At 75.1% G+C, this 229,275-nt stretch carries 187 protein-coding genes, 1 tRNA gene and 1 pseudogene (2 of these 189 cut by a window edge); 102 read left to right on the forward strand and 87 right to left on the reverse strand.

Going from position 1 to position 229,275, the window contains the following annotated elements:
- The 4 genes from ABT238_RS06905 to ABT238_RS06920 all read right to left on the reverse strand — a co-directional run.
- Positions 1-2,010: the 5' portion of a non-ribosomal peptide synthetase family protein gene (locus ABT238_RS06905; protein ID WP_350755872.1), read on the reverse strand. Its footprint begins 1,890 nt before the window's first position; the window shows 2,010 of its 3,900 coding nt (coding positions 1-2,010); it begins with the start codon at positions 2,008-2,010; the stop codon falls past the left edge of the window.
- Positions 2,011-2,183: 173 nt separating this feature from the next.
- Positions 2,184-2,588 carry a tetratricopeptide repeat protein gene (locus tag ABT238_RS06910; protein ID WP_350560050.1) on the reverse strand — a complete coding sequence of 135 codons (405 nt, stop codon included), beginning with the start codon at positions 2,586-2,588 and terminating at the stop codon, positions 2,184-2,186.
- A 147-nt stretch (positions 2,589-2,735) separates the two neighbouring features.
- Positions 2,736-3,968, reverse strand: coding sequence for an RCC1-like domain-containing protein (locus tag ABT238_RS06915; protein ID WP_350755874.1), 1,233 nt, complete (start codon positions 3,966-3,968; stop codon positions 2,736-2,738).
- A gap of 190 nt (positions 3,969-4,158) precedes the next feature.
- Positions 4,159-5,061 carry a LysR family transcriptional regulator gene (locus tag ABT238_RS06920; RefSeq protein WP_350559343.1) on the reverse strand — a complete coding sequence of 301 codons (903 nt, stop codon included), beginning with the start codon at positions 5,059-5,061 and terminating at the stop codon, positions 4,159-4,161.
- Positions 5,062-5,126: 65 nt separating this feature from the next.
- Between ABT238_RS06920 and ABT238_RS06925 the strand changes: the two genes are divergently transcribed.
- The 6 genes from ABT238_RS06925 (at position 5,127) to ABT238_RS06950 (ending at position 11,617) form a co-directional block, all read left to right on the forward strand.
- Positions 5,127-5,912: an NAD(P)-dependent oxidoreductase gene (locus ABT238_RS06925; protein WP_350755876.1), complete on the forward strand. Its 786-nt coding sequence runs from the start codon at positions 5,127-5,129 to the stop codon at positions 5,910-5,912.
- 491 nt (positions 5,913-6,403) lie between these two features.
- On the forward strand, positions 6,404-7,498 hold the full coding sequence (locus ABT238_RS06930; RefSeq protein ID WP_350755878.1) for a sugar ABC transporter substrate-binding protein: 1,095 nt from the start codon (positions 6,404-6,406) through the stop codon (positions 7,496-7,498).
- A gap of 200 nt (positions 7,499-7,698) precedes the next feature.
- The gene (locus ABT238_RS06935; RefSeq protein WP_350559352.1) at positions 7,699-8,487 is read left to right on the forward strand and encodes an ATP-binding cassette domain-containing protein; all 789 of its coding nucleotides are present in this window, start codon (positions 7,699-7,701) and stop codon (positions 8,485-8,487) included.
- On the forward strand, positions 8,484-9,749 hold the full coding sequence (locus ABT238_RS06940) for a sugar ABC transporter permease (protein WP_350559355.1): 1,266 nt from the start codon (positions 8,484-8,486) through the stop codon (positions 9,747-9,749). The genes ABT238_RS06935 and ABT238_RS06940 overlap by 4 nt, the downstream gene beginning before the upstream one ends.
- A 225-nt stretch (positions 9,750-9,974) precedes the next feature.
- On the forward strand, positions 9,975-11,099 hold the full coding sequence (locus ABT238_RS06945) for a hypothetical protein (RefSeq protein ID WP_350755880.1): 1,125 nt from the start codon (positions 9,975-9,977) through the stop codon (positions 11,097-11,099).
- A gap of 383 nt (positions 11,100-11,482) precedes the next feature.
- Positions 11,483-11,617 (forward strand): hypothetical protein, encoded by a 135-nt coding sequence (locus tag ABT238_RS06950; RefSeq protein WP_350559361.1) that lies wholly within the window; start codon positions 11,483-11,485, stop codon positions 11,615-11,617.
- Between the two features lie 28 nt (positions 11,618-11,645).
- On the opposite strand, the gene murQ is transcribed toward ABT238_RS06950, so the two are convergent.
- Positions 11,646-12,566, reverse strand: a complete 921-nt coding sequence (gene murQ / locus ABT238_RS06955; RefSeq protein ID WP_350755882.1) for an N-acetylmuramic acid 6-phosphate etherase — start codon at positions 12,564-12,566, stop codon at positions 11,646-11,648.
- A gap of 73 nt (positions 12,567-12,639) precedes the next feature.
- Here murQ and ABT238_RS06960 point away from each other — a divergent pair, with 73 nt between their 5' ends.
- Positions 12,640-13,278 (forward strand): endonuclease, encoded by a 639-nt coding sequence (locus ABT238_RS06960; RefSeq protein WP_350755884.1) that lies wholly within the window; start codon positions 12,640-12,642, stop codon positions 13,276-13,278.
- A 20-nt stretch (positions 13,279-13,298) separates the two neighbouring features.
- On the opposite strand, the gene ABT238_RS06965 is transcribed toward ABT238_RS06960, so the two are convergent.
- Positions 13,299-13,760: a pyridoxamine 5'-phosphate oxidase family protein gene (locus ABT238_RS06965; RefSeq protein WP_350559370.1), complete on the reverse strand. Its 462-nt coding sequence runs from the start codon at positions 13,758-13,760 to the stop codon at positions 13,299-13,301.
- A 117-nt stretch (positions 13,761-13,877) separates the two neighbouring features.
- Here ABT238_RS06965 and ABT238_RS06970 point away from each other — a divergent pair, with 117 nt between their 5' ends.
- Entirely contained in the window at positions 13,878-14,216 is a 339-nt protein-coding gene (locus ABT238_RS06970; protein WP_350755886.1) for a hypothetical protein, read from the forward strand.
- Positions 14,217-14,276: 60 nt separating this feature from the next.
- On the opposite strand, the gene ABT238_RS06975 is transcribed toward ABT238_RS06970, so the two are convergent.
- The 4 genes from ABT238_RS06975 to ABT238_RS06990 form a co-directional block, all read right to left on the reverse strand.
- Entirely contained in the window at positions 14,277-14,960 is a 684-nt protein-coding gene (locus tag ABT238_RS06975) for a DUF6445 family protein (RefSeq protein WP_350755888.1), read from the reverse strand.
- Positions 14,961-15,058: 98 nt separating this feature from the next.
- Entirely contained in the window at positions 15,059-16,615 is a 1,557-nt protein-coding gene (locus tag ABT238_RS06980; protein WP_350755890.1) for an extracellular catalytic domain type 1 short-chain-length polyhydroxyalkanoate depolymerase, read from the reverse strand.
- A 253-nt stretch (positions 16,616-16,868) separates the two neighbouring features.
- Positions 16,869-17,876 (reverse strand): YdcF family protein, encoded by a 1,008-nt coding sequence (locus tag ABT238_RS06985; protein ID WP_350755892.1) that lies wholly within the window; start codon positions 17,874-17,876, stop codon positions 16,869-16,871.
- Complete coding sequence (locus ABT238_RS06990) at positions 17,873-19,174, reverse strand: MFS transporter (protein WP_350755894.1); 1,302 nt, start codon at positions 19,172-19,174, stop codon at positions 17,873-17,875. Before ABT238_RS06990 ends, ABT238_RS06985 begins: the two co-directional genes overlap by 4 nt.
- 88 nt (positions 19,175-19,262) lie before the next feature.
- On the opposite strand from ABT238_RS06990, the gene ABT238_RS06995 reads away from it, so the two are divergent.
- Positions 19,263-19,835 (forward strand): MarR family winged helix-turn-helix transcriptional regulator, encoded by a 573-nt coding sequence (locus tag ABT238_RS06995; RefSeq protein WP_350559388.1) that lies wholly within the window; start codon positions 19,263-19,265, stop codon positions 19,833-19,835.
- Positions 19,836-19,838: 3 nt separating this feature from the next.
- On the opposite strand, the gene ABT238_RS07000 is transcribed toward ABT238_RS06995, so the two are convergent.
- The 3 genes from ABT238_RS07000 to ABT238_RS07010 all read right to left on the reverse strand — a co-directional run bounded on the left by ABT238_RS07000 (position 19,839) and on the right by ABT238_RS07010 (position 23,271).
- Positions 19,839-21,386 carry an esterase/lipase family protein gene (locus ABT238_RS07000; RefSeq protein WP_350559391.1) on the reverse strand — a complete coding sequence of 516 codons (1,548 nt, stop codon included), beginning with the start codon at positions 21,384-21,386 and terminating at the stop codon, positions 19,839-19,841.
- 146 nt (positions 21,387-21,532) lie between these two features.
- Complete coding sequence (pip, locus tag ABT238_RS07005; protein WP_350559394.1) at positions 21,533-22,492, reverse strand: prolyl aminopeptidase; 960 nt, start codon at positions 22,490-22,492, stop codon at positions 21,533-21,535.
- A gap of 95 nt (positions 22,493-22,587) precedes the next feature.
- Complete coding sequence (locus ABT238_RS07010) at positions 22,588-23,271, reverse strand: TetR/AcrR family transcriptional regulator (protein WP_350559397.1); 684 nt, start codon at positions 23,269-23,271, stop codon at positions 22,588-22,590.
- 144 nt (positions 23,272-23,415) lie between these two features.
- On the opposite strand from ABT238_RS07010, the gene ABT238_RS07015 reads away from it, so the two are divergent.
- The gene (locus ABT238_RS07015) at positions 23,416-24,993 is read left to right on the forward strand and encodes an MFS transporter (protein WP_350755896.1); all 1,578 of its coding nucleotides are present in this window, start codon (positions 23,416-23,418) and stop codon (positions 24,991-24,993) included.
- Between the two features lie 27 nt (positions 24,994-25,020).
- Here ABT238_RS07015 and ABT238_RS07020 read toward each other — a convergent pair whose 3' ends face one another.
- Together ABT238_RS07020 and ABT238_RS07025 are read right to left on the reverse strand one after the other, a co-directional pair.
- Positions 25,021-25,833 (reverse strand): lysophospholipid acyltransferase family protein, encoded by an 813-nt coding sequence (locus tag ABT238_RS07020; RefSeq protein ID WP_350755898.1) that lies wholly within the window; start codon positions 25,831-25,833, stop codon positions 25,021-25,023.
- A complete protein-coding gene (locus ABT238_RS07025; RefSeq protein ID WP_350755900.1) occupies positions 25,830-26,696 on the reverse strand; it encodes a GNAT family N-acetyltransferase in 867 nt (288 codons plus the stop codon). The genes ABT238_RS07020 and ABT238_RS07025 overlap by 4 nt, the downstream gene beginning before the upstream one ends.
- Before the next feature lie 233 nt (positions 26,697-26,929).
- On the opposite strand from ABT238_RS07025, the gene ABT238_RS07030 reads away from it, so the two are divergent.
- Complete coding sequence (locus ABT238_RS07030; RefSeq protein WP_350755902.1) at positions 26,930-27,385, forward strand: hypothetical protein; 456 nt, start codon at positions 26,930-26,932, stop codon at positions 27,383-27,385.
- Positions 27,386-27,421: 36 nt separating this feature from the next.
- On the opposite strand, the gene ABT238_RS07035 is transcribed toward ABT238_RS07030, so the two are convergent.
- Positions 27,422-28,801 carry a serine hydrolase domain-containing protein gene (locus ABT238_RS07035; RefSeq protein ID WP_350559412.1) on the reverse strand — a complete coding sequence of 460 codons (1,380 nt, stop codon included), beginning with the start codon at positions 28,799-28,801 and terminating at the stop codon, positions 27,422-27,424.
- Positions 28,802-29,047: 246 nt separating this feature from the next.
- On the opposite strand from ABT238_RS07035, the gene ABT238_RS07040 reads away from it, so the two are divergent.
- Both ABT238_RS07040 and ABT238_RS07045 read left to right on the forward strand, forming a co-directional pair.
- On the forward strand, positions 29,048-30,721 hold the full coding sequence (locus tag ABT238_RS07040; RefSeq protein ID WP_502884108.1) for a carbohydrate binding domain-containing protein: 1,674 nt from the start codon (positions 29,048-29,050) through the stop codon (positions 30,719-30,721).
- 154 nt (positions 30,722-30,875) lie between these two features.
- Positions 30,876-32,189, forward strand: a complete 1,314-nt coding sequence (locus ABT238_RS07045) for a YhgE/Pip domain-containing protein (protein ID WP_350559415.1) — start codon at positions 30,876-30,878, stop codon at positions 32,187-32,189.
- Between the two features lie 35 nt (positions 32,190-32,224).
- On the opposite strand, the gene ABT238_RS07050 is transcribed toward ABT238_RS07045, so the two are convergent.
- From ABT238_RS07050 to ABT238_RS07070, 5 genes are all read right to left on the reverse strand, one after another.
- Positions 32,225-33,568, reverse strand: coding sequence for a M1 family metallopeptidase (locus tag ABT238_RS07050; protein WP_350755904.1), 1,344 nt, complete (start codon positions 33,566-33,568; stop codon positions 32,225-32,227).
- A 106-nt stretch (positions 33,569-33,674) separates the two neighbouring features.
- Positions 33,675-37,628 carry a Pls/PosA family non-ribosomal peptide synthetase gene (locus tag ABT238_RS07055; protein WP_350755906.1) on the reverse strand — a complete coding sequence of 1,318 codons (3,954 nt, stop codon included), beginning with the start codon at positions 37,626-37,628 and terminating at the stop codon, positions 33,675-33,677.
- Positions 37,629-37,998: 370 nt separating this feature from the next.
- Entirely contained in the window at positions 37,999-38,877 is an 879-nt protein-coding gene (locus ABT238_RS07060) for an NmrA family NAD(P)-binding protein (protein ID WP_350755908.1), read from the reverse strand.
- Between the two features lie 94 nt (positions 38,878-38,971).
- Positions 38,972-39,457: a hypothetical protein gene (locus ABT238_RS07065; RefSeq protein ID WP_350559427.1), complete on the reverse strand. Its 486-nt coding sequence runs from the start codon at positions 39,455-39,457 to the stop codon at positions 38,972-38,974.
- 128 nt (positions 39,458-39,585) lie between these two features.
- The gene (locus ABT238_RS07070) at positions 39,586-40,107 is read right to left on the reverse strand and encodes a MarR family winged helix-turn-helix transcriptional regulator (RefSeq protein ID WP_350559430.1); all 522 of its coding nucleotides are present in this window, start codon (positions 40,105-40,107) and stop codon (positions 39,586-39,588) included.
- A 368-nt stretch (positions 40,108-40,475) separates the two neighbouring features.
- Between ABT238_RS07070 and ABT238_RS07075 the strand changes: the two genes are divergently transcribed.
- The 3 genes from ABT238_RS07075 to ABT238_RS07085 are packed head-to-tail and all read left to right on the forward strand — an operon-like array spanning position 40,476 to position 43,052.
- Positions 40,476-41,138 carry a DUF998 domain-containing protein gene (locus ABT238_RS07075; RefSeq protein WP_350559433.1) on the forward strand — a complete coding sequence of 221 codons (663 nt, stop codon included), beginning with the start codon at positions 40,476-40,478 and terminating at the stop codon, positions 41,136-41,138.
- Between the two features lie 7 nt (positions 41,139-41,145).
- Positions 41,146-42,333: a sensor histidine kinase gene (locus tag ABT238_RS07080; RefSeq protein WP_350755910.1), complete on the forward strand. Its 1,188-nt coding sequence runs from the start codon at positions 41,146-41,148 to the stop codon at positions 42,331-42,333.
- Positions 42,330-43,052, forward strand: coding sequence for a response regulator transcription factor (locus tag ABT238_RS07085; protein WP_350559439.1), 723 nt, complete (start codon positions 42,330-42,332; stop codon positions 43,050-43,052). The genes ABT238_RS07080 and ABT238_RS07085 overlap by 4 nt, the downstream gene beginning before the upstream one ends.
- Before the next feature lie 70 nt (positions 43,053-43,122).
- Here the strand turns inward: ABT238_RS07085 and ABT238_RS07090 are convergent, their stop codons facing one another.
- Both ABT238_RS07090 and vph read right to left on the reverse strand, forming a co-directional pair.
- Positions 43,123-43,914, reverse strand: a complete 792-nt coding sequence (locus tag ABT238_RS07090; RefSeq protein WP_350755912.1) for a hypothetical protein — start codon at positions 43,912-43,914, stop codon at positions 43,123-43,125.
- 366 nt (positions 43,915-44,280) lie between these two features.
- Positions 44,281-45,144: a viomycin phosphotransferase gene (gene vph / locus ABT238_RS07095; protein WP_350755914.1), complete on the reverse strand. Its 864-nt coding sequence runs from the start codon at positions 45,142-45,144 to the stop codon at positions 44,281-44,283.
- A 322-nt stretch (positions 45,145-45,466) separates the two neighbouring features.
- Between vph and ABT238_RS07100 the strand changes: the two genes are divergently transcribed.
- Both ABT238_RS07100 and ABT238_RS07105 read left to right on the forward strand, forming a co-directional pair.
- Positions 45,467-46,651 carry a cytochrome P450 gene (locus tag ABT238_RS07100; RefSeq protein WP_350755916.1) on the forward strand — a complete coding sequence of 395 codons (1,185 nt, stop codon included), beginning with the start codon at positions 45,467-45,469 and terminating at the stop codon, positions 46,649-46,651.
- 455 nt (positions 46,652-47,106) lie between these two features.
- Positions 47,107-49,131, forward strand: coding sequence for a transglycosylase domain-containing protein (locus tag ABT238_RS07105; protein ID WP_350755918.1), 2,025 nt, complete (start codon positions 47,107-47,109; stop codon positions 49,129-49,131).
- A 41-nt stretch (positions 49,132-49,172) separates the two neighbouring features.
- On the opposite strand, the gene ABT238_RS07110 is transcribed toward ABT238_RS07105, so the two are convergent.
- On the reverse strand, positions 49,173-50,417 hold the full coding sequence (locus ABT238_RS07110; RefSeq protein ID WP_502891406.1) for a polysaccharide deacetylase family protein: 1,245 nt from the start codon (positions 50,415-50,417) through the stop codon (positions 49,173-49,175).
- 268 nt (positions 50,418-50,685) lie between these two features.
- On the opposite strand from ABT238_RS07110, the gene ABT238_RS07115 reads away from it, so the two are divergent.
- Positions 50,686-51,930, forward strand: a complete 1,245-nt coding sequence (locus ABT238_RS07115; RefSeq protein ID WP_350755922.1) for a serine hydrolase domain-containing protein — start codon at positions 50,686-50,688, stop codon at positions 51,928-51,930.
- Between the two features lie 232 nt (positions 51,931-52,162).
- Positions 52,163-53,227, forward strand: coding sequence for a prenyltransferase/squalene oxidase repeat-containing protein (locus ABT238_RS07120; RefSeq protein ID WP_350755924.1), 1,065 nt, complete (start codon positions 52,163-52,165; stop codon positions 53,225-53,227).
- Between the two features lie 46 nt (positions 53,228-53,273).
- On the opposite strand, the gene ABT238_RS07125 is transcribed toward ABT238_RS07120, so the two are convergent.
- Positions 53,274-54,128, reverse strand: a complete 855-nt coding sequence (locus ABT238_RS07125; protein ID WP_350755926.1) for an alpha/beta fold hydrolase — start codon at positions 54,126-54,128, stop codon at positions 53,274-53,276.
- A 78-nt stretch (positions 54,129-54,206) separates the two neighbouring features.
- On the opposite strand from ABT238_RS07125, the gene ABT238_RS07130 reads away from it, so the two are divergent.
- Together ABT238_RS07130 and ABT238_RS07135 are read left to right on the forward strand one after the other, a co-directional pair.
- Entirely contained in the window at positions 54,207-55,172 is a 966-nt protein-coding gene (locus tag ABT238_RS07130; RefSeq protein WP_350755928.1) for an ArsR/SmtB family transcription factor, read from the forward strand.
- Between the two features lie 419 nt (positions 55,173-55,591).
- Positions 55,592-56,599: a hypothetical protein gene (locus ABT238_RS07135; RefSeq protein ID WP_350559469.1), complete on the forward strand. Its 1,008-nt coding sequence runs from the start codon at positions 55,592-55,594 to the stop codon at positions 56,597-56,599.
- A gap of 173 nt (positions 56,600-56,772) precedes the next feature.
- Here ABT238_RS07135 and ABT238_RS07140 read toward each other — a convergent pair whose 3' ends face one another.
- Positions 56,773-58,833, reverse strand: coding sequence for a phosphocholine-specific phospholipase C (locus ABT238_RS07140; RefSeq protein WP_350755930.1), 2,061 nt, complete (start codon positions 58,831-58,833; stop codon positions 56,773-56,775).
- A 191-nt stretch (positions 58,834-59,024) separates the two neighbouring features.
- Between ABT238_RS07140 and ABT238_RS07145 the strand changes: the two genes are divergently transcribed.
- Positions 59,025-60,008, forward strand: a complete 984-nt coding sequence (locus tag ABT238_RS07145) for an aldo/keto reductase (RefSeq protein ID WP_350559475.1) — start codon at positions 59,025-59,027, stop codon at positions 60,006-60,008.
- A 98-nt stretch (positions 60,009-60,106) separates the two neighbouring features.
- On the opposite strand, the gene ABT238_RS07150 is transcribed toward ABT238_RS07145, so the two are convergent.
- Positions 60,107-60,826 (reverse strand): GntR family transcriptional regulator, encoded by a 720-nt coding sequence (locus ABT238_RS07150; RefSeq protein ID WP_350755932.1) that lies wholly within the window; start codon positions 60,824-60,826, stop codon positions 60,107-60,109.
- Between the two features lie 227 nt (positions 60,827-61,053).
- Between ABT238_RS07150 and ABT238_RS07155 the strand changes: the two genes are divergently transcribed.
- From ABT238_RS07155 to ABT238_RS07170, 4 genes are all read left to right on the forward strand, one after another.
- On the forward strand, positions 61,054-61,458 hold the full coding sequence (locus ABT238_RS07155) for a hypothetical protein (protein WP_350755934.1): 405 nt from the start codon (positions 61,054-61,056) through the stop codon (positions 61,456-61,458).
- A gap of 254 nt (positions 61,459-61,712) precedes the next feature.
- On the forward strand, positions 61,713-62,522 hold the full coding sequence (locus tag ABT238_RS07160) for a putative hydro-lyase (RefSeq protein ID WP_350755936.1): 810 nt from the start codon (positions 61,713-61,715) through the stop codon (positions 62,520-62,522).
- A 9-nt stretch (positions 62,523-62,531) separates the two neighbouring features.
- The gene (locus ABT238_RS07165) at positions 62,532-63,170 is read left to right on the forward strand and encodes a 5-oxoprolinase subunit B family protein (RefSeq protein ID WP_350559487.1); all 639 of its coding nucleotides are present in this window, start codon (positions 62,532-62,534) and stop codon (positions 63,168-63,170) included.
- A 100-nt stretch (positions 63,171-63,270) separates the two neighbouring features.
- A complete protein-coding gene (locus tag ABT238_RS07170) occupies positions 63,271-64,149 on the forward strand; it encodes a 5-oxoprolinase subunit C family protein (protein WP_350559490.1) in 879 nt (292 codons plus the stop codon).
- 60 nt (positions 64,150-64,209) lie between these two features.
- On the opposite strand, the gene ABT238_RS07175 is transcribed toward ABT238_RS07170, so the two are convergent.
- From ABT238_RS07175 to ABT238_RS07220, 10 genes are all read right to left on the reverse strand, one after another.
- Positions 64,210-66,654 carry a TOMM precursor leader peptide-binding protein gene (locus ABT238_RS07175; protein WP_350755938.1) on the reverse strand — a complete coding sequence of 815 codons (2,445 nt, stop codon included), beginning with the start codon at positions 66,652-66,654 and terminating at the stop codon, positions 64,210-64,212.
- Positions 66,651-68,027 carry a radical SAM/SPASM domain-containing protein gene (locus tag ABT238_RS07180; RefSeq protein WP_350755940.1) on the reverse strand — a complete coding sequence of 459 codons (1,377 nt, stop codon included), beginning with the start codon at positions 68,025-68,027 and terminating at the stop codon, positions 66,651-66,653. The genes ABT238_RS07175 and ABT238_RS07180 overlap by 4 nt, the downstream gene beginning before the upstream one ends.
- Positions 68,028-68,122: 95 nt before the next feature.
- Complete coding sequence (locus ABT238_RS07185; protein WP_350559499.1) at positions 68,123-68,317, reverse strand: hypothetical protein; 195 nt, start codon at positions 68,315-68,317, stop codon at positions 68,123-68,125.
- 72 nt (positions 68,318-68,389) lie between these two features.
- Complete coding sequence (locus tag ABT238_RS07190) at positions 68,390-68,584, reverse strand: hypothetical protein (protein WP_350559502.1); 195 nt, start codon at positions 68,582-68,584, stop codon at positions 68,390-68,392.
- 226 nt (positions 68,585-68,810) lie between these two features.
- On the reverse strand, positions 68,811-70,661 hold the full coding sequence (locus tag ABT238_RS07195; protein WP_350559505.1) for a hypothetical protein: 1,851 nt from the start codon (positions 70,659-70,661) through the stop codon (positions 68,811-68,813).
- Complete coding sequence (locus tag ABT238_RS07200) at positions 70,654-75,909, reverse strand: hypothetical protein (protein ID WP_350755942.1); 5,256 nt, start codon at positions 75,907-75,909, stop codon at positions 70,654-70,656. The genes ABT238_RS07195 and ABT238_RS07200 overlap by 8 nt, the downstream gene beginning before the upstream one ends.
- Positions 75,890-79,204: a hypothetical protein gene (locus tag ABT238_RS07205; RefSeq protein ID WP_350559511.1), complete on the reverse strand. Its 3,315-nt coding sequence runs from the start codon at positions 79,202-79,204 to the stop codon at positions 75,890-75,892. The genes ABT238_RS07200 and ABT238_RS07205 overlap by 20 nt, the downstream gene beginning before the upstream one ends.
- Positions 79,201-80,421, reverse strand: coding sequence for a Kelch repeat-containing protein (locus ABT238_RS07210; RefSeq protein WP_350559514.1), 1,221 nt, complete (start codon positions 80,419-80,421; stop codon positions 79,201-79,203). The genes ABT238_RS07205 and ABT238_RS07210 overlap by 4 nt, the downstream gene beginning before the upstream one ends.
- Positions 80,422-80,451: 30 nt before the next feature.
- Positions 80,452-85,098: a DUF6603 domain-containing protein gene (locus tag ABT238_RS07215; protein ID WP_350755944.1), complete on the reverse strand. Its 4,647-nt coding sequence runs from the start codon at positions 85,096-85,098 to the stop codon at positions 80,452-80,454.
- 1 nt (position 85,099) lies between these two features.
- Positions 85,100-87,757 carry a S8 family serine peptidase gene (locus tag ABT238_RS07220; RefSeq protein WP_350755946.1) on the reverse strand — a complete coding sequence of 886 codons (2,658 nt, stop codon included), beginning with the start codon at positions 87,755-87,757 and terminating at the stop codon, positions 85,100-85,102.
- Between the two features lie 295 nt (positions 87,758-88,052).
- Here ABT238_RS07220 and ABT238_RS07225 point away from each other — a divergent pair, with 295 nt between their 5' ends.
- A complete protein-coding gene (locus tag ABT238_RS07225; RefSeq protein ID WP_350559523.1) occupies positions 88,053-89,003 on the forward strand; it encodes a DUF5996 family protein in 951 nt (316 codons plus the stop codon).
- Here the strand turns inward: ABT238_RS07225 and ABT238_RS07230 are convergent.
- Both ABT238_RS07230 and ABT238_RS07235 read right to left on the reverse strand, forming a co-directional pair.
- Complete coding sequence (locus ABT238_RS07230; RefSeq protein ID WP_350755948.1) at positions 88,990-89,277, reverse strand: hypothetical protein; 288 nt, start codon at positions 89,275-89,277, stop codon at positions 88,990-88,992. The genes ABT238_RS07225 and ABT238_RS07230 overlap by 14 nt on opposite strands.
- Before the next feature lie 238 nt (positions 89,278-89,515).
- A complete protein-coding gene (locus ABT238_RS07235) occupies positions 89,516-90,247 on the reverse strand; it encodes an ABC transporter ATP-binding protein (protein WP_350559529.1) in 732 nt (243 codons plus the stop codon).
- A 291-nt stretch (positions 90,248-90,538) separates the two neighbouring features.
- On the opposite strand from ABT238_RS07235, the gene ABT238_RS07240 reads away from it, so the two are divergent.
- The 4 genes from ABT238_RS07240 to ABT238_RS07255 all read left to right on the forward strand — a co-directional run bounded on the left by ABT238_RS07240 (position 90,539) and on the right by ABT238_RS07255 (position 98,452).
- Positions 90,539-93,931 (forward strand): FtsX-like permease family protein, encoded by a 3,393-nt coding sequence (locus ABT238_RS07240; RefSeq protein ID WP_350755950.1) that lies wholly within the window; start codon positions 90,539-90,541, stop codon positions 93,929-93,931.
- Positions 93,928-96,744: an FtsX-like permease family protein gene (locus tag ABT238_RS07245; protein ID WP_350559535.1), complete on the forward strand. Its 2,817-nt coding sequence runs from the start codon at positions 93,928-93,930 to the stop codon at positions 96,742-96,744. Before ABT238_RS07240 ends, ABT238_RS07245 begins: the two co-directional genes overlap by 4 nt.
- Before the next feature lie 64 nt (positions 96,745-96,808).
- The gene (locus ABT238_RS07250) at positions 96,809-97,804 is read left to right on the forward strand and encodes an ABC transporter ATP-binding protein (protein WP_350559538.1); all 996 of its coding nucleotides are present in this window, start codon (positions 96,809-96,811) and stop codon (positions 97,802-97,804) included.
- 72 nt (positions 97,805-97,876) lie between these two features.
- Positions 97,877-98,452 carry a helix-turn-helix domain-containing protein gene (locus tag ABT238_RS07255; protein ID WP_350559541.1) on the forward strand — a complete coding sequence of 192 codons (576 nt, stop codon included), beginning with the start codon at positions 97,877-97,879 and terminating at the stop codon, positions 98,450-98,452.
- Between the two features lie 30 nt (positions 98,453-98,482).
- Here ABT238_RS07255 and ABT238_RS07260 read toward each other — a convergent pair whose 3' ends face one another.
- The 4 genes from ABT238_RS07260 to ABT238_RS07275 all read right to left on the reverse strand — a co-directional run bounded on the left by ABT238_RS07260 (position 98,483) and on the right by ABT238_RS07275 (position 101,561).
- Positions 98,483-99,394, reverse strand: coding sequence for a phytoene/squalene synthase family protein (locus ABT238_RS07260; protein WP_350755952.1), 912 nt, complete (start codon positions 99,392-99,394; stop codon positions 98,483-98,485).
- A gap of 95 nt (positions 99,395-99,489) precedes the next feature.
- Complete coding sequence (locus tag ABT238_RS07265; RefSeq protein ID WP_350559547.1) at positions 99,490-100,380, reverse strand: dihydrodipicolinate synthase family protein; 891 nt, start codon at positions 100,378-100,380, stop codon at positions 99,490-99,492.
- A 1-nt stretch (position 100,381) separates the two neighbouring features.
- Positions 100,382-101,197: an aldolase gene (locus ABT238_RS07270; protein WP_350559550.1), complete on the reverse strand. Its 816-nt coding sequence runs from the start codon at positions 101,195-101,197 to the stop codon at positions 100,382-100,384.
- Between the two features lie 178 nt (positions 101,198-101,375).
- Positions 101,376-101,561 carry a hypothetical protein gene (locus ABT238_RS07275; protein WP_350559553.1) on the reverse strand — a complete coding sequence of 62 codons (186 nt, stop codon included), beginning with the start codon at positions 101,559-101,561 and terminating at the stop codon, positions 101,376-101,378.
- Positions 101,562-102,134: 573 nt separating this feature from the next.
- On the opposite strand from ABT238_RS07275, the gene ABT238_RS07280 reads away from it, so the two are divergent.
- Both ABT238_RS07280 and ABT238_RS07285 read left to right on the forward strand, forming a co-directional pair.
- Positions 102,135-102,758, forward strand: coding sequence for an AAA family ATPase (locus ABT238_RS07280; RefSeq protein WP_350559556.1), 624 nt, complete (start codon positions 102,135-102,137; stop codon positions 102,756-102,758).
- Positions 102,759-102,865: 107 nt separating this feature from the next.
- Positions 102,866-103,621, forward strand: a complete 756-nt coding sequence (locus ABT238_RS07285; protein ID WP_350755954.1) for a thioesterase II family protein — start codon at positions 102,866-102,868, stop codon at positions 103,619-103,621.
- Between the two features lie 70 nt (positions 103,622-103,691).
- Here ABT238_RS07285 and ABT238_RS07290 read toward each other — a convergent pair whose 3' ends face one another.
- On the reverse strand, positions 103,692-104,216 hold the full coding sequence (locus tag ABT238_RS07290; RefSeq protein WP_350559562.1) for a MarR family winged helix-turn-helix transcriptional regulator: 525 nt from the start codon (positions 104,214-104,216) through the stop codon (positions 103,692-103,694).
- 195 nt (positions 104,217-104,411) lie between these two features.
- Here ABT238_RS07290 and ABT238_RS07295 point away from each other — a divergent pair, with 195 nt between their 5' ends.
- From ABT238_RS07295 to ABT238_RS07305, 3 genes are all read left to right on the forward strand, one after another.
- Positions 104,412-106,235, forward strand: a complete 1,824-nt coding sequence (locus ABT238_RS07295) for a S8 family peptidase (RefSeq protein WP_502884112.1) — start codon at positions 104,412-104,414, stop codon at positions 106,233-106,235.
- Positions 106,236-106,428: 193 nt separating this feature from the next.
- The gene (locus ABT238_RS07300; protein WP_350755956.1) at positions 106,429-108,417 is read left to right on the forward strand and encodes a LodA/GoxA family CTQ-dependent oxidase; all 1,989 of its coding nucleotides are present in this window, start codon (positions 106,429-106,431) and stop codon (positions 108,415-108,417) included.
- Positions 108,414-109,571: a tryptophan 7-halogenase gene (locus ABT238_RS07305; protein ID WP_350755959.1), complete on the forward strand. Its 1,158-nt coding sequence runs from the start codon at positions 108,414-108,416 to the stop codon at positions 109,569-109,571. Before ABT238_RS07300 ends, ABT238_RS07305 begins: the two co-directional genes overlap by 4 nt.
- A gap of 109 nt (positions 109,572-109,680) precedes the next feature.
- On the opposite strand, the gene ABT238_RS07310 is transcribed toward ABT238_RS07305, so the two are convergent.
- The gene (locus ABT238_RS07310; RefSeq protein ID WP_350559571.1) at positions 109,681-110,481 is read right to left on the reverse strand and encodes a DUF4389 domain-containing protein; all 801 of its coding nucleotides are present in this window, start codon (positions 110,479-110,481) and stop codon (positions 109,681-109,683) included.
- Between the two features lie 431 nt (positions 110,482-110,912).
- Between ABT238_RS07310 and ABT238_RS07315 the strand changes: the two genes are divergently transcribed.
- From ABT238_RS07315 to ABT238_RS07355, 9 genes are all read left to right on the forward strand, one after another.
- Positions 110,913-111,311 (forward strand): hypothetical protein, encoded by a 399-nt coding sequence (locus ABT238_RS07315; RefSeq protein WP_350755961.1) that lies wholly within the window; start codon positions 110,913-110,915, stop codon positions 111,309-111,311.
- Complete coding sequence (locus ABT238_RS07320) at positions 111,308-113,209, forward strand: GMC family oxidoreductase (protein WP_350755963.1); 1,902 nt, start codon at positions 111,308-111,310, stop codon at positions 113,207-113,209. Before ABT238_RS07315 ends, ABT238_RS07320 begins: the two co-directional genes overlap by 4 nt.
- A complete protein-coding gene (locus tag ABT238_RS07325) occupies positions 113,206-114,081 on the forward strand; it encodes a hypothetical protein (protein WP_350559580.1) in 876 nt (291 codons plus the stop codon). Before ABT238_RS07320 ends, ABT238_RS07325 begins: the two co-directional genes overlap by 4 nt.
- Positions 114,082-114,258: 177 nt before the next feature.
- Positions 114,259-114,792 (forward strand): EF-hand domain-containing protein, encoded by a 534-nt coding sequence (locus ABT238_RS07330; protein WP_350755965.1) that lies wholly within the window; start codon positions 114,259-114,261, stop codon positions 114,790-114,792.
- Between the two features lie 60 nt (positions 114,793-114,852).
- Complete coding sequence (locus ABT238_RS07335; RefSeq protein WP_350559586.1) at positions 114,853-115,977, forward strand: isocitrate/isopropylmalate family dehydrogenase; 1,125 nt, start codon at positions 114,853-114,855, stop codon at positions 115,975-115,977.
- The gene (locus ABT238_RS07340; RefSeq protein WP_350559589.1) at positions 115,974-116,612 is read left to right on the forward strand and encodes a cysteine hydrolase family protein; all 639 of its coding nucleotides are present in this window, start codon (positions 115,974-115,976) and stop codon (positions 116,610-116,612) included. The genes ABT238_RS07335 and ABT238_RS07340 overlap by 4 nt, the downstream gene beginning before the upstream one ends.
- On the forward strand, positions 116,609-117,661 hold the full coding sequence (locus ABT238_RS07345) for an SAM-dependent methyltransferase (protein ID WP_350755967.1): 1,053 nt from the start codon (positions 116,609-116,611) through the stop codon (positions 117,659-117,661). The genes ABT238_RS07340 and ABT238_RS07345 overlap by 4 nt, the downstream gene beginning before the upstream one ends.
- 294 nt (positions 117,662-117,955) lie before the next feature.
- Positions 117,956-118,657 (forward strand): type 1 glutamine amidotransferase domain-containing protein, encoded by a 702-nt coding sequence (locus tag ABT238_RS07350; protein WP_350559595.1) that lies wholly within the window; start codon positions 117,956-117,958, stop codon positions 118,655-118,657.
- A 316-nt stretch (positions 118,658-118,973) separates the two neighbouring features.
- On the forward strand, positions 118,974-120,932 hold the full coding sequence (locus ABT238_RS07355; RefSeq protein WP_350755969.1) for a glycerophosphodiester phosphodiesterase family protein: 1,959 nt from the start codon (positions 118,974-118,976) through the stop codon (positions 120,930-120,932).
- 157 nt (positions 120,933-121,089) lie between these two features.
- On the opposite strand, the gene ABT238_RS07360 is transcribed toward ABT238_RS07355, so the two are convergent.
- The 3 genes from ABT238_RS07360 to ABT238_RS07370 all read right to left on the reverse strand — a co-directional run bounded on the left by ABT238_RS07360 (position 121,090) and on the right by ABT238_RS07370 (position 123,415).
- Entirely contained in the window at positions 121,090-122,124 is a 1,035-nt protein-coding gene (locus ABT238_RS07360; protein ID WP_350755971.1) for a bile acid:sodium symporter family protein, read from the reverse strand.
- A gap of 80 nt (positions 122,125-122,204) precedes the next feature.
- Positions 122,205-122,534 carry a hypothetical protein gene (locus ABT238_RS07365; RefSeq protein WP_350755973.1) on the reverse strand — a complete coding sequence of 110 codons (330 nt, stop codon included), beginning with the start codon at positions 122,532-122,534 and terminating at the stop codon, positions 122,205-122,207.
- Entirely contained in the window at positions 122,531-123,415 is an 885-nt protein-coding gene (locus ABT238_RS07370) for an isocitrate lyase/PEP mutase family protein (protein ID WP_350559607.1), read from the reverse strand. Before ABT238_RS07370 ends, ABT238_RS07365 begins: the two co-directional genes overlap by 4 nt.
- 426 nt (positions 123,416-123,841) lie before the next feature.
- Here ABT238_RS07370 and ABT238_RS07375 point away from each other — a divergent pair, with 426 nt between their 5' ends.
- Positions 123,842-124,222: a hypothetical protein gene (locus tag ABT238_RS07375; RefSeq protein WP_350755975.1), complete on the forward strand. Its 381-nt coding sequence runs from the start codon at positions 123,842-123,844 to the stop codon at positions 124,220-124,222.
- A 1,018-nt stretch (positions 124,223-125,240) separates the two neighbouring features.
- Here the strand turns inward: ABT238_RS07375 and ABT238_RS07380 are convergent.
- Positions 125,241-126,074 (reverse strand): class I SAM-dependent methyltransferase, encoded by an 834-nt coding sequence (locus ABT238_RS07380; protein ID WP_502884113.1) that lies wholly within the window; start codon positions 126,072-126,074, stop codon positions 125,241-125,243.
- Between the two features lie 242 nt (positions 126,075-126,316).
- Entirely contained in the window at positions 126,317-126,859 is a 543-nt protein-coding gene (locus tag ABT238_RS07385; RefSeq protein ID WP_350755977.1) for a PadR family transcriptional regulator, read from the reverse strand.
- 211 nt (positions 126,860-127,070) lie between these two features.
- On the opposite strand from ABT238_RS07385, the gene ABT238_RS07390 reads away from it, so the two are divergent.
- The 4 genes from ABT238_RS07390 (at position 127,071) to ABT238_RS07405 (ending at position 130,012) form a co-directional block, all read left to right on the forward strand.
- Complete coding sequence (locus ABT238_RS07390) at positions 127,071-128,462, forward strand: MATE family efflux transporter (RefSeq protein ID WP_350559619.1); 1,392 nt, start codon at positions 127,071-127,073, stop codon at positions 128,460-128,462.
- A gap of 38 nt (positions 128,463-128,500) precedes the next feature.
- On the forward strand, positions 128,501-128,701 hold the full coding sequence (locus ABT238_RS07395) for a hypothetical protein (protein ID WP_350755979.1): 201 nt from the start codon (positions 128,501-128,503) through the stop codon (positions 128,699-128,701).
- A 20-nt stretch (positions 128,702-128,721) separates the two neighbouring features.
- Positions 128,722-129,549 carry a class I SAM-dependent methyltransferase gene (locus ABT238_RS07400; protein WP_350755981.1) on the forward strand — a complete coding sequence of 276 codons (828 nt, stop codon included), beginning with the start codon at positions 128,722-128,724 and terminating at the stop codon, positions 129,547-129,549.
- 142 nt (positions 129,550-129,691) lie between these two features.
- Positions 129,692-130,012, forward strand: a complete 321-nt coding sequence (locus tag ABT238_RS07405) for a hypothetical protein (protein WP_350755983.1) — start codon at positions 129,692-129,694, stop codon at positions 130,010-130,012.
- A 191-nt stretch (positions 130,013-130,203) separates the two neighbouring features.
- On the opposite strand, the gene ABT238_RS07410 is transcribed toward ABT238_RS07405, so the two are convergent.
- The gene (locus ABT238_RS07410) at positions 130,204-130,872 is read right to left on the reverse strand and encodes a TetR/AcrR family transcriptional regulator (protein ID WP_350755985.1); all 669 of its coding nucleotides are present in this window, start codon (positions 130,870-130,872) and stop codon (positions 130,204-130,206) included.
- A gap of 88 nt (positions 130,873-130,960) precedes the next feature.
- Between ABT238_RS07410 and ABT238_RS07415 the strand changes: the two genes are divergently transcribed.
- A complete protein-coding gene (locus ABT238_RS07415; protein WP_350755987.1) occupies positions 130,961-131,149 on the forward strand; it encodes a hypothetical protein in 189 nt (62 codons plus the stop codon).
- A gap of 61 nt (positions 131,150-131,210) precedes the next feature.
- Here the strand turns inward: ABT238_RS07415 and ABT238_RS07420 are convergent, their stop codons facing one another.
- The 3 genes from ABT238_RS07420 to ABT238_RS07430 form a co-directional block, all read right to left on the reverse strand.
- Complete coding sequence (locus ABT238_RS07420; protein ID WP_350559637.1) at positions 131,211-132,548, reverse strand: cation:proton antiporter; 1,338 nt, start codon at positions 132,546-132,548, stop codon at positions 131,211-131,213.
- 7 nt (positions 132,549-132,555) lie between these two features.
- Positions 132,556-133,041, reverse strand: a complete 486-nt coding sequence (locus ABT238_RS07425; RefSeq protein WP_350559640.1) for a cation:proton antiporter regulatory subunit — start codon at positions 133,039-133,041, stop codon at positions 132,556-132,558.
- 236 nt (positions 133,042-133,277) lie between these two features.
- Positions 133,278-133,457: an antitoxin gene (locus ABT238_RS07430; RefSeq protein WP_350559643.1), complete on the reverse strand. Its 180-nt coding sequence runs from the start codon at positions 133,455-133,457 to the stop codon at positions 133,278-133,280.
- Positions 133,458-133,686: 229 nt separating this feature from the next.
- Between ABT238_RS07430 and ABT238_RS07435 the strand changes: the two genes are divergently transcribed.
- The 5 genes from ABT238_RS07435 (at position 133,687) to thrS (ending at position 139,563) form a co-directional block, all read left to right on the forward strand.
- Positions 133,687-135,177, forward strand: a complete 1,491-nt coding sequence (locus ABT238_RS07435; protein ID WP_502884114.1) for a M28 family metallopeptidase — start codon at positions 133,687-133,689, stop codon at positions 135,175-135,177.
- 164 nt (positions 135,178-135,341) lie between these two features.
- Positions 135,342-136,754, forward strand: a complete 1,413-nt coding sequence (gene lpdA, locus ABT238_RS07440) for a dihydrolipoyl dehydrogenase (protein WP_350559646.1) — start codon at positions 135,342-135,344, stop codon at positions 136,752-136,754.
- A gap of 240 nt (positions 136,755-136,994) precedes the next feature.
- Positions 136,995-137,201 (forward strand): hypothetical protein, encoded by a 207-nt coding sequence (locus ABT238_RS07445; protein ID WP_350559649.1) that lies wholly within the window; start codon positions 136,995-136,997, stop codon positions 137,199-137,201.
- A gap of 126 nt (positions 137,202-137,327) precedes the next feature.
- Positions 137,328-138,059 (forward strand): leucine-rich repeat domain-containing protein, encoded by a 732-nt coding sequence (locus ABT238_RS07450; protein WP_350559652.1) that lies wholly within the window; start codon positions 137,328-137,330, stop codon positions 138,057-138,059.
- 217 nt (positions 138,060-138,276) lie between these two features.
- Entirely contained in the window at positions 138,277-139,563 is a 1,287-nt protein-coding gene (gene thrS, locus ABT238_RS07455; RefSeq protein ID WP_350755989.1) for a threonine--tRNA ligase, read from the forward strand.
- 36 nt (positions 139,564-139,599) lie between these two features.
- On the opposite strand, the gene ABT238_RS07460 is transcribed toward thrS, so the two are convergent.
- A complete protein-coding gene (locus ABT238_RS07460) occupies positions 139,600-140,019 on the reverse strand; it encodes a VOC family protein (RefSeq protein ID WP_502884109.1) in 420 nt (139 codons plus the stop codon).
- Between the two features lie 62 nt (positions 140,020-140,081).
- Here ABT238_RS07460 and ABT238_RS07465 point away from each other — a divergent pair, with 62 nt between their 5' ends.
- Positions 140,082-140,588 carry a MarR family winged helix-turn-helix transcriptional regulator gene (locus ABT238_RS07465; protein WP_350559661.1) on the forward strand — a complete coding sequence of 169 codons (507 nt, stop codon included), beginning with the start codon at positions 140,082-140,084 and terminating at the stop codon, positions 140,586-140,588.
- Between the two features lie 22 nt (positions 140,589-140,610).
- On the opposite strand, the gene ABT238_RS07470 is transcribed toward ABT238_RS07465, so the two are convergent.
- Positions 140,611-141,216 (reverse strand): C40 family peptidase, encoded by a 606-nt coding sequence (locus tag ABT238_RS07470; protein ID WP_350755991.1) that lies wholly within the window; start codon positions 141,214-141,216, stop codon positions 140,611-140,613.
- 193 nt (positions 141,217-141,409) lie between these two features.
- Here ABT238_RS07470 and ABT238_RS07475 point away from each other — a divergent pair, with 193 nt between their 5' ends.
- Positions 141,410-141,814, forward strand: coding sequence for a RidA family protein (locus tag ABT238_RS07475; protein ID WP_350755993.1), 405 nt, complete (start codon positions 141,410-141,412; stop codon positions 141,812-141,814).
- A 166-nt stretch (positions 141,815-141,980) separates the two neighbouring features.
- On the forward strand, positions 141,981-142,700 hold the full coding sequence (locus ABT238_RS07480; RefSeq protein ID WP_350559670.1) for a ScbR family autoregulator-binding transcription factor: 720 nt from the start codon (positions 141,981-141,983) through the stop codon (positions 142,698-142,700).
- 111 nt (positions 142,701-142,811) lie between these two features.
- Here the strand turns inward: ABT238_RS07480 and ABT238_RS07485 are convergent, their stop codons facing one another.
- The 3 genes from ABT238_RS07485 to ABT238_RS07495 form a co-directional block, all read right to left on the reverse strand.
- Positions 142,812-143,444 (reverse strand): maleylpyruvate isomerase N-terminal domain-containing protein, encoded by a 633-nt coding sequence (locus ABT238_RS07485; protein WP_350559673.1) that lies wholly within the window; start codon positions 143,442-143,444, stop codon positions 142,812-142,814.
- Between the two features lie 76 nt (positions 143,445-143,520).
- Positions 143,521-144,588 carry a TIGR03617 family F420-dependent LLM class oxidoreductase gene (locus ABT238_RS07490; RefSeq protein ID WP_350559676.1) on the reverse strand — a complete coding sequence of 356 codons (1,068 nt, stop codon included), beginning with the start codon at positions 144,586-144,588 and terminating at the stop codon, positions 143,521-143,523.
- A 44-nt stretch (positions 144,589-144,632) separates the two neighbouring features.
- A complete protein-coding gene (locus tag ABT238_RS07495) occupies positions 144,633-145,088 on the reverse strand; it encodes a MarR family winged helix-turn-helix transcriptional regulator (RefSeq protein WP_350559679.1) in 456 nt (151 codons plus the stop codon).
- Positions 145,089-145,245: 157 nt separating this feature from the next.
- Between ABT238_RS07495 and ABT238_RS07500 the strand changes: the two genes are divergently transcribed.
- Positions 145,246-146,712 carry an MFS transporter gene (locus tag ABT238_RS07500; protein WP_350559682.1) on the forward strand — a complete coding sequence of 489 codons (1,467 nt, stop codon included), beginning with the start codon at positions 145,246-145,248 and terminating at the stop codon, positions 146,710-146,712.
- 166 nt (positions 146,713-146,878) lie between these two features.
- Positions 146,879-148,537, forward strand: a complete 1,659-nt coding sequence (locus ABT238_RS07505) for an AMP-binding protein (protein WP_350755995.1) — start codon at positions 146,879-146,881, stop codon at positions 148,535-148,537.
- A 31-nt stretch (positions 148,538-148,568) separates the two neighbouring features.
- On the opposite strand, the gene ABT238_RS07510 is transcribed toward ABT238_RS07505, so the two are convergent.
- The 3 genes from ABT238_RS07510 to ABT238_RS07520 all read right to left on the reverse strand — a co-directional run bounded on the left by ABT238_RS07510 (position 148,569) and on the right by ABT238_RS07520 (position 154,046).
- Positions 148,569-149,720 carry a peptidoglycan recognition protein family protein gene (locus tag ABT238_RS07510; protein ID WP_350755997.1) on the reverse strand — a complete coding sequence of 384 codons (1,152 nt, stop codon included), beginning with the start codon at positions 149,718-149,720 and terminating at the stop codon, positions 148,569-148,571.
- An 85-nt stretch (positions 149,721-149,805) separates the two neighbouring features.
- Positions 149,806-153,327, reverse strand: coding sequence for a tetratricopeptide repeat protein (locus tag ABT238_RS07515; RefSeq protein WP_350755999.1), 3,522 nt, complete (start codon positions 153,325-153,327; stop codon positions 149,806-149,808).
- Positions 153,328-153,572: 245 nt separating this feature from the next.
- On the reverse strand, positions 153,573-154,046 hold the full coding sequence (locus ABT238_RS07520; protein WP_350559694.1) for a hypothetical protein: 474 nt from the start codon (positions 154,044-154,046) through the stop codon (positions 153,573-153,575).
- Positions 154,047-154,392: 346 nt separating this feature from the next.
- On the opposite strand from ABT238_RS07520, the gene ABT238_RS07525 reads away from it, so the two are divergent.
- Positions 154,393-154,602, forward strand: coding sequence for a hypothetical protein (locus ABT238_RS07525; protein ID WP_350559697.1), 210 nt, complete (start codon positions 154,393-154,395; stop codon positions 154,600-154,602).
- A gap of 103 nt (positions 154,603-154,705) precedes the next feature.
- On the opposite strand, the gene ABT238_RS07530 is transcribed toward ABT238_RS07525, so the two are convergent.
- On the reverse strand, positions 154,706-156,928 hold the full coding sequence (locus tag ABT238_RS07530) for a type 1 glutamine amidotransferase family protein (RefSeq protein WP_350756001.1): 2,223 nt from the start codon (positions 156,926-156,928) through the stop codon (positions 154,706-154,708).
- Positions 156,929-157,367: 439 nt separating this feature from the next.
- Between ABT238_RS07530 and ABT238_RS07535 the strand changes: the two genes are divergently transcribed.
- On the forward strand, positions 157,368-158,591 hold the full coding sequence (locus ABT238_RS07535) for a serine hydrolase domain-containing protein (protein ID WP_350559703.1): 1,224 nt from the start codon (positions 157,368-157,370) through the stop codon (positions 158,589-158,591).
- A 266-nt stretch (positions 158,592-158,857) separates the two neighbouring features.
- Here the strand turns inward: ABT238_RS07535 and ABT238_RS07540 are convergent, their stop codons facing one another.
- Positions 158,858-159,571 carry a 2OG-Fe(II) oxygenase gene (locus ABT238_RS07540; RefSeq protein ID WP_350559706.1) on the reverse strand — a complete coding sequence of 238 codons (714 nt, stop codon included), beginning with the start codon at positions 159,569-159,571 and terminating at the stop codon, positions 158,858-158,860.
- Positions 159,572-159,713: 142 nt separating this feature from the next.
- Here ABT238_RS07540 and ABT238_RS07545 point away from each other — a divergent pair, with 142 nt between their 5' ends.
- Both ABT238_RS07545 and ABT238_RS07550 read left to right on the forward strand, forming a co-directional pair.
- The gene (locus tag ABT238_RS07545; RefSeq protein WP_350756003.1) at positions 159,714-160,097 is read left to right on the forward strand and encodes a hypothetical protein; all 384 of its coding nucleotides are present in this window, start codon (positions 159,714-159,716) and stop codon (positions 160,095-160,097) included.
- 72 nt (positions 160,098-160,169) lie between these two features.
- A complete protein-coding gene (locus ABT238_RS07550; RefSeq protein WP_350559712.1) occupies positions 160,170-160,523 on the forward strand; it encodes a VOC family protein in 354 nt (117 codons plus the stop codon).
- A 55-nt stretch (positions 160,524-160,578) separates the two neighbouring features.
- Here ABT238_RS07550 and ABT238_RS07555 read toward each other — a convergent pair whose 3' ends face one another.
- The 5 genes from ABT238_RS07555 to ABT238_RS07575 all read right to left on the reverse strand — a co-directional run bounded on the left by ABT238_RS07555 (position 160,579) and on the right by ABT238_RS07575 (position 165,504).
- On the reverse strand, positions 160,579-161,226 hold the full coding sequence (locus tag ABT238_RS07555; RefSeq protein WP_350559715.1) for a 2'-5' RNA ligase family protein: 648 nt from the start codon (positions 161,224-161,226) through the stop codon (positions 160,579-160,581).
- 133 nt (positions 161,227-161,359) lie between these two features.
- Positions 161,360-162,271: an ornithine cyclodeaminase family protein gene (locus tag ABT238_RS07560; protein ID WP_350756005.1), complete on the reverse strand. Its 912-nt coding sequence runs from the start codon at positions 162,269-162,271 to the stop codon at positions 161,360-161,362.
- Positions 162,272-162,366: 95 nt separating this feature from the next.
- Positions 162,367-162,435: transfer RNA gene (locus ABT238_RS07565), tRNA-Glu, on the reverse strand.
- A gap of 70 nt (positions 162,436-162,505) precedes the next feature.
- Positions 162,506-165,178 (reverse strand): class IV lanthionine synthetase LanL, encoded by a 2,673-nt coding sequence (gene lanL / locus ABT238_RS07570; RefSeq protein WP_350756007.1) that lies wholly within the window; start codon positions 165,176-165,178, stop codon positions 162,506-162,508.
- A 158-nt stretch (positions 165,179-165,336) separates the two neighbouring features.
- Positions 165,337-165,504 carry an SflA family class IV lanthipeptide gene (locus ABT238_RS07575; RefSeq protein WP_350559724.1) on the reverse strand — a complete coding sequence of 56 codons (168 nt, stop codon included), beginning with the start codon at positions 165,502-165,504 and terminating at the stop codon, positions 165,337-165,339.
- Positions 165,505-165,726: 222 nt separating this feature from the next.
- Here ABT238_RS07575 and ABT238_RS07580 point away from each other — a divergent pair, with 222 nt between their 5' ends.
- The 3 genes from ABT238_RS07580 to ABT238_RS07590 all read left to right on the forward strand — a co-directional run bounded on the left by ABT238_RS07580 (position 165,727) and on the right by ABT238_RS07590 (position 167,135).
- Complete coding sequence (locus ABT238_RS07580; RefSeq protein WP_350559727.1) at positions 165,727-166,125, forward strand: nuclear transport factor 2 family protein; 399 nt, start codon at positions 165,727-165,729, stop codon at positions 166,123-166,125.
- Between the two features lie 64 nt (positions 166,126-166,189).
- Positions 166,190-166,663: a DUF3093 family protein gene (locus ABT238_RS07585; protein WP_350559730.1), complete on the forward strand. Its 474-nt coding sequence runs from the start codon at positions 166,190-166,192 to the stop codon at positions 166,661-166,663.
- A 115-nt stretch (positions 166,664-166,778) separates the two neighbouring features.
- The gene (locus ABT238_RS07590; RefSeq protein WP_350756009.1) at positions 166,779-167,135 is read left to right on the forward strand and encodes a hypothetical protein; all 357 of its coding nucleotides are present in this window, start codon (positions 166,779-166,781) and stop codon (positions 167,133-167,135) included.
- A gap of 77 nt (positions 167,136-167,212) precedes the next feature.
- Here ABT238_RS07590 and ABT238_RS07595 read toward each other — a convergent pair whose 3' ends face one another.
- Positions 167,213-167,905 (reverse strand): transposase, encoded by a 693-nt coding sequence (locus tag ABT238_RS07595; RefSeq protein ID WP_350756076.1) that lies wholly within the window; start codon positions 167,903-167,905, stop codon positions 167,213-167,215.
- 731 nt (positions 167,906-168,636) lie between these two features.
- Between ABT238_RS07595 and ABT238_RS07600 the strand changes: the two genes are divergently transcribed.
- Both ABT238_RS07600 and ABT238_RS07605 read left to right on the forward strand, forming a co-directional pair.
- Positions 168,637-169,038, forward strand: coding sequence for a hypothetical protein (locus ABT238_RS07600; protein ID WP_350756011.1), 402 nt, complete (start codon positions 168,637-168,639; stop codon positions 169,036-169,038).
- A 7-nt stretch (positions 169,039-169,045) separates the two neighbouring features.
- Positions 169,046-169,909, forward strand: a complete 864-nt coding sequence (locus ABT238_RS07605) for an inositol monophosphatase family protein (RefSeq protein WP_350756013.1) — start codon at positions 169,046-169,048, stop codon at positions 169,907-169,909.
- Positions 169,910-169,978: 69 nt separating this feature from the next.
- On the opposite strand, the gene ABT238_RS07610 is transcribed toward ABT238_RS07605, so the two are convergent.
- Positions 169,979-173,944, reverse strand: a complete 3,966-nt coding sequence (locus tag ABT238_RS07610; RefSeq protein WP_350756015.1) for a tetratricopeptide repeat protein — start codon at positions 173,942-173,944, stop codon at positions 169,979-169,981.
- A 523-nt stretch (positions 173,945-174,467) separates the two neighbouring features.
- Between ABT238_RS07610 and ABT238_RS07615 the strand changes: the two genes are divergently transcribed.
- From ABT238_RS07615 to ABT238_RS07630, 4 genes are all read left to right on the forward strand, one after another.
- Complete coding sequence (locus tag ABT238_RS07615; protein ID WP_350540985.1) at positions 174,468-174,545, forward strand: tryptorubin family RiPP precursor; 78 nt, start codon at positions 174,468-174,470, stop codon at positions 174,543-174,545.
- A gap of 117 nt (positions 174,546-174,662) precedes the next feature.
- Entirely contained in the window at positions 174,663-175,709 is a 1,047-nt protein-coding gene (locus ABT238_RS07620) for a cytochrome P450 (RefSeq protein ID WP_350559745.1), read from the forward strand.
- Positions 175,710-175,848: 139 nt separating this feature from the next.
- Positions 175,849-176,745, forward strand: coding sequence for a glutaminase (locus tag ABT238_RS07625; RefSeq protein WP_350560058.1), 897 nt, complete (start codon positions 175,849-175,851; stop codon positions 176,743-176,745).
- Positions 176,746-176,928: 183 nt separating this feature from the next.
- Positions 176,929-177,999, forward strand: a complete 1,071-nt coding sequence (locus ABT238_RS07630; protein WP_350559748.1) for a phosphatidylinositol-specific phospholipase C domain-containing protein — start codon at positions 176,929-176,931, stop codon at positions 177,997-177,999.
- 81 nt (positions 178,000-178,080) lie between these two features.
- Here the strand turns inward: ABT238_RS07630 and ABT238_RS07635 are convergent, their stop codons facing one another.
- Positions 178,081-178,644: a GNAT family N-acetyltransferase gene (locus ABT238_RS07635; RefSeq protein ID WP_350559751.1), complete on the reverse strand. Its 564-nt coding sequence runs from the start codon at positions 178,642-178,644 to the stop codon at positions 178,081-178,083.
- 113 nt (positions 178,645-178,757) lie between these two features.
- Here ABT238_RS07635 and ABT238_RS07640 point away from each other — a divergent pair, with 113 nt between their 5' ends.
- The gene (locus tag ABT238_RS07640) at positions 178,758-179,795 is read left to right on the forward strand and encodes an LLM class flavin-dependent oxidoreductase (RefSeq protein WP_502891407.1); all 1,038 of its coding nucleotides are present in this window, start codon (positions 178,758-178,760) and stop codon (positions 179,793-179,795) included.
- A gap of 43 nt (positions 179,796-179,838) precedes the next feature.
- Here ABT238_RS07640 and ABT238_RS07645 read toward each other — a convergent pair.
- Positions 179,839-179,967: pseudogene (locus ABT238_RS07645) on the reverse strand (CGNR zinc finger domain-containing protein); the annotation flags it as partial.
- Positions 179,968-180,047: 80 nt separating this feature from the next.
- Here ABT238_RS07645 and ABT238_RS07650 point away from each other — a divergent pair.
- A complete protein-coding gene (locus tag ABT238_RS07650) occupies positions 180,048-180,377 on the forward strand; it encodes an aromatic-ring hydroxylase C-terminal domain-containing protein (protein ID WP_350756019.1) in 330 nt (109 codons plus the stop codon).
- Between the two features lie 54 nt (positions 180,378-180,431).
- Here ABT238_RS07650 and ABT238_RS07655 read toward each other — a convergent pair whose 3' ends face one another.
- From ABT238_RS07655 to ABT238_RS07670, 4 genes are read right to left on the reverse strand one after another with little or no spacing between them, the layout of a single operon-like run.
- Positions 180,432-181,403: a hypothetical protein gene (locus ABT238_RS07655; RefSeq protein WP_350559760.1), complete on the reverse strand. Its 972-nt coding sequence runs from the start codon at positions 181,401-181,403 to the stop codon at positions 180,432-180,434.
- Positions 181,400-182,248 carry a hypothetical protein gene (locus tag ABT238_RS07660; RefSeq protein WP_350559763.1) on the reverse strand — a complete coding sequence of 283 codons (849 nt, stop codon included), beginning with the start codon at positions 182,246-182,248 and terminating at the stop codon, positions 181,400-181,402. Before ABT238_RS07660 ends, ABT238_RS07655 begins: the two co-directional genes overlap by 4 nt.
- Positions 182,245-183,045, reverse strand: coding sequence for a hypothetical protein (locus ABT238_RS07665; RefSeq protein ID WP_350756022.1), 801 nt, complete (start codon positions 183,043-183,045; stop codon positions 182,245-182,247). Before ABT238_RS07665 ends, ABT238_RS07660 begins: the two co-directional genes overlap by 4 nt.
- A gap of 37 nt (positions 183,046-183,082) precedes the next feature.
- Positions 183,083-183,883 carry a hypothetical protein gene (locus ABT238_RS07670; protein WP_350559769.1) on the reverse strand — a complete coding sequence of 267 codons (801 nt, stop codon included), beginning with the start codon at positions 183,881-183,883 and terminating at the stop codon, positions 183,083-183,085.
- A 331-nt stretch (positions 183,884-184,214) separates the two neighbouring features.
- Between ABT238_RS07670 and ABT238_RS07675 the strand changes: the two genes are divergently transcribed.
- On the forward strand, positions 184,215-184,382 hold the full coding sequence (locus tag ABT238_RS07675) for a DUF8730 family Cys-rich protein (RefSeq protein ID WP_350559772.1): 168 nt from the start codon (positions 184,215-184,217) through the stop codon (positions 184,380-184,382).
- A gap of 164 nt (positions 184,383-184,546) precedes the next feature.
- Here the strand turns inward: ABT238_RS07675 and ABT238_RS07680 are convergent, their stop codons facing one another.
- The 3 genes from ABT238_RS07680 to ABT238_RS07690 form a co-directional block, all read right to left on the reverse strand.
- Positions 184,547-186,739, reverse strand: coding sequence for an MMPL family transporter (locus ABT238_RS07680; RefSeq protein WP_350756078.1), 2,193 nt, complete (start codon positions 186,737-186,739; stop codon positions 184,547-184,549).
- A 117-nt stretch (positions 186,740-186,856) separates the two neighbouring features.
- Complete coding sequence (locus ABT238_RS07685) at positions 186,857-187,255, reverse strand: DUF302 domain-containing protein (RefSeq protein ID WP_350559775.1); 399 nt, start codon at positions 187,253-187,255, stop codon at positions 186,857-186,859.
- Between the two features lie 100 nt (positions 187,256-187,355).
- Positions 187,356-188,741, reverse strand: a complete 1,386-nt coding sequence (locus ABT238_RS07690; RefSeq protein ID WP_350756024.1) for an MBL fold metallo-hydrolase — start codon at positions 188,739-188,741, stop codon at positions 187,356-187,358.
- Positions 188,742-189,030: 289 nt separating this feature from the next.
- On the opposite strand from ABT238_RS07690, the gene ABT238_RS07695 reads away from it, so the two are divergent.
- Genes ABT238_RS07695 through ABT238_RS07705 form a run of 3 tightly spaced genes read left to right on the forward strand, consistent with a single transcriptional unit; the run spans position 189,031 to position 192,613 of the window.
- Positions 189,031-190,344, forward strand: coding sequence for a discoidin domain-containing protein (locus ABT238_RS07695; RefSeq protein ID WP_350559781.1), 1,314 nt, complete (start codon positions 189,031-189,033; stop codon positions 190,342-190,344).
- 2 nt (positions 190,345-190,346) lie between these two features.
- Positions 190,347-191,585 (forward strand): MFS transporter, encoded by a 1,239-nt coding sequence (locus ABT238_RS07700; protein ID WP_350756080.1) that lies wholly within the window; start codon positions 190,347-190,349, stop codon positions 191,583-191,585.
- A 59-nt stretch (positions 191,586-191,644) separates the two neighbouring features.
- The gene (locus ABT238_RS07705; protein ID WP_350559784.1) at positions 191,645-192,613 is read left to right on the forward strand and encodes a TolB-like translocation protein; all 969 of its coding nucleotides are present in this window, start codon (positions 191,645-191,647) and stop codon (positions 192,611-192,613) included.
- Between the two features lie 44 nt (positions 192,614-192,657).
- Here the strand turns inward: ABT238_RS07705 and ABT238_RS07710 are convergent, their stop codons facing one another.
- The 4 genes from ABT238_RS07710 to ABT238_RS07725 form a co-directional block, all read right to left on the reverse strand.
- Entirely contained in the window at positions 192,658-193,404 is a 747-nt protein-coding gene (locus ABT238_RS07710; RefSeq protein WP_350756026.1) for an SDR family oxidoreductase, read from the reverse strand.
- A 144-nt stretch (positions 193,405-193,548) separates the two neighbouring features.
- Positions 193,549-194,445 (reverse strand): RNA polymerase sigma-70 factor, encoded by an 897-nt coding sequence (locus tag ABT238_RS07715; protein ID WP_350559790.1) that lies wholly within the window; start codon positions 194,443-194,445, stop codon positions 193,549-193,551.
- Between the two features lie 154 nt (positions 194,446-194,599).
- Entirely contained in the window at positions 194,600-195,073 is a 474-nt protein-coding gene (locus ABT238_RS07720) for a carboxymuconolactone decarboxylase family protein (RefSeq protein ID WP_350559793.1), read from the reverse strand.
- Positions 195,074-195,221: 148 nt separating this feature from the next.
- Positions 195,222-196,214: a LacI family DNA-binding transcriptional regulator gene (locus ABT238_RS07725; protein WP_350559796.1), complete on the reverse strand. Its 993-nt coding sequence runs from the start codon at positions 196,212-196,214 to the stop codon at positions 195,222-195,224.
- Between the two features lie 133 nt (positions 196,215-196,347).
- Between ABT238_RS07725 and ABT238_RS07730 the strand changes: the two genes are divergently transcribed.
- From ABT238_RS07730 to ABT238_RS07750, 5 genes are all read left to right on the forward strand, one after another.
- A complete protein-coding gene (locus ABT238_RS07730; RefSeq protein ID WP_350559799.1) occupies positions 196,348-197,277 on the forward strand; it encodes a ribokinase in 930 nt (309 codons plus the stop codon).
- Between the two features lie 64 nt (positions 197,278-197,341).
- Positions 197,342-198,688: an NtaA/DmoA family FMN-dependent monooxygenase gene (locus ABT238_RS07735; protein WP_350559802.1), complete on the forward strand. Its 1,347-nt coding sequence runs from the start codon at positions 197,342-197,344 to the stop codon at positions 198,686-198,688.
- A 34-nt stretch (positions 198,689-198,722) separates the two neighbouring features.
- Positions 198,723-199,247: a flavin reductase family protein gene (locus ABT238_RS07740; RefSeq protein WP_350559805.1), complete on the forward strand. Its 525-nt coding sequence runs from the start codon at positions 198,723-198,725 to the stop codon at positions 199,245-199,247.
- Positions 199,240-199,701: a riboflavin kinase gene (locus ABT238_RS07745; protein WP_350559808.1), complete on the forward strand. Its 462-nt coding sequence runs from the start codon at positions 199,240-199,242 to the stop codon at positions 199,699-199,701. Before ABT238_RS07740 ends, ABT238_RS07745 begins: the two co-directional genes overlap by 8 nt.
- 138 nt (positions 199,702-199,839) lie before the next feature.
- Positions 199,840-200,544 carry a nicotinamide mononucleotide transporter family protein gene (locus ABT238_RS07750; RefSeq protein ID WP_350559811.1) on the forward strand — a complete coding sequence of 235 codons (705 nt, stop codon included), beginning with the start codon at positions 199,840-199,842 and terminating at the stop codon, positions 200,542-200,544.
- Positions 200,545-200,818: 274 nt separating this feature from the next.
- On the opposite strand, the gene ABT238_RS07755 is transcribed toward ABT238_RS07750, so the two are convergent.
- Positions 200,819-201,916: a PucR family transcriptional regulator gene (locus ABT238_RS07755; protein ID WP_350756029.1), complete on the reverse strand. Its 1,098-nt coding sequence runs from the start codon at positions 201,914-201,916 to the stop codon at positions 200,819-200,821.
- Between the two features lie 85 nt (positions 201,917-202,001).
- Positions 202,002-202,970 carry an SMP-30/gluconolactonase/LRE family protein gene (locus ABT238_RS07760; protein WP_350756031.1) on the reverse strand — a complete coding sequence of 323 codons (969 nt, stop codon included), beginning with the start codon at positions 202,968-202,970 and terminating at the stop codon, positions 202,002-202,004.
- 226 nt (positions 202,971-203,196) lie between these two features.
- Between ABT238_RS07760 and ABT238_RS07765 the strand changes: the two genes are divergently transcribed.
- The 16 genes from ABT238_RS07765 to ABT238_RS07840 all read left to right on the forward strand — a co-directional run bounded on the left by ABT238_RS07765 (position 203,197) and on the right by ABT238_RS07840 (position 228,968).
- On the forward strand, positions 203,197-204,093 hold the full coding sequence (locus ABT238_RS07765; protein ID WP_350559820.1) for an alpha/beta hydrolase: 897 nt from the start codon (positions 203,197-203,199) through the stop codon (positions 204,091-204,093).
- A 304-nt stretch (positions 204,094-204,397) separates the two neighbouring features.
- Positions 204,398-205,177 carry an AfsA-related hotdog domain-containing protein gene (locus ABT238_RS07770; protein WP_350559823.1) on the forward strand — a complete coding sequence of 260 codons (780 nt, stop codon included), beginning with the start codon at positions 204,398-204,400 and terminating at the stop codon, positions 205,175-205,177.
- Entirely contained in the window at positions 205,174-205,842 is a 669-nt protein-coding gene (locus ABT238_RS07775; RefSeq protein ID WP_350559826.1) for a methyltransferase family protein, read from the forward strand. The genes ABT238_RS07770 and ABT238_RS07775 overlap by 4 nt, the downstream gene beginning before the upstream one ends.
- Entirely contained in the window at positions 205,839-206,531 is a 693-nt protein-coding gene (locus ABT238_RS07780; RefSeq protein ID WP_350559829.1) for a nitroreductase family protein, read from the forward strand. Before ABT238_RS07775 ends, ABT238_RS07780 begins: the two co-directional genes overlap by 4 nt.
- Positions 206,524-209,379, forward strand: coding sequence for a PEP/pyruvate-binding domain-containing protein (locus tag ABT238_RS07785; RefSeq protein WP_350756033.1), 2,856 nt, complete (start codon positions 206,524-206,526; stop codon positions 209,377-209,379). The genes ABT238_RS07780 and ABT238_RS07785 overlap by 8 nt, the downstream gene beginning before the upstream one ends.
- Positions 209,376-210,626, forward strand: a complete 1,251-nt coding sequence (locus ABT238_RS07790; protein WP_350756035.1) for a cytochrome P450 — start codon at positions 209,376-209,378, stop codon at positions 210,624-210,626. The genes ABT238_RS07785 and ABT238_RS07790 overlap by 4 nt, the downstream gene beginning before the upstream one ends.
- Positions 210,623-211,594, forward strand: coding sequence for a hypothetical protein (locus ABT238_RS07795; protein ID WP_350559838.1), 972 nt, complete (start codon positions 210,623-210,625; stop codon positions 211,592-211,594). Before ABT238_RS07790 ends, ABT238_RS07795 begins: the two co-directional genes overlap by 4 nt.
- Positions 211,591-212,646 (forward strand): ketoacyl-ACP synthase III family protein, encoded by a 1,056-nt coding sequence (locus ABT238_RS07800; protein ID WP_350559841.1) that lies wholly within the window; start codon positions 211,591-211,593, stop codon positions 212,644-212,646. The genes ABT238_RS07795 and ABT238_RS07800 overlap by 4 nt, the downstream gene beginning before the upstream one ends.
- 342 nt (positions 212,647-212,988) lie before the next feature.
- A complete protein-coding gene (locus ABT238_RS07805; protein ID WP_350756037.1) occupies positions 212,989-219,042 on the forward strand; it encodes a DNRLRE domain-containing protein in 6,054 nt (2,017 codons plus the stop codon).
- 191 nt (positions 219,043-219,233) lie between these two features.
- Positions 219,234-220,421 carry a 4-hydroxybenzoate 3-monooxygenase gene (locus ABT238_RS07810; RefSeq protein WP_350756039.1) on the forward strand — a complete coding sequence of 396 codons (1,188 nt, stop codon included), beginning with the start codon at positions 219,234-219,236 and terminating at the stop codon, positions 220,419-220,421.
- 42 nt (positions 220,422-220,463) lie between these two features.
- On the forward strand, positions 220,464-222,269 hold the full coding sequence (locus ABT238_RS07815; protein ID WP_350756041.1) for a methyltransferase: 1,806 nt from the start codon (positions 220,464-220,466) through the stop codon (positions 222,267-222,269).
- Between the two features lie 54 nt (positions 222,270-222,323).
- Complete coding sequence (locus ABT238_RS07820) at positions 222,324-223,742, forward strand: uracil-xanthine permease family protein (RefSeq protein ID WP_350559853.1); 1,419 nt, start codon at positions 222,324-222,326, stop codon at positions 223,740-223,742.
- 167 nt (positions 223,743-223,909) lie between these two features.
- On the forward strand, positions 223,910-224,638 hold the full coding sequence (locus ABT238_RS07825; RefSeq protein WP_350559856.1) for a polysaccharide lyase family protein: 729 nt from the start codon (positions 223,910-223,912) through the stop codon (positions 224,636-224,638).
- A 28-nt stretch (positions 224,639-224,666) separates the two neighbouring features.
- Positions 224,667-225,227, forward strand: a complete 561-nt coding sequence (locus ABT238_RS07830) for an OsmC family protein (RefSeq protein ID WP_350559859.1) — start codon at positions 224,667-224,669, stop codon at positions 225,225-225,227.
- A gap of 95 nt (positions 225,228-225,322) precedes the next feature.
- Positions 225,323-226,897: a phytoene desaturase family protein gene (locus ABT238_RS07835; protein WP_350756043.1), complete on the forward strand. Its 1,575-nt coding sequence runs from the start codon at positions 225,323-225,325 to the stop codon at positions 226,895-226,897.
- A gap of 109 nt (positions 226,898-227,006) precedes the next feature.
- Entirely contained in the window at positions 227,007-228,968 is a 1,962-nt protein-coding gene (locus ABT238_RS07840; RefSeq protein ID WP_350756046.1) for an ATP-binding cassette domain-containing protein, read from the forward strand.
- Positions 228,969-229,035: 67 nt separating this feature from the next.
- Here ABT238_RS07840 and ABT238_RS07845 read toward each other — a convergent pair whose 3' ends face one another.
- Positions 229,036-229,275, reverse strand: partial view of a hypothetical protein gene (locus tag ABT238_RS07845; RefSeq protein ID WP_350559868.1) — the 3' end only. Its footprint extends 465 nt past the window's final position; the window shows 240 of its 705 coding nt (coding positions 466-705); its start codon lies beyond the right edge, outside the window; the stop codon is at positions 229,036-229,038.

Raw genomic sequence — 229,275 nt, forward strand, 5'->3', positions numbered from 1 at the left:
GCCGCGCCGGCCCAGGAAGTGCACGGCCAGCGGAACGTCCCCGGCGGCCTCGCCGACCCGGACCAGGGTGTGGTCCACCGGGTGGTAGTAGTAGACGCCCGCGGCCGGGCCGTGCGAGCCGTCCGTCTCCAGGTACAGCTGGGTCGCGTACAGCGCGCCGGGGGAGGCGTACGCGTACTTGGGCAGCAGCCGCTCAGGGCTGTGGAACTGCCCGAACCAGCGCAGCACCGGGCCGAGTTCGGCGAGCGTGACGGCCTCCTCGCGCAGCCCCGCCGGCGCGGGCGCCGGGCGCGGGGCGGCGAGCAGCGCCAGCAGGTCGTCCCTGGTCACCGCACCGCCCTCGAAGAAGCGGTAGGTCTTGCGGGCGAACGTCTCCCGGCGCTGGCGCCCGGTCTCCCGGCGTCCCGGCAGCTCCACCACCGGCCGCCCGGCCAGCTCGGCCGCCGTGCGCACGCCCGGGTTGGACAGCTGCGCCTTCACCTGGAGCTTGCTCGCCTTGGACTGGTGGTGGCCGCCGTGGTTGCCCTGGTCCATCAGGGCGGCCTCCTTCGGGTTCAGCTCCACGCAGGCCACCAGGTTCCGGTGCCCCGTCCGCGCGTCGTCGGTGACCACGGCGGCCGCCCGGCGCACCCAGGTGTGCTCCTCGATCGCCAGCGCGATCTCGTCCAGCTCCACCCGGTAGCCGCGCAGCTTGACCTGGTTGTCCACCCGGCCCGAGCACTGCAGCGTGCCGTCCGGGTTCCACTGCGCGAGGTCGCCGGTGCGGTACAGCCGCTCGCCCGGCAGGTGCGGCGAGGCGACGAACCGCTCCGCCGTCAGGTCCGGCCGGTTGAGGTAGCCCCGGGCCAGCTGGACGCCGCCGATGTACAGCTCGCCGGTCGCCCCGACCTCCACCGGCGCCAGCTGCTCGTCCAGCACGAAGCAGCGGGTGCGGTCCACCGGTACGCCGATCGGCACCGAACCGGCCCCGTCGCCGAGCGCCCGCGGGTCCACCCGGTGGGCGGTCGCGTTGATCGTGCACTCGGTCGGGCCGTAGAGGTTGACCAGCGCGGCGTCCGGCAGCGCGGCCGTCAGCGCCCGGGCCAGGCGCACCGACAGCGCCTCGCCGCCGGAGTAGATGCCGCGCACGGTCGTGCAGTCCACCAGCCGCTCGGTGTCCAGCAGCGCCTGGAGCAGGGTGGGCACGCACTGCAGGGTGGTCACCCCGTGCGCGAGCACGGTGTCGACCAGCGCCTCAGGGTCGCGGTAGACGCCCGGCGCGCCCATCACCACCCGCGCGCCGGCGGCGGGCGCCAGGATCTCCCACTGGGCCGCGTCGAAGCTCATCGGCGTCTTCTGCAGGACGACGGCGTCCGGGCCGAGGTGCCCGGCGTCGGCCAGCCAGCGCAGCTGGGAGACGATGCTGTGGTGCTCGATCATCACGCCCTTGGGGCGGCCGGTGCTGCCGGAGGTGTAGATGACGTACGCCAGCGAATCCGGGGCCGGGGCGGTGGGGCCGTGCCCCTGGTGCGGGATCGGGTGCGCCCCGGGGTGGCCGGGGTGATCGGGGTGATCGGGGTCCTCCGCGGCGTCCGGCAGGTCGGCCGAGGTGACGATCCGGGTGCCCGGCGGGACCAGCTCGGCCAGCCGGGCCCGCAGGTGCTCCTGCGTGACGATCACCCGGGTGCCGCTGGACTCGATCATCCAGCGGATCCGCTCCTGCGGGTACTCCGGGGACAGCGGCAGGTAGGCGGCGCCCGCGTGCAGGATGCCCCAGGCCCCGGTCATCAGCTCCAGGGACGGCTCGGTGTACAGGCCGACGCAGTCGTCGGTGGCCACCCCCAGCCGGTACAGCTGCGCCGCGAGCGCGTCGGCGGCCGCGTCGAGCCCGCCGAAGGTGAGCCGGCCGCCCTCGCCGGTCACGGCGGTGGCGTCGGGCCGGGCGGCGGCCTGGGCGCGGAGGAGGTCGGGCAGGCAGAGGGAGCGGCGGGCGTCGAGGAGGACGGCGGACAGGACGGACTCTGCGGTCATGAGGGGGTTCCCTGAGGTCGGGCCGATACGGCCGCCCGGTGCGCCGACCGGGCGTGACTCCCAAGGTCGGCCGCCCGGTGTCCCGACCGCCTGGGGCGACGGCCGCTACCCGGCCCTCGTTTCCGCCCGGGCCGGGAGGCGTTCCGGTCCCGGGTGTCCCGGGCACGTCCCGGTCAGGAGGCCTGCGGCTCCGGGTCCCGCTCGACGCGCCGCCAGCCGCGGACGGCGACCGTGTCGGGGTGGTCCTCGCCGAGGAGCCCGGTGAAACCCCGCAGCGCGTCCTCGCGAAGTTCCGCGGACTCGCCGTACCGGCCCGGGTCGTGCAGGGTGACGGCCAGGTTGGACCGGCAGGCGAGCACGTCCGGGTGCGCGGTGCCGTAGAGCCCGATGAACCCGTGCAGGGCGGCCCGATCCAGCTCCTCCGCACGACCGGTCCGCCGCGCCCGCGCATGCGCTCCGGCGAGGGCGACCACGGCGGTGAGCGTGGACGGATGATCGGATCCAAGGACGCGGGCCAGGCCGTCGAGTGCCAACCGCCCCGGTTCGACGGACGCTGCGAGGTCCCCACAGCGGCTCAGGTACCGGGCGACGAGAGTCGGCTCCGCCGGCGCTGCCGTTCCTGCCCGACGGCCACCGGCGCACCGTCGGCCTGCTGCGCACCCACGCGGCCACGGCCGCCGTTCTGCTGGCCCACAGCCGCCGTCGTAGCCGCACTGGTCCGGGTGCTACGGCACGGTGATCGCCAGGGTCGCGTCGTTGCAGGCCGCCACCACGGTGGCCTTGCGGCCGATCGGGAGGGCGACCGGGACCGGCAGCAGGTGCGGGTCGCTGGTGGTGCCGGTGCCCGCCTCCCCGTAGATGTTGCGGCCCCAGGAGAAGGCCTTCCCGGTGACGGTCGCCGCCGCGCTGTGGTGCATGCCGCCGGCGACCGAGGCGACGGCCGTCAGGTCCTCGGCCCAGATCGGCCCCGGCCGGTGCCAGGTCATCTCCCGGCCGGGGCCCTGCTGCGTGCTGTAGCCGTTGCCGAGCTGGCCCGCGAAGTTGTTCCCCCAGGTGTAGAGGGCTCCGGCCGTCGTCACCGCCAGGCTGTGCCGGTAGCCGGCCGCCACCTGGCGGATGTCGTTGGCGAGATCCCACACCGGTACCGGCGAGGTGCGGGTCTCGGTGGTGTTGTCGCCCAGCTGACCGGCCACGTTCAGACCCCAGGCGTAGGCCCGGCCCCCGGAGATCGCCAGGGTGTGCTCCGAACCGGCGGCGAGCGAGGACGCCGTGAACGGGGTGACGCCGTCGGAGTGCACCACCGGCCCCGGGACCTTGTTGTCGCCGGTCCGGCCCAGGACGCCGGTCCTGAGGCTTCCCCAGGTGTACACGACGCCGTCCGCGCCGATCGCCGCGCTGTGCGAGTTGCCGGCGGTCACGTCCACGGCGGCCACGCCGCCCGGCAGGGCGATCCGCTTCGGTGAGCGGCCGGCGGCGAGGGTGCCGTCGCCCAGCTGGCCCGCGCCGTTGGCGCCGAACACGTAGACGCCGCCGTCGGAGCCGGCGACCAGGCTGTGCCGCTCGCCCGCCGAGACCGCCCGGGCGGTGACCCCGGCGGGCAGCGGGACCGTCCCGGGCGCGAGGCGGCCGGTGAGCGTCCCGGTGCCCAGCTGGCCGGCGTCGTTGTAGCCCCAGGAGTACGGGGTGCCGTGGGAGTCGATGGCGAGGGTGTGCAGGAAGCCCACGGAGAGGGCGGTGAGCGTCACTCCGGCGGGCAGGGCGGTGGCGGTGGGCGTGGCGCGGTTGACGGAGGTGCCGTCGCCGAGCTGGCCGTAGCCGTTGAACCCCCAGCCGAGGGCGGTGCCCGCGGTGCCCGGCCGGGTGGCGCCGGCCGTCCCGGGCAGGGCGGCGAGCAGGGCGAGGGCGGGCGGCAGGGCGAGCAGGGCGCGGCGGGAGACGAGGGCGCGGTCGTGGGACACGGGGACTCCTTGGCGGGCGGAGAGGGGCCAGCGCTCCGGGGCGGCCGGATCAGCGAACCGCGTCCGGCCAACTCCCGCAAGCCGCAGATGGTTTGAGTGCCCGTTCGGGGATCGCTTCCCGCCGGTTCCGCCGTTGTCCGCACTGCTGCGGCCCGGACCAGGACCGGATCGGGGCGGGATTAGGGCGGGGTCAGGGCCGGGGCGGGGCGGTGGCGGCCGCCGTCAGGTGGGTGAGGAAGGCGGTCACGGCGGGCGGGGCCGAGCGGCCGCGCAGGGTGGCGGTGCGCACGACGCGCACGGGCGTGTCCTCCGGGTGCAGGGGGACGAGGGCGACGTCCGGGCGGGTCGCGCGGGCGGCCATGGCGGGGATCAAAGTGGCTCCGAAACCGGCGGCGACCAGGCCGAGTTTGGCCGTCCAGGCGGCGACCTCGTAGGCGATCCGGGGCCGGAAGCCGCTGCGCACACAGGCCGCGAGCAGGGTGGACTCGGGGTGGCGGCTGGCCGCGATCCAGGGCTCGTCGGCGAGTTCGGCGAGCCGCAGCCGGTCGCGGGCGGCCAGCGGGTGGTCCGGCGGGAGGGCCACCAGCACCGGGTCCTCGACCAGCGGCCGCAGCTCGAACTGCTCGGTGTCGTAGGGGTGTCCGGGGTAGGCGGCGACCACCGCGAGGTCGATCGCGCCGTCGCGCAGCCGCTCCAGCAGGTCCGCCGAGAGTCCCTCGGTGAGCGCGATCCCGATGCCCGGGTGGGCGGTGCGGAACGCCGCCAGTGCGGCCGGCAGGAGCGCGGCGTTGGCGCTGTCGAAGGCGCCGACCCGCAGCCGGCCCAGGCCCAGCTCGGTGAGCGCCGCCAGCTCCTGGCGGCTGCCGTCCAGCCGGTCCAGCATCGCCTCGGCGTGCGGCAGCAGGGTGCGGCCGTGCTCGGTGAGCCGCACCCCGCGCGCCAGGCGGTCGAACAGCTGGGCGCCGAACTCGGCCTCCAGGGCGGCGATCTGGCGGGATATCGCGGACTGGGTGAAGCCGAGGTGCTCCCCGGCGGCGGTGAACGAGCCCAGGCGGGCGGTGGTGCGGAAGACGTCGAGCCAGGCCATGTCCATCCCGCATGGATAGCATGCGAGACATTCGCTTGTCGCCTGGCTCCGGGATTCCTAGCGTGGAGGCCATGGAGAAGATCGCATTTCTCGGCCTCGGCCGGATGGGGCTCCCGATGGCCCGCCGACTCGCGTCCGCCGGCCACGCGCTGACGGTGTGGAACCGGACGCCGGGCCGGGCGGAAGAACTGCCGGGGGCCGCCGATCCGGCGGCGGCGGTGCGCGGCGCGGGCGTGGTGATCACGATGCTGTCCGACCCGGCGGCGCTGGCGGCCGTCGCGCGCCGGTTCGCCGGCGAGCTGGTGCCCGGCACGGTGTGGGTCGAGATGTCCTCGGTGGGGCCCGGCGCCGTCGCCGAGGTCCGGCGGCGACTTCCGGACGGGGTCGGGCTGGTGGACGCCCCGGTGCTGGGCAGCGTCGGCCCGGCGGCGTCCGGCGGGCTGACGGTGCTGGCGGGTGGCGAGCCGGTGGACGTCGGGCGGGTGCGACCGGTGCTGGAGCGGCTCGGCACGGTGGTCGACTGCGGCGGGCCCGGCTCGGGCGCGGCGCTCAAGCTGGTGGTGATCGGCGCGGTGATCGGGGGCGTGGCGGTGGTGGCCGAGGCGCTGGCGCTGGCGCGATCGCTGGGCCTGCCGGAGGAGTTGGCGTTCGGCGCGCTGGCCGGCGGTCCGCTGGGCGGGGTGGTCGGGCGGGCGCGGGCGACCGACGCGGACTTCCCGGTGCGGCTGGCGGCCAAGGACCTCGCGCTGGCGGGCGGCGGGCCGGTGCTCACGGCGGTGCGCGAGCGGTTGCTGGCCCACCCGGAACTCGCCGAGCAGGACCTCGCCCGCTGGGTGGACGCCGTGCGGGCCGGCTGAGCGGGCCGGTCACCGCCGGCCCGGCCGCCGGGGAGGTCACGGGGGTGCCGCCCCGGCGGTCCGGTCGGGCTCGGGCGGCTCAGGCCGCCCGGCGGGTCACCGTGAAGCCGGTCCCGGCCCGCCGCACCTCGGCGGCGCCCGACCCGGCGAAGTGCGCCGGGATCACCGACTCCCGTTCCTTCCGTGCGTCCGCCCTGGTCGGCCGCGCGCCGATGGCGGCCGGCCGGGCCGACGGATGATCAAAGACTTGAACACGTGATCGTGTTCGCCCTGATCCCGTCAAGAGGGTTGCCGGCGCCCGCTCGTGGGGATGCGACTCGAAGGATTCGCCGGATTTCCGGGGTGGGCGGGCGCCCATGGGGAGTTCACGAAGGTAACGAACGAGCCGGGATTGTCCCGAGCTTGGATTTACTTCTTGACGGTGCATGACATGTCCGGGTTAACTCCTGCCACCTCGCCGCTTTGGTGCGGCCCTGTCAAGGAGGGTTCCCATGAACGCAACGACGCGTCGCGTCCTCGTCGGCACCGCCGCACTCTCCCTCGCCCTGTCCCTGGCCGCCTGCGGCAAGGCGGGCGGCGACAAGCAGGACACCGCGGGCTCCGGGGACACCAAGGCCATCGGCCTGCTGCTGCCGGAGAACGCCTCCTCCAGCCGCTACGAGTCCTTCGACCGCCCGTTCATCGAGGCCAGGGTCGCCTCGCTCTGCCCGGACTGCAAGGTCCGCTACAGCAACGCCGAGGGCAGCGCGGCCAAGCAGAAGCAGCAGTTCGACACCCTGATCGCGGAGGGCGTCAAGGTGATCGTGCTCGACGCCTTCGACGCCAAATCCACCCAGGCGTGGGTCAAGGAGGCGGCGGGCAAGGGCGTCAAGGTCATCGCCTACGACCGCCTGGCGACCGGCCCGGTCTCCGCCTACGTCTCGTTCGACAACGAGAAGGTCGGCGAACTCCAGGGCCAGGCCCTGCTGGACGCGCTCGGCGCCGAGGCCGCCGAGGCGAACATCGTGATGATCAACGGCGACGAGGCCGACCCGAACGCCGCGCTCTTCAAGTCCGGCGCCCACAAGGTCCTCGACGGCCGGATCAAGAAGGTGGTCTACGAGCAGTCCGGCGAGTGGAAGCCCACCGTCGCCGGCCAGAAGGCCGGTGCGGCCATCACCCAGCTCGGCAAGGACGGCTTCCAGGCCGTCTACTCCGCCAACGACGGCATGGCCGGTGCGATCATCACCCAGCTCAAGGCCGCGGGGATCAGCGTCCCGGTCGGCGGCCAGGACGCCGGCCTCGACGCGATCCAGCGCATCGTCGCCGGCGACCAGGCCTACACCATCTACAAGGCGTACAAGCCGCTCGCCGAGAGCGCCGCCGAACTGGCCGTCAACCTGCTGCGGGGCCAGGACGTCAAGGGCGTCGCCACCGGCAGCGTGGACAGCGCCACCGACCAGGGCATCCCGGCCAAGCTGCTGGAGCCGAAGGTCGTCACCAAGGCCGACATCAACGGCACCGTCGTCGCCGACGGCCTCTACAAGGTCGCCGAGATCTGCACCGCCGACTACGCCGCGGCCTGCGCCGCCGCCGGCCTCAAGTGACGGTCGGCCGCACAGTGACCGGCGCGCTCAAGTGACCGGCGCGCTCAAGTGACCGCCGCGCTCAAGTGACCGACGGCCGGGGCCGGTCGGCCCGACGGCCGTTCACCCGCCCCGCGCCGCCCCGTCCCTCCCGGCCCCGCCCCGGCCGGGTTCGCCCGCGAGCGCCCCCTCCCTCCCCGCCCCGCACACCCCCGCAGGAGATGGTTCACGTGACAGGCGCACCCGTACTCGCGCTGCGCGCGGTCTCCAAGCGCTTCGGCGCCGTCCAGGCCCTCACCGCCGTCGACCTCGACGTCCACGCCGGCGAGGTCCTCGCCCTGGTCGGCGACAACGGCGCCGGCAAGTCCACCCTGGTCAAGACGATCGCCGGCGTCCACCCCGTCGACGAGGGCGCGATCACCTGGGAGGGCCGCCCGGTGCGGATCGGCCGCCCCCAGGACGCCCAGGCGCTCGGCATCGCCACCGTCTACCAGGACCTCGCGCTCTGCGACAACCTCGACGTCGTCGCCAACCTCTTCCTCGGCCGGGAGCTGCGCCGCCGCGCAACCCTGGACGAGGTCGCCATGGAGCGGCGCGCCAAGGAACTCCTGGACACCCTGTCGATCCGCATCCCCAGTGTGCGGATCCCGGTCGCCGCGCTGTCCGGGGGACAGCGCCAGGTCGTCGCCATCGCCCGCGCTCTGGTCGGCGACCCGCGGATCGTCGTCCTCGACGAGCCGACCGCCGCACTCGGCGTCGAGCAGACCGCACAGGTCCTGGACCTCGTCGAGCGGCTGCGCGAGCGAGGCCTCGGTGTCATCCTCATCAGCCACAACCTGGCGGACGTCCGCGCCGTCGCCGACACCGTCGCCGTCCTGCGGCTCGGCCGCAACAACGGGGTGTTCCCGGTCGCCGGCACCTCGTCCGAGGAGATCATCTCCGCCATCACCGGCGCCACCGACAACGCCGTCACCCGGCGTCAGGCACGCATCGCGGAGGAAGCCCAGTGAGCACCGGTCAGACCACTCCCGCCGCGGACGCCGCGGCCCCGGCCGCCGACCCGCGGCTGCTGGTCCGCCGCGGCGGCGCGGCCGGTTACGCCGAGGACCTCCGGCGCCGGATCCGCAGCGGCGACCTCGGCTCGCTGCCCGTCGTCCTCGGCCTGATCCTGATCGCCGTCATCTTCCAGAGCGTCACCGGCCACTTCCTCCAGGCCGACAATCTGACCAACATCACCAAGTGGATCGCCGGCTACGGCCTCATCTCGGTCGGCGTCGTCTTCGTCCTGCTGCTCGGCGAGATCGACCTCTCGCTCGGCTCGGTGGCCGGCGCCTGCGCCGCCATCACCTCCGTGCTCGCCGTGCGGCAGGGCGTCGACGAGTGGCTCGCCCTCCTGCTGGGCCTGCTCGCCGCCGCCGCGATGGGCGCCCTGCACGGCTTCTTCTTCGCCCGGATCGGCGTGCCCGCGTTCGTCGTGACCCTGGCCGGCATGCTCGCCTGGAGCGGGCTGCAGGACTACGTGCTCGGCAGGCTCGGCACCGTCAACAACCTGAACGAGGGCGTCGTCGCCCACCTGGACAACCACTTCCTGGGCGACGGCGACATCGCCTTCGCCTGGCTGCTCGCCGTCCTCTCCGTCGGCGGCTTCCTCGCCGCCCAGCTGATCACCGCCCGCCGGCGCACCGCCGCCGGGCTGCCGGCCCGCCCGCCCGGCGAGATCGCGCTGCGCACCGGGGCGCTGGCCGTGGTCGCTCTTGCCGGCGCCTGGACGCTCAACCAGGACAGCGGGCTGCCGCTGCCGCTGGTGGTGCTGCTCGGCGTCGTCGTGGTCACCGACTTCGTGCTCCGCCGCACCTCCTGGGGCCGACAGGTCTTCGCGGTCGGCGGCGGCGTCGAGGCCGCCCGCCGGGCCGGCATCAACGTGGCCCGGGTACGGATCTCGGTGTTCGTCGTCTCCGCCGCGCTGGCGGGCCTCGGCGGCCTGTTCATCGCCTCGCAGCAGGGGTCGGCGGACAAGCTGCTCGGTGGCGGCAACGTGCTGATGAGCGCGATCGCCGCCGCCGTCATCGGCGGGACCAGCCTGTTCGGCGGCCGGGGCAGCACCTGGTCGGCGCTGCTCGGCATGCTGGTGATCCAGTCGATCACCACCGGGCTGGACATGGTGCACGCCGCCCAGGCCATCCAATACATGATCACCGGTGCGGTGCTGCTGGCCGCCGTGGTGCTGGACTCGGTCTCCCGGCGCACCCAGAAGTCGGCCGGCCGGGGTTGACCCTGGCCTCGCGCCGCCCCCGAACCGCCCGGTCCCCACCCCCACGGGGACCGGGCTCCCGCCCGTCCGGGGCCGCCGTGCCCGGTCGGCCGCCGCGTGGGCCGACCGCCCGCCGGAAGCATGACCTCCGAGGTAGTCGACGCCCCCGAACCGGTCCGGCAGGGTGATCACCACGGGCCGGGGACACCCTCCGACCTGGTGCTGAAGCCTTGGAAGGGGATCGACATGACGAAGCTCCGGCAGTTCGCCCGCCGACCGGAACGCGGTGTCCGCACCACGCTGTTCGCCGCGGCGACGGCCGCCGCGGTGGCCTTCGGCGCGGTCACCACCGCGACCGGTGCCACGACGGAGGCCGGTGCCGGTGCCGACGGCGGGCGCGGCGACGGCGCGGGCGTGATCGCCGAGTGCGCCGACGTCCAGGACCGGCTGGAGCGGCTGGAGGGCCGGCTCACCCCCAACGCCTGCGCCTTCCTCGGGCGCCAGCTCGCCTTCGGCGAGACCCCGACCGGCACCCCGCCGGTGCCCGGCGACCTCACCCACCCCCGGGTCCGCGCCTACCAGGCCATCTTCGACGACGAGGCCACCCTCTGGGAGGCCGGCGGCGCCCCGCAGCGCGGGCTGACCACCATCGGCACCTCGATCACCCGCACCCTCGGCCTCGTCCCGGACTTCCGCTACCGCGGCACCGAAGTGGTCGCCGACGGCGCGGTGGTGATGTTCGGCCAGTGGAACGAGGCCACCGTCAAGGGCCACCCGATCGCCTTCCCGCAGATCGCCCGGAACGTGCTCTCCGACGACGGCAGGACCATGCAGGCCCGCCGCTACTACGACCGCCACGAGCTGTTCGAGCCGGTGGCCCCCGAGCTGCGGCCGCTCTTCGCCGGCATCGCCGACCCGGCCACGGCCGCCGTGCCCGCGGGCCGGCCCGCCCCGGAGCCGTTCCGGGCCGGGGAGATCACCGCCCGGCTGGCCGCCTGGAACGGCGAGGACGCCGCCGCGCTGGTCGGCCGGACGGGCGGCGCCCGTCTGAGCGGACCCGGCCTGGCCGAGCCGCTGGCCACCGCGGAGGGCAAGGCAGGCTACCTGCGGCGCCTGTTCGCACAGGCCGACGTCCGCTTCGAGGTCGGCCAGGTGGCGTTCGGCCGGACCATGACCTACGTGGAGTGGCACGGCACGGCCGTCCCCGAGTGGAGCAAGGACCCGGTGACCGGGAAGGGCACGGAGGTGTCCTTCGGCATCGTCGAGCGTTTCGGTCCCCGGGGCGAGTGGGAGCTGTTCTTCGACACCCTGCCGCTGATCGCCGACGCGGACCGGATCGGCGGTCTCTACCAGCGCCTCGCCCAGCCCTGACCGGCCCGCCGACCCGTCATTCCGCCCGCCCGTCATTCAGATGGTCCGTCATCCCGTCGCGCCCCGCCGTCGTCACCGGACCGGGCCCGCCGCGGCCCGCGCCGACCGCACCTGCGCGACGTGCGGGTCGGTGCGGTCGTCGTAGCGCCAGAGCGCCGGCAGCGCGGCGGCCAGCACCCCGCCGCTCACCAGGCAGGCCAGCCCGCCGGTGCGCAGCGCGGCCCGCAGCCCGTAGCGGGCGGCCAGGCCACCGGCCCGCCGGTCGCCGAGCGCGGGCCCGGCGGCGCCGATCAGCAGCTCCAGGCCGGCCGCGCGGGCAGGGCGGCGCGCCCTTCCCGGACGAGGCGCTGCGCGACCTCCCGCTGCTGCGCGAGGCGGCCGACGTGCTGCGGATGACCGACCACGACGCGGACTTCGAGTACGGCCTGCGGGTGCTGATCGAGGGCTTCCGGGCCGAGATCGCCCGCGAGGCCGGGAACACGGGGCAGGCCGCATCCCGGGCCGATCCACTACCGTGACGGGACGGCCGGCCGCCCGAAACGGTCCCTAGCGCCGCCCCGCGAGCTCCAGCGCCTCGCGCAGCCGGCCGCCCGATGCGGTGAGCAGCCGGGCGGCGGCCGGGGCGTCCACCCCGGCGAGGACGACCAGCACGGCGTCCTTCACCGCGCCGCCGGTGGCCGCCAGCGCCCGGAGCGCCGTCTCCTCCTCCGCGCCGGTGATCTCGGTGACGATCCGCAGTGCCCGGTCGCGCAGCTTGGCGTTGCCCGCGCGCACGTCGACCATCAGGTTCCCGTACGTCTTGCCGAGCCGGACCATGACCGCCGTGGAGAGCAGGTTCAGCACCAGCTTCTGCGCCGTCCCCGCCTTGAGCCGGGTCGAGCCGGCCACCACCTCCGGCCCGGTCACCACCTCGATGCCCAGCTCGGCGGCCGCGACCAGCGGTGACCCCGTGGTCCCCGCCAGCCCCACGCCCAGCGCCCCGGCGGCGCGGGCGCGGCGCACGGCCGCCACCGTGTACGGGGTGCGGCCGGACGCGGAGACGCCCACCACGGTGTCCTCACCGCCCAGCCCCAGCGCCGCCAGATCGGCTTCCGCCAGCTCCGGGCGGTCCTCCGCGCCCTCCACGGCGCGCACCAGCGCCTGCGGGCCGCCCGCGATCACCCCCATCACCTGGCCCGGGGCGGTGCCGAAGGTCGGCGGGCACTCGCTCGCGTCCAGCACCCCGAGCCGCCCCGCCGTCCCGGCGCCCGCGTAGACCAGCCGTCCGCCCCGGGCCATCCGCTCCGCCACCGCGTCCACCACGACGGCGATCCGCGGCAACTGCTCCGCCACCGCCCCGGCGACCGTGCGGTCCTCGGTGTTCAGCAGCCGCAGCAGCTCCAGTGTCCCCAGCCGGTCGAGCCCGGCCCACTCCGGCCGTACCGCCTCGGTGGCCGGCCGGTCGGCGTTCTCCGTCCCGCCCGTCATACCGCACCTCTCCCCGCGCATGACCGCCGCCAACCCGGGCAGGTGCCGGACGGGCGAGGAAAGGAGGCCCGCCATGGGCCACGAGGAGACGGTCGGCGCCCTGCTGAAGCGCTTCGGCCGCACCTACGCCGACGAGGCGGGCATCCGGCTCCGTGACACGCCGGCCCCGCTCTACCGGCTGCTCGTCCTCACCACGCTCAGCTCGGTGCGGATCAGCGCCGACCTCGCCGTCGCGGCCGCGCGGGAGCTCTCCGCGGCCGGGCTGCGCACCCCGAAGGCCATGGTCGCCGCCCGCTGGCAGGACAGGGTCGACGCCCTCGGCCGCGCCCACTACGTCCGCTACGACGAGAGCACCGCGACCGCCCTCGGGCGAGGCGCCGACCTGCTCCTCGACCGCTGGCACGGCGACCTCCGCCGGCTCCGCGACGAGGCCGGCGGCGACCCGGCCCGCATCGCCGAGCTGCTGCGCGAGTTCCCCCGGATCGGCCCGGTGGGCGCGGGCATCTTCTGCCGCGAGGCGCAGGGCGTCTGGCCCGTGCTGCGCCCCTCCTTCGACGACCGCGCCCTGCGCGCCGCCGCCGACCTCGGCCTGCCCCGCACCCCCGCCGCCCTCGCCGCCCTGACCCCGCCCGACGATCTCGCCCGCCTCGCCGCAGCCCTCACCCGCCTGAGCCTGAGCCACGCCCGCCCCCGCGACCTCCTGCCGGCCTGAGGCGGAGACGCCGCGGCCCGCTACTCCAGCCACGCCCCGTCGCGCATGACGACCCTCCCGCGCAGCTCCGGCACGCCGCGCCAGGCGCGCACGGTCCTCGGGACGACGCGCATGTACAGGAAGGACCCTTCCTCCCCGCGCGGGTCCCACCCGAACTTGCCGGTGAACGCCTCCGCCGCCGCGTCGGGCACCTCCTGGTCGAGGAAGCACTCCGCCTCGCCCTGCACGAGCACCACGTCGACGGTGTCCGGCAGAGCCAGGCGCACCCGCGGCTCCCGGCGCACGTTCCGCGCCGTCACGGACGTGGCGTCGGTGCACATCCACACCGCCTGCCCGTCCCACAGGAACCAGAGCGGCACCTGGTGCGGCCCGCGATCGGGGTGTGCCGTCGACAGCCAGATGTCCCGCTCGGCGACGAGCCGCTCCAGAACGCCGCGCACGCGCTCCGCCGTCGGCCGAGGACCGATTCCTGTGGTCTCCATGAGGAGCGACCCTAGCCAGGCAGGCCGGAAGCGCGCCTGCGGCGCAGGACCTACTCCCGGCGACCGATCCCCCCTAGGCTCCCGGCCGGGGGCTGGGCTACCGCCGAGGAGGCGCTCATGGGGATCGAGCTGGAACTGCATTCCGTCCGACCGGCGCCTAGCGACTGGGCCGGGTCCAGGGCCTCGCTCCTGCGGGGCTCGTACGAGCACGGCGAGGCGCTGGCGCAGGTGCCGGCCGGACTCGACGTGAACGGTTCCGGCAGTCTCCAGAGGGTGGATCCCTACGGTGACACGCAGTTCGGCGAGCAGGAGGCGCGGGCCGCGCTCGGCGAGATCGAGGGGCTGCTGCGGCTGTGCGCCGACGCCGCGGAGACCGCCGCCGTGACCGACCTCGCGGCGCTGCCGACGGCCTGTGCGGCGACACCCGGGAGCTGTCTGTGGTTCATCGGGGACTGAGGAACCCGGTCGTCGCGGGGCCCGCGTCGGCGGCGGGTAGGGGGATGCCCCGGTGTGGGGTCAGGCCATCCAGAAGAAGACCGCCGTCATCCGCCGCTCCTCCAGGGCGAGGCCGTGGTAGGAGGTGGCGCTGTGGATGAGGTTGGCGTGGTAGACGAGCAGGCGGTTGTAGCGGTTGGGGACGCGGACGTCCTCGGTGAAGGCGTCGGCGGGGACGCGGCGGGTGCCGAGGGCCTCGACCAGGTTGCCGTGCGGGGCGGTGACCAGGTTGCCGCCGAGGCGGCCGCCGGGGAACCGCTGGCGGTAGAAGCCGGTGCCGGCGTCCTTGGGGGCGCCGGGGCTCAGGTAGAGGACGGCCGCGTAGCGGCACAGGGCGCGGGAGTCGGTGTGCGGGCGCGGCTGCGACTCGCCGGCGCCGACGAGCTGGACGCAGTTGTGGTTCAGGGTGCCGCCGCCCGGGGCGTACTGCGTCCAGAGCCGCGGTGCCCCCGTGGCCTTGCGGACCAGGGCCTCGATGCGGGCCAGTTCCGCGGGTTCGAGGCCGGGCATGGTCCGCAGGCCGGGCCAGGTCTCCGGGCGGTAGGGGTAGCCCTCGGTCCAGTCGTTCCGGTCGAGGCAGCGGCGCCGGACGGCGTCCGGGTCGGGCAGGACGTCGTCGAACACCCAGTAGTCACGGCCGGGGGTGGGCTTGCGGTAGGGCAGGACGGGCAGGGGAGCGGTCCGTCCGGCGGGCAGTGGAGGCATGCGCCGACCATAGGTTTTTCCGCCCCCAAACTTCTGCCGTGAGCAGGTCAACCTTTCGTCAAGGCAGGCAGGGGTGGGGACGTCGGCAGGGAGGGAGGTCAGCACTGCCCGTCGGCGAGGACGTAGTACCCGGGGCCGGTCTGCCGCAGGGTGTGCACGGTGAAGGTGTTCCACAGGCCCATCGCCTGACCGGACCCGAGGGCCGAGACCAGACCGCCGCTCTGCGTCGCCCGGCCCGCCGCCACCTGGTGGTAGTTGTCGGTCGTGAAGCACGGCGAGGTGTCGCCGGGCGTGGTGGCGGTGACGGTGGCCGAGCGGGCGCCGGCGGTGCCGTCGGCGGCGACCGCCGCCACCGCGTAGCCGTGGGAGGTTCCGGCGCCGAGCCCGCCGTCGGTGTACGCGGTGCCCGTCGGGCTCGCGACGAGGGCGCCGTCCCGGAACACCCGGTACGAGGCTGCGCCGCTGACGGGCTGCCAGCCGAGCGTGACGGCGTCGGCGCCGTTGGGGGTGGCGGTCAGGCCGGTCGGGGCGGGCAGTCCGGGGACGGTCGGCCCGCCGGCGTCCAGGCCCCAGAACAGCGCGGTGTGGTAGCCGGAGCAGATCGTGTCGAGGAAGTAGGGGCCGGTCGCGCCGCACCGGTCGGTGCCCGACCCGGGGGCGACCGCCAGGCCGTGCCCCATGCCCGCGATCGAGTACACGGCGACGGCGGTCCGCCCGGCGGCGTCGGCGTAGCGGGTCTCGGTGGTGCCGCCGGGCAGGCTCCGGGTGGCGGCCGGGGTGCGGCCGATGCCCCACACCTCCGTCCACTGGTCGCGCAGTTCGGTGGCGTTCACCGGCCGGACGGTGGTGTCCGCCGTGCCGTGCCAGACCGCCACCCGGGGCCAGGGGCCGGTGTACCCGGGGTGGGCACGGCGGACCTTCTCCGCCCACTGGGCGGGGGTGAGGCCCTGGTCGCTGTTCTGGCAGGACGAGGCCGCGGCCTGGGTGGTCGCGCAGTGCGCGGGCAGGCCGGAGTCGACGGACCCGCCCGCGAAGACGTCCGGGTAGTCGGCCAGCAGGTCCGCCGCCAGGCCGCCCCCGGCGGAGAGGCCGGTGACGAACACCCGCTGCCGGTCCGAGCCGAACAGCGAGCCGGCCCTGGTGACCATCTGCACCACGGAGGCCGCCTCGCCGACGCCCCGGGAGGCCTGGGCGGCGTCGAACCAGCGGAAGCAGGAGAGCGGGTTGTTGGCCGGACCGGTCTGCGGGAACACCACGGCGAAGCCGTAACGGTCGGCGAGTTCGGGCCAGCCGGAGTGCCGGTGGTAGTCGTCGGCGCTCTGGAGGCAGCCGTGCAGGGCGACCACCAGCGGGGCGCCGGAGGCGAGACCGGCCGGGGCGTAGGTGTACATCGCCAGGTTGCCCGGGTTGCTGCCGAAGCCGGTGACCTGCTGGAAGGTGCCGGACGCGGAGGACGGCGCGGGGGCGGACGCCGCACGGGCGGGGGCCGCCGGAAGCAGCAGCGCGGCGGCGGCGAGCAGGGCGCTCGCGAGCCGGCGCACCGACCGGGCGGCACAGCGGGTCACAGGGGCGGCAGGGGCGGCAGGGGCGGCGGGGACGCCGGGGACGCCGGGGACGCCGGGGGCGGCAGGGCGCGCGGTGGGGGACACGGCCATCGGGGACTCCAGGTGGGGGAGGAGCGCGGGACGTCGTCGGGGCAGCGTCGCGCAGCCGACGGTCCGTCGCCATGTGGCGGGCGTCCGTTCCCGGCTGCCCGGCCATGGCCGACGCCGCCATGGCGCGCCGCGGTCGCCGGACGCCGGGTGCGCCCGCGCCGCGACGGCTGGCGCATACGCGCAGGCCCCGGTGGTCACGGCCGCGCGTCCGCGCGGGTGACCACCGGGGCCGTGGGCCGTACCGGCCTCCCGGTCAGCCGCCGGCCACCGCGGCGAACAGTCCGCAGGCGGCGAGGAAGCCGCAGATCCCGAGGTTGACCAGCTTGTGGGCGAGGAAGACGGCCGCGAATTCGCGGATCGTCGCGCTCGGCCAGTAGTAGCGGGCGGTGGGCGAGCCGAAGACCTGGCCGGTGACGCCGGTCTTCCGGGCCATCAGGGCGGCCCGGAAGGCGTGGAAGTTGTTGGTGACGATGACGCAGTGGTAGTCGGGCTTGGCCTGCTCCATGATCACCTTGCTGAACTGCAGGTTCTCCTCGGTGGTCCGCGAGCGGTCCTCGCGCACCAGGTGCTCGGCCGGGAAGCCGCGTTCGACCAGGTAGTCCGCCATCGCGTGGGACTCCGGGAGCTTCTCGTCCGGGCCCTGGCCGCCCGAGGTGATCAGCACCGGCGGGTTGCCGCGCGCGGCCTGCTTCTCGTAGACCTCGCGGCCGCGTTCCAGGCGGCTGGCGAGCAGCGGCGGCACCCGCTCGCCGCCGATCAGCCCGGAGCCCAGCACCACCACGAAGTCGACGTCGCCGCGCGGCCGGTGGCGCTGGTAGAGGAAGGCGTAGCCGACGAAGCAGACGAAGAGGAAGGAGACGTAGCCGACCACCAGCATCGCCGTCGCGGCGAGGATGCCGATGCGCTCGGAGCCGGTCACCACCGCCGCGGCGAACAGGGCGATCACCGCGAGGATGCCGAGACCGGCGAGCAGGGACAGCAGGTTCGCCAGCCGCATCCCCTCCTTGCGGATCATCGTCAGCCCGTTGGAGAGCAGGAACCAGACCAGGGCGACGGTGCCGACGGTCGGGAGCAGCGCGATCAGCGCCACCGCCAGCTCGGCCACCAGGGTCGGCGCCCGGCGCAGCTCGGCGAGCAGGGCGAGGGAGAGGAGCGAGACCGCGATGCCGAGCAGGACGGCATTGCTGAACCGGCGTCGGTCGCGAAGGACTCCGATCCCGCAGAGGAGGAGGAAGAAAGCCGCTGGGGCATAGGCGATCATGACCGTATCGTAGGGTTTCGCCCGACGGCCCCGGCGGGAGCCTCCCGGTCGGCGGGACGCCCCCCGGTGACCTCCGCGCTTGCCGTCGAGCCGGCCTCCGCCACCCGCCCGATCCGGCGGACGCCCGGCGCGGCCGCCGTGCCGGCGCAGGCGAGTGCGACCAGCACGGCGGTGACCAGCAGCGGCCCGGTGCTGCCCCAGGCGTCGGCGGCCAGCGGTGCCAGCGTGTACCCGAGCGGGGCGGCGGCCAGCGACAGCAGCCAGTCGTAGGACGTCACCCGGGCCAGCACCTGCGCCGGGAACTCCTGCTGCACCACCGTCTGCCACACCGGGTTGAGGAAGCCGAGCCCCGTCATCGCCAGCGCGTACGCGGCCACCGTGACCGGTGCCGGCGCCGCCACGGCGAGGGCGGCCAGCGGCAGGGCGTACAGCGCCAGGCCCAGGTTGGCCACCAGCACCGGCCGCCGCGGCCGGTAGCGTCCGGCGAGCAGCGAGCCGGCCAGCACGCCGCACGCGGCGGCCTGGGTCATGGCGATCCACACGCCGTCCCCGCCGAGCTGCCGGGTGGCGACCAGCGGGCCGAGGGTGAGCAGCACGGCGGCGGCGCCGTTCCAGACGCCGTGGCCGATCAGGCTCGTCCAGTACCAGTCGCGCGAGCGCACCTCGCTCCACCCGTGCAGCAGGTCGGTGCGCAGCGAGCGGCGCTCGCCGGGCGTGTGCTGGACCCGCAGCCGCGTCAGCAGTGCCGCGCTGACCAGGAAGGAGGCGCCGTCCAGCAGGAACGCCCAGCCGGGGCCGACCGTCCAGACCAGCAGCCCGGCGAGGGCCGGGCCGCCCAGCCGGGCGACGTTCGCGGCCGAGGCGAGCAGCGCGTTGGCCCGCATCCGCTGCGGCCCCGCCACGGTGGCGGCGACCAGCGGTGTCGCCGTCGGCATGGCGAACGCGGAGGCGATGCCGCCGACCGCCGAGGCGGCCGCTATCGGTGCCAGCCTGGGCTCGTCGGTGAGGAGTTCGAGGCCGACGGCCAGCTGGGCGGCGGCCCGGACGAGGTCGGTGACGAGCGCGACCAGCCGGGGGTCGACCCGGTCGCCGACGACGCCGCCCAGCGGGAGCAGCAGCAGCCGGGGGACCATCGCGCAGCCCAGGACGAGGGCGAGCGCGCCGGAGGAGCCGGTCGCCCGGGTGACGGCGATGGCGAGGGCGGCGGGGACGACGGCGTCGCCCAGGGTGGAGATCGAACGGCCGAGGAAGAGCAGGCGGAAGCCGCGCAGGCGCAGCGGGTGCTGGGTCGGTGTCACGGGCAGGACTGTATTTCGGTACCGAAATTTCGGCAACGAAATATCGGCGCCCGAATCCGCGGCTCACCGGGGCCCTAGACTCGGGGGCATGACACGCGCGACCCACCGGCCGGCCGCCGGCCGGCCCCGGGACTGGACCGACGGCCACGTCGAACGCTGGCAGCCGGTGCTGCCGCACCTCGACCCGGACGTCGAGGGCGCGGTCACCCGGATGAGCAAGCTCACCCGCCACCTCGGCCGGGTCCGCGAGCAGGGCGTGGCCGACTACGGCCTGCAGAAGCACGAGTTCGACACCCTGCACGGGCTGGCCGGCCGCGGCGGCCGGGCCACCCCCTCCGACCTGCGCGCCGACCTCAACCTGGCGCCGGCCTCGGTGACCGGCCGTCTGGAGGCGCTGGAACGGCGCGGGTTCGTCGTCCGCACCCCCTCCAGCGACGACCGCCGCCGGGTCGACGTCGAACTCACCGAGGCGGGCCGGCGGGCCTGGCGCCAGGCGCTGGACGTCGTCGGCCGCGAGGAGCAGCGCCTGCTCGGCGTCCTCACCCCGGTCGAGCGGCGCCAGCTCTCCGACCTGCTGCGCCGCGTCCTGCTGGCCGCCGAGCAGCCGGTGCCCGGGAGCGGGGCCGGTGGCGGCCACCCGGAGACCGGGTGGCACGCCTGAGGCTCAGCACCAGGGGTCGACCCTGAGCCGGATCCGGGCGTCGGGCCCGAGGATCGGGCGCGTGGTGGCCGGCAGCGGGATGGAGGACGCCCAGGAGCGCTCCGTCGGATCCTCGTCCCGCAGGGGCTCGCCCTCCGGGCTGAGGCCCCGGATCGCACCGGGCACCTCGGAGTTCCAGTTCGCCCAGGCGACCGGGGCCGACCCCGGCCCCGTCGGCCGCACGTCGATGATCAGGGTGTCCGTGAAGTCGGCGGTCTGCACGTGGTCGCGGAAGCGGAACAGCCCGTGCTGCTCGCGCAGCGAGAGCAGGTTGACGTCGAGGACGAACCGCAGCGGGTCGTCCTGCGCCGGGCGGGGGAGCCGCGTCGAGAGGAAGGTGGTCGCGAGCGGGACGGCGTCGTCCCCGGCCAGCGCGGCCCGGGTGCGCCGGCTCTCCGGGGTCGGGTCGGAGAGCTGGATCGGGCACCAGTGCTCGGCGACCCGTTCGTTCATCAGCACGGGCAGCCCGCGGACCGAGAGCCGGGCCTCCGCCTGCCAGACCACGCCGTCCTCCTCGGGCAGTGACACGCCGACGAGGTCGAGGCGGGCCCGCAGGTCGCCGAACAGGAAGCGGCGCAGGTTCTGGTACCCCTCCTCGGAGTTGACCAGCCCGTAGCGGCCGCTGTGGCTCCGGTAGGCGAAGGCCCGGTTCGCGCCGGTGACCTGGGCGTTCTCGATCTGCACCAGCCCGTCGCTGCGCGGGCCGACCGCTCCGGCCGAGATGCCGTGGGCGACGTCGTAGTCCTCGGCGTCGGTGCCGACCATGCAGAACACCCGGTCGAGGGGGAAGCCGCCGTCCGCCACCGGGGTGGCGCCGGCGCCGTCGTCGTCCGGCATGTCCACGGCCCGCCAGCCCTCCGGCGGCTCCGCGCCGGGGTTCGACGTCAGGTACTGGTACATCCGCCGGGGCCCGAAGATGTCGGCGCCGTTGAAGTTGAACAGGTCGCGCAGCGTCTCCGGGATCCCGAAGCCCACGGAGAAGGTGATGCCGCCGTGCGGCGTTCCGTACGTGAACAGCTTCGCCACGTAGTCGGAGGCGCGGACGCCGCGCTCCTCCGGGATGATCTTCTGGATCAGGCAGCGGCAGATCAGCCCGCCCATCGAGTGGGCGACCAGGTTGACCCTGGGCGCGCCGGTCCTCTCCCGGACCTGGTCGATCAGGGTCAGGAGGTCCCTGGCGGCCGTCTCCAGCTGGAACGGTTCGGCCGTGCCGCCGAAGGTGCCGGAGCAGACGTCGTAGAAGCGGTGGATCCAGATGCTCTCGGGGCGGGGCGCGTCCGGGAGCGGCTGACGCCCCTCCACGACGATGTCGTAGTCCTCGTCGAGGTGCAGGCGCAGTAAGGGGCTTTCGAACTGGTAGAAGACGGGGTTGTCCTCGCGGCCGACGCGGATGTGCGTCGAACCCTGGTTGAATCCGTAGAACGGATCCATCACGGCCTTCTCGATCCCGGGGCTGCCTCCGGCGTATCCCCGGACATAGACGATCGGGAGCCTGGCGGACGGCGTGCTCATGGCCGGCCTGCCCTCTCCGCGGCCGGTACCGGCCGGCACCGGCCGACCCGTTGACGTGGGAGCTTCTCCCCCCAGTGTCGGCGGCCGGCGCCGGCCTGTCACCCTCTGCTGCGGACCGTTGATGGCCCGTCACTGCGCGTGTGGGCCTATCGCTGCGCGAAGCGCTCCATCGCCGCCAGGACGGTCTCCCCGGTGGCGGGGGAGCCGGTGTGCCCGGCGCTCTGGATCACCGTCAGCTCGGCGTCCGGCCAGGCCTTGGCGAGCAGCCAGGCGGTGTCCAGCGGGCTGCCGAGGTCGAGCGCGCCGTGGATCAGCACACCGGGGATGCCGGCCAGCCGGTGCGCGTCGCGCAGCAGCCGGCCGGGCTCCAGGAAGGCCCGGCGGGAGAAGTAGTGCGCGGTGATCCGCACGAAGGCGGTCATCGCCTCGGCGGGCCGGGCGGTGTAGGCGTTCGGCGAGCCCTGCACCTCGTGGGCGATCACCGCGTCCTCCCAGGTCGCCCAGGCGAGGGTGGCGGCGTGGCGCACCTTCTCCTCCGGGTGGTTCAGCAGCCGGTCGTACGCGGCGAGCAGGTCGCCGTCGCGGTCCTCGGGCGGCAGCGCGTCGCGGAAGGCCTCCCAGGGGCCGGGCAGCAGCCGGCCGACCCCCCGGTAGAGCCAGTCGATCTCCTCCGGCCTGGTCGTCGTGACGGCGTTGAGCACGATCTCCGACACCCGCTCGGGGTGCTCCTGGGCGTAGGCGAGGATCAGCGTGGAGCCCCAGGAGCCGCCGAACATCAGCCACCGGTCTATGCCCAGGTGCTCGCGCAGCCGCTCCAGGTCGGCGACGAGGTGCGGGGTGGTGTTGTGCTCCAGGCTGGTCGCCGGGTCGGCGGCGTGCGGCTCGCTGCGGCCGCAGTTGCGCTGGGAGAAGAGCACGAGCCGGTAGCGCTCGGGGTCGAAGTACCTCCGGTTGCGGGGGCTGAGCCCGGAGCCCGGTCCGCCGTGCACCACGACGGCGGGCTTGCCGTCCGGGTTGCCGGACACCTCCCAGTGGATCCGCTGGCCGTCGCCGACGTCCAGCAGGCCTTCCGCGTAGGGCTCTCCGACGGGGTGGAACGCGGTCATGCGGGTGCCTCCTCGGTGCGCGGTTCATGCGGGCGCCCGTGAGACTAGCGGCCTGACGGACGGTGGTCGAACGATTTCGGCCGGTGCCCGGGCGGTCAGCGGCGTTCGGGCGGGAGCAGGGCCGCCAGCCCGTCGAGGATGCGTTCGAGGCCGAAGGCGAACCGGGTGTCGAGGTCCGGGCCGGTCAGGTCGTCGGCCATCGCGACCAGGTTGGGGAACTCGGCGGCGGGCAGCGCCCGGAACCGCTCGGCGGCGGCGTCGGCGAGCTCGCGCCGGCCGGTGCCGGTGGTCTCGGCCGCCGCCATCGGGGACTGCTCCTGGAGCACGAAGCCCTGGACGTAGGCGCCGAGCAGGTAGGAGACCATCGCCGCGTCGGCGGCGGAGAAGCCGGCCTCGCGCAGCCGGTCCAGCTGGTCCTCCATCAGGTGCAGCAGGTTCGGGCCGGGCGCGAGGCGGCCCGCCACCACCTTGGCCGCGTCCCGGCGGCCGAGCAGGTGGGCGCGGTAGCGCTCGCAGTAGCCGCGCAGCTGGACGCGCCAGTCGCCGGTCCGCGGCGGGGCCTCGACATCGGCCATCAGGGCGTCGTTGAGGAGGTCCAGCAGCTCCTCCTTGTCGCGCACGTGCCAGTACAGCGAGGCGGCCCTGACCCCGACCTCGGCGGCCACCTTGCGCATCGACAGGCCGGCCAGGCCGTCGCGCTCCAGCACCCGCAGCGCGGCCCGCGCGAGCGCCTCGCGGGTGAGCGCGGGCTGGACGGCGTCGTCCTCGTCGGCCGGCATGGGGGTCCTCGCTGTTCCTCGCGGTGCGTCGGGCGGGCTGCGGATCTCGCTTGCAATCTAACACCGTTAGGTGCACGCTGTCCTCCGTCGGAACGGCACCTAACACTGTTAGGGGCTCGGAGGATCGAACCGGGAGGACCACCGATGGGGGAGACCGAGGGGACCGCGGCGCCGGGCGCCCGGCGCCGGCGGCTCGCGCTCGCGACGCTCTGTGTCACCATGTTCATGTCCATGCTGGACAACGTCATCGTCGGCAACGCCCTGCCCCGTATCGGCCGGGACCTCGACGCGGGCATCACCGGCCTCCAGTGGGTGGCCGAGGGCTACAGCCTGGTCTTCGCCGCCCTGCTGCTCACCGGCGGCGCGCTCGGCGACCGATACGGCCGCACCGCCGTCTTCCGGCTCGGGCTCGCGCTGTTCACGGCCGGCTCGGCCGCCGCCGCGCTCGCCGGGACCGTCGGCACGCTGGTCGCCGCGCGGATGCTCCAGGGCGTCGGCGCCGCGCTGCTGACCCCCGGCAGCCTCGCCATCCTGCGGCACGTGTTCACCGACGAGCGCGAGCGGACCAGGGCGATCGGGACGTGGTCCGGCGTCTCCGCGCTGGGCCTGTCGGTCGGCCCGGTGGTCGGCGGGCCCATGGTCGAGGCCTTCGGCTGGGCGAGCGTGTTCTGGATCAACGTGCCGATCGGCCTCGCCGCGCTCGTCCTCTCCGGCCGGGTGCTGCCCGCGATCCCGGCCCGCCCCCGCCGCGTCGACCTCGGCGGCCTCGTGCTCTCCGCGGCCGGCCTCGGCGCGGCCGTGCACACCCTGGTCGAGGGCCCCGGGCGCGGCTGGACGGACACCCGGGTGCTCGTCACGGCGGTGCTCGCGGTCCTGCTGCTGGCCGCCTTCCTCCTGCTCGAACTGCGGATCGCCGAGCCGATGCTGGACCTCGGGCTGTTCCGCGACGGTGTGCTCGGCGGCGCGCTGCTCGGCGGCTTCATGGTGAGCTTCGGGATGTTCGGCGCGCTGTTCTTCCTGCCGCTGCTGATGCAGGGCGTGCTGGACTGGTCGCCGACCGCCGCCGGTCTCGCCGGCCTGCCGATGACGGCGATGATCGTCGTGGTCGGCCCCCTCTCGGCCCGGCTGGCCGGCCGTCACGGGCCCCGGCCGCCCCTGGTGCTGGGCATCACCCTGTGCGCGCTCGGCCTCGCGGGCCTGTCCCTGTACGGCGAGCACGCCCGCTACCCGGAGTACCTGTGGACGCTGTTCGTGCTCGGCCTGGGCATGGGGATGACCTTCACCCCGGTCTCGGTCGCCGTCCTCCAGCGGGTCGCCCCCGAGCGGATGGGCACCGCCTCGGCCACCGTCAACACCCTGCGCGAACTCGGCGGCGTCCTCGGCATCGCCGTCCTCGGCGCCGTCCTGACCCACCGCCTGACGAGCACCCTGAGCGCCTCCCTGACCCGCCTCGGCCTGCCGTCCGACGCCCTCGGCCGCGCCGCCGACCCGCTGGCCGGCGCCACCGGCACCGCGGCGGACCCGCTCCCCGACCCGCTGCGGCAGGCCGTCGAGCACGCCTTCACCGACGGCATCCACCTCGCCCTGCGCTGCGGCTCGGCGGCCCTGGCGGTGGCCGCCGTCCTGGTCGCCCTCCTCCTGCGCCGCCCGGGCCGGGGCACTCCGACGGCCCCGGCCCCGGACCCCGCGGGGCAGTCACTCCCCGCCGGGGCCGGGGCGTAGGCCGGTGGCTGTTGGTCCGGCGGCCCCTCAGCGGATGCCCTCCACCACCGCCTGCGCCGTGCGGGCCAGGGCCCTGCGGGCCTCCCAGGGATGGGCCGGGTCGGCCGGCGGGGGCGGGATCGCCGGGCGGAAGGCCAGCTCGGCGACCAGGCCCCGGACGGCGACGACCCGGGCCAGCGAGGTGAGCAGGCCGTCCTCGCCGACGAAGGCGGGGGCGCTGGTGGGCCGGCCGTCGTCCAGCCGGTAGCGGATCGCGACCGGCTGGACGGGGGCTCCGGAGCGGACGGCGGCCTCGAAGAAGGCCGGCCGGAACCGGCCGCTCTCCCGTCCGCACCAGGTGGAGCCCTCGGGGAAGACGATCATCGGTCGGCCGGCCCGCAGCCCCGAGGCCACCTCGGCGACGGTCCTCGGCAGGGTGCGCAGCCGGTCGCGGTCGACGAAGACGGTGCCGCCCCAGGCGACCAGCCGGCCGAGCACCGGCCAGCGGCGGACCTCGGTCTTGGCCAGCGAGCGGCCCGGGCGGGCGGCGGCGATCAGCGGGATGTCCAGCCAGGAGACGTGGTTGGCCACCAGCAGCACCCCGCCCCCGGAGTCCGGACCCGGCCCGATCCGGACCGTGACGCCCAGCGAGCCGAGCAGGCCGCGCGCCCAGAACCGGGCGAGCCGGTCGCGCGCCCCTCGCGGCAGTGCCCGCGCCGGCAGGGTGAGCGCGATCCCCGCCGCGAGCACGGCCAGGCAGGCGGCCAGCCGCAGCACCCGGCGGGGGAGGGCGACGGTGGGCGCCGGATCGGTCAGGCAGGCCTCCGGTGTGCAGGAGGCCGTCGGCAGCCAGACGCTCATGAGGCCTGTTCCTCGGCCGGTGCCGCCGCCGTGCCGACGCCGCCCACGCCGGAGAGGAAGTGCCGCAGGTAGCGCGGGTCGGTGCGCTCCAGCGACAGCAGCACGTACAGGTCGGCGCACTCGAAGTCCGGGTCGTACGCGGGCGCGCCGCAGACCCAGGCGCCGAGGCGCAGGTAGCCGCGGAGCAGGGCCGGCAGCGGCGCCTTCCCGGCGCGGGCCACGCCGGTGGCGTCCCACGGGCGGTGCGGGGTGACCCGGTACTGCTCGGGAGCGAGGTGCTTGGCGGCGACGGTGTCCCAGACCCGGGCGGCGACGGCGCCGCCGTCCTCCAGCGAGATCGAGCAGCAGCCGCCCACCCAGGTGTTGCCGGTGTCGGCGAGGTAGCGGGCGATGCCGCCCCACATCAGGTTGATGACGGCGCCGTTGCCGCGGTGCTCGGCGGCGATGCAGGAGCGGCCGAGCTCGACCAGCCCGTCGCGCAGCGGGGCGAGGCGGGCCAGGTCGAACTCGCCGTCGGAGTAGAGCCGGCCGGCCCGGCGGGCGGCCTCCGGGCGCAGCAGGCGGTAGGTGCCGACCACCGCGCCGTCCTCGCCCTCGCGGACGAGCAGGTGGTCGCAGAACTCGTCGAACGGGTCGGCGTCCAGCCCGGGGACGGTGCTGTGCAGGGTGGCGCCGAGCTCGTCGGCGAAGACCTGGTGGCGCAGCCGCTGGGCGGCGCGGACGTCGTCCTCGTCGCGGGCGAGCGCGACGGTGTAGACGGCCGAGGCGGAGCCGGACGCGCCGTCCTGGCGTGCCGCGGGCACCGCGGTGGCGGCCCGGCCGGGGGTGACCGCGGACGGAGTGTACGAGGGGACGGTGGTCATGGCGGACCCTCCAGGGCAGCACGGACGACGGCGGCCACGGGGTTTCCGTGGCACCGGCCCCGCCAGGCCCGTACGATCGACGGGGCTGTGAACCGGCACCCGTATGTCTCTCCAAGCCGGCTGGCGTCCACGTTGCCGTTCGGCGGAGCGCAGATGTGCACCTGCTGAATGCGGCCACCCGACGTGTGCGGGACACCTGTTGGGCACCGGGGCGCCGCCCTATCCTCCGCTGCATGGGGTGGATTCCGGGGGCGGGACTCTGGCGGACCTTCGCCAGGGACATGGCAGGGGTCATGGCGTGTCAGGCGACGGCGACGGCGGGGCTGGCCGTCGTGTACCTGCTGGCCAGAGCGGTCGGGCTGGCGCCCTCGCCGTGGTGGTGCCTGGTGGTGGCGATGGCGCTCGCCCTGCAGCTGGTCGGCGAGCGCTGCTGGGAGGACGACCGGCGCCCGAGGGCGGCGCTGGTGGCGCTGGCCGTGGCGCTGCCGGTCGCGATGGCGCCGTACCTGCTGCTCGGCGCGGCGGCCGGCTGGGCCGAGGCGCAGGCGGCGGACACCTACGCCTCGGGCGCGATGGCGGGCGGGCTGCTGCTCGCCGGGTACGTGGTGCGCGCCGTGCACGCGCTGCGCAGCGGCGCCTACCCGGCGCGGCCCGCCGCCGTCCCGGCACCGGAGCGGCGGCGGGCCTGAGTGACGGGCCCGGGCGGCGGCGGGCCCGAGGGGCGCTCAGTACGCCCGCCACCCCTGCGGGTCGACGCCGCCCGGGACGACCTCGGCCGGGCCGTAGGGCTCGCGGGTGAACACGAACGAGCCGATGTCCAGGTGGCTGACCGTGCCGTCGGCGGCCCGCACCACGCGCAGCGTCTCGCCCGCGTAGTAGTCGTCCAGGCCGGTCCAGGTGCCGTCGGCCTCGGCCCGGAACCGGGAGGCGCGGCCGCCGTGGCCGAGCATCGAGAGCTCCAGCGACCGCCCGGCCGCCAGCCGCAGGGTGTGCGGGGCGGCGCCCCAGTACCAGGGGCCGGTGAGGGCGAGGAGCTGCTGGTCGACCTCGGGCAGCGGGCGCCACGGCTCGGGGATCCGGGGCTCGTGCCGCGCGGTGATCGCGATCAGCTCGGCGGTGAGCTGTCCGGTGCGCGGGCCGTGGGTGGCGTTGGAGAAGGCGACCGCGGCCAGGCCGTCGGCCTCGCCGACCCACAGCCCGGCGGTGAAGCCGGGCATCGAGCCCGTGTGCCCGAACAGGGTGCGGCCGTCGTGCCGGATCAGCTGGAGGCCGAGGCCGTACGTCTCGGTCCACTCGTCGTCGTCCGGGGCGACGGCCGGGCGGCGCATCTCGGCCAGGGTGTCGGCGGACAGCACCTTCCCGTCGCCGCCGGCCAGGAAGGCGGCCCACCGGGCGAGGTCGGCGACGGTGGACCAGAGCTGGCCGGCCGGGGCCATCAGGCCGGTGTCGGTGAGCGGCTCGGGCAGCATCACGTCGGCCCAGGGGTGGACGGCGAAGCCGCCGGCGTGCGGCTGCTCGGGGAGCAGGGTGGTGCGGGTCATCCCGAGCGGTTCGAGGACCTCGCGGCGCAGCACCTCGCCCCAGGGCTCGCCGCGCAGCCGCTCGACCAGCGCGCCGAGCAGCGCGTAGGTGGGGTTGGAGTAGTGGTGCAGCCGCCCGGCGGGGTGGCGGCGGGGGCGCTCGTCCTCCAGGAGGTCGGCGAGGGCGGGGCGCAGCGCGCCGTCGGAGCGCTCCCACCACGGGCCCGGGGGCTCCGAGGTGAGGCCCGCGGAGTGCGAGAGCAACTGGGCGACGGTGGCACCGTCGGCGGCGGTGCCGGGCAGGTGGCGCTCGACGGGATCGCCGAGGTCGAGCAGGCCCTCGTCGCGCAGCCGCAGCACGAGCACGGCGACGAAGGTCTTGGTGATCGAGCCGATCCGGTACTGCACGTCCGTGGTGGGGGCGTGGTCGGCGACCATGCTGCGGGCGCCGCTCCACACCAGCCGCCCGTCGCGGACCACGGCGGCGACCATCGAGGGGGTGCGGCCCTCGGCCTGGGCGACGGCCAGGCGGTGCAGCAGCGCGCGGCGGGTGGCGGGGAGCAGTTCGTCGGACAGGTCGGTCATCTGGTCCTCTGGGGTGGTGCGGAGACGGTCGGTGCGCGGTGCCGGGGCACGGCGGCCACCAACCTAGTTCGTCCCCGTCAGGCCTTTCCACCCAATTTCGGCCCGTTCGTCGCCTCCGGCCCCGCGCGCCCGACACACCCTCAGCGTCCGTCCGGCGGACATCACTTGACATGACCAATTGGTCCAGTCCATTTTGGGGCCCTCCCCGCACCTCCACCCCCCCACATCCCCCACCGGAGGTCAACGGTGCACAAGCGCACCCGACTGCCCGCCGCCGGCGCCGCCGCGCTGCTCGCGGCCGCCGCGGCGTTCACCGCGCCCACCGCCGCCCACGCGGCCGACCAGCTCACCAACGGAGGCTTCGAGACCGGCACCCTGTCCGGCTGGAGCTGCTCCGGCGGCCTCGGCTCGGTCGTCAGCACCCCCGCGCACGGCGGCGGCAAGGCGCTCGCCGGCGCCGTCAGTGCGAGCGACACCGCCAAGTGCGTGCAGAGCGTCGCGGTCAAGCCCAACACCACCTACACGCTCTCCGGCTGGGTCCGCGGCAGCTACGTGTACCTCGGCGTCACCGGCGGCGGCTCCGCCTGGACCTCCGCCGCCGACTACAGCAGGCTGAGCGTCTCGTTCACCACCGGCGCCACCCAGACCACCGCCGAGGTCTACGTCAACGGCTGGTACGGCCAGGGCACCTACTACGCCGACGACATCGTGTTCGACGGCCCCGGCGGGGGCGGCACCCCGGCCGACACCCAGGCCCCCACCGTGCCCGGCAACCCGCGCGCCACCGGCAAGTCCGCGAACAGCGTCACCCTCGCCTGGGACGCCGCCACCGACAACGTCGGCGTCACCGGCTACGACGTCTACCAGGGCAGCGCCAAGGTCGCGACCGCCACCGGCACCACCGCCACCGTCCCCGGCCTGAGCGCGTCCACCGCCTACAGCTTCACCGTCAAGGCCCGCGACGCGGCCGGGAACACCTCGGCCGCCTCCGCCGCGGTGACCGTGACCACCGACGCCGGCGGCCCCGCCCCGAGCGGCTTCAAGCAGGGCGCCCCCTACCTCTACAACGGCTGGGGCAACCCGCCGGCCGCCACCACCGTCATGAACGCCACCGGCATCAAGTGGTTCACCCTGGCGTTCGTCCTGGCCCAGAACGGCTGCAACCCCACCTGGGACAGCCAGCGCCCGCTGCTGAACGGCGTCGACCAGGCCACCATCAACGCGGTGCGCGCGGCCGGCGGCGACGTCGTCCCGTCGATCGGCGGCTGGAGCGGCAACAAGCTCGGCCCCAACTGCGCCACCACCGCCGACCTCGCCGCCGCCTACCAGAAGGTGATCGACGCGTACGGCCTCAAGGCGATCGACGTCGACATCGAGAACACCGACGAGTTCGAGAACACCGCCGTCCAGGACCGCATCCTCGGCGCGCTCAAGATCGTCAAGCAGAACAACCCGGGCCTGCGCACCATCGTGACCTTCGGCACCGCCACCACCGGCCCGACCTACTACGGCAACCGGCTGATCGAGCAGGCCAAGGCGCTCGGCGCGGACATCGACGTCTTCACCATCATGCCGTTCGACTTCGGCAACGCGTCCACCGACATGTACGCCGCCACCGTCAGCGCCTCCGAGGGCCTGAAGAACAAGCTGAAGTCCGTGTTCGGCTGGGACGACGCCACCGCCTACGCGCACATGGGCATCTCCGGCATGAACGGCCTCAGCGACACCGGCGAGGTCACCTCCGTCCAGAACTGGACGGCGATCCGCGACTGGGCCAACAGCCACCACCTGGCCCGGATGGCCTTCTGGTCGGTCAACCGCGACCGGGGCTGCCCGGGCGGCGGCCAGCAGGAGACCTGCTCCGGCATCGCCCAGAACGACTGGCAGTTCACCTCCATCACGGCCGGCTTCACCGGCTGACGCACCCCGCACCACCGCGGCCCGGCCCCTCGGCGGAGGGGCCGGGCCGCACCACGGGTGCCGTACGGGCGGGTGACCCCGGCGGCGTGGCGCCGCCCCGGCCATCCGCCGCGCTCCTAGGGTCGTGCGATCACCGACCACCCTACGGAGCGTCATGCCCTCCCACCGCGAGCCGACCCTTCCCGAGCCGCGCCGGCCGGAGCCGCCCGCCGCCGTCCGGGCCGGCCGGGTGCTGCGCAACCCCCGGGTCTGGGCGGTCCCGGCGCTGCTGGTCGGCCTGCTCAGCCTGCTGATGTCGCTGCTCTACCTCGGCGGCATCCTCGACCCCCGCGGCGACCTGCACCACCTGCCGATCGCGCTGGTGAACACCGACCGCGGCGCCGACGTCGGCGGGCAGCGGCAGAACCTCGGCGAGCAGCTCGTCACCGGCATCGCCACCGCGCCCGGCCAGGGGGACGCCGTCTCCTGGCGGCTGCTCGACGAGGCGCAGGCGCAGGCACAGCTCTCCTCCGGCAAGCTCGCCGGCGCGCTCCAGGTACCGCCGGACTTCACCGCCACCGTCGCCGCCCTCGGCGGCGCGAGCGTCAAGCCCGCACGCCCCACCGTGCTCCAGTACACCAACCCGGGCGTCGGCAGCCTCGGCTCCTCGCTCGCCGCCCAGATCGGCCAGCAGGCCGTCCACCAGGCCTCGCTGACCCTCGGCGCCCGGCTCTCCGCCCTCCCGCAGTCCCAGGGCCTCGACGACGCGGCCCGGCTGCTGATCGCCGACCCGGTCGCCGTCAGCACCACCGTCGGCCATCCGATCGGCGACCGCAGCGGCCTCGGGCTCTCCGCCTTCTACTACACCCTGCTGCTCGTCCTGGCCGGCTTCTTCGGCGCCAACATCATCGGCAACGGCGTCGACGTCGCGCTCGGCTACGCCGACAACGAGATCGGCCCCTGGCGGGCCCGCCACCCGGCGGTGCCGATCGACCGCACCAGCACCCTCGCCGTCAAGTGCGTGATGTCGGTGGGCCTGTCGCTGCTCACCTCCTCGCTGATCATGCTCGCCGGAGCGGTGATCCTCGACATGGACGCCGCCCACCTGCCGCTGCTGTGGGTCTTCTCGGTCTGCGCCAGCAGCGCGGTCGGCCTCGGCGTCCAGGCGATCAACGCGGCCTTCGGCGGTCTCGGCCTGCTGGTCAGCATGTTCGTGTTCATCGTGCTCGGCCTGCCGTCCTCCGGCGCGACCGTGCCGCTGGACGCCCTGCCGTCGTTCTACCGGTTCCTCGCGCTGTTCGAGCCGATGCGCCAGCTCACCGACGGCGTGCGCGCCATCCTCTTCTTCGACGCGCGGGCCGACGCCGGCCTCGCCCGGGCCTGGCTCTGGATCGGCATCGGCACCGTCGCGGCCCTGATCTTCGGCTTCGCGATGACCCGCTACTACGACCGCAAGGGCCTGCACCGCGCCGTCCCCGAGCTCGCCTGAGCCGGGGGACGGCGCTCCGTCCGGGGGACGGCGGGTCAGCCGGCCGGCAGCGGCGGCAGCTCCGGCCGCCACAGCCAGGCCTCGAACAGCTCGTCCAGCGGCGCCCGCGCGTACCCGGCGGCGTGGGCGCGGAAGTCCGCGGTGGTCACCACCCCGTGCCGGTGGAACGCCGCCCAGTCCCGCAGCATCCGGAAGAAGGCGGTGTCCCCGAGCGCCAGCCGCAGGGCGTGCACCACCAGGCCCCCGCGCTGGTACAGCCGGTCGTCGAACATCAGCTTGCGACCCGGGTCGGCCAGCCGCAGGTCCTGCGGCAGCCCGGCCAGCAGCCGGTGCGCGTACGCGGCCCGGGCGCCCGCCGCCGGCCCGCCGGAGCGCTCCGACCAGAGCCACTCCGCGTACTTCGCCAGCCCCTCGTTCAGCCAGATCTGGCTCCAGTCGCCGACCGACACGCTGTTGCCGAACCACTGGTGCGCCAGCTCGTGGGCGATCAGCCGCTCCCGCTCCCAGCCGCCGCCCAGGTGGTTGGTGCCGAAGGTCGCCACCCCCTGCGCCTCCACCGGGACGTCCAGCTCCTCGTCGGCGACCACCACCGTGTACTCGCCGAACGGGTACGGGCCGAACACCTCCCCGAAGTAGGCCGTCATCTTCGGCTGCCGCCCGAAGTCCGCGGCGAACGCGCCCGTCAGCCGCTCCGGCACGAACCCGGTCTGCGGCACCTGCGGGTGCTCGGCCAGCACCACCGGCCGGTACTGGCCGATCGAGACCGTCACCAGGTACGTGGAGGTCGGCGCGGACTGCTCGTACACCCAGGTGGTGCTGGACGAACCGGTGGTGCGGGTCAGCAGCCGCCCGCCCACCACCACCGTGTACGGGGAGGGCGTGGTGACCGCTATCTGGTACGTCGCCTTGTCCGCCGGCCGGTCGTTGCACGGGAACCAGGACGGCGCCCCGATGGGCTGGCTGGCCACCAGCGCGCCGTCGGTCAGCTCCTCCCAGCCCAGGCCGCCCCACGGGCTGCGCACCGGCCGGGGGTTGCCGGTGTAGTGCACGTCGACGGTGAACGCCGCGCCCGCCGCGAGCGCCTTCGGCGGGCGGATCCGCAGCTTGCCCGCCCGGTGGGTGTAGCGGGCCGGCTTGCCGTCCACCAGGACCCGGCCGATCCGGAACTCGGCGAGGTCCAGCGCGAACTCCGTCAGCGCGGTCACGGCGACGGCGCTCAGCCGCGCGGTGCCGCCCAGCCGGTTCGGGCCGGGCCGGTAGTCCAGCGCCAGCTCGTACCGGTGGACCCGGTAGCGCGGATCACCGCTGTTCGGGAAGTAGGGGTCCGGCGGGGCGACGGGCTGCGGGGGCTGCGGGGACTGCGCCGGGCGGGGGTTCACCGGGTCGTACGCTCCTGGAAACACGGGACTGGGCAGGGGGACGGGGACGGGGGACGCCCGGAGGGCCGGACGGGGCGGACCCCGGCCGGCCCCCCGGGGACGGCGGTCAGGAGGTGGGCTGCCACACCTCGATCGGGTTGCCGAGCCACCGGCTGTCGGCGGGCACGGACTCGGCGCGCATCACCAGCGAGGCCGGGCCCAGCGTGCTGCGCGCACCCACCGTGCTGCCGGGCAGCACGATGCCGCCGGGCCCCAGGGTGGCGCCCTCGCGGAGGACGACAGTATCCATCCGCATGATCCGGTCGTGGAAGAGGTGGGTCTGCACCACGCAGCCGCGGTTGACCGTCACCCCGTCCCCGAGCGTCACCAGGTCCGCCTCCGGCAGCCAGTAGCTCTCGCACCACACGCCGCGGCCGACCCGCGCGCCGAGCGCCCGCAGCCACAGGTTCAGCACCGGCGTACCCGGCACCGCGCCCACCAGCCACGGCACCGCCAGCACCTCCACGAAGGTGTCGGCGAGCTCGTTGCGCCACACGAAGCCGCTCCACAGCGGGTGCTCCACCGCCCGGAACCGGCCGACCAGCAACCACTTCGCGGCCACCGCCACCGCGCACGCCACCGTGCCGGCCGCCAGCAGCACCGCGCCGGACAGCGCCGCCGCCGCGAGCGGCGACCACGCGGACGACAGCCAGGACAGCGCCGCCAGCGTCAGCGCGCCCAGCGCCCCCGAGGCCAGCACCGGCAGCAGCCGGGCCACCTCGACCAGGCCGCGCGCCCACAGCAGCCGGGCCGGCGGCTCGTAGGTCAGGCTCTGGTCCGCCCGGTCGGCCGAGCGCGGCAGCCGCACCGGCGGCATGCCCAGGTACGAGCCGCCCTTCTTCGCCTTCTCCGGCGTCGCCGACAGCACGCCCACCAGGCCGCGCTTGGGCACCGCACGGCCCGGCGCGGTCATCCCCGAGTTGCCGAGGAACGCCCGCTCGCCGACCTTCGCCTCACCCAGGCGCACCCAGCCGCCGCCCAGCTCGTACGGCGCCATCAGGGTGTCGTCGGCCAGGAACGCGCCGTCGCCGACCGTGGTCAGGCTCGGCAGTGCCAGCACCGTCGACACCTCCGCGTGCCGTCCGACCCGCATGCCCAGCGCCCGCAGCCACAGCGGGGTCACCAGACCCGCGTACAGCGGGAAGAGGATCTCCCGGGCCTGGTCCATCAGCTGCATCACCGTCCAGGCCTGCCAGCCGACCCGGCCGTGCAGGGGATGCACCCCGGGCTCCAGACCGATCGACAGCAGCCGCACCGCCGCGACCAGCTGCCCCGCGTAGACCACGCCGAACGCCAGGGTGGCCGGCAGCAGGCCGAGCAGGGCGCCGCCGAGCGCGCCGCCCAGACCGTCCGCCGGGTCGACGAACGGGGCGAGCACCGCCAGGCCGGCCACCGCCGGCAGCACCGGCAGCAGGGTCAGCGCCGTGCCGCTCAGCCCGTACAGCGCGGACCAGCGGGCCCGGCGGGCCGGGCGCTCCTTGGGCCAGGTCCGCTCGGCGCGGCCCAGCTTGACGGCGGGCGCGCCGCCCCAGCGCTGGCCGGTCGGCACGTGGCCGGTGACGCTGGAGCCGGCCACCACCTGGGCCCGCTTGCCGACCCGGGCGCCCGGCAGCAGGATCGAGCGGGTGCCGACCACGGCGCCCGAACCGACCTTGAGCTGCCCCACCTCCAGCCGGTCGCCGTCCAGCCAGTAGCCGCTGAGGTCCACCTCGGCCTCCACCGCGCAGCCCCGGCCCAGCTTGAGCAGGCCGGTCACCGGCGGCAGCGAGTGCAGGTCCACCTCCTCGCCGACCTTGGCGCCCAGCGCCCGCGCGTAGCGGACCAGCCAGGCCCCGGAGAGCGAGGTCGCGCCGCTCACCTCGGCCAGCCGCTCGGCGGCCCACAGCCGCAGGTGCACGCCGCCGCCGCGCGGGTAGCTGCCCGGCCGCAGGCCGCGCAGCAGCAGCCGGGCGCCGCCGGCCGCCAGCGCCAGTCGGCCCGCCGGGGTGAACAGCACCGCCGCGCCGGCGCCGAGCGCCCACCAGGAGGCGGTCGGTGCCCAGGCGTAGCCGTCCAGGTGGGAGAGCAGGTTGCCGAGCGCCAGCAGGGCCACCGTCCAGCGCAGGCCGACCACGGTGAACAGCGGGATCAGCAGGAGCAGCTGCAGCAGCTTGGCGCGGGTCGGCACCGGCTCGATCGTCCGGGCCTCGCCGGTGTCCACCGCCGTGCGCTCCAGGTGGCGGGCGAGCTTGCGCAGCGTCGGCTGCTGGTAGACGTCCACCACCGCCGCGTTCGGGTAGCGGGTGCGCAGCAGGGTGGTCAGCCGGGCGGCGGCCAGGCTGCCGCCGCCGATCGCGAAGAAGTCCTCCCGGGGGCCGCTCACCGGCACACCGAGGATCTCGGTCCACTGCTCGGCCAGCCAGGCCTCGGTGCCGTAGAGCTGCTCGGTCGGCCCGGCCGACTCCAGGCCCTCCAGCGGCCAGGGCAGCGCGTTGCGGTCCACCTTGCCGGAGGTGCGGGTGGGCAGTGTGTCGACCGGCGCGAGCAGCGGCACGAGGGCGGCCGGCAGCTCGGCGCGCAGCCGGGCCACCGCCTGCTCGCGGTCCCAGCCCTCGCTGGTCACCAGGTAGCCGACCAGCAGCTGGTTGCCGCCGCGTGCGGTGCGCACGGCCGCGGCCGCGCCGGCGACGCCGGGCAGCGCCTGCAGCGCCGCGTCGACCTCGCCGAGCTCGATCCGCCGGCCGCCGAGCTTGATCTGCTCGTCGGCGCGGCCCAGGAAGAGCAGGCCCGCCGGGTCGGCCTGGACGAGGTCGCCGCTGCGGTAGGCGCGCTCCCAGCCCATCGAGGGCAGCGGCGCGTACTTCTCGGCGTCCTTCTCCGGGTCCAGGTAGCGGGCCAGGCCGACGCCGCCGATCACCAGCTGGCCGGTGCCGCCGGGGGCGACCGGCTCGCCGGCCTCGTCGACGACCACGAGGTCCCAGCCGTCCAGCGGCAGGCCGATCCGCACCGGGCCGTCGCCGGTCAGCAGCGCCGCGCAGGCGACCACGGTGGCCTCGGTGGGTCCGTAGGTGTTCCACACCTCGCGGCCCTCGGTGACCACGCGCTGCACCAGCTCGGGCGGGCAGGCCTCGCCGCCGAAGATCAGCAGCCGGACCTCGTTCAGCGCCTCGGCCGGCCAGAGCGCGGCCAGCGTCGGCACGGTGGAGACCACGGTGATCTCCTGCTCGGCCAGCCAGGGGCCGAGGTCGGCGCCGGAGCGCACCTGGGAGCGGGGGACCGGCACCAGGCAGGCGCCGTGCCGCCAGGCCAGCCACATCTCCTCGCAGGAGGCGTCGAAGGCCACCGACAGGCCGGCCATCACCCGGTCGCCGGGGCCGATCGGCTCGTCCTGGAGGAAGAGCGCGGCCTCGGCGTCGACGAAGGCGGCGGCGTTGCGGTGGGTGACGGCGACGCCCTTGGGGCGGCCGGTCGAGCCGGAGGTGAAGATGATCCAGGCGTCGTCCGCCGGGGTGGGGCGCTGGGCGGCGGGGGTCTGGTCGGCCAGCGGCTCGCGGGGCGCGCCGACCGGGGTGAGCGCGCGCTCGGCGCCGAGGACGGCGGCGACGGCGGCCTCCTCGAAGACCAGCTGGGCGCGCTCGTCCGGGTCCTCGGCGTCCACCGGGACGTAGGCGGCGCCGGCGGCGAGCACGGCGAGGACGCTGACGTAGAGGTCGTTGGTGCCGGAGGGGACGCGCACGCCGACCCGGTCGCCGCGGCCGATGCCGGCGGCGGCGAGGCGGCGGCGCAGCTGCTCGACCTCGGCGGCCAGCGCCCGGTAGGTGAGCACGGTGCGGCCGTCGTCGAGGGCGGGCTCGGCGGGGTACCGGCGGGCGGTCTCGTCGAGGAGGTCGACCAGGGTGCGCGGGGCGGCGGCGGGGCGGCCCGGGTAGCGGGCCTGCTTCTCGGCCTGCTCGGCCTTCTCGGCGTGGGCGGCCTGCTCGGCCTCCGCGGCCTGCCCGGTGGCGGGGGTCGGGCCCGGGTCCCGGCTGGGTTCGGCTGTCATGGCTGCCGTGCGCTCCTTGTCCTCGCCCCGTCCCGATCGATGTCCGACCCTTGGGGGCGGTGGGAGCACTCGCCTGTCCGGGTGACCCCACTCCGGGGTCGGAGCGGACAACCCGACCGATGGTAGCCCCGGGCGGTGAACGGCGATCGGCCGACACTCCGCCCAACTGGCCCGACAGTGGCCGAATCTGACGGAGCATCAGCTCGCAACTGAGGCTCCGTGGGTCGCATGTGACGACCTGTCAGTCGCTTTGACGGATCGTCAGGTCGATTTTCCGACCGTGACCCATGCCACACCGATTGCTGCTCCCTCGGGGTGACGGGCCCGCCGCACGGGGGTGCGGCGGGCCCTCGGGGGCTGTGCGGGGGGATCAGCGGGAGGGGTGGCGGAAGGCGTCGAGGTGCTCCTGGAGGAATGCCTCCAGCGTACGCGGGGGCCGTCCGGTCAGCCGGGTGGCGGCGACGTCCGGGGCCTCCGGGCGCTCGACGGCGAGCCGCTGGATCTCCACCACGTGGGCGGCCAGCCAGTCCGGCATCCCGGCCCGGGCGACCAGGTGGGCGTGCATCTGCGCGGGCGGCAGGTCGACGTACTGCACCGGCCGGCCCAGCAGTGTGCTCAGCAGTCCGGCGAGCTCCGGGTGGCTGTAGGCGCGCCCGCCGGTCAGGGCGATGCTGCCGCCCGCGGCGCCCGGGCGGACGAGCGCGGCGGCCGCGACGTCGCCGATGTCGCGGCAGTCGACGTAGTTGCAGCGGGCCGAGCCCATCGCGCCGTGGATCAGCCCGGCCGCCGCGATGCCCGGTGCGAGCAGCAGCAGCTTCTGCATGAACGCGTACGGACGCAGCACGGTGGTGGGGATGCCCGAGGCGCGCAGGCGCTCCTCGATGACGTGGTGGCCCCGGGAGACCGCCACCGGGGAGTCCGGCTCGGCGGCCGGCGCGGAGACCTTGACGATGTGCTCCACGCTCTCCAGGGCGGCGAGGTCGACGGTGCGCAGCTCGTACTCGACCTGGCGGGGGCCGTTCTCCATGGTGAGGAAGAGCTGTCGGGTGCCGCGGAGGGCGGCGCGCATCGAGTCGGGGTCGGCGGCGTCGGCGGCGACGGCCTGGACCATCCGGCGGACGGGCGCGTCGAGGCCGTCCAGCAGGCGTTCGGGGTCGCGGCTCAGTGCGCGGACCGGGATGCCGAGCGCGGTCAGGCTGCGCAGCGTGGCGCCGCCGGTGGCGCCGGACGCGCCCATGACGGTGATCATGCGGGGTTCTCTCCTGGGTTCGGTCGTGTTCGGTCGGTGGTCGGTGGGTGGTCGGTCGGTGTTCGCGGGTGCCCGGTGGGCGGGCGCCGGCGGGTCAGTGCGCCCGGTGCCGGCGGGGGAGGGAGGCGCGCCAGCGCCAGGTGGTCATGGTCGCCGCGATCGCGGCGGACACGGGCAGGTCGAAGCGCAGCCGGCCCGGCCACGGACTGTCGGCGAGCGCCGGCAGGTGCGGCAGCCACGCGGCCCCGGCCGAGCCGACGGCGAAGGCGAGGGCGGCGGAGCCGAGGCCGAACCCGAGCGCGAGGAGCGGGACGGGCCCGCGGGCGGCCCAGGAGTCGGCCGGGCGCCGCCGGTGCCGGGCGCCGACCAGGGCGGCGACCAGGGCCGAGGTGCCGGCGATGGTGGTGAGAGCGGCGATCCTGAGCTCGGACTGGCCGGTCGCGAAGCCGCCGATTCCGGCCATGAGGGCGGGTGCCGCGTAGGCGACCAGCACCTCGCGCCACAGCACGAAGCGCGGCGGGGCGGCGGTGTCGGGGGTGGTGTCGGGAGCGGTCGGCCGCTGCTGGGTTCGGCTGGGCATGGGCGGTCCTAGTGATTAGGGGGCTAACTATAAATGATCAGGTGGCTAACTACATGGGCGTGAAGGAGTCGGCGGGCCGGCCCGGTGGCCCGGGGTGGCGGTGGCCGCGGTGGTGGTGGCGCGTCGGGTCAGTCGTCGGTCAGGGCGGACATGCCCTCGACCAGTCGGGCCAGCAGGTCGAGGAAGAGCGTGCGCTCCTCGACCGAGAGCCCGCCGACCATCGCCTGCATCCGCGCGAAGTGCTCGGGCGCCATCTCGCGCAGGCGCTGGGCGCCGCGCGCGGTCAGCACCACGACGTTGCCGCGCCCGTCCTCGGTGGACGGGCGGCGGGCGACCAGGCCGTCCCGCTCCAGTCCGTCGACCAGTCCGGTCACGGTGGCGCGGGAGACTCCGAGCGCGCTCGCCAGCTGCGAGGGCGACTTCTCGCCGCCGTGGTCCTCCAGTTCGGCCAGCAGCCGGTAGCGGCCGGTGGACAGCCCGAAGCGCGCGAAGTGCGCCTCGCCGGCCTGGCCGAGCCTGGATCCGGCGGCCATCAGCCGCGCCGCGACCAGGACCGCCTGCGGGTCGGCCGACAGGCCGTACCGGGAAAGCTGCCGCCGGGCCTGGTCGAGCGTGGGTGCGCCGGTGCCGGCGTCGTGCTGCTGAGCCATGGAAGTAATATGGCGGCTAACCAGATCCCGGGTCAAGTGGGCCCGGGGCGCGTGTCCGCCGGCCCCGTCGCCTCGTGCCCGGGCGTGGGGGCGTACGGCCTGTGCTGCGCGGACGGCGTTCACAGCCTCACCAGGGCGTACCCGGCGGCGGAGGTCACGGAGCCACGGCCGATCTCCATGGTGGTCCTGGTCTCGTGTCGGTGGTGCTGGCGGAGGCCCGGCCGCACCGGCACGTACACCGAACGGTGCAGCCGGGCCGGGCGACGACACCGGCCGGTGTACAACGGGCTGTCCGCATCGGGACGACGCGACCGCCCCCGCCCCCTCCGTAGGTTCTGGATCACAAGAACGACACCGAGGAGGACGGCATGACGGCGACGAACACGGCTCCGGCCGCGGGGGTGCGGGCTCCGCTCACCCTGATCGGCAGCGGGGCCCTGGCGATGGCCGCGGTGGAGACGCTCAACCCGGAGTACGACCTGGTGAGCGAGACCCTCAGCCGGTACGTACACGGCACGGCCGGCTGGCTGGTCCCGGCGGCGCTGCTGGCCGTCGCCGCCGCCTCCGCCGTCCTCGTGGTACGGCTGGGGGCCGGGACCCGGCGGGCGGGTCGGGCCGCGCTCGCGGTGTGGACGGCGGGCATCCTGGTCGCGGCTCTCTTCCCGGCGGACCCGCCCGGCGACTGGAGCCGCCCCTCCCCCTCCGAACTTGTCCACGGCAACGCCGCCTTCCTGGCCTTCGCGGCCCTGCCGACCGCCGCCGTGCTGCTCCGCGGGACGCTCGTGGCCCGGCGGCCCGGCCTGCGAACGGCCCTGAACACCCTGACCGTGGCCTCGGCCACGGCCACGGCGGCGCTCGCGGTCTTCCTGGTCGACGTGATGGACGGTGGCCCGTCGCTCGGGCTGGGGGGTGCCCCCACGCTCGTCGGCCTCGCCGAACGCCTGGTGATCGCCGTGGACTTCGGGTGGGTCGCGCTCGCGCTGGCGGTGACGGGCACCCGCCGTGAGCGGGGGCGGGACCGTCGTGCATGATCGGCGCATGGAACGACCCGCCGTCCGTGCTCCTGCCGCCCCCCGCACGGCCCGGTTCGTCGACGGGCTCCTCGCGGCCGGCACCGTCGTCGCCGTCCTGGCCGTCACCGTCCGGCTCGGCGGCCGGCTGGACGCCGCGGGAACCCTGCCGCTCGCCCTGTGGCTGGGCGCGCTGCTCCTGACGCGCCGCCGGTGGCCGCTCGCCGTGCTGCTGCTCGGCGTGCAGGCCGTCGTCGTGTTCCGCACCGCCGGACTCACCGACGTGGGCTGGGTGTGGCCGGTGTCCGCCGCATACGCCACTCTGGCCTCGGACGACCGGCCCGGCCGGCCCGGCCTGCCGTGGGCGGCCGGCGTGGGCCTGGCCGAACTGGCCTTCGCCGGAGCCTGGGAGACGATCGCCGGTGGCGCCACGGCGCGCGAGGCCCTCGGCTCCCTGGGGGCCGAGGCCCTCTGGCTCGCGGTGCTCCTCGCCTCCGCCGCCGCCTACCGCAACCGGCTCCGCTGGCGCGCCGAACTCGACGAGCGCCTTCTGCGGGCCGCACGGGAACAGGACCTGGAGGCCGGCCGGCGGATCGCGGAGGCCCGCCTGGACATCGCCCGAGAACTGCACGATGTCGTCGGGCACACCCTCACCGTCGTCGGGCTCCAGCTCCGGGTCGCGGCCGAGGCCCTGGACGACTCCCCGGAAGAGGCGCGCAACGCCCTCGCCACCGCGCAGCGGGTCCGCACGGTGGCCCTGCGGGACCTCCGCGCGCTCGTCCACGTGCTGCGCGCGCCGGGGGAGGCCCCGGAGGACCCCGCGGCCGGGGTCCTTGAGATCGCGGCGCTCGTCGACCGGATGCGGTCGACGGAGTTGGACATCCGGCTGGAGGCGGCAGGCGACCTCGCCGCCCTCCCCGCACCGGTCTCCCTCGCCGTCCACCGGATCGTCCAGGAGGCCCTCACCAATACGGTCCGTCATGCAGAGGCGTCACGGGCCGAGGTCGGCATCCGGTGCGGCGACGGACGGGTGGAGGTGAGCGTCACCGACGACGGCCGGACCTCGGCACAGCCACCGTGGACGGCCGGGCACGGGATGCGCGGGATGGATGAACGGGTCCGGGCGCTCGGCGGAGACTTCTCCGCCGGACCGCACGGAAAGGGCGGCGGATGGCTCGTGCGAGCCGCCATACCTGTGCCAGGCTTCCGCCCATGACGATCAAGGTGCTCCTCGCCGACGACCAGGCCCTGGTACGGGCGGGATTCAGCAGCCTCCTCGCCCGCGCCGAGGACATCCGGGTCGTCGGCGAGGCGGGCACGGGCGACGAGGCAGTCCGTACGGCCCGCGCCGTCCGGCCCGACGTCGTCCTCATGGACATCCGCATGCCCGGCACGGACGGCCTCACCGCCACCCGGACGATCGTCGAGAATCCCGAACTGGCGGACTGCCGCGTCATCGTCCTCACCACCTTCGAGACCGACGAGTACGTCTTCGCGGCCCTGCGCGCGGGCGCGAGCGGATTCCTCACCAAGGAGACCGAACCGGACGACCTGCGCCAGGCCGTCCGGGCCGTGGCGGCAGGCGACGCGCTGCTCTCACCGGGCGCGACCCGACGGGTGATCGAGCAGTTCGCGCACCGCCCGGCAGTCCCCACCGACACCGCCGATCAGCTCGCCGTGCTCACCGCGCGGGAACGCGAGGTGACCCGTTTGATCGCGACCGGCCTGTCCAACGACCAGATCGCCTCACAGCTCTTCATCAGCCCGCTCACCGCCAAGACCCACGTCACCCGCGCGATCGCCAAGCTCGGTGTCCGCGACCGAGCCCAACTGGTCATCCTCGCCTACGAGACGGGCCTGGTCCTCGCCGGCGGCCTGCGCCGCCCGGAGCAGGGACCATCGAACGGGACCGGACCGAGGCGGGTCCCGAAGTGAGGTTCTGGCTCGACTTCTGTGATTCAGCTACGCTCAGTAATCAGCCGGGGGCGGGGCCTGCCGCCTTGAGTCAGAACGGCGGTTCTTCGGCGTATCCACCCGCCCAGGAAGCGCGTTCGGCTATGCGACGGGCGCGCAGTTCGCGGGCGCTCAGGTCGTCCGCGTTCTCCAGGCCGCTCGTGTCATGTCCCCACGCCTTCAGGGCGTCGAAGACACGGTCGCGCTTGTAGCGGTCCGCGCTGGTGGACAGCAGATCGCGCGCTCGGCCGGCCAACTCTCCTCGGTGCGGGACGAGAGCGGGGTGCTCCACCAAGGGGATGGCGGCAACGACGGCTGCGGCACGTACCTCCGCGTCGTCGTTGCCGAGGAGAGGCTGGACGGCGGAGTAGAACACTGGACGCAGGTCGCGAAACGCGCGCATCTCCTGATAGTCGTCGAGGAACTCTTTCCCGCAGTGGCGTTCGCCGGCGGCCACGTTCTCGTCGTCGGCGTCGTAGGCGGTGCTGCTGAGCCAGTCCAGGAGTGCCGCGCGGGTGGGACGATGCGGCGCCCGATCCGCATCCCGGCCGCGGTTGCCCATGGCGGTGGCCGGATGATTGAGAATGGCTGCCACATACAGGGCTACCGGAACGGTGGCTTCGTAGATGCTGTTCTGGTGGGTCACCGCCCCGAGGGCGTCGAAGACGGCCGCAGCTCTGGTGCCCGGATCGGGATCGAGGAGGCGTGCCAGCGCCGCCGGAAGGATTTCGCCTGTCCCGCACGGGGTGGCCAGTGACGCCCAGTCCGTCTCGTCCAGGAGCGTCCGGTAATGCGGGAGCACGTTCGGCAGGGCAGCGTCGGTTTGGCTGGGCGCGTCGGTCACAGGCTGAAGCTATAGCGTTTCCGAGCGAGCGGTGTACTTCTGCTGTCGCAGCCCGCGCCGGATGCCGGACCCCACTCGGGTCCGCGTGCGACTGTGGTCACGCCAACAGCACACGCTTGCGTAGAAGTTGGAACCCTGCGCGGCCGAGCATCTGGCGTTTGAGCATCTTGATCCGGTTCACATGACGAATTCCGGGGCAGGGTGAGGCCGGCGATGACCGCGTCCCGGTCGCGGTCGATGCCGGCGGCGAGGGTGTGGAGGCTGGGCAGGTCGTCCTGGCGGACGGCGTTGAGCCATTGCGGTGAACGGAGCCGGCAGCCCGCCGACACGGTCTCACGCGGACGAGACCGAGGTCACGTGCTTCAGTCAGCGGTAGTCCGCCAGGCCGTCCGCGAGTTCGTCTTCGTCTCCGTCGCGGATGGCGTAGAGGGCTTGTTGCAGAGCGAACGTGCCGCGGATCGCTGCCACGCGGGTGGTGAGTCCGTGGTCTGACAAGCCGCCCAGGGCACGCACCCGTTCCAGGAGTTCGACACCGTAGCCGGCGACGACGGCCGCGAGGTCCTCGGCCTGGTCGCCGAGTTCGACATCGTCCCAGTCGAGTACTCCGGCAAGGTGGGGCAGGCCGTGCGTCCACTCCCACAGGACGTTCTCGGCACCGAGGTCGCCATGGACCACTGCGCGGGTGAGGTGGGGGAGGCTGTCGAGTGCCGCGAGCTCCTGCTCGGCCCGTAGGCGCCCGCTGTCGGACATGAGGCGGAACAGCTCCGCGCGCACGCTCTCCGCGAAGCGGCTCCACCGGTCGGCCGGCGCCTGGGGCAGCACTGCTCGTACCGCCCCGTCGATGCCGGCACGGGCCAGACCGCCCAGCAGCGTTGCGTACTGCGCCGCCACGGTGTCGGCCACCCGGGGATCGTTGAGCGCGTCGGCTCGGAGGGGTTCACCGGGGATGCGGGTGAGGACCAGGAACGGGACCTCACCGGCGCCGTGGGCCCCGCCCTGGAACAGCGGTCCGGGTGTGCGGAAGCCGAGGTCGAGTCCGGCGAGTACGCGGAGTGCGGCAGCGCGCTCGGGCAGCCGGGCGGCCGCCGCCCGGGTGCGGGGCAGGCACACAACGCGGTCCGAACCGATGACCACGTTGTGGAACTGTCCCTGTCGCACCGTGAGCTTGCCTGGTTCGTCGTCAGGCAGCAGTCGGCTCAGCAGAGCGCCATGCGTCGTGAGGATGTTCACCCGGGTGACCTCTGGATCCTTCGATGGGGCGGAGCCGAGGTGAATCTACCGTCGGGCCGCGTCGGGGAGCGGACGTCCGCCCCGGCGGACGCACGACGTGGTTCCGGTGGCTCGCGTTCGCGATCGTGCACGGCCGCAGCGGGCCGAGATGCGCTTCCACCGGGTTGGCCCAGGAGGCGCTGGGGGCGGCTCCGGCGCGGGGGAGGGGGTGCGGGCGGGGGTTCCGCACCCCCGTGCGCTGCGGAGGATCGGGACCGGAGTGCGCAGCGGCGTGAGCGCCTGGGTATCGGGAGATCGGTACCGGGTGGTCAGGGGAGGGCCCATGAGCGAGCAGGAAGCACCGCCGATCTCGATCTTCTACCGCCGCGACGGGCTCGGCCCGGGGGCGGCGCTGGGGGAGGCCCAGCGGGGGGATCCGGTGCGGCGGGTGCGGGACTTCTGGCTGCACCGGGTCGGTGAGTACTGGCTCGTCACCCGGCACACCGATGTGCGGCGGGTGCTGGCCGACCAGGAGACCTTCGCGATGTACGACGCGGAGCGCGCCCCGGTCCTGCCGAACGAGCTCCTCAACATGGACCCGCCGGAGCACACCCGGCTGCGCCGCGTCCTGACGCCGGAGTTCACCGGGAAGCGGATCCGCGCGCTGGAGCCGATGATCCGCGCCCGGGTCGGCGAGCTGATCGACGCCATGGAGTCGCGCGGTCCCGCGGCGGACCTGATGGCGGATTTCGCCCTGCCGCTGCCGCTCGGGGTGATCTGCGCGCTGCTCGGCGTTCCCGATCCCGATCAGGGGGAGTTCCACCGCTGGTCGCGGACCACGCTGGATCTCGGGCTGCCGATGGAGGAGCGGCTCGCGGCCGGCCGGGAGTCGCGCGCGTACACGGCCTCGCTGGTGGCGGCGAAGCGGCGCAGCCCGGACGACGGGATGATCGGCATGCTCGTCCGGGAGCACGGCGACGCGGTGTCGGACGCCGAACTGGTCGGCGTCTGCGAGCTGTTGCTGCTCGCCGGCCACGTCACGGTGTCCAACACGATCGGCCTGGGGGTGCTCGCCCTGCTGGCGCACCCGGAACAGGCCGGCCGGTTGCGCGCCGCCGCGGAGAGCGACCCCGTGATCGACACCGCCGTGGAGGAGTTGCTGCGGTTCCTGTCGGTGTCCAGCACCGCGCTGGCCCGGACCGCGCGGTACGACACGGAGCTCGGCGGCGTGCCGATCACGGCCGGTGACCAGGTCGTCTGCCAGCTGCCGGTGGCCAACCGCGACCCGGCGCTCGGCGCCGGGATGGACCGCCTCGACATCGGGCGCAGGCCCGTGTCGCACCTGGCCTTCGGGCACGGTCCGCACCACTGCCTCGGCGCGCCGCTGGCCCGCGCCGAGCTGCGGATCGCGCTGCCCGCGCTGCTGCGGCGGCTGCCCGGTCTCGCACTCGCGTGTCCTGCCGAGGAGGTGTCCTACCGGGTGAACAACGAGGTCTACGGTGTGCACGCACTGCCGGTCACCTGGTGACCGGCGACGTCGACCCCCACTCCTTCTGCCGGACCAGCTCGGGGCCGTCGCGACTGCCCCCACGGCGGTGGCCACCCCGGTAACCGGGCCGGTGGCCGTCAGGACGGTGCCCAGGCCCGGATGACTGGTGCTGGGCGAGGTGGACGCCTACCGCTTCCTCGGCTTCCGCCTGGGCGAGACCGGCGCCGACTTCGACCACTTCGGCATCGACGACTGACACCCCGCCCGGCCCTCCGGCATCCCGGGGGCCGGGCCGTCGTCAAGCGCCATCGCCGCCGGCGATCACCCCCGCGACCCGACGGGACGTCAGATCCACTGTGCTCCAGGCCCGGTGATCGTCAGGGGCATGCGATATGACCATGATCACACCGACCGTCCGCTGTCGTGCTCCGACCCTCACGGCGTCTATTCGTTCGACGGGGTGCTGCACCCACGAGCGAAGCGGAGATCGGACTGTGCGTGCACAACGAGGTGGCGGGGTCGAGGAGGAGAAGCCCGGACGCCGACGGTGGCGGTGGCCGCGGTGGTGGCCCCTGCGGTGGATCGACTACCCGCGCAGGGGGCGGCGCGGAGTCCGGCGCTGGCTCCCCTCCTGGCGGCAGCTGCTCCTGGTGGCGTTACTGGGCGTCCTCGGACCGACCGGGTGGCTGGCCTGGTTCTACACCGTCACGCAGGTGCCCGAGGACCTCAACGCCTTCGCCACCCAGCAGAACAACGTCTACTACTGGGCGGACGGCACCGAGATGGCCCGCATCGGCGAGACCAACCGGCAGGAGGTGCCGCTCGACGGCGTCCCCGAACCGGTGCGGTGGGCCGTGCTCGTCGCCGAGAACGAGACCTTCTACTCGGACCCCGGGATCTCGGCCAAGGGCATCGGCCGTGCGCTCTGGAAGCTGGTCTCCGGCGGCGAGACCCAGGGCGGCTCCACCATCACCCAGCAGTACGTCAAGAACATCTACCTCAACCAGCGGCAGGACTTCTCGCGCAAGCTCAGCGAGGCCGTCATCGCCCTCAAGCTCGACGACCGGATGAGCAAGGACGACATCCTCGCGGGCTACCTCAACAGCAGCTGGTTCGGCCGCGGCAGCTACGGCATCCAGCGCGCCGCCGCGGCCTACTACGGCAAGGACGTCTCCCAGCTCGACGTCAGCGAGGGCGCCTTCCTCGCCGCCCTGCTCAAGGGAGCCGGGCGGTACGATCCGGCGCTGGGCGCGGCCAACCACGATCGGGCCGAGGAGCGGTGGTCCTGGATCCTGGACCGGATGGTCGACACCGGAAGGCTCTCCCGCGCGGACCGCGCCCGGTACACCGTGTTCCCCGAACCCGAGCCGCGGCCGAAGTCCGCCGGCCTCGGCGGCCAGGTCGGCTACCTGGTCGACATCGCCAAGTCCTACATGGAGAGCCACACCGACATCACCCCCGCCGAGTTCGACCTCGGCGGCTACCAGATCCACACCACTTTCGAAAGGTCCAGGGTCACCGCCCTGGCCGTCGCCGTCCAGGAAGCCACGAAGGGCATCGACCCCGGCGCCCGGGACGCCGACAAGTTCCTCAAGGTCGGCGCGGCTTCCGTCGCCCCCGACGGCCGGATCGTCGCCCTCTACGGCGGCCCCGACTACCTCAAACAGGGATTCAACAACGCCAACACCTCCACCGTGCCGGTCGGTTCGGCCTTCGCCCCGCTGGTGTACGCCGCCGGACTCGACCAGGGCGTGCAACGCACGCGGGGCGCCACCCGTACCCCGGTCACCCCCGGCACCACCTACAACGGGGACAACGGGGTGAACGTGATGACCCCGGAAGGCCCGTACTGGGGGCGCGACGGCAAGATCGCCAAGACCGCCAACGACGGCAAGCGCGACTGGGGCCAGGTCACCCTGCGCGCAGCCGTCGAGCAGTCCGTCAACGGGCCGATCATGCAGCTCGGACTGGACATCGGCCTCGAACGGGTACAGAAGACCGCCGCCGCCCTCGGCCTCCTTCCCAGCGTCATGGGCGAACTCAGCCCCGGCTTCGCCGTCGGCAACTCCACCCCCAGCGCCATCCGCACCGCCGACGCCTACACCGCCTTCGCCGCCGGCGGCAGCCGCACCGACCCGTACTCCGTCCTGCGCATCACCCGCAACGGCGAGCCGCTCACGCTGCGCCTGCCCGCCGCCGTCCAGGCACTGTCACCGGCCGTCGCCGCCGAGGTCGACGCGGCCCTCAAGGGCGCCGTCCGCGGCGGCAGCGCCGGCTGGGCGGCCGAAGCGGGGCCCGACCTGGCGGCGAAGCCCGGCACCACCGCGGACCGCACGGCGGGGTGGGCGGTCGGCTACAGCGGACAGCTCGCCACGGCGGTCACGGTCTTCCGCGCCGACCTGCGGGACATGAAGCCGCTGTCCCTCGAAGGGGTGGGCGGGGCCGGCCCGGACACCCCGGACTCGGCGCTGCCCGGCCGGATCTGGAGCACGTACATGAAGGCGGTGGGCGGGCGGTAGGAGGACCGGGCGGCTGCGGTCCCGCAGCCGCCCGGCGGTCGTCATTTCACCAGCCGCGACCAGTCCGCCGGCTGTGCCGGGTCCAGCCGGCGCAGCTGGTCCAGCACCTTCGGGTCCTGGGCGTCCAGCCAGTCGGCGACCTGGCGGAACGAGGCGCAGCGAACGTTCTCACGCTTGCAGACGCTCTTCATCACGTCCTCGATCGCCTGCATGTAGATGCCGCCGTTCCAGTCCTCGAAGTGGTTGCCGATGAAGAGCGGGGCCCGGCTGCCGTTGTAGACCCGCTCGAAGCCGGCCAGGTAGCTGTCCCGGGTCGCCTTCTCCCAGGCGTCGAACTTCTTCGGGTCGCCGTTCGTGGTGGTGCCGGACTGGCCGGCCAGGTAGTTGAAGTCCATCGAGAGGTTCTGGGAGGACGTGCCGGGGTTCGGCAGCAACTGCAGCGGGAAGTTCCAGACGCCTTCCTTCTTCACCGGCCACACCTGGAACTCGCCGGGCGAACTGGCGTCGTAGCGGAAGCCCTTGGCCTTCGCGACGGGCAGCAGGTTCTTCTGGCCCTCCAAGCAGGGGGCGCGGCCGCCCACCAGCTCCTTGGTGTAGTCGAAGGGGAGCGGCGGGAGGTCCTTGTAGCCGGTGTTGGTGCGCCAGTTGGTGACGAAGGATATCGCCTGGTCGAGCTCGGACGCCCACTCCTCGCCGGACCAGTCACCGCCCCCGCCGGGCTGCGGGCCGCAGAAGTGGCCGTTGAAGTGGGTGCCGATCTCGTTGCCGTCCAGCCAGGCCAGGCGGAGCTGCTCCAGGGTGTCCTTGATGTGGGCGTTGGTGGCGAAGTCGATCGATGCCGAGCCCGGGTCGTGCTTCGGGGGGCGGTAGAGCGTGCGTTTCGATTTGGGAAGGAGGTAGAGGCCGGAGAGGAAGAACGTCATCTGGGCGTTGTTCTCCACGCCCAGCTTCCGGAAGCGGGAGAAGAGGCGGTCGTCGCCTTCCAGGGCGCCGTCCCAGGAGAAGACCACGAACTGCGGCGGCTGCTCCCCGGGCTTCAGCCGCTCGGGCTTGGGCTGCCTGGGCTGCGGGCCGGTGTCGGAGGTGGAGCCGTCGCCGAGCAGCTTGACCTGGCCGTCCCAGGTCGGCGTCGGCGTGGGCGTGGGGGGCGGGGTGGGGACCGGGGTCTCGGCGGAGGCCGAGGGCGTGGGACTCGCGGGCATGGTGCCGGTGGAGGCGGGTCTGCTCCTGGGGGCGGAACCTCCCGTGTTCAGGACAAGCGCCGACACGACCCCCACCGCCAGCATCCCGGTCACTCCGCGAGCAGTCCGCACCGTACCTCCGTCAAATCGTCCGACAGTTCGATCACTGCACGGTTTGACGTGATGGACCATCACGGAGGTTGTACGGACGGTGGATTGAGAGGCAGCGGGGCGGAACCGTCGAGCTTCTGCGCGTCAAGGAGTCGCCGGGACGCCGCACCGTGGGAACTGACGCATAGTCAGGTCATAGAGTGTCAGTTCATCGCATTTTTCGGGTGTTACGAGAGCCGTCGGCACGGACACAGGAGGACGCATGAGTGTGGCGGAGCAGCGGAACGGGGCGCGGACGGCGCCGGGCGTGCAGGCCCGTGCCGGACGGCGCGGAACGGCCGTGCGGGTCCTCGCGCTGGCACTGGCGGGCGCGGGCCTGGTGGGTGTGACCGCCCCGACGGCCGGCGCCCTCGGCACAGGCCCGCACCGGGGCGCTGTGGACGCCCGGGCGCTGGACGAGGCGCTGGAGGGCGTGGTCGGGATCGGCGGGGCCTCCAGCTCCCTCGCCCGGCTGACCGAGTACGGGCGCACGGTGTGGAAGGGCGCGGAGGGCGTGGGCGACTTCTCGACCGGCGCCGAGCCCGCGGCGAACGGCCGGTTCCGGATCGCCAGCGTGACCAAGACCTTCGTGGCGACGGTCGTCCTCCAGCTGGTCGGCGAGGGGCGGTTCGGGCTGGACGACAGTGTGGAGAGCCTGCTGCCGGGTGCCGTCCCGAACGGCGGCTCCATCACCGTGCGCCAGCTGCTCGACCACACCAGCGGGCTGTTCGACTACACCGAGGACCCGGCCATCGGTGTCGACCACGAGACCTGGCTCCGCGACGGGCGCTGGCGGAGCTGGACGCCGCACCAGCTCCTCGCGGTGGCCAACGGCCACCCGCCGTACTCCGCGCCCGGCACGGACTGGCGCTACGCGAACACCAACTACCTGCTGGCCGGCCTGATCGTCGAGCGGGTCACCGGACACGACTGGCGCCGGGAGGTGGAGCGCCGGATCATCGACCGGCTGGGGCTGACCGGGACCTCGATGCCGGCCCACGCGACGGGGATCCGCGGCCCGCACGCGCACACCTACCTCGATCTGCCCGGCGGCCCGGTGGACGTCACCGAGATGGAGCCGAGCGAGATGGACGCGGCGGGCGTCGGCATCTCGACCACCGCGGACCTCGGCACCTTCCTGCGGGCCCTGCTCGGCGGGCGGCTGCTCCCCGCGCCGCTGCTCGCCGAGATGCTGACGGTCGCCCCGGCGAGCGGCGACGCCCAGTACGGCCTGGGGATCAGCCGGCTGGCCACGCCCTGCGGCGAGGTCTGGGGCAACAACGGCAGCACCGGCCGCGGGCACAACAGCGCCCTCTACGCCACCCTGGACGGCCGCCGGCTGGTGGCGATCTCGACCAACGGCTACCGCGACACCGGCCAGGGCTGGAAGGCCTCGCAGAAGCTGCTGGCGACCGCCTTCTGCGGCCGTCAGCCGGCCACCGCGGCCACCGCCGCCCCGACCGGCTGACCGCACTCCCGCCGCCCGGCCGGACGCCGGACCACCGGACCGGCCGGGCGGCGTTCGTCGCGCCCGACGCGGTGGTGGCCGGTGCCGGCCCGGGCCGGGGAGTCTTGACCCCCTTGCCGCGACATGAACATGATGGATCGTCACATGACGATTCCGCCGACGGGGGAGTCCGGTCCGAACCGGGCCGTCTCGCCCGGCGGACCTCCCGTGCCCGGGCCCGGAAAGGCACCCCATGCCCCTGCGCCACCGGCTCGTCCGCCTGCTCGCGATACCGGCGCTGGCCGCCGCCGTCCTGCCTCTCCCGACCGCCCCCGCAACCGCCGCGGTCAGGGGTTCGGTGGCCCCGGTCACGACCCTCCTGCCGCGGGAGGCCTCGGCCGGCTGGCTGGCCCGGCAACTCGTGGACGGCGACCACTTCGAGAAGGTCGTCGACGGCACCGTCCGCCCCGACCAGGACCTCACCGTCGACGCCGTGCTCGCCTTCGCGGCCGCGGCCACCGCGGACGAGGCCGGCGCCCGGGCCACCGCCTGGCTGGCCCGCCCCGACATCCTCGCCGACTACCTCGGCGACGGCACCACCGAGGCCTACGCGGGCCCCACCGCGAAGCTGCTGCTGCTCGCCCAGGTCCGCGGGCTGGACCCGACGGACTTCGGCGGCGTCGACCTCGTCGCCCGGCTCCTCTCGCTGCTGGGCACGAACGGCCGCTTCGCCGACCGTTCCCCGTCGGGCGACCGCAGCGACATCGCCGGCCAGTCGTTCGCCCTGATCGCCCTCTCGCGCACCGCGGCGGGTGTCCCGCAGAAGGCCCGCAGCTTCCTGAGCGCGAGCCAGTGCCCGACCGGCGGCTACCCCGTCGCCTTCGGCCCGACCACCTGCACCGGCGACCCCGACGCCACCGCGCTCGGCATCCAGGGCTACAACGCCGGCAACCCCGCCGGCTCCTCCGGGCACGCCATGGGCTGGCTGGTCAACCAGCAGCGCCCGGACGGCGGTTTCGTGTCCCCCGGCGCCACCGATCCCAACGCCGTGACCACCGGCCGGGCCGCCCACACCCTCTTCACCGTCGGCTCCAGCGGCGGCTACCGGGCCCACAAGTGGCTGGAGCCGCGCCAGCTGCGCTGCGCCGCCGCTCCGGAGCGGCGCGGCGCCGTCCCGTACGACTCGGCCGGCTTCGACCGGACCACCGCCCTGCGGGCCACCGTCCAGGCCACCCTGGCGTTCTCCCCCAGCCTGAAGGGCTTCGCCAGGCTGAGCGCGGCCGGCGCGAAGCCGGAGTCGCCCGTCCTGTCCTGCTGAGGCCTGTCCGAGGCGGGGGTCGGCGGCGCTTGCTCGGCTCCGGGGGTCAGCCGACCCTGGAGAGGAAGCCTTCCACCCTCGCCGTGAACGCCTGCGGGTCGTCCAGCCACGGATAGTGGCCGGCACCCGGCTGGACGGCGAGCGTCACCTCGGGGAAGAGCGCCGCGGCACCGGCGGCGGACTCGGCGGTGGGCCACAGGTCCACCTCGCCCGCGAGGAGCAGCACCGGGCAGGGCAGGGCGCCCAGGCGGCCCCGGAGTTCCCGGGTGTCGGGCGTGTAGCCCCGGTAGTAGTGCTCGCTCACGGGGAGCGCGCGCTGGGCGGGGTCGGCGGCGGCGTGGGCGCGGGCGGCCTCGTCCCAGCGGCCGTACATCAGCGGTTCGAAGGCGAACCGGTACGGCGCGGCCTCGGCGAAGGTCTTCGCGGCCGTCACGTGCCGGTGCGCCGTGACGGCCTCGGCGTGCCAGGGCTCGGCCGCGCGGGCGGCGATCACCGCCTCCACGCCGCTGTCGGAGGGCAGTCCGACGGCGGCGAGCGAGGGGGTGACCAGGGTCAGGCTGTCGAGTCGGTCGGGGTGGGCGGCGGCGTAGAGCATGGCCAGGCTGCCGCCGGCGGAGTGGCCGAGCAGGTCGACGCGGTCCAGACCGAGGTGGCGCCGCAGCGCCTCGACGTCGGCCACCAGGCGGTCGACCCGGCAGGTGGCCAGGTCGGCGGGCATCGCGGAGGCCCCGGTGCCGCGTGTGTCGGGCAGGATCAGGGTGCGGTGGGCGGACAGGCCGCCCAGGTCGCCCAGGTATGCGGCGGCGCGCCCGGGGCAGCCGGGGAGGCAGAGCAGCGGCGGGCCGTCGCCGAGCGTGCGGAAGGCGAGCGCGGTTCCGTCGTACGAGGTGAAGAACTCCATGTCGGACAGCCTGTGGGGTGGTGGCCGGGTCCGGCTATCGTTCAGCCTCGGCTAAACGATCGGACGGTGGGGCGGGACATGGCGGTGGAGATCCGGCTCTCGGCGGCCGAGGTGGCACGGGTGCGGCTCGCGGTGTCGCCGCTGGCCGAGACGGTGCTCGGGGTGCGGGCGGCGCTCGGTGTCGGCGGGCACGAGGTGCACCGGCCGTGGGTGCGCGAGGCGCGGCCGGTGCTGGCGGAGGAGCCGGAGCTGCCGTTGCTGCGGATGCTGGTCGAAGGCTGCCTGCCGTCGTTCCTGTTCCCGGTGCCACAGGAGCGCCTGCCGGCGTTCGGGGCCGAGCTGGCGGACCTGCGGGCGACGGACCCGGCGTACGTCACGGCGGAGTGCGTCGCCGCGCTCGGTGCCCGGGCCGGGAAGCTGCCGGGGCCGGCGGTGCTGCTGGAACGGGCCGCCGATGCGCTGACGCGCTGCCACGCCCGGCTGGTGGCCCCGCACTGGGGGCGGATGCGGACGGTGCTGGAGGCGGACCTGGGCCGGCGCGCGCTGGCGCTGGTGGACGGCGGAGTGGCGGGGCTCCTCGCGCAGCTGCACGACGACGTGGTGTGGCGGGAGGGCGAGTTGGTGGTGCACGGGCGCCGGCGCCCGGGGGCGGTGTGGACGGTCGACGCGGGCGGACACGGGCTGGTGCTGATGCCGTCCGTCTTCGGCTGGCCGGAGGTGATCGTCGACCACTCCCCGCGTGCCGCCGCCTCCATCCGCTACCCGGTGTCCGGCGTCGGGCTGCTCTGGGAACAGCCCCGCCCGACGTCCGCCGGGCTCACCGCCGTCCTCGGCCGGACCCGCGCCGCACTGCTCGCCGAGCTCGGCGAACCGCTGAGCACCCCCGAACTCGCCGCCCGCCTGGGCGTCACCGCCGGCGCCGTCTCCCAGCACCTCGGCGCTCTGCGTGCCGCGGGGCTGGTGACGACCCGCCGCACGGGCCGCACGGCCGTGCACCTGCGCACCCGGACAGGCACGGCGCTCACGGCCCAGCCGTTGCGCTGACCCGGGCGGGGCAGCCCGAGGCGGGAGTCGCCGACCGGAGGTCGAACCGGCCGAGCAGAGAGTCCGGCTGAGGATCCGTCAGATCCCGCGTGCAGGATCCCGGCGGGGGCGGCGCGCGCCGGGCATTCACTCGTCCGGCCTATTGGGCAAGGTGGTTCGGACCCGATACATTTCTGTACGGAACGCTCCCCGCGAACCCGCAGCGTGCGGGGTTCTGCATGCGTCACCTCATCGCGGCATTCGAAACGGGCCTTCGCGCCGCCCCGACGATCACCGGACCGTCCGCCCCCGGCGCGGACGCCGACACACGTCCCCCTGCGGGGCCTTCCGCGACCCTCGTACCTCCGCCGAGGAAGCACGCACCTCCGAGGCCGGGCCCGTCGTGCCCGCCGGCACCCACCATCCACTCGGGAGGAACCATGAACGCCGCCACCTGGAACGACATCCTGGTCCGCGACAACTTCCCGGACACGGGGCAGACCCCGACGGCCGACCCCGTCTGGGAGTCCCCGGACATCATCCCCTTCGGCAGCGACGTCCTCGACTTCGGTCTGCTGGAGTCCAGCTACAACGGCCCCGACCTCGGACTGAGTCACCCCATCGTGCAAGGGCAGCTCAACCGCATCTACGTCCGGGGAAGGAACCTGAGGAGCGGTTGCCCCGCCTCCGGCGACGTCAGGCTCTACTACGCTCCGGGAGGGCTGCTCCTGGACCCGCGGGCCTGGACCCCGCTCACCGCCGAGGGCGGCGGCACCAGCGTGCCGTTCACCGTCCGCGGCGGCGGCAGGGAGATCCCTCCCGGACAGATCTGTGTCAGCAGGTCCGCCTTCCTCTGGCCGAGCCAGAACCCGCCGGGCCACTACTGCACGATCGCCACCGTGGACACGCCCGCCCACCCCATGCCCGCCGCGCTGCCCGCGTTCGGATCGCTCGTCGACTACCTGAACTGGGTCAGGTACAGCCCCAACGTCGGCTGGCGCAACATCGACGTCATCCCCTGCCGGCGGACGCGGTACGTCCTCTCCAGCCTGGCCGTCTGCAACCTGAACGACACCCCGACCCGATTCGTCTTCGGGATCTCCGGCACCGACCTGCCCGCCGGCACCGCGACCTTCTCCAACACCGACCAGCAGGCCCCGTTCAGCCTGACGGCGCAGATCTACGAGCCCGGCACCGACGAGGGGTACACGCGCTCCGTCGTCCTGCCCGCCCACTACTCCGGCACGGTCACGGTCGTGGTCCAGCTGGAGCGTCCCCTCCCGTGCGATGCCCGGATCGTGCTGCGGGCCTACAACCCGGTGACCGCCAGGGCCGGAGAACGCGAACGGCGACTCGCCGTCCCCCTCGTCGGCGTCCCGGGGCTCCAGGACGCCCTGTTCCTCGAACTCGGCGCCTACACCTTCGTCGCCGCACCGGACAGCCCGTGACCCGGCGGCGGCCGGTGGAGGGCCGCGTGCCACCCGGACCGGCACGCGCTCCCACCGCCCCCGATGTCGATCATCCGGCCGGGATCGGCTCACGCGGGGGTGTCGTCCCCGGTGGACGGGCGGGGGCTCCGTTCCCCGGTGGCGGGGAACGGAGCCCTGGACGCCGGCGCCGGTCAGTAGGTGGTGATGCCCGGGTCGGAGAGACCGGGGGCGCCGGTCTCGACGTGGCCGGCCAGGCGGCGGACGAAGTCGGCCGTCGCGGTGGAGGTGACGGTCACGTCGTACCAGTGGCGGCAGCCACTCAGGTCGACCGTGTGCCCGACGGTCGCGCCCTTGCGGACGGTGACGCTCCGCGGGGCGCCGCCGTAGGCGTTGGTGACGGTGAGGACGGCGTCCGCGGTGCCCGCGTTGGTGAGGGTGAGGCCGAGGTTGCCGGTGGCCGCGTCGTGGCGGGCGGTGACCTCGGGGCCGGCGGTCCTGCCGGGGTTGCGGAAGCGGCGCAGGAAGCCGTTGGGGCCGTGCACCGTCAGGTCGGTGACGCCCTTGGAGTAGGTGGTGTTCCAGGCGTCCGCGACGCTCTTGCCCGCCTCCGCCGTGTACGTCCACGGGCCGTCGGTGCGGTTCGGCGAGGTCACCAGGAACTGCGCGCCGGCCGCCGCGCCGCCGCTGAACGAGAGGCGGTACCTGCCGGTCGCGACGTCGGCCGAACCGTCCACGTACGGCGCGTACGTGAGCGGCCGGGTGGGCTTGGCGCCGGCCTCCTGGCGCGGCATGGTGCCGGTGGCGGGCGGGGCGGGCACGTAGTCCGGATGCCGGTTGCCGTCCTGCGGGCGGTAGGCGGTGGTGGACGGGAGCGCCACCGGCGCCGGGTCGGCGGACGCGAAGTCGAAGGCGGCGGTCAGATCGCCGCAGACGGCGCGCCGCCAGGGCGAGATGTTGGGCTCCAGCACCCCGAACCGGCGCTCCATGAACCGGATGATCGAGGTGTGGTCGAAGGTCTCCGAACAGGTGTAGCCGCCGGTGCTCCAGGGCGAGACGACCAGCATCGGCACCCGCTGGCCGAGGCCGTAGGCGCCGGCCGCGTAGCCGATGCCGCCGCCGTAGTAGTCCGCGCCGGTGGCGACGGTCGACAGCCCCTGGGAGGCGGAGGACGGCGGGAACGGCGGCACGACGTGGTCGAAGAAGCCGTCGTTCTCGTCGTAGGTGATGAACAGCACCGTCCGCGCCCACACCGCGGGGTTGGAGGTGAGCGCGTCCAGCACCTGGGAGATGTACCAGGCACCGTAGTTCGCGGGCCAGTTGGGGTGCTCGGTGAAGGCCTCGGGCGCGGCGATCCAGGAGATCTGCGGGAGGGCGCCGGCCTGCACGTCGCGCCGCAGGATGTCGAAGAGGCCGTCGCCCGCCTTGGCGTCGGTGCCGGTGCGGGCCTTGTCGTACAGCGGGTTGCCCGGCTTGGCGTTGCGGTAGTTGTTGAAGTAGAGCAGCGAGTTGTCGCCGTAGTTGCCGCGGTAGGGGTCGTTGATCCAGCCCCACGAGCCGGCCGCGTCCAGGCCGTCGCCGATGTCCTGGTAGACCTTCCAGGAGACGCCGGCCTTCTCCAGCCGCTCGGGGTAGGTGGTCCAGCCGTACCCGGCCTCCTGGTTGCCCAGCACCGGTCCGCCGCCGGTGCCGTCGTTGCCGGTGAAGCCCGTCCACATGTAGTAGCGGTTCGGGTCGGTGGAGCCGATGAACGAGCAGTGGTAGGCGTCGCAGATGGTGAACGCGTCGGCGAGCGCGTAGTGGAAGGGGATGTCCTCGCGGGTCAGGTACGCCATCGTGGTGGCCGTCTTGGCCGGGACCCACTGGTCGTACTTGCCGTTGTTGAAGGCCCGGTGGCCGCCGGCCCAGTCGTGGTTGAGGTCCTGGACGAACTGCATGCCCAGGTTGTTCACCTGGGGGCGGAACGGCAGCACCTCCTTCTTGCCGGAGTCCGTCTGGTACCAGACCGGCTTGCCGCTCGGGAGCGTCACCGGCCGGGGGTCGCCGAAGCCGCGGACGCCCTTCAACGCGCCGAAGTAGTGGTCGAAGGAACGGTTCTCCTGCATCAGCACGACGATGTGGCCGACGTCCTGGACGGTCCCGGTGGTGCCCGCCGGGGCGATCGCGGCGGCTCGCGCGATGCTCTGCGAAAGCGATGAGAACGCGGCCGTGGCGCACGCGAGTTGGAGGAAACGACGCCGGTTCAGCTCTGCCATGGGTGGGAGACCTCTGCCTGTCGTGGGGGAGTGGTGGACGGTGCTCCAAGAGGACAGCGGCCACGGGGTACCGGCGGGCCGACCGCCGGTGTCCGGTTGCTGTACGTAGGACGAACGCCTTGAGTTGTACGAACATGCGGCGGGCGGCGGGCCCTCGTCCGGCCCGGCGGGTGCTGTGAGAGGGTCGACGCATGGAACAGCGCGTTGTGGGCCGCACCGGCCGGCCCGTCTCGGTGGTAGGACTCGGCACCTGGCAGCTCGGTGCGGACTGGGGCGACGTCCGGGAGGAGGACGCCCTGGCGGTCCTGGACGCCTCCGTCGAGGCGGGCGTCACCCTCTTCGACACCGCCGACGTCTACGGCGACGGTCGCAGCGAGCAGCTCATCGGCCGCTACCTGAAGGGCCGGCCGGATGCGGAGGTGTTCGTCGCCACCAAGTTCGGCCGCCGGGTCGAGCAGCGTCCGGAGCACTACACGCTCGCGAACTTCCGGGCCTGGGCGGACCGTTCGTGTGCCAATCTGGGGGTGGACCGGCTCGACCTGGTGCAGCTGCACTGCCCGCCCACCCCGGTGTACTCCGACGACGAGGTGTACGACGCGCTCGACACCCTGGTCGCGGAGCAGCGGATCGCCGCGTACGGCGTCAGCGTGGAGACCTGCGCCGAGGCGCTGACCGCGATCGCCCGGCCCGGGGTGGCCTCCGTCCAGATCATCCTGAACGCGTTCCGGCTGAAGCCGCTGGAGCGGGTGCTGCCGGCGGCGGCCGCGGCCGGGGTCGGCATCCTGGCCCGGGTGCCGCTGGCCTCCGGCCTGCTCTCGGGCCGGTACACCGCCCGGACCCGGTTCGCCGCGGACGACCACCGCACCTACAACCGCCACGGCGAGGCGTTCGACCAGGGCGAGACGTTCTCCGGGGTCGACTTCGCGACCGGCGTCGAGGCGGCGGCCGCGTTCGCCGCGCTCGTTCCCGGCGGTGCGACGGCCGCGCAGACGGCCCTGCGCTGGATCGTCCAGCAGCCGGGCGTCACCACCGTCATCCCGGGCGCCCGCAATCCCGGCCAGGCCGTCGCCAACGCCGCCGCCGCCGACCTCCCCCCGCTCCCGGAGCGCACGCTGGCCGCGATCCGCGAGCTCTACGACGAGCGCATCCGGCCGTCGGTCCACGACCGCTGGTGACGCCCTGACGCCCTGACGCCCTGAGGCCCCGACACCCTGACGCCCTGGGCCGGGCCCGTGTGACGATCGGCGGGAGCGTCCTCCCGGTGGGCCGGCCGTCACCGGGCCGCGGCGTACCGCTCGACCAGATCGCGCTCCGCATCCCGCAGATAGGCGCTCATCTCGTTGGCCGCCTTGGCGAGCGCCCCCGCGTCGATCAGTTCGAGGATCCTCCTGTTGCGCGTGCCGTACGCGACGTGGAACTCGCGCAGGTCGGACACCGCGTGGAAGACGAGGCGCAGCTCGGCCAGGACCCGGCTCATCAGCGCGTCCAGGCGGCGGCTGCCGGCCAGCGCCGTGAGCGCCAGATGGAAGCGGAGGTTGGCGGTGCCCAGGACCCGCCAGTCGGCCTCCGTCCCGGCCGCCTCGAACTCCTCGACGGCCGCCCGGACCTGAGCGAGGTCGACGGCCCGGCCCTTGAGGTCCCTGATGACCGCCGGCTGCACCACCCGGCGCAGCCGGTACAGGTCGACCACGTCGGCCACGCTCAGCCGGCGGACGAACACTCCCTGGCCGTGCCGGTGTTCGACGACCCCTTCGTGGGCCAGCAAGCGGAACGCCTCGCGCAGGGTGTTGCGGGAGACCTTCAGTCCCTTGCTGATCGTGTCCTCGGGCAGCCTGACGTCGGGCAGGTGCTTGCCCTCGGCGATCCGTCGGCGCAGGATCGCCGCGATGTGCTCCGCCTTGCTGCTCCAGCCCGCCTGAGCGAGTTCCTCGGCCCAGTCCTCGGCCCCGCCGCCCGTTCCGTTGCCCGCTCCACTGCCCGCTCGGCTGTCCACGGCGCCCCTCCCGGCTCGTCACTCGTTCCGCACCTTCGTACCACCCGTCGCGGCGTCCCGTCAGGTGGTCGGCGGCACAATGCGATTGTTCAACAATCCTCCTGGTGAGTTGTCCACTTTCCGACGAAAGTGGATCGGGTGCCGACGGTGCCTTGCGGGCCGGTTCGGGGGGCTGCCACTGTCGATGGCGAAAGGGCTTTCACCGCACCGCAGTTGGGGGAACGACCATGCCACGACCGTATCAGGGCTTCCGGGGCCGCAGCCGCGTCCGCCGCCCCGCGCGCACCACCGGCGGCGACCGCTCGCCGGTCGCGGCCGCGCTGTCCACCGTACTGATCGACGCGGGGCTGGACCTCCACCCCCTCCTGCGACTGGCCGTCGCCGCCGGTGTTCTGGGGCTCGCCCTGGGCGGCCGGCTGATCCTGACGGGCCCGCTCTCGCTGTTCGCCGGGCGCTACCGCACCGCCGGCGCCCGCGGTCTGAGCCTGTCGGTCAGCCGCGGGGAGGGGCCGGCCCGCCACCTGGCGGTGGGAGTGCGGTTCGGTGTCCACGGCTTCGGCCTGGCCGCGGCTCTCGGCCCGCTGTCGCCGATGACCACACTGGCCGCCCTGCTGGACTCCTCTCCCCGCTAGGCCCGTCCGGCCGGTCCCACCGGCCGGTCCCGCCGACCACGCCCGCCGACCACGCCCGCCGGGCGATGCCCGTACCCACGGGGGCGCCGCCCGGCCACCGGACCGGGGAACCGCCCGGTGATCCGACGCCAATCGCCGGACGCGCCCTCACTCTCACGCTCCCCTCCCGTCCCGCCCCCTCCCCACCGGTCCGCCCCGCGCCGGCATCCCCCTGCCGCGAGACCCCGACCCGCCGACGAAGGAGATCCCTCCCGATGACCGAGACCCACGCCGCCCTCGCGCCCTCCCGTGCCCGGGAGCTGTTCCGGGCCGGCACCGCGGCGCCCACCGCCGGATGGTGCCTGGGCCGCACCCAGGCCAACATGATCAGCGTGCCGGCGGACTGGGCCGCCGACGTCGCCCGCTTCGCCGAACTCAACCCCGCGCCCTGCCCCGTCCTCGAACAGACCGCTCCCGGCGCCCGCACCAGCGTCCTGGCCCCCGGCGCGGACCTCGCCACCGATCTGCCGCGCTACCGGGTCTGGCACGACGGCCGGTGGCAGGAACACTCCGACGTCACCGCCCACTGGCGCGAGGACCTCGTCACCTTCCTCATCGGTTGCTCCTTCACTTTCGAGTCCGCGCTGCTGGAGGCCGGCATCCCGCTGCGCCACGTCGCCGAAGGCCGCAACGTCGCGATGTACCGCACGGCCCGGCCCTGCGTTCCCGCCGGACGGCTGCACGGCCCGATGGTGGTCTCGATGCGCCCGATCCCCCGGCACCTGGTCGCCGCCGCGCGGGCGATCACCGCCCGGATGCCGTCCGTGCACGGCGCCCCGGTGGCCGTCGGCGAGCCCGGGGAGCGCTCCAGCGCCGAGCTCGGCATAGCGGACCTGGGGCGGCCCGACTTCGGCGACCCGGCCGTCATCGGCCCCGACGACGTCCCGGTGTTCTGGGCCTGCGGCGTCACCCCGCAGTCGGCCCTGATGGCCTCCCGTCCGCCCTTCGCGATCACGCACTCGCCGGGGCACATGTTCGTGACCGACAGGTTCGACCGTGACTACCTCGTCCCCGAGAAGGGCTGACAGGCCGCCATGGAGATTCTCCGGTACGGCAGCCGGGCGCTGCTGGTCGAGGTCGAGGACCTCGACCAGGCGGCCCGGCTGCACACCGCGCTGCTGGGCGACCCGCTGCCCGGCACGCTGGAACTCGTTCCCGCCGCCCGCACCGTCCTGGTGCGCTACGACCCCGGGGCCACCGGCCCCGACCGCCTCGCCGCCGCCCTGCGCGCCATCGACCTTCCGGCCGCCGCCACCGGAGCCGCCGCCACCACCGGGGCCGGGACCGTCGAGATCCCGGTCCGCTACGACGGTGCGGACCTCGCGGAAGTGGCCCGTCTGTGCGGCCTGACGGTCCCCGATGTCATCGCCCGTCACTGCGCCGCCACCTACCGGGTGGCGTTCTGCGGGTTCGCTCCCGGATTCGCCTACCTGACCGGGGCCGACCCCACGCTACGGGTACCGCGCCGCGCCGTCCCGCGCACCCGCGTGCCCGCGGGCGCCGTCGCCCTCGCCGACGAGTTCACCGGCGTCTACCCCCGCGAGTCGCCCGGCGGCTGGCACCTGCTCGGCACCACCGGCATGTCCCTGTGGAACCCCGAGGCCGACCCGCCGACACCGCTCGTACCCGGCACGGCCGTCCGCTTCACTCCGGCCGGCCCGCCGCGCCCCTGAGGCAAGCCCGCCGCGGCACCCCGGCCGGGCCGCCCGCCCGGGCCCGGCCCCACCCACCGTCGACGACGCCGCACCCGACCACCACCCCACGGAGATCCCGATGACCGGCGACCCCGCGCCCCCGACCCGCCGCGTACGAGTGATCCACCCCGGCTTCGGCGCCACCGTCCAGGACCTGGGCCGCCCCGGCCGCGCCGCGCTCGGTGTCGGCCGCTCCGGCGCGGCCGACCGCCGCAGCCTGCGCCTGGCCAACCGGCTCGTCGGCAACCGGGAGGAGGCCGCGGCCATCGAGGCGCCCCTGGGCGGGCTCGTCCTGGAGGTCGGCCACCACGCCACCATCGCCCTGACCGGTGCGCCCTGCCACGCCCACGCCGACGGTCGCGCCGTGGATCTGAACGCCCCCGTCAGGCTGGCCCCCGGCAGCCGTCTGACCATCGGCGTCCCGTCCGAGGGCCTGCGGGTCTACCTCGCCGTTCGCGGCGGCGTGGACCTTCCGCCCGTCCTCGGCTCCCGATCGACCGACACGCTCTCCGGGATCGGTCCCGCCCGGCTCGCGGCCGGCGACCTCCTGCCGGTCGGCGACCTCACCGCCGGCTGGCCCGCGGCGGACTTCGCCCCCCAGCGCGCGCTGCCCGCCGAGCCCGTCCTGCGGATCCTGCCCGGCCCCCGGGACGCCTGGTTCACCCCCGAGTCCCTCGGCGCGCTGTGTTCCGGGCCCTACCGCGTCACCGACCACAGCGACCGCGTCGGCATGCGGCTGACCGGGCCGGGGCTGCACCGTGCCCGCACCGGCGAACTGCCCTCCGAGGCCGCGGTCCCCGGCGCCCTGCAGGTACCGCCGGACGGGCAGCCGATCCTCTTCCTCGCCGACCACCCGGTCACCGGCGGCTACCCCGTCATCGCGACGGTCCACGAGGACGACCTCCCGCTCGCCGCCCAGACCCGCCCCGGCCAGGCCCTGCGCTTCCGCCCCGGGTGACCGGCCGTGCGGCCACGCCGAGCCGGTCACCCCGCCGTCCCGACCGGCTCCGCCGGGCACTCAGCACATCGGGTGCGGGGCGGTGTGCGGGGCCCGGGCGCCGTAGCGCCGGCGGGCGTCGGCCAGGCGTTCCAGCCCGGCGCCGCAGTGCAGGGGCTGGAGGCCCGGGGCCAGGGCCCGGGCCACCCGCAGGCCGGTGGCGGTGAGGTCGGCGGAGGTCACGTCGGCGATGGCCACGGGCGTGCCGAGGCGGGCGGCCAGCCGGGCGGTCGTCTGTTCCGCCGGCGGTGGGTCGGGGAGGTTCCGCAGGTCGACCACATCGGTGCCGGCCGTGAGGAAGGAGAGGCGGCGACGGGCGCCGGGCCGGGCGTAGCGCAGGGCGTGGTCGACGAAGGTCACCACCTCCGCGTCGCGGGTCGGCGGCCGGCGGCCGGCTTCGAGTTCGGCGCGCAGGGCGAGGACGGTCTGCGCCTGCTCCAGCGCCGCCTTCACGACGGCCGTGCGGCCACTGGGATGCGCCGCGGACGTGACGGTCACGGCGGGCCAGCGGCGGCCGTCGCCGAGTCCGACGCAGAGCACCACGGGCACGCCGCCCGCGGCGGGCAGCAGATGGAAGCGGACGTTGAGCCCATGGGCTCCGAGGTCCTGGACGAGCCGGGCGACCTGGCCGCCCGCCCCCTGCGAACCGGGGCCGAGGTCGAGGGCGGGCGGCGGGGTGCGGGTGAACCACGCCCTCAGCAGCGCGTCGCGTTCGACGAGTTCCAGCGTGGCCCGGTGTGCGGCGTCCGCGTGGCCGCGTCCGGCGGCGAGTCCGTTGGTCGTCACCTGGGCGAGCACACCGCCCCCGGCCAGGTAGTGGGTCTGGTCGGCGGGCAGCCACACCTCGCCGGTGCCGTCCAGCCAGGCGCCCCGCACCCAGGTGTACGGCGTCCGCGGGTCGTAGGGGCGGTAGGGGAAGCCGGGCGAGGCGTACTGCCGGGGCGAGTACAGGCCCAGGCGGCGCGGGTCGAGCACCTCGCCGTCCAGCTCGCCGGCCCGGGCCGTGCGGGCGGCGGCGGGCGGCACGGCCGCGCAGTAGCGTTCGACGGCCTCGCCGAGCGCGCCGGTCAGCGCCTCGTCCTCGGTGAACGCCCGGCCGCCGCACCACTCGTTCGCGCCGGGGCTGGTGACCTGCCCGTCCCGGAGGTCCGCGTCCTCCGTGTAGCAGCCGAGGACGGCGTACGCGCGGACCAGCGTGGGGCAGACGTCGCTGCGCAGCGTGCCCGCTCGGCGCACCACGCCCACGCGCGGATCCACCAGGTGCTCGCGCAACTCGTGCACCGTCATCGGGGCGGTCCGGCGGGTGAGGGTGCGGGCGTGGGTGCGGGGGCGGGTCGTCGCCGGGGCCGCGGCGCGGGGCGGGGTGCCGCACACCTCGCAGCGTGGCATCCGGAGCACCCGGTGCTCGCGCGTCCCGCCCGTCAGGCTGTTGTGCACCCGCAGCACCCCGGCGGGCGCGGTGTCCGGTGCCGTCAGGAACCGCAGGGCCACGAGCGCGAGTTCGGCGCCGAGGGCGGCGGACCGGGGGTCGGTGTCGGCCGCGACGGCCGAGGGCAGCACGCGGCCGGCGCGGGCCGCCTGGACCGTCCGTTCGGCCCAGGGGACGGCCGAACAGGCCGTCTCGCGGAGCCGGCAGCAGTTCCAGCAGGCCGAGGCATCCGGCACGACCAGCGGACCGACGATCCGCTCCGGGCCCTTGAGCGTCGCGTACAGCTGCGGCGTCGCGGTCGCCCCGGCGAGGCGCGCGATGCCGAGGTGGCGCCGGACGTCCGAGCTCCGCAGAGCGATCAGCAGCAGGCCCGGGGTCGGCGGGACACCGGCGAGCTGTGATCCCAGCCGGTCCACCGGGATCGAACGGACCTCGCAGTGCGGCGCCTCGGCCGTCAGGAGCCGTTGGAGTTCGGCGCGTTCGCGCGGCCGGTGGTCGCGGTGGGCCGGGTCGACGGGGCGTGCGCGCTGGTTCCCGCCCTCCCCGCCCCCGTCCTCCTCCCCGTGCCCGTCCTCGCCCCCGTCCTCGTCCGTGTCCTCCTCGTCGGCCAGGACGATCCGTCCCGCGCCCGCCCGCGCGAGGTGGCGCACGGCCTCGGAGCCCCACGGCCCGCGGCCGTACAGCGTGACGGTGGCCGCCGCCAGACGGCGCTCGGCGTCCGGAGCCGCGCCCGGGAGGAACGGCGGCCGCGGCCCGCCCGACCCGGTGGGGCCCTGCGGGGCACCCTCGTGGAGCAGGCCCCGGGCGTCGAGCAGCTCCAGGAACTGCGTGGCGTGCGCCGCGAGTCCGCCGCCGGCCGACCTGGCGATCTCGTCCCGCCGGCGGGTGCCGTCGAGGAGGGGCAGCAGCCCGGCCGCGAACCTCCCCAGGTCGCGGTCGCCGAGCAGGTGGGTGCCCAGGTCGTCGCCGATGACGAGCCCGCGGTCCGTGCCCCGGACGATCGCGTCCTCGGCCAGCCGCACCCCGCCCCGGGTCAAGACGCCGTCGTGGCCGTGGTCGTGCCCGCGCCCGTCGGCGTCGTCCGTTCCGCGTTGATCCGGTGGGACGCCAGGACCAGGAGGAGCCGCTCCGGCATGTTGAGAAGTGTGCTGGGACACGGGGGGATTCCCTCCTTCCAGAGCTTCGGGCACGCCCCTCCGCACACCGGGAGCAGCGCGCAGGAGGAGCAGTTGTAGGCGCCCGCCCGGACCTCGTCGTTGAACAGCGAGAGCGTGGTGCGGCGCTCCGGGTCCTCGCCCGCGTCGACGGTGCCGATGGCCATCGCGTCGGGCTCGCCGTAGCCGGGCACGTAGGGCGCCTCCGTGCAGTGGAACAGCGTGCCGTTCGCATCGACGAGGACGCCGTCCTTCTGCACCGCCAGACACACGATCCGTCGGCGCCCCGGCACCAGTCGGCCGGGGAAGCCGGCGAGGACGAGTTCCGCGTGCCACTGCACTTCGAGGTCCGCGAACTGCCGGGCCGACAGGGCCTTCTTGTGGGCGTCGTTGCCCCAGGAGTGGATCGGGGCGAAGTAGCAGGCGACCCGGCGCTGGAGCCCGGTCCGGGCCAGCATGTCGATCAGGGGGGAGACCCCCTGCCAGTTGGACTCGTCCACGTTGATCCGGAGGTTGATCCGGACCGCGAGGTCCGACTCGGCCAGCGCCACCAGGTTGGCGAAGATCCGCCGGAAGGTGGGGCTGCCGCTCTTCGTCCCCCGGCGGGCGTCGTGGTACTCGGGCGTCCCGTCGAGCGTGATGTCGATGGAGGCCACACCGTGCCGTTCCACCAGCTCACGCGCGATCCGCTTGCCGAGGGCGAGGCCGTTGGTGATGATCCGGGCCCCGAAGGAGCACCCCCGCTCCTCCGCGAGCGCCCGCAGACGTGGCGTCAGCTCGCGGATCACCGTCATGCCGACCAGCGGTTCGGCGCCGAACCAGCACAGGTCCACCTCCCGGTAGGGGGAGGCGTCCAGCTTCCGGGCCACCTGGCGGACGAAGGCGTCCTGGTGGTGCGGCGAGAGCCAGCGCGCCGAGTGTTCCTGGCCGCAGTACCCACAGCCGAGCTGGCACTGGGCGGTCGGGGTGACGACCAGGGACAGGCAGTCCAGGGCGTCGATGGCATCCCGGTTCTCGTCCACCACGCTGCGGAGTTCGTCCTCGCCGTCGTCCACGAGGAGGTGGATCCCGGTCAGGTCCTCGACGACGTCACCGGGCAGTCGCTCGGGCTCGGCGGTGAGCAGTTGCCAGGCCGCCTCGTCCAGCACCCGCAGTTCGGCACTGCGGGTGGCGAACACCACGCGCCGGGTGCGGCCGCTCAGCTCGTCGAAGACCGGAGGGCTGGCGAAGTGGTACCGGGAGAGTTTCCTGGCCATGAAGAGGCTCCCATTTCCGCTAGGAGGTGCGGACCGCAGACGCTCTGCGGCCCGCACCGGCACGGCGCTGTTCACCTGTCAGCGGCGGGCGGAGGCTACTGCTCCTCGAGAGCCTTGCCGCATCCGGTGTTGATGTGACATCCGGTGTTGCCGCCGCCCTTGGCTTCGAGCGCGTCCACCGGCTCGTTGCCGAGGGCGCCGGAGTTCTGCAGGTCGGTGAGTGCCGAGTCGACGCTCAGGCGGGCCTTGTTGAGGGTGTCCGCGAGCTTCTTCGGGTCGAAATCTGCCATGGTGTGCTCCTGGCTTCTCTGCCGGTCACCCGTGTCACGGGGGCGTGCCTCCGCAGGGTGACCCGGCTCTTCCTACTGTTCCTCGGCGGCCTTGCCGCACCCCGTGTTGATGGTGCAGGACGAGTTGCCGCCGCCCTTGGCTTCGAGCGGCTCCACCGGCTCGTTGCCGAGGGCGCCGGAGTCCCGCAGGTTGGTGAGCGCGGAGTCGACGCTCAGGCGGGCCTTGTTGAGGGTGTCCGCGAGTTTCCTGGGGTCGAAATCTGCCATGGTGTGCTCCTGGCTTCTCTGCCGGTCACCCGTGTCACGGGTGAGTGGCCCCGCAGGAGCCGTGGATGACCCTGGCGAAGGCCGAGACCGCCACCGAATCCTCCGTCGTGGCGCAGGTCCATGCGACCACGGGGCCGGTGGCACCGCCAGCGGGGCCGTGGATCCGTACCCGAACGGAGCCTGCGGGGGCGGGCCCCGGGCCTGACCGGCCCGCCCCCGTGCGGTCTCAGCCGGCGGTGCCCGGCGGGGGCGCGGTGTCCTCCAGGAAGTCGAAGGCCAGCCCGCTGGACGCCTCGCCCCGGCCGGTGCGGCGGTGGGTGGCGAGCCAGAGGGAGACCCGGCCGTCGCTCCAGCGGGTGCGGTTGAAGGAGGAGGTGATCCCGGTTCCGGTCTGCGGCACCTCCTCCTCGTGGACGAAGTAGGCGCGGCCCTGGTCGAAGCCTTCGCGCAGCAGGGCCGTGCGGGCCGGCACCGGCTCGCCGTCGACGACGCCGAGCATGGCCGCACGCTGCAGGCGGATCTGGCGGTTCTGCCCGGGGACGTGCACCGGGATGAACGGGATCCAGTTCTCCGGGACGGTGTTCATCGCCTCGTAGCGGACCGCCGCGGCGGCCGGCGGGGGCACCGCCGGCGGGTGCAGGGCCAGCCGGTGGGCGAGGATCTCGGCGGCCACCTCGCTGCCGCGCCGGGGCTCGCCGGTGGCCAGCCGGACGGTCTGCTCGACGCCCCACACCATGTTGGCGCTCTCGTCGCGCACCAGCGTGACCTCCTCCAGGACGGGCCCCTCGGCGACCTTGGGCACGCTCGCCGGCAGCAGCAGGTCGGTGTCCGCCGGGACGGACGCGTCGCCGATGGTGTCGAGGGTGAACATCGACCAGCGCTGCCAGGCGGCGTCGTCACCCGCGCCGGCGGGCGTGATCCAGAGCTTGCGGCCGAAGACGTCGGTCACCGCCAGCCCGCGGATCGAGGCCACCGTCCCGGCGGGCAGGTCACAGGGCACCTGGAACCAGTCGTTGCTGTAGACCAGCGCGAACTCCAGGAAGACCAGCCGCGCCAGGTCGGTGCTGTCCGGCCGTACGGCGGCGAAGTTGGTGCGCCCGTCCTCGACCGCCCACCAGCGCGGCAGCGGCATGCCGGAGAACCGGACCGGCGCCGGGAACACGGTGCGGTTCAGCGGCGCGGGGGGCGGGGCGGCCCCGCCGAGCGGACCGGCCGGGTCGACGGAGAACGCGTGCCACTCCAGCGTGCCGCCCGGGTACTCCTGCGCGGTGAGGACCTTCTCCGCCCCGCCGCCCGCACCGGCCGCGACCGAGAAGCGGTGCTCCAGGCGCGCCGGATCCCAGGCGGTGTTCCCGGTGTGGGTGGCCGGGTCCTCGGCCGGCTGGTCGATCAGCGCGTCGAACCAGGCGGTCAGCCGCCGGGCCAGCTTGGCCAGCTCCTCGCGCTGCAGGCCCAGCAGCCCGGTGATCCCGTCGTGCGCGGGCCGTCCCTGTGCGAGGGCGAGGTAGAACTCGTAGCCGTCCATCCGGCGGCCGGCCACCGTCTGCAGGGCGGACCAGACCTCGGGGTGCGCCACCCTCGGGGAGTCCGTGTCCGCCCGGGGATCGGGCAGCGCGATGGGATAGCGGTCGACGTACTTCTGGCGGATGCCCAGGCCGAGCAGGATCGGGGTGCTGCCGACCAGCTTCATCCACCGGCGCCCGATCGCCAGCCGCAGGTCGAAGGAGATCCGGTCGGCGGCGAAGGCGAACGGCAGCGGACGCCGCTCCGCCACCGCCTCCAGCGGCCGGTCGGCGGGCAGCGCCTCCACCGCGCCGTCGGCGGGCCGGAACCTGCTCGGCGGGGTGGCGACCACCGAATAGGTCGCGGTGACCGGCGAACCGCCGTCCGTGCCGCGGAACTCGCCCATCTGCCACTGCCGGGTGAGCATCCACAGCGGATCGCGCACCTCGGCGCGCAGCGCCCGCGCGAAGTCGGTGGTGCGCGGCCTGCCCTCGACGCGGTTCCACAGGCCGACGGTGGGCGCGCGGCGGTTGTCCAGCGCCTCGCGGAGGTTCTCGATTCGGGGCTCAGCCACGGGCCTTCCCTCGCAGGTTGGCGATCGCGAGATCGGTGCTGATGGTGATCGGCTGCCGGGTGGCCGACAGGACGGTGGCCGGCAGGAACTGGGCGTAGGCGGTGCCGTCGAGGTGGCCGGGTTCCACGGCCCGGACCCCGGCCAGGTCGAAGGTCTCCTGGACGGCGGCGACCAGGTCGTCCCAGACCCAGGCGCCGGTGCGGGCCGGCGGGACGACCAGCAGCATGGCCTGCGGGGGTTCGGAGTCCGGGCCGTCGTAGTGCACCGCGATCCCGGTGGTCTCCTGTTCGGCCGGCACCACCTCGGTCCACTCGTCGAACAGCACCCCGCACCGCCGGGCCGGGCCGAGCAGCGGCTCGGAGGCGTAGTGGGCGGTGAACAGCAGCCGGTCCTCCTCGATCCGGGTGCCCGCCCGGAACTCCATCGCCAGCCAGTGGTCACCCTCCCGGTAGGGGAACTGGACCGGGGTCAGCTGCGGCTCCTGCCAGCCGGGGATGTTGCCCAGCAGCCCGCCGGGCCCGCGCAGCGCGTCGCCCAGGGCGACGGCCTTCTCCCACAGCCGCGGCTTCTCCCGGATCCGGGCCATGCCGTGGACCCAGTCGTCCACCGGGAAGTCCCGGCCGAAGTCGTCCGTCAGGTGCTTCACCAGCCCGGGGCTGTCGGCGCGGGCCCGTTTCCACTCCTGGGCCAGCTGGTCGGAGGGCGCGAACTCGGGCACCACCAGGACGTCCTCGCCGAGCATCGCCACCAGCGCCGCGGTGGCGGCCCGGACCCGGTCGGGGTCGGTGGCCGCCGCGTCGTGCTCGGCGAGCGCCGTGTCGGCGGCGGCGAGCCGACCGGTGACGTCCGCCCGCAGCGCCTGCGCCCGGGCGAGCAGGTCGCGGCCCAGCTCGACGACCCGGTCCTCGTACGGCGTCAGATCCAGGCCGACCGGGTCGAAGGCGGTCAGCGGCAGCTGCGCCCGCACGTCGGCGAGCAGGGCGGCGAGCGTCGTGCGGGTGGTCCGGGCGAGCCTCCGCAGCCCCTGCAACCGGGAGTCGAACGCGGACCTCCGGCCGGCGACGACGACGCGCAGTTTGGCCGGGGCCGACGGGCGCGGGCTGGTCGGCGTGGTGGTGAGCAGCCGTTCGGCCTGCTCCAGCAGCCGGTACCGCTCCTCGGCCGGGGTGGACGCCGGCAGCGCGTCGTACCGGGCGATGAGCGCGTCCGCCTCGGCGAGCGAGCGCGCCATCCGCGCGGCCGCCACGGCGACCGCCGCCAGGACGTCGGCGAACACCGCCCGGCGCCACTCGACCAGCTCGGCCCAGCCGCTCCGCAGCAGACCGAACAGCCCGGCCGTGCCGGCGAGCTGGCTGTGGGTGGCGATCAGCGTGTCGATCCGTTCGAGCACCTCGTCGCGCCGCACGGGAGCCGGTGCGGGCGGACAGAGCCGCGTCAGCACGGTGAGGTGGTCGGCCACCCGGGCGCGCAGGGCGTCCAGGCCCGCGCGGACGGCCGCGGGCCGCTCGCGGGGCACCGTGACCGCCTCGTCGGCCGAGCGGTCGACCCCGGCCGGCCCCGAGGCCGGGACCAGGTCCGTGGGCCGCAGCGGCCGGGAGGTGGTCAGCAGCGAACGCAGCGCCTCGACCAGCGGCGACACCTCGAACAGGGTGACCTTGCGGTCCACCCGGGTGGTGTACTCGATGGTCAGCGGGACGTCCGGGCGCGGCTTGTCGCGCGCGACGACGACGCCGAGGATCCGGTCGTCCAGATCGGTCATCGCCGTCTCGCGCGCCGGCCGCAGGGTCCACAGCAGGTCGAGGGGTTGCAGTTCGAGGTCGAACTGGGTGACGTCGCTGTGGCGCGGCTGCCCGTCCAGCGGATCGGTCCAGGTGACCCGGACCGCCACGTCGTGCTGCGCCGGCAGCAGGCCGGGCAGCCAGTCGTTGACGGCGGGTTCGGCCTTGGCCCGCGGGCCGTCGCCGCGGAACCGGGCGGCCCCGGCGTTCGGATTGAGCCCCGCGGTGAGCTGGACGGCGAACCGGTGGGTCAGGGTGACGCCGCTGCGCGGGGTCCGCACGACGGCGGGGTCCGGCGGGAAGCCCTCCTTGGCGTAGGCGTCCAGCGTCGCGGTGGCGCGCTCGGCGTTGCCGAGCAGCACCTGGTGGGTGCTCTCGGCGACGGCGAGGTCGGCCAGCGCGTCGTGGATGTCGAGCAGCCGCCGCAGCTCGGCGTCGATCGCGTCCTGCTCGCGGGGGGAGGCCTCCGGCATGTCCGGGGCGCCGAAGGGGTAGGTGGGGGCGGCCGGCGGGCGGGTGGCGCGGCGGACGAGTTCGAGCCCGTCGACGACGTTGCGGGCCTCGATCAGGTCGATGTCCGCCCGGCCCTGCGGCGTCACCTCGGAGAGCTTGCCCGCGCGCAGCGGGAACGCGCGCCGCAGCGCCGGGAGGAAGCGGTCCAGCTCGACGCCGGGGTGCTGGTCGTGCAGCCCGCGCTCGAACCGCCGCCCGAGCAGCGCCCCGAGCGAGTGGCCCGCGCGCAGCCCGTCGAGCAGTTCCAGGGCGATCCGGACCCGCCCGGAGCTCAGGTTCACCGCGAACGAGCCGGGGTCGGCCTCCGTCCCGTTGGCGAGGTAGCCGGCGCGCAGGACGGCGGCCGTGGTGGCGTGGCTCGGCGACGGGGCGTGGACGTAGCCGCCGTTGGCCGGGTCGTACGGGATCTCGGCCGCCCCGAACACCGTCGCGAGCTGCGGGTCCAGCGTGACCGACCCGAGCGGGTACTCGCGCGGGCGGACGTCCTCCAGCAGCCCGTAGCAGCCGAGGTGCACGCCCGGGCGCGGCGCGGCGGTGCCGTCGGGCCCGAAGCGCAGCTCGGCCAGCCGCTCGTTGGCCAGCCCGAGCAGCCAGGCGTCGAGCCGGTAGGTCGCGCAGTCGAGGTGCTCGGCGAGCACCCGCTCCAGCCGGGCGGTGGGCAGGTCGGCGAGCAGTTCGACGGCGCGCAGCTGGCCGGCGAGCGCCGCGGTCGCCGGGCTCGATTCGAGTACGCCGGGGACGAACCGGTGCACCAGGAGGTCCGGGTCCTCGCTGTGGGTGATCGCGGGGTCGGGGGCGTACAGCTGCCGGTACCGGCTCTCGCTCGCCGGCGCCGCCGGCTCCCCGGGCCGCTGGGTGCGGACGTGCACGAAGAGCGGGTCGGCGAGGGAGGGGGCCGGGCGTCCGGCGGCGACCGCGAGGCGCCGCCCGGCGTCCTCCCAGCCGAGCAGGACGGCGTGCCGCAGCAGCAGGTACAGCAGCGCGGCCGGTGGGCGGTTCCCGGCGAAGCCGTTCTCCAGCCGCACCGTGTCCAGGTCGGTGCGTCCGTACCGGACCAGCCAGTGCAGGTAGTTCACGGGGTCGGGACCGGCCGTGGAGGCGTGCACCGGGTCGGTCTCGGAGAGCGGGAGGTCGTCCACCAGCGGGGCGAGCAGCGGGTGCTGCGTCCCGGCGAACAGCCGGCGGATCAGCGCCGGGTCGGGGCGCTCCGGCGGGTTCACCTGGTAGCCGAGCCGGGCGAGGAGCGCGCGGATCGGCTGCGGCATGTGCAGCCGGTCCGCCAGCGCGGGCAGCACGGTGTCCCCGAGGCCGCCGAGGTTCTCCCGGTTGAAGACGTCCTCGACGCTCTGTGCGTAGCGCTGGTGGTACTCGGCCGAGGTGGGGTGCAGCGCCAGGATGTCCAGCAGCCGCTGGTGCGGGTCGGGGTCGCCGCCGTCGAGGCGCGCGACCTTCCCGGCCGCGGTCCGCCAGTCGGCCAGTGCCGCGCTCAGCAGCCGGTGCAGGGCGGTGCGGTGGGCCGACGCCGCCGGCCAGGCCAGCTTGCTGAAGGCGGTGGTCGGCAGGATGCCGTAGGGCTGCCGGCCGACCCGGACGGCCGGGACGGGGCCGCGTCCGCTGACGTGGCGGAGGAAGAAGTCGCGGGTGGCGGCCACCGCCTGCGGCGGCACGATCGGGTGCAGGGTGGTCTGCAGGAAGGTGCCCCAGGTCGCCGGCCACAGGGCGGTGTTGGCGGCGCGGGCGTCGCGCTGGTCGGTCCGGTCGGCGTTCGGCACCCCGGCCAGGACGGCGGGGTCGATGCCGAGCAGTTCGGCGAGGCACTGGCCGTCGGTCCTGGTGGTCCAGTCGCCGGGCGCGGCCGCCGCGGTGAACCCGGCCGCCGTGCGCAGACCGGCGTCCGCCTCCTCGCGGGTGTCCTGGCCGGCCGGTGCCTGCTCGGAGTTGTTGGTGGGGGTGCCCTGCGGCAGCAGCGCGTACCCGGCCGGACTGCGCAGCTGGCGGGTGACCAGCCGGCCCAGTTCGAGGGCGGACTGCTGCGGGTCGGCGCGTTCGCGCAGACCCAGCACGACCAGCCGGTCCACGCCCTCGCGGTTCAGGGCGTCGAGCGGGACGCGGATGCCCATGCCAACCTCGACGGCCTCCTCGAAGTCGGTCAGCCAGCGCAGCGGCGCGGGCACCCGGAGGGCGCCGGTCCGCTCGTCCACCTTGAGCTGCTCGTCGCGCGGGGTGCTGGGATCGGGGCCGACCGCCAGCTCGTCGGGCACCGGCTTGCCGGGGACGGCGAAGACCTGGGCGCCGCCGACGTACCCGAGCGCCGTGAACCTGTCGGGCAGAAGCGCGGCCTTGGGGGCCCTGGTCCAGGAGTCCCGGGCCACCTGGGCCGGGCGCGGCAGCACCAGGAAGGCGACCAGGACGCCGTCGCGCGGGTCGGTGGGCGCGGCGTCGATCCCGGCCGGCCGCCGGCTGCGGACGACCCGGGCCCGCTGGGGGCCGACGGCGGCCAGCAGCGCCGCGTCGGCGGCGCGCAGCCGGGCGCGGTCGCCGTGCGCCCGCCAGACCGCCGTCCAGTAGGCGGTGATCGGCTGCCGGTCGGCGGCGGCGGGCGCGGTGGGGCCGGTGAGGACCAGCACGACGGTGTCCCGCGGCAGGTTCGCCGGCTGCTCGGACGGGTTGGCGGGCGGATGTTCCGCGCGCAGCCAGGCCGCCCGGCCGACCGGGACCCGGCCGGTGAACTCGTGCCACGCCACCTGTTCGGCGGCGCCGTCACCGGCCGCCCGCCACACCGCCGTCCAGTAGGCGCCGAGCGCGGTGAACTCGGCCTCGCCGGGCAGGGGCTCGAACTTGTCGACCGCCCACTCGTCCGGGAAGATCCGGATCAGCAGCTCGGTCTCGGTGAAGCAGGTCTCCAGCCGGACGGGGCCGAGCAGGACCGGCAGGTCGTCACTGAGCGGGGCGGGCATCGGGCAACATCTCCTGTGCGTGGACGGCGATCAGTACCGGTGCCTGGAAGAGCATGTAGGCGATGTCCGCGGAGCTGAGCCGGGAGTGCCAGAGCGGAAGCGCGGCGTCCTCGCGGCGCTGCTCGCGCTTCTCCTGGTCGTCCTCGGAGCCGTCGAACCGGACGAGCGGGACCTGCACCCCCGGGTCGAGGCTGATGAAGCGCCGGTCGAGCGGGTCGATGTCCCGCCAGGACAGGTCGTTCCACACCTCGATGGCGGTGCCCGCGCCGTCGTCGGCCCCGAACCGGGGGTCGCCCGGGCGCTCCTTGATCACGAAGAACCAGCCGGGGTCCAGCGGCGGCTGCCCCCGTGCCTGGTCCGCCGTCAGGTCGAAGCCGAGCAGGGTGATGTCCGGCTCCACCCCGGCCTCGTAGACCGGCAGCTTGACCAGGTCCGGGGACGGGTGCTCGCCGTCCGGCACGTCGGCGAGGACCCGCTCCAGGCTCGGGTCCACCACGCCGTCCTCGTTCGTCGCCCAGGCGGCGCGGTGCGCGTAGACGGCGGCCGTCGGGTACTTCTTGAGCAGCTCGCCGCGGATCACCAGGACGAGTTCCTCCTCCTGGACGAGGTCGCGGTTGTCGTGCGCGCCGAGCGCGGTGTCCGTGGTCCAGCCGTCCATCCGGGTGATGTCGTACAGCCGCTCCCGGCGCTCCGCGGCCGTCTCGCCGGGCTGGGGCGGCTCCACCCGGGGATCCCAGAACTGGCGGAACGAGGTGCCGCGCTGATCGGTCGGGAACTCCCGCCACAGCAGCTCGCGGGCGAGCTCGTGGTTGAGCCCGGCCATGAACGCCTCGATGAACTCCTGGTCGGTCGCCAGGAGCGTGATCGTGTTCGGCGGAACCAGTCCGAGGTTGGGCACGAAGGTGTCCACCGACATGTCCAGCAGCGACCGGTACATCGGCAGGTCGATGACCGGGTACGCCATCGCCTCCAGGAACCGCTCGGCGAAGGGCTGGAGCCGTTCCGGGAGCCGCACCCCGCTCAGCAACTGCCGGGGCACGGTCTCGTCGGCGCTCAGCCCGGCGAGCATGGTGCCGGTGACCGGCGTGATGCCGAGCGGGAGGCGTTCCGGCGTCCGCCCGCCGACCACGGCGGTGTCCAGGCCGTCGTGGAGGTCGCGCAGCGCCAGCTTGAACAGCCGCGCCTCGGCGGAGTCCTCGCCGCCCGGATGGGGCACGACCCCGTCCCCGGGCAGGCTGAGCACGAAGTCCGAGCTGTTCGGCAGCCCGCCCACCGGATCGGACGGCCCGGCCGCCCGCGCTCCGGCCGCCGGCGGCCCGGACGGGTGCAGGACGTCGGCGAGCTGGTCCGGGGTGACGATCGCCGCCGGCGCGGTCTTGGGCGGAGCGGCGGCGATCCCGGTGGCCGGGTCGTCCATCCGGGGCAGCAGCGCGTCCGGCGGCTGGTTCGCCGCGGCGAACGGCAGCCCGCGCATGAGCCGCGAGCGCGGCCGGGTGATCCGCCGCATCGGGGGCGACACCGGCGCGGCCGCGATCCGGCTGCGGGCCACCTCGAAGCCGACGGCCACCAGTTCGGCCGGCTCCGTACCGGCGAGGCCGGCGGCCCGGGCGGCCGGCGACGATCCGGTCGTCACCCGGGAGCCGGCCGGCGCCGTCAGCCGCAGGGACCGGCCGGACGGCGGCGGGGGAGCGGCGGCGGCCGGCGCGCCTCCCGCCGCGGGCACCGGCGGCACCGGCGGCGGGACCGGCGACGCCAGGTGCTTGCCGTGCAGCACATGCCCGACCTCGCGGGCGAGCTGCGCGGCGCGGATCCGGTCGTTGGCCGCGAGCACCTCGCCGACCTGCTCCCAGGCGGCGGCCATGAACTCCTCCTGCCGCGCCCGGATCACCTGGGTACCGAAGTTGGCCGCGATCCGGAAGCGCGGGTCGAGGTTGAGCCGGTGCACCCAGTTGCGGTTCTCGGGCGCCGGGACGGGCGAGCCGTCCCGGCGCGACAGCAGCCGGGACGTGCGGGCGTGCCAGCGTCCGTACAGCGGCGGGGTGATCACCGGATCGGCCGCACCGGGCCCCGGCGGCGCGGCCGGGCCCGCCGGACCGAGCGACTCGGCCAGCCGGGCGTGCGCGACCGGGGGCGGGTGTTCGAGGTAGTCGTCGGCCAGGTTGATCCGCCCGGCGAGGGCCTCCTGGAAGGGGTGCGGGTACGGCAGCGGAACGGGCGGCGGCGGGGCCGGCGGTGGCGGTGGCGGAGGCGTGGGGAAGCGGCCGTCCCAGTTGTCCCACAGGTCCTGCTCGCGGTCGGGCACCCGCAGCGCCCCGCCGAGCTTGAGCACCCCGCCGAGCGCGGCGGGCTCGGTGATCCCGGGCAGGCCCGGTCCGGGCGAGCGCTGGACGTCGACATCGCGCCGGCCCACCCGGGAGTCGGGCCGAGCGGGCCGCAGCAGCCGGACCAGGTACTCGAAGTCGCCCGCGGTGCCGGTGCCGAAGAACCAGCGGTGGTAGTAGGGGAGCTGACCGGGGGCCTGCCGGTTGGGGTAGTTCGGCCCCCAGGCGGAGTGCGCGGCGCTCGGCGCGGCGCCCGGGTCGAAGCCGAGGCCGGCCAGCCGCCCGGTCTCGAAGGCGGGCACCAGGAAGGCGTGGTAGCCGGTGTTCGGCCGCAGGTGCCGCGGGCAGATCAGCCGGGAGCAGGCCCGGTCGGGGTTGGCGCGCAGCACCTGACGCAGCGCGGCCAGCGCGGCGGGCATGTTCTCCGAGACGATCGGGGCGTCGAGTTCCCCGTCGACGTGCACGTGCGCCCAGGCGCCGAGCTGCTCCGGCGGCGGCAGCGTGCCGGCCGGGTCGGTGACGGTGATGAACGGCAGCGGCCGCCCGGGCGCCGCGCCCTCGGTGAACTCGCCGGGCTCGCCGGTCTGCTTCGGCCCCTCCAGCACGATCAGGGCCAGCCACGGCCGCAGCCGTCCGGTGTCCGCCTCGGGTGCCAGCGGGCTGTACTGCCAGGGGAGGTCCTCGTCGTAGAACTCGATGTGCGCCAGGTAGTTGGGCTCGGCGTTGGTGACCCAGGCCCGCGGCTCGGTCCGCGAGACCACCCGCGGATCGATGCCGACGATGTCGCCGGGGCCGTAGAGCTGGACCTTCTGCTCGACGTACTGCTCCGGCGGCGGGCCGGTGACGGCCTCGCCGGTCAGGTGCAGGCGGACCGGGATCTCGGCGCGGGTGACCGGGCCGGCCGGATCGGCGGCGATCTTGGTGGCGATGCCGCCGCGCAGCCACGGCAGGAAGGAGTAGGCGTTGGACGTCACGAGGCGGCCCCGAACACCTCGGTGGTGGCGGTGAGTTCGTGAACCGCCGGATCGGCGGCGGCGAGCCCGGCGCGGACCGTCCCGCCGGTGATCAGCACCCGGCCGTCCGCCAGCGCGGTGGCGGCGAACGCCCAGCGGCCGACGGTCGTACCGGGCGCGGCCGTCCACGCCCTCGTGGTGTCGTCGAAGACCAGCGCGCTCCGGTAGCCGACGCCGTCGCGCGGCTCGGCCGTGCCGCCGGCCAGCAGGAACCTCCCGCCGCCCAGGGGGACCACCCGGTGGAGGCCGCGGCCCCCGGGCGAGGCCGGCATCGCCGTCCAGGCCCCGGTGGCCAGGTCGTAGCGCTCGGCGGTCAGCTCGGCGAAGGGGTCGAACGTGCCGTCGCCCGGGGCACCCGGGGTGGCACCGCCGAACACCAGCGCGGCGGTGTCGGAGGCGGCCACCGCCTGGTGTCGGCTCCTGGGCCGCAGGAGGCTGCCGGTCGGGGTCCAGGCCTTGGTGGCGGGGTTGTACAGCTCGCAGAACGCGAGCGAGGCGTCGTCGTGCCCGGAGATCGGCGCGGTACCGCCGCACACCAGCACCTGACCGCCCTTGAACAGGACGGCACAGTGCCCGGTCCGGGCGTCGGTCATCGTCCCGGCGTCGCTCCAGGTGTCGGTGGCCGGATCGTAGATCTCCGCCGACCGCAGGGCCCTGACGGAGTCGCCGGAGCGCACCGCGACGCCGCCCGCCACCAGCACCCGCTTGTCCGCCAGGAGCACCGCACTGTGCCCCCAGCGCGCCTCGCGCATGTCGGCGGCGGTCTTCCAGCTGCCGTCGGCCGGGTCGTAGAGCTCGGCGCCGGCGAGGCCGGGCGACAACGGCGACGCGCCGCTCGTCCCCCCGGCGATCAGCACCCGGCCGTCGTCGAGCCGGGTCACGGTGTGCAGCCGGCGCGGGAAGCGCAGCGGGACGCCCGCCGTCCAGGTCGCGGCGGCCGGGTCGTAGACGGCGGTGCGGGTCAGGACCGCCGAGGCGGCGTCGGAGCCGCCGACCAGCAGCACCTTGCCGCTCTTCAGCAGGACGGCGCCGTCGTACTGCCCGTACCAGGAGGCCGGTGACGGCAGGTCACCGGACTTCGTCCAGGCGCCGCCGGCCGCGACCGCCGTACTCGTGGTGGCAGCGGTCATGGCGCCGGTCATGGCGCCGGTCGCGGTGTCGGTCATGGCGTCGGTCATGGCTCGTCGAACCCTTCGGGCTGGCCGTGGTCACGGCGTGAGGATCTCGGTGCCGGCGGTGATGACGGCGGCCTCCCCGGGTGCCGCCGGGCCGGAGAGCGTGACGCCCCCCGCGACCAGCACCCGGCCGTCGGCCAGCTCGGTGGCGGCGAAGTCGGTACGGCCGTCGGCCAGACCGCCGGTGGTGGTCCAGCCGTGGTCGGCCGGGTCGTAGCGCGTCGCGTTGCGAAAGCCCCCGGCGAAGGCGGGTCCGGCGGTGCCCCCGATCACCAGGACCCGGCCCGAGCGCAGCGGCAGCGCCCGGTGCCCGCTGCGGCCACCGGGCATGTCCGGCAGCCGGCTCCAGGTGTTGGTGCCCGGGTCGTAGCGTTCCGCCGACGCCAGGGGCGCGAGGGTGAACCGCCCGCCGGCCGGGATTCCGGTCGCCTCGCCGCCGGTGACCAGGACCGAGCCGTCGGCCAGCACGGTCGCCTGGTGGCCCCGGCGCGGGGTGGTGAGGCTCCCGGCGGCGGACCAGGTGCCCGCGGCCGGGTCGTACAGCTCGCAGAAGGCGAGCGGGGCCGGGCGGCCACCGGTGGCCAGTGCCCCGCCGACGACCAGGACCCGGCCGCCGGGCAGCACGGCCGCGCGGTGCCCGGACCGGGCGTCGGTCATCGGCTTCGCGGGGGACCAGCCTCCGGTGCGCGGGTCGAACAGCTCGGCCGAGTCCAGCGTGCCCTCGCCGCCGCCCCGTGCCCCGGTGCCGCCGGCCACCAGGACCGCGCCGGTGCTCAGCAGCGTCGCCGAGTGCCCGGCCCGGGGCGTCCTCAGCGCGGCCGCCCGGCTCCAGGTGGCGGCGACCGGGTCGAAGACCTCGCTGGAGCCGAGCGGCTTCCCGTCCGCGCCGTAGCCCCCGGTCACCAGGACCCGCCCGTCGTCGAGCACCGTGGTGGAGTGCCCGCGGCGCGCGGTGGCGAGGCCCGGGACGGCCGACCAGGTGTTGGCCGCCGGATCGAACCGGGCCGCGGAGCCGATCGCCCGGCCGGTGCCGTCGGCGCCGCCGGCGACGAGCACGGTGCCGCCGACCAGCCGGACCGCCTCCAGCCCGGCGGCCGCCACCGGCAGCGGAGCGGCGGCGGACCACGCCCCGGGCACGGAGAGCGGGGCGGCGACCTCCGAGACCGGGATGACGTGCAGCGCGTCGGCCAGGCCCGGGTCCGCGGCGACCCAGTCGGCCAGCGCGTCGGCCGCCGTGGCGTAGCTGCGGAAGGTGGTCGCGCCCCGGTCGACGTCCGAGGTCGGCGGGAAAGCCTGCAGGTTGTTGCGCCGGTAGGCGACGGCGAACCGCTGTCCGGTGAGCTGCACGGTGTCCCCGCCCGTGAACGGCCGGCGGCGCTCGGCGTCCCGCCGCGACAGGGTGGAGCGGCTGGTACTGCTGCCCTCCAGCAACTGCTCGTAGACGGCGGCGGGGACGTCGTGGAACCGGGCGCGGCGGGTCCCCGCCGGGGCGGTGACAGCTCGGGTCGCCTTCGTCACCCCCGCCGCCCGGGCCGGCCGCACGGCAGCGCCCGCGGGGGTACCGGCACTGCGGCGGGAGTCGATGATGTGCAGCTCGTAGCGGGTGCTGCGGCGGACCACCCGCGCGGAGGCGAGCGCCTCCCGTTCCGCGCTCAGCTCCAGCCCGGCGTCCTGGTCCTGGTAGGGCGCGGCGGACAGCTTGGCCGCGTCGTCCATGTCCTGGAACTGGGCCATCGCGAACTTGTCGTCCGGGGTGGAGAGCTGGACCAGGCCGCTGTCCGAGGCCGGAGCCACGCCGAAGCGCCGGCCGTCGCTCGGCCGCTGCGCGCCCACGCGGTCGATCCGGACGTTGAGCGGGATCGCCCGCTGCTGCACGTACAGGGTGCCGAGCGGATGCAGCACGAGCTTGTCGGTCTCCGGCAGCGCGCGCAGCGTCACCCGGGGGTCGCCGCCGCCGGGGGGCAGCTTGGTGCGCCAGCCCTCGACCTTGCTGATCTCGCCCGCGAGCAGCGGCAGCACCGCGATCGGCGGCAGTGTGGTGTCGTGCTCCTCGCCCCAGCTGATGTCGAAGTCGGCGGAGATCTCCAGGAAGAGCAGCGAGATGGAGCCGCGCCCGCGCGCCCGCCACGGCGACACGCCCTCCAGCCGGAACCGCAGGTCGATGGAGAACAGCCCCACCCCGAACGCCTTGAGCGAGATGTCGGCGGCGATCTCGATGACGAAGGAGAACGGGGAGAAGCGGAACAGCGCGTCGAAGGAGAGATGGCCCTCGACCCCGAAGTCCTCGAAGCCCAGCCGGAGTTCCGCCGCCGCCCCGAACTGCACGGTGTTGCTGGTGAGGGCGAAGTACCCGGACACCCGGATCAGCGCCCCGGGCCGGTTCAGGATGTCGACGGCCAGCCGGTCGGGCACCGGGAACGGCAGCGGCGGGGGCCGGAACGACGGATGGAACCCGCCGACCGAGAGCACCAGGTTGGGGTTGTCACCCCAGTCCACGAGCAGACCCATGCCGCCGTCGATGGTCATGGTGAGGACCCGCGACTCGAAGAGCTGGGCGAAGAACCACAGCCGCGACTTGTCGAACTCGACCGCGCCGATGAAGGCGACCTTCAGGACCAGCAGCGCGAGCTCCTCGGTGGGCAGCGCGCACGTCAGCACCCCGAGGATCGCCAGGTTGCCCGGGATCTCGATCACGACGCCCAGCGAGACGCTCACCAGCGTCGGCGTGCCCCAGCCGATCCTGGCCATCGGCCCGATCAGGAACTTCCCCTGCTCGGGCGGGAAGAAGGCCCGCAGATCGCTGAGGATCCGCGGGGCGTTGGCGACGACGTCCTGCGGGAACATCACCGACTCGATCCGGCCGGTGCGCACCCCCTCGACGAGCGCCCGCAGGTTCATCCCGCGGTTGAGGCCGATCAGGCCGCCGACGGCGAGCAGGGTGAAGCCGTATCCCAGCTGCAGGCCGAGGCCGCCGAACTCGGTGGTGATCACGATCAGCATCGAGAAGCCGTCGGTGCCGTCCGGCATCCGGGTGCTGATCAGGCCGATCGCCTTGAGATCGACGAAACCGGCGAACTTCAGCTCCAGCGCGCCGGAGTACTCGCCGCGCGCCGGGTCGGCCGACAGGAAGCCCCCGCCGGAGATCACCCCGGTGTCGACCGAGAGCCCGACGCCGGTGGGCGGCTTGAACTCGAAGCCGATGTCCAGCGGGCCGAGGTTGCCGCCCTCGCGGAACCGTGACCTGACGATCACTCCGACCCGGTCGACCGCCGCCTTGACCGGACCCAGCTCGGCGTCGAAGGCGGCGGAGAGCTCCAGCGGCACGGAGCCGTCCGCGCCGACCCCCACGCTCAGGTAGAGCGTGGTGACCTCGACCGGGCCCAGCTCCAGGTGGGTCGGGATCGCCAGGTCGAGCGAGCCGCTGCCCTCCAGGCGCAGCCCGCCCGACGGCGACCAGAGGGCCCGCAGCTCGAAGTCGGACTCGATCCGCCCGCCGCCGGTGATCCTGCTGATGAAGCCGTCGCCCTGGGAGAGGTCGATCAGGACGTGGCCGCCCGCGAGGTCGAGGCGGGCGGTGGGCTCGGCCGTGGCGCTGCCGCCCGGCCCGGCCTGCGCCGTCAGCCCGAGGGCCGCGGTGAAGCGGTGGATCTCCACCCGGGATCCGCCGGCCTTGCCCAGCAGCACGATCGGTGTGCCGTCGGCCTTCTCGGCGGTCAGCCCGAGTGCGGCGCCGAGCTGCAGGGAGCCGGTGGTGGGGTGGAGTTCGATGCTCAGCGGCGGCTGGACCCGGGCCTCCAGCCCCGGGGCGAACCTGCTCCGCGCCTCGAAGGAGATCTTCCAGAGCGGACCGGGACGGTACTCGCGGACCAGGTCCGCGGCGGCCACCACGTCGGCCCGGGCGAGCAGCGAGGGCAGCGGGCCGGCCGGGTCGACGGTCAGCCGCAGGAGGAAGGCGTCGAGCACGCGCGGGCCGCCGGCGGGTGCCTCGAGGTCGAAGTACCGGCCGTGCGCGTGGAGGTGCTCGGCGAGCCGCCGGAACAGCTCGGCGCCGTCGAACCCGGGCGTGCCGAAGCCGAAGGCGTCGCGGAACAGGTCGCCGGGTGCGGTGAACAGGGTGGGCAGCCGGTCGAGGTGGAGCGTACGGCGCCGGCCCGGCACCACCGTCTGGTCCGCCGGGTCGGAGGCGCGCCCGGCATCGGTGAGGATCCCGAGCAGCGACAGCACGCCGAGCGCGTTGCGGCTCCGGCCCTCGATGTGGGTGAGCAGCGCCCAGTCGAGGATCCGCCGGGGCAGCTCCCTGGCCTCGGCCCGGATCCTGGCCCGCTGGGCGTCGGTCAGACCGGGCGCGCCGCTCACCGCGGTGTCCAGGGCGGGACCCAGGGCGTCGAGTGCGCCGAACACCTGCCCCAGGGCGCCCACCAGGGACACCCCCTCCAGGGTGATGCGCTCGGCGACGTCGTCCCCGATCGCCGCGTCCAGCCGCAGCACGATCGGGCCCAGGCCTCCGGCCTGCGTGGCGATCGTGCCGAGCGGGCCGTCGGCGGCGCCGAGCCCGCCCGGCAGCCACAGGCCCAGCTCCGTGAGGAACGACTGCCGCTGCTCGGCGCTCAGCAGCTGCTCCAGCGGCCGCAGGGCGTTGGCGAGCTCCCGGGCGAGCAGTTCCAGGGTTCCGGCGGCCATCTCAGCTCAACTCCGCTCGGTCGTCGAGGTCGGACAGTCGCGCACCGGGCAGTCGGAGCAGGAAGTCGCGGTGCGTGGTGACGGCCTCGCGCAGTGCCGGGCTCCCGGCGGCGGCGAGTTCGTCGAGCAGACGGGCCAGCCCGTCGGCCACCGGGCGGCCGCCGAGCGTGCGCGGGACGGGTTCGTCGTGGGCGAGCTCGCTGAGCAGCAGCCGCCGGACGATCAGCGGGCCGTGCATCCGGTGCCAGGCGACGGTGACACGCCGTTCGGTGTCCACCAGGCGCCGTACCTCGTCGAGGTGCGCGGTGCAGAGCTCGGCGGCCCGGCGTCCGGTCGTGCTCCCGGCGAGGCGGTCGAGGACCTGGCGGGTCCGGACGGTCGGCGGGACGTGCGCGGCGGGGTAGGCGGCGGTCGGCAGGATCAGCGGCTCCCCGCCGGCGGCGAAGGACTCCGCGAGCGGGGCCGGCATCGAGGCGAGGACGGCGGGTTCGGGGTTCACCCGGCCGAAGCCCCAGCCGCTGTCCAGCTGGGTCGGCGGGACCGGCGGGACCGGGGGCAGGCAGGTGGAGGTGAGGTGGCCGACGATCGTGGTGTGGTCGAGGTCGTTGTTCGCCTGGAACATCAGGGCGATGACCCCGGCGACGTACGGCGCGGCCTGGCTGGTCCCGCTCATCGCGACCAGCAGGTCCGGGTGGAGGCCGCCGGACTTCGCCGAGTAGATCCGCCTGCCGGGTGCGCAGACTTCGGGCTTGAGCCGGAAGTCCGCGGTGGGGCCGCGGCCGGAGAAGGGGGCGAGCTTCCCGCTGGCCGGGTCGTAGGCACCCACCGTGAGGGGGAGACGGGCGGTGCCGGGGGAGCCGACGGTCCGGGTCGGCTCCTGGTCCGCGAGGACGAAGCGGGCGGGCTGCTCCGTCAGGCTGGGGTTGGTCCAGCAGTCGAACGGTGTGGCGGTGCCCTGGGTCTCGGTGAGCGTGACGGTCCACACCCCGGGGGCGATCTGGGGCGTGAGGGGGGCGACGGCCCTGGCCGGGTTGAGCTGGGCGACGATCCGGTTCTTGCGGTTCGGCTCGACCCCGACGTGCGAGGTGACGAACAGGACGTGCTCGGTCGGTCCCTGACCGACGGTCCGTCGCACGGACGGCGCGTTCGGGTTCGTGCTGGGGGTGACCGGGGCCATGGCCGGCCCGCCGACCGGTTGCGGTGGGGTGAGGGTGAAGTTCAGCCGCCCGGGCCCCGGGTACCAGAGGACCAGGAAGTCGGCCGCGGTGTCGCCGGACAGGATGTCCACCCCCCGAGTGACGCTGCCGCGCGCGGGAACGGTGCCGGACGTGTGCTGGCCCTCGGAGAACTGCGCGAGCTGGTTGGGCGGGGCCAGCCCGCCGGTGTTTCCCGCGATGAGCACGATCGACCGGCGGGTCGCCCCGATCAGCAGGTCGTCCAGCCCCTGCTCCTCGGGGGCCGTGCCGTCGTGCGCCGTTCCGGTCCCGAAGAGGCTCATGTTCAGCACGACGGGGGGCTTCGGAGTACCGGCCGGAACCCAGGGCTGTTCGAGGACGTACTTGGCCGCCCGGAGATCCTCGACGGTGTCGAACAGCGAGCGGACGATGGCGAGATCCGCCTCGTGGGCGATGCCGGTGATCCGGTCGGGGGAGCAGCAGCCCGGCAGGCCGATTCCCGCGGCGACCCCCGCGACGTGGCTGCCGTGGCCGTCCGGGTCGCGCGAGATGAAGGCCTGGGGCGGCGTGGGCGGCGGCGGTGCCGCGGCCAGGGCGGCGTTGATCTCGTTCGGGGTGATGACCCGCCCGCGGATGACGCTGACGGTGGCTCCGGTGCCCCCGGTGAGGGTGACGTCGGTCAGCCGGATCGGGTTGATCTGCGCGGTGTCGAACGGCGCCTTGATGAACTGCCCCTCGAAGTCGATCACCAGCGGCTGCGCCGGCAGCGGGCCGCCGGTGACGACCACGTCGCCCGGTCTCATTCCGCCGAGCGCGCTCAGCACCGACTGCGCGGTGGCGGCGGTCAGCGGGAGCGCCAGGGGGCCGGTCGCCTGGTCGGGCACCTGGCCCGGGGGCTTCCAGCGCAGGGTGATCGAGCCCCCGGTCGGATTGCCGGTGGGCGTGATCGTCTGGCGCAGCGTCATGTCGAGGAGCGACACGATCCGGGTGGTCCCGTCGAGCTTGCGGAACGCCGGGTGGAAGATGTCGATTCCGGTGTCGATCACGCCGACCACCACGCCGCGCCCCGTGAATCCGGGGGGAACGGTGGGGTCGTCCGAGGCGAACGGCGCACCGGGCGCACCGCCCCCGGCGCCGGTTGCCTCGGCGCCCGTGGCCTCGGCGCCCGTGGTTTCGGGAGGCGGTGCCGCCGGTCCTCCGGGCCGGGTCGGTCGGCTGCCGTGGACGGTGATCACGTTGTCGAGCGCGCAGACCCGTTCGAGGTCCTCGGCGGCGACGGTGCCGGCCGCGACCCGGGCGGTGCGGAACTCGGTCCAGAAACCGGCCTCCTCCACCACCGCGAGGTCGCCGGTGAACTGGAGCAGGACCTTGATCCGTTCGGTCCGGTCCATCCTCGCACCGTCGTCCTCGTCCTCGCGGAGGGCGGCCTGCTTCAGTGCGTGCACGCGCGAGATCAGCGATTCGTCGAGCTTCGTGTACGTCATCCGCCACCTCGCAGCCGATCGTCGGACGGCGTTTATCATGAGCCCGGGAAAATCCACTGTCAATCAGTATTCTGCCCTGTTCATCTTGCTCGAAGGCGCGTTTCACCTGCGGCAATCGGCTCCGTATGCGAATCGATGGCGAAGATTCCGCTATTGAGTTCACTCGTTCGAGTCAATGGAATGATCGTCGATTCGAATAATCGAATGAATTATCAGGTGGTCGGTTTCCGCGGATTGCGCCCCGTCCGGTCCGGGCGCGGATGCGGGAGCGCGCCCGCGGGCCTAGCGTGGCCCCATGGAGCTGTTCCCCCCGATCCCGCTGTCGTCCTGGCAGGACTCCAAGGCGACGGTGCACCGGTTCGCCCAGGTCGTCGGCAAGGTCCGCCTGGCGTACAGCGTTCGGCGCAACCACTGGTGGAACGTCCCCTACTACCTCACCGGGCGCGGCATCACCACGCGCCCGATGGCCACGGCCGACGGGAGCGGGACCTTCTGCGTCGACTTCGACTTCGTCGACCACCGGCTGCTGGTCTGCTCGTCGGACGGCCGCCGGGTCTCGTTCCCGCTCGCCGGGCAGTCCGTGGCGTCGTTCTACCGCCAGACGCTCGACGCCCTCGCCACGGTCGGTGTGCCGGCGTCCCTCCCGAACCCGCACCCGTTCGACCTGCCCGACGCCGGCCGGCCCTTCACCGAGGACACCGAGCACGCCGCCTACGACCCGTTCTGGGTCAACCGGTACTGGCAGGTGCTCGGCCAGGTCAACCTGGTCCTGGAGGAGTTCGCCGCCCGCTTCTGCGGGAAGACCAGCCCGGTGCACCACTTCTGGCACACCTTCGACATCGCCGTCACCCGCTTCTCCGGCCGCCAGACCGACCAGCCCGAGAGCGTCGACCCGGTGACCCGCGAGGCCTACTCCCGCGAGGTCATCAGCTCCGGGTTCTGGTTCGGCGACGACGCCTTCCCCCGGCCGGCCTTCTACTCCTACGCGGCGCCCGAACCCGCCGCTCTGGCCGACCGCCCGCTGCGTCCCGACACCGCCCGCTGGGTCGAGCGCGGCGGCAGCCACCTGGCCGTCCTGGAGTACGACGACGTCCGCGGCGGCGGTGACCCGCGGGCCGCGGTCCTCGACTTCTACGAGTCCGTGTACCAGTCCGCGGCCCACCTCGCCGACTGGAACATCGGCGGCGAGGCCTCGCCCGGAGGCATCACCGACCCGCTGCTCGCCCCGGGGCCTACCGCGCGGTGAGGCGCCGGCCGAGATCCTCCAGGTAGGGCGTGCCGTAGGCGTCCGCGAGGTCGTCGAGGTCGATCATCGGGGGGATGTCGATCACGGGCTGGCGTTCGACGAGGAAGGCCACCGTCTCGTGGACGATCCTGGTCTCGTCGGCGCCGGTGATCTGCGGCTGATCGAGGACGCCGTCGGTGACCCGGATCCGGGTCTCGGCCTCGGCCGCGCCCTCGCGGACCCGGACCAGGTGCTCGTGGTCGCCCAGGGGTTCGACCTGGATCTCGACTGCCATGGCGGTCTCCGCCTCTCCACGTGTCCGGGGCCGTGCGGCCCCGACTGCAGGGATGCCAACGCCCGATCGGCGCTGCGCCGGTGCCGGCTGCACGCACGCCCGGTCGGCGCGTCGGCGGCGGTGCGCGCGGGCGGGGCGTCCACGCGCTGCCGACCGGTTGTCGACACCCTGCTGGTCTCCTGCTCGCGCTCGCCGGGCCGGCTGGGCGGGGGCGCGGGCGAGGGCCCCGACGGCGCCGTCACCCGGCGGCGGCCTCCTCGGCGGCGGCCTCCTCGACGATCCGCCCGTCGCGCAGCTCGACCACCCGGTCCGCGAGCTCCATGAGGTTCGGGTCGTGCGTGGCGACCAGCACGGTGACGCCCTCGCTGCGCACCACCGCGCGCAGCAGCTCCATGATCGACCGGCCGGTCTCCGAGTCCAGCTGGCCGGTCGGCTCGTCGGCGATGATCAGGTCCGGCTCGTTGGCCAGCGCCCGGGCGATGGCCACCCGCTGCTGCTGGCCGCCGGACAGCTCGCCGGGGCGCTGGTTGGCGTGGTCGGCCAGTCCGACCAGCGCCAGCAGCGTCCGGGCGCGCTCCTCGCGCTGGGCGGCCGGCACCTTGCGCAGCCGCATCGGGACACCGACGTTCTCGGCGGCGGTGAGCACCGGGAGCAGACCGAAGGACTGGAAGACGAAGCCCAGCCGGTCCCGGCGCAGGGCCAGCCGGCCGTCCTCGTCCAGGCCGCCGAGGTCGGTGCCGTCCAGGGTGATGGTGCCGCCGGTCGGGCTGTCCAGGCCGCCGACCAGGTTGAGCAGGGTGGTCTTGCCGGAGCCGGACCGGCCCTTGAGGGCGGTGAGCTCGCCCCGGCCGATGGTGAAGGAGACGCCGCGCAGGGCGTGCACGGCCCGTTCGCCGGTCCCGAAGCTGCGGTGGACGTCGGTGACGGCCACCATGGGAGCGGTCACGGTGGCGGCCGGGTGCTGCGTCATTCGGCGTCCCCCCTGGGTATTCCATTGAAGTGTTCATGGCTTGGCGCGACCACGTCTGACGTGCCGTCAGGCATGGTCCGGCAGTGGTTCGGAGCATTTGTTCACTACTTTCATCCTTCGCGCAAGTCCCTTCCTTTCCTTGACCGGATCTGACAGCATCGTCCGCTATCCGGTGATCAAGCGCCGGTGATCATCATGCGGCGCCACCACGGGCGCCCAGCCGCGCAGGGAGGCGTGCGCCCGGTACGGGCGACGCGGCGCGGACACCAGGAGGACCGGGGGAGGAACGGGATGCTCGGCTTCGTCGTGCGCCGTCTGCGCGGGCGACTGCCCCTGGCCGCCGCAGCGCTGCTCACCGTACTGATCACGACGGCGGTGCTCACGGCGCTGGTCGCCTTCCAGCGCACCGTCGGCGAGGTCGGACAGCGCCAAGCCCTCCAGGGCCGGGGCCACCCGAGGACCACCGTGGTGGTCAACTCGGAGCACGGGCTGGGCCAGCGGGCCAAGGACGACGCGGCGGTGGGCGACTACGCCCGCGCCCTCTTCGGCGACCTGCCGACCGAGACCCGCGGCCTGTCCCGCAGCCGCTCCTACGGCCTGCCGGGCGCCCCGGGGGCTGCCCCGACGGGCAAGCCGGCGGGCACACCCGCTGCCCCCCAGTCCTCCGGCGCCCCCGCGAGCCCCGCCCCGGCGGCCGGCAACCAGCCCGGAGCCCAGCCCGGAGCCCAGTCCGGCACTCAGCCCGGCCCGGCCAAGGACGACGACCTCACCCTCCTCGCCGCCCTCGACCGCCAGTACACCCAGCTGCTCGCCGGCAACTGGCCCGTCCCCGCCGCCTCCGGCACCCCCGGCCCCGTCCAGGCCGCCGCCCCGCAGGCCGCGCTCACCCGCCTCGGCCTCACCGCCGACGCCCTCCCCGCCGAGGTCCGGCTCACCGACCGCTACGGCGGCGCCCCGCTCACCGTCCGGATCACCGGCGTCTACCGCGCCACCGACCCCGCCGACCTCTACTGGCGGCTCGACCCGCTGCAGGGCCGCGAGGTCCTGGTCGGCGGATTCACCACCTACGGCCCGCTGCTCGTCGACGACACCGCCTTCACCGCCGCCGGCATCCCGCAGAACGGCCGCAGCTGGCTGCTCGACGCCGACTTCACCGGCGCCGGCGCCTCCGCCGTGGACGCCCTGCGCGGCCGGATCACCCCGGCCGGCGACGACCTCAACAAGAACGGCGGGCTGATCGCCCGCACCGACCTCGCCGACCTGCTGCGCGAGCTGGACTCCAGCGCCATGGTCGCCCGCTCCACCCTGCTCATCGGCGCCCTCCAGCTGATCGTGCTGGCCGCCGCCGCCCTGCTGCTCGTCGTCCACCTCATCGCCACCCGCCAGCAGGCCGAGAACGCCCTGCTCGCCGCCCGCGGCGCCTCCGGCCTGCGCCTCGGCGCCTTCAGCGCCACCGAGGCCCTGCTGCTCGCGCTGCCCGCCGCCCTGCTCGCCCCGCTGCTCACCCCGCCGCTGCTGAGCGTCCTCGGCGGCTTCGGCCCGCTGCGCCACGTGCCGCTGGACACCTCGCTGCGCTGGACCCTGTGGCCGGTCGCCGTCGCCTGCGCCCTCGGCTGCGTCCTGCTCGCCGCCGTGCCCGCCCTGCTGCGCGGCGCCGGCGCCGCCGTGCTGCGCCGGGCCGGCAACCGCCAGGCCCTGGCCGCGGGCGCCGCCCGTTCCGGCGCCGACCTCGCCCTGCTCGCCCTGGCCGTCCTCGCCTACCAGCAGCTCTCCCAGTACAGCGGCGGGCTGTCGCCGGACGCCGACGGCCGCCTCGGGCTGGACCCGGTCCTGGTCGCCACCCCCACCCTCGCCCTCGGCGCCGGCACCCTGCTCGCGCTGCGCCTGCTGCCGCTCGCCGCGCGCCTCGGCGCCCGGATCGCCGCCCGGGGCCGCGGTCTCGGGCCCGCCCTGGTCGGCTGGCAGCTCGCCCGCCGCCCCGGCCAGGCGGGCGGACCGGTCCTGCTGCTGGTGCTCGGCGTCTCCACCGGCGTCCTCGCCCTCGGCCAGCACGACACCTGGAACACCTCCCAGCAGGACCAGGCCTCCTTCGCCACCGCCGGCGGCCTGCGCATCCACAGCATCCACACCGACCCGCTCGGCCAGGGCAGCCGGTTCGCCGCCCTGCCCGGCGGCGACCGGATCATCCCCGTCAGCCGCCAGGAGCAGTCACTGCCCGACAACGGCCACGGACAGATCCTCGCCCTGGACGCCGCCGCCTTCGCCGAGCGCGTCCCGGTCCGCTCCGACCTGCTCGACGGACAGGACCCGAAGCGGCTGTTCGCCCCGCTCGCCGAGAACGCGCCCACCGGCGCCGCGGCCGGAATCCCGCTGCCCGGCCGTCCGCAGCGCATCGAGGCCGAGGTCACCTTCACGCCGGACGCGCGGCGGCCGTCCCCCGGCGAGGCCCTGCCGCCGCCGGTCAGGGCCCCGGACGTCTGGCTGCTGCTGCGCGACCGCCACGACATCTCCTTCGTCGTCCCGCTCAACGGCATCCCCGCCTCCGGCGAGGGCCGGGCCACCGCGAACCTCGCCGGGCTCACCGACGGCGGACGCAGCTCGGTGTCCGCGCCGCTGACCGTCGTCGGCGTGACCCTCTCCTTCGGCCCCACCGACGGCGGCACGCTGACCGTCCGCCGGCTCGCCGCCGCCGACGACGCGACGTCCCCCGCCGTGCCGGCCACCGTCCCCGCCGGCTTCGACTGGGCCACCACCGGCGACGGCACCGACCACGACGCCCACGTGGAGATCCTCCCCGGCGGGGCCGGCGACCGGCCGCTGCTGAGCGCGCGCTACTGGTCCGTCACCGGCAACCGCGGCACGCAGCGCGCCGCCATCACCCCGGCCGGCGCCAAGCCGCCGACCGAGATCACCGGCGTCGCCACCCGCGGCTACCTGGCCGCCACCGGCTCCGGCGTCGGCTCGACCCTGCGGGTGCCGTTCGGCCTCGCCACCGTGCAGGTGCGGATCACCGGCGAGGTCGAGTCGCTGCCCGTCGCGGGCGGCACCGCCCTGCTGGTCGACCTGGGCACCGTCGGCCGGGCGCTCGCCGCCACCGGCCGGGAGACCCCCATCCCCACCGAGTGGTGGCTGCCCGCCGCCGGCCCGGACGACCAGGCCCCCGCCCAGGCGGCCGCCGCCCTGCGCGCGGCCCCCAGCGCACCCGGGCTCCAGCTCCGCGACGAGGTCGCCGCCGATCTGCTCGGCGACCCGCTGAGCGCGGCCCCGCAGAACGCGCTCGCCGCCATCGCCCTCGTCACCACGGTGCTCGCCGCGATCGGCTTCGGCGCCGCCTCGGCGGCCGCCGCGGGCGAGCGCTCCCGCGACTCCGCGCTGCTGCTGGCCCTCGGCGCCCCCAGGCGCCGCCTGATCCGCACGGCCACCGCCGAGCAGGCCGTCCTGGTCGGCCTCGGCACGGTCGTCGGCCTCGCCCTCGGCGCTCTGATCGTGCGGCTGATCGTGCCGCTCGTGGTGCTCACCCCGACGGCCCGCCGCCCCGTCCCGGACGCCGTTGTCGACCTGCCGCTCGGCACCGCCGTGCTGCTGGCCGCCGCGATCGCCGCCGTCCCCCTGCTCTCGGCCCTGCTCGGCGGACGCCGCCGGCGCGACGTGGCCCAACGCCTGCGGCACCTGGAGGAGATGTGACCAGCCCGGCCGGATCCGAGGCCCCCCGGCCCGCCGACGCCGGACCGGAGAGCGCCCACCGCCCCGCGGCGTGGGTGCGCACCCGGCTGCGCGCGACCCCGCTCGCCGCGCTGCTCACCGCCGTGCTCGCGTTCGGCACCGTCTTCCTCGCGGCGGCCTTCCCGCGCCTGCTGGACCGCACCGCCGACCAGGGCCTGCGCGAGTTCCTCCGCGACCGGGGCCCGGCGGCCACCAGCATCTTCGCCACCGCCGACCTGCGCGGGGACGCCAAGGGCCTCGACGAGGCCGCCGCCCTGCTCACCGCGCACACCGGCGACACCTTCCGCGTCGCGCCCGGCGGACCGGTCTACGGCAGCCGCACCGGCAAGCCGCGCTCCCTCACCAACCCGGGCCTGGCCAGGCCCGAAAAGGCCGACCCGGTGATGGACCTGTTCTACCTGCAGGGCCTGCGTGACCACGTGACGCTCGCCGAGGGCAGCTGGCCGGGCGCCCCCTCGCCGGACCAGCCGGTCCAGATCGCGATCAGCCGCGACGTCGCCGAGACCGTCCGCATCCACCTCGGCGACATCCTGGAGACCTCCTCGGCCACCAGCGACGACGAGGCGCCCCGGGCCCTGGTGGTCGGCATCGTCGACGTCGCCGACCAGAGCGACCCCTACTGGAGCGACCTGTCCTGCCTCAGCCGGGCCTGCCTCAACTACACCACCGGCAAGGAGCCCGCCGCCTACTGGCGCACCGCCGGACTCGTCGACGGCTCCGCCCTCGAACGGGTGCGGACCTGGCAGACCGGCGCGCAGGACTTCTGGCGGCTGCCCGTCGACATCGACGCCCTGCGGGCCGACCGGCTCGCCGAGACCGACCGGGAGGTCGCCTCCTACCTCACCGGACACACCGCCAACGCGCTGGCGAACGCCACCCAGCGCCCCGGCCTGCACATCACCTCCCCGCTGCCCACGCTGTTCCGCCAGGCCGGCGAGCGGCAGGAGGCCGCCGCGCCGCTCGCCGCGATCGGCCCGGCCGGCCTCGCCGGCGTCGGGGTGGTCGTGCTCTGTCTGGCCGCCGCGCTCACCGGTGACCGGCGCGCCGCCGAACTGCGGCTGCTCCAGGCCCGCGGCGGCTCGCGCTCCGGCGTCCTGCTGCGGCTGCTCGGCGAGGGCGCGGTGACCGTCCTGCCGGCCTCCGCCCTCGCGACCGCGCTCGCCCTGTGGCTGCTGCCCACCCCGCGCTGGGGCAGCGCCCTGCTCGCCGCCACGGCCGTCACCCTGTTCACCCTGCTCGCCGTCCCGCTGCGCGCCGCCCGGCTCTGGTCCCGCCCCCGGCCCGGCGTGGGCCGGCGCCGTCTGGTCGGCGAACTCGCCGTCCTGGCCCTGACCGTCGCCGCCGTGGCGGAGGTCCGCCGGCGCGGCGTCGCCACCGGCGGCGAGGGCGCCGACCCGCTGCTGGTCGTCGCCCCGCTGCTGCTCGCCCTCACCGGGGGACTCCTGCTCGCCCGCCTCCAGCCGCTGCTGGTCGGCGCGCTCACCCGGGTCGCCGCGCGGCGCCCGGGCGCCGTCGGGTTCCTCGGCCTGACCCGCGCCGCCCGCGGCACCGGCGAACGCAGGGGGTCCTCCGTGCTGCCGCTGCTCGCGCTGCTGCTCGCCGTCACCACCGCCGGCTTCGGCGCCACCGTCCTGGGCGCCGTCGACACCGGGCGCACCCGCGCGGCCCGGCTGAGCGTCGGCGGCGACGCCTCCGTGGTCGTCCCGGTCGGCGTCACCATCCCGCCCGCCTTCGCCGAGGCCGCCGCCGCGCTGCCCGGTATCCGGGCCTCCGCCCCGGTCTGGGCCGACACCGAGGTGTTCGTGCTCGGCGCCAACGGCACCACCCGGGTGTTCGCCGTCGTCGCCGACCCCGCCTCCTACGCCGAGATCTCCCGCTCGCTCGGCCGCGGCGCCTTCGACCCCGCGCTGCTGGCCGGCGGCACCGGCGGACCGGACACCCCCGTGCCCGTCCTGGTCTCCGCCGCGCTCGCCAAGCAGCTCGGCAATGGAGACACCCACCGCCTGCGCCTGCCGAACGGCGGCGAACTGCTCACCGCCACCGCCGGCACCGTCGACGCCACCCCCGCCCTCCAGGGCGAGGACCGCCTGTTCGTCGTCCTGCCGGCCGCCCCGGCCGTCGCCGTCGCCCCCGAACTCGGCCGCGCCAACCTCTGGCTGGCCACCGGCTCCGTCGACCAGGACGCCCTGCGGAGCCTGGTGCGCGAACGCATCGCCAGCGACGCCGAACGCGCCACCCGCGCCACGATCGCCGGGTCCGGGGCCCAGGGGGACGCCCTGCCGACCGGCTACACCGTGCGCACCAGCGCGGCCGTCGTCACCGAACTCGCCGACGACCCCCTCCAGGACTCCGCCGCCCGGCTGTTCTGGGCCGCCGTCCTCGGCTCCGGCGCGCTCGCCCTGCTCGCCGTCCTGCTCACCCTGGTCCGCGCCGCCCCCGAACGCACCGCCCTGCTCGCCCGGCTGCGCACCATGGGCCTGCGCCCCCGGCAGGGCCTGGCCCTCATCCTGGTCGAGACCCTGCCGCAGACCCTGGTCGCGGCGGTCGGCGGCGGCCTCGTCGCGCTCGCCGCGGTCGCCCTGCTCGGCCCGTCCTTCGACCTGTCGATCCTGGTCGGCGCGCAGATCGCGCGCGGCCTGCCGGTCGACGTGCCACCGGTCGCGCTGCAGACCGCCGGCCTCGCCGCCCTGGTCGCGGCCGGCGTCGTCGCCGAGGCGCTGATCGCCGGCCGGCGCCAGATCGCCACCGAACTACGGGCGGGGGACCAGCGATGACGCCCCCGCGCCCGGCCGAATCCGACACCACCACCACACCAGCTCCGACGAGAGGAGAGCCGCGGTGAACGGCAGCGCCCAGGACCAGCAGACCGCCCCGGTCCCCACCTTCCAGGAACTCCAGGAGCGGGCGCGCGCCGCCGCGGCCGGGCCCAGGAGCGCCCACGGCGCGGACGCCGCCATCGTCTGCGACCGGCTAGTGCGCATCTTCAGCGCCCAGGGCGTCGAGGTGCAGGCCCTGCAGGGCCTCGAACTGACCATCCGCCAGGGTGACCTGGTGGCCCTGGTCGGCGCCTCCGGCAGCGGCAAGTCCACCCTGCTGACCATCCTCGCCGGACTGGACGTGCCGACCGCCGGCACCGCGACCGTGGCCGGCTGCGACCTGCTGGAGATGTCGCCCCGCGAGCGGCTGCGCTACCGCCGTGAGGTGGTGGGCTTCATCTGGCAGCAGACCGCCCGCAACCTGCTGCCCTTCCTCACCGCCGCCGAGAACGTCGCGCTGCCGATGCAGCTGCGCGGCGGCCGGCGGACCAGCGGCGGCGGGCGCCGGCAGGCCGCCCGGGTCGCCGAGCTGCTGGAGGCCCTGGAGATCGGCGAACTCGCCCGCCGCCGGCCGAGCGAGATGTCCGGCGGCCAGCAGCAGCGGGTCGCGATCGCGGTCGCCATGGCCAACAACCCGCCGGTGCTGCTCGCCGACGAGCCCACCGGCGAGCTGGACTCGGAGACCGGGGCGAGCATCTTCGAGGCCTTCCGCACCGTCAACCGCGACCTCGGCGCCACCGTCGTCATCGTCACCCACGACCCGATGGTGGCCGGCGAGGTCCGCCGCACCGTGGCCATCCGCGACGGCCGCACCAGCAGCGAGGTGCTCCGCCGCACCCTCACCGACGAGCACGGCGAGGAGTCGGTGAACGAGACCGAGTACGTGATGCTGGACCGCACCGGCCGCGTCCAGCTGCCGGCCAAGTTCCTGGAGGCCCTCGGCATGGAGCACCGCGTCGCCGTCGAACTCGCCCCCGACCACATCGCGGTGCGCCCCGACGATCTCGAAGGGCACTGACGGCGGCCCGCTCCGGTGCTGGAATACTGGACCGCAACGTTCCGCGGTGGCGACAGGTGGTGAGGACGGCCGATGAGCAGCCGGGTGAGGGTGCTGAGGAAGCAGAACCGGCTCAGCCTGGAGGCGTTGGCGGCGCAGGTCGGCGTCACCAAGAGCTACCTCTCCAAGGTGGAGCGCGGCCTGAGCGACCCGTCGATCTCCACCGCGCTCAAGCTCGCCCACGCCCTGAACGTGGACGTGGGGCGGCTCTTCTCGGACGAGGTCGAGCCCGAGCTGGTCACCGTGGTGCGGGCCGGTGAGCGGACCCCGATGGCCGCGGGGACCGGCCCGGGGAGCACGCGCTACGAGGGCATCGCCACCGGGCTGGCCGGCAAGCAGATGGTGCCCTTCATGATGCACCCGCCCCTGGAGCCCGCCGGGGCGCCGTTCAAGTCCCACGCGGGCGAGGAGTTCCTCTTCGTCCACGAGGGCACCGCCGAACTGGAGTTCCCGGAGCGGACCGTCGCGCTCGCGCCGGGCGACAGCGTCTACTTCAACGCCGCCCTGCCGCACCGCTGCCGCTCCACCGGGGAGCGGCCGGCCGCGATCCTCGTGGTGATCCACGACGACCCGGCCGGCCCCGGCGAGCGCGTCCCGACCCTGCCCTGACGCCGCCCGCCCTCGACCGCCGCCCCGTCCTCAGCGGCGGTGGCGGCGGGCCCGCAGGTACTCGCGGGCCAGCAGCCGCAGCGCGGCGGGCTTGGCGGGGCTCGCGGAGCGGTGCAGGAGCGCGCCGAGGTCGGCGCGCGCGGCGGCACTGGTGAGCGTCTCCACCTCGACGACGCAGCGGACCATCGGCCGGTGCGCGGCCGGGGCCAGCCCGATGACCGCGCGGCCCTCGGCCAGGGTGCGCTCGGCGGTGTCGAGCAGTTCGCCGAGCAGGGCCCGGACGGCGGGCCGGTCACGGGCCTGCTCCAGATCGGCCCGGGTCACGCCGTGCCGCTCCAGGGTCCGCGCGGGGATCGTCAGCCGGCCCTCCGCGAGGTCCTCGGCGAGGTCGTTGACGAAGTCGAGCCGCTGGCTGCCGTCGATGAAGGTCCGGCAGGCGGCCCGGTAGGCGCGCTGGTCGCCGGGCGGGCCGAGCAGCGCGGCGACGACCATGAAGCCCGGCAGCGAGTAGCCGTCCACGTAGCGCTGGTAGTCCTCCTCGGTGTCGAACCCGGTGAAGTCGAGGTCGGCGTCCGCCGCCGCGAGGTACTCCAGGACCCGCTCGCGCAGTACGGGGTGGGCCGCCGCGCTGTGCAGCAGGGGCCGCAGCCCGGGGTCGTCGGTGCGGCCGTCGGCGAGGCCGTCGGTGACCTCCCGCCGCCACCGGGCGGCCGCCTCCCGGCGGCCGGCCTCCGGCCCGCTGTCGAGCAGGGTGTCCGTGCGGTGCATGAAGGCGGCCGCGGCGATCACGTGCGGGACGGTGCGCTCGGGCAGCAGCAGTCCGGCCGCCACCGCGACCTCCCGGCGGTACCGGGTCACCTGCTCGCGCTGCCGCCCGTACTCCGCCCGCAACCCGGGCTCCCGGACCCCCGCCGCGTCCAGCGCCCGCTCCCACCTGCCCACCTGGCCCACCGTTCCCTTCGTGTCGGAAGGCACGAGCCTAGACAGTGCGCCGCCCGGACACCCATTCGGAGTCCGGGCGGCGCGCGGGGCGGGGCTCAGGCCGTGGTGGCGAGCAGTTCGGCGAGGCGGGCGGTGCCGGGCTCGTCGAGGGGCAGCAGCGGGCGGCGCGGGGCGCCCGCGTCGAGGCCGAGCAGGGCCAGGCCGGCCTTGACGGTGGTGGGCAGGCCGCCGCGGAGGATGAACTCCAGGACGGGCAGCTGGCGGTAGAAGACGTCCCGGGCGGTGTCCAGGTCGCCGGCGCGGACCGCGCGGTGGAGCGCGAGCACCGGACCGGGGATCAGGCACGGGGCGGCGGTGCACCAGCCGGCCGCGCCGGCGGCGAAGGCCTCCAGCGCGAGCGGGTTGCTGCCGTTGTAGAACGGCAGCTCGCCGTCGGTGAGCTGGGCGAGCCGGTGCATCCGCTGCACGTCGCCGCTGCTCTCCTTCACCATGGTGATGTTCTCCACCCGCCGGACCAGCGAGACCATCAGCTCGGGGGAGAGGTCGATGCCGCTGGTGGCCGGGTTGTTGTAGATCATCACCGGGACGGAGACGGCGTCGGCGACCTCGGTGAAGTGCCGGACCACCTCGCGTTCGTCGAGCTTCCAGTAGGACTGCGGCAGCACCATCACCGCGTCCGCGCCCGCCTGTTCGGCGAACCGGGCGCGCCGCACGGCGTTGCGCGTGGTGAGGTCGGCGACGCCGACCACGGCGGGCACCCGGCCGGCGACCGCGGCGAGCGCGGTCTCGGCGGTGGTGTACCACTCCTGATCGTCCAGGTAGGCGCTCTCGCCGGTGGAGCCGAGCGGGGCGACGGCGTGGCAGCCGGCGTCGATCAGCCGCTCGACGAGGGCGGTGAGGGCGGCGGTGTCGACCCCGCCCGCCTCACCGGGGGCGAACGGGGTCACCGGGTAGGCGATGATCCCCTCCAGGACGCGTCCGGCCATCTCAGGCACCTCCCTCGGTGCGGGCGCCGGTGGCGGTGAGCGCGTCGCCGTGGCCGGCCCGCAGGGCCCGGCGGGCGTAGTAGGCGAAGTTGGCCTGGCTGCGCTTGGGGGTGGAGGTCCAGTCGTGGGCCTCGCGGGCGAGCGCCGCGGGTATCTCCTGGATCCGGCCGGCCGCCGAGGCGAGCAACTGGAGCCGGGCGGCCCGCTCGAAGAGCACGGCGAGGGTGCAGGACTCCTCGACGCCGCCGGTGGCCACCAGCATCCCGTGGTGGGCGAGCAGCAGGGCGCGCTTGTCGCCGAGCGCGGCGGAGATCAGTTCGCCCTCCTCGTTGCCGACCGGGATGCCGGGCCAGCTGTCCAGGAAGGCGCAGTCGTCGTACAGCGGGGTGAGGTCCATGTGCGAGACGACCAGGGGCGTCTCCAGCATGGAGAGCGCCGAGATGTGCGGCGGGTGGGTGTGGATGATGCACGAGACGTCGGGCCGGGCCCGGTAGACCCAGCTGTGGAAGCGGTTGGCGGGGTTCGCCATCCCCTCGCCCTCCAGCACCTCCAGGTCCTCGTCGACCAGCAGCAGGTTGTCCTCGGTGATCTCGTCGAAGCCGAGTCCGAGCCGCTGGGTGTAGTAGGTGCCGGGGCGTTCGGCGCGGGCGGTGATCTGCCCGGCCAGTCCGGAGTCGTGGCCGGCGTCGAACAGGATCCGGCAGGTGAGGGCGAGTTTCTGGCGGATGGTCCAGCCGTTGTCGGGGATGGCGGTGCGCATCCTGCGGTGCGCGAGGTCGACCAGGTCCGCCTTGGCGGTGGCCATGGTGTCGGCCATGACGGGTTCTCCTTCGTCCGGGTGGACGGCGTGCCGCGAGGCCCGGGGGCGGGCGGCACACCGGTGTCCGGCGGCCGGGGGACCGGTCGACGAACACGTTGTTCACCATAGGACACCTTGTGTCCTGCTGTCGACGGCGGAGCCCCGGCCGGGTGCCCCCGGGCGGCGTGGGGGCCCGTCAGCTCCCGCCGCCCGTGCGGCGGATCAGCCCGGAGCGCTCGGCGTCCGAGCGCAGGTCGCCGCCGGGGGCGTCCTGGTCGCCGCGGTCGCCGCGGGCCGCGGCCGTGCAGAGGGCGAAGACGAGCAGGGCGCTCGCCGCCGCGGCGAGGATGCCCAGGGCGGTCAGGACGCGGAGCCAGGTCACGGAAGGTGCCTCCAGGGGGACGGCGCGAGGAAGTTCCGCCGGTGATATCGGCAGACCGGCCCGGTGGGTCGAGTGCCCACGGGCGGTTCCGGCGGGCGGCCGCCGCGCGGACGGTCGCGTGCGCGGGCGGTCGAAGCGCGAACGGCGTGCGCTAGAGCGGGGCGCGCGCCGGCCCCGCCGGCACCAGCCCGGTGTGCGTCGCCGCCCCGGCCCCCGCCGCCTCCGTCACGCCCAGCCCTCCACCCGCCGCGCCGCACCCGGTCCACCCGATCCGCGCGGGTCCACCGGGAACTGACGGCCTCTCCCTCTCACGAACCGGCGACCACCCTAGGGCGCCGGGACCGGCGGGGGGATTCGGAGGGTCTCGTTCGGGTGAGGTCCGGGAGGGCGGCACGGGGCACGCGGGTCCGCGCGGCGTCCGGTGCCGGGGAACCGCGCGGGGGCCGGGCGGCGTGGGTTGTTATCGTTCCGGGTCGGACACGGACGGGACGAGAGGGCAGCATGGACAGGTCGGCCGTCGCGGACGGGGCGGGGGCGGCCCCACCGGGTGCGGGCCCGACGGCGGGAGCGGGGATGGAACCGCGGGGCCTGGTGGACCTGCGCGGCGAGCACGGCGCGCCGTTCGCCGTCCACTACCCGGCCGACGCGGTCGTGGTGGTCTCCGGACTGCCCGGCAGCGGCAAGAGCACCCTGCTGCACCGCTGGTCCGCCCGCGCCCCGCACGCCGCCACCGTCGACCCGCGGGCGGTGCACGAGGCCTGCGCCGCCGTGATGCCGGACCGCCTGCCCTACGCGGTCTACCGGCCCTGGGCGCGGCTGGAGCACTTCCGGCTGCTGCGCCGCTCGGTGCACCGGGGCGGCCCGCTGCTGGTGCACGACTGCGGCAGCCGGGCGTGGATGCGCCGCTGGCTCGCCCGCGAGGCGGGCCTGCGGGGGCGGGAGCTGCACCTCGTCCTGCTCGACGTGGGCGAGGCCACCGCCCTGGCCGGTCAGCGGGCGCGCGGCCGCTGGGCCTCGCGGCGGGCCTTCGCCCGGCACCGGCGGGGCCTCGGCCGGCTGCTCACCGCGCTCACCGCGCACGCGCGCGGCGCCGCCGCGACGCCGGTTCCGGAGGCGGTGTCCGTCCTGCTGCTGGACGGCGCCTCCCGTTCGCGGGCGGCCGAGGCGAGGTTCGGCGCCGGCGCGGCGGGCGGCTGAGCGGGCAGGCCGGACGGCGCGCGGTTGACGCGGATGCGGGTCGGCCGGGGAGACTGGGCCCGGAAACGACCCTGCCGACCCGTCAGCCACGAGGGAGTACCCCCGTTATGTCCGGCCGCACCGCCGTCACCGACAGTCTCTGGTTCCGCCGATTCCACCCCTTCGACGCGGCGCCGGCCCGGGTCGTGATGTTCCCGCACGCCGGTGGCTCGGCCGGGTTCTTCCGGGACTGGTCGGCCGCGCTCTCGCCGTACGCGGACGTGCTCGCCGTCCAGTACCCCGGCCGGCTGGACCGGATCGGCGAGCCGGCCGTCGACGTGCTGCCCGAACTCGCCGAGCGCGTCTACGCGGCGCTGCGGCCGTGGGCCGACCGGCCGCTGGTCCTGTTCGGGCACAGCATGGGCGCCTCGGTCGCCTTCGAGGTGGCGCGGCGCTTCGAGCGCGACGGCGTGAGCGGCCCGGTGCGGCTGTGCGTCTCGGGCAGCCGGGCGCCGTCCGAGCCCCGCGACTCCGCGGTCCACCTGCTGCCCGACGAGGGGCTGCTCGCCGAACTGGCCCGGCTCGGCGGCACCGACGCGCGGCTGCTGGCCGACCCGGAGCTGCGGGCGCTGATCCTGCCGTCGCTGCGCGGGGACTACACGGCGATCGAGACCTACCTCGCCGGGCGGGGGGAGACCGTCGCGGTACCGGTCACCGCGCTGACCGGCGACGCCGACCCGCGGGTGACGGTGGAGCAGGCGCGCGACTGGGCCGGGCACACCACCGCCGCCTTCGACCTGCACGTCTTCCCGGGCGGCCACTTCTACCTGACCCACGAGCGCGCGGGCGTCCTGGAGGTCGTGACGTCCCACCTGCGCGCCTGACGGCGCCGGACCCCGGCGGTCGGCCGCCGGGGTCCGGCCGCGACGGCCCGGCGTGATCCGAAACGAGGAGTCAGGGCGCGTCCGGCGTCGCGTCCCCGGCCTCGGGCCGGCAGTCGGGCGGGGGCCAGGAGAGGCCGGGATCCATGGCCTGCAGCATCCGGAGGCAGATGCGGCGGAGCTGGTCGAGCTGCTCCGGGTCCAGGGGGTCGACGACGAGTGAGCGCACCTGCTCCACGTGGCCGGGGGCGCTGCTCACGAGCTTGTGGAAGCCGTCCTCGGTGAGGAAGGCGTTGGTGGCGCGGCCGTCGCCCGGGCAGCGCTCGCGGCGCACGTAGCCCTGCGCTTCGAGCCGCTTGACCACGTGGGACAGGCGGGAGAGCGAGCCGTTGGCGAGGACGGCGAGATCGCTCATGCGCAGCATGCGGCCGGGGGCGTCGGAGAGGCCGGCCAGGACGAGGTATTCGAACTGGTTCAGGCCGGAGTCGACCCGCAGTTGGGCGTCCAAGGCGGCGGGCAGCTTGATGATCATCGCACTGAACGCCTTCCAGGCCTCCAGTTCGGGCGCGGTGAGCCAGCGCGGTTCGTCCCTGTCCATGGCGACCACTCTAGAACCCGATCATTCACACGATCGAATCGGTAGAAAGCGATCTAAAGAAGCCAAATATTGGCACGTTTGTGACAACGGGTCATGCGTAAAGCCTTCCCCAAGCGCTCGCCGTTCTGGCATGTTGCGTTCAATCCCGTGTGATCCCCTCCCGCACGGGTCGATCGGAGGACGCACGTGTCACCCCTGATATCCCGGCGAGTCGGCCGCCCCACCGCCGCGCTCGCCCTCCTCGCCGCCGCGGCCCTGGCCGCTCCCGCGACCCTGGCCACCGCGGCGCCCGCCGCCCCGGCCGGTACCGCCCCGGTCGCGGCCGCCCCCGCCGCGCAGGCCCCGGCCGCGGCGAGCGCCCCGCAGGCCCCGGCCGCCTGGGCCGCCGGGACCCGCGCCTACCTGGTGATCAGCGCCCCCGCCGACGTCGCCGCCGCCAAGGCCGCGGTGACCGCCAACGGCGGTACGGTCTTCGCGAGTTACGACGCGATCGGCGTCGTCGTCGCCCACGCGACCGCCGGCACCTTCGCCGCCGCGGTGCGCGCCGTGCCCGGCGTCCAGCAGGTCGGTGCCACCCGCACCTCGGACGTCCCGGCCGACGCCTACAACCCGGCGCTGCCGGCCAATCCCGCGCAGTCGGCCACCACCCTCACCGAGACCAACCGCTGGGACATGACCCAGATCAAGGCCGACCAGGCCTGGGCGGTCTCCACCGGCTCGTCCACCGTCAAGGTCGGCGTGCTGGACACCGGCGTCGACGACCAGCACCAGGACCTCGCGCCCAACTTCGACGCCGCCGACTCGGTCTCCTGCGCCTACGGCAAGCCCGACACCCGCGCCGGCGCCTGGCGCGACGTCGACACCCACGGCACCCACGTCGCCGGCACCATCGCCGCGGCGAAGAACGGCAAGGGCGTCGTCGGCGTGGCCCCCGGCGTCCGGATCGCCTCGGTCCGGATCGCCGAGCCGAGCAGCACGCTGTTCTTCGCCGAGAACACCGTCTGCGGCTTCGTCTGGGCGGGCGACCACGGCTTCAAGGTGACCAACAACAGCTACTACACCGATCCCTGGCAGTTCAACTGCCCGGACAACCTGGACCAGGCGGCCATCATCGAGGGCGTCCGCCGCGCCCAGGAGTACGCCGAGGGCAAGGGCTCGCTGCAGGTCGCCGCGGCCGGCAACTCCACCTACGACCTCGCCAACAAGACCACCGACAGCGACAGCCCCAACGACTCGACCAAGGTCACCCGGACCATCACCAACGCCTGCCTGGACATCCCGACCGAGCTGCCGGGCGTGGTGACCGTCTCCGCGATGGCCAGCGGCTCCGCCAAGGCCTCCTACTCCAACTACGGCCGGGGCGTCATCGACGTCGCCGCGCCCGGCGGGGACGGTGCCACCGGCGTCTACTCCACGCTGCCCGGCGGCAGGTACGGCACCAAGAGCGGCACGTCGATGGCCTCCCCGCACGTGACCGGCGTCGCGGCGCTGCTCGCGAGCGCCAACCCCTCGGCCACCCCGGCCGACCTGCGGGCCAAGCTCGCCGCCCAGGCCAACGACGTGGCCTGCCCCGCGTCCGACAGCCGCTGCACCGGCACCACCGCCGTCAACGGCTTCTTCGGCGAGGGCCAGGTCGACGCGCTCAAGGCGGTGGGCGGCGGCACCCCGCCGACCGGCAAGTACTTCGAGAACCAGACCGACGTGGCGATCACCGACAACGCCACCGTGGAGAGCCCGATCGCCGTCACCGGCGTCGGCGGCAACGCCCCCACCGCCCTCAAGGTCGGCGTCGCCGTCAAGCACACCTACCGCGGCGACCTGGTCCTCTCCCTGGTCGCCCCGAACGGCACCGTGTACCTGCTGGAGGACTTCGCGAACAGCGACAGCGCCGACGACGTCAGCAAGACGTACACGGTGAACGCCTCGGCGAGCCCGGCCGACGGCACCTGGAAGCTGCGGGTCAAGGACGGCGCCTCCGGCGACACCGGCACCGTCGACGCCTGGAACCTCACCTTCTGATCCCCTTCTGATCCCCGGACGGCCGCCCCTGCGACGGGCAGTGCGGAGGGGCGGCGCGGACGGCCCCGGCGCGGCGCGCGCTTCACCCGAGTGCGCCCTCCACTGCCCTGGTTCGTCTACCGATGAACCAGGGCAGTGGGGCGTTCCGGCGGTGCCGACCCTCGCGCCCCCCGGCCGCAGAGAGGACCGTCCGTTGACCGACGACATCGCCTACGCCAGGATCCACCCCGCCATCGGCATCGCCCGGGTCGGCAACAGCACCCGCGACGACGGCTGGTTCTACGGGCCGGAGGTCCCGGACCCGCCCGCCGGGCAGCCCGGCTTCTACAAGGACGAGCAGGGCGCGATCAAGCGGCAGGCCGCCCGCTTCCGGATCTACGGCTACACCGCGGACGGCCGGGCCGTGCGCGAGCTCACCCTCGCCGACCCGAAGGTGACGATCGAGTGGTCGGTCCACGTGGCCAACAAGAAGGCCGCCTGGTACGAGTTCAGCCTTCCGCTGGACATCCCCGACATGAAGGACAAGCCCGAGCCCCGCCGCAACGCCACGATCAAGGACGCCGACCGGGCGACCCTGGTCATCGACCCCGGCCCCAAGACGCTGGTGGCGGGAAGCAAGACGGTCGTGGAGTTCACCGGCGGCTCCTTCCTCGGCACGCCCGTCCCGCTCGGCCGGATGCACACCGACGAGGCCGGCCGCCTGGTCGTCCTCGGTGGCGTCGGGAAGTCCCGCAACCCCAGGGGCGGGGGACTCCACAACTACGGCAACAACGACGGCTGGTGCGACGACACCTCCGACGGCCCGGTCGGCGCCACCGTCACCGTCGACGGCAAGGCGCTGCGCGTGGACCCGGCCTGGGTGGTGGTCGCCCCGCCCAACTACGCGCCCGACGTCAAGACCGTGCGGACGCTGTACGACGTGCTGTACGACCTCTTCGTCGCCGGGGGCCAGCTGGAGCCGCCCAAGACCGTCAACTTCGACCGGGACGTCAAGCCGATCCTGCACCGGTTCTGCGAGCTCCAGTGGGTGAACAAGGGCTTCGCCACCCACTTCGGCTTCGGCGGACCGGAGCACTTCCTCGCCCCCGACCACCTCGCCAGGCTCGGCAACCCCTCCGAGGCCTACCAGGAGCTGCGCCGCCAGGTCTACACCTCGCTGCGCGACCCGAAGCGCGACGGCATCTCCCCGGTGCCCTGGCCCTGGATCTACGGCGACGGCATGCGGAGCACGCCCGCCCCCACCGCACTGCTCCAGTACCTGACGCTGTCCCCGACCCAGGACAAGATCCTGCTCTCCTGGATGCAGGGCACGTTCGAGACCACGCCCTGGCCGGGCTTCCCGCAGCACCTGCCGGACGCGCCGGTCGCCGACCAGCCCGGCCTGCTGGACCGCGCCGCCCTCGACTTCTGCCTCGGCGACGCCTTCCATCCCGGCTGCGAGGTCACCTGGCCGATCCGCTACCGCTCGATGTACAGCGAGCCGCTGCGCATCCGGGTGCGCCCCGCCGGGACCCTCGAACCGGACTACGGCGACCACCTCACCCAGGCGCGGGCGCTCGGCGCCGACGGCCCCCTGCACCAGTCCGGCCCCGGCGACCTGACCCGCTGGATGGCCGTGCCCTGGCAGACCGACACCGCCAGCTGCCGCTCCGGCTACGAGTCCGTCCACAACCTCGGCCCGCGCTACGACCCGTACCTGCCGACCTTCTGGCCCGCGCGGGTGCCCAACCACGTCCTCAAGGAGAGCGACTTCCGGATCGTCAACAAGGAGATCACCCAGACCGACGAGGACGGCCGCGAGGCGGCGTTCGCGCGACGGGCCTCCTGGCTGCGCGGGCTGAAGGGCACCCCCGACGAGCAGCTGGCGCAGGCCGCCGCCGAGTGGGACAGGTTCGGCATCGTCGAGGTCCGCAAGTACACCGTGGGCGACGGCCGCTTCCCGGAGCGGATCCAGGTCGAGTCCGTCCCCGGGTTCCCGCTCGAAGGCGTCTCCGACAACCGCAACCTGGTCGCCATCCACGTGCCCGCCGCGACCGCCGCCGAGGAGGTCCTGGTCGCCCAGACGGCGAGCGCGGTCCTGGAGCACACCGGCCTGTCGGGCGAGGACGTCCTCATCGGCTACTTCGACAAGATCGACCCCTTCGGCCACGACGCCGGGGAGCCGGCCGAGGGCGGCTCGTGACACCGGCGTACGACGTGGTCGTGGTGGGCGGCGGTCCGGCCGGTGCGGCCGCCGCCCTCGCGCTGGCCGGCCGGGGGCGCGGCGTCCTGCTCGCCGACGCCCCCGGCGGGCCGCCGGCCGTCGGCGAGGCGCTGCCCGCCGCCGCCCGGATGCTGCTGCGCGACCTCGGCGCCGCCGGCAGCGTCCCCGGCGACGGGCACCTGCCCTGCTACGGCAACCGCTCGGTGTGGGGGTCGGCGGAGCCCGCCTCGGTCGACGGCATCCTCGACCCCCACGGGACCGGCTGGCACCTCGACCGGCCGCTGTTCGACCGGCGGCTGCGCGAGGCCGCCGAGGCCGCCGGGGCGCACCTCCGCCCGGTGACGGCGCGCCCCGCCGGGCGGCACGCCGACGGCGGCTGGACGCTCGCCCTGCACGGCGCGGACCCCGCCACCGAGGTCCGCTGCCGCTGGGTCGTCGACGCCACCGGCCGCCGGGCCGCCGTCGCCACCCCCCACGGCGCCCGCCGGATCCTCGGCGACCGGCTGGTCGCGCTGCACCTCGTGCTCGCCCCGGGAGACGGCCCCGCGGACACCACCACGCTCGTCGAGGCCGTTCCGGACGGCTGGTGGTACACCGCGCCGCTGCCGGGCGGGAGGCTGCTGCTCGCCGCCTTCACCGACGCCGACCTGCCGGGCGCCCGCCCCGACCCGGCCCTGTTCCGGCGCCGGCTCGCCGCGACCGGACCGACCGCGGCCCGCGCCGCCGCCCACCCGTTCCCGCCGCACGCCTCGCCCGTCCGCGCGCCGGCCCACACCGCCCGCCTCGACCGTGTCCACGGTGACGGCTGGACGGCCGCCGGGGACGCCGCGGCCGCCTTCGACCCGCTGTCCTCCCAGGGCATCCTCACCGCCCTGTGGAGCGGCCGCGCCGCCGGCCTCGCGGTGGACGCCCACCTCGCCGGCGACCCGCACGCCCTCGGCCGCTACACCGCCGGCGTCACCGGAGTCGTCGCCGCCTACCGGCGCAACCGCACCACCTACTACGGCCTCGAACAACGCTGGCCCGCCCACCCCTTCTGGCACCGCCGCCGGTCGCCCGGGCCCCGTCCGCCGCGCACGCCGGTCCCCGTCCGGGAGCGGGCGGAACGGGGAGGCAACCCGTCCGGCGGATGAGGCGTCCCGTCGGCCGGACGGCCCGCGCACCGCCGCGCCCCTCGGCCGGTGCCCGACCGAGGGGGCCTCGTCCCCGTCCGCACCGGCCGGCCCCGGCTCCGCGGGGCGCTCAGTCCCGTGACGGCCCCGGCAGCAGCGGGCCGGTGACGTGCTCGGCCTCGTCGTCGTCCGAGGTGACGCTCGCGGTGATCGAGCTGGTCGCCCCCGACAGCAGGCCGAGCAGCAGGAAGGCCACCAGCAGGCCGCGGCCCGCGCCGCCGAGGACCAGCGGGCGGGTCGCCGACACCGGGCCGCCCGGCTCGGAGCCCGGCTCGTCGCCGAACAGCCGCTTCGGGTAGGCCGAGGTCAGCATCATCAGGTACGCCATGTACCGCATGCGGTAGCGCAGGACCGCCGCGGTCGCCTCGAACAGCGGCTGCGGCATCCGTCCGAGGATCAGCACCACCAGCCAGCTGATCCAGCCGACCACCCACCAGCCGGCGAAGAGCAGCCCCTGGACGACGGCCGCCGGGATGACCAGGATCAGCCGGAACAGCACCGCGAGGCGGTTGAGGCCGTCCGGCCGCAGCCCCACCTGGAGCGGGTGGTCGGGGGCGCGGAACGCGAACGGCGGATAGCGGTCGTGCGTCAGCAGGAGGTAGCCGCTCACCCGGGTCTCGTAGGGCACGTACGCCGAGAGGTAGTCGGCGGCGAAGCCGGGCAGGCGGCCCAGGGCCAGCGCGCCGAACCAGCCGACGACCGTGACGAAGAAGGCCACCACCGACAGCACCCAGACCACGACGAACTGCGGGATCAGCAGGAGGATCCGCAGCAGCACGGTCCACCGGTTCTGCGGTCCGGGGGCGGGCAGGTCGAGCGCGGGCAGCCACTCGTCCGGGTGGGGGGTGGCTGCGGGGGGAGCCTGCCACATCGGGGGCCTCCAGGTCTCGGCACCGGGCGGACGGCGCGACGAAGCCGCGTGTGCTCCGAACATGGCAGCCCCGCCGGGCGCCCGCGCGCTGCGCTGCGCCGTTCGGGCGAGGGGGTCCGGGCGGTCCGGAAGTCCATAGGGCCCGGACGGTATGGCCCGGACGGTATGGCCCGGACGGTCCGGAGCGATCATTTCGACATCCGATCTGACGAATGCCCGGTTGTCTTTCGGCGCCACCTCGGGCAAGGGACGGGCAGCTTCGAACGATTGCGGTCGAAACACCTCCGGCGGCGGCCGGCGGGGCAGCATCGCTCCCAGCCGATCGGGCCCCGCCCGACCGGCTGTCATGTTCGGGGCGCACACACCATGGGGGTGCCGGTTTGCCGGGGATCGACGACCACGACCAGCTGCCCGTGGGGTCCGTGGGGTCCGTGGGGGCTGCGGGGGCTGCGGGCGGGGACGGCCCGCCCGCCCCGGCCGGCCCCACGGACCCCGCCGACCTCGCGGACCTCGCGGACCTCGCGGACCTCACCGACTTCGACGCCTTCCTGCGGATCTCCGCCGAACTCACCGGCTTCGACGAGACGGAACTGCGCGACACCGGCATGGCCCACGAGCACCACCGCACCCTCCTCGCCCACCGCATCCGCGACGAACACGCCCTCCTCCACCTCTGGTACGTCGGCGCCTGGCCGGACGAACCGCCCGCCTCCCCCCGGGCCCACGACCGGGGCCTGATGTGGCGCACCTTCCACGGCGCCGCCCCCGGCAGCACCGCCCCCGGACACGGCAGCTGGGCCGAGGCCCCGCGCGGCGGAGGCGAGCGGTGAGCCGCCCGCCGCACCACCGGGACGCGGACGGCGACCGGCCCTGGGACGTGATCGTGGTCGGCGCGGGCTTCGCTGGCTCCCTGGTAGCCCACCGCCTCGGCGCGCACGGCCACCGCGTCCTCGTCCTGGAAGCCGGCCACGCCGTCCCCGGCGCCACCGCGACCGGCGCCGCGTACCGGGGAGCCGGCGGCGGCACCCCCACCTCGCCGTACCCCCGCAGCGCCGACGCGCCCTCCCCGGACGTCGACGACCTGACCGGCCTGCCGGGCGGCGGCTTCACCGCCACCGGGTACCTCGTCCAGCACGGCCCGCTGCCCTACGCCAGCGGCTACCTGCGGGCCAACGGCGGCACCGGACTGCTCTGGACCGGCCTCACCCCCCGCATGCACCCCGAGGACTTCCGCACCGCCGACCTCGGCCACGGCCGCAACTGGCCGATCGGCTACCACGACCTCGAACCGTACTACCGCCAGGCCGAACAGGAACTCGGCGTCGCCGCCGACGCCGCGCAGCAGCGCCGCGACGTCGGCCTGCCCATCCCCGACGACTACGCCTTCCCGATGCTCGCCGTCCCGGGCAGCCACCTCGACCGGACGCTCGCCCGCGCCCTCGACGGCCGCACCGTCCGCGACCCGGCCGCCGACGAGGACGCCCACCTCACCGTCAGCACCACCCCGCACGCCCGCAACGCCCCGCCCACCCCGGCCGCACAAGGCGCCCGCGCCGCCGCCCCCGGCAGCCCGGCCCTCCCCGCCCACCCGGTCGGCCCGCTCTGCCAGGGCGCCGCCGCCTGCGTCCCGGTCTGTCCCACCGGCGCCAAGTACACCCCGCTGCGCACCCAGGCCCGCTGGGCGCCCGGCGTACGGCTGCGCACCGACGCCGTGGTGAGCCGGGTCCTCGTCGACGCCACCGGGCGCGCCACCGGCGTCGAGTACCACGCCGCGGGCACCACCCGCCGGGCCCGCGCCGACCTGGTCGTGCTCGCCGCCCACGCGATCGAGAACGCCCGGCTGCTGCTCCTCTCCGGCCTCGCCGACCGCAGCGACCAGGTCGGCCGCAACCTGATGGACCACCCGGCGCTGCTCACCTGGGGTCTGCTGCCGCAGCCGACCGGCCCTTACCGGGGGCCCGGCTCCACCAGTGGCCTGGAGGCCTTCCGGTTCGGCGCCGTCCGGACCCGCCGGGCACCCTTCCGGATCGAGATCGGCAACTGGGGCTGGTCCTGGGCCGGCCGGCCGCCGCAGGCCGAGACCGCGGACCTGCTGCGCGCCGGACCGCGCGGCAAGGAGCTCCGCGAACGCCTCGGCGACCGGCTCGGCCGCCAGTTCTCGCTCCAGTTCGAGCTGGAGCAGCCCGCCGACCCGGCCAACCGGGTCACCCTCGACCACACCCGCCGCGACCGGCTCGGACTGCCGCGCCCCGCCCTCCACTACGACCTCTCCGGCTACGTCCGGCACGGCATGGCCTCCGCCCGGACCGTCTCCGACCAGCTGTTCGCCCTGCTCGGCGCCGAGGACCACACCCGCTACGACGCCGGCCCCGGCTGGCCCGGGCACCTCGAACACGAGGGCCGCGCCTACGGCTACCGGGGCGCCGGCCACGCCGGCGGCACCCACGTCATGGGCGACGCACCCGGCACCTCCGTGGTGGACCAGTGGCAGCGGTGCTGGGACCATCCCAACCTCTACGCCGTCGGCTGCGGTTCGATGCCCTCGCTCGGCACCTCCAACCCCTCGCTCACCATGGCCGCGCTCGCGCTGCGCAGCGCCGACCGGATCCACCGGGACCTCACGGCGCTGCGCCGCCCGGTCCCGCTCACCGCCACCGCCCCGTCCTCGTCCCCGGATCCGTCCCCGAGGCCGTCCTCGACCCCGACCCCGCCCAGGGAGCCCTCATGACCGGCCTGCCGCTGCCGCCCGTACCGGAGCCGTACTACCTGCCCTTCCACTACGGCGCGCTGCACAACATCGGCGTGGACTTCCTGGTCGCCCCCGGACCGGTGCGCGAGCTGCTCGCCGAACACCACCCCGCGCTGGCCGCCGCCGACTTCGACGGCCGGGCCTGCGTCTCGCTCAACTACCAGCTGTACTTCGCCCAGTACCCGACCGGCGGCGGGATCACCGAGGAGGTGGAGATCAACGTCATCGCCCACCCGAGGTCCGCCGCCGACCGGCTCCCGGCGGTGGACTACGGCCAGTACGCCCGAGGGCACGACCAGACCAGGCTGCTCGGCATCGCCCGTCTCCACGTGCTCTGCGACAACCCGCTCGCCATCGACGCGGGCAGCCGCCTGTACGCCGAGCCCAAGCACCCGGGCTGGTTCACCGCCGTGCTGCCCTCCCTGAACGCGGCCGCCGTGCACGACCGCTGGTCCTTCGTCTGCCACCGCGCGGGCCTCGGGCCGGACGGCCTGCGGCGGTACGAGGAGGCGCTCTTCGCCGTCGAGGCGGACCTCGCCGGCCTCGACGGCGAGCCGGTCGTCAACACCCCGGTCACCGGCTACGGCACCGACGCCGACGGCCGGCTGCTGGCCGGCCCGCTGACCGTCCACCAGCCGTACCGCTTCCACCCGCTGGACACCCGCACCGCCGACCGGATCCGGCTCACCCTCGGGCGGCCGGGCCCGGAGCGGGAACCGGCGCCGCAGGACCGCACCCGGCAGGCCGCGGCCGACCTCGCGCGGCTGGTCGGCGACGCGCCCGCCGCCGGTGTGTGGACGTACCAGTCCGCCCCGGTCGCGGCCCACCACCGCCCCTATTACGTCCGCTGATCCGGCGGAGGTTCCCCAACTGCCGCACGAGTCCCAGAACTTCACTCCATCAGGTGAAGCAGGGGGCGGTGGCTCGTCGGCCCCGCCGCCACTCGCCGATAGTGGGAGACCGATCGGGGCGGAGCGGCCCCGGCGCCGCCGGGACCGGCGCGCGCGTACGGAGAGAAGGAGCAGCACATGCGGACCGAGGCCACCCAGCGGGTCGAGCTCGTCTTCGGCCTGTTCGACGCCAACGGCAACGGCGTCATCGACATCGGTGACTTCGACCTGATGTCCAAGCGGGTGGTGGCGGCCGCGGCAGACTCGGACGAGGCCGCCAAGGAGGCCATTCGCGCGGCCTTCCGGCGCTACTGGGTGACCCTGGAGACGGAGCTGGACACCAACGGGGACGGCGTGGTCACCCGGGAGGAGTTCCGCGGCTTCGTGCTGTCGCCCGAGCGCTTCGGGCCGACGATCGGGCAGTTCGCCGACGCCCTCGCCGCGCTCGGCGACCCGGACGGCGACGGCCTGGTCGAACGCAAGCGGTTCGTCGCACTGATGATCGCGATCGGCTTCGGGCACGCCAACGTCGACGCCCTGTTCGACGCCTTCGGGCCTACCGCCGACGACCGGATCCCGGTCGCCACCTGGGCGGAGGGCATCCGCGACTACTACGCGCCGGACAAGGCCGGCATCCCGGGAGACCACCTGGTGGGCGACCCGACCACCTGATCCGTCCGGCCACGGCACCCCGCCCGTACCGGACCAGTCGACGACCAGCCGAGGAGCAGTGTGAAACCAGCAGTCGGACTCGCCGTGGGCCGCGGTACGGGCGCGGAGCTCGCGGCCGTCTTCGAACGGGCTCTGCACCGGATAGCGGCCGTGCACGGCGCCGGGGTGGAGATCGTCAGGTCCCCCCGGACCTACCACTCGTACGTCTCGCTCCGCGAGGAGGTGGGCGGCACCGAGCGGATCCGCCGGCTCACCGAGGAGGACGCCCGCCACTACGAGCGGTTCTGCCGCGAGCGGGCGCGGCTCGGCACGACGGCCGTCTTCCGCACGGCCGTCAACGCCCAGTCGCTCTACCTGGTCCGTCAGCGTCTGCAGGCCGTGAAGGTCGAGCCGATCACCGCGGGCGGCGCCTCGCTGCTGCTGGTCCGCGACGAGGCCCAGGGTTTCTACACCGGTGAGAACCGGCACACCCCCGGCGTGGTCACCCGCACCATGGAGTTCAGCCGGGAGATCACCGGCAAGGTGCTGGAGTTCGCCGTGCGGCGCGCCCGGCGGCAGTGGCCGGACGACGGACCCGCCCAGGTGGTGATGGCCTACAAGTTCCACCTGCTGGACGGCGCTCTGGACGACTGGGTGGGCGAGCTCGGCCGTGATCTCGGGGTCGAGGTGCGGCTGTTCCAGCCCGACACGGTCAACCGCAACCTGATCGCGCACGGCCTCGCCGACCGCACGGTCCTCGTGGCGGGCAACGAGTGGGCCGACATCATGCACGTCGTTCTGCTCGACCGCTTCGGCGGTGAGCGGCAGGAGAGCCGCTGCACGGAGAACGTGCACCTCCACCCGGAACTGGCGGAGCTGGTCGAGTACCAGACGGTGCACGGCTCCGCCGACGACCTCGCGGGCAAGGACACCGTCAACCCCGTCGCCACCCTGCGCGCCGCGGCGGCGATCGCCGAACGGCACGCGGGCTGTCCGGACGCCGTGGCCGCCGTCGAGGCCGCCCTGGCCGTCTCCGAGGAGTACGGCGTGCGGACGCCCGACGTCGGCGGACGGCACTCCACCACCGACGTGGTCGACGCCGTGCTCGGCGCCCTGACGGCGGGGGCGGCGGCCGGGCCGCCGCGGGTCGCCGGCCCCCGCGCCGGTGACGCGCTGCCCGCCGGCACCCCCGCGGAGCGGCCGTGAGCTCCGGGGCGGCCGTGACCCCCGGGGCCGACCGGAGCGCGCTGGTCGTGGTCGATCTGCAGAACGACTTCTGTGCCGGCCCCGTCGCCGCGGCCCGCTACCCCGGGGACCCGGAGCGGCTGGCCACGGTGGCGGCCAACTCCGCGCTGGCCGTCGCGGCCGCGCGCGAGCACGGCACCGAGGTGCTCTTCGTCCGGTTCCTGGGCGACCGGGCGCACCAGAACACCGCCTGGCGCCACCGGGACGCCACGCAGGGCAAGCGCCCCAAGTGCCTCGACGGGAGCTGGGGCGCCGAGTTCCACGCCGTGGCGCCGGAACCGGGCGAGGCGGTGTTCACCAAGTACGCGTACTTCGACGCCTTCCTCGGCGAGGACTTCGGCTCCTACCTCACCGGGCGGGGGATCGGGCACCTGGTGTTCGCGGGCGTGTTCGCCGACGTCTGCGTGGACAGCACCGCGCGCACCGCCTTCCAGAAGGGCTTCCACGTGACGGTGCTCCGCGACTGCACGGCCGCGCTGCACTACCCGGACGAGGACGTGCTGCGCTTCATGAGCCGCGTGTACGGCGCCCGGGTCACCACCCATGACCGATCCGCCGTCTGGACACGGCTTCCCGACCACCTGGAGGGCGCATGACCACCACAGCGGCCCGGCGCGGCGGCGCCCACGTCACGACCGGTGCCTCGGCGGGTGCCGGCGCCCGCGGCGCCGCCTGCACCACCGCGGGCGCCGCGTCGGGCACCGTCCCGGCCGTCCCGGCCGTCCCCGCCTCCGGAGCCACCGCGGGCGTCGACGAGGGCGTCGGGCGGACCGCCCTGCTGGTCGCCGCCGCCCGCGCCATCGAGAGCCGGCGCCCCGACGCCCTGGCCCGCGACCCCTTCGCCGAGCACTTCGTGCGCGCCGCCCGCGCGTCCGCGCACTGGCCGATCCACCCCGGGGACGTCCCGGAGGGCGAGGGCGGCGCGGACGACCCGTTGTGGGGGCGGCTCGGCGGCTACTTCGCGCTGCGGACCAGGGCCCTGGACGACCACCTGCTGCGGGCCGCCCAGCTCGGCGCCCGCCAGGTGGTGCTGCTCGGTGCCGGGCTGGACACGCGGGCCCACCGGCTGGACTGGCCGCCCGGCACGACCGTCTACGAGCTCGACCGGGCCCAGGTGCTGGCGTTCAAGCAGCAGGTCCTGGACGGGATCGGCGCGCGGCCCACGGCGCGGCGGGTGCCGCTGGCCTGCGATCTGCGCCTCGACTGGGCCGCCGCCCTGGCCGCCGCCGGATTCCGTTCCGGGGAACCGACCGCCTGGCTCGCCGAGGGCCTGCTGCTCTACCTGCCGGCCGCCGCGGAGCGGCGCCTGGTCGCCACTGTGGACCGGTCGAGCGCGCCGGGGAGCAGCCTGGCCTACGAGGTGAAGCTGGGGCTGGAGCCCGCGGCCGTGCGCCGCAACCCCGTGTACCTCGCGGCCCGCGACCGGCTCGGCATCGACCTGCTCGCGCTGTTCGACGACGAGCCGCGGCCCGACACCGCCGCCGACCTGGCGGAGCGGGGCTGGTCCACCGTCAGCCACACGCCCTTCGAGTTCACCCGCCACTACGGCCGCGGACCGCTCCCGGAACCCGACGACGCGCTCGCGGCCAACCGCTGGGCCTTCGCCTCGCGCGGTCCGCTGCCCGCCGCCCGCCGGGAGGAGTGAGCGCGGCGGTGGTCCCCCGGGCGGTCGAGGGGCTCGGCCGACCGGGCGGCGAGCTCCTCCGCGCGGGGGAGCGGGACGGCGCCCCGGGTGCGGCGTTCGCGCAGCTCCCGGCCGGGTGCTCCTCCGGGGGCCGGTGCGTCCGGTGTCGGCGTTCCGATTGGTGCGCACCGGCGGGCGGCCATAACGTCGAGGTCACCGGCCGCGTCGATGGTCGGGACGAGTGGCCGAGCGGCCGACCAGCTGGTCGGACGGCGGTCCGAGGAGCCGACGACCCGGAGACCCGGAGACCCCACCATGTCGAAGAAGATCCTTTTTGTGATGACCGGAGCCGACCACTGGACGCTCGCCGACGGCACCGAGCACCCGACCGGCTTCTGGGCCGAGGAGGCGGCCGCGCCGTACGAGGCGTTCAAGGCCGCGGGCTACGCCGTGACCGTGGCCACCCCGGGCGGCGTGGTGCCGACCGTCGACGCGGGCAGCCTCGCCCCCGAGTTCAACGGCGGGGAGGAGGGCGCGCGGAGGGTCGCCGAGGTGCTGGCCGCCGCCGAGGAGCTCAAGTCCCCGATCGGGCTGGAGGACGTGCGGCTGGACGACTACGACGCCGTCTTCTACCCCGGCGGCCACGGCCCGATGGAGGATCTGGCGGTCGACGCCGACTCCGGCCGCCTGCTGGTCCGCGCCCTGAAGTCCGGCAAGCCGCTCGGCGTCGTCTGCCACGGGCCGGCCGCGCTGCTGGCCGCGGTGGGGGAGGACGGCGGCAACGCCTTCGCGGGCTACCGGGTCGCCGCTTTCACCAACGACGAGGAGGCCCAGGCCGGCTTCGCGGAGAAGGCCAAGTGGCTGCTGGAGACCCGTCTCGTCGAGGCCGGTGTCGACGTGCGGGTCGGCGAGTCCTGGGCGCCGCACGTGGTGGTCGACCGCAACCTGGTCACCGGTCAGAATCCGGCCTCCGCCGCTCCGCTCGCCGCCGAGCTGCTCAGGAAGCTGTCCGCCTGAGTCTTCCCGTCTCTCCGTCGCTCCGTCCTTCCGCCGTTCCGCCGTTCCGCCGTTCCGCCGTTCCGCCGTTCCGCCGTTCCGTCGTTCGGTCAGGGGCCGTCCCGCCGGCCACCGTGTTGCACGGAGCGCAACGTCACAGGTCGGTGGGGCGCTCCGGCTTCGGGCCTTCCAGGAGGGCATCCGGGGTGCGGTGCGGAAGCGAACCGGCCATTCAGCGCAAGGAATCCGCCACCGCCACGAACCGCACGCGCAATGGTCACGAGCGGTTTTCGGAGTGGTGGCTTCCGGTTTGGCCGCCGTCCCTAGCGTGCCGCCCATGACACAGAGTCACCGCCCCCACCGGGCACGTCGGACCGGTCTGCTGGCCGCCGCCGTCGCCTCCGCACTGAGCCTCACCACCGTCGCGCTGACCTCCCCGAGCGCGGCCTCAGCCGAGCCCGCCGCCCCCGCCGAGGCCGCCCCCGTTGCGGCGCCCGGCGCCCCGGCCGCCGGCGAGATCGTCGTCGACGAGCGCTTCGCGGGGTCCTCGCTGCCCGCCGGTTGGAGCGCCGTCGAGGGCGACTGGAAGGTCGAGAACGGCCGACTGGTCGGCACCTCCGCCAACTCCGGACAGCAGAGCCGGATCACCTTCGGCCGCCACCTCAATGACTTCCGCATCGAGGCCACCGCCCGCTTCGAGAGCGTCCAGGACGCCGCCCGCTGGACGGCCCTCGGCCTGGACGTCCCCGCGAGCGGCGCCACCCCGTGGTCGATCGCCACCATGCGCTCCGGCACCACCGCCGCCAACGGCCTGGAGTTCGCCCAGCGCACCCCCGCCAACAGCTGGAACGTCACCAACACGGCCGCCGCCCCGACCGCCGCCGGCACCGGCCGCGACGTCCGCGTCGCCGTCGAGGTGCACGGCACCACCGCCCGGTGGATCTTCGACGGCAAGGAGGTGATGCGCACCACCCAGGTCGCCCGCAGCGCCGACGGCGGCCAGGCCCTCGTGGTCAACGGCTCCAAGGTCTCCTTCGACGACCTCAAGGTGACCGCGCTCGCCCCCGGCGGCTGGCTGCGCCCCACCGGCTCGCCGCTCACCGTGTTCGCCCACCGCGGCGCCTCCTCCGCCGCCCCGGAGAACACCCTGGACGCGGACGAGGTCGCCCGCCGCGGCGGCGCCGAGTGGATCGAGAACGACGTCCAGCCCAGCAAGGACGGCGTCCCCTATGTGCTGCACGACGACACCGTCGACCGCACCACCAACGGCAAGGGGCGCATCCGCGACCTGACGGCCGCCCAGCTGGACGCGCTGGACGCCGGCTCCTGGTTCGGCCCGACGTACGCGGGTGCCCGGGTGCCGAGCCTGGCCGCCCAGCTGGAGGACCTTCGCACCCGCGGCGGCAGCCTGCTGCTGGAGATCAAGGGCGCGCACAGCCGCGACGAGGTCGCCCGGATCGTCAAGGAGATCCGCGACCACGGCATGACCGGTCGGGTCTTCGTGCAGAGCTTCGAGGTCGACGCCCTGCGCCACACCCGTGAGCTGGCCCCCGAACTCCCGCTCGGCCTGCTGCGCGGCAGCCTCGACGCCGACCCGGTGGCCATCTCCAAGGAGCTCGGCCTTTCCGCCTACAACCCGGCCGACGGCGCCCTCGCGGCCCGCCTCGGCGTGGTGAAGGACCTGCACGCGGCCGGTGTCGCGGTCAACGTCTGGACCGTCGACTCGGCCACCCGCTGGAAGGCCCTGGAGGCCGCCGGCGTCGACGGCATCATCACCAACCGTCCGGCCGAGCTGTCCGGCTGGAACGCCGCGTGGCTGCAGGGCGGCACCGTCACCACTCCGCCGGCCGCACCCACCGTGGCGATCACCTCGCCGGCCTCCGGCGCGACCCTGGACCGTGCCCAGCAGCCGGTGACCGCCGTACAGGCGAGCGGCGCCGACACCGTCCGGCTCACCCTGGACGGCAAGGAGTTGCCGGCCGGCTCGGCCCTCGACACCACCGCGCTCGCGCTCGGCACGCACACCCTGCGCGCCGAGGCCACCGGCCCCGGCGGCCGGGCCGAGACGACCACCGAGTTCACCGTCACGGCCACCCCGACCGGCCTGGCCTCGCTGGTGCTCACCTCGGGCGCCGACCGCAACGCCGTCGCCACCCTGACCGTGATGCTCGGCCAGGGCCAGTACCAGCCGCTCGCCCACTGGGCCGAGAACCAGGCCGGCCGCAGCGTCCCGGCCGACCGCGCCCGCCTGATCGCCGGTGACGCCCGCGCCCTCGACGCCGCCCCGCGGAGCTGACCCCAAACCCGCTCCTCCTCCCCGGGGACCTCGCGCCGCCCTCCGCGGTGCGAGGTCCCCGCCGTCCCTGAGGCCCCGACCTCCTCAGGCACACCACCGGATGCTGTGGCCTCCACGGCCGGGAGGGCATGAACCGCCGCTTCCCCCGCGGCGCCGGTCACCGATGGAGTCCCCGGCCCGTGACCTCCCGGTCGGCAGCGGCAGGACCACAGGCGGTATCGCCCCCTCTCCCACGGTCGGTGCCGCCCGGTGCACTGCCCGCCGCCCGGGCCCAGCGGCCGGCGAGCACGGCTCCCGCGACCAGCTGGAGCTGGTGGTAGACCATCAGCGGCAGGACCACGAGCCCGGCCTGCGGTCCGAAGAGAACGGCGGCCATCGGCAGACCGCCGGCCAGGCTCTTCTGCGAGCCGCAGAGCACGGCCGCGATCCCGGACGCCCGGTCGAGGCGCAGCAGGCGCGCGCCGAGCCGGGCGGCGAGCAGGGTGGCCGTCAGCAGGAGCAGGAGGACCGCCCCCAGGGCGAGCAGGGCCGCCGGGGTGGCGGCGGACCAGATGCCCTGCGCCACCGCGCCGCTGAACGCGGTGTAGACGACCAGCAGGATCGACGCCCGGTCGACCGGGGCGAGCACCCGGCGGTGCCGGCCGAGGAAGCCGCCGATCCACGGCCGCAGCAGCTGCCCGAGCACGAACGGTGCCAGCAGCTGGGCACAGATCCGCAGCAGGCCGTCGGCCGACAGCGCCGTCCGGGCCCCGAGCAGCCAGGCCGCGAGCAGCGGCGTCAGCACCAGGCCCACCAGGCTGGAGTAGGTGCCGGCACAGATCGCGGCCGGGACGTTCCCCCGCGCGGCCCCGGTGAGCGCCACGGAGGACTGCACCGTGGACGGAACCAGACATAGGAACAGCACGCCCGTCCGCAGCTGCTCGGTGAGCGGTCCGGGGGCGAGCGCCGTCACGGCCGACCCGAGCACCGGGAACAGCACGAAGGTGCAGACCAGGACGAGCCCGTGCAGCCGCGGGTGGCGCAGCCCGGCGAGCGTCTCACGGGTGGAGAGCCGGGCGCCGTACAGAAAGAAGAGCAGCCCCACCGCGAGATCGCAGGCCAGTTCCGCGCCGCGCGCCGCCCGCCCGCTGGCGGGCAGCACCGCGGCCAGCGCCACCGCCCCGGCCAGTGCCGCCACATACGGGTCGAGCACGCGCCACCACGGCCGTCGCTCGCCGTCGCCCGCCGGGCGGCCTCGCGCTGCCGGCGGTGCCCGGTGCTGACGAGCCGTGCTCATTCCCCGCCCCCCTCCTCCGGCCCCGGGAGCGTGGGCCCGGGGCCCAGCAGGCCGCTCACCAGGGCGGTGGCCCCGTCGTGGTCGCTGCCGGCCGAGCCGCGCCCGATCTGCAGGTCGGCCGTCCGGTCGACCTCGACGATCGAATCCGCCTGGGAGTTGTCGATCACCGTGATCAGGCTGCGCTCGGCGGAGGCCGCCGCCGGCGCGGTGGCGCAGCCCAGCACCGCCCAGGCCCCCGCCAGCCCGGCCACCGCGGCCCGGTGGCCCCGCCGGCCCGGGCGCTGCGCGGCGGCCGGTGGCGGGGCTCCCGGCAGGCGGAGCGTCACACGCCCACCTCCTCACGGGCCTGCGGGCGCGGGATGTTGCGCTCCAGCAGCTCGGTGGACTCGCGCACGCCGATCTCCTGCCGCTCCCCGGCGGCGGCCGGCAGCCGTCCGTCCGCCACCTTGAGCCCGGCCAGCGCCTCGTCCATCGCTTGGTGGGCGGCGAACAGACAGGGCGTGCTGTAGATGGCGACGTCCACCCCGAGCGAGCCGAGCTCGGAGAGCGACAGCCGGGGCGACTTGCCGCCGGCGATCTGGTTGAACAGCAGCGGCTTGTCGCCCACCACCCGGCGGATCCGGCGGATCCACTCCTCGCTGCGCACCCCGTCGACCAGCACCACGTCCGCGTCGGTGGCGGCGAGGGCCTCGGCCCGGCGCAGGATGTCGGCCTCCTCGGTGGCGTCCGTGCGGGCCACCACGACGAGGTCGCTGCGGGCGGCGAGGACCTGGTCCAGCTTCTCCAGGTACTCGTCCAGGGGCAGGACCTGCTTGCCGTCGGCATGGCCGCAGCGGCGCGGCCGCTTCTGGTCCTCGAGGATGATGCCCGAGGCGCCGATCCGTTCCAGCCGCCGCACCACGTGGCAGGCCACCTCGGGATCGACGTAGCCGTCGTCGATGTCGACCAGCAGGTGGTGCCGGGGGAAGGCGCCGCGCAGTCGCTCGACGAAGGCGACCATGTCCGGCCAGGCGATGAAGCCGATGTCGGGCAGGCCGTAGTAGGAGGCCGCGAAGCCGAAGCCGGAGACGAACATGCCGTCGTAGTGCGCGGCCGCGATGGAGGCGGAGTACATGTCGTAGACACCGATGAGCGGGGTCGTTCCCGGGGCGGCGATCCGCTCGCGCAGCCGCTGCCCGTAGCCGTCGTGAAGGTTCCCGTGACGCAACGCCATCTCCTCGTCTGCCAGGGACCCGTGCGGGACATGCACGGTCCTTTGCCATAAGTTGGCCATTCCCAGGGCCAACTGAGACGCCATCACTATGCGCTCTTTAATGTTCCGTGGGCAAATCTTTAAAGGAAGTTCCCTCGCCAGGGTGAATGCGGTCATATGGTTCTGATTAATCAGATGAATTCGTGACCGCGCCGAGAGGCCTCAGTGCCCCGGGGCGTCGCCCGTGGTCCTGGGCGGTGTCCTGGCGGTCCCGTGATGGGCATGGGCATGAAGGATGATGGGACTGCTCCTGCCGGTGGGCGGGAGGGCCGTGAGCTGCACCGTCGGCGGCGTCGAGAGGAGCGGGTGTGATGTCCGGAGAGGTGGGGACCCCCGTGCCGAGGGGGGTGGGCGCTGGTCGGGCGTTCCTCGGAACTGGCGGTGCTGCGGGCCTGCGCCGAGCAGAGCCGTGCCGGGGAGGCGCGCTGTGTGGTGGTGCGCGGGAGCGCCGGCCCCGGTGCCGTCGACGAGGTCGACGAGGTCGACGCCGCACGGCGCCGGATCCACGCCGCCGCGGGCCCGGAGGCCCTGCACGTGGCGGTCCTGGAGGCCACCCCGGCCGCGGAACTGGTCCGGCTGCGCACCGGCGCGGCCCGGCTGCTCAACGACGAGGGCCCCCGGCCATGGAGGTGGCGGCCCACCTGCTGTCGTTGCCCCGGCTCGACGAGGGGTGGATGCGCGGCGTGCTGCGCGACGCGGCCGGGCGGGCACGGCGGCACGACGACCGGTCCGAAGCGGCCCCGTACCTGCGACGGCTGCTGACGGACGAGAGCGACGAGCGCGGTCGCGTGCGCACCGGGCTGGAACTGGCCGGCGCACTGGCCGCCACCGACCCCGAGGCCGCGCTGGACACCTTACGGAGCCTGCTGGACCGCACCGCGGACGCCCGGCCGCGGGCCTCGGTCGCGCTGCAGTTCGGGATGACCGCGCAGGCCGTCGGCCGCCCGGCGCTCACCGTGCTCTCGCGCGCCCGCGACACGCTGCGCGCCGCCCTGGGCCCCGACGGCGACGAGGCCGGATGTGACCTGTACCGGCGGATCGAGTCGGCCGTCCTGTCCGCCGGACTGCACGAGAAGCCCGCGCCCGCCGCCGTGCGGGAGCGGGCGCGCGCCGCCGTGGCGCGGGAGCCCGCCGGGACCGCCGAGGGCGGCAGCCTGCTCGTGCGGGCCCGGCTGAGCGCCGTGGAGGGCGCGTCCGCCCGCGAGGTCGTCGACCTCGCGGCCCGGGCCATGGGCGCCGCGGGCCCCGGTGTCCCGGACTGGACGCGGGTCCAGGCGGCCGTGCTGTTCCACCTGGCCGACGAGCCCGGCCGGGCGCTGGAGACGCTGGAAGCGGCGATGGCGGACGGCAGCGGATGCCTGCCCCGGTGGTGGCCACTGGCGGAGCGGTCGACGGTGCGTCACCGGCTCCGCGACATCCCCGCGTCAGCGTGCCGTGCCGCACCCCGGGTGCGACGGCACCGAGCGGCACCACCCCGCAGAACAGCGCTGCCAGAAGCCCCCGGCCGCCCCCGGCCCGGCCGCCCGCGGAGTGCGCGCCGACGACCAGCGGCAGGGCGGTCACCGGGGGACGGGCGCCGGCGCCTCGCTGATGACGCGCGTCGCCCGTCTCGCGTGGCGAGGGGGCGGCGGAGGGCGGGGCCCGGGCGGAACGGAGGCGCTCACCGGAGGCCGCGGAACGGCCGGTGCCCGAGAGCGGTGGCGGGTCGGTGCACGGCCGACCGACGACCGGGCGCCGACCGCCCGCCCCGTCCGAGCCGGGCCGGGCGCGAAGCCCCAGGTCAGCGCGGTGCGGTGGCCCCGTCCGACCGGGCGCCCCGCCGTTCCCGGACCGCCCGCAGCCCCCGGCGCACGGCCCGGGTGGCCGCCGGGGGCAGCAGGTCCAGCAGCACACGGCGCGGACCCGAGCGCGGCGGCGCCGGCCGCACGGCGTTGTTCAGCCGCAGTACCCGGTACCCCGCGATCGCGTCCTCGTCGACCGTGAACCCCTCGGCCCGCCAGTCCCGGGCCAGCAGGGCCTCGCGGACCGGCTCCGGATCGCCCCACGTCCCGTAGAACTTCATCGGCGTCAGCAGCACCGGCCGCAGCCCGCCGGTGAACACCGCCTGCCAGACCGCCGCCGACACGCCCGGGGTGTGCTCCGAGCGGTAGTCGTCCAGCACCACCAGCCCGTCCTCGGCCAGGGCCTGCCGCGCGACCTCGATGTCCCCGGTCACGTGCTCGTAGAGGTGGGAGGCGTCGACGTGGACGAAGCGGCAGCTGCCGGCCGGGATCCGGCCGTCGGCCAGCACGGAGGTCGGCGCCTGCACGATGGTCGGCAGCTCCGGGTGGAACGCCAGGTAGTTGGCCTCGAACCCGCGTCTGGTCAGCGTCGACCGGTAGGACATCGTCATCTCGGCGTCGTTGTCGGCGTCGCCCGCCTCGGAGTCGAACAGGTCGCAGACCGTCAGGCGCTCGTCCGGCCGCAGGTGGTCGCCGAGCAGGACGGCGCTGCGCCCCAGGTAGCTGCCGAGTTCGAGGATGTCGCCGCTGAGCCCGGCCGCGCTCTGGGCGGTGAGCAGGTGGCGGAACGCCTCCTGGTCGAGCTCGAAGAACCAGCCGGGAATGTCCGTCACACGGGTGACGGGAACGGGCGCGTCGGCGGCGGGCCGGGTGGATGCGGGCCGGTCGGCGGCGGCGGTCTCGGCACTGGGCACGGCGGTCTCCCTCGGGACGGGACGGAGTTCGCGGGTGGGCCCGCGACCTGGTCACGCGCGGCGGTGCCGTGGTACCGGACGGATCGGCCGTGGTGTGTGGCGGCTCATCATAGCCACGCCGCACCGGTTCGGAACCCCGGCGGAGCAGGGGTTTTCCCCGCTCAGGCGTTCGGTGCCGCGCGCTCCAGTTCGGCGATGGTCTCCGTCAGCCACGCCCGCTCGGCCGCCCCGGAGGCGCGGGCGACCAGCAGCATGCCCCGCCGGAACGGGTTGGGCTCGCGCTCGGCGGTGACCGGCCGGCCCTCGGTGTCGTAGAAGAAGCTGCTCGGTGCCTCCAGGAAGGCGAGCCGGCGCCGCAGCACCGCGGCCTGCCGGGCTGGGTCGGCCAGTCGGTCCAGGAAGGCCGCGACGGTGAAGAAACGAATCTGGTCGGAGATCTCGACCTCCTCCGGATCGGTCAGCCGGCGTTCCAGCTCGGCCCGCCCCTCGGCGGTCGGCTCCAGGACCTGGCGGGGGACGGCCCCGCTGCCCGGCTCGCTGCGCCGCCGCAGCAGGCCGGCCTTCTCCAGGCGGGCGATGGCGGGGTAGAGGGCGCCGTCGCTGACCGGCCGGACGTGGCCGGTCAGGCCGGTGATCCGGGACTTCAGCTGATAGCCGTGCAGCGGTTCGTCGTACAGGAATCCGAGGATCGCGAGCGTCAGCACCGTCGAGGCCCTCCCGTCGTCGTGGCGTTTCCGTCCGATCCGGCGAGCGCGCCCCGTGCACCGCGCGCCCTCGTGCGGAGGAATCCTACCTCTTGTCGAGGTGCATCGATTCGAGGTATCTCTATTCGAGGCGCAGCGCCGGATCCGGCGCTGCGCGGGGACCGCGGCGCCAGCGGGCGGGACCACGGGGACGGACAACGGGGGAGGAACCATGCGGGGGCATCTGCCACGGCTCGTCGCACTGGCGGGACCGGTCTACGGCGAGCTGCTGTCGGGGGTGGTCGCGTCGGTCGTCGGCACCTTCTGGGTGGCCGGGCTGGGCGGACCGGCGGTCGCGGCCGTCACCCTGGCCGGCACCGTGGAGAACGTCCTGCTCGGCCTGGTCCTGGTGGTCTCCTCGGGGGTGACCGTGCGACTCGCGCGGGCCCACGGCGCCGGGGACCGGGACGGGGCCGGGCGCGTCGCCCGCGCCGCCTGGCGGCTCTGCGCCCTGGGCGGCCTCGCCCTCGCCGTCCCCGGCTTCCTGCTCCGTCAGCGGCTCGCCGAAGCCTTCCTGGACGGCGAGGCCGCCGCGCTCGCCGCCGACTGGTTCTCCGTGGCCTTCCCGGCCTTCGTGCTGTTCTTCGGCCAGCGCGTCGCCGACGAGCTGTTCAAGGGCGTCGGCGACACCCGGACCCCGATGCGGGCCGCGCTGCTCTCCAACGCCCTGCTGCTCGTCCTGGACCCGCTGTTGATCCTCGGACCCGGTCCGTTCCCCGCGCTCGGCGTCACCGGCGCCGCGCTCGCACTGGCCGCCTCCCGGGCGGCCGCCCTCGCGGTCACCCTGCTGCTCCGGCGACGCCGCCGGCTGCCTGCTCCGGCGGGCGGGCTGTGGTCCGAGGCGCGGGCGATCACCGCCACCGGAGCGCCGTTCGGCCTGGACTTCACCGCGCGGATGGGCGTCGGGGCGGCGCAGCTCGCGCTGGTCTCCTCCTTCGGCGTGTCCGCCGTGGCCGGGTACGGGGTCGGCTACCGCGTCCTGCTGGTCGTCACCATGGCCTTCTACGCCGTGCGGCAGGCCGCCGCGATCGAGGCCGCCCGGCTGACCGGGGCCGCCCGCCCGGCGGGGACCGGCTCCGCCGAGGCCGTGCGCTCCCTCGGGCGTGACGTCGCCCGGCTGGCCGCCGCCCTCGGCACGGGCGCCGCGGTGCTCTGCGCGACGGCCGCGGTGCCGGTCGCCGCCCTGTTCACCGACGACCCGGCGGTGGCCGGCCAGGCGGTCGGCTTCCTGCGGATGGCCGGCCTCTACCTGCTGCCCTACGCGCTGGTGGTCGCCCTCGGGGGCGTCCACCAGGCGACCGGCGCCGGCCGGCCGCTGGTGCTCGCGGTGCTGTTCGGCCTCGCCGCCCAGCTCGGCTGCGGCGCCGCGCTGTCGGCTCCGCTCGGCGTCCACGGCCTCTGGGCCGGAATGGCGCTCGGGGCCGTCGTCCAGCTCGCCCTGCTCCGTCTCCTGCTGCCCCGCCCCCGACCGGCGGCCGCGACCGCCGTGGCCGCCGGAGCCGCCCACGGCCTTCCTGAACGGGCGTCAGAAATTCGCTTGAGCGATCGAAAGGCACCCGCCTGACCTGCACACGATCGATCTCCGAAACCGAAGGTGGAGCCATGGAGCTGGGCAGTCGTCACACCGCCCTGATCGGTGCCGCCACCGCCGCGCTCGCGGCCGCCGCGGTGGTGAGCGGCATCAGCGCGGTCCAGGAGTCCGCCACCGCGCCCGGCATCGTCGTCGAGGCGCACATGGCCATGCTCGGCCAGGCCGGCGACGGCCCGGACGGGCTCGCCGTCCAGGACCACATGGCGCTCTGACCTGCCACCGGACACCGCCCGTGACCGAGACGAGGGTGCGGCCCGAACGTCCCGGCGACCAACCGGGCGGCACCGCCGGCCCCGGCGACCCCACCGCCCTGATGGTCGCCGGAACGGCCGAGCGGCTGATCCGCCTCTGGGCGGGCCGCACCGAGCTGTACCACCCCGGCTGGGGCCGGCCCGTCCGGCAACTCGGCGACCTGCTGCCCGCGCAGGACGTCGAGTTCGCCGCGCACAACCCGCAGATGGTGCCGTTGCTGTGGTATCCCGCGCTGCGCCACGGCAGCCGGGCGCGGCCGGTGGTCGAGGTGTTCGACCACCTCCCCGCCGAACGCGGCCCGCCGCTGCCCCGGCGCCAGGAGCTGTCCCGGGTCTACAGTTGGGCCCTGGCCTCCCGCACCGCCGTGGAATGGATCGCCGACCGCCTCGACGGCCGCGGCCTGCTGGAGGTCGGCGCGGGCAGCGGCTACTGGGCCTGGCTGCTGCGGGCCCGTGGCCTCGACGTGCTGGCCACCGACGTCGAGGCCCGTACCGAGCGCAACGGGTTCACCGACAGTTTCCGGTACACCGAGGTCCGCCCCGGCCGGGCCGCCGAGGACGCCGCCGCCCACCCCGGCCGGGTGCTCGCCCTGCTCTGGCCTCCGCACCGCGACCCGATGGCCGCCGAGACCCTGCGCGCCGACCGGGGCCCGGGCCTGCTCTACCTCGGCGACCGCCCCGGCGGCATGTGCGCCGATCCGGCGTTCTTCGCCGAAATCGCCGCCCACTGGCGGCCCGTGTCCCACTGCCCCCTCACCCTCCGCTGGCTCGGCAACCGCGACACCGCCACCTTCTGCACCCGCCGCTGAACCACCGCGCGGGCGCACGGCGCGGGTCCTCCGGAGGGTGGTGGAGGTCCTGGCCTGACGTGTTCCTGCGAATGGCCGGTTACCGGGGTGGATCGTACGGGAACCGTTGGCGGAGTCCCAACCCCATCGAGGAGGTCCTCCCATGAGACGACTGCTGTGCGTGGCCGGTGCCGTTGCCACGGTCCTGTGCCTGACCGGCGTCGGTGCCGCCGCCGCTCTCGACACGGACGCGAACTGGCCCGCCGCCGCTGCGGACGCCACCTGGCCCACCGCCGGAACGGACGGCAAATGGCCGGCCCCCGCCACGGATTCGAACTGGTCCGCCGCCGCCCCGAATCCGAACTGGTCCGCCGCCGCGGATCCGAGCTGGCTCGCCTTCGGCAAGGACGCGGGCTGGCCCGTTGTCGGCACGGACGCTCAAGGGCCGGCGGCCGACGCGCCCGACGGTGGATCGGCGGGGTGATCCGGGGCGACGAGCCGGACGGGGACGCGTCGAACGTGCTCGCCCGTTCCTGCGACGGCGCCACCCGGGGCCGCTGACCGGCGTGGCCCCCGCTCGGCCCGGCTGCGCAACCGCGGCCGGGCCGGGCCGTTCCGCGGCCGACGGGGCCCGGCCGCCGGCGGCGGCACCTGGCGGCTCCGGGTCGGCCCGGCTCAGCGGGGCGCCGGGCCGAGGTTGGCGTCGAGGGTGGCCCGCAGGACGGGTTCGAGGTCGTCGCTCCCGGTCGCGAGACCGAGGCTGCCCCAGGCGCGGAGCTGGGCGAGGCCGTGCAGGTTGGCCCAGAGGGCGGCCGCGACCGCCGTCGGCGAAGGGGCGTCGCCGTCGGTGGGCGGGTGGACGGCGGCGACCAGTCGGGTGAGCGCCTCGAACAGGGGGAGCGAGGTGCTCCGCAGCTCGGTGCCGCTGCCCTCCAGGACGTCGTGGCGGAACATCAGCTCGAACATCCCCGGCCGGTCGGCCGCGAAGGCGAGGTAGCCGCGGGCGAGCCGTTCGAGCCGGTCGCGCGCCTCGGCGGGCCCGTGGACGGCGAGCGCCTCCCGTGCACCGCGTTCCCGTGCACCGCCCTCCCGTGTGCCGTTGTCCCGCGCGCCGCCGTCCCGGAGGCCGAGGGCCTCGGCCAGTTCGCCGAAGCCGTGCCCGGCGATGGCCGCGAGCAACTCGGCGTGGCTGGCGAAGTGGCGGCGCGGCGCGCCGTGCGAGACGCCGGCCTGGCGGGCGATCTCGCGCAGGGTGAGCGCGTGCACGCCCTCCCGGGCGAGCAGCTCGACCCCGGCCGCGACCAGGCGGGCGCGCAGGCCGGTGGTGGTGTCCCGTGAGGTCATGGAACGTGTCTATCAAGATCGAGTAGACACTGTCTACTCGTGTCCGCGCCTCTCGCGCCGGTGGCCGTCCGGCGGGCACAATCGCGGCATGGACGAGGGCGGCGAACCGGCCTGCTGGCTGGACCGGGTCTGCGACGAGTGCGGGCGGCTGCGCGAGCGGTCCGGCCCCGGCCCCTGCGAGCACTGCGGCAGCGGCGCGCCCGCCGTCGGGGTGCCGGCGGCGGACGGCGGGCGGGCCGAGGACGGACGAAGCCCCCAGGGGGACCACCCGGGGTGACCCGCCCGGGGGCAGGGTGTCCGGCCGGCGCGCGGGCGCGCCGTTCAGGAACCGCTCGGCATCAGCGCGACAGGCCGTCGACCGGCTGGCCGGACTCGTCGTCCAGCGGGTCCTCCACCGGCTCCGCGCCGTCCGCGCTCGCGCCGTCGGCCCCGGCGTCCGTGCCGGTGCCCACGTCCGTGCCCGCGCCCGTGCTCTGCGCGGGAATGCGCGCCTCGGGCGTCCAGGGACGGCGGCGCCGGGCGAGGACGGCGCCCAGGCGCTCCACCGCCGGCTGGGTGTAGCGGGCGGCCAGCGGGCCGGTGACCACCAGGATCAGCACGTACGCCGTGGCCAGCGGGCCGAGGCCGGGCTCGATCCCGGCGGTGACGGCGAGCCCGGCGATGACGATGGAGAATTCGCCGCGTGACACCAGCGCCCCGCCGGCCCGCCACCGGCCGCGGGTGGCGATCCCGGCGCGGCGGGCCGCCCAGTAGCCGGTCGCGACCTTGGTGAGCGCGGTGACCACGGCGAGCAGCAGGGCCGGGAGCAGCACCGGCGGGATGCTGGTCGGGTCGGTGCTGAGGCCGAAGAAGACGAAGAACACCGCGGCGAAGAGGTCCCGCAGCGGGCTGAGCAGGGTGTGCGCTCCCTCGGCGGCCTCGCCGGAGAGCGCGATGCCCACCAGGAACGCGCCGACCGCCGCCGACACCTGGAGCTGCTGCGCGATGCCCGCGACCAGCAGGGTCAGCCCGAGCACCACCAGCAGCAGCTTCTCCGGGTCGTCGTGGGAGACGAACCGCGAGATCAGCCGGCCGTAGCGGAGCGCGACGAAGAGCACCGCGCCGGCGGTGGCGAGCGCGATGGCCAGGGTGACGGAACCCGCGACCAGGCCGGCCCCGGCCAGCAGGGCGGTGAGGATCGGCAGGTAGACGGCCATCGCGAGGTCCTCCAGCACCAGGATGCTGAGGATCACCGGGGTCTCCCGGTTGCCGAGCCGGCCGAGGTCGCCGAGCACCTTGGCGATCACGCCGGACGAGGAGATCCAGGTGACGCCGGCCAGCACCACGGCGGCCACCGGGCCCCAGCCGAGCAGCAGCGCGGCGACCGCGCCGGGTATCGCGTTCAGCAGGAAGTCGACCGCGCCGGCCGGGTACTGGGCCTTGAGGTTGGTGACCAGGTCGGCGGCGGTGTACTCCAGACCCAGCATCAGCAGCAGCAGGACGACGCCGATCTCGGCGCCGGTGGCCACGAACTCCTCGCTGGCGCTCAGCGGCAGCAGGCCGCCGGTGCCGAAGGCGAGGCCGCCGAGCAGGTAGAGCGGGATCGGTGAGAAGCCGTAGCGGCCGGCGATCCGGCCGAGCAGGCCGAGGACGAGGATGACCGAGCCGAGCTCGATGAAGACGGTGGCGGTGTGCACCCCCCGATCACCCCCGCTCCAGGATCGCCGCCGCCGCGTCCACACCCTCGCGGGTGCCGATCACGATGAGCGTGTCGCCGCCCGCCAGCCGGAAGTCCGGGGCGGGGGAGGGGACGGCGCCGGTGCGCCGCAGCACGGCGACGATCGAGGCGCCGGTCTCGGTGCGCATCCGGGTCTCGCCGAGCAGCCGCCCGTTCCAGTACGAGGCGCCGTCCACCGGGAGCCGCTCGGCGACCAGGCCGAGGTCGGTGGTGTGCAGCATGGCCGGGTTGTGGTGGGCCGGGGTCAGGGCGTCGACCAGGGCGGCGGACTCCTCGGCGGTGAGCCGGAAGGCCTGCGAGCAGGCGTCCGGGTCGTCCGAGCGGTAGACGTTGAGACTGCGTGAGCCGTCCCGGTGGGCGATCACGGACAGGTGCCGCTGTTCTCGGGTGGTGAGGTCGTACTGGACGCCGACACCGGGAAGCGGGGTGGTCCGGACACGGGCGATCGACACGGCGGCTGTCCTCTCGTCAGGGGGCTCCCAGGAGGCTGCGCGCGACGCGGGCGCGCAGGAGCACGGGGACGCCGGCGCCTGACCGCGTGTGAGACGCGAACGCGCAACCGGACTAATAGTAATGAGTGTGTAAAGTCTGAAAATAGAGCCCGGCCCGTGGGCGCACGGGAAGCGCGCACACGAACCGGGGCGGCGGGCCGGACTGCGTGACGGCCCGCGTGAGGGAAGGGGGCGGGCTACTGCGGCGGGCGGTCGTCGCGCAGCTGGTCCTTGAGCTTCTCCTGGCCCGTGTCGACCTGGCCGCTGTACTTGCCCTGCGTACGTTCGTCGACCATGTCGCCGGTCTTGTCGACGCCCTTCTCGGCCTGGTCCTCATGGCCCTTGAGCATGTTCTTGAGCTTATCCAGCATGGACATGTGGTCACACTCCCGGATGAGACGGCCCCACCTCTCCCAGCATCGCCGCACCGGGGGGTGTCCGCATCCGGTCAGCTTGGGCACCGGGGTTGGCAAGGGATCGGGGAGCATGTCAAATCGGGAGTCCCACGGACCGTCGGAAGGACAAGCCTTGAACGCTCGGACCGGTCGCCCGGCCGCCATCCTCCGCCCCCACGCCGCCCCCACCCGCCGCACCGCGGGCGCCGCGCTGGCGGTGGCGGCGCTGGTGACCCCGCTGCTGCTGGTCGGCACCGGCAGCGCCGCCGCCGACCCGGACCCGGCCCGCAAGGGCGCCAGGCTGGCCACCCGTTTGGCGCAGGAGAGCAGCGCGGAGGACGCCCACGAGACCCTCCAGGCGCTCCAGCGGATCGCCCGCCGCAACGGCGGCAACCGGGTGGCCGGCTCGGCCGGCCACGACCAGTCCGCGCGCTACGTGTACGAGCAGGCCCGCCGGGCCGGGCTCAAGGTCTCCAAGCAGGAGTTCGAGTACACGTTCTTCCAGGAGCTGTCCGAGCGGCTCTCGGTGGTCTCCCCGCAGGCCGAGGACATCGCGATCAAGGCGATGACCTACTCGGCCGGCGGACCGGAGGGCGGCCTGACCGCCGCCCTCGCGGTCGTCCCGGTCGACGCCACCACCGGCTGCGAGGCCGCCGACTACGCCCCCGGCGCGTTCACCGGCCGGATCGCGCTGATCCGGCGCGGCGGCTGCGGCTTCGCGGTCAAGCAGGCCGCGGCGGCGGACGCGGGCGCCCTCGGCGCGGTGATCTACAACAATGTCGAGGGCGACCTCAACGGCACCCTCGGCGAGCCCGGACTCGGGCGGATCCCGACCGGCGGCGTCTCCCAGGCCGCCGGGCAGGCGCTCGCGGCGAAGGCGGCGGCCGGCCCGGTCACCGTCGCCCTGGACATCCGCACCTTCATGGAGAAGCGCACGACCTGGAACGTCATCGCCGAGACCCGCGGCGGCGACCCCGCCAACACCGTCCTGATCGGCTCGCACCTCGACTCGGTGCTGGCCGGCCCCGGCATCAACGACAACGGCTCCGGCTCGGCCGGCATCCTGGAGGTCGCCAGGAACCTCGCCGACCACCCGGTGAAGAACAAGGTCCGGTTCGCCTGGTGGTCCGCCGAGGAGTTCGGCCTGCGCGGATCCGCGGCCTACGTGAAGTCGCTCTCCGAGGCCGACCGGAAGAAGATCAAGCTCTACCTGAACTTCGACATGATCGCCTCGCCCAACTCCGCGCAGTTCGTCTACGACGGCGACGACTCCGACCACGTGGGATCCGGCCCCGGCCCGGACGGCTCCGCGCAGCTGGAGCGGCACATCACCGACTACCTCGACCGGCGCGGCCTGCCGCACGAGGGCACCGACTTCACCGGCCGCTCCGACTACGGTCCGTTCATCGACGCGGGCATCCCGGCCGGCGGCACCGACACCGGCGCCGAGGTGATCAAGACCCCCGCCCAGGCCGCGAAGTACGGCGGGACGGCCGGCCAGGCCTTCGACCCCTGCTACCACAAAGCCTGCGACGACCTGAGGAACCTGGACATGACCGCCTTCGACGTCAACATCGACGTCATCGCGGACTCGGTGGGCACCTACGCCTGGGACCTCTCCTCGCTGCGCGCCCCCGTCACCCCGCAACGCACCGAGGGCGGCGGCCTCCAGGAGGGCCACGCGCACGAGGTCGACGCCTGACCCGGCCCGGCCCGGCCCCCCGCCCCCGCACGGTGGGCGCGGGGGCCGGGCCGGCAACCCGGTCGGACCTGCGACGGCGGGGGTCCGATGGGTGCGCGGGGCAGTGGCCTGACACCATGGCACCGAGATCACGACACCGTGACACCCTCGGAGGAGTCAGCACCATGAGCAGCACGCACTACGACGTCGTCGTCCTCGGCGCCGGCCCCGGAGGCTACACCGCGGCCGTCCGCTCCGCCCAGCTCGGCCTGAAGGTCGCCGTCGTCGAGTCGAAGTACTGGGGCGGGGTCTGCCTGAACGTCGGTTGCATCCCCTCCAAGGCCCTGTTGCGCAACGCGGAACTCGCGCACATCGTCACCAAGGAGGCCAAGACCTTCGGCATCAAGGTCGAGGGCCAGGTGACCTTCGACTACAGCGAGGCCTTCAAGCGCAGCCGCACCGTCGCCGACGGCCGCGTCAAGGGCGTCCACTACCTGATGAAGAAGAACGGCATCACCGAGTACGACGGCCGCGGCACCTTCGTCGACGATCACACCCTGCAGGTCGCCCTCAACGGCGGCGGCTTCGAGGTCGTCACCTTCGATCACTGCGTCATCGCCGCCGGTGCCACCACCCGGCTGCTGCCCGGCACCAGTCTGAGCGAGCGCGTGGTCACCTACGAGGAGCAGATCCTCACCGAGGACCTGCCCGGCAGCATCATCATCGCCGGCGCCGGCGCGATCGGCGTCGAGTTCGCCTACGTGCTGCACAACTACGGCGTGCAGGTCACCATCGTCGAGTTCCTCGACCGGATGGTCCCGCTGGAGGACGCCGAGGTCTCCGCCGAGCTGGCCAAGCAGTACCGCAAGCTCGGCATCCAGGTGCTCACCTCGACCCGGGTCGACTCCATCGACGACAAGGACCCGGCCGCCAAGGTCAAGGTCACCGTCACCGCCAAGGACGGCCAGCAGCAGGTGCTGGAGGCCGACAAGGTGCTCCAGGCGATCGGCTTCGCCCCGCGCGTGCACGGCTACGGCCTGGAGAACACCGGGGTCAAGCTGACCGAGCGCGGCGCGATCGCGGTCGACGGCCGCGGCCGGACCAACGTCCCGCACATCTTCGCCATCGGCGACGTCACCGCCAAGCTGATGCTGGCGCACGCCGCCGAGGCGATGGCCGTGATCGCCGCCGAGACCATCGGCGACGCGCAGACCATGGAGGTGGACTTCGCCATGATCCCGCGCGCCACCTACTGCCAGCCGCAGATCGCGAGCTTCGGCTACACCGAGGCGCAGGCCCGTGACCTGGGCCACGACGTCAAGGTCGCCAAGTTCCCGTTCACCGCCAACGGCAAGGCGCACGGCCTCGGCCACCCGACCGGCTTCGTCAAGGTCATCTGCGACAACACCCACGGCGAGCTGCTCGGCGCCCACCTGATCGGGCCCGAGGTCACCGAGCTGCTGCCGGAGCTGACGCTGGCCCAGCAGTGGGACCTCACCGTGCACGAGGTCGCCCGCAACGTGCACGCCCACCCGACCCTCGGCGAGGCGGTCAAGGAGGCCATCCACGGACTGGCCGGCCACATGATCAACATGTGATCGCACCTTCCGGTGCCGGGCCCGTCCGGCGGGGGACCACCCCCGCCGGACGGGCCCCTCGCGTTTCCCCTCCCGCTCCCACCCGCCCGGTGACACGGTTCGTCAAGGTGCCGTCAAAGCGGGCCGGATCCGCGTAGCCCGTGCGTCAAGAGCCGGTGCCTTCGGCCGTCGGCGGGGATGGACTGGAGCATCGGGCGGGACCGTCCGAGGCCCCCGCCGCGACCGGAAGGACACCACACCATGCCCGAGGACCGGACGCTCACCGACGACACCCGCCACGACCGGCCGTCCGACGCCGCGCGGGAGACCGTGCTCCGCCGCCCGCCGGGCGTCACCCTCCTCGCCCCCCGGCCCTGCGCCGGTACAACGGCGGGCCCGGAGCCCGTGGCCCAGGAGCGCCGCCCGGCCCCCGCGCACTGCCGCTACGCCGTGTCCTACGAGGACTGACCGCCCGCCGGCCCGCCCCCGCGCACCCCCTCCCGCCCTGTTCCGACCAGGAGCACCGTGTGACGACCACCCTGACCCCCCGCCGGTGCCGGCCAGCGGGACGGAGCCGTGCGGCAGGATGACCGGGTGACCGACACCATCCTCAACCTCTGGCGCCAGCACCTCGGGACCGTGCCCGACGGGGTCTGGGACCGCACCGACCTCACGGTGCTGGTCCTCGCGGACACCGGCATCACCGAAGTCCCGCCCGCGGTCGGCCGGTTGCACCGGCTGCGCACCCTCGACCTCGGGCACAACCGGATCACCGCCGTCCCGGAGGAGATCGGCGACCTCGGCGGCCTCACCGACTTCCTCTACCTGCACGACAACGCGCTCACCGCGCTCCCGGCGGCCCTCGGCCGGCTCGCCGCGCTGCGCTACCTCAACATCGGCGAGAACCGCCTCGCCGAACTCCCCGACGCCCTCGGCGCGATGGCCGGCCTGGTGGAACTCCGCGCCCAGCACAACCGGCTGACCGCGCTGCCCGGATCGCTCGGGGGCCTGCGCGCGCTGCACGAACTCTGGCTGCGCGGCAACGCGCTGACGGCCCTGCCGGACTCCTTCGCCGGCCTCGCCGAACTGCGCGAGCTCGAACTGCGCGAGAACGCGTTCACCGAGGTGCCGCCGGTGCTGGCCGGCCTTCCGCTGCTGCGCCGGCTCGACCTGCGCGGCAACCGGATCTCCGCCCTGCCGGACTGGCTCGCGGACCCGGTGGCGCTGCCCGCGCTGGAGAAGCTGGACCTGCGCTGGAATCCGGTCGAGCCGCCCCCCGCGCTGCTCGCGGCCCTGGTGGCGCGCGGCGTCCGGGTCCTGCACTGAGGGCGCCCGGGGCGGCCCGCGGGGAAAGCCGCTCGCCCGCGCGGGCGCCGGGCTGCTAACGTCGTTCCCATGAAGCGCGCCGCAGCCGTCCTCACGACGACGCCGGAGAGAGTCCCGGCGCGCTGACTGCTGATCTAGTCCGAAGCCCCGGGGCGAGTGCCCCGGGGCTTCGCCGTACCGGTCCACTCGCCCGCCGACCCGAGTGGAGACCACCGCCATGAGCAGCAACCCCGTCGCGGCCGGGGCCGCGCCCGCACCGGCCCCCGACCACCGCCGGCTCGGCCGGGAACTCGAACTCTTCGACACCGACCCGCTGATCGGATCCGGCCTCCCGTACTGGCTGCCCGACGGCGCGGCGATCCGGCACGCCCTGGAGGAGTTCATCCGCGGCCGCGAGCGCCGCGCCGGCTACCGCCACGTCTACTCGCCGGTCCTCGGCAAACGCGAGCTGTACGAGATCTCCGGCCACTGGCAGCACTACCGCGACGACATGTTCCCGCCGATGGACCTGGGCGCCGAGCAGGTCGTGCTGCGCCCCAGCCTCTGCCCGCACCACGCCCTGATCTACCGCTCGCGCGCCCGCAGCCACCGCGAACTCCCGCTGCGGATCGCCGAGCTGGGCGGCATGTACCGCTCCGAGCTGTCCGGCGTGCTCGGCGGGCTGACCCGGGTGCGGGCCATCCAGCTGAACGACGCACACGTCTTCTGCACCCCCGAGCAGGCCGCCGACGAGGCGGTGGCCGCCCTGGAGCTGATCGGCGAGGCGCACCGCGCCCTGGGCATCCGGCCGGTGCGCCACCGGCTCTCGCTGCCGGGCGCGGGCGGCAAGTACGTGGCCGACCCGGCGCTCTGGGAGCGGGCCACCGCGCTGCTGACCGAGGTGCTGCGGCGCTCCGGGGTGCCGTTCGAGGCGGTGGAGGGGGAGGCGGCCTTCTACGGCCCGAAGATCGACGTCCAGATCGCCGACGCGGCCGGACGCGAGTCCACCCTCTCCACCGTGCAGATCGACTTCCACCAGCCGGAGCGGTTCGGCCTGCGCTACACCGGGCCGGACGGTGCCAAGCACCGGCCGGTGATGGTCCACCGCAGCGTCATCGGCAGCGTCGAACGGGTGGTCGCCCACCTGATCGAGCTGTACCGCGGAGCCTTCCCGGCCTGGCTGGCGCCGACCCAGCTGGTGCTGCTGCCGCTGTCCGAGGGGGAGCGGGAGCAGGCCGAGCGGGTGCGCGGGCACTGCCTGGACCTCGGGCTGCGGGTCGAGGTCGCCGGACCCGAGCGGGGCAGCCTCGGCGCCCGGATCCGGGAGGCGCGGCTGGTCCCGTACCAGGCGGTCATCGGGCCCCGGGAGGCCGTCGGCGGCCTGCTCGCGCTGCGCCTGCGCGACGGCCGCCGGCTCGACCCGCTGCCGGCGGGGGAGGCCCTGGCCCGGATCGGCGCGCTGGTCGGCGCCTGCGCGCCGGACCTGTGGGACGGGCCGGAGGCCGCCGGCGGCGAGCTGGGGTGATGGCGGCCGGGGTCCGCGCGGGCGGCCGGCCGGGCATCAGTACGACTGGAGCTCGACCAGCCGGCCCTCCGGGTCGCGCAGATGGGCGGTGCGCAGGCCCGGGCCCCACTGCGGGCGGTCGGCGGGGCCGGTGACCGGCGCGCCGCCGTGCCGCAGGCAGCGGGCGAAGGCCCGGTCGACGTCGTCGACGCGCAGGACCAGCACCGTGTCGTCCTGCGCGCCGGCGCCCGGCCCCGAGGGCGGCGCGGCGGTGCCGACGGCGGCGGCCAGCCGCCCGCGGTCGAACAGCGAGAGCAGGGCCTGGCCGCCGAGGTCCCAGGTGGCGTACGGGCCCTCGGGGGAGCCCTTGACCAGTGCCGCGCCGGTCAGCGGCGGCAGGACGGCGTCGTAGAAGCCGAAGCAGGCGGGGAAGTCGGCGACGAGCAGGCGGGGGTACAGGGCGTCCAAGGCGGGCATCCTCGACTCGACGACAATAGTGGGTCGGCACCCACTATAGGGGCAGACCCTAGACTCGTCCCATGCCCTCCGAGGAATCCACCGTCACCGCCCCGGCGCCGGACGGCGCACCGCCCGCCCCGTCGGCCCTGGCGACCCCACCGACCCTGCTGGAGTTCAGCACCTACCTGCTCTCCCGCACCGGCAAGGCGGTCCGCGGCCGGCTGGCCGAGCGGCTCGCCCGCCGGGGGCTGCGGCTGTGGGACATGGCGGTGCTCGCCGTGCTGGCCGACTTCGGTCCGCACGCGCAGCGCGAACTGGTCCGCCGGCTGCGGGTGGACCCCAGCGACATGGCCAAGGTCGCCGACCGGCTGGCCGCCGACGGCTACGTCGAACGGGCCCGCGACACCGCGGACCGCCGCCGCGTCGTGGTCACCGTCACCGACGCCGGCCGGGCGCTGCTCGCCGAGCTGTGCGCCGAGGCACGGGACGTGCAGGACGAGGTGCTGGCCCCGCTGAGCGCGGCCGAACGGCAGGTCCTGCACGACCTGCTCGGCCGCGTCCACGCGCACCTGCCGGGAGCCCCCTGAGAGCGCGGCGCCGCCCGGCCGCTCAGCCGAGCGGCAGCGGGCGCCGGGCGCCGGCGAACTCGCGGGACCAGCGGGGGACGTCGAACACGCCCTCCAGGCGGGCGACCAGGGTGCCGGTGTGCTCGGCGTGGATCATCGCGCCGTCGCCGGCCCACAGGCCCACGTGGTGCAGCGGCGCGTCGGGGCGGGAGAAGAACAGCAGGTCCCCGGGGAGCAGCGCGGACCGCTCCACCGGGGCCGAGCGGTGGTACTGGGCGACGGTGTAGTGCGCGAGCTCGACGGCGCCGGCGCTCGCCCGGTACCAGCAGTACAGCGACAGCCCGCTGCAGTCGTAGCCGACCGTGCTCTCGCCCAGGCACTGGCCGTCCAGGTAGCCGTTCTCCTCGTCGCAGAAGCCGAGGCTCGCGCCGAGGCGGTCCCCGCCGCCCCAGGCGTACGGCACCCCGATCTGCGCGGCGGCCACGGCGGCCACCCGGCGGCCGAGCGCGAGGTGCTGCTCCGGGCCCCCGGCGGCGTCCGCGGCCGAGGCGGCGGGCCCGGCGCCCAGGGCGGGGGCGAGTCCCGCGCCCAGCGCGAGCCCCAGCAACCGGCGGCGGCCCCAGGTCCTGGTGAGGTGCGGGAACGGCACGTGAGCCCCCTCGGTCGTCGGCGAACCACCAGGATCCCGGCCGGGGCGGGCACCCGCCATCACCCGCACCGGTGAATTCGGCGGCGGCGGGCCCCGGGCCGCCGGGGCCGGCGCCCGGAAATGGATTGACGGTCCGGCGGGCGATCCCAACGATGGGGCGCGGTACGACCGAACGACCATCCGGGAGGGACCCATGAGCACTGCCGTCCGACTGATCCGCAACCACCGGCTCACCCAGGCCGTCGACTACGCCTACGCGGCCTCCGTAGAGGCGCCGGTCCGCTCGCTCTGGCTGGCCGGAGCCTGCCCGCTGGACGCCGAGGGGCGCACCGTCGCGGTGGGCGACTACGCCGGCCAGGCCCACCAGGTGATGCGGAACCTGATCACCGTCCTGGAGGACGAGGGCGCCGCGCTCACCGACCTGGTGCGCACCACGGTGTACGTCGCCTCCTCCCGGCAGGCGGACCTGGTGGCCGTCTGGGACGTCTACCGCGCGTACCTCGGCGAGCACGACGTGCCGAGCACCCTGCTCGGCGTCTCCGTGCTCGGGTACACCGACCAGCTCGTCGAGGTCGAGGCGGTCGCCGTGCTGGGCTGACGCCCGGGGCCGGGGCGCCGGTCCGCTCCCCGGACGGCACGATCGGTATTCTGTGACGCCTCGTGTGCGGGCTCCGCCGGGGAGCGCCCCCGGCCGGACCGGCCGCCCCGGGTAAGATACGGGCTGTTTGGTTTTGTTTCGGTGTGTGTGGGTGGGGGTGGTCGTGGTGGCGCGACAGGAGCGGGCGCTGCGGACGCGGCGGCTGATTCTGGAGGCCGCGGCCTCGGTGTTCGACGAGTGCGGATACGAGCGGGCGACCATCGGCGAGGTGGTCGCCCGGGCCGGCGTCACCCGGGGCGCCGTCTACTTCCACTTCGCGTCCAAGCGGGACCTGGCCCAGGGCGTCATCGAGGAGCAGTTCGAGGCCGAGGCCGTGCCGGAGCGCCCCTGCAAGCTGCAGGAGTTCGTGGACACCGGGATGGTGGTCACCCACCTGGCGCCGATCGACCCGCTGGTCAGCGCCGGGGTGCGGCTCTCGGTCGACCAGGCCGCGGAGGGCCACCTGGGCTTCGACGCCGCGCCGGGGTGGATCGCCCGGCTGGAGCGGCTGCTGATCGCCGCGGGCGAGCGGGGCGAGCTCCTGCCGCACGTGGTCCCGGCCGACACGGCCGGGCTGATGACGGCGTCGTGGGTGGGCGTGCAGCTCCAGTCCCAGCGCTTCACCGGCCGCGCCGACCTCGCCGAGCGGGTCGCCACGCTCTACCGGCACCTGATGCCGAGCATCGCCGTCCCCGGGGTGCTCGCCTGCCTCGACCTCGCCCCGGACCGCGGCGCGCGGGTCCACGCCGAGATGACGGCCGCGCGCCGCGAGGCCGAGGCGCAGGAGACGGACGAGGCGGACGGGACGGCCGCCCCCGACGGCGGGGCCGGAGCGAGCGCCGAATGATGCGGCGCGTCCGGTTTCCCCGGACACCCGGCCCGTCGCGCCGCGACTACGCGGCGTAGTCGCCGCCGTCCGGTCCGTCGGAAAGACGGTTCCCCGGCCCCCGGCGGACCGTCAGCGGATCACCGGCAGCACGGCATTGCCGGTCCTCCCGGCCGCCGCCTCGATGAACTCCACCGGATCGGCCACCTCCGCCAGCAGGGCGCGGGTGGCGTCCAGCGCCGCCGGCGGGGGCGGCGGACCACCGACCGCCGCCGTCAGGTCGAGCAGGTGGACGGTCGCCTCCATCACCGCCACCTCGGTCAGCGCGCCGAGCGTCACGGTGTCCAGCAGGGGGTGGGCGATCACCGTCTCCGGCGACCGGTCGGCGATCCAGGCCAGTACCTGCGAACCGTCCTCGGCGAACCGGGCGACCAGGGCTCGCGGACCGAGCGCCGCCGCCACCTCCCGGGCGCCGTCCGCGATCGTCCCGGCCGCCGTGTGCGCGACCCCGCCGGGCCGGTTGTAGGCGCGCAGCACGGCGGAGCCGCGGTCCACCGCCGCCGGGCGGTCGTCGACCACGGCCCCGTTCAGCTGGGCGAACAGGTCCGGCGTGGCGGCCACGTGCGCGTACAGGTCGCGCACCGCCCAGCCGGGCAGCCGGGTGCTCCGCCCCCACTGCTCGGCGTCGAAGGCCGCACCGCGCTCCGCCCAGCTCGTCCACAGGTCGGCCAACACCCGGTGCGGCTCGGTCTCCTGTCGTCCCATCAGCAGGCTCCTCCCTCAACGGTGTACGGATGTCCGTCCACGGTAGGACACGGCCGCCGGGAACCCGTGGCCAGGGTCAGCGGGACGCGGGCCGGTCCAGCGCGCGCAGCGCGTCCAGCACGTCCAGCCCGAGGTCCGGCGCGGCGTCCTCCGGCAGGCTGACCGAGACCCGGGTGGCCAGACCCGCGTACCGGCGGTGGATCTCCCGGGCGGCCTCCTCGACCGTGCCCGTGACGGCGAAGGTGTCGAGCACCCGGTCGTCGATCAGTGCCGCCATCTCGGGCCAGCGGCCGCGCACCGACAGGCGGTGCAGCTCCTCGTGCAGTTCCTCCCAGCCGTGCAGGGCCAGCACCGGACGGTAGGCGGGCGTGGAGGCGTAGAAGGCGAGCCGTTCGCGGACGGCCGCCAGAGCGGCGCGCAGCTCCTCCTCGGTGCGCCCGGTGGCGGTGAGCACGCTGCCGACGACCTCGAACGGCCGCCCGGTCCAGGCCGCGCCCCCGGCCTCGGCCCGCCCGCGCTCCTCGGCGAGCGCCGGCAGCACCTGCCGGGTCAGGTAGTCGACCGAGGTGAACGGGTGGCTGAGGAAGCCGTCCGCCACCGCGCCCGCGGTGCGCACCATCAGCGGGCCGACGCCCGCCAGCAGGATCCGCGGCACTCCGGCGGGGACCGGGTCGGGGGAGAAGACCGGCGTCATCACCGTGTGGGTGTAGAAGTCGCCCCGGAAGCGCAGCCGTTCACCGGTCTGCCAGCTGTGCCAGATCGCCCGGACCGCGTGCACGTACTCGCGCATCCGGGCGGCGGGCCGGTCCCAGGGCATCCCGAAGCGCTTCTCGATGTGCGGCTTGACCTGCGAGCCGAGTCCGATCACGGCCCGCCCGCCGGAGGCCGCGTGCAGTCCCCAGGCCTGGTAGGCGAGGGTCATCGGGGTCCGGGCGAGGGCCACCGCGACCCCGGTGGCCAGTTCGATGGAGCTGGTGCGGTCGGCGGCGCGGGCCAGCTGCAGGAACGGGTCGTAGGCGGTCTCGGAGACCACCAGCCGGTCCGCGCCGCGCCGTTCGGCCCGTTCGGCGGCGTCCAGGATGCGGGCCGGGTGGGCGGGGGCGAGCGCGTCGAGGAGGAGGGCGGGGGCCTGGGGGCGGTCCATGGGGCGGGCTCCTGGTGGGCGGCGGGTCCGACGGGGGCGTGGTGTCAGGGGCGGGGCCAGGGCCGCCCGTCGAGCCGCTCGATCCCGGTGTTGAAGCGCCGCAGGTACGCGGCGAAGGCCTGGACGTCCTCGGCGGGCCAGTCGTCCATCACCTGGCCGAGGGCGTGGGCGTGCGCCGCGCGGTCCTCGTCGAGCCGCCGGTCGCCCTCCTCGGTGATCCGGAACTTGCGGGCCAGCCCGCCCTCCGGGTCGGGGATCCGCTCGACCAGCCCGGCCCGGGTCATCGCGGCGGTCTGCCGGTTGAGGGTGGACGCGTCGAGCCCGAAGGCGTCGCTGAGCTCGCCGATCGACATCGGGCCCTGCACCCGGATCCGGCTGAGCAGGATGTACGCGCTGCGGTCGAGCCGGCTGCCGTGCGGCCGGGCGCCGGCCGGACTCAGATAGTGGTGCCGGCTGAGCACCATGTACTCGAACGCCACCTCGTCCGTGGGTCCGCTCATGACGTCGTCCTTCCCGTCCCTGGCTCCGGCGCCCTGACCTGCGGTGTTTGCGCACAGTATGGCAGGGGTGCGCGCACCGGAGCCTATGTGCATCGTACATATCATGTGTACTATGCATATCCGTTGCCCGCCGCACGGACCCGAGGAGCCCCCGCTTATGGCCGCCCCCCAGACCACCGCCCCCGACCGGACCAGGGGTGTCGTCGCCACGCTCGCCCTCACCGGTACGGTGGCCGCGATCATGCAGACCCTGGTCACCCCGCTGATCGGCGAGCTGCCGAAGATCCTGAACACCTCCGCTTCCAACGCCTCCTGGGTGATCACCGCGACCCTGCTGTCGGCCGCCGTGTTCGTGCCGATCAGCGGCCGGCTCGGCGACCTCCTCGGCAAGCGCCGGATGCTGCTGGCCTGCTGCGCCCCGCTCCTGGTCGGCTCGGTGATCTGCGCGCTGACCTCCTCCGTCCTGCCGATGATCGTCGGGCGCGGGCTGCAGGGCATGGGCATGGGCGTGGTCCCGCTCGGCATCAGCCTGCTCCGCGAGGTGCTGCCGCCCGAACGGCTCGGCTCGGCGATCGCCCTGGTCAGCGCCTCGATGGGGATCGGCGGCGGCCTCGGCCTGCCCATCTCGGCGGCGGTCGCCCAGTACACCAGCTGGCGCGCGCTGTTCTGGGGCGCGGCCGTCCTCACCGTGGCGATCGCCGCGATGATCCGCTTCCTGGTGCCCGCCCCCGCGGCTCCGCCGGCCGGCGGACGCTTCGACGCCGTCGGCGCGCTCGGCCTGGGCGCGGGCCTGGTCTGCCTGCTGCTGCCGGTCTCCAAGGGCGGCGACTGGGGCTGGACCGACGGGACGACGCTCGGCCTGTTCGCGGCCGCCGTCGTGCTGCTGCTGGCCTGGGGCGCCTGGGAGCTGCGGATCGCCGAACCGCTGGTCGACCTGCGGGTGACCGCCCGTCCGCGGGTGCTGCTGACCAACGCGGCGTCGGTGCTGGTCGGCTTCGGGATGTACGCGCAGGCGCTGATCATCCCTCAGCTGCTCCAGCTGCCCGAGGCCACCGGCTACGGCCTGGGCCAGTCGATGCTCGGCATGGGCCTGTGGATGGCACCCTCCGGCCTGATGATGATGGTCGTCTCGCCGCTCGGCGGCAGGCTCTCGGCGGTGCGCGGTCCGAAGTTCACCCTGGTCGTCGGTGCCCTGGCGATCGCCGCCGGGTACGGGCTGTCGATGCTGCTGATCGGCTCCACCTGGGGCGTGCTGGTCGTGACGCTGGTCTGCAACGCCGGCGTGGGCCTCGCCTACGGCGCGATGCCGGCGCTGATCATGAGCGCCGTGCCGCTCTCCGAGACGGCCTCGGCGAACAGCTTCAACACCCTGATGCGCTCGCTCGGCACCTCGGTCTCCGCCGCCGTGGTCGGTGTGGTGCTCGCCCAGCTGACCACCACCACGGGCGGTCATGTGCTGCCCTCCGAGACCGGCTTCCGGGTCGGCCTGCTGATCGGCTGCGGGGTGGCCCTGGTCGCCGCGGCGGTGGCCGCCACCATCCCGGTGCCGCCCGTCGGGGCCGACCGGAAGGGCGCCGCCGGCGCCGCGCGGGGCGCGGCCGTGCGCGACGCCGCCTCCGCCTGACCGGAGGGTGCGCCTGACCGGAGGGGTGCGGCGGGCCCGTCCCGCCGCACCCCTCCACCGCCCGTGCCGCGCACCTGCGACGGAGCGGTGCGCAGGTGGGTGACGGGGCGGGACGTGCTGCGTAGACTCGGTCGCCCTGTGCCGGACGAGTCCAGGAGCCCTCGCCATGACCTCGCCCTCCCTGTCCCCCAGCATCAGCGCCGGCAGCACCGCGGTACCGCTGCTGGACCGCACCATCGGCGCCGCGCTCGACCGCGCCGTCGCCGCGTTCCCCGACCGGGAGGCGCTGGTGGACGTCCCGAGCGGCCGGCGGTGGACGTACCGCGAACTGGAGCGGGAGGTGGACCGGGTCGCGCTCGGACTGCTCGGGCTCGGCGTGCGGACCGGCGACCGGGTCGGGATCTGGGCGCCCAACTGCCCCGAGTGGGTGTTCACCCAGTACGCCACCGCGCGGATCGGCGCGATCCTGGTGACCGTCAACCCCGGCTACCGCACCCACGAGGTCGAGTACGTGCTGCGGCAGTCGGGGATCCGCACGGTCGTCGCGGTGCCGGGCTTCAAGACCTCCGACTACGCGGCCATGCTCGCCGAGGCGGGCCCGCGCTGTCCCGGGCTGCGGGACGTGCTGCTGATCGGCTCGCCCGGGTGGGACGACCTGCTCGCGGCGGGGGAGCGCGGCGACCGCGAGCGGCCGGCCGCGATCGGCGCGGGGCTGAGCCCGGACGATCCGATCAACATCCAGTACACCTCGGGCACCACCGGCTTCCCCAAGGGGGCCACCCTCTCGCACCGCAACATCCTCAACAACGGCTACTTCGTCGGCGAGCTGTGCGGCTACACGCAGGAGGACCGGATCTGCGTGCCCGTCCCCTTCTACCACTGCTTCGGCATGGTGATGGGCAACCTGGCGGCGCTCTCGCACGGGGCCTGCGTGGTGATCCCCGCCCAGGCCTTCGAGCCCGTCGCCACCCTGCGCGCGGTGGCCGCCGAGCGCTGCACCTCGCTCTACGGCGTGCCGACCATGTTCATCGCCGAGCTCAACGACCCGGGCTTCGCGGAGCACGACCTGTCCACCCTGCGCACCGGGATCATGGCCGGCTCGCCGTGCCCGACCGAGGTGATGAAGCAGGTCGTCGACCGGATGGGCATGCGGGACGTCTCCATCTGCTACGGCATGACCGAGACCTCCCCGGTCTCCACCCAGACCCGCGCCGAGGACCCGCTGGAGCGGCGGGTCTCCACCGTCGGCCGGGTCGGCCCGCACCTGGAGGTCAAGGTGGCCGATCCGCAGACCGGCGCGACCGTCCCGCGCGGCACGCCCGGCGAGCTGTGCACCCGGGGCTACTCGGTGATGCTCGGCTACTGGGACCAGCCGGACCGCACCGCCGAGGCCGTCGACGCGGACGGCTGGATGCACACCGGCGACCTCGCGGTGATGGACGAGGAGGGCTACCTCACCATCACCGGCCGGCTCAAGGACATGGTGATCCGCGGCGGAGAGAACATCTACCCGCGCGAGATCGAGGAGTTCCTGCACACCCACCCGGACGTCCTGGACGTCCAAGTCGTCGGCGTGCCCGACGCCAAGTACGGCGAGGAGCTGATGGCCTGGGTCCGGCTGCGGCCGGGCGCGCCCGAGCTGACCGCCGAGGCGGTGCGCGCGTACTGCGCGGGCCGGATCGCGCACTACAAGGTGCCGCGCTACGTGCACCTGGTGGACGAGTTCCCGATGACGGTCACCGGGAAGATCCGCAAGGTGGAGATGCGGGAGCGGGCCGTCGGCCTGCTGGGCCTGGACGCGGGGCCCGGCGCCGGGCGGGCCTGACGGCCGGCCGCCGGACCCCGCGCGCGCCGGCTCACAGCGCGGCGACCCCGGCCCGCAGGGCGGGCAGCGTGGCGTACATCGTGCCGCCGGGGCAGTCGGTGGCCAGCCAGTCGCGGTGGCCGCTGATCAGGTCGACCGGCTTGGTGACACCGTTGACCGGGTTGACGAAGGTGACGTGGGCCTGCGGGTCGAGCCCGTGGGTGCGGGTCAGCAGGGCGAGCACCAGGGTCAGCGAGCGGCGGGCCGCGGCGGTGGGCTCCTGGCCGGTCAGGGTGCCGAGCAGGGCGATGCCGAGGTTGCCGGAGTTGAAGCCGGAGGTGTGGAAGGCGGTCACCACCTTGCCGTCGGCGTCGTGCGCCGGGAGGCCGTCGTCGCCGGACCAGCGGCCCTCGTAGATCCGGCCGGCCTCGTCGATGAGGAAGTGGTAGCCGATGTCGCCCCAGTCCTGGGTGACGGCGTGGTACTCGTATATCGCCCGCACGGTGGCGGCCGGGTCGGCGTCCGCGTTCGGGGTGTCGGTGTGGTGCACCGTCAGGGTCTGCAGCGGGTAGTACTTGGCGGGGGAGTTCTCCGCGCCGTTCTTGAAGCGCTTGGACTCGTCGGCGCCCCACGCGGCGCGGCTGAGGTACTGGACGCCGCAGAAGGTGACCGGCGCGGTCGGGGAGAGCGTGGCGGTGCGGGCCGGCCCCGCGGTGGTGTCGAGGGCGGCGGAGCGCGGGTTGACGGCGCCGTCGGGCAGTCGCAGGTCGTAGCCGACGGCCCCGCCGGCCGGGACGAGCACGGTCGCGCCCTGGACGGCGCCGTCGGCCGCGTCCGGGCGGTCGGGACCGCCCGCGCAGCCCGCGGTGAGCGGCTGCCAGGCGCCGGGGCCGGTGCCCTCGTGGTGCAGCCGGATCGCGCCGCCGCGCCGGGGGCCGTCCCAGCTGACGCCGACGTAGTGGATCGGGAAGTCGGTGCGCGCCGCGGCGGCCGCGCGCCCGGCCGCGGAGCGGGCCCGGGTGGCGGGCACGGTGACGGTGCGGGCGGCCGGGCCGGCCGGGGTGGCCGGTGCCGGGGCGGTCGGAGCGGCGGTGGCGGTCGGGCCCGCGGCGTGGGCGGCCGGCGCGGCGGCGAGCGCCGCGGCGGTGGCGCCGATGGCGGTCACCAGGGTGCGGCGGCTGACGGCGGAGCTGGGGTTGGGCATGGGGATCCTGTCTCGGAGCCTGAGGGGAGGGGTGCGACCGGTCGAAAGGCGATCATGAATGTATCCAAGTGATCGTTTCTGATCGTCATTCCGACAGATCCCCTGCCCGAACGGGCACCCCCAGGAACCGCAGCGCCGCCGCCGCCCGCGGGCCCACCGGTGCCCCGGCCCGCGCGAGTTCCCCGAGGTACAGGCAGACGTCCGCCCGCGCCGCCCGCACCCCGGGCACCGCCAGGAAGGCCCGCGCCAGCTCCTGCGGCTCACCGTCCCCGGCGACCAGGCCGTGCAGCAGCTTGCGCACCCCCGGCTCGAACTGGTCCTGCGGATCCTCGTACGGGCAGTCGGCGAACGCCTCCCAGGCCCGCGCCGAAGCCTCCGGACCCTCCGTCAGCAACCGCAGCACCGCCACCTCGACCAACACCGTCGAGGACGCCGCCACCTCCGGAGCCAGCCCCTCCAACAGCTCCCGGGCCTCCTCGAACCGCCCGCCGTGCCGGTACGCCGCCGCGAGCGCGCAGCGCACCGCCACGTCCGCCGGATCCCGGGCCAGCACGGCGGAGAGGTCCGCCACCGCCGCCTCCGGGCGCCCGGCCTGCCGGTGCGCCTGGCCGCGCTCGGCGCGTGCCCACGCGTACTCCGGGTTCCGGTCGAGGGCGGCCGTGAGGTCCGCGATCGCCTCCTCCACCTCGCCCGCCTGCCGGCGCGCCTGGCCCCGGGAGCCGAGCGCCCAGGCGTCGTCCGGTTCGAGCGCGAGCGCGGCCGTCAGATCGGCGACCGCCTCCTCCAGGTCCCCCGCCAGCCGGTGCGCCTCGCCCCGCAGCGCCAGCGCCCAGGCGTAGTCCGGGTCGATCGCGAGGACGGCGGTGAGGTCCGCGATCGCGTCGTCCAGCCGCCCGGCCTGCCGGTGCGCCTGGCCGCGCGCCCGCAGCGCCCACACGTCCGACGGGTCGAGCAGCAGCGCGTCCGACAGGTCCGCCACCGCCTCCTCCAGCCGTCCGGCCTGCCGGTGCGCCTCGCCCCGCTCGGCGAGCGCCCAGGCGTAGTCCGGGTCCAGCGCGAGCGCCGCCGTGAGGTCGGCGATCGCGTCGTCCAGCCGCCCGGCCTGCCGGTGCGCCTCGCCGCGCTCGCCGACGGCCCAGGCGTACTCGGGGTTCAGCACCAGCGCGGCGGTGAAGTCCGCGACGGCCTCGTCCAGCCGTCCGGCCTGCCGGTGCGCCTGCGCCCGCGAGCCGAGCGCCCACGCGTTCTCGGGGTTGAGCGCGACCGCGGCCGTGAAGTCGGCGACCGCCTCCTCCGGCCGGCCCGCCTGCCGGTGCGCCTCGCCGCGTTCGGCGAGCGCCCAGGCGTTGTCCGGACCGAGCGCCAGCGCGGCGGTCAGGTCGGCGATCGCCTCGTCCAGCCGGCCCGCCTGCCGGTACGCCTGGCCCCGGGAGCTCAGCGCCCAGGCGTCGTCCGGGTCCAGCGCGAGCGCCGCGGTGAAGTCGGCGACCGCCTCGGCGAGCCGGCCCGCCGTCCGGAACGCCTCGCCGCGCTGGGTGAGCGCCCAGGCGTACTCGGGGTCGAGCAGGACGGCCGCGGTGAGGTCGGCGACCGCCTCGTCCAGCCGCCCGGCCAGCCGGTGCGCCTGGCCGCGCGAACCCAGCGCCCAGGCGTCGTCGGGGTCCAGCGCGAGCGCCGCGGTGAAGTCGCTCATCGCCTCCTCGACCAGCCCCGCCAGTTGCCGGGCCTCGCCGCGCCGGGACAGCGCCCAGGCGTACTCCGGGTCGAGGACGAGCGCGGCGGTGAAGTCGGCCAGGGCGCGCTCGTGGTGGCCGTGCCAGTTGAGCACGCGCCCGCGGTAGGCGAGGGCCTGCGGCAGGTCGGGGGCGATCGCGACGGCCTGGTCGAGATCGGCGAGCGCGTCGTCGTCCCGGTCCTCGACGAAGTACTGGTAGCCGCGGTGGGTGAGCGCCCAGGCCCGCACCCGGGTGGGCAGGCCCGGTCCGGCGAGCGCGCCGAGCGCCTCCAGGACGGGCTGCTCGCCGCCGGCCGCCGCGTGGATCCGGCGGGCCCAGCGGACCAGCTCGGCGTCGTCGCTGTCCTGCGCGGCCTGGTTGAGCATCTCCGCCCACGGCGCCAGCGCGTCCGGCGCCTCCCCGGCGGTGCGCGCGGTGTGCTCCAGCGCCAGGGCGAGATGGGCCAGCGGGTCCGCGCAGAGCAGGTGGTAGAGCTCGTTCAGCAGGTGGCGGCGCCAGCGCGGATCGGCGCCGCGCCGGGCCGCCGGCAGGTACTGCTCGACCGCCGTCCGCCCGGCGGCGTGGTGCTCGGCGAGCCGGGTGTGCGCGGCCGTCCACTCCCGGGGGGTGTGGATCCGGCGCCGGCGCAGCATGCTGGTGCGGACCACGGCGTGGTACTGCAGGAAGTCGCCGCGGCCGGTCACGAACGGCTGTGCCGACAGCCAGTCCCAGGCCGCCGGCTCGGCGTCCGGCACGGCGCAGGCGAACAGGTCCCGGTTGAGCTGGAGCGGGAGCGCCGCCGCCAGCACGGTCTCCCGGCGCTCCTGCTCGGGGATCCACTGCAGGAAGCGCACCACCGCCTGGTCGACCATGTCCGCGCCGACGACGGCGACCTCCTCGACCGCGCCGGGGTCGGCGGTGGCCAGCAGCGCGACCAGCAGCGGCAGTCGCATCGACATCCGCAGCACGGCGTCGACCACCCCGGGATCGGTCACCCCGCGGGCGGCCAGCAGGCCGCGGGCCTCCTGCTCGGTGAACACCTCCAGCGGCACGTCCACCAGGACCGGCCGCCACGGCGCCCACTCGCGCTCCGCGAGCTCGTCCCGCCCGGCCAGCACGAAGACCACCTCCAGCGGCAGCGGGCCGAACGCGTCGTCGAGGATCTCCCGCAGCCAGCCGTCGAGGTAGCGGCCGGTCAGCTCCCAGGTGTCCAGGAACAGCACGACCCACGGCCGCCGCCCGCGGTCCCGGTCGCGGTCGCAGAGCCGGGCGAGTTCGGCGACGAAGGCGCGGCTGAGCGCCGACTCCTCGACGTCGCCGGTCCGCCGGCGCTGGCGCACCCCGGCGATGAGGCGCTCGGCGCCCTGGGCCACGGCGTCCGGGTTGGCCATCGCCGCGACCACGCCGGCGCCCGGCAGCACCGAGGCCGCCCCGAACGCCGCCTGGGTCACCAGCCGGGTCGGCAGCGAGGCGCCGTCGCCGCCGGGCGGCTGCTCCGGCTCGCGGTCCGCCGCGGCCTGCAGCGAACGCCGGTACTGCTCCACCGCCTTGTCGAACTCCCGCAGCGGGCCCGCCTGTTCGGCGAGCTGGCGGGCGAGCGCGGTGAGCGCCGTCCCGACGCCGTGCACGTCGGTCTCGTCGACCAGCGCGGTGATCGCCCCGGCCCGCCGGGCCGCCTCGCGCCACTGGGCGAGCAGGGTGGACTTGCCGACCCCGCCCACCCCGCGCACGTGGAACAGGAAGTCCGCCGGGTCCGGCCCGGAGTCGGGGTCGGGGTCGCGGGCGAGGTTGTCGACGAACAGCGCCACCTGGGCTCTGCGGCCGATGAACTGTGCTCCGGTGCGCTGGCGCACCGCCTCCGCACGCGACAGACGCCTCCGTGCCTGTGCCATGCCACCCCCTGCCGCCCACCCGGCGGGCCCCGCCGACCACGAGTCCGGTACCGCCGGTGCCGCTGTCGTGAGGACGACCGTAGTGAATCGGCCCCGGGGTTGTCCTGCTTTCGGCCATCTGTCGTGTGCAGGACGGGGACGGCGGTCGTGCGGCGCGGGGGCCCGGCCCCCGGTGGGGCGGGCCGGGCCCCGGTGGGGCGGGCCGGGCCCCGGGCGGGGCGGGCCGGGCCCCGGGCGGGGCGGGGTCAGAGGACGACGATGGCGAAGGCGGCGGTGTTGTCGCCCGGGGTCGGGTCGCCCGGGAGGTCGGCCTCGGCGGTGCCCTGCAGCACCCCGGGCCCCAGACCGGAGGAGAGGCGGATCCGCACCTCCGCGGTGGCCGTGGCGCCCGGCGCCAGCCCGGCGGGGAAGTCGCAGGCCACGGTGTGGCCGAACGGCAGCGTGTGACAGCTGCCGGTGGGCGAGGTCCCGGAACCGACCACCCCGGGCGGCAGGTGGACCAAGAGGGTGAACGGCTCGGCGGTGGCGCCGCCCCCGGTGTTGACCACCACGGGGTGCAGCAGGGTGGTGCCGCCGTCGGGCGCCGGGGCGGGGTTCGCGGCCGCCACCGCGAGGTCCGCGCCGGCGGGGCCGGTCCCGGCGGCCGCCGGTGCGGCGGCCAGCAGCACCGCCGCGCACGCCGCTCGAAGGGCCCTGGAGAACAGTGGTCGTCGGGACATCGCGTTCACCCGTCTCGTCCGGTGGGCCGGCCTCCTTGCCGGGGCCGGCGGCAGGCCGGCTGCGGCCGTGCCGGGGCCAGCATCGGTGCGCCACCGGTCCGCGGCGGCGGGGACACGGCGGTGGAGCACCCGGACGGGTGGCGGGCTCGCGGCCGGGCTGACCGGGCGTCAGCCGGTCGGCGTCCGGCCGGATTCACCCGTCAGGCGTAACTTCGCACCCGCCCGCCCGCGTCGGGGTTGCGAAATGGCCCGGCTCCGCGCGTTCGTATGCAAACGTGAGTGCCGCCCGGCCGTCCCGTGCGGCGGCCGGCGCAGGCTACTGACCATCCATCAAGGAGTACCTGAGATGTCGGTTCGTGGAAAGCTCCGCAAGTTCGCCGTGATCGCCACCGTCGCCGCCGCCGCGGCCGTGATCGCGCCGACCGCCGCGGTGGCGCACGGTGGGGACCACCAGCCCTCCTCCTCGTCGTCGGGCCTCGCGGCCGGCAACGCGGCCGTGGGTCTGGTCGGCCCGCGCATCAGCTGGCTGGAGTGGTTCGAGCAGACCAACGGCTGATCCCGTCGCCCGAACGCCCCGGAGCCCTCGGCGCCGGGGCGTTCGCGTGTCCGGAACCCGGCGGTGGCTCGGCGGTGGGCCGGGCCGGCCGGAGCCCGGGGGATCAGCTCACGGTGATGCCGACGACCGAGTACTGCGCGACCGTCAGCGGCACGCTCGCCACCGCCGCGGTCACCGTGAACGGCACCGGGCGCGGCGCCGGGTCGGTCCCGTCCGGGGTGGCCACGGTGACCGCCGTGACGGTGCGCCCGGCCGGGACGGCGTAGGTCAGGGTGCAGGAGGCGGGAGTGGTGCGGAACGCCGCCGGCGCGTCCCCGAAGTTGGTGAAGTTCACCAGGTGGACGACGGTCTCCTCGCCCAGCCGGCGCGCCTCCAGGTGGATCCGCCGGTCGCCGGACAGGCCGAGCGACGGCGGCGCCGCCGCGCGGACCGGGGCCAGCAGCCGGTCGCCCGCGGCCTGGTCGGCGGTGCGCAGGTAGGCGAGCCCCGGCAGGTCGCCGCCGAGGTACCAGCAGACGCCCGCGCCGAAGACGTTGCGCCGGCTCGCCGGCAGCGGGTCGGCCCGGCGCAGCCCCAGGACGTCGGCCAGCGCGTACTCGGCGCGGCGCGTGCCGTACTCGTCCAGGCCGGTGGGCGCGGGCCCGGTGAGCACGACGGTGCCGCCGCCCGCGACGTAGCCGCGCAGGACGGCCGCCTCGGCGTCGGAGACCGCCTGGAGGTTGGGCAGCAGCACCACCTTGAACCGGGCCAGGTCCCCGGCCGCGAGCCCGGGGCTGGTCACGGTGTCGAACGGGACGTGCGCGTACACCAGGGCCTTGACGGTGCCGCGGAACTCGCCCAGCCACGGCATCGTGGTGCAGCTCATCTCCGGGTCGTCGCCGCCCCACCAGTCGGCGATCCCGGCGGGCGCGGTCGCGTTGGCGTACATGCCGTTGCCCTCGCCCGGGCTCACGTAGTCGCGCGAGGCGCTGGAGTGGTAGACGCCGACCTCGGCCGCCGACACGGCGTCGTAGAGCCGCTGCTGGTTGGCCTTCACGAAGCCGAACATCCGGGTGCGCGTCGCGGCGTCGGTGGTGTCGTTCTTGTACGGCGTCTTCACCTCGTACGGGTTGCAGCCCGAGGAGATCAGCTCGGACATCACCAGCGAGGCGTCGTCGGCCTTCCAGCCGTAGGAGAACGCCCAGGCCGGCTTGGTGCCGCTGGCCGCCCGCGCGTACTTGTACATCGAGATCAGGCAGGTCCAGTCGGTGGCGGTGGCGTGCCGCATGCCGTCCTCGTTGGCGAGGATGTCGACCTCCCAGACCTGGCTGACGTTGCCCGCGGCCTGCCGCAGGTAGGCGCCGTCCAGGCCGATCGAGGTGGCGTAGCGGTAGTCCATCGAGACGGTCTCGACGAAGGTGACCAGGTCGGGGTTGACGCTCCGACCGGCGGCGGCGATGTCGAGCTGGAAGCGGAGCAGATTGCGGTGGCGCCACTCGACGTAGCGGCGGAAGACCGGGTCGTTGTGGTCGGCGGCCCTGGGCAGGGCCGCCAGTCCGGTGTCCGCCGTGAAGGCGGCGGCGCCCCAGGTCGAGGCGTCGCACCAGGAGAGCGCCCCGTCGAAGTAGATCGGCACGTCCGGCCAGATCCCGTCCACGCCGGTGGCGGCGAGCTGCTTGATCCGGTTCAGGTAGTAGTCCCGCCAGGGGGAGTTGGGGCTCACCCAGCAGCTCTCGTCACCCGGGTCGACCCAGACCACCAGGCTGCCGTAGAAGACGTTGGGCTTGCCGTCGAGGGAGCGCTGGACCCAGGTGCGGCCCTGGTCGTTCTTGTAGAAGGAGCGGCCCTTCTCGCCGCCGGGGGAGATGACCTCCAGGGACGGGTAGTACATGACGACCTTCAGGCCGGCCGCGTGCGCCTTGCCGGTGAAGGTCCTGACCAGGGCCGCGTGGGCGGTGAACTCGGCGTCGGTGAGCCAGTCGGACAGCACGGTGTCGAGCTCGATCACGCTGACGTTCTGGGCCTTCAGCTGGTTGATCCGGCCCTGCATGTCGGCGACCTCGTCGAAGGTGCCGTCGGCCAGCCGGGCGAACCGCGCCCAGTCCGGCCACGCGGCCACGGTGGGGGAGGCGGCGCTCGCCGGTGTGAACCCCGCGGCGGGCGGGCGGACGGCGACGGTGGGCGCGGCCGAGGCCGGCGTCGCGGGCAGCAGCCGGACGGCGGCCAAAGCGCCGCCGGTGGCCAGCCCGGCGCGCAGCAGGCGCCGCCGGCCGATCCGGGAGACGGGCAGCGGGTTGCCGCGGTCGGTGGGCGAGGGGTCGGGGTGTGCGGATGTGTACTCGGACATGACAATCCCTTCGGCGTGCTGCGGTGCGTCGCGCGGGACGGGTGGACGGTGGCCGCCACGGCGCTCCGGCACCCGGGCGGGCGCGGCGCCGCGCGGTGTCGGCGCCGCCGCGCGGCGGGGACCGGAACGTCGGTGGACCAGGAGCAACGGTGAGCGGCGTGGGCGCCGGTGAACACCCGTGAGCGACGGTGAACCACGGTGCCCGGGGCGGCCGTACCGTGACCGGTCGCGAGAACGACGGCCGCACCGGGGACGGCGCCGGCGCGAACCCCCACCCGCGCGGCCGTCCCGGGGCCGACCCTACGTCACGACCCCCGCCCGCCGACCGCCGCGAATCGGCCGACTGTGCCGCCCGGCCCGCCCGGGCGGCTGCGCCCCTCGGGGGACGCCGCGGAGTGTTGCGCCCGCCGGCCGCCCGGTCGTCCGCGGATAGTGCGTCATGACCTTCTCCCGCACCCGGATGTTCACCGCCGCCGTCCTGGCGGCCGCGGCCCTGAGCGCCGTCGCGCTCCCCGCGGGCCCGCCCGCCGCCGCCCTCGCCAGGACCCCCTCGCCCTCGCACACGTGCGCCCGCTCGGACCCCGACGCCGACCCCCGCGCCCGCGAGGTCCTCGACATCGCCCGCCGGGTCCAGGAGGAACTCGACCTGAACGCGGTGATCCTGCGCGTCTCCGTGGACGGCCGGGAGATCGTCACCGGCGCCCTCGGCGAGTCGATGACCGGCGTCGCCGCCGAACCGGCGATGCACTTCCGGGCCGGCTCGATGGCCTTCCCGTTCTTCGGCATCGTGTTGCTCCAGCTCGCCGAGGAGGGGCTGATCGGCCTGGACGATCCGATCGCCCGCTGGCTGCCGGGCGTGCCGCGCGCCGACGAGATCACCCTGCGGATGCTCGGCGACACCACCTCGGGGCTCGCCGACTACGTCACCGACCAGGGCTTCCTGGACGCGCTCGGCGCCGACCCGTTCCGCCGGTGGACCCCGGAGGAGCTCGTCGGGATCTCCACCAGCCACCCCTTCTGGTACCGGCCGGGGACCAACTGGAGCTACTCGCACGCCAACTTCGTCCTGCTGGGCGCGGCGCTGGAGAGGATCACCGGCACCCGCCTGGACCACCTGCTGGAGCAGCGGATCTTCGAGCCGCTCGGCCTGCGGCAGACCGTCAACGGCTTCACCCCCGACCTGCCCTCCCCGGTGCTGCACGCCTTCACCACCGGGCGCGGCAGCTACGAGGAGTCGACGTTCTGGAACCCGTCCTGGACCACCGCCCCCGGCGCCGTCCTGGCCACCGACATCTGCGACTTCGGGCGCTCCATCGAGGCCGTCGGCACGGGGGCGCTGCTCACCGCGGAGTCCTTCCGCACCCAGCTGGACCCCGGCACCGTCGGCCTGCCCGGGCCGGCCGACGGCTGCCCGGCCGACGTCTGCCTGCTCCAGACCGAGGCCCGGCACTTCGGCCTGGGGGTCATCGTGAGCGACGGCTGGATCCTGTCCAACCCGTCGTTCTCCGGGTACGCCGCGATCGAGGCCTACCAGCCGGACACCCGTCTGGCGGTCGCCGTCAGCACCACCACGGGGTGCGGGAGCCCGGACGGGAACACCGCGCAGGAGGTCGCGGCGCGGATCGTCGAGCGCCTCGCGCCGGACCACCCGCTGCACGTCTGAGCGTCGTCCGCGCGGCCGGGCCCGGAGCGGTCCGCCGACATCGCGGCATCACCCGATCGGGTGTCGGCCGGTGGCGGCCGGTTCCCGCGTCGATCCGGGTGAAGGGAGGTGCGGCGGCCGGTACCGCCGCACCTCGGGGTTCGATCCGGGAGGTGGTGGCCGTGGGGTTCGAGGAGATGGTCTCTGTGCGGTGCGTGGCCGGTGGCATCGAGGGCCCCGGCTGGCCGTCCCGCCGCTCCCGTCCCACCTGGCCGGAGCCGGGTGCGTCAGGCGGCGTCGTGGAACACCAGGCCGAGCGTGTGGCGCAGGCCCGAGCGCACGGTGCTGACGCCGTGCCGGACGGGCGCCGCCGACCAGCCGCGCGCGGAGCGCACCGGGCGGTCCCGGGTGGTGAAGACCAGGCCGTGGCCCTGGGGGAGGGTGACGGAGGTCCCGCGCGACTGCGCCCGGGGCCGCTGCTCAACGGTCAGGAACTCGCCGCCCGTGTAGTCGGCTCCGGGCAGGTCCAGGCCGATGACCACCTGGAGCGGGAACACCAGGTCGCCGTACAGGTCGCGGTGCAGGGCGTTCCAGTCGCCGGCGCGGTAGCGCAGCAGGATCGGCGTGGGCCTGCTCTGCCCGGCGGCGTGGCACTGCTCCAGCCACTCGGCGAGGCTGTCCGGCCACGGCGCGGGGCGGCGGAGCCTGGCCGCCCAGTCCCGGGCGACCGGCAGCAGCCGGGGGTAGAGGGCCTCCCGAAGGGCGGCGACCGGCGCGGGGAACGGCTCCCGGAAGTAGCGGTACTGCCCGGAGCCGAACCGGTGGCGCGCCATGTCGACGGTGCTCCGGAAGCGGGCCACGTCGTCGTACAACGCGGCCGTCTCGGCGCACTCGGCGGGGTCGAGCAGCATCGGCGTCAGCGCGCTCCCGTACTCCCCGACCTCCTCGGCGATCGCCGCCCAGTCGGCCGCGCCGACCCGCTGCACAGGGGTCTCGATCATCGTCTGCACGCTCACGTCCGGTCTCCGGTCCTTCGTCCGAGCTGTCCCACGCCTCCCACTCTGCATCTGCCGCCCCGGCCCGGGCTGGCGGGAATCGGCCCTCGCGTTCCGTCCCGCAGGCGGCTGTGGGATGGTCGTGGCCGTGATCGAGTCATGGGTGATGGACGACGACAGCGGCGCCCCGGTACCGGCCCTGCCCGGAGCGGTGCCCGGGATCCTCCGGTCGCGGATCGACGCCGAGTGTCTGGAGACATGGCTGAGCAGCTCGGCCGGCCGCTCGCTGGGCTTCGTCACCAACGGCGAACGGGCGATGGTGCTCCTGCTGGAGGGCGAGGGCGACCCGGGCGAGCACGCCGTGGACCCCTCGGCGGATGGGGAGAGCGACGGATTCCTGCTCGCCAACGGTCAGTGCGACGAGTACCCCGACCGGGACACGGTCCCGCTCCCCGGGGCGCTGCGGATCGTCGACCACATCGTCACCACCGGCTCCTGGCCGTCCGACGCCCCCTGGGTGGCCGACCGCTGACGGGCGGCGCGGCGGCGGCGCGGGCCGGACGGTGCCGGGCCGCGCCGCCGCCGTCCTGGCAGGATGGCGGGCATGGAACGTGTGCTGGGAATTGGTGGGTACTTCCTGCGCGCCGCCGACCCGGCGGCCCTGAGTGCCTGGTACCGCGACGGCCTCGGCCTGGACGCCGACGAGCACGGTCTGTGGCAGCAGGAGCCCGGGCCGACGGTGTTCGCGGCCTTCGACTCCGGGACCGACTACTTCGGCTCGCGCGAGCAGCGGACCATGCTCAACTTCCGGGTCCGCGACCTCGACGCGATGCTCGCGCAACTGCGGGCCAAGGGCGCGCAGGTGGACGAGCGGACGCAGGACATGGCGGGGGTCGGCCGGTTCGGCTGGGTCACCGACCCCGAGGGCAACCGGATCGAACTCTGGCAGCCCGCCTGATCACGACGCGGTCGGTGCGTCCGTCCTCGCCGGTGTACCGGGCGCGGGCGGTGGGTCAGCCACGGGTGAGCGGGACGGTCGCCACCGGGGTCCAGGAGATCTCCCAGGCGGAGGCGTCGCCGGGACGGGGCTGTTGCCGGAAGCGGACGTCGAGCAGTCGGACGTCGCGGATGCGGACCGGGGTGTGGCCGGGGACGATCCGGCGCAGCGCCGTGCGCAGGGCGTCGGAGGAGGCCTCGGCCCAGGCGTAGCCGAGCGAGATGTGGGGGCGGCCGCCGTCGTGCAGCAGGGCGCCGGGGCCGCGGGTGCGGCGGATGGCGTCACGGACGCGTTCGCGCAGGTCGAGCACGGCCTGCTCGGGGTCGAGGTGCAGGACGGCCCCGGCCCGGTTGGCGACCGGGGAGCCGGCCGCGACCTCGAACGGACCGGTTCCGGCGAGGCGTTCGCGCAGGGCTGCGACGAGGTCGGCGCGCTCCCCGGCCGTGATCCGGTCGGCGGTGGTGTCGGCGATCATGTCGAGGGTGCAGTGCAGGGTGTCGTCGCCCAGCGGGGTGATCGGGAAGGGGCGCATCGCCTTCCGGCAGTCGCCGACCAGGCTCGCCAGTTCGGCGTCGGTGCCCAGATCGGGAACGGCGTAGACGTGCAGGACGCGGGCGCCGTCGGGCCACGGCGCGCCCTGGAACTTCGGAACGAACTTCTCCACGGTCGTCTCCTCCGTCGCACAGCGGGCGGGATCGGCGTGTCGGGTTCGGGGCCGTCGGTGCCCTGGAAACGGTAGCCGCAGGGGAGGCGCCCGCAGAAGAACACCTCCCGGGCAGGAGGAAGGAGAGGGTGGGTCAGTGGAAGTCGAAGGAGGACACGCCGGGGGCGGAGCGCGCGGCGAGGTAGACGGGCCAGGCGAGGGCGAGGTCCTGCCAGGGGAGGCCGATCGGGGCGTAGACGGTGGCGCGGTCGTCCGGGCGGGCCGGCGCGGCGCCGCGCAGGACGTCGGCGAGCGGGGTGGCGTGGGCCGGGTCCAGGCCGGAGCTGTGCAGGACGCCGGAGACGGAGGCGAGGGCGGGATCGTCCACGACCAGGCGGGCGGCACGCAGCAGGGCGGGGGAGAGTTCGGTCTTGCCGGGTTCGTCGAAGCCGAGGCTGGTGAGGTGGAGGCCCGGCCGCAGCACGTCGGCGTCGAGAAGTGGCTCGCGCGACCAGGTCGCGGTGAGGACGATGTCGGCGGCCTCGACGGCCGCCCGTGCGGTGGGCACGGCCTCGCCGACGGCGGCGGCGCGCCGCGGGTCCAGGTCGTAGGCGTACACCTGGTCGACCGGCCGGAGGGTGCGCAGCGCCCGCAGCGCGGTCCGGTTCTGGGCGCCCGCGCCGATGACGGCGACCGTCCTCGCCTCTTGCGGCGCGAGCGCGTGGGTGGCCAGCGCGGCGGCCAGTCCGGTCCGCCACGCGGTGACGGAGGCGGAGTCGAGCAGCGCGAGCAGCTCGCCGTCGGTCAGGGCGTGCAGGCAGACGATGCCGCGCAGCGCGGGGGTGGCGGCCGGGAACTTGGCGTTGACCTTCACGGTGTACGCGGGTACGTCGGGGAGCAGCCCGGGGACGAGGCACATGGCGGTTCCGGGGCCGGGCAGCCGGGCGCCCACCCGTTGGGCCGCCGGGAGCCGGTCGGCCGTGCGGAATCCGGCGTCGAGCGCCGCCAGCACGGCCGGGATGTCCAGGGCGGCCTCGACGTCCGCGCGCGAGAGCAGCAGGGTCACGGGAGTGGCCTCCTTCCGACGCCGGGGACGGCGGGCATGGCGGGCACGGCAACGGGGGCGGCACCCGTCATACGGTTGCCGCCCCCGGAGGATCGAGCGCCGGGCCCGAATCGAACGAACTCTTCCCGCTGAAAGCGGGCGTGCTGCCAATGCACCACCGACGCCTGGCCGACCGGGCTTTCCGCCGCCTGCGCGGCCCGCCCTTCCGACGGGGAAGAACTTACCAACAGATGATCAGAAATCGAAATCGGCGGGTCCGGCCGGGAACGGCAGGCCCGGGCGCGCTCCGCCCCGGCGGTGCAGGCGGCGCAGGAAGGCGAGCACGCCGGGCGTGCCGACGGCCCAGGCGCGGGACTCGGTGGCGGGGTCGCCACCGGGCAGGAGCGGGCGGCCCCAGGGGCCGCCGCCGCGGGCCAGGATCAGGCCCGCGACCTCCTCGGCGGCGTGCCAGTGGCGTTCGTCCCCGGTGGCCTCGGCGAGGTCGACCAGCAGTTCGCCGACCCCGGCGAGGCCGCAGCACCGGCCGGTCGTGCCCATCCTCGGGGCGAGCGCGCGGCAGGCGGCTGCGGCCTCGGCGGCACGGGCGAGCAGCGCCGGGTCGCGGTCCTGGCGGGCGGCCTGGACCAGCACCGTGCCGATGCCGGCGAGCCCCCGGCACCAGGAGCCGTAGCGCCGGGTCGCGCCGGGGGCACGCGCGGCAGCCGCGAGCCGGGGGACGTCTGCGGCGAGGCCGTCGACGAGGCGCCGGGCGGCCTCCGGGCGGGCGCCGGGCAGGGCGAGCAGGAAGTGGGCGATACCGGCGCGGCCGTGGGCGAAGCCCTCCACCAGGGCCGCCGTCCCCGGATTGGGCGTCTCGCGGGGGTCGACGGCCCGGCCGTCGGTCAGCCGCCGGGCGCACTCGGCGGCGACGGCCAGGTGCCGGCCGGCCTCCTCCGCCCGGCCGTCGGCGCGGGCCGAGCGGGCCAGCAGCAGCCGGGCGGTGCCGATCCCGGCGGCGCCGGAGATCTGGTCGGCCGGGAGGTCGTCGTGGAGCGGCAGGTCTGCGGCGGTGGGACCCGCGGCGGCGGGCCGTTCGGTGCCGAGCAGGTGGGCCGCCCGGGCGAGGAACAGCTCGACGCCGGCCCGGCCGTCGTACAGCCCCGGGGTGAGCCGGCCGAGGGCGGGGTGGGCGGCGGTCCACCGGGCGAGGGCGCGGGCGGCCGTGCGGACCTCCGGCCGGTCCGGGTGCTGGAGCAGTTCGAGGCCGAGACCGGCGGCGCCGTCGTAGAGCGACAGGAGGGTGCGCGGCCGACCGTCCCGGGGATCCGTGCCGACCAGCTCGTGGGCCATCCGGACACAGCGGTCGAGGGTGTGGCGGACGGCCTCGCCCAGCAGGTCGCCGGTCACCGGCGGCGGCCGGTGGGCCGGACGGGCGGGCCGCACGGGGGCGCCGCGGCGCAGCCCGGCGGCGGCCGAGGTCCGCTCCTCGGGGTCGAGGCTCAGCAGGCCGGCCACCACCGCCAGCACCGCGTCCGCCTTCCGCGCGCCCGGACCGTCCGCGGTCAGCGCGCCGGCCAGGCCGGCGAGGGTGCGCTCGCGGTTGACGGCCGGGTCCGGGTCGATCACCACGGGGTCCAGCCCGGTGGCGGCCCAGTGCAGGGTGGCGCCGAGCGCGTAGTAGTCGTCGGCGGCCCGCGTCCCGCCGGCGCCGGGCAGGCCGTAGCCCCGGGTGGCGCCCTCGGGCCGCTCACCGGCGAGGGCGCTGACGCCGAAGTCGACGAGGGAGCAGCCGCCCCGGTCGTCGAGCACGACGTTGGCGGGTTTGAGGTCGCACACGACCACGCCGCGCGCGTGCACGGCGTCCAGGACGGTCAGCAGTCCGCGCGCCAGGGCCCACCAGCTCCGGCCGGCCCTCTCGCCGCCCCCGCCCCCGCCCCGGTTCCGACCGCCCGGCCGTTCGCCGCCCGGCGGGTAGGGGCCCGCCGCGAGGACCTCGCGGCGCAGGTCGCGCGGTCCGCGGGCGGTGCTGACCAGGTACTCGTCCTCGCCGTGCCGGAAGTAGTCGACCAGCTGCGGCACCCCGGCCACGCCGTCGAGCGCGGCGAGCACCCGCCGTTCGTGCCGCAGCCGGCCGCGCGCGTCGGTGCCGGACGGGTCCTCGGCGACGAAGGCGCGGGCCTGCTTGACCACCACCGCCCGCCCGGTGGCGAGCTCGACCGCGCGGTAGACGTGTCCGTTCGGCGAGCGGGTGATCCCGGCGGTGATCCGGTAGCGGCCGTCGCCGACGCTGGTGGTCGCCCGCCGCCGCGGGGCGCGGGCGGCGAACGGGTCCGTCGCCCACGGCGGCTGGCGGTAGGAGCCGTCGGCGAGGCCGGCGAAGGTCTCCCCGGCGGGGCCGGTCATCACGAGGTCGGGGTCGTCGCCGGTGACCCGGAAGGGCCCGTACCGGTAGTAGACCGGGGCGTCCGCCCGCAGCTGCCGGTCGCTGACCACCCGGGGACCGGGGCGGCCCGCCAGCACCTCGGCCAGCTCGGCCGCCAGGGCCTCGATCCCGCCCGGTGACGGGTAGACGGTGACCGCCTTGCCGACGGCGCCGGCGCCGCGCAGCCCGGAGTTGAGCCGGCCCAGCACGGCGGCGCCGGCGGCGAACTTGGCGTCGCAGCGGTGCCGGAGCAGCACGGGGAGCACCAGGTCGACCAGGTCCGCGAACTGCTCGGGCCGGGCGGAGAGGTGGAGCTTCCAGCCGTGGGCGAGGGCGGGCATCCGGGGATCGTGCAGATACAGCCAGCCGTCGCCGGCGTGCAGGCGTCGGCCCGTGGCGCCCGGCGCGGTCAGGTGGGCGGCGATCCGGGCCCGCAGGTCCTCGGCCGTCGCGCGCTCCGCCGTCCGCCGCTCGGGCCCCCGGCCCGGTGGTGCCGCTGCCACCATCGCTGTGCCACCCCTCCCGGGATCGCGTGCCAGGCCGTGCCGTTCCGGGCCGCGTGCCGTTCCGGGCCGGGAACCGTCCTCCCGGTCCGGAAGCGGCGTGACCGCCGGGCGGGCGCCCGCCCGGCGGTCACCGTGCTACGCGGGCCGACCGGCCGAGGTCAGAAGTCGATTCCGCACTCGAAACGCGTGGGGACGTAGGTGACCCAGGGGTCGGCGAGACACGCCGCCGGGGCGAGGTCCGCGTCGTACTCGTCCTCGAAGACGACGGTCTCCTCGTCGATGTCCAGCAGGCCGGCGTCGCGGATCTCCAGGACCTGTGCGCTCATGATGGGCTCCTCCCGTAGAGGGTTTGCGGGAATTCCTTGAGACGGCATGCTCATGCTAGTCAGCGCGCCGTGTTCACCATAGGGGCGTGACATCGTCACATCCGGGACACCTGGAAGCGGGCCCATCGATTGACGGTCCGTCACCTGTCACCTGTCACCTGTCATCTGTCATCTGTCGTCGGACGGCGGACCGGCGGAACGCGCGGTGCTACGGTCGGGCACATGTCCAAGACCGAGATCGACCAGCTGACCGCCGAGTTCTTCGGCGCGTTCGACAACCGCGGCGGCCAGGGCGCCGACGTGGCCCGGATCCGGCGGCTGATGCTCCCGCAGGGGGTCATCGTCAGCACCGCCCCGACGTTCACGGTCTACTCCGTCGAGGAGTTCGTCGCACCGCGCGAGCGGCTGCTGAGCGACGGCCGGCTGGTCGGCTTCTCGGAGTGGGAGACCTCCGAGCGGACCGAGATCGCCGGGGACGTCGCCTCGCGCATCGGCGGGTACCGCAAGTCCGGCACCCTGGAGGGCAAGCCGTACGAGGGGGGCGGGACCAAGACCTTCCAGTTCGTCCGCACCCCCGAGGGCTGGCGGATCGCCGCCTTCTCCTGGCACGACGAGTCCTGAGCCCCGGCGGGTCCGGACCGGCCCGGCTGCGGGGACCGGGCGTCGGCGTGGCAGCATCCCGGATGTGGTGATCTACGACGAACGACTCTCCGTCCCGCTGCGCTGGTGGCTGGCCGCCCTGACCGCCGCCGCCGCGCTCACGGCCGCGCTGCTCCCGCTCGGCCCGTTGCCCGCGCTGTCCGGCGGCGCCCTGCTGCTGGCGGTGACGGCCCCGGCGCTGCGCGGCTACGGCGGCGTCCGGATCCGGGTCTGCGACGGCGTCCTGGTGGCCGGGCCGATCGTGCTGCGCGGCGAACACGCGGGCGCCGTCGAAGTCCTCGACCAGGCCGCCGCCTTCGCCTGGCGCACCCGGCTGGCCGGCCCCCGGGCCCGCCTGCTCATCCGCAGCTACCTCCCGCGCGCCGTCCGCGTCGAGGTCGCCGAACGCTCCCTCCTCTGCCCCTACGTCTACCTCTCCACCCGCCGGCCCGAGGCCCTCGCCGCCGCCCTGGCCGAAGCCCGCGACCACTGCGCGCTCCCCGCCGGCACCGGCCGCTGACGCCCCCGGTGCGGTGGCGGCGCGGGTGTGTCCGGCTGGCCGGGGGATGGCGCATACTGCCGACGGCGCCGTTCCGGAAGGGGCGGGGCATACGAGGCACAGGGGGAGAGTTGCCATGGTCTACGAAACCACCGAGAGCACCGCCGTACCGGCCTGGGCCGCCGCCCGGATCGGCTGGGGCGTGCTCGGTGTCGGGCTGCTCGTCTGGACGATGTTCGAGGCGGTGAAGCACACCGGCCCCACCGTTCCGCTCGCCGTCCTCGGCCTTGTCCTGCCGTGGTCGGCCGGGCTCGTCCGGGGAGTGCCGGCCGTGCGGCGGACCCTGCTGAGCGTCCGGGTACCGCTCGCCGTCATGGTGCTCTGCTCGCTCGTCCCCGGCCCGGCCGAGAACACCGCCGCGCCGTTCACCTTCGGCATGGCGTGGCTGGCCCACCTCGCGCTGCGCCGGGCCGCGGACCACGACCCGCGCTGACCGCGTCCGGCCGCCACGGGGCCCCGGCAACGGCGCGCCGCGCCGGAGCGCTGAGAAAGTGTTGGGCAATCGGGTGATCACTCGTTCTTGGGGTCGTCGGCGAGGCGGCGGGCTGCTCCGGTCTCGATGGGGCCGCGCGGTTCGATCTCCTCGCCGGCGAGGCGGGCGGCGATGAGGCGGATCATGGCGACCTTGGTCATCGCTTCGGCGTGCGCGGTCTTGCGCCCGTAGTCCCGTGCCAACCGTCTGCACCGTCCCAGCCAGGAGAATGTCCGCTCGACCACCCACCTGCGGGGCAGCACCCGGAAGCCTTTCACATCCGCGTTGCGGGGCACCGCGACGATCTCCACGCCCTCCCGCCCCGCCGCCCACCCGACCAGCCCCGCATCGACCACGTTGACATAGCCGCCGTCGACCCAGACCAGCCCGACCTGCGGAAACTCCTCCCGGACACCGGAGAGGACCAGCTTCGCGCCCGCCCGGTCCCGCTCGCGCAGCGCGCCGTGCACCTGAGTCCATGTGCCGTCCGCCGTCCAGGCGCGGAACCAGCGGCAGGCCGCGTCCCACGGGGCGAGATCATGCGGCACGAGCCGCCAGGCACACCCGCTGACCAGCACGTACAACACGGTGTCCACGACCAGCCGGCGCGGGAACTTCAGCGGCCGGCCACCTCTGCGCGGGTCCCGCTCCGCCAGCAGCGGCTCGATCACGGCCCACTGGGCATCGGTCAACGACGAGGCATAGCACGGCTTGCACGAACAGACACACATGGCGGTGATCTTCGCGGGCGCATTGACCGCGAAGATCACCACCAGCGCATCACAAGACGCAGCTGATCAGTTACCCAACACTTTCTGACGCCTCGGCGCTCCGACGCGCCGCGCCGTGCCTCCGTACGCCGTGCGGGAGGAGGCGGTCCGGCGCCCGGCGGAGGGCATCATCGTCCTCGGACGGCAGCGCGATCGATGGGGGCCGGTGTCGGTGATGCGGGCGCGGGGGCAGGTGCTGCCGGGGTTCGCCGCGTTCGGGGTGTTCTGGGGTGCCTGGGGTGCGCTGGTCCCGGAGATCCAGCGGCGGGCGCGGGCGGCCGTGGACCGCTTCGGCCGCTCCGCCGTCGCGGCGCTCCTGCTGCTGACGGCCGCGCTCGCCGCCCTGGGCGCTGCGTCCGGGGCCGTCGACATGGGCGTCGACGGGGTGGCGAGCACCAAGGAGAGCCGCTCCGGTCCGCTGATGAACGCCGTCCACACCTGCTTCGCGGCCTGCGTGGTCGGCGGCGCCCTCGCGACGGGTCCGGCACGCGGCCGGGGCCTGTCCGCCGTCGCGGCGCTCCCGTTGCCGGTGGCCGTGCTCCTCGCCGGGGCCGCGAGCCGGCCGCTGCTGATGCTCGGGCCGCTGTGCGCGCTCGCGTTCCTGGTCGGGAACGCCTGGCAGAGCTGGAACGCGGTGGTGCCGCGCTCGGTCCTCCACACCGGCTCCGGCTCCGGCACGGCCGGTGGGTCCGGTGCTGTTCGCGGCCTCCGCCGCCGGCCGGCCGGGCGGACGCGGGCCCGCCGACCGGCTGTCGCAGCGTCACCTGCTTGCCCTGGGGACGGGGGTGGCGGCCAGCGGCACCCTGAGCGCCGCCCCGGCGCCGGGCGTGGGGGCGATGCTCGCGGGGCTCGTCGTGGCCGGTTTCGGCACCTTCGTGTGCGCCCCGACGGTCCTCTCGCCGGCCGGGGCAACGGGCCGCCCCGAGGCGCGTTGCTGCGCCGTGGCCGTCGTCGCCTCGGTCGGCCACGCGGGCTTCCTGGTCGGGCCCGCCGCCGTCGGCCGGACCGCCGCCACTCCGGCACGGCGGACGGCCGGGCCTCCCCGCCCGCCCGGCTGTTCGGTCGGGACCTGGAGAATCGAAGCTGTGATGTGATGGGCAGATGATCGACGAACGATTCGCCGCGGAGTTCCTGGGCCCGGTGGAGGAGGCGGTCCGGCGGGCGGCGGCCGCCGAGATCATGCCGCGCTTCCGCGCGCTGACCGCCGACGAGGTGTCCGAGAAGAACGGTCCGCACGACCTGGTCACCGTCGCCGACCGGGGCGCCGAGGCGCACCTGACGGCCGCTCTGACGGCGCTGCTCCCCGGCTCGGTCGTGGTGGGGGAGGAGGCGGTCGCCGCCGACCCGGACCTGTACACGGAACTCGCCGGTGACCGGCCGGTCTGGATCGTCGACCCGATCGACGGCACCCGCACCTTCGTCCGCGGCGGCGAGGGGTTCTGCACGCTGGTCGCCCTCGCCCACCACGGCGAGCTGCTGGCGTCCTGGACGTACGCCCCGGCCCGTGACCGGATGGCGACGGCCCTGCGGGGCGGCGGCGCGCGGCTGGACGGCGTCCCGCTCAGGGCGGGCTCACCGGCCGACGGCGCGCCGCTGGAGATCGCCGCCTCGTACCCCTTCCACGCCACGCCCGCCACCAGGCGCGCGCTGCTCCGCCTGCGCGCCGAGGGCATGCGCACCCAGGGCGTGCGCATCCGCCCGTGCGCGGGCTCGGCCGGACTGGAGTACGTCGAGATCGCCCGCGGTGCCCTCGACGCGACCGTGTTCGGCTGGGAGAACGCCTGGGACCACGCGGCCGGTCTGCTCCTGGTCGCCGAGGCGGGCGGCGCCCACGCCACGCTCGCCGGCACGCCGTTCCGCCTCGCCGGAGGCAACACCCTGCCGTTCGTCACGGCCCGCGACGCGACCACCACCGCCCGGGTCCGCCGCCTGCTCCTCGGCGAGGAACCGGGCGCCTGGCCGTAGACCCGGAAGCCGTGAACCCGAAGCCGTGAGCCCCAAGCCGTGAGCCCTGACCGACCGCGCCCCGGCCGGTCAGCCGCCGACGTGGTCCCGGAGGGCGTCGGGCAGGCGCCGGCCGGTGACCGAGCGCCAGGCCCGCTCGACGGCCCGCGGGCCGAGGTCGCGCGCCAGGAGCCCGAGGTTGACCACGCTCGGCCAGGTCAGGGGATGCGGGAACTCCTCGAACGCGGTGATGCTGCGGACCAGCCACTCCATCGCCTCACGGGGGCGCCCCTGCTCCGCGGCGAACAGCCCGAACTGGCCGAAGGTCCGGGCCAGCCCGGGGGCGTCGCCGATCCGGTGCGAGACGTCCAGCGCCTTGCGGTAGCGGGCCTCGGCCTCCGCCGCCCGGCCGTCCGTCTGGGCGGTCAGCCCGAGCTGGTGGAGGCCGGCCGCGACCCCCGCCTGGTCGCCCAGCTCCTCCCGCACCGCCAGGGCCCGCGCGTGCCAGGTCTCCGCCTCGGCCAGGTCGCCGCGCCGGGCGGCGACCACGCCGAGCTGGTGCTGGCTGGCGGCCGTACCGTGCCGGTCGTCGAGGTCCTGCCGGATTCCCAGCGCCTTGCGGTGCCAGGACTCCGCCTGGTCGAACCGCTCCTGCGCCGCCGCCAGGACGCCGAGCTGGTGGTAGCCGCGGGCGGTGTCGGGCAGGCTGCCCGACTCCTCGGCGAGGGCCAGCGCCTCCGTGCACCACTTCTCGGCCGCGGTGAGGCGTCCCAGTTCGGCGGCGACGGCGGCGAGCCGGTGGTGGAGGTCGGTCGCGAACGGCAGTTCGGCCGGCTGCTCGACGGAGGCCAGCGCACGCCCGAAGCACACGTAGGCCTCCTCGAAGCGGCCCTGTTCCTGGGCCAGGATGCCGAGCTGGTGCCGGCAGGCGGCCGCCCTCCGGGACTCGCCCAGGCGCTCGAAGGCCTCCAGCGCCTCCCGGGTCCGCTGCTCGGCGTCGGCGGGCCGGCCGAGGCGATGGGCGATCACCCCCAGCTGGTGGTGGCCGAGCGCGATGCCGTCGGCGTCGCCGATCCGCTCCAGGACGGCGAGCGAGTGCAGGTACCACTGCTCGGCGTCGGCGAACTCGTCCCGGTCCACCGCGATCCGGCCGAGCTGCTGGTAGCCGTCCGCGAGGTCGTCGAGCTGGTCGGGGTCCGGCAGCTGCCGGCCGACGGCGTGGTGGATCTCCCGGAAGGACCGCTCGGCCTCCTCCGTGCGGCCCGCCCGCACCAGGCGCCGGGCCTCGGCGCCGACCACGGACAGCCAGAGCGCGCCGGCCGGGGTGTCGGCCCCGGGCGGGCCGCCGTCGGGCGCCTCCAGGGCGGCCCGCACCCGGTCGGTCCAGCCGCGCGCCTCGGCGTCCAGCCCGTGGGCGCTCCAGTAGGCGTGGAGCGGGCGGACCAGCGCCAGCGCCTGCAGCCACCCGTCCTGCTCGACGGCCCGGCCGAGCAGGACGCCGATGGTCCGCCGCTGGAGGTGGAGCGCGGTCATGGCGAACTCGGCGCTGCCGCCGCTCAGTTCACGGCTGAGCAGCAGGCAGAAGTTGACCTGGGCGCCGAGCAGCGCCTGCGCCGCGGCCGCGTGCTCCTCGGCGAACCCGGGCTCCTCGGCGCGCCACCGGGCGGTCAGGACGGCCGCGATCGCCGGGGGGACCAGGAAGGCACCGCCCTGCACGGCGGTGAGCAGGCCGAGGCCCGCCGCCCGCTCCAGCAGCCGCTGCCAGTCCTCGGTGCCGCGGTCCCGGAAGCGCGCGGGCACCTCCGGCTGGCGGGACAGCAGGGCGAGCACCGTGGCGTCGACGGTCCCGTCCAGGAGGGTGACGGCCGTCAGCGCCCGCAGGTCGGCGGTGGTGAGCCGGTCCAGCGCGAAGGCGGTGGTCACCGCGAGCGCCGCGAACCCGGCCTCCTCCTGCTCCTCGCCCGCAGGGGCGCCGGGCGCGGCGGCCCCGCTCCGCACCAGGGTGTCCAGGGCGTGCCACGGTTCGTGCCCGTCGAGGGAGGACAGCACGAGCCGCATGCGCAGCGGGTGCCCGCCGAGCCACTCCAGCAGCTGGCCGAACACCCGCAGCCCGCGCTTGCGGACGGTGTCGGGGTCCGGGGCGAGCAGGTGGTCGGCGTACTCGACGGCCTCGTCCGGGTCCAGGCCCGGCACCGGGATCCGCAGCGGCTCCGGGCCCAGCCAGTCCTCGGAGGTCCGGCTGGTGAGGACGACCGCGCCGCGACCGCGCCGGGCCACGCGGTCGAGGAACGCCCTCAGTTCGGCGCGTTCCCGCTCGCCCGCGGCCGGGGCGGCCCCGGCCGGGCCGGGCGCCGGGCGCAGCGACTCGACGCCGTCCCAGATCAGCAGCACGTCCCTGGTGGCGAGCGTCTGCTCCACGGCCTCCAGGCGGTCGGCCGGTGCGAGCGGGTCGAACTCCTCGGGGGCGAACAGCCGGCGGCCGATCCGGTCGACCACCCCGGCCAGGCCGAACGAGGCGGCCCCCGGAGCGAAGGAGTGCAGCACCACCGCGTCCGGTCCGTCCACGGCGCCGGTGTCCCGGCACCAGCGGCCGAAGGCCTTCGCCAGCTCCGTCTTGCCGGTCCCCGCCGGGCCGTGGAGGACGACCACGCGGTGGTGCCGGGCGCCCGCGTCGAGGGCGAGCAGCAGCCCGTCCCGCCCGACGAACTCCCCGACGGGGGCGAGGTCATCCGGAGCGTCCGGACCCTCCGGGAAGTCCGGGTGCCCCGGATCCTCCCGGACGTCCCGCGCCGCCGCGGCCCCGGGGACGGGGACGCCGGGCGCGGCTGCGGCGGTGTCGGGCAACCCGGCCTGCCCGCTCCGCAGCCCGGGGAGGACCAGCTCGCTCCGGCGGTGGAGCACCGGGACCGTCCAGTCGGCCAGCGGCAGCGGGCCCTTGGGGGAGACGCGCCGGTCCCGGTCGGCCAGGTGCCGGCGGCCGGCCGCCACCGCCCGGGCGAGCGGGTCGCCGCAGCGGAGCCGCTCGTAGACGGTGGCGAGGAACCCGGCGGCGGCCGTCGCGTCGAGTCCGTACGGCAGCGCGAGCACGGCGGCGGCGCCCTCCCGCAGCAGCCGGCCGGCCGCCGCGGCCTCGCGTCGCCCGGCCGGGTCCCCCGACCGGCGGGCGCTCAGGACCACCAGCGGGACCTCGGCCGCGGCCAGCAGCCGGGCGACGCGCCGGACCGGGACCGGCTCCGCGCCGCCGTCCGGCTGCTCGAACACCAGCACGCCCTCGGGGTCGTGCTCCCGGAGGGTCCGCGGCCGGCGGTCCGGGCCGGACCACCCGCGGTCGGGCGTGTCCCCGGCGGTGCCACCGGCCCCGTCCTCGGGGAGCACGCCGGCGCCGTCGACGTGCACGACCTGGAACGGCCGGCCCTCCTCGCGCGCCTCGCGCAGCGCCTCGCCGAGCCCGGCGAGGGTCGGCGGGCGCAGCACCCGCAGGTCGACCGCGCCGGTCCCCGGCCCGAGCCGTCGCAGCAGGGGGAGGGCGCCGGTCCGCGGAGCGGTGGCGGGCGCGCCGTCCGGCCGGGTGAGCACCAGGAGCACCCGCAGCCGGGACCCGTCCGCCTCGGTGACCGTGCCGAGGGGGTCGGCGGCCGACGGGCACCGGGTCACCAGCACGTCGTCCAGGACCAGCGGCCACGGGCGCCCCGGCTCCGTCATCAGCTCCCACGGCAGGCCGAGCAGCGGCGCGGAGTCCGAGCGCAGCACGATCTCCAGGCCGCCGCCGCGGGTCCGTGCCCGCAGGTAGGCGTCGCGGCCGGGGCCGTCGCCGAACAGCGCGGTGAACATCCGCGCCCCCCAGTCCGGGAGCTGACGGGCGATGTGCGGGCCCCGCTCGCCGTACGCCCCGAACGGGGTCCGGAGGTACTCCTCCAGGTACCAGCGCAGGTTCTCCAGGGCCGTGTCGTCCAAGGGCCTGCGCAGCCATCCGGCGTCGACGGCGACCGCCGGGACCCCTGCTCCCGGCGGCCACTCCGTCACGGACATCCGGCCGTCGGCGTGGAGATCCAGCACCAGACGTTCGACCACAATCGCCCCCAACAAGAGCGGGGCGGCCGGGCGGCCGTTCCGCTGCGGAGCACAGGGTAGCGGCGTCGCCACCGCGCCCGGGCGCCCGGGTGCGAAGTCGCGGTAACGATCCGTCAAAGGCCCACCGGTCGGGGAGCGAAACGGAAGGGGCAGCCGCTCTGCCCCAAAGGGCAGACCGAACGTTCCGTCGGGGCTCTGCGGCCTCCGCTCCACCCCTGTGCGGAACGTCCCGTTCACCTGGCGGTCCCCGGCGCGTCGCGGCCCTGACCAGCGCTGTCGCGCTCGCGTCAAGCGCGGCGCGGCGGGTGGCGGCGGCGCCAAACCCGCGGCGGCGCGGTTCGTCCGGGTGAGCTGCGTCACTTGACCGTGTTTTCGCGCTGGGATTCACTTTTTGCGGCGACGGAAAGCGGAGATCCGAATTCTGCGGGGCCCACCCGGAGTTCGCCCCCGCGGACCGTCCGTCGAAGAGTTGTTCGTCATCGTTCCCTGTCGAGATGGAGGTGCTGTCATGAAGCTCGTTCACTTCGTGAAGAAGGTCATGCCGGAGAAGAGCCTGAAGGCCTACGCCTGGTACGGCTGGATCTAGGTCCCGGCGGTCCTTCCGCTGTCGGACACGTGCCCGGCGAGTGCCACCCGCACTCGCCGGGCACGGGGCCGCTCACCGCGAGCCGGCCGCCACAGCCGCTCACCCTTGGAGTCACGGATGGCCATGTCCAGCACCGGGCGCACCGCCCGCGTCACCCTCTTCGCGCCGCGGATCGACGAACTCCTGCGCAGGTACCGAGGTCAGGACCTGTTCCGCCTGGAGGCGGACACCGTCGGGGTGGCCGGCCCCGACCTGATGGACGGGCTGCTGCGCAGCAGGCCGGCCAACGCCGAGGAGCGCCCGACCTTCAAGCCCGTCCAGGGGCGGCTCGTCACCCGGGCCGACGCCTCCGCGCTCATGCAGGCCGTCTCCGCCGACGTCCGGACGGCGCTGAAGAAGCCGCTGGGCGACCGGACGGACCTGTCCGGGAAATGGCCGCACACCCCGCACGTGTATCTCCGGGACCTGGTCTTCGGCCGGGAGAGTTTCCGCTTCCGGGTCCTCGTCGACCGCCGTCTGGAACTCACCCCGAAATTGACCTGGATGGCGGTTGCGGCCGGAACGGCGATGCTCGGAAAACCGGGCACCGAAATTCCGCTGTCGAATCTGGCGGCCCGCGTGCTGGACGCCGAGACGTACGACGACCGTCGCTACGCGATGTACCTCTACCGGCGGGTGGCGGCGCCGATCTGTTTCACCGTGGCCGCGCTGGTGACCAACGCGGTCTGGCTCGGGGCGCCCTTCGACGACGACGTGCCCAACCGGGACGTGCTGCTGGAGGCCCTGCGGCTGCTGCCGCCGTCCTGGAACATCCTGCGGGTCGCCTCCCCGGAGTTCGGCGCCGTCGACGGCCGGATCGGCCGCCGCGACGACATCCTCATGCTTCCGCTGCTGAGCCACCGCGACCCCCGGCTGTGGGACGACCCGGACGCCTTCCGTCCCGAGCGCTGGAAGGACCTCGACCCCGACACCCACCCCGGCTACCTGCCGTTCGGGCACGCCAACGAACGCTGCTGGGGGCGGCACATGGTCATGCCGCTCGCCGAGCGGATCCTCGACCTGGTGCGCCGCGACGGCCTGGTGGTGAGCCCGGAGCAGCGGGTCGGCCGGGTCGAGCTGGACGGCCTGCTGGAGGTCTCGGGCGTCCGCATGGTCCGCCGCTGACCGGGCCGGTGCCCGACACCCCGGGCGTGCCCCCGCCCGCGGCCCGCCGGCCGGCGGCGACGACAATGGCGCGGTGACCGACGCGAACGACCCGAACAGCCCGCACGACCCCCACGACACCGGGGCGGACCTCCAGGCCCTGGTGCACGACGCCATGGCGGCCGCCGTCCGCTCGCCGCTGCGCGGCCGGGTCGCCGACTACATCCCGGCGCTCGCCGAGGCCGACCCGGCGGCGTTCGGCATGGCGATCGCGACCGTGGACGGCCGGGTGGCCGGGGCGGGGGACTGGCGCCGGCCGTTCTCCGTCCAGTCGGTGTCGAAGCTGTTCACCCTCGCCCTGGCGCTCGCCGAGGGCGGTGACGGCCTGTGGGGCGGCGTCGGCCGGGAGCCCTCCGGCAACCCGTTCAACTCGCTGGTCCAGCTGGAGTCCGAGCACGGCATCCCGCGCAACCCCTTCATCAACGCCGGCGCCCTGGTGGTGACCGACCGCCTGCTGGAGCTCACCGGCGACGCGGCCGGTGCCGTCCTGGACCTGCTGCGCGCCGAGTCCGGCGATCCGACCGTCGACGTCAACCGCGCGGTCGCCGCCTCCGAGGCCGAGCACGGCCACCGCAACGCCGCCATGGCGCACTTCATGGCCAGTTACGGCAACCTGCGCAACCCCGTCGAGGACGTCCTCGCCCACTACTACGCGCACTGCGCGATCGAGGCCGACTGCCGCGACCTGGCGCTGGCCGGTCTCTTCCTGGCCCGCCACGGCGTGCGCGCCGACGGCTCGCGCCTGCTGTCGCGCAGTGAGGCCAAGCGGATCAACGCCGTGCTGCTCACCTGCGGCACCTACGACGCGGCGGGCGAGTTCGCCTACCGGGTCGGCCTGCCCGGCAAGAGCGGTGTCGGCGGCGGCGTCCTCGCGGTGCTGCCCGGGCGGGGCGCGGTCTGCACCTGGAGCCCCGGCCTGGACGCCGCGGGCAACTCGGTGCTCGGCGTCGCGGCCCTGGACGCCCTGACCACGGCCACCGGCTGGTCCGTGTTCTGACGGCGGCACGGCCGGCGGTCGCCCCGAACGGTTCCGGCTGGTGACGGACCGGAAGCCGACGGTCACGAAGTTGTTATGTCCTCTTCACCGGGCTGACGGCCGGCCGGGTCATGCTCTGCACCGGCGGTAGCCACCGCCGAAGGCGCGCCGGCCGGCCGGCGCACTGACAAGGGGACTGACACCGTGACCGTCCGCCGTACCCTCATCGGCACCCTCACCGCCGGCCTGCTCGTCGCGGCCGCCGCCGTCCTGCCCGTCGGCGGCGCCGCGCAGGCCGCCGGCACCGGCGCCCCGGGCGAGCTCCCGTTCGCCTCCGCGACCACCGTCGGCCTGCACAACACCTACGACCCGGCCGCCTTCGGCTACCTCGCCCAGGGCCTGGACACCGGCACCGGCATGATCGAGCTGGACGCCTGGCCGAACGCCATCACCAAGGAGTGGAAGGTCAGCCACTCCAACCCGCTGGGCAACGCCAACAACTGCGTCAGCGCCACCACGCCCGCCCAGCTCTACTCGGGCGGCGGCAACAAGAACCTGGAGACCTGTCTGGACGACGTGCGGCTCTGGCTCGGTGCCCACCCGGGCGCCGGGCCGCTGGTGATCAAGCTGGAGCTCAAGCCGGGCTTCTCCGGGAACCTCGGCATGGGGCCCGCCCAGCTCGACGCGCTGATCGCCGCCCACCTCGGCTCCGCCGCGCTGCGCCCGGCCGACCTGCTCGCCAAGCCGGGCGGCGGCTCCTACGCCACCCTCGACGACGCCGTCCGGGCCGGCAACTGGCCGACCAGGTCGGCGCTCGCCGGCCGCGCCCTGGTGTACGTCATCCCCGGCACCGTCGAGCTGGACAACCCGTTCGACACCCTGCACACCGACGTCGAGTACGGGCGCCACCTGCGCGACCTGGCGGCGGCCGGCCGGATCGGCGAGGCCCGGATGTTCCCCACCGCGCTCGGCGCGGCGGCCGGCGACCCGCGCGCCCGGTACGGCGAGACCTCGATCCGGCCGTGGTTCGTGGTCTTCGACGGGGACGCCGCCACCTACCTGAACGGCATCGACACCGCCTGGTACGACAGCAACCACTACCTGCTGACGATGACCGACGCCCACAACGTCGCCCCCGCGATCAGCAACACCGACCCCACGGCCGACCAGGCCCGCGCGCGCACCGAGCAGCTCGCCCGCGCCCACGCCACCGTCGTCTCCAGCGACTGGCGCAAGCTCCCCGCCGTCCAGTCCCTCGTCCTGGCGCGCGGCTGACCCCGGCCCGCCGTTCCCCCTCCCGGGGCCGCCGCCCGCCGGGCCCTCCCGGTGGGCGGCGGCATCGTGCCGGACGCGCCGTCAGGCCCGGTCGGCGGCGGTCGGCGGCTCCGGCTCGTCGGTCCACTCCGGGGCCAGCAGCCCGAGCACGACCTCGTCCACGAAGGCCCCGCACGCCCAGGCGGCCTGACGCAGCGTGCCCTCGAGCACGAACCCCGCCCCCGTGGCGGCCTTGATCATCGGCAGGTTGTCGGCCAGCGTCTCGATCTGCAGCCGCTGCATCCCGCGCACCGTGAACCCGTAGCGGCAGAGCAGCCGCACGATGTCGCCGGACAGGCCGCGGCCGCGGAACGCGGGCCGCAGCGCCAGGCCGAGGTGGGCCCGCCGCTGGTGGGCGTCGACGCCCCACAGCAGCGCCTCCCCGGCCAGCTCGCCCGAGGACCGCTCCACCACGGAGAAGCAGGCGGCCGTGTCGTCGCCCGCCCCCACCACGAACGGGGACTCCGGGGAGCCGGGCGGGATCGGCCGCCAGGGCCGGGAGTCGCCCCGTGAACGGGTGGCCACGTCGTCGTAGAGCTCGGCGTGGAGCACCGGGACGTCACCGTCGTGACGGGCGCGGAGCGTGATGCGGGAGGTTTGTAGCATGTCACATGGTTTACCGCGGGCCGATGGCGCCCGGCAATCGGTTTTCCGCCCGCCCCGCTGCCGGCGCGGCCGTGTTCGCCGCACCGACCGCCGCACCGACCGCCGCGCCGGGAATGACGGCGCGGCGGTCGGCCGTTGGCACCGGGGTGACCGCCGCGCCCGCCCTCCGCCTCTCCGTACTGGACCGTTCCCGGACGCGCCGGGGGGAGGAGCCGGCCCGCGCGCTGCGCGACACCGTCGCGTTCGCGGTGGAGGCCGAACGGCTCGGCTACCACCGGTTCTGGGTCTCCGAGCACCACGGCGTGCCGGGGGTGGCCGGTTCGGCGCCGACGGTGCTGGCCGCCGCCGTCGCCGCCGCGACGTCCCGGATCCGGATCGGCACCGGCGGCGTGATGCTCCCCAACCACCAGCCGCTCGTCGTCGCCGAGCAGTTCGGCGTCCTCGCGGCGCTCTTCCCGGGCCGGATCGACATGGGGCTGGGCCGGTCGGTGGGCTTCACCGACGGCGTCCGCCGGGCCCTGGGCCGGGAGAAGGACGCCGCGGACCGCTTCCCCGAGCAGCTCGCCGAACTGCTCTCCTGGTTCGACCCCGGCGCGCGCGGCCCGGGTGGCGTGCACGCCCGCCCCGCCGAGGGCCTGGATGTCCCCGCGTTCGTGCTGGCCACCGGTGCGGGCGCGGACGTGGCCGCCGAGGCGGGGCTGCCGCTGGTGATCGCGGCGGTGCGCGGGGAGGAGGCGATGCTGGCGGCGATCGAGCGCTACCGGCAGCGCTTCCGCCCCTCCGCCCGGGCCGGGCGGCCCTACGTCGTCGTCTCCGGGACGGTGGCCGTCGCCGCGACCGAGGAGCGGGCCCGCGCGCTGCTCGTCCCGGAGGCCTGGTCGAGCGCCCACAGCCGCACCCACGGGGAGTTCTCCCCGCTCGAACCCGCCGAGGAGATCCTGGCCCGGTCGATGGCCCCGCGCGAGCGCACCGCCTTCGAACAGGCCCTCACCGGCCACCTCGCGGGCACGCCCGAGCGCGCGCTCGCCGATCTCACGGCGCTCATGGAGCGCACCGGCGCCGACGAGTTCCTGCTGACCACCAGTACGTACGACCGGGCGGAGCTGCTGGACTCCTACCGCCTGCTCGCCGAGGCCGCCGGGCTGGCCTGAGCACCGGCGGGCGCGCGACGGCGCCCCGTCGGCCGCCGGGCCGTCAGTCATCGGCCCGCTGCGCCTGGGCCCGGTGCACCGCGACCCGGACCCGGGTGGCGCAGCGCGGGGTGCAGTAGCGCTGCGGCGTGCGCCGGCCGGTGTCGACGAAGAAGCGCTCGCAGCCGGGCGCCGCGCACCGCCCCCGCGTCGCTCGCCCCCGCGTCGCTCGACCCCGCGCCGCTCGCCCCGGACCGCGGCCTCGGGGACGGCGTGCCCGGCGGCCGCCTGCCGCACCTGCGCCTGGCCGAGGGTCCGGGCGCGGCCTCTACCCTGGACCTGGTCGGCTCCGGCTTCACCCTGCTGACGCCCGCCCCCGACGCCGCCGCGGCCGCCGGCCTGCCGGTCATCCCGCGCCCCGTGCCGGTCGACGCGCCCCGGTGGGCGCGCCTGTCCGGCGTCCCCGCCACCGGCGCCGTCCTGGTCCGCCCGGACGGCCACCTCGCCTGGCGCGCCCCGCACCCGCCCGCCGACGCCGCCGCCCTGCTCGGCGTGCTGCGCCGGATCCTCTCGGCGGCCGGGGCCGCGCCGCCCCGGCGGTGACCCCGGCCGCCGCGGAAGCCACGGGAGGAAGGCCGGATCCGGCCGGTTGCCGTCTCAGGCCAGCAGGTCCGACTGGAGGGTCACCACCTGCCGGAACGCGGCGGCGGGCACGCCGTCGGGGTTGGTCATGGTGACGACGCCGACGATGTCGCCCGCCGCCACGTACGCCAGCCGGGCGGTCGGCGCGTCACCGGGTCCGGAGACCTGGGTCTTGACGGTGACTCCGTAGACTTCGTCCCAGTCCTGGGGCGTGGCGCTCCCGATCGTGGCGCCGGTCTTCGGACCCTTGCCGTCCCGCAGTCCGGCGAAGGCGGACCACGCCTCGCCGGAGGAGCCGAACGAGAGCAGCCGGATCTGCGTACGGGTGCCGTCGAAGGTGGTCCACTCGCGGACGGCGGCGGCCCGGCAGGCGTACTGCAGCAGCAGGGCGCGGACCGCGGCCGGGTCCTGTTGCTCGTCGGCGAGGGAGTTGCAGTCGACCAGGCCAGCAGGGCGGGCCGTCGGCGAAGCGCTGGGGGACGTCGTCGCGGGGGACTCCGAGGGCGTGGCCGACGCGGACGCACCCGTGGGTCCGCCGCCGGTCACGGATGGTGCCGGAACGAGCTGCCCGTCGACCTCCTTGGGAACGGGGAGCAGCAGCTGCCGCAGGTCCGCGGCGTGCCGGTTCTTGTTGTCCTTCGGGGCGGCCTTGCCGGAGGGCAGCGGCGGCAGCACCAGAGCGGGGAAGGTGTAGCGTCCGTCGCTCTTGGTCGCCAGCCCCGGGAGATCGGTGCGCTCGGGCGCAGTCACGGCGATCGCACTCCCCGTCCCGGCCAGCGCGCACACCACGGCGGCGGCGCTCCAGCGCACCGCGGCCCTGCGGCGGCGGCTCCGGCCGGCGGCCCGCTCCTCGTCGGCCGGCGCTCCGGCCGCGGGCGCCGCGACCGGGAGGTCCGCGCCAGGAACGTGCGCCTTCGGGAGTTCCGTCCCGGGGACTTCCCGCCCCGGAACGTCCGGCACGGCGGGGGTGTCGCTGCTGTCGGTCATACGGAGGCTCCCGGGCGGGCGAGGCGGTCGAGCTGCTGGGTCAGGAGGGCGACGATCTTGTCCTTGGGCAGGGGTGCCACACCTTCGGCGTCCAGCACCACCAGGAGGTCCCCCTCGGCGGCCGAGCACTCCATACGGTCGATCGGCGCGGCAGGCGGCGCGGGCATCAGGTAGCAGTGTGCCTCCGGATGGCCGGGTACCACCGGGCCGCGGCGGAACAGCCCGGTGTCGCCGGTGAAGATGGCGGTGTACTCGTTCATCCGCTGCACCTCCTGCTGGTTGAACTGGCGCAGTTTGATCCCGATGACGAGTTCACCGAGGCGGGCCTTGTAGGTCCGCACTCCGGCGGCCTTGACGTGCAGGTCCTTCCAGTACTGGCGGAGCTTGTCCTGTTGCTCCTTGGGAACCGGCCCGAGGTCCTCGTCGAACACGGTGGCCAGCTGATCGGCCGTCAGCTCGGTGTCGTTGCCGTCGGCGCCGTCGTCCGGCCCGAGGAGGAAGCCACCGGGGACCGGCAGGAGCAGGTCGCGGAGCGACCCGAAGTGGTTGCCGTTGGCCTTCGCGCCGAACGGTGTCGCGGTCGCCGTCGGGGCGGCCGCGGCGATGGCGGCCGCGGCGGGCGCCGGATCGTCGTACCGCACCTCGATGATCCCGACGCCGATCACCACGCCGGTCAGGGCGGCCGCGACGATCGCGCCGCCGGCGCGCAGGACGCGGCGGGACGTGGCGGAGCCCGTCGGCGCGGCGGCGTCCGGCGCCGCGACACCGCTGTCTGCGGTACCGGTGTCGGCGGGTACGGCCTGCGGCTCCGGGGCCGTGGAGTCGGTCACGCTGCTGTCGGTCATACCAGCCGCTCCCACTGTTGCTTGGCGAGATTCTTCACAACCTCGGCGTCCACCGGCTGTGTCCCGAACACCTCGATATTCATCTTCACGGTGCCGCGCTGCGCGGCCGCGGTGCCGAGGTAGTACTTCTCGGTGGTCTCGGCCCAGAACGAGGGCCTGTCCTCGACCTGGTAGCCGCCGTTGGCCTCGTCGGCGAACGGCTTCAGCTCGGACCCGTTCCGCCCGCCGGGCTCGGCATGGGCGACGTCGTCGGCCGTGTATTGGAGCAGCGTGACTCGGACCTTCAGCCCGCCCTGTTCCCAGCCGACCTCGACGGCCCGCCGGAAGCCGCTGGTGTTGAGGTTCTTGAAAGCGTTTCCGCTGTCCCCACGCTGCTCGGCGAGCTCACCGACCGTGATCCAGCTCGGCTTGTCCGGGCTGTCGTCCCACGCCTTGCTGCCGCTCGGCGCGGTGATCAGCAGCTTCCGCAGGTCGCCGTCGATGGCGAGCGGCGAGGGCGCGGCCGCGGCGGCGACCGCCGGGTTCAGTACCTCGGCCGGGTACGTCGGCAGTGCCACCTGGAGGGGCGGCAGCGGCGTCGGTGGCCGGCCCGCCTGGACGGCGTAGCCGATGCCGCCGCCGGCCGCGGTCCCGAGCACCAGCCCGGAGACCAGCAGCAGGACCGGACGCGGGCGGCGCGGGCGCCGGGCGGGTGCCGGAGCGGCGTCCGGCTCGGTGGCGGACCCGGCGGCGGGCGGTGCGGCGGGCGGGGGCGGCGGCGCGTCGACGGGCGACGGCGCCACGGGGTCGGTGGTCACGCGAGGACTCCAGAGGAAGGGGAAGGGGCCGGAGGGTTCAGCGGCCGGAGATCAGCCAGTCGCGCTGGCGCTTCATCAGCTCGCTGAGCAGTGCCTTGTCCGGGGCGCCCTTCACCTCGACGTCGACCGTGTACTGCACGTCGCCCTGGCTGGAGATGCCGCTCATCGAGCCGGTGTAGGCCGCTTGCTCGGGCTTGCTGATGTACCCGTGGGCGGCGGGGTCGCCGGCGATCTCGATGGCGGGGAGGTCGCGGACGTCGTTCTTGGCGAAGAAATCCGCCTGCGCGGGGCTCCCGAAGCGCAACAGGGTGACGGTGACCTCGGCCTTGCCGTCCGCCGTGCGGTACGTCCGGGTGACGGCGTCCCTGTAGCCGATCGAGCGGAGGGCACGCATGATGTCCGCCCCGTCGTCGAACTCCTCGATGAGTTGCTCGTCGGAGAGCGGTATGCCGTCGGCCGGGCCGTAGGGTTCGCCGCCCTCGGGGAGGGGGAGCAGGAAGTACCGCAGGTCGCCGTCGTGCCGGCCGTCCTTGACGGTGCCCTTCACGGTGCTCGTCGGAACGGGTACGGGCGTGGGCGGTGCGGTGGTCGCCGAAGCGGAGACCGAGGCGGTCGCGGAGGGCGAGGCGGTCGGGCTCGCGGAAGTCGGCGCGGCCGCAGCCGCGGTGACGGTGGGTCGGCTCTCGGGCCTGCCGACGGCCACCGTCACCGTGGCACTGGCCGCCGTGACGGCGAGCAGGCCGGTGACGGCCAGTGCCACGGCGGCGGCGCGCGGCAGTTTCCGTCCGGTGGCGGGCACGGGAGCGGCGGTGGGCGGCACGTGATCGTGCGCGGACAAAAGGATTCCCCCAGGGAAGATCAGGAAGGGTCGCGCGCGCGGGCCTCTCATGGGCACCCACGGCGGCTCTCGCGGCCGCCCGTCGCGCGTCTGGCTGGAATTATGGGAGTGCGCCGGTCGAGCCGCCAACAAGATCAATCACCGCACTCCCGCCCAAGGCCCGACCAATGGGACACGCCGTGATCGAACCGAAATCGTTTCGGCCCGGACGCCGCCGGCCTCCGGTCCCCCGGCCCCTCGTGGCAGGTCGTTTCGGTCGGAAAAATACCCCCACCGGTATAGTGGAAGAACGGGTGAACACCCGCCCTTCCCCGATGTGAGGAGTCCCGAGATGTGTCGACGTATCACCTGCCGCACCTGCGGCAAGGCCGGCTACGCGGGGTGCGGCATGCACGTCGACCAGGTGCTGGCCGGTGTCCCCAGGGCCGACCGCTGCGGCTGCGACCGCGAGGCGCGGAAGGGCGGGGGCTTCCTCGCGAGGATCTTCGGCCGCCGCTGAGCGCGCCGGGGAACACCATCGGGCCGTGCCGGGAATCCCCGGCACGGCCCGATCCGTGTCCGCACACCGCGCACACCGATTCGCCCCCCGCGCACCGATCGGCCTCCGCACGCCGGTGGCCCGGACCGCCGCGGGGCGGACCGGGCCACCGGGGGCCGGGCGGCTCAGTCGTGCGAGAAGGAGATCCTCGGCAGCACGCGGTCGAGCCAGGCCGGGGTGCGCCAGGCGGCGGCCCCGGTGAGGCGGAGCAGGACCGGCAGGAGCACCAGGCGGACCAGGGCGGCGTCCAGCAGGACGGCGACGCCGAGGACGATGCCCATCTCCTTGGGCGGCAGCGGCCCGGACAGGGCGAAGGTGAAGAACACCGCGACCATCACGCCCGCCGCCGCGAAGATCACCCGGCCGGAGTGGGCCAGGGCGCCGACCATGGCCTCGCGCGGGTCGCCGGTGCGCTCGTAGTGCTCCTTGGCGGAGGCGAGCAGGAAGACCGTGTAGTCCATCGCGATGGCGAAGATCATCGCGAAGAAGAACACCGGCGCCCAGCCGTCCAGGAAGCCCTGTGGGGTGAAGCCGAGCAGTCCTGCTCCGTGCCCGTCCTGGAAGACCAGCCGGGCGACGCCGAAGGCCGCGCCGGTGGACAGCAGGCTGGCGGCCGTGCCGAGCGCGGCGATCAGCGGGGCCCGCAGGGCGAGCAGCAGGAGCAGGAAGCCCAGGGCCATCACCACGCCGATGACCAGCGGGGTCTTCTCGCCGAGCAGGTGCTGGAGGTCCAGGTTCTCCACCGCGGCGCCGCCGACCAGGGTGTCCGGGGGCAGCTCGGCGCGCAGCACGTCGACGGTGTGCGCCAGGTCGGGGCTGGACGGGTCCACGGTGGGGACGGCCTGGACCATCGACCAGGCGGAGCCGTCGGCGGCCGGCTGCGCGGGCATCACGCCGGCGATCCCGGGCGTGCCGGCGACGGCGGCGGCGACGTCCCCGGCTCCCTGGGCCGGGGTGAGGATCTGCAGGGTGCCGGGCGCTCCGGGGCCGAAGGCCTGCTGGACGGCGGTGTAGCCGGCCCGGGCGCTGGCGTCGCCGGGCAGCACGGTGATGGAGGGCATGGCGGTGCGCAGTCCGACGACGGGTGCGGCGAGCGCGACCAGCGCGGCGAGCGCCAGGGCGCCGTAGCGCAGCGGGTGCTTCCACAGCCGCTCGCCCCAGGCGGCGAAGCGCGGCGAGCGGTGCTCGCCGGTCCGCACCCACGGCAGGGCGAGGGCGTCCACCCGGTGGCCGAGCCGGCCGAGCACGGCGGGCAGCAGGGTGAGGGTGGCCGCGAGGACGAACAGGACGGCGAGCATGATGCCGCCGGCCATCGAGCGGAACGCGGGGGACGGCACCAGCATGACGGCCGAGAGGCTGACCAGGACGGTCGCGCCGGACAGCAGGACGGCCTTGCCGGCGGTGTCCATGGTCTCGGCGACCGCCGCGGTGCTCGCGGCCCGGTCGTCCCGCGCGGGGCCGCGGCGGGAAGCGGCGGCCCGGGCGCTGCGGAAGCGCACCACCAGGAAGAGCGCGTAGTCGATGCCGAGGGCGAGGGCGAACATCATGGCGAAGTTCATCGCCCACACGGAGACCGGGAACAGGTGGCTGATCAGCACGAGCGAGCCGGCGGAGGCGGCGAGTCCGGCCATGGTGAGCAGCAGCGGCAGTCCGGCGGCGACCAGCGAGCCGAAGGCGAGCACCAGGATCGCCAGGGTGACCGGCCAGGACATGAACTCGGACTTCATCATGGCGTCGTGGTTGGCCTTGTTGAAGTCGCTCCACAGCACCGACGCGCCGGTGGCGTGGACGTCGACGCCGTTGCCGGAGAGGGCGTTCAGCGGGCCCTTGAGGTCGTCGGCCGCGCGGACCATGTCGTCGGGGGAGGCGTCGGCGCCGGCGAGCAGGACGGCGGTCCGGCCGTCCGGGGAGAGGGTCGCGCCCGGCTGGGGCGCCACCACGGTGGAGATCCGGGGGTCGGCCGCGGCGAGCTCTCCCGCCCGGGTGATCACCTGCTGGACGTCCGGCTCGCTGACCGGCCGGTCGGCGGCGACCACGATCTGCAGCGCGCTGGAGGCGTTGCCCGCGAAGTGCTCCTCGGCGAGCTGGCGGACCGTGACCGACTCGGATCCGTCGGCCTGCCAGCCGGCCCCGGAGAGCGCGGTGGTCACCTGCGGCGCGAACGCGCCCAGGGCGACGACGACCAGCAGCCAGCCGGCCAGCACGGCCTTGAAGTGGCGGACCGACCAGGTGCCGAGCCGGCCGAGCAGGCCCGGGGGCGGGGCCGGCTCGGGAGGTGGGGCGGTGGCCGGCCGGCCGAGGGCGGTGTCCGGGTGCATCACGGGGGTGCTCCGTTCCTGGGGGCGCCCGAGGACGCCCGAAAATACGGGTGGGGGTATATGGGAGGTCAAGAGGAAGGGGCCCGCTCCGGCGGGCCCCGCGGGTCGGGCGGCCGGTCAGGCGGCGGGACCGCTCAGCGCGGCCAGCGCGGCGCGCAGCCGGGCGGCGGCCTCGTCGGCGACGGCCTGCAGCGCGGGCTGCCCGGTGACCCCGACCATCAGCTGCGGGTCCATCGCCTCGACGACCGTGCCCGCGCCGTCCGCGCGGACCACGACGTTGCACGGCAGCAGCAGCCCGATGTGCCGGTCGGCCTGGAGGGCGCGGTGGGCCAGCGGCGGGTTGCAGGCGCCGAGGATCAGGTAGTCCTCGATCTCCTCGCCGATCTTGGCCCGCAGAGTGGCGCGGACGTCGATCTCGGTGAGGATGCCGAAACCCTGCTCGGCGAGCGCGGCGCGGACCCGTTCGACGGTCTCGGCGAAGGGCAGGTCGACGGTGACGGGGATGCCGTAGTCCATGGGGTGCTCCGTTCGTGGTGGGGGTTCGCGGATCGGGCGGCGGCGGGGGCCGCCTTCCCGGTGAGGGTCAGCTTCTCGCGCCGGCGCCGCCCGGCCCGGCTCAGACGGCCGCGGGCCGGTGCGCGTCGGCCCAGGCGGCGTAGCCGCCGAGCAGGTCGGCGACCTGCTCGCGGCCGTGGTGGCGCAGCAGGCTGGCGGCGATCGAGGAGCGGTGGCCGCCGGCGCAGTGGACGACCAGCGGTTGGTCCTGCGGGAGCTCCGCGAGGCGTCCGGGGAGCTCGTTGAGGGGGATGTGCAGGGAGCCCTCGACGGAGCCCTCCGCGCGCTCGCCGCAGGTGCGGACGTCGAGCACCAGCGGGGGGCGCTCGGCGGCGAGGGCGGAGCGCAGCTCGTCGACGGTGAGGCGCGCGGCCGGGGTGAGCGGCCCGGCGAGCGCGGTCGGGCTCGTCACCGGCTCGGCCAGGTGACCGACGGTGCGGTCGAAGCCGATGCGGGCGAGGCGGGTGACGATCTCGCCCGCGCGGCCGTCCGGCGCGACGACGAGCAGCGCGGAGTCCGGCTCCAGCACGGCGCCGGCCTGTTCGGCGAAGCGGCCGTCGGCGGGCACGTTGACGGCGCCGGGCAGGTGCCCCGCGGCGAACTCCTCCGGGCTGCGGGCGTCCACCACCACCGCCCCGTCGCGCCGGTGGGCCGCGAACTCCGCTGCGGTCAGCGGGTGGTGGGCGAGCGCGGGGTCGAACAGGCCCCGGTCCTGGCGGTTGAGGGCGGCGTCGTGGCCGAAGTAGCCGGGGGCGGCGGACTGGCCGGCCGTGACGATCGCGACGAAGTCCTCCTCGCTCATCGGCGCGCAGGCGTAGTTGGTGGCGCGCTGCTCGCCGATGGTGGACTGGCGCTCGGTGGACAGGTTCTTGCCACAGGACGAGCCGGCGCCGTGGGCGGGGAAGACCCGGACCTCGTCGGGCAGCGCCATCAGCTTGTGCTGGACGCTGTGGTGGAGCATCCGGCCGAGCTCCTCGGCGGTGGTGCCCGCCGAGGCCAGCAGGTCGGGGCGGCCGACGTCGCCGACGAACAGCGCGTCGCCGGTCAGCACGCCGTAGGGAACGGCGTCCCCGGCCCGCTCGAACACCAGGACGCTGATCGACTCGGGGGTGTGCCCGGGGGTCTCCATGATCTCCAGCGTGACCTCGCCCAGGGTGATCCGCTCCCCGTCGGCGAGCTCCCGGATCGGGTACTCGGTCACCGCGCGGCGCCCGTAGCCGATCCACGCGCCGGTGCGGGCCGCCAGCTCCAGGTGGCCGGCCAGGAAGTCGGCGTGGAAGTGGGTGTTGATGACCGCCTCGACGGTGAAGCCGTGCGCCTCGGCGTCGGTGACGTACTCGTCGATGTCCCGGCGCGGGTCGATCACCACCGCGCGGCCGGTGGTCTCGTCGGCGACCAGGTAGGAGGCCTGGGAGAGGCAGTCGAGGTAGTACTGGGCGAAGAACACGTGGATCGCTCCTGCATCCGCTTCCGAAATACCCGGCGGGGTATCCGTCCGCCATCCACCATACCCCCGGGGGTAAATTTCGGCGAGGAGGGGCGCCCGGAGGGGGAAGGCGGAATCGGACGGGAGTTCGGCGTGAAGCCACTATTGTCAGGAAACTTTACTTTCTACTACGCTCCCCTCGCCGGTAGGCGCGTGCGTGGTGCTCACCGGTGCGCAGCTCTCACCGTTTCTCGAGGTCAGGGAGTCCAGGATGCGTCCGGGTGTCTCGGTAAGGCCTGTTCATGTCGGTGTGTTCACCGCCGTCCTCGTGCTGATCGGCGGCCTGTTGCTCGGCTGGTCCGGGCGGGCGGGAGCGGCGGGCGATCCGCTGATCTCGCGCGGGAAGGCCGCGACGGCCTCCTCCACGGAGGGGTCGTCGTACGCGGCGGGCAAGGCGTTCGACGGCAGCACCTCCACGCGGTGGGCGAGCGAGGAGGGCAAGGACCCGCAGTGGCTGCGGGTGGACCTCGGGGGAGAGGCCTCCGTCTCCCGGGTGAAGCTGAGCTGGGAGGCCGCCTACGCGAAGGCGTACCGGCTGGAGGTGTCGGCGGACGGGGTGACCTGGACGGCGATCGCGGAGGAGAAGGCCGGCAACGGCGGGACCGACGACTGGACGGGCCTGGCCGGCAAGGGCCGCTACCTGCGGATGTACGGCACGGCGCGCGGTACCTCCTACGGGTACTCGCTGTTCGAGCTGGAGGTGTACGGGGTCGCGGGCGGCGGGCCGTCGCCGACCGGACCCACGCCCACCGGCCCGTCGGGCGGGGCGTTCACCGTGGTCGCGGCCGGTGACATCGCCGCCCAGTGCACCGCCTCGGACAGCGGCTGCGCGCACCCGAAGACCGCCGCGCTGGCGCAGCGGATCGACCCGCGCTTCTACCTGACGATGGGTGACAACCAGTACGACGACGCCCGGCTGGCGGACTTCAGGAACTACTACGACAAGACCTGGGGCGCCTTCAAGGCCAAGACCCACCCGGTCCCGGGCAACCACGAGACCTACGACCCGGCCGGCTCGCTGGCGGGCTACAAGGCGTACTTCGGCAGCATCGCCTACCCGCAGGGCAAGAGCTGGTACAGCTTCGACGAGGGCAACTGGCACTTCGTCGCGCTGGACTCCAACGCCTTCGACCAGAGCGCCCAGATCGACTGGCTGAAGGCCGACCTGGCGGCCAACGCGAAGAAGTGCGTCGCCGCCTACTGGCACCACCCGCTGTACTCCTCGGGCGGGCACGGCAACGACCCGGTCTCCCGGCCGGTGTGGCGGATCCTGTACGACGCCAGGGCCGACCTGGTGCTGAACGGGCACGACCACCACTACGAGCGGTTCGCCCCCCAGGACCCGGACGGCAGGGCCACCGCGGACGGCATCGTCGAGATCGTCGGCGGGATGGGCGGCGCCGAGCCCTACCCGATCGAGCAGGTCCAGCCGAACAGCCAGAAGCGGATCAGCGGTGACTACGGCGTGCTGAAGCTGGACCTCACCGACTCCGGGTACGGCTGGAGCTACGTCGGCACGGACGGCCAGGTCAAGGACACCGGCCCGACCTACAACTGCCACTGATGATGTACCTGGCCTCCACCGGCCGCCGCCCGGACGCGCCGCCCCGCCCCGCCGGGGTGGGGCGGCGCGTCCCCGGTACGGTCGTCGCGCTCGGAGCGGTCAGCCTGGTCACCGACGTCTCCTCGGAGATGGTCACCGCCGTGCTCCCGCTCTACCTGGTGCTGGGCCTCGGCCTCTCACCGCTCCAGTTCGGCTTCCTCGACGGACTGTTCAACGGCGCCACCGCGCTGGTCCGGCTGCTCGGCGGCCGGCTCGCCGACCGTGGCGGCGGCCGCCACCGGACGGTCGCCGGCGCGGGCTACCTGCTCTCCGCGCTCTCCCGGCTCGGCCTGCTGCTGGCCGGCGGAGCGGCCGGCGGGATCGCCGCCGCGCTGGCCGCCGACCGGCTCGGCAAGGGCGTGCGGACCGCCCCCCGGGACGCGATGATCACGCTCAGCGCACCCCCCGGGGCGCTCGGCCGGGCCTTCGGCGTGCACCGGGCGATGGACACCACGGGGGCGCTGCTCGGGCCGCTGGTCGCCTTCGCCGTGCTGTGGGCGACCGCCGACGCGTACGACGCCGTCTTCGTGGTCAGCTTCGCCACCGGCCTGCTCGGCGTCCTGGTCCTGGTCCTCTTCGTCCCGGCCGGCGCGCCGGCCGCGGCCGCGGCCGCACCGAAACCGGCCAGGACGCGGCACCGGGTGCTGCGCGACCCGGTGTTCCGGCGGGTGACCGCGGCGGCCGCGCTCCTGGGCGCCGCGACGATCGGGGACTCCTTCCTCTACCTGCTCCTCCAGCGGGGTCTTGACCTGTCGCCCGTGCTCTTCCCGCTGCTGCCGCTCGGCGCCGCGGCGTGCTACCTGCTGCTGGCCGTCCCCGCCGGGCGGATCGCGGACCGGACCGGCCGGCGGACCCCGTTCCTGCTCGGGCACGGCGCCCTGCTCGCCGCCTACCTCACCCTGCTGGCGCCGCTCGGCCCGACGACGGCGGTGCTCGTCCTCGTCCTGCTCGGTGTCTTCTACGCCGCCACCGACGGCGTGCTGATGGCGCTGGCAGGGCCGGTGCTGCCGGCCCGGGGCCGGGCGGGCGGGCTCGCGGTGCTGCAGACCGCGCAGGCGCTGGCCCGGCTGGTCGGGGCGGCCGGGTTCGGCGTCGCCTGGACGTGGTGGGGCCCGCGCCCGGCCCTGGGGGCGGCCGCCCTCGTACTGGCCGCCGCCCTCGCCGCCGCCTGGCGGATCCTGCCCGGAAGGAGGGAGGCGTGAAGGCGATGGAGGGAGGCGTGAAGGCGCAGGAGAAACGCGCGAAGGCGAAGGAGGGGCCCATGAAGGCGCGCTCGACCGTGCTGGTCCTCGCCGTTCTCGTCCTGATCGGCGGCTCGCTCGGCTACGTCCTGCACGCCCGCCAGCGCGGCGGCGGGCACCGGCTGGTGGCGGCGGAGGTGTCGTTCACCCTGAACGAGCCCGGCCTCTACTACCGCGACACCGCCACCGGGCGGGTCGCCCGCGCCCCGGGCACCCCGGACGGGCCGTCCTGCGCGCGGTTCCACGCGGCGGGGGAGCGGGCGCTGTGCCTGCGGGCGCTGCCCGGCACCCCGGCCCGCACCCAGGCGGTGGTCTACGACCGGGGGTTCACCGAGCTGCGGACGGTGACCGTGCCCGGCATCCCGAACCGGGCCCGGGTGTCGCCCTCCGGACAGGTGCTCGCCTGGACCGCCTTCGCGGTCGGCGACTCCTACGCGGCGAGCGGCTTCTCCACCCGCACCTCGATCCTGGACCTGCGCACCGGCTACCTGGTCAAGTCGATCGAGGAGATCCCGCTGACCCTCGGCGGCTCCCGCTACCACGCCGCCGACGTCAACTACTGGGGCGTCACCTTCGCCGCCGACGACAACCGCTTCTACGCCACCGTCGCGACCGGCGGCCGCACCCACCTGGTCGAGGGCGACCTCGGGGCGTGGTCGGCCCGCACCCTGCGGGAGAACGTCGAGTGCCCCTCGCTCTCCCCGGACGGCACCCGGATCGCCTTCAAGAAGAAGGTCTCCGACGACCCGGCCGCCCTCTGGCGGCTGTACGTCCTCGACCTGGCCGACCTGCGCGAGCACCCGGTGGCCGAGTCGCACGGCGTCGACGACCAGGCGGCCTGGCTGGACGACGCCACGCTCGCCTACGCCCTCCCGGCCCGCGAGGGCAAGGGCACCGACGTCTGGTCGGTCCCCGCGGACGGCAGCGGCGCCCCGCGGCTGCTGGTCCCCGGCGGCTCCTCACCGGTCGCGGTGGCGGCGCCGCGCTGACCCGGGCGGCCCGCACGTCCGCGTGCGGGCCGCCGCGGGCCGGTTCAGCGCTGCCCGGCGAGCCAGTCGGCGAACCGGTGCCCGGCGAGGTGCGCGCCGGGCCCGGGCAGCAGGGTGTCCTCCCGCAGCCCGGCGCCGAAGTAGCGGGCGTGCGGGTCCGTCACGACGGTGCGCGGGTCGCCGGCCGCGGCCAGCGCCGTGCGGACGAGTTCGTCCAGCCCGAAGACCTCGGGACCGGCCACCTCCACCACCCCGTTGACGGGGGCGCCGACCGCCGTGCGGCCCACGGCGGCGGCCACGTCGTCGGCGTGCACGGGCCGGATTCCCGCGGCGGCCAGCCGCACGGTGTCCCCGTCGGTGGCCGCCGCCGCGATGCCCTTCACGAACTCGAAGAACTGCGTGGCGTGGACGATCGACCAGGGCAGCCCGGAGGCCTTGATCAGCTCCTCCTGCGCCTGCTTGGCACGGAAGTAGCCGCTCTCCTGGAGGCGCTCGGTGCCGACCACCGAGAGCGCCACGTGGTGGCCCACCCCGGCCTCCGCCTCGGCCTTGAGCAGGTTGGCGGTCGAGGTGCGGAAGAACTCCAGGACGGCCTCGTCCTCGAACGAGGGGGAGTTCGACACGTCGACCACCACCGAGGCGCCCTCCAGCGCCTCGGCCAGGCCCTCGCCCGTCAGCGTGTCGACTCCGGTGCTCGGCGCCGCCGGCACCGCCTCGTGGCCCTGCTCGCGCAGCCCGGCGACGAGCTTCGAGCCGATGAGTCCGGTGCCACCGATCACGACGACCTTCATAAGGGGATCCTCTCTGCGACTGTTGCGGTTCCCGCGGGGCGGGACGGGGCGGTGCGCTCGGCCCCGCCCGCACCAGTAGGACAGGGCGGGCACCGGATCCGTGACAACCGGACCGGGGCGGACCGGGTGAACGGGGTCCGCCTGTCAGCCGTCCAGGGAGGCCACGAAGGGCGCCAGCTTGGCCGGGTTCATCACCCACATGAGGCGCTCGATCCCCTGGGTGGAGACGTCCAGGCACAGCAGGGCCACCGCCGCGCCGTCGGACGAGACGAGCACGGCCGGCCGTCCGTTGGCCTCGACCCACCGCAGCTCCGTGCCGGGCCAGAAGCGCGGAGCGAAGGCCGCCACGTACCTGGCCACCACGGCGCGGCCCACGACCGGGATCCGGGAGGCGCCGCGGGTCCCCCCGCCGTCGGAGTGGCTGACCACGTCCGCCGCGAGCAACTCCTCCAGCACCGCCAGGTCGCCGGTCCGCGCGGCGGCGACGAACACCTCCAGGAGCCGCCGGTGCTCGGCGCGGTCCACCCGCTCCCGGCGCGCGGCGGCCAGGTGTTTGCGCGCCCGGCTCACCAGCTGGCGCGCGTTGGCCTCACCGGTCTCCAGGATCTCCGCGATCCGCCGGTACGGGTAGTCGAAGGCCTCCCGGAGCACGTAGGCCGCCCGCTCCACGGGATTGAGCTTCTCCAGGAGCAGCAGGACGGCCAGCCCGACCGCCTCGGCGCGCTCGGCGCCCAGCTGCGGATCCGCCCGGGTGTCGACCGGCTCGGGGAGCCACGGCCCGACGTACGACTCCCGCCGGACCCGGGCGGACTGGGCGACGTTGATGGCCAGCCGGGTGGTGACGGTGGCCAGGAAGGCGGCCGGTTCGAGGACGTCCGCGCGGTCGGTGCGCTGCCAGCGCAGCCAGGTCTCCTGGACGACGTCCTCGGCCTCCGCGGTGCTGCCGAGCACCCGGTAGGCGATCCCGAAAAGCCGTGGGCGGGTCGCGAGGAACTCGCGGGTGGCCGGGTCGAGCGGGTCGGTGTCCGCGCCGGGCTGCATGGGCCGTTGTCCTCCTGTGTCCTGCGGTTCCTGCGGTGCGTGCGGTTCACGGGGTCGTACGACGGGCGGTCCGGACCGGGGCCGAACGCCAGAAGACCGGCCGCGTCCCCCTCCTCGGGGGCCGCGGCCGGTGGGTTCGCCGGACCTGCGCCGGTCAGCCGAACTGGCCGGGCTGGTAGGAGCCGGCGGGCTGCCGGTTGATGACGTTGATCCGGTTGTAGGCGTTGATCACGGCGATGAGCGAGATCAGCGCGGCCAGCTGCTCCTCGTCGTAGTGCTTGGCGGCGTTCGCCCACGCCTCGTCGGTGACGCCGCCGGCGGCGTCCGCGATCCTGGTGCCCTGCTCCGTCAGCTCCAGCGCGGCCCGCTCGGCCTCGGTGAAGACGGTGGCCTCCCGCCAGGTCGCCACCAGGTTGAGCCGCAGGGCGCTCTCGCCCGCGTGCGCGGCGTCCTTGGTGTGCATGTCGGTGCAGAAGCCGCAGCCGTTGATCTGGCTGGCGCGGATCTTCACCAGCTCCTGCGTCGCGTGCGGCACCGCCGAGTCCGCCAGCACCTTGCCGGCCGAGTTGAAGTGCCGCAGGACCTTGGCCCCGACGCCGGTGCCGAAGTAGTCGAGACGGGCATCCATGGTGTGCTCCTCCTGTCGTGGGGTGACACCCTCTTGACCGGATGGCCGCGCGGATTGTGACGCCTGCGTGACGTGGCCTGCGTCACACCCCGGGGCCGGGGCCCGACATCGCCGGCCGCCCCGCTCCCACCACCGGATTGACGCCGGGTCAGAAGGAGACGTCGGTCGAGGCGCGGACGACGAGCTGGGGCTGGAAACGCTCGACCCGTTCGGCCCGTTCGCGGCTCGGCGCCTGAAGCAGGGTCAGCGCGCGTTCGGCCATGGCGGACAGCGGGTGGCGGATGGAGGTGATCGGCGGGTCGAAGAGCTCGAGTATCTCGGTGTCGTCGAAGCCGGTGACGGCGATCTCCCCGGGGACGCTGACCGCCGAACGGTGCAGCGTGCTCACCAGGCCGACGGCGAGGACGTCCGCCCCGCAGACCACGGCGTCGATCCGGTCGCGCTGCTCGACGACGCGCCGCCCCGCCGTGCGGCCGGCGTCGGTGGTGAAGTTGGGCAGCAGGACGGTGGTGGCGCCGTCGCCCTGCAGCTCGGTGAAGGCGGCGAGCCGCTCCGCGCCCGAGGAGGAGGCCTGGTCCGCGGCGACCAGCGCGATCCGGTGACGGCCCGTCTGTTCCAGGTGCTCGACCAGGAGTCGGACGGCGGCCGCGTTGTCGAGGGTCACGGCGACGGTGCCGGAGTCCTCGGTCCACCGGTCGAACAGCACGACCGGGCGCCGGGCGGCGGCGTTGCGGACGGCCGCCCCGGACTCGCGGGCCGACACCGGGACGACGAACAGCCCGTCCACCCGGCCCGCGAGCAGGGTGTCGATCTGCTCGGCCTCGATCGCGGGGTCGTTCGCCGCGTCGGAGACCATCAGCGTGCCGCCGGCGGCACGCACGTGCTGGGCGATGGCGTCGGCGAGCTGGACGAAGTACGGGTTGGCGAGCGTGGGGACGACGACGCCGACGGTGCCGGTGGTGCCGGTGCGCAGGGCCCGGGCGGAGTGGTTGGCCTGGTAGCCGAGCCGGAGGGCGGCCTCCTCGACGCGGCGGGCGAGCTCGGGGTCGACATTGCGCGGAGTGCCGGCGAGGACCCGTGATGCCGTCGCGCGGGAGACGCCGGCGGCCTCGGCCACGTCGAGGAGTCGGGGCGCAGTCACGTGGGTGTCCTTCGGGGGTGGGGGACGGTGGGGCCACGACGTCGGGGCGTTCCTTCTTTTCATGAGGAGGCTACTTGACGGCCGGGGGGTGCTGGTACAGCATGTCGGAAATCGATCTCCCAAAGGAGCGTCAATGCCGTCCATCACCGTCGTCGGTTCGGTGAACCGCGACCTCGTGCTGAGCGTCGAGGGCCTGCCGCACCCCGGCGAGACCGTGCTCGCGCGGCACTTCGCCGAGGGGGCCGGCGGCAAGGGCGCCAACCAGGCGGTCGCCGCCGCGCGCCTCGGATCGCGGGTGCGCCTGGTGGCCCGGGTCGGCGCGGACGCGGCCGGCCTGCTGGCCGCGCTGGCCGCCGAGGGCGTGGACGTCACCGAGGTGCGTTCGGACGAGCGGCACCCGACCGGACTGGCCGCGGTGGTCGTCGACGGCGCGGGCGAGAACACCATCGTGGTGAACCCGGGGGCCAACGCGGCCCTGGCCGCCGGGGACCTGCCCGCCCGGCTGGTCCGCGAGCCGGGCGAGGTCCTCCTGGTGCAGAACGAGATCGCCCCCGAGGTGGTCGACCTGGCGGTCCTGCGGGCCCGCGAGCAGGGCGGGACGGTCGTCTTCAACCCCGCGCCGGCCCGCCCGGTCGACCCGCGGGTACTGGCGGCGGTCGACGTCCTGGTCCCCAACCTCGGCGAACTCGCCTCCCTGCTCGGGGCCGCCCGGCCCGCCACCCTGCCGGAGGCGCGGGAGCTGCTGGAGCGTGCCGCGCTCCCGTGCCGGGCCGTCGTGGTGACCCTCGGTGCCGACGGCGCCCTCCTCGCCGAGGCCGGGCGCCCCGGTCTCACCCACGTCCCCGCGCCGCGCGTGGACGCGGTCGACACCGTCGGCGCCGGCGACACCTTCTGCGGCGCCCTCGCCGACTCCCTCGGCCGCGGCGCCGCCCTTCCGGCCGCCGTCGAACGCGCCGTGCGCGCCGCGTCGCACGCCGTGACCGGGCTTGGTGCGCAGTCCTCCATGCCCTACGCGGCCCAGCTCGACGCCCCCACCCTCCCCCCGCTCCCCTCCGCCTTCTGATCCCTCCCCCCACGGGTCCCTCCCCTCCCCACGGGTCCCTCACCAGCACAACGGAGAACCACCCATGAAGAACCTCAAGATCGGCCTGTTCGAGAACGCCCAGACCAACGCCAGCGGCACCGCCACCTGGCGCCACCCCGACAGCCGGCGGCACCTCTTCGACACCCTCGGGTACTGGCGCGAGCTCGCCGCCGTCTGTGAGGACGCCAAGCTGGACTTCCTGTTCCTGGCCGACGCCTGGGGCTGGTCGGAGATCGACGGCACCCGCCCGCCGATCGCCACCGAGGAGACCCTCGACCTGCCCCGGCTCGACCCGGTGGTCGTGGCGTCCGCGCTGCTGTCGACGACCACCAACCTGGGCCTCGTGATGACCGGCTCCGTCCTCGTCGAGCCGCCGTACGCCTTCGCCCGCCGGATGGCCACCCTGGACCAGCTCTCCGGCGGCCGGATCGGCTGGAACGTGGTGACGACGGGCACCGCCGACACCGCCGTCAAGGCCTTCGGCATGGAGATGGTGGCGCACGACGACCGCTACCGGATGGCCGAGGACTTCCTCGACCTCGTCTACAAGTACTGGGAGGGCGCCTGGGAGCCGGACGCGCTGGAGAAGGACAAGGAGGGCCGTTTCGCCGACCCCGCCAAGGTCCACCTGGTCAGCCACGAGGGACCGTTCTTCCGCTCGCACGGCTACGGCAACACCGCGCGCTCCCCGCAGGGCACGCCGGTGCTCTTCCAGGCCGGGGCCTCGCCCGCCGGCCGCCGCGTCGGCGGACGGCACGGCGAGTGCATGTTCGTCGGCAGCGGCTCGGTCGAGCAGCTCGCCGGGCACACCGCGTCCATCCGCGAGGAGGCCGTCAAGGCGGGCCGCCGGGCCGACGAGGTGAAGGTGATGTCGGCCTTCTCCTGCGTCGTCGGCGCCACCACCTCCGACGCCGAGCGCCGCTACCAGCGGATCCTCGACGCCCAGCGGCCCGAGGTCACCGTCGCCAGCTACGCCATGTTCACCGGGCTCGACCTCTCCTCCTACGCACCCGACACCCCGATGACCGAGCTGTCCACCGAGATGTCGCAGACCCAGGTGGCCCGCTTCGCCGGCAAGACCGTGGGCGACGTCCTCGCCGACTGGCACACCCACGGCGTGGGCGCGCGGCCGGTCGTCGGCACGGCCGAGGAGATCGCCGACGAGATCTGCGCGCTCGCCGAAGGCGCCGACCTCGACGGGTTCCTGCTGTCCCCGGCGGTCCAGCCGGCCTCGACCACCGAGTTCGTCGAGTCGGTGCTGCCGATCCTGCGGGCCCGTGGCGTCTTCCGCGGCGAGTACACGGAGGGCGAGAGCCTGCGCGAGCGCCTCACCGGGTCGGGCGACCGCGCGCTGCCGGCCAGCCACCCGGCGGCCCGGTACCGGCACTGAGACCAGCACCCGCGACGAGAGGAACCCGATGACCATGGCCACCCTTGCCCCCGACCCGGCCGGGACGTCCACGCCGCCCGAGCTGGACGCGGCGACCCTGCGACAGGCCTTCGGCGCCTACCCCACCGGCGTGGTCGCGATCAGCGCGCTGCGCGGGGACGAGCCGGTCGGGTTCGCCGCGAGCTCCTTCGTCTCGATCTCGCTCGAACCGCCCATGGTCGCCGTCAGCGTCGCCCGCACCTCCACCACCTGGCCGAGGCTGGCCGAGGCGCCCGTGGTGGGACTGAGCGTGCTCAGCCACGGCCAGGGCGCGCTCTGCCGGCGGCTGGCCTCCCGCGGGGCCGACCGCTTCGAGGGCGTCGCGTGGTCGGCGACGCCCGGGGGCGCCGTCCTCATCGAGGACGCCGCGCTGTGGCTGACGGCCCGGGTGGGCGCGACGTACGACGGCGGCGACCACGAGATCGTGCTCCTGGAACTCCTGAGCGCCGAACTCTTCGCCGGTGTGGAGCCGCTGGTCTTCCACACCAGCCAGTTCCGCGAACTGCTGCCGCATGCGTGACCACCCGGCCCCCTGCCCGCACCTCACCGGCACGGTGGTGCACGGCGCCGGCCGCGGTCACGGGCTCGGGTTCCCCACCGCCAACATCGCGGCCGGCCCGGACTCCCCGGTCCCGCCGGCCGCGGTGTACAGCGGCTGGGTGGTGCGCCACCGCACCGGCGCCGTCCACCCCGCGACGATCAGCGTCGGATCCAACCCCACCTTCTGCGACACCGCCGACGTCCACGTCGAGGCGTACTGCCACGACCTGGCGCAGGACGTCTACGGCGAGCGGGTCACCGTCTGGTTCGCCGAACGGATCCGCGACACCGTGAAGTTCCCCTCTCCCGCCGCCCTGGTGCGGGCCGTGCGGGAGGACGTCCTGCGGTCCGAGGCCGTCCTCGCCTCGGACCGGGGGCGGCGGGTGCGCGACGAGGCGCTCGCCGCGTACCGCGGCACCGTCACCTCCCCCTGAGACACCCCCCACGCGCGACACCCTCCCCAGGCACGGCGCTGCCCCCCACCGCCGTGCTCCACGGCTCCTCCAGCGGCCCCGCTCCCGGGCCGCAGCTCACACCCAGGCTTGTTCCCCCAGCAAACAAAGGTGTAGGTCATGAGCGCTCTCGAATGGCTGAACGAGCAGTTCAGCTTCTTCGGCATCCCCGTCTACTGGTCCGACTTCCTCGGCAACATCCTGGCGCTCGCGACCGTCTGGCTCGCCCTGCGCCGCTCCCTCGTCGCCTGGCCGGTGCAGATCCTCGGCTCGGTCCTGCTGCTGATCGCGAGCCTGAACGTCCACCTCGGCGGCAACGCCGCCCGGCAGGTCGTCATCATCGCCTCGGCGTCCTGGGGCTGGGCCACCTGGCGGCGCAGCCGGCAGCAGGAGGGCACGATCAACGTCCGCTGGGCCTCCTGGCGGGAGCGCGCGGTCCTGATCGCGGTCATGGCCGTCGGCACCTTCGCGTTCGCCACGCTGCTCAAGGCGACCGACGCCTCCTTCTACCCGGGCGCGCCCTGGTGGATGGTCCTCGCGGACGCCTGGATCTTCGTCGGCTCGATCCTGGCGATGTACACCCAGGCCCGCCGGTACGTGGAGTTCTGGTTCGTCTGGCTGGCCGTCGACCTGGTCGGCGTGCCGCTCGCGATCCACTCCGAGCTGTACTTCTCCGGCATCGTCTACGGCATCTTCTTCGTCATGGTCCTGGTCGGCATCCGCGACTGGGCCTCCCACAGCAAGGGCCAGGAGATCGCCTCCCCGCTGGAGCCGGCCGTCGTGGTGGAGGGCCGCAACGACGCCTCCCCGGCCACCAGGCCGTAACCCGTCCCCGGCGATCCGGCACCGGCCACGTCCTGCGAGCATCCCCCGGGCTCGCGGGACGTGGCGTTGACGCGTTGTCAACAGCCGCCGTCCAGCGCCCGTCCCCCGGGGCGGGACGGACCGGACGGGCCGCTTCGAGGTCTACTGGGTCAACTGGGACCTCGGCGGGCACCGGGTCAACCTGGCGTTCGTCCTCCCGGGCGGCGGTCCGGAGCCCTGGCGGCGGCTGGGACCCATCCCCTGACCCGGGACCGCGGTGCTCCGTGGACCGTCCTCAGCCGTTCGCGGGGGCCGGCGGGTCGTCGAGCAGGCGCCAGGCGGTGAGGGCCACCGCGGCGCGCAGCAGGCCGGCGGGCTCGGTGAGGTCCAGGCCGAGGGTCCGGCCGATCTGCTCGATCCGGCGGGCGACGCTGCTGTGGTGACGGTGGAGCAGCTCGGCGGCGCGCCGCAGGGAGCCGGTCGCGCAGTAGGCGTCGAGCGTCTCCAGGTCCTCCGGGGCGGCGGCGAGCCTGCCGATCGCGGCCACGTCGGGGTTCTCCCGGACGGCGTCCGGCGGCACCCGGTCTAGCAGGGCCAGCGCGCCGAGGTCCTCGTGCCGTACCACGGGCCGGCGGGCGGTGGCGAAGCGCAGGGCGGTGCGGGCCTGCCGCCAGGACACCTCCGGGTTCCCGGGGCCGCCGATCCCGGCCCGGGCCGGGGCCGGGAACCGGTCCGCGGCGATCGCCGGGGCCAGCAGGACGCCGACGTCCGGGAGCCGGGCCGCCTTCACCGGCGGGTCGGGGCAGACCAGCGCGCCGATCCGGTCGAGCGGCAGGGCCGAGCGGACGGCGGCGACCCGCACCGGCCGGTCGGGCGCGAAGCCCAGCAGGCGCAGCGCCCGGGCCCGGGAGGCCTCGTCGGTGCCGGCGCCGATGACCAGTTCGACCAGGGCGGGGTCGGCCATCGTGGTCGGTGCCGGGCCGTGCCGTTCGACGGCCGCCGCGACGGCGAGCGCGAACCGGTCCAGCAGCACCGGGTCGAGTGCCCCGGGCGGGCCGGGCCGTTCCAGCCAGACCGTGCCGATCTCCTCCTCGTCCAGCAGGATCGGCGCCGTCGCGGACACCGCCCTCCCGCCGTCCGCCGCACGCGGCCCACCCGCTCCGGCCGCCCCACCCGCCCCGGCCGCGGGCCGGCCGTCGGGCGTCATCCGGACCACCCGTGCCGTCCCGTGCAGGCGGACCCCGGCCACGCACTCCGCCAGCCCCGCCGAGGCCCGGGCGAGCGCCGGAAGGTCCACCCGCCGGCGCATCAGCGTGTCGTAGAAGGCGACGACGCGGATCGCGCCGTGCACGTGCGAGTCCAGATGTGACAGCCGATCGGCCAGTGCCTCCATCCCCGGCATCCTACGGGCCGGGGCCCCGGCCGCACCGGGGTCCGGCACGGCGGGTGTCCCGGCCCGCGCGGCGCCGGGCCGGGGCTCAGTGCGAGGCGTTCCGCCGCAGCCGGCTCGTCAGGAGGTTGGGGTCCTGCTGGGTCAGGTACGCGGCGTCGGCGATCCAGACGCGGTTGCCGCGGACGGCGACGGAGGTGGGGTTCTGCAGGCCGTCCGTGCGGTCGAGCACGACGGTGTGGCTCCCGTCGTCGGCGACCAGGGCGACCTGGCTGCTCGCGTTGAGGGCCGCCAGGACCTGGTTGCCGCGGCCGGTGAAGGAGAAGTCGTCGATGCCGGTCAGACCGGTGGCGGCGACCCGGGCCGCTCCCGCGCCGCCGTCGGGCCGGACCGGGATCCGCAGCAGGGTGCCGCGGTCGAGGTTGCTCACCCAGACGGCCCTGTCGTGGACCTTGATGCCGTTGGCACCGAGGAAGCCGTCCGCGTCCAGGGCGGCGCCGGTCGCCCACCGGACGGCGGTTCCGCCGCCGGCCGGGATCCGCCAGACCGTGCCGAGGACCGAGTCCGCGGCGTAGAGCGTGCCGGTGCGGGCGTCCCGCGCCAGGCCGTTGGGCAGGGCGTCCGCGGGCAGCGCGGCGACGCGCTCGGGGGTACCGCCGGGGGCCAGCCGCCAGACGCCGGTGAGCTCGGCGGTCCCGGTCGCGTAGACGAAGTGGAGGACGCCGTCGTCGGCGCGCACGACGCCGCCGAGGAACGGGGAGGCCAGCACCGGGGTGGCCGCACCCGGGGCCGGGGCGGGCAGGGTGGCGAGGACGCGGACGGCGCCGTGGCGGTCGATCTCGGCCACCTGGCGGGAGAAGGCGAAGGTCACCACGGTGCCGCCGTCCGGCAGCGGGGTGAGGTTCTCCGGCTGCTGCCCCCGGGCGAGGTCGAGGTGGGCGACCGCCGTCGGCGCGGTGAGCGGGGGAGCCGACGCCCGGGCGGGCGTGACGGCGAGGGCCGAGGCCGCCGCGGCGAGAACCACCGCGGAGACCCGGAGCAGGGGGGTGAAACGCATGGTGCGGTCCCTTTGCGCTTGGACAGGTGCGTGATCGGCGCCGGATGCGGCGTCACCTCACGGTAGGAACGGCGCACTTCCCGCGTTCGCGGACCAGCGCACGGCCGCTGGCCTCTCCCGGCACGGTGGAGCGCGCCGTTCGAAGCGCCGGTCGTCGCGTCCGCCGCCCCGACCGCGCGACGGACGGCGGCTGAACGCGGGCCCCCGGGGGCCGAGGATGGCGGTCATGGATCCCGAACTCGAAGCCTTCGTCCCGCTGCTCCCGTCGATCGACCTCGCCGACCCGGCCGCCGCCCGCGAGCAGGTGTCCCGTCTGCTGGCCGGCCGGCCCGCCCCCGACACCTCCGGCCTGCTGATCGAGGACCGCCTGGTGCCCGCCGACCCGGCCGTGGCGGTGCGGGTCTACCGGCCGCGCGAGCCGCTGGGCGCCCTCGTCTGGCTGCACGGCGGCGGGTTCGTCTTCGGAGACCTGGAGACCGAGCACCCCTGGGCCGCCGGGATCGCCGGCCGCTCCGACGCGGTGGTGATCTCGGTCGACTACCGCCGCTCGCCCGAACACCGGTTCCCGGCCGCCCTCGACGACGCCTGGGCCGTGCTGGAGTGGACCGCCGCGCACGCCGCCGAACTCGGCGTCGACCCCGGGCGGATCGCGGTCGGCGGCCACAGCGCGGGCGCGGGCCTCGCGGCCGCGGTGGCGCTGCGGGCGCGCGACGAGCAGGGGCCGCGGATCCGCTTCCAGCTGCTGAACGAAGCCGGGCTCGACGACCGGCAGGACACCTGGTCGCAGCGGAACTTCACCGACACCCCCTGGCAGGACCGCGCGAAGATCGCCCAGGCCTGGCAGCACTACCTGGGCGGCCGGCCCGCCACGCCGTACGCCGCCCCGGCACGCGCCGCCGACCTGGCGGGGCTGCCGCCGGCCTATGTCGCCACCGCCGAGTTCGACCCGCTGCGCGACGAGGACATCGTGTACGCGCTGCGGCTGATGCAGGCGGGGGTGCCGGTCGAACTCCACCAGTGGCCCGGTACCTTCCACGGCTCGCTGGCCATCCAGTCCGCCCAGGTGTCGCAGCGTCAGCTCGCGACCCTCACGGACGCTCTGCGCCGAGCCCTGGCGTGCTGAGCCAACTCCGGGATTACCGAAAAGGGAAGAGGAGATGTGGTTTCGGTCAACGGGAGGGGCGGTTTTCGGTCGGTGGTGCCGGGAGGTGCGGGTGTTGTCGGGAGTCGGTTGCCCGGACAGGTGATCGATGGTTACCTCGGTCCTCGTGAAATCGTTGGCACCAGGGGTCTCATTAGAATCTGACGCTTCATTAGCCCATGAGGCGACGTCAGGAAACGCGGAAGAACGGGGAGTCGGGCGGGTCGATGGCGATCCGTCGGGCTCCCCGTCCGGCACCGGGCCGAGCCCGGGAGCCGCCGTCCCGGTGGTGGTGGACGAGGGCGACCGGTGCTTCTTCGACCACCCGCTCGACCACGTACCGGGAATGGTGCTGGTGGCGGCGGTCCTGGACCTGGTCCGCGACCGGGCGGGCGCGGCCGACGGCCGGCTCCGGCTGTCGCTGACCTTCGACCGGATGTGCGAGCTGGGCCCGCAGGTCTGGCTGCACGGCGAGCCGGCCGAGGGCGACGACGGGCCGGTGTGGCAGCTGCTGGCCGTGCAGGACGGCGAGACCGTCTGCCGTGCCTCGGTCGGCCTCAGCGACGCCGGCGGGCCGGTCGTGCCGCCCGCCGCCGCCCGGGCCGTGCTGTCCGGCGGCGGCCGGGAGCACGCCACGCCCGCGGACCCCGCCCTGGTGCACCGCCACCTGCCGGAGAACGTCCTGGTGGGCGGGCCGTCGCGGGTCGAGCGGGCGGCCGTGCTCGCGCCCCCGCCGGGACACCGGCTGGCGGGCGCCGGGGTGCACGCCCCGGTCGCCCTGATCGAGTCGGCCCGGCAGTTCGCGACGATGCTGGGCCACACGGCCCACGGCCGGGACGCGGACGCGCAGATGCTCTGGCTGTCGCTGGAGGCGGACCTGCCGACCGGCCTGCCGGCGGCGGTGCCACTGGAGCTGTGGTGGGAGTTCGCACCGCCGCGCGGGGCGCGGGCGGTGTACCGGATGACGGTGGTGGACGCGGAGAGCGGCGAGCGGCACGGACGGCTGGACATCGGGGTCCACACCGTCAGCCGCGCCGGATACCTGAAGCGGAGGGCGACCCGATGAGTACGGTGAAACCTGTGGCGGGCGAGGGCCGGTCCTGGGCGGTGCAGGCGCCGCGGCTGTTGTTCGTCGTCGCGGTCCTCGCGGTCGGCACCGGCCTGGTGGTCCACCTGCGCCACGCCGGTGACCCGGTGGACCTGGTCGCCGCCGTCCTGGCCGCCTGCTACCTGGCCTGGCTGGCGGTCGAGATCCCGGTGACCTTCCGCAGCTCCGGCGCCGCGCCGCGCGAGTCCGCGTCGCTGCTGCTCTACGCGGCGGCCCGGATCGCGACGGTGTCCGCCGGCGTGCTCGGCCCGCTGCCCTGGGACCGCTGGTCCCCGCTGCTGCTGCTCCCGGCGGCGGTGTTCGTCGGCGGGGTCGTGCTGCGCCAGGTGGCGATCCACACGCTGGGCAGGTTCTACTCCCACCACGTCGCCCGCCAGACCGACCACCAGGTCGTCACCTGGGGCGTCTACCGCTTCATCCGGCACCCCGCCTACGCGGGGATGCTCTCGGCGCACCTGGGCTTCGTCGTGTTCTTCCTCAACCCGCTGAGCGCCGTCCTGATGGTCGCGCTCGCCGCCGCGATCGCCTTCCGGATCCGCACCGAGGAGCGGATGCTGGTGAACATCCCCGGCTACCGCGCCTACGCGGACGGCCACGCCCGCCTCGTGCCGGGGCTGTGGTGAGCGCGCCCGCCCGCCCCGCGCGGGTCCGCGTCCCGGCGACCCCGGACGAACTGCTGACGACCACCCGCTCGGTGCGCCTGCGGCTGGACCTCACGCGCCCGGTGGAGCTCGACCAGGTGCGCGAGTGCCTGGAGATCGCGCTGCAGGCGCCCAACGGCGGCAACACCCAGCGCTGGCACTGGCTGGTGGTGGCCGACGACGTCCTGCGCAAGCAGATCGCGGAGGTCTACCGGCGGGCCTTCGAGGCCCGCTACCCGCCGGCCACCGGCGCCGGACCGGCGACCGACGGCGGGGTGTCCGACCGCATGCTGGCCGGCGGCCGGTACCTGGCGGAGCACCTCCAGCAGGTGCCGGTCCTGGTGATCCCCTGCCTCGACCTCGCCGGCCGTCCGCTGCCGCGGGACAACCAGGCGGGCGTGTGGGGATCGCTGCTGCCGGCCGCCTGGAGCTACATGCTCGCCGCGCGCGCCCGCGGCCTCGGAACGGCGTGGACCACGGTGCACCTGGACGCGGAGCGGGAGGTCGCCGACATCCTCGGACTGCCGCGCGACGTCCGCCAGGGGGCGCTGATCCCCACCGCGCACGTGCTGGGGGACGGATTCGGACCGGCGCCGCGCCGGTCCGTGGACAGGGTGCTGCACCTGGACGGCTGGGGCGGCGGGGCGGGGAGCAGTGGGTCGGATGACTGAGTTCGTGGTGACCGCGGCGGGCGACGGCGGTGCGCTGGCGGACGCCGCGCAGGTGGGGAACAAGTTCGCCCGTCAGGAGGTGCTGCGGCGCGCCGGGTTCCGGGTACCGGAGTTCTTCTGCCTGCCCGCCGCCGCCTTCGACGCGGCCCTGGACGCGCTGCGCCCCGCGCTGGCGCCGCTGCCGGCCGGCGACGCCGGACAGGACGCCGTCGAGGCCTGGTGCGCGGCCGCCCGCGAGGCGCTCGCCTCCTCGGTCCTGCCCCCGGAGCCGGCCGAGCGGATCCGCAAGGAGTTCGCCGCGCTCGCCGGGCCGGACGGCCTGGTCGCGGTCCGGGCCTGCGTCGTGCCCGCCACCACGCCGGACACCCCCGACGCGGCGGAGGCGGTGGGGGAGGACAGCGCCGTCGACCCCTTCGCGGGCATGAGCGACAGCTTCCTCTACGTCGACGAGGAGGGCCTGGCCGACGCGGTGGTGCGCTGCTGGGCGTCCGCGTTCAACCCCCAGGCGGTCCGCTACCGCCTGCTGCGCGGCCTCGACCCGCGCCGGGCCCGGGTCGCGGTCGGCGTGCAGCGGATGGTGCTCGGCACCCGCTCGTTCGTGGCGTTCACCCGCGACCCCCGGGACGGCTCGCCGCGCCGCGTGGTCGCCGCCGCGTACGGCATCGGCGAGGGTGTCGTCCAGGAGAAGGCGGACGTCGACCACTTCTTCCACGACCCGGCCACCGGGGAGGTGAGCGCCCGGACCGTGCACAAGCGGTGGTCGATGGGCCTGCCCGAGGGCGCCGCCAGCGGAGCGCCGGTGCTGCTGCCGGTCGCCGAGGAACTGGCCGGTGTGCCGGTCCTGGACGACGACCAGGTGCGCGCGGTGGCGGAACTGGCCGGCCGGGTGGAGGAAGTGTTCGGCGTCCCGCAGGACATCGAGGGCGCCCTCACCGAGGACGGCACCGTCCACCTGGTCCAGGCCCGCCCGATGGTCGCCGGGCCCGCCATTACGGCCGCGCCCGCCGCCGCGCCCGAGGCCGACGAGCCCGCGCGCGTCCACTGGGGCAACCACAACATCACCGAGAGCTTCCCCGGTGTCTCGGGCGCCCTCACCTACTCCCAGTCCCGCGAGTTCTACCGGCGCTCCTTCGCCGACCTCTACCGGCGGATGGGCGTGCCCGAGTCCTGGGTGCGGGACAACGCGCACCGCCTCGCCCGGATGGTCGGCTACCTGGAGGGCCAGGTCTACTACCGGCTGGACGACTGGCACGCCCTGCACGGGCAGATGCCGATGTTCGAACTGGTCCGGCGCGGCTGGGAACAGGCGATGGGCATCACCGGCCCCGCCCGCGGCGAGCGCCGCTGGGCCGCCCCGGCGGTCGCCCGCGCGCTGCCGCGCCTCGCCTGGCGCAGCGCCCTGCACCCCTGGCAGGTCAGGAGCTTCCTGCGCTGGTGGGACCGGCAGATGGCCGAGGCGCGGACGGTCGGGGACTCGCCCGAGGAGCTGATCGCCTTCTACCGCCGGCTGTGGGAGCGCGCCGGCGAGCGCTGGGGCGTCACCCTGGTCAACGCCTTCATCGCCCTGGTGGTGCTCGGCGCGGGCGGCGCGCTGCTGCGCCGCTGGACCGGCGAGGGCCCGCAGGTGCTGGTCGGGCTGATGGCCGGCGGGCGCGAGAACCGCTCCCTGGAGGCGGTCCGCGCCGCCATGAGCCTGGCCGAACTCGTCGGGACCGTCCCCGAGTTGCGCGCCGCGGTGCTCGACGACGGCACCGACCCCGAGCAGCTGTGGCGGCAGATCGTCGCCGGCCGGTACGGCGCGGCCCTCGCCGCCGCCGCCCGCGGCTACCTCGCCCGCTACGGCGATCGCGCGCTGCACGACCTCAAGCTGGAGGAACCCACTCCCCGCCAGCGCCCGTGGACGGTGATCGCCCTGATCCGCCCGCTGGTGCGCCAGGGGGCGACCGTCGCGGCCAACCGCGCCGACGAGCAGGCCGCCGCCCGGCGCGCCCGCGAGCGGCTGCGCGAGGTGTGCCCCAACCCGGCGCAGCGCGCCGTCCTGCTCGGCCTCACCACGCTGGCCCGGGACCTCGCCCGGATCCGCGAGGACACCCGGTTCTGCCGCACCCAGCTGTTCGGCCTCTCCCGCGACGTCATGTGGAAGCTCGGCGCGGAACTCGCCCGCACCGGCGTCCTGGACGACCCGCTCGACGTCGCCGACCTGACCGTCGAGGAGGTCATCGGCGCCTTCGACGGCACCGGGACGGTCACCGACCTGCGCGCCCTGGTCACGCTGCGCCGCGCCCAGCGCACGGAGTGGGCCGCCAACCCGCAGCGCCCCGCCCTGCTGGGCACCCCCGCCGGCCTGCCGCTCGCCCGGGCGCTGCCGCGGGCGACGGCGGTGGGCGCGGGCGCCGCCGCGAGCGACGGCCTGCTGCGCGGGATCGGCTCCAGCGGCGGCGTGGTCCGCGGCCGGGCGAAGGTGGTGCTCGACCCGTCCACCGACCCCGACCTCGCCTCCGGGCGCATCCTCGTCGCCCGGGAGACCGACCCGGGCTGGCTGTTCCTCATGATGTCCGCCACGGGCATGGTCGTGGAGCGCGGCACCCTGCTGTCGCACACCGCGATCACCGGGCGGCTGCTGGGTGTGCCCACCGTGGTCGCCGTCCCGCGGGCCACCACCGCGATCCCCGACGGCGCCTGGATCGAGATCGACGGCACCGCCGGGACCGTGCGCCTGCTCCCGCCGTCCGAACAGCCCGCCGAGTCCGCGGAGCCCGCCGAGCCCGCCGACTCCGCCGAGCCCGCGTCCGGCCCCACCGGGCCCGCCGACGGGACCGTCACCACCGAGAAGGGCGACACGCCATGACCGACCCGGCCCGCTTCCCCTTCCCGCCCGCCGGGGACGTCCGCCCGCCCGACGGCTACCACGCCGTGCTGCGCACCGGCGCCCCGCACCCGGTCCAGCTGTCCAGCGGACAGCCCGCCCTGCTGGTCACCCGCCACGAGGACGTCACCGCCGTCCTCGGCGACGACCGCTTCAGCCGCGCCGGCTACACCGAACTGGCCCGCCCGCTGTTCGCCCGCAAGACCGAGTCCGTCCTGCTGGCCACCGCCGACGCACCGGACCACACCCGGCGCCGCCGCGCGATCCTGCCCGCCTTCACCGCGCGCCAGGTCCGCCTGCTGCGCCCCCGCCTGGAGGCGCTCGCCGAGCGCCTGCTCGACGACCTGACCGCCGGCGCCACCGCCGGCGAGGCCGACCTGGTCGGCGGCTTCACCGTGCCCTTCCCGATGCAGGTCATCTGCGAGGTGCTCGGCGTCCCCCCGGAGGACGGCGCGATGCTGCGCGCGGAGGTCGACATCCTGATGTCCACCTCCGGGCACACCCGCGAGGAGGTCGCCGCCACCCAGGCCCGGATGGACGACTACTTCGCCGCCCTGGTCGCCGGCAAGCGGCGCGCCGCCGAGGCCGGCACCCCGGCCGACGACCTGCTCACCAGGCTGGCGCTGCGCCCCGACGACGACCCCGCGCAGCGGCTGTCCGACCGGGAGGTGGTGGCCCTCGGCTCCGGGATGCTGATGGCCGGCTACGAGACCACCGGCAACTCCTTCGGCATGTGCGTCGTGCTGCTCCTGCGGCACCCCGGCCTGGCCAGGACCCTGCGCGAGCGGCCCGGGCGGATCCCGGCCGCGGTCGAGGAGATGCTCCGCTTCAGCTCCCTCAACAACACCGGCGGCGCGCCCCACCTGGTGACCGCCGACACCGAACTGGGCGGCTGCCCCGTCGCGGCCGGGCGGATCGTCGTCCCGCTCACCGACGCCGCCAACCGCGACCCGGCGGTCTTCACCGACCCGGACGCCTTCGACCCCGACCGCCCGGACGTCGCCTCCCACCTCGCCTTCGGCCACGGCCGCCACCTCTGCCTGGGCGCCGAACTCGCCCGCGCCGAACTGCAGATCGGCATCGGCGCGCTGCTGCGCCGCTTCGACGAGCTGGAACTCGCCGTCCCCGGGGAGGCGCTGGAGTGGCGCCGGACGATGTTCATCAACGGAGTCTGGCGGCTGCCGGTCCGCTGGAGCGTCGCCGCGGCCCCCGCGAAGCGGCCGGCATGACCCGGCGCCCCACGCTCCCGGCCCCGCCCGCCGCCCCCGCCGGGCCGGGCCCGCTCGCCGCCCGCCTCGGCGCGTTCGTCCGCGGCAGCTTCCCGCTGCCGCTGTCCCTGGTGTTCGCCGCGGCCTGGGCGCTGGGCGCCACCGGCCTGTTCGCCGCCGCCGACGGCCGCGTCGCGCACTGGCGCCCCGGCTGGGGCACGGCGGTGGCCGCGCTGACCGTCCTGGTCGACCTGCTCCTGCTGCGCGCCGCCGACGACCTGCGCGACCTGCCCTACGACCGGCGCCACAACCCGAACCGCCCGCTGGCCCGGGGCGCCGTGCTGCCCCGCGACCTGTACGCGCTCGCCGCCGCCGGAGCCGCGCTGCTGCTCCTGCTCAACGCCGGCAACCGCGCCGCCCTGCTGCTGCTCGCCGCCCAGTTCGCCTACACCACCGTCCTGATCGGCGCGGAGCTGCGCCTCGGGTGGCCGCGCGGGGACGCGGTGGTCACCGGCGTCCTGCTGAGCTCCCCGGTGCAGATCCTGCTCAACCTCTACCTCTACGCCGTCTTCCTGCACGACACCGGCGTGGACACCGGCCCGCCGGGCTCCGAGGGCCGCCGCGCGCTCCCGCTGCTGGTGGTGATCATGCTGGCGGCCACCCACCACGAGCTGGCCCGCAAGATCGTGCGCGCGCCGGGCCCGCACGAGCGCACCTATGTGCGGGTCTTCGGCCTGCGCACCACCGTCGCCCTGGCCGTCGGCTTCGCCGCCGCCTCCGCCGGGGCGTCCCTGGCGCTGCTGCGCCCCTGGGCGGGCGGGACGGCCGGGTGGGGCTGGCTGGCCCTGCTGCCGGCCGTCCTCGCGGCCCTGGCCGCCCGGACCTTCACCCGCACCGGGGCGGCGCGCTGGCCGGTCGCGGCGGTGGTCGGCTACCTGCCGGCCGTCTTCGTCTGCCATCTGCTGATCGGCCTGGGGGGCACCTCGTGAGGACGGACCGCCTGTACATCGCCGGGCTCGCCGCCCACGTGCCCCGGCTCTGGCCGATCGACGACGCCGTCGCCGCGGGCCGCCCCGGTGCGGAACAGGCCCGGGCCGACGGCTGGACGAGCGTGTCGGTCGCGGACGACACCCCGGCGCCGGAACTCGCCGTCGAGGCCGGCCGGCTCGCGCTCAAGCGCTCCGGCCTGCGCGCCGAGGACGTCCGTCTGGTCCTGCACGCGGGCACCTTCCACCAGGGACCGGACGGCTGGTACCCCGCGAACCACGTGCAGCACCACGTCCTCGGCACCTCGGCCCCGGCGATCGGCCTGGACCAGGGCTGCACCGCGATGCTGGACGCCGCCCGCCTGGCGCACGGTCAGCTGGCGCACGCCCCGGCGCACTCCGCCGTCCTGGTCTCGGCGGCCGACAACTTCGGCACCCCGGCGCTCGACCGCTTCACCTACGCCCACGGCTTCGGCGCCGGGCGCGGCTCGATCCTCGGCGACGCCGGCTGCGCCGTGCTGCTGTCCGCCACCGCCGGACCGCTGCGGATCCGCTCCCTCGTCCAGTCCTCGCTCTCCTCCTGGGAGCGGCTCTACCGGGGGACGGAGGAGCTGTTCCCGCCCGGCCCGGCCGGCGGCACCCGCGTGCCGATCGGCCTGCGGATGGGCGCCTACGCGGACCTGGTCCCCGACCGCGACCTGCGCCGGAGCATGGCCCGCGAGCTCACCGAGGCCCGCACCGCCCTCAACCGCCGGGCGATCGAGGAGGCGGGCGTCACCGCGGCCGACATCACCCGGGTCACCCACGTCTTCTCCGGCCACCCGCGGTACGCGGAGGGCCTGCTGCGCCCGCTGGGCATCGACCCCGGGCGCGGCATGCTCGACCTCGGCCGCACCCTGGGCCACCTGGGCGCCTGCGACCAGTTCCTCTCCCTCGCCCACCTGGTGGACACCGGCGCCGTCGGCCCGGGCGACCACGTCCTGCTCACCGGCAACGGCGCCGGCATCTCGCTGGCCGCCGCCGTCGTCGAGGTCCTGGAGCACCCCGCCTGGTGACCCGGGGCGCGCCCGCCCCGCCCAAGCCCGGTCCAGCCCCCGCCCCGTGCCGCGCCCGTCGCGTCGCGGGGCGGGGCGCTTTCCCGGGCGCGGAACCGGCCGTTCGGCGGCGGGAATCGGCCGTGACTCCGAACACGGACCGTTCGGCGCCCGACGATGGCGTACGCATGTACACGTCGCCCGATCGGGCGGCCTTCCCGGCACGGCCCCGCGCCCGGACACCGAGTCCGGCAAGAGCCCCGCGGCGCGGCCCGTCGCCCGAGCGCACGTGCGTACCCGAGGACCGTCTCCCGTTCCGGCGATCACCCCTGGAGTGTGCCTGTGTCATCGTTCCCGCCGGCCATGGGGGGCCTGCCTCCCTCCCGGACCCGCGCACCACGCCGCCGATGGACGGCGGCCACCCTCTGCGCCACCCTGCTGGCAGGACTCCTGCTCGGCGTCCAGGACGCCGCGGCCGGACCCCCGGCCGAGGCCCCGCACGGGGCCCGGCCGCCCGCCGGGGCCCAGGAGCCGGCCCGCGACCGGGCCTCCGCCCGGCTCGCGGCCCGGCTCGGCGGCAAGCCCGTCGAAGTGCCCTCCGAACGCACCGAGTCCGCGACGACCTGGGCGAACCCGGACGGCACGCTCACCCTGGAGGTCGCGGCCGGGCCGGTGCGGATGCGCCGCCCCGACGGCGCCTGGACCGACGTCGACGTCACCTTCGCCGAACGCCCCGACGGCTCCGTCGCCTCCAAGGCCCACCCGCGCGGGCTGGCCCTGGCCGGCGTACCGAGGGGCAAGCGCGCCGGCTCCTTCGCCGAGGCCGCCGCCACCCCGGCCCAGGACCTGCTCACCCTCAGCGCCGGGGGCAGGGGCGTCGCGGTGCAGTGGCGGGGCGGCCTGCCGGCACCCCGCCTGGACGGCGCCAAGGCCACCTACCAGGACGTCCTGCCCGACGCGGACCTCGTCATCGACGCCACCCGCACCGGCTACGAGCAGTCCGTGGTCCTCAAGAAGCGCCCCGACGGCACCGCCGACTACACACTGCCGCTGAAGGCGCCCGGGATCGACGCGCGGCAGAACGAGGACGGCGGCGTGACGTTCACCGAGACCGCCACCGGGCGCGAACTCGCCACCATGCCGGCCCCGGTCATGTGGGACGCCACCGTCGACGAGAAGTCCGGCGAGCACACCCGCCGGGCCCCGGTGGGCCTGAAGGTCACGCGCTCCGGTGACACCATCGAACTGCGCCTCAGCCCCGACGCCGCCTTCCTCGCCGATCCGGCGACCACCTACCCCGTGACGGTCGATCCGTCCGACAGCGTCCTGTCCGACGTGTTCGACACCTGGGTCCAGCAGGGCGAGACCGCCGACGCGTCGAGCGCCACCGAACTGAAGATCGGCTGGCCGGGGGACTGGGCGGACACCGCCCACACCAAGCCCCGGATCGCCCGCTCCTTCATCAGCTGGGACATGGCGCCCATCAAGGACGCCCTGGTCTCCCGGGCCACCCTGTCCCTCTACAACTTCCACTCCTGGGACTGCACGAAGCCCGCCGCCTGGGAGGTCTGGGACACCAACAACGCGACGACCGCCAGCCGCTGGACCAACCAGCCGGCCTGGCTGCAGAAGTACACGACCTCCACCGAGACCCGCGGACAGAACTGCTCCACCGGCGGCTACGTGAACGCCGACGTCACCCCGCTGCTGCAGTACTGGGCGGGCCGGACCACGGTCGCCCGCCAGGGCCTGGGCCTGCGCGCCGCCAACGAGGCCGACACCGGATCGTGGAAGAAGTTCTACTCCGGCAACGCCGCCGCCGGGCAGATCCCCAAGCTCTCGGTCACCTTCAACTACCGCCCCCGCACCGGCACCGACCAGCAGGCCGGCCCGCCGTTCTTCGCGGACAACGGCGTCTACACCGTCAACACCCTGACCCCCGTCCTGCGCGACACCTTCGCCGACTCCAACAACGACCGGATCAACGGCACCTTCCAGATCGTCGACGCGGCCACCGACCAGCCGGTCGGCGACCTACTGGTGTCCCCCTGGGGCGCCAGCGGGGAGCCGGTGTCCGTCACCGTCCCGCCGGGCGTGCTCCAGAACGGCCGGACCTACCGGTTCCGCAGCAACCCGTACGACGGCACCCACTACAACCTCGGCTGGTCGCCCTGGCGCACCTTCACGGTGGACACCGCCGCGCCCTCCGCGCCGACCGCCGTCACCTCCACCGACTACCCCTCGGCCGCCTGGGTGAAGGGCGTCGGCCAGAGCGGCACCTTCACCGTCACACCCCCGCCGGGGGACCACCGGTGGCTGGAGTGGACCCTGGACGGCAGCACCTGGACGCGGATCGCCACCGACGGCACCGCCGCGCCGGTCAGCCTGCTGGCGACGCCGTCCCACGGCGGCACCAACACCCTGCGGGTGCGCAGCGTGGACCGGGCCGACAACCGCTCCGAAGCCCTCGCCTACGACTTCCACGTCGGGGCCGGCGGCATCACCAGGCCCTCCGACAGCCGGCGCACCGCGGCCCGGCTGCCGCTCCAGGCCGAGGCCGACGGCTCGCGCTACGACGCGGTGACCTTCTCCTGGCGGCGCTCGGACGCCGACGCCTGGGCCCCCGTCCCGCCCGGCCACGTCAGCGCGGCGGGCGCCCCGCTCGGCGGCTGGCCGGTGGCGCTCACCGCGGGCCGCAGCCCGGAGCTCGCCTGGGACGCCGCCACCACCGTCAGCCCCGACGGCGCGGTGCAGCTGCGGGCCGACTTCACCGGCCCGGCCGGCGCCACCGCCTCCAGCGACCCGCTCAAGGCGATCGTGGACCGCACCGCCGACAACGCCGCCACCGTCACCGTCGGCCCCGGCACCGTCAACCTGCTGACCGGCGACTACGACCTCGGCCGCACCGACGCCGCCTTCCACGGGACGGCGATCACCCGGACCGCCTCCTCCCGCACCCCGCAGGAGGGAGCGGCCCAGAGCGGACAGGCCGCGATCTTCGGCAAGGAGTGGCTCTCCGGCACCGCCACCGGCCGCAAGGACTCCGGCTACACCGCCGTCAACCGCACCTCCGCCACCTCGCTGGACGTCCTGCGCACCGACGGCACCGCCCTGCACTTCACCGCCGACGCGACGGCCACCGGCTGGATCCCCGAACCCGGCGCGGCGCACCTCGCCCTGACCGGTTCCTTCGCCGACGGTTTCACCCTCACCGACAGCAACGGCGACACGGCCGAGTTCGCCCGGACCGATCCCGCCGCGGCCGCCTGGGCCCTCATCCGCTCGTCCACCCGGGGCCTCGACAACACGACCAGCACCATCGTCTCGCAGAACGTCACCGGCCCCGACGGGCGGATCCTCACCCGTCCGCACCGGGTGGTCAGCCCGACCAGCGCCGTCGCCGCGTCCGTCTGCGCGGCCGACCCGGCCGTGCGCGGCTGCCGCGTCCTGGAGTTCGGCTACGCCCAGTCCACCACCGCGACCGCCGGTGCCCTCGGGGACGTCGCCGGCCAGGTCAGCGCGATCCGGCTGTGGTCCACCGAACCCGGCGCGGCCGCCGCGACCGCGGTCGACGTCAGCCGCTACGCCTACGACGTGAACGGCCGGCTCCGGGAGACCTGGGACCCCAGGACCACCCCCGCCCTGAAGACCGCGTACGACTACGACGCGGCGGGCCGCGTCACCACCCTCACCCCGCCCGGTGAACTGCCCTGGACCTTCGGCTACGGGCGGGCCGGCAACTCGCCGGCCGCCGGCGACGGCATGCTGCTCACGGCCTCGCGCCCGACCCTGGCCCCCGGCTCCGCCGACCAGGTCGACGGCACCGCCACCACGACCCTGGTCTACGACGTCCCGGTCACCGGCGGCGGCGCGCCGTACGACCTGGGCCGGGCCGCCACCGCCGGGTGGGGCCAGCGGGAGACCCCCACCGACGCCACCGCCGTCTTCCCGCCCGACCAGACACCCGCCTCCAGCAGCGGGGCGCAGCTCCCCGCGAACGGCTACGGCCGCGCCGACCTGCACTACCTGGACGCCTCCGGCCTGGAGACCGACACCGCCCGGCCCGGAGGGGCCGTCAGCGCCACCGACCACGACGCCTCCGGCAACACCGTGCGCCACCTGACCGCGGCCAACCGCGCGCTGGCCCTGGCCACCACCGACCAGGACCGCGCGACCCTGGCCGCCCTCGGGATCGCCGCCCTCGGCAGCGCCGAACGGGCCGACCTGCTCTCCACCGCGACCACCTACAGCGCCGACGGCAACCGCGAGCTGGAGGTCCTCGGCCCGCTGCACTACGCCACCCTGGCCCAGCGGCTGACGGCCGGACAGACGGTGGTCGCCGAGGCGGGCACCCAGCTGCCCCTGCGGCAGCGGACCGTGAAGGAGTACGACGCCGGCCGGCCCACCGACGGCAGCGCCACCGTGCGCGACCAGGTCACCAGGGAGACCGTCGGCGGACAGCCCCGCATCGACACCGCGCTGCTCGCCGACGCCCGCACCACCGCCATCGGCTACGACTGGGCCAGGGGCCGGCCCACCACCAGCGTCCAGGACCCCGACGGCGCCCGGCTCACCACCACCACCGGCTACGACGCCCAGGGGCGGGTGACCAGCACGAGCCAGCCGGCCTCCACCGGCGCCGACGCGGGCACCACGACCACCGCCTACTACACCGGGGACGGCAGCGGACCCTGCGCCGGCCGGCCCGAATGGGCGGACCAGGTCTGCTCCGTCGGTCCCGCCGCCGACATCACCGGCGGCGGCGCCAACCCGGCCCAGCTGCCCCGCCGGACGCTCGAGTACGACCGCTGGGGCCAGACCACGCGCACCGTCGAGACGGCCGCCGGCGTCCAGCGGATCACGACCACCGGCTACGACGCCGCCGGCCGCCGGACCAGCTCCACCGTCAGCGGCCCGGGCCAGGAGGTCCCGGTCGTGACCACCGGCTACGACGGCGCCACCGGCCGCCCGGTCACCACGGCCGCCGCCGGCACGGGCACCATCACCACCGCCTACGACCGCCTCGGGCGCCCGATCGCCTATACCGACGCCGACGGCGGCACCACCACGACCCGGTACGACCGCCTCGACCGGCCGGTCCTGGTCACCGACTCCGCGCCGTCGACGCTCAGCTACACCTACGACACCGCCGTCGAACCGCGCGGCCTGGTCACCGCGGTCGGCGACTCGGTGGCCGGCATCTTCACCGCCCGCTACGACGCGGACGGCACCGTGGTCGGCACCGGGCTGCCCGGCGGCTACACCATGCGCCAGCTCACCAGCCCGACCGGCACCCTGGTCAGCCGCACCTACACCCGTGACAGCGACGGCACGAACGTCCTGGGCGACGGGATCAGCACCACCGTCCACGGCCAGTGGGCCACCCACACCGCCACCTTCGCCTCGGCCTCCCAGCAGGCCTTCGGCTACGACAGCGTCGGACGCCTCACCCGGACGACCTCGGTCGCCGACGGCGTCTGCACCACCAGGACCTACACCTTCGACCGCAACACCAACCGCACCGCCCGCAGCTCCGTCAACGCCGCGCCCGGTGCCGACTGCGCCGCCTCGGGCGGCACCCCGGAACAGCACGGCTACGACACCGCCGACCGGCTGACCGACCCCGGCTACGTCTACGACGCCTTCGGCCGGACCACGGCCCAGCCCGGCGCCACCACCTCCTACTTCGCCAACGACCTCGTCCGGCAGCAGAGCACCGCCACCGACCGGCAGACCTGGAGCCTGGACCCGGCGCTGCGCCTGCGCGCCTGGAGCACCGAGGTCAACGCCGGCGGCGGCTGGACCCCCTCGCGCAGCCGGATCAACCACTACGGGTGCGCCTGCGACAGTCCCGGCTGGACCGTCGAGGACACCGCCACCGGCGAGCTGACCCGCCAGGTCGCGACGCCCGCCGGCGGACTCGGCGCCACCACCGCGAAGACCGGCGGGGTGCAGCTCCAACTCGCCAACCTGCACGGCGACATCGTGGTCTCCCTGCCGCTCGACGCGGGCCGGTCCCCGGTCGCGGTGACCTTCGACGAGTACGGCAACCGCACACCGGGGACCGCCCCCGTGCGGTACGGCTGGCTCGGCTCCCAGCAGCGCTCGGCCGAGACGCCGACCGGGGCCTACCTGATGGGCGTGCGGCTGTACGACCCGGCGCTCGGCCGGTTCCTGAGCACCGACCCGGTCCCGGGCGGCAACGCCACCGCCTACGACTACGTGTTCCAGGACCCGAACACCCACTTCGACCTCGACGGCCAGTGGGGGTGGGGCTGGGCCCGCAGGGCCTGGACCTGGGTCAGGCCGTTCCTGATCAAGTGCGGCCGAGGGGCCTGGGCCTCGCGCAGCTACGGCTACACCTGGCAGCAGAAGGCCGCCGCGATGGCCATGGGCTGCTTCGTCTACCAGATCTGACGCTCCCGCGCCGTGCGGCCGGTGCCCGTCCCTCCGGGGGCGGGCACCGGCCCGTTTTGAAAGACCGATCGTCATTCCATTCACACCTGAGAGTGATTTGCCCCGATTTCCGTATCCGCCGCTCGTTACCCTTGACGTCGTATGAGTGACCGTCAGAACGGCGACGTCGCACCAGCAACGGGGGAGCGGACATGGTCGAAGAATCGGCCGAGGTGGTGATCCTCGGCGCCGGTCCGGCGGGGCTCGTCCTCGGCAACCTCCTGCACCGGGCCGGCATCGACTGCGTCGTCCTGGAACGCGCCGACCGCGCGCACCTGCACGCCCGCGCCCGGGCCGGCTTCCTCGCCGAGAACACCGTCCGCGTCCTGGACCGCCACGGCCTCGCCGACGGCCTGCACCGCCGTGGCCAACCCCACTCCACCTGCGAGTTCCGCACCGCCGACGGCCGCTTCCGCCTCGACTACGCGCACCTCGGCCGCGGCGAGCGCCACACCGTCTACCCGCAGCAGTACCTCGTCGCCGACCTGCTCGCCGCCTTCGAGGCCGCCGGCGGGAGGCTGCACTTCGCCACCGAGGCCCACCGGGTGCTCCACACCGACGGCGGGCGCCCGGCCGTCGAGGCCACCGGGCCCGACGGACGCCCGGTCCGCTGGCGGGCCCGCTACGTCGCCGGCTGCGACGGCCGGCACGGCGCCGCCCGCCGCTCGCTGCCGCCCGGCGCCGTCGTCCACCACCACGACCACGGCCTGTCCTGGCTGGGCCTGATCGCCGAGGCGCCGCCCAGCCTGGACGCCGTCGGCTACGCCGTGCACGAGCGCGGCTTCGCCGGCCACATGGCCCGCACCCCGCAGATGACCCGCTACTACCTGCAGTGCGAGCGCGGCACCCCGCCCGAGGCCTGGTCCGAGGAGCACATCTGGCACGAACTCGACGTCCGGATGCGCGCGGCCGACCACGGCCCGCTGCACCGGGGGAGCATCGTCCAGCGGACCGTCGTCGACCTGGAGTGCGACGTCGTCGAACCGCTGCGCCACGGCGCGCTCCTGCTCGCGGGCGACGCCGCCAGCCTCGTCACGCCCTCGGCCGCCAAGGGCGCCAACCTCGCGGTGCTGGAGGCGGAGCTGCTCGCCGCAGCCCTCGTCGACGACCTCGCGCACGGCGACGGCCGCGCCCTGGCCGGCTACTCGGACCGCTGCCTGGAGTACATCTGGCGCGCCCAGGAGTTCTCCCACTGGATGGTCCGGCTGCTGCACGCCGTGCCCACCCCGCACGGCGGCCCGTCGTCCTTCGACGAGGGCCTGCGCCGCGCCCGCCTGAACACCCTGCGCACCTCGCGCACCCAGCAGGACTGGTTCGCCGAGCACTACGTCGGCCTCTGAACCTTCCGGCACCCCCGACACCCGCACCGAGGACGCACCACGATGACCACCGAGGACGACACGTTCCGCCTGCGCGCGACGGCCGACTTCGTCCGCCGCCACGACGCCGCCACCCTGCTCCCCCTGCTCCTGCCCGACCTCGACGACGCCGCACTGCGCACCCTCACCCGCCACCTGGGCTTCACCCACGCCGCGCTGCTGGTCTTCCCGCCCGACGCGCGGGCGCTGCGCGCGGAGCTGGCCGCCTGCGGCCTGGCCGCCGACACCCCGTCCGGCCCCAGCACCGTCGTCCGCCGGCGGCTGGCCGAGCGCCACCACCGCGCGGCGGAGGCGCTCGACGTCACCATCCTGCGCCCCGCCGCCCACGGCCCGGACGGCACCGCCCGCACGGTCGAGGTGTTCGCGCTGACGGTGCCGCCGGGCTCCGACCTGCAGGCGCTCGCCGACCACGAACGCGCCCACCAGCACGAAGCACACATCGCCTTCGAGGTCGCCGACCCGGAACCGCTGCTCCTGCGCGGCCTGTGCGCCCTGCTCGCCGAGCACGGCGCGGGCCCCGACGGCGGCGGCCACAACCCGCACGAGGACGTCACCGTCCTCTACTTCACCGCCCCCGCCGCCGCCCGGGCCGGCTACCGGCGCCTGGAGCTGTGCGCGCCGGGCGAGCACCGCGCCGTCCTCACCGCCCACCTGGCCGCCACTGAAGCCACTGCCGCCACCGCCACCACCGCCACCACTGCCGCCCGTCCGGCCGTCACCGCCCGCCCGCCGGCCGAGACCCTCCTGCACCTGCTGACCGGTGCCTGGACCACCCAGGCCCTCGCCGCCTGCGCCCGGCTGCGCCTGCCCGAGGCCCTGTCCACGGCCGAGGCCGTCCCCACCGACGCCCTCGCCCGCCGCACCGGCACCCATTCCCGCGCTCTGGCCACCCTGCTGCGCTACCTCGCGATGCTCGGCGTCGTCGCCCCCGAGGGCGACGGCCACCGCCTCACCGCCGTCGGCGACCTGCTGCGCGAGGACGCCCCGGGCTCGATGCGCCCGCTGGCCCTGCTGTACGGCGGCCCCTTCTACCGCTCCTTCGGCGAGCTGGACCACACCCTGCGGACCGGCGAGGCCGCCTTCGACCACCTGTTCGGCGAGAACCACTTCGACCACTTCGCCCGCGACCCCGAACTCGCCGACCTCTTCGACCGCTCCATGGCGGCGAGCGCCCGGATGTTCGACCCCGTCCCCGACCACCCGGTCCTCACCGCCGCGGCCCGGTCGCCGGCGGGCGCCACCGTCGTCGACGTCGCCGGCGGCAACGGCGAACTCCTCGCCCGCGTCCTCACCGCCCACCCGCGGCTGCGCGGCGTCCTGCTGGAACGCCCGCACGCCGTGGAGGCCGCCCGCCGCACCATGGCGCGGGCGGGCTGCGCCGACCGCTGCGGCTACCGCGCCGGTGACTTCGCCGACGTTCCCGGGGGCGGCGACGTCTACCTGCTCTCCCGGGTGCTGCACGACTGGGACGACGACCGCTGCCGCGAGATCCTGCGCCACTGCGCCCGGGCGATGCCCGCCCACGCCGACCTGCTCGTCCTCGAACGCCTGCTGCCCGCGGACGGCTCCCCCTCCCTGGCCACCGCCTGGGACCTCCACATGATGTGCAACGTCGGCGGCCGTGAACGCGAAGCCGGCCACTACGCCGCCCTGTTCGCCGACGCCGGCCTCGCCCTCGTCGACCGCACCCCCCTCCCGCTCGGCGCCGCCCTGCTGCGCGCCCGCCGGCCCACCGCGGCCCCCGGGACCGGCGCATCGGGCGAGCGCGCAGGTCAGCAGGGGGGTGGTGGCCTCCGTACGGCCGGGTGACCGGGAGAATGGTGCGGTCAGTCCCCCGGAAGTACAGAGAAAGCGAACCCCCACATGGATCTCGGCGTGCGCTGGAAGCTGCACGGTGACGGGCGCACGCCCGCACCGGGAGCGGTCGTCCGCCCCGACGAACGGCTCTCCTGGCCCCGGACGGCAGGGCTCGGCGCCCAGCACGTGGTGGCCATGTTCGGCGCGAGTTTCGTGGCGCCGGTGCTGATGGGGCTGGACCCCAACCTGGCGATCATGATGTCCGGCGTCGCGACCGTCATCTTCCTGCTGGCCACCCGCGGCCGGGTGCCCAGCTACCTCGGCTGCTCGCTCTCCTTCGTCGGCGTGGCCGCGGTGATCCGGGCGCAGGGCGGCACCAGCGCGACCGTCACCGGCGCGGTGTTCGTGGTGGGCGCGGCGCTGTTCCTGGTGGGCCTGGCGGTCCAGCGGTTCGGCGCGCGGATCATCCACGCCGCGATGCCGCCGATCGTCACCGGCGCCGTCGTCATGCTGATCGGCTTCAACCTCGCACCCGTCACCGCCACGACCTACTGGCCGCAGGACCAGTGGACGGCGCTGCTGGTCATGCTGTTCACCGGCCTGGCCGTGGTCTGCCTGCGCGGCTTCTGGTCGCGGGTGGCGATCTTCCTCGGCCTGCTCTTCGGCTACGGGATCTCCTGGCTGTTCGACCGGGTCTTCGGCAAGATTCACGCGGCGGACGGCAGCGGGCAGATCACCGACCACTGGCGCCTCGACCTGTCGGGCGTCGGCAAGGCGGACTGGATCGGCCTGCCGGACTTCCACGGCCCCTCCTTCCAGTGGTCCGCGATCCTGGTCGCGCTGCCCGTGGTGATCGCGCTCGTCGCCGAGAACGCCGGGCACGTCAAGGCCGTGGGGGAGATGACCGGCGACAACCTCGACGACAGGCTCGGCACCGCGATCTCCGCGGACGGCGTCGGCTCCATGCTCTCCACCGCGCTCGGCGGCCCGCCGAACACCACCTACTCCGAGAACATCGGCGTCATGGCCGCCACCCGCGTCTACTCCACCGCCGCCTACTGGGCCGCGGCCGGCTTCGCGCTGCTGTTCGGCATCTGCCCGAAGTTCGGCGCGGTGGTGGCCGCGATCCCCGGCGGCGTGCTCGGCGGCATCACCGTCATCCTGTACGGCATGATCGGCCTGCTCGGCGCGCAGATCTGGATCAAGTCCGGCGTGGACCTGCGCAACCCGCTGAACCTGGTGCCGGCCGCCGCGGGCATCATCATCGGCATCGGCAACGTCACCCTCACGTTCACCGACACCTTCAGCCTCAGCGGCATCGCGCTGGGCACCCTGGTCGTCATCACCGGCTACCACGTACTGCGGGCGCTGGCCCCCGCGCACCTCAAGACACAGGAGCCGCTGCTGGACGCCGGCACCTCCTCCTACGACACGGACGCCGAGGACTCCGGGGAGCCGGGCGGGGCGCAGCGGCCCACCCCGTAGCCGCCCCGCGGCGCCGCACCGAACGGGCCGGCCGGAGGAACTGCCCGAAAGGGCCGCCTCCGGCCGGCCCGCTTGGCCTGACGGGATGTCAGGTGGTCGAATCGGTTCCTGCGTCCGGGCCCGGCCCGGACGGCGTCCCCGTCCACCACGCGCCCACCGGGAGAGACATGTCCGTTCCGTCCCAGCACCGCCAGACCGCCGTCGGCCTCGTGGGCGTGACCGCGCTCGCGCTCTCCTGCGTCGCGGCCACCGCCGGCAGCTCCGCCGCCGCCGGCACCGTCCTGTGGACCCCGAGCACCAGCAAGGGCCCGTCCTCCTTCACCGCCGTCCAGTGCGCCGCGGGCGACTTCGGCGTCGTCAAGGACGCCGTCAAGGGCAGCGTCTGGCGGGCCTACCAGGCCGCGGGCGAGGAGCGCTGCGAGACGCTCGGCCCCGACCTCAAGCAGGGGGACACCTTCTACCTCGGCTGGTCGTCCAAGGTGGACATCAAGGACAGCAACAGCCGCTACGTCTTCCAGCTGAAGTGTTCGCCGAGTACCGGCACGGCCAACCACCCGATCGAGATCGACGCGACGAGCGGACGCATCCGCCTCCAGGAGTGGGACACCGACCACGTCGCGCACACGCTGTGGACCGCGCCGACCGCCAACAACCAGTGGCACTCCTACGCGCTGAAGATCCGCCTCGGCCGCACCGACGGCACCATCGACTTCTGGTTCGACGGCGTGAAGCAGACCTTCACCACCGGCTCCGGCACCTTCAAGGGCACCACCTGGGACGGCGACCGCAACTACCTGAAGTGGGGCTCCTACCACCTCTCCACGGGCGACGCGACGAACACCTTCACCAGCCCCGTGATGGCCACCACCCTGGAAGCCGCCACCACCGGCTCCTGAGCCGGGCGCGTCCCGTACGCTACGGGCCATGACGCAGCAACCAGCGATACCCCGGCCGGGACTGGCCGAGCACCTGCGCGACAAGGGCGCGGCCATGCGCGACGCCGCCCGGCGCCGGCCGAAGAGCGCGGACTGGGAGGAGGAGGTCGGCGCGGTCTGCGTGGCCGACGACGCCACCGGGGTCCGCAAGGTCCGGGTCGGGGACTGGTCGTTCCTCGGCGACGGCGGCCCCGACATCGGCGGGTTCGGCCTCGGCCCGACCTCGCCGGAGCTGTTCTGCGCGGTGGTCAGCACCTGCCTGACGCACACGATCCTGTGTGTCGCGGCACTGGAGGACGTCCCGCTGGACCGGGTCGAGGTCCGGGTGAACGCCCGCAACAACGACGCCCGGTTCTTCGGCGTGCCGACCGAGGCGCCCGCCGTGCCGTACGACCTGACCGCGGAGGTCGAACTGCGCGGCCCGGCCTCCCCGCAGGCCCTGGCGGACCTGCTGGCCACCGCGGACGCGCGCTGCCCCATGCTGCGCCTGGTCCGCTCCGAGCACACCGTCGACGTCCGGCTCTCCCACGACCCGTCCACCGGGGCCTGACCGCCCCCGGGTCCGCCCCGCCGCCCGCCCGCGCGCCTCCGCGTCCCCCGGGCGCCGTGTTCCCCGGGCCGCCCGGGTGCCGTAGCGTGCCGGGCATGGCGAACTCGTCCTCCCGGCACGACGCCGTGATCGTCGGCGGCGGCCACAACGGCCTGGTGGCGGCGGCGTACCTGGCCCGCGCCGGGTACCGGGTGCTGCTGCTCGAACGGCTCCCGCGGGTCGGCGGCGCGGCGGTGTCGGCGCCGGCGTTCACCGGCGTGGACGCCCGGCTGTCGCGCTACGCGTACCTGGTGAGCCTGCTGCCGCGCACCGTGGTGCGCGAGCTCGGGCTGCGCCTGGAACTGCGGCGGCGCCGGATCGCCTCGTACACCCCGGCCGTCCGCGCCGGGAAGCCCACCGGACTGCTGGTGGACGCGGCCGACGCCGGCCGCACCCGGGCGTCCTTCCGGGCGCTGACCGGCGCGGACCGCGAGTGGGAGGCCTGGCGGCGCTTCTACGCGATGACCGGAAGCCTCGCCGAACGGGTCTTCCCGACGCTCACCGAACCACTGCCCACCCGGGCGGAACTGCGCCGGCGGGTCGGCGACGACGCGGCCTGGGCGGCCCTGTTCGAGCGGCCACTGGGCGAGACGATCGAGGAGACCTTCGCCGACGACCTGGTGCGCGGCGTGGTCCTGACCGACGCGCTGATCGGCACCTTCACCCACGCCCACGACCCGTCGCTGCGGCAGAACCGCTGCTTCCTCTACCACGTGATCGGCAACGGCACCGGCGACTGGGACGTCCCCGTCGGCGGCATGGGCGCGGTGACCGACGCCCTCGCGGACGCCGCCCGGGCGGCCGGCGCCGAACTGCGCACCGGCTGCGAGGTCACCGCCGTGGCCACCGACGGCGCCGGCGAAGCCGAGGTGACCTACCGCCACCGGGACGGCGAGGCGACCGCGGCCGCCCGCCGGGTCCTGGTCAACGCCGCCCCGGCGACCCTGGCCCGGCTGCTGGGCGAGGACCCCGGGCCCGCGCCGGAAGGCGCCCAGCTCAAGGTCAACATGGTGCTGCGCCGGCTGCCGCGCCTGCGGGACCCCGCCGCCGACCCGCGCGAGGCGTTCGCCGGCACCTTCCACATCGCCGAGGGCTACCGCCAGCTGGAGACCGCGTACACCGAGGCGGCGGCCGGCCGGATCCCCTCGGCGCCGCCGTCGGAGATCTACTGCCACTCCCTCACCGACCCGTCGATCCTGGGGCCCGAGGCCGTCCGGCAGGGGCGGCAGACCCTCACCCTGTTCGGCCTGCACATGCCCGCCCGGCTGTTCGCCGACCCGGCCGCCAGGGAACGCGCCCTGGCGGCGAGCCTGGCCCGGCTCGACGAGGCGCTGGCCGAGCCGATCGCCGGCTGCCTGGCCACCGACGCCGACGGGCGGCCCTGTGTGGAGGCGAAGACCCCGCCCGACTTGGAGCGGGAACTCGGCCTGCCGGGCGGCCACATCTTCCACCGCGACCTGGCGTTCCCCTACGCGACGCATCAGCCGGAGGGCGCCGCCGCCCGCTGGGGCGTGGCGACGGCGCACCCGAACGTCCTGCTGTGCGGCGCGGGCGCGGTCCGCGGCGGTGGCGTCAGCGGCATCCCGGGCCACAACGCGGCCCGCGCCGTCCTGGAGGACTTCGCCCGGTAGGGCCTCACTTTCGGCGCCCGCCTGGCGTGACCCGAAGGAGAGGCCCCTGGTCGCCCGGCCCGGCCACGGGCCGATCGTTTCCGTGCCACGCGTTCGAGGAGGCCCCCGCTTGAGCTCTCCCGCCCCCACCACCGGCAGATCCACCGGAGCCGACGGATCGCACGACGCCGACGACGCCGTGATGATGGAGTGGCAGCCCCCGGGCAGCGACGCCGAGATCATCGACGGCAGCAAGACCACCCTGCGGGCCACCGCCCGCGCCCTGCCCCGCCTGCTCGCCCTCGCCCTGCGCCTCGGCCGCCGTGCCGACCGCCCCGCCCTGGTCGTCCTCCTCACCTGTGCGGCGGCCTCCGCCACCGCGCAGGCCTGCGGTCTGCTGGCCACCACCGGCATGATCACCCACCTGGTCGCCGGTACCGGCTCCATCGCCGAGCGCCTGACCCGCTCGCTCCCGTCCGTGGCCTTCCTCGCCGCCATGGCCGGCACCTCCGCCCTGCTGCGCATCACCGGCGAGTGGGCCGCCGAGCGGATCGGGCCGAAGATCGCCCGGGCCGCCGAGCTGGAACTGATCGACGCCGCCACCCACGCCGAGCTGACCGCCTACGACAACCCCCGCTTCCAGGCCGCCTGGGACGCCGGCGACCGAGGCGCGAGCGCCACCCGGGACCTGCTCTCCCAGGCCCGCGACGTCATCGGCCACACCGCCGGCCTCGCCGCGGCCGGGATCGTGATCGCCACCATCCACCCCGCGCTGCTCCCGCTGCTCGTCCTCGCGGTGATCCCGCAGGCCCTGGCGCGCACGGCCGCCGCCAACGCCTTCTACCGGGCGATGATGGCCACCTTCGGCGCGACCCGCGCGGCCAACGTGCTGCGCTGGTTCCTGTGCGACCGCCGGCTGGCCGCCGAGGTCCGTTCGAACACCATCGCGCCGTTCCTGCTGCGGATCTACGGCCGGGCCGCCGCCAAGGTCACCGACGCCACCGACGCGGCCGCCCGACGCGGCGCCGTGCTCGCCCTGTACGGGGCGGTCGCCTCCGGTGTGGGCGCGTGCCTGGTCTGGGGCGGCCTCGCGTGGCTGCTCGCGGACGGCCGGGTCACCCTGGCCTCGGCCGGCACGGCGGTCATCGCGCTGCGCGCCGCCGCCTCCGACCTGCACGCCGCCGCCGACTACAGCGCCGCCGTCCACCGCACCGGACTCTACGTCGGGGACTGGCAGACGTTCATCACGATGGCCCGCGCCCAGCGCCTGGACCGCGGCACCCTCGCCCCGCCGGCCGGCACGTCGGTGATCGAGGCACGGGGCGTCACCTTCAGCTACCCGGGATCGGACCGGGTCGCCCTCAAGGGCGTGGACTTCCGGGTCCGCCGGGGCGAGATCGTCGCCGTGGTCGGGGTCAACGGGGCGGCGAAGTCCACCCTGATGAAGCTGCTGTGCGGCCTCACCCTGCCCGACACCGGAACGGTGACCTGGGACGGCGTCGCCACCCGCGACCTCGACCCGGACCTGCTGTGGCGCCAGACCGCCCTGGTGCAGCAGGACTTCGCGCACTGGCCGCTCACCGTGCGGCAGAACATCACCCTGGGCCAGCCGCACGAGCCCGGCGACGCGGCCGTGCTGGAGGCCGCCGCGGCCACCGGCGCGGACGAGGTGGTCGCCGAACTGGCGGGCGGCCTGGACACCCTGCTGGCCAAGGAGTTCTGGGGCGGCGCCGAGATCAGCGAGGGGCAGTGGCAGCGGGTGGTCACCGCGGCCGCCTTCCACCGGTCGCGCTCCGGCACGCTGCTGATCCTCGACGAGCCGACCAGCGCGATGGACCCGCGGGCCGAGCACCGGATCTTCACCGGTCTCGCGCGGGTCGCCCGGGACTGCGCGACGGTGCTGGTCACCCACAACCTGGAGAACACCAGGGTGGCGCACCGGATCGTGGTGCTCGACCACGGCCGGGTGATCCAGGAGGGCACCTTCGATCGGCTGGCCGCCGAACCGGGGATGTTCGCCGACCTGCGGGCCCTGCAGCACGACCGGGCCGCGAGCGTGCCCGCCCAGCGGACCGACCCGGCCCGGTCCTGAGGACGCCCACGCCCCGGTGGAGGCGGTCCGCCAGGGGGGCGTGCGCGGGCCGGCCGGCCCCCGGCGGTCAGACGTGCAGCTGCGCGGCGAGCTTCTCGGCCAGGGCGCGCAGCGGCTCCCCGGTGAGCGCCGCGTCCGGGGAGGCCGCCTCGGTGCCCTGGCTGACCAGCAGGGCCAGATCGCCCTTGTCCGCGACCGGGAGCCGGGCGATGCCGACCGACCCGCGCCCGGGAGTGGTGCCGGCCCGGCCGGGGGAGGGCTGGTCGCGCGAGACGGTGACCAGCTGGTCGGCCGAGAGAGCGCCGGC

The organism is Kitasatospora sp. NPDC001527 (assembly GCF_040298605.1).
GTDB lineage: Bacteria > Actinomycetota > Actinomycetes > Streptomycetales > Streptomycetaceae > Kitasatospora.

Excerpts from the sequence above, each read along its gene's own strand:
- ABT238_RS06920 (WP_350559343.1), bottom strand. The coding sequence starts at position 5,061 with ATGGACATGGCCTGGCTCGACGTCTTCCGCACCACCGCCCGCCTGGGC.
- ABT238_RS06925 (WP_350755876.1), top strand. The coding sequence starts at position 5,127 with ATGGAGAAGATCGCATTTCTCGGCCTCGGCCGGATGGGGCTCCCGATG.
- ABT238_RS06930 (WP_350755878.1), top strand. The coding sequence starts at position 6,404 with ATGAACGCAACGACGCGTCGCGTCCTCGTCGGCACCGCCGCACTCTCC.
- ABT238_RS06935 (WP_350559352.1), top strand. The coding sequence starts at position 7,699 with ATGGTTCACGTGACAGGCGCACCCGTACTCGCGCTGCGCGCGGTCTCC.
- ABT238_RS06945 (WP_350755880.1), top strand. The coding sequence starts at position 9,975 with ATGACGAAGCTCCGGCAGTTCGCCCGCCGACCGGAACGCGGTGTCCGC.
- murQ (WP_350755882.1), bottom strand. The coding sequence starts at position 12,566 with ATGACGGGCGGGACGGAGAACGCCGACCGGCCGGCCACCGAGGCGGTA.
- ABT238_RS06960 (WP_350755884.1), top strand. The coding sequence starts at position 12,640 with ATGGGCCACGAGGAGACGGTCGGCGCCCTGCTGAAGCGCTTCGGCCGC.
- ABT238_RS06965 (WP_350559370.1), bottom strand. The coding sequence starts at position 13,760 with ATGGAGACCACAGGAATCGGTCCTCGGCCGACGGCGGAGCGCGTGCGC.
- ABT238_RS06970 (WP_350755886.1), top strand. The coding sequence starts at position 13,878 with ATGGGGATCGAGCTGGAACTGCATTCCGTCCGACCGGCGCCTAGCGAC.
- ABT238_RS06975 (WP_350755888.1), bottom strand. The coding sequence starts at position 14,960 with ATGCCTCCACTGCCCGCCGGACGGACCGCTCCCCTGCCCGTCCTGCCC.
- ABT238_RS06980 (WP_350755890.1), bottom strand. The coding sequence starts at position 16,615 with ATGGCCGTGTCCCCCACCGCGCGCCCTGCCGCCCCCGGCGTCCCCGGC.
- ABT238_RS06985 (WP_350755892.1), bottom strand. The coding sequence starts at position 17,876 with ATGATCGCCTATGCCCCAGCGGCTTTCTTCCTCCTCCTCTGCGGGATC.
- ABT238_RS06995 (WP_350559388.1), top strand. The coding sequence starts at position 19,263 with ATGACACGCGCGACCCACCGGCCGGCCGCCGGCCGGCCCCGGGACTGG.
- ABT238_RS07000 (WP_350559391.1), bottom strand. The coding sequence starts at position 21,386 with ATGAGCACGCCGTCCGCCAGGCTCCCGATCGTCTATGTCCGGGGATAC.
- pip (WP_350559394.1), bottom strand. The coding sequence starts at position 22,492 with ATGACCGCGTTCCACCCCGTCGGAGAGCCCTACGCGGAAGGCCTGCTG.
- ABT238_RS07010 (WP_350559397.1), bottom strand. The coding sequence starts at position 23,271 with ATGCCGGCCGACGAGGACGACGCCGTCCAGCCCGCGCTCACCCGCGAG.
- ABT238_RS07015 (WP_350755896.1), top strand. The coding sequence starts at position 23,416 with ATGGGGGAGACCGAGGGGACCGCGGCGCCGGGCGCCCGGCGCCGGCGG.
- ABT238_RS07020 (WP_350755898.1), bottom strand. The coding sequence starts at position 25,833 with ATGAGCGTCTGGCTGCCGACGGCCTCCTGCACACCGGAGGCCTGCCTG.
- ABT238_RS07025 (WP_350755900.1), bottom strand. The coding sequence starts at position 26,696 with ATGACCACCGTCCCCTCGTACACTCCGTCCGCGGTCACCCCCGGCCGG.
- ABT238_RS07030 (WP_350755902.1), top strand. The coding sequence starts at position 26,930 with ATGGGGTGGATTCCGGGGGCGGGACTCTGGCGGACCTTCGCCAGGGAC.
- ABT238_RS07035 (WP_350559412.1), bottom strand. The coding sequence starts at position 28,801 with ATGACCGACCTGTCCGACGAACTGCTCCCCGCCACCCGCCGCGCGCTG.
- ABT238_RS07045 (WP_350559415.1), top strand. The coding sequence starts at position 30,876 with ATGCCCTCCCACCGCGAGCCGACCCTTCCCGAGCCGCGCCGGCCGGAG.
- ABT238_RS07055 (WP_350755906.1), bottom strand. The coding sequence starts at position 37,628 with ATGACAGCCGAACCCAGCCGGGACCCGGGCCCGACCCCCGCCACCGGG.
- ABT238_RS07060 (WP_350755908.1), bottom strand. The coding sequence starts at position 38,877 with ATGATCACCGTCATGGGCGCGTCCGGCGCCACCGGCGGCGCCACGCTG.
- ABT238_RS07065 (WP_350559427.1), bottom strand. The coding sequence starts at position 39,457 with ATGCCCAGCCGAACCCAGCAGCGGCCGACCGCTCCCGACACCACCCCC.
- ABT238_RS07070 (WP_350559430.1), bottom strand. The coding sequence starts at position 40,107 with ATGGCTCAGCAGCACGACGCCGGCACCGGCGCACCCACGCTCGACCAG.
- ABT238_RS07075 (WP_350559433.1), top strand. The coding sequence starts at position 40,476 with ATGACGGCGACGAACACGGCTCCGGCCGCGGGGGTGCGGGCTCCGCTC.
- ABT238_RS07080 (WP_350755910.1), top strand. The coding sequence starts at position 41,146 with ATGGAACGACCCGCCGTCCGTGCTCCTGCCGCCCCCCGCACGGCCCGG.
- ABT238_RS07085 (WP_350559439.1), top strand. The coding sequence starts at position 42,330 with ATGACGATCAAGGTGCTCCTCGCCGACGACCAGGCCCTGGTACGGGCG.
- ABT238_RS07100 (WP_350755916.1), top strand. The coding sequence starts at position 45,467 with ATGAGCGAGCAGGAAGCACCGCCGATCTCGATCTTCTACCGCCGCGAC.
- ABT238_RS07110 (WP_502891406.1), bottom strand. The coding sequence starts at position 50,417 with ATGCTGGCGGTGGGGGTCGTGTCGGCGCTTGTCCTGAACACGGGAGGT.
- ABT238_RS07115 (WP_350755922.1), top strand. The coding sequence starts at position 50,686 with ATGAGTGTGGCGGAGCAGCGGAACGGGGCGCGGACGGCGCCGGGCGTG.
- ABT238_RS07120 (WP_350755924.1), top strand. The coding sequence starts at position 52,163 with ATGCCCCTGCGCCACCGGCTCGTCCGCCTGCTCGCGATACCGGCGCTG.
- ABT238_RS07125 (WP_350755926.1), bottom strand. The coding sequence starts at position 54,128 with ATGGAGTTCTTCACCTCGTACGACGGAACCGCGCTCGCCTTCCGCACG.
- ABT238_RS07130 (WP_350755928.1), top strand. The coding sequence starts at position 54,207 with ATGGCGGTGGAGATCCGGCTCTCGGCGGCCGAGGTGGCACGGGTGCGG.
- ABT238_RS07135 (WP_350559469.1), top strand. The coding sequence starts at position 55,592 with ATGAACGCCGCCACCTGGAACGACATCCTGGTCCGCGACAACTTCCCG.
- ABT238_RS07140 (WP_350755930.1), bottom strand. The coding sequence starts at position 58,833 with ATGGCAGAGCTGAACCGGCGTCGTTTCCTCCAACTCGCGTGCGCCACG.
- ABT238_RS07145 (WP_350559475.1), top strand. The coding sequence starts at position 59,025 with ATGGAACAGCGCGTTGTGGGCCGCACCGGCCGGCCCGTCTCGGTGGTA.
- ABT238_RS07155 (WP_350755934.1), top strand. The coding sequence starts at position 61,054 with ATGCCACGACCGTATCAGGGCTTCCGGGGCCGCAGCCGCGTCCGCCGC.
- ABT238_RS07160 (WP_350755936.1), top strand. The coding sequence starts at position 61,713 with ATGACCGAGACCCACGCCGCCCTCGCGCCCTCCCGTGCCCGGGAGCTG.
- ABT238_RS07165 (WP_350559487.1), top strand. The coding sequence starts at position 62,532 with ATGGAGATTCTCCGGTACGGCAGCCGGGCGCTGCTGGTCGAGGTCGAG.
- ABT238_RS07170 (WP_350559490.1), top strand. The coding sequence starts at position 63,271 with ATGACCGGCGACCCCGCGCCCCCGACCCGCCGCGTACGAGTGATCCAC.
- ABT238_RS07180 (WP_350755940.1), bottom strand. The coding sequence starts at position 68,027 with ATGGCCAGGAAACTCTCCCGGTACCACTTCGCCAGCCCTCCGGTCTTC.
- ABT238_RS07185 (WP_350559499.1), bottom strand. The coding sequence starts at position 68,317 with ATGGCAGATTTCGACCCGAAGAAGCTCGCGGACACCCTCAACAAGGCC.
- ABT238_RS07190 (WP_350559502.1), bottom strand. The coding sequence starts at position 68,584 with ATGGCAGATTTCGACCCCAGGAAACTCGCGGACACCCTCAACAAGGCC.
- ABT238_RS07200 (WP_350755942.1), bottom strand. The coding sequence starts at position 75,909 with ATGCCCGCCCCGCTCAGTGACGACCTGCCGGTCCTGCTCGGCCCCGTC.
- ABT238_RS07210 (WP_350559514.1), bottom strand. The coding sequence starts at position 80,421 with ATGACCGACGCCATGACCGACACCGCGACCGGCGCCATGACCGGCGCC.
- ABT238_RS07215 (WP_350755944.1), bottom strand. The coding sequence starts at position 85,098 with ATGGCCGCCGGAACCCTGGAACTGCTCGCCCGGGAGCTCGCCAACGCC.
- ABT238_RS07220 (WP_350755946.1), bottom strand. The coding sequence starts at position 87,757 with ATGACGTACACGAAGCTCGACGAATCGCTGATCTCGCGCGTGCACGCA.
- ABT238_RS07225 (WP_350559523.1), top strand. The coding sequence starts at position 88,053 with ATGGAGCTGTTCCCCCCGATCCCGCTGTCGTCCTGGCAGGACTCCAAG.
- ABT238_RS07230 (WP_350755948.1), bottom strand. The coding sequence starts at position 89,277 with ATGGCAGTCGAGATCCAGGTCGAACCCCTGGGCGACCACGAGCACCTG.
- ABT238_RS07235 (WP_350559529.1), bottom strand. The coding sequence starts at position 90,247 with ATGACGCAGCACCCGGCCGCCACCGTGACCGCTCCCATGGTGGCCGTC.
- ABT238_RS07240 (WP_350755950.1), top strand. The coding sequence starts at position 90,539 with ATGCTCGGCTTCGTCGTGCGCCGTCTGCGCGGGCGACTGCCCCTGGCC.
- ABT238_RS07255 (WP_350559541.1), top strand. The coding sequence starts at position 97,877 with ATGAGCAGCCGGGTGAGGGTGCTGAGGAAGCAGAACCGGCTCAGCCTG.
- ABT238_RS07265 (WP_350559547.1), bottom strand. The coding sequence starts at position 100,380 with ATGGCCGGACGCGTCCTGGAGGGGATCATCGCCTACCCGGTGACCCCG.
- ABT238_RS07270 (WP_350559550.1), bottom strand. The coding sequence starts at position 101,197 with ATGGCCGACACCATGGCCACCGCCAAGGCGGACCTGGTCGACCTCGCG.
- ABT238_RS07280 (WP_350559556.1), top strand. The coding sequence starts at position 102,135 with ATGGAACCGCGGGGCCTGGTGGACCTGCGCGGCGAGCACGGCGCGCCG.
- ABT238_RS07285 (WP_350755954.1), top strand. The coding sequence starts at position 102,866 with ATGTCCGGCCGCACCGCCGTCACCGACAGTCTCTGGTTCCGCCGATTC.
- ABT238_RS07290 (WP_350559562.1), bottom strand. The coding sequence starts at position 104,216 with ATGGACAGGGACGAACCGCGCTGGCTCACCGCGCCCGAACTGGAGGCC.
- ABT238_RS07310 (WP_350559571.1), bottom strand. The coding sequence starts at position 110,481 with ATGTGGCAGGCTCCCCCCGCAGCCACCCCCCACCCGGACGAGTGGCTG.
- ABT238_RS07325 (WP_350559580.1), top strand. The coding sequence starts at position 113,206 with ATGACCGGCCTGCCGCTGCCGCCCGTACCGGAGCCGTACTACCTGCCC.
- ABT238_RS07330 (WP_350755965.1), top strand. The coding sequence starts at position 114,259 with ATGCGGACCGAGGCCACCCAGCGGGTCGAGCTCGTCTTCGGCCTGTTC.
- ABT238_RS07345 (WP_350755967.1), top strand. The coding sequence starts at position 116,609 with ATGACCACCACAGCGGCCCGGCGCGGCGGCGCCCACGTCACGACCGGT.
- ABT238_RS07350 (WP_350559595.1), top strand. The coding sequence starts at position 117,956 with ATGTCGAAGAAGATCCTTTTTGTGATGACCGGAGCCGACCACTGGACG.
- ABT238_RS07355 (WP_350755969.1), top strand. The coding sequence starts at position 118,974 with ATGACACAGAGTCACCGCCCCCACCGGGCACGTCGGACCGGTCTGCTG.
- ABT238_RS07390 (WP_350559619.1), top strand. The coding sequence starts at position 127,071 with ATGCGGGGGCATCTGCCACGGCTCGTCGCACTGGCGGGACCGGTCTAC.
- ABT238_RS07395 (WP_350755979.1), top strand. The coding sequence starts at position 128,501 with ATGGAGCTGGGCAGTCGTCACACCGCCCTGATCGGTGCCGCCACCGCC.
- ABT238_RS07405 (WP_350755983.1), top strand. The coding sequence starts at position 129,692 with ATGAGACGACTGCTGTGCGTGGCCGGTGCCGTTGCCACGGTCCTGTGC.
- ABT238_RS07410 (WP_350755985.1), bottom strand. The coding sequence starts at position 130,872 with ATGACCTCACGGGACACCACCACCGGCCTGCGCGCCCGCCTGGTCGCG.
- ABT238_RS07415 (WP_350755987.1), top strand. The coding sequence starts at position 130,961 with ATGGACGAGGGCGGCGAACCGGCCTGCTGGCTGGACCGGGTCTGCGAC.
- ABT238_RS07430 (WP_350559643.1), bottom strand. The coding sequence starts at position 133,457 with ATGTCCATGCTGGATAAGCTCAAGAACATGCTCAAGGGCCATGAGGAC.
- lpdA (WP_350559646.1), top strand. The coding sequence starts at position 135,342 with ATGAGCAGCACGCACTACGACGTCGTCGTCCTCGGCGCCGGCCCCGGA.
- ABT238_RS07445 (WP_350559649.1), top strand. The coding sequence starts at position 136,995 with ATGCCCGAGGACCGGACGCTCACCGACGACACCCGCCACGACCGGCCG.
- thrS (WP_350755989.1), top strand. The coding sequence starts at position 138,277 with ATGAGCAGCAACCCCGTCGCGGCCGGGGCCGCGCCCGCACCGGCCCCC.
- ABT238_RS07460 (WP_502884109.1), bottom strand. The coding sequence starts at position 140,019 with ATGCCCGCCTTGGACGCCCTGTACCCCCGCCTGCTCGTCGCCGACTTC.
- ABT238_RS07465 (WP_350559661.1), top strand. The coding sequence starts at position 140,082 with ATGCCCTCCGAGGAATCCACCGTCACCGCCCCGGCGCCGGACGGCGCA.
- ABT238_RS07475 (WP_350755993.1), top strand. The coding sequence starts at position 141,410 with ATGAGCACTGCCGTCCGACTGATCCGCAACCACCGGCTCACCCAGGCC.
- ABT238_RS07485 (WP_350559673.1), bottom strand. The coding sequence starts at position 143,444 with ATGGGACGACAGGAGACCGAGCCGCACCGGGTGTTGGCCGACCTGTGG.
- ABT238_RS07490 (WP_350559676.1), bottom strand. The coding sequence starts at position 144,588 with ATGGACCGCCCCCAGGCCCCCGCCCTCCTCCTCGACGCGCTCGCCCCC.
- ABT238_RS07495 (WP_350559679.1), bottom strand. The coding sequence starts at position 145,088 with ATGAGCGGACCCACGGACGAGGTGGCGTTCGAGTACATGGTGCTCAGC.
- ABT238_RS07500 (WP_350559682.1), top strand. The coding sequence starts at position 145,246 with ATGGCCGCCCCCCAGACCACCGCCCCCGACCGGACCAGGGGTGTCGTC.
- ABT238_RS07505 (WP_350755995.1), top strand. The coding sequence starts at position 146,879 with ATGACCTCGCCCTCCCTGTCCCCCAGCATCAGCGCCGGCAGCACCGCG.
- ABT238_RS07510 (WP_350755997.1), bottom strand. The coding sequence starts at position 149,720 with ATGCCCAACCCCAGCTCCGCCGTCAGCCGCCGCACCCTGGTGACCGCC.
- ABT238_RS07515 (WP_350755999.1), bottom strand. The coding sequence starts at position 153,327 with ATGGCACAGGCACGGAGGCGTCTGTCGCGTGCGGAGGCGGTGCGCCAG.
- ABT238_RS07520 (WP_350559694.1), bottom strand. The coding sequence starts at position 154,046 with ATGTCCCGACGACCACTGTTCTCCAGGGCCCTTCGAGCGGCGTGCGCG.
- ABT238_RS07525 (WP_350559697.1), top strand. The coding sequence starts at position 154,393 with ATGTCGGTTCGTGGAAAGCTCCGCAAGTTCGCCGTGATCGCCACCGTC.
- ABT238_RS07530 (WP_350756001.1), bottom strand. The coding sequence starts at position 156,928 with ATGTCCGAGTACACATCCGCACACCCCGACCCCTCGCCCACCGACCGC.
- ABT238_RS07535 (WP_350559703.1), top strand. The coding sequence starts at position 157,368 with ATGACCTTCTCCCGCACCCGGATGTTCACCGCCGCCGTCCTGGCGGCC.
- ABT238_RS07540 (WP_350559706.1), bottom strand. The coding sequence starts at position 159,571 with ATGATCGAGACCCCTGTGCAGCGGGTCGGCGCGGCCGACTGGGCGGCG.
- ABT238_RS07550 (WP_350559712.1), top strand. The coding sequence starts at position 160,170 with ATGGAACGTGTGCTGGGAATTGGTGGGTACTTCCTGCGCGCCGCCGAC.
- lanL (WP_350756007.1), bottom strand. The coding sequence starts at position 165,178 with ATGGTGGCAGCGGCACCACCGGGCCGGGGGCCCGAGCGGCGGACGGCG.
- ABT238_RS07575 (WP_350559724.1), bottom strand. The coding sequence starts at position 165,504 with ATGAGCGCACAGGTCCTGGAGATCCGCGACGCCGGCCTGCTGGACATC.
- ABT238_RS07580 (WP_350559727.1), top strand. The coding sequence starts at position 165,727 with ATGTCCAAGACCGAGATCGACCAGCTGACCGCCGAGTTCTTCGGCGCG.
- ABT238_RS07590 (WP_350756009.1), top strand. The coding sequence starts at position 166,779 with ATGGTCTACGAAACCACCGAGAGCACCGCCGTACCGGCCTGGGCCGCC.
- ABT238_RS07595 (WP_350756076.1), bottom strand. The coding sequence starts at position 167,905 with ATGTGTGTCTGTTCGTGCAAGCCGTGCTATGCCTCGTCGTTGACCGAT.
- ABT238_RS07605 (WP_350756013.1), top strand. The coding sequence starts at position 169,046 with ATGATCGACGAACGATTCGCCGCGGAGTTCCTGGGCCCGGTGGAGGAG.
- ABT238_RS07615 (WP_350540985.1), top strand. The coding sequence starts at position 174,468 with ATGAAGCTCGTTCACTTCGTGAAGAAGGTCATGCCGGAGAAGAGCCTG.
- ABT238_RS07620 (WP_350559745.1), top strand. The coding sequence starts at position 174,663 with ATGGCCATGTCCAGCACCGGGCGCACCGCCCGCGTCACCCTCTTCGCG.
- ABT238_RS07635 (WP_350559751.1), bottom strand. The coding sequence starts at position 178,644 with ATGCTACAAACCTCCCGCATCACGCTCCGCGCCCGTCACGACGGTGAC.
- ABT238_RS07640 (WP_502891407.1), top strand. The coding sequence starts at position 178,758 with ATGACGGCGCGGCGGTCGGCCGTTGGCACCGGGGTGACCGCCGCGCCC.
- ABT238_RS07655 (WP_350559760.1), bottom strand. The coding sequence starts at position 181,403 with ATGACCGACAGCAGCGACACCCCCGCCGTGCCGGACGTTCCGGGGCGG.
- ABT238_RS07660 (WP_350559763.1), bottom strand. The coding sequence starts at position 182,248 with ATGACCGACAGCAGCGTGACCGACTCCACGGCCCCGGAGCCGCAGGCC.
- ABT238_RS07675 (WP_350559772.1), top strand. The coding sequence starts at position 184,215 with ATGTGTCGACGTATCACCTGCCGCACCTGCGGCAAGGCCGGCTACGCG.
- ABT238_RS07680 (WP_350756078.1), bottom strand. The coding sequence starts at position 186,739 with ATGCACCCGGACACCGCCCTCGGCCGGCCGGCCACCGCCCCACCTCCC.
- ABT238_RS07685 (WP_350559775.1), bottom strand. The coding sequence starts at position 187,255 with ATGGACTACGGCATCCCCGTCACCGTCGACCTGCCCTTCGCCGAGACC.
- ABT238_RS07700 (WP_350756080.1), top strand. The coding sequence starts at position 190,347 with ATGTACCTGGCCTCCACCGGCCGCCGCCCGGACGCGCCGCCCCGCCCC.
- ABT238_RS07705 (WP_350559784.1), top strand. The coding sequence starts at position 191,645 with ATGAAGGCGCGCTCGACCGTGCTGGTCCTCGCCGTTCTCGTCCTGATC.
- ABT238_RS07710 (WP_350756026.1), bottom strand. The coding sequence starts at position 193,404 with ATGAAGGTCGTCGTGATCGGTGGCACCGGACTCATCGGCTCGAAGCTC.
- ABT238_RS07715 (WP_350559790.1), bottom strand. The coding sequence starts at position 194,445 with ATGCAGCCCGGCGCGGACACCGACCCGCTCGACCCGGCCACCCGCGAG.
- ABT238_RS07720 (WP_350559793.1), bottom strand. The coding sequence starts at position 195,073 with ATGGATGCCCGTCTCGACTACTTCGGCACCGGCGTCGGGGCCAAGGTC.
- ABT238_RS07730 (WP_350559799.1), top strand. The coding sequence starts at position 196,348 with ATGCCGTCCATCACCGTCGTCGGTTCGGTGAACCGCGACCTCGTGCTG.
- ABT238_RS07735 (WP_350559802.1), top strand. The coding sequence starts at position 197,342 with ATGAAGAACCTCAAGATCGGCCTGTTCGAGAACGCCCAGACCAACGCC.
- ABT238_RS07740 (WP_350559805.1), top strand. The coding sequence starts at position 198,723 with ATGGCCACCCTTGCCCCCGACCCGGCCGGGACGTCCACGCCGCCCGAG.
- ABT238_RS07745 (WP_350559808.1), top strand. The coding sequence starts at position 199,240 with ATGCGTGACCACCCGGCCCCCTGCCCGCACCTCACCGGCACGGTGGTG.
- ABT238_RS07750 (WP_350559811.1), top strand. The coding sequence starts at position 199,840 with ATGAGCGCTCTCGAATGGCTGAACGAGCAGTTCAGCTTCTTCGGCATC.
- ABT238_RS07755 (WP_350756029.1), bottom strand. The coding sequence starts at position 201,916 with ATGGAGGCACTGGCCGATCGGCTGTCACATCTGGACTCGCACGTGCAC.
- ABT238_RS07760 (WP_350756031.1), bottom strand. The coding sequence starts at position 202,970 with ATGCGTTTCACCCCCCTGCTCCGGGTCTCCGCGGTGGTTCTCGCCGCG.
- ABT238_RS07765 (WP_350559820.1), top strand. The coding sequence starts at position 203,197 with ATGGATCCCGAACTCGAAGCCTTCGTCCCGCTGCTCCCGTCGATCGAC.
- ABT238_RS07775 (WP_350559826.1), top strand. The coding sequence starts at position 205,174 with ATGAGTACGGTGAAACCTGTGGCGGGCGAGGGCCGGTCCTGGGCGGTG.
- ABT238_RS07785 (WP_350756033.1), top strand. The coding sequence starts at position 206,524 with ATGACTGAGTTCGTGGTGACCGCGGCGGGCGACGGCGGTGCGCTGGCG.
- ABT238_RS07790 (WP_350756035.1), top strand. The coding sequence starts at position 209,376 with ATGACCGACCCGGCCCGCTTCCCCTTCCCGCCCGCCGGGGACGTCCGC.
- ABT238_RS07795 (WP_350559838.1), top strand. The coding sequence starts at position 210,623 with ATGACCCGGCGCCCCACGCTCCCGGCCCCGCCCGCCGCCCCCGCCGGG.
- ABT238_RS07805 (WP_350756037.1), top strand. The coding sequence starts at position 212,989 with ATGGGGGGCCTGCCTCCCTCCCGGACCCGCGCACCACGCCGCCGATGG.
- ABT238_RS07810 (WP_350756039.1), top strand. The coding sequence starts at position 219,234 with ATGGTCGAAGAATCGGCCGAGGTGGTGATCCTCGGCGCCGGTCCGGCG.
- ABT238_RS07815 (WP_350756041.1), top strand. The coding sequence starts at position 220,464 with ATGACCACCGAGGACGACACGTTCCGCCTGCGCGCGACGGCCGACTTC.
- ABT238_RS07820 (WP_350559853.1), top strand. The coding sequence starts at position 222,324 with ATGGATCTCGGCGTGCGCTGGAAGCTGCACGGTGACGGGCGCACGCCC.
- ABT238_RS07825 (WP_350559856.1), top strand. The coding sequence starts at position 223,910 with ATGTCCGTTCCGTCCCAGCACCGCCAGACCGCCGTCGGCCTCGTGGGC.
- ABT238_RS07830 (WP_350559859.1), top strand. The coding sequence starts at position 224,667 with ATGACGCAGCAACCAGCGATACCCCGGCCGGGACTGGCCGAGCACCTG.
- ABT238_RS07835 (WP_350756043.1), top strand. The coding sequence starts at position 225,323 with ATGGCGAACTCGTCCTCCCGGCACGACGCCGTGATCGTCGGCGGCGGC.